Below are 171,026 nucleotides of genomic sequence, written 5' to 3' on the forward strand. Positions count from 1 at the left end.
CGGCACGCTGTGCTAGTGTTTTTTTAGATAAAGAGAGACGTCCATAGAGAATGCAGCACTTTCGATTGCTCCGAAGGGTCAGAAGAATATAAGAGAAAGGGACCGGCATCGTTCAGCAGGGCTCAATCGATCGAGATCGCCTTCACCGCCTCGACCATCACCACGCCGCCGCGCACTTCGACGATGCGCGCGCGTTCGCCTGCCGCCAGATCGGGACCCTGCGCCGGCCATTCTCCGTCGCCTACGCGAACGCGGCCCGAACCGCCGACCAGCGGCTCGACCACCGTGACGCTCTGGCCGATCATGCGCGCGGCGCGGTTGTTGAGGTCTGGGTCGGCGCTCGGGATGGGGTTCGTGTTGTACCAGCGCTTGCCGATCAGCACCGCGACGGTCGACCAGGCGGCGAAGCTGATGAGCTGGCCCACCAGGCCAAGCTCGGGGAACAGCAGCGCCAGCACCCCGGTCGCCGCCGAGCCCAGCGCGACGAAGGTCAGATAGACGCCAGGCACCAGCAACTCGGTGATCGCCAGCAGCGCCGCGACGATCAGCCAGATGAAGCCGGCATGTTCCTCAAGGTTCATTCGGAATCCTTGATCTCGCCGAACGGCAGCGGACGCGACTTTGCCGGCGGCTTGGGCGCGGCGGGCTGGGAAGCGCCGCCCCCCAATGCGTCCTTCGCCAGTTCACCGATCCCGCCCAGCGTGCCGATCAATTGAGTCGCCTCGACCGGGAACAGGATCGTCTTGGCATTCGGGCTGGTGGCGAACTTGCCCACTGCTTCGACATATTTCTGCGCGATGAAATAGTTGAGCGACTGCGCCGATCCGGCCTCGACCGCCTGGCTGACCAGCTCGGTCGCCTTGGCCTCGGCCTCCGCCGCACGTTCGCGCGCTTCGGCGTCGCGGAAGGCGGATTCCTTGCGGCCCTCGGCTTCCAGGATGCGGGCCTGTTTCTGTCCCTCGGCGCGCAGGATCTCGGATGCGCGTGAACCCTCGGCCTCAAGGATGTTGGCGCGCTTCTCACGCTCGGCCTTCATCTGCCGGCCCATGGCGTTGACGATGTCGGCGGGCGGGCGGATGTCCTTGATCTCGACGCGCGTGATCTTGACGCCCCATGGCGTGGTCGCGTGGTCGACGACCGACAGCAGGCGGGCGTTGATCTCGTCACGCTTCGACAGCGTCTCGTCGAGGTCCATGCTGCCCATCACCGTTCGCAGGTTCGTCGTAGTAAGCTGGAGCAACGCGACATAGAGGTCGGACACTTCATAGGCCGCCTTGGCCGCGTCGAGCACCTGAAAGAAGACCACGCCATCGGTCGAGATCATGGCGTTGTCCTTGGTGATGATCTCCTGTCCCGGAATATCGATCACCTGCTCCATCATGTTCACGCGGCGGCCGACGCGATAGAAGAAGGCGGGGTAGAGGTTGAACCCAGGCTGGGCGACGGTGGTGAAGCGGCCGAAATGCTCGATCGTGTAATGATAGCCCTGGCGCACGATCTTGATGCTGGCGAACAGGTATAGCAGCACCAGCAGCATGCCGATGAAGAAGGCGCCGACCGTGAAACCCATTTCAAAACCCTCGCATGACCTGCATTATCCTAGCATAGCGCGTTCATGAGCAAAGACGCCATTTACGCCGCGCCGCGCACCGCGCTGTTCCTGCCCGCCTCCAACCCGCGGGCGATCGAGAAAGCGCGCACCTTGCCGGCGGACATGATCATCCTCGACCTTGAGGACGCGGTGAAGCCCGAGGACAAGGAGGCCGCCCGCGCCGCCGCGCAGGAAGCGGCCGGCACGTTCGGCGACCGTCCGGTGGCGATCCGGGTGAATGGCGAGGACAGCGAGCATTGGGCGGCCGACCTGAAGGCCGCGAAGCGATCCGGCTGCACCCATGTCGTCATTCCCAAGGTGGAAAAGCCCGAAACGCTGGTCAGCGCCGGCTGGCGCTGCGCCAAGCCGATGCTGGCGATGATCGAGACCGCGGCGGGCGTGATGAACGCGGGCGGGATTGCAAGCGTGAGCTCGAGCGGGTGGGGTACGAAGCTTGCCGGCCTGATCGTCGGACCCAACGATCTTGCCGCATCGCTCAAGCTGCCGCCCGCCGCGGGCCGTGCGCAGATGCAGACTGCGCTTCAGCTGATCGTGCTGGCGGCGCGCGGGCGCGAGATCTGGGCGCTGGACGGCGTCTACAACAAGCTCGACGACGCCGAGGGGCTGGCGCGCGAGTGCCAGGAGGGCCGGCTGCTCGGTTTCGACGGCAAGACGCTGATCCATCCGGGGCAGATCGACATCGCGCGCACCGCGTTCGACCCGAGCGAGGCCGAACTTGCCGAGGCGCGCGACCTGATCGCCGCGGCGACCGGCGGGGCGGAGCGCTACAGGGACCGCATGATCGAGGACATGCACGTTGCGCAGGCGCACGCGCTGCTGGTCCGCGCCGGCCAGGCATGAGCCAGGTCGCGCGGGCCGGACGGCGGCGGCAGATTGCCCTTGCGGGGCTGGTCGTCGTCATCATGCTGTGGTCGGGCAATGCGATCGTCGGGCGCGCCGTGCGCGACGATATTCCGCCCTTCTTCCTCGCGCTGGTGCGTTGGACCGGCGCGCTCGCGCTGTTGCTGCCCTTTGCGGCCCGGCATCTGGTGCGCGATCGTGCGGCGCTGCTGGCGAGCTGGAAGATCGTGCTGCTGCTCGGCCTGACCGGCGTCGCCTCGTTCAACGCGCTCATCTATACCGGACTGCATTACACCACGGCATCGAACAGCATGCTGCTGCAGGCCGCGATCCCCCCGCTCGTGCTGCTTGCCGATCGCATCATGTTCGGCGCGCGCTCGCGCCCTGCGCAAGTCGTCGGCGTCATCGCCGCGATGGTGGGCGTGGTGGTGATCGTCTGCCAGGGCAGCATCGCGCACCTGCTCGACCTGCGGTTCGGGATCGGCGACATCTATATCCTGGTCGCGGTCGTCGCCTGGGCGCTCTACACCAGCTTGTTGCGGCTGCGGCCCGGCGTGCATCCGCTGAGTTTCCTTGCCGTCACCTTCGCCATTGCCGCGCTCACCATGCTGCCGCTGGCGTTCACCGAACGCGCGCAGGTGGCGACGATGCACTGGACGCCGCTGGTGATCGGCGGCTGCCTCTATGTCGCGATCTTCCCCTCGCTGATCGCCTATCTGCTCTATAACCGCGCCGTGGCGGAGGTGGGTCCGGGCGTGGCGGGCCAGGCGATCAGCCTGATGCCGCTGTTCGGCGCGGGGCTTGCCGCGCTGCTGCTGGCCGAGCCGCTGCACGGCTATCACGCGGCCGGCATGGCGCTGATCGCGATCGGGCTTGGCATCGGCTGGCTGGGGGTGAAGCGCGCGCCCTAGCGCATCTTTTGCTGAGTTGCGGCACCGGCCCGCTCCCCCACCCGGCCACCCACGAGTGTATCCTGAATGGGTGGCCGGGTAGGGGGCGGGCCGGTGCCGCAACCGCGCACTAGCGCGCACAGGAAAGCGCGGTTACATGGGCCGCCAACTCTCGACTCAGGACTTGGCGCACCCCATGGACATCCCACTTGGCCTCACCTTCGACGACGTCCTGCTGATTCCGGGCGAGTCCGAAGTGTTGCCGAGCATGGCCGACACCCGCACCTTCGTCACCAAGTCGCTGGCGCTCAACATCCCGATCATTTCCTCGGCGATGGACACGGTGACCGAAGCGGACATGGCGATCGTCATGGCACAGCTGGGTGGTATCGGCGTGCTTCACCGCAACCTCGAGATCGAAGAGCAGGCCGAGGCGGTGCGCGCGGTCAAGCGGTTCGAAAGCGGCATGGTCGTCAACCCGATCACGATCCGCGCCAACGGCACGCTGGCCGAGGCGCAGGCGCTGATGGGCCGTCACCGCATCAGCGGCATTCCGGTAACCGAGGAAAATGGCAAGCTGGTCGGTATCCTCACCAACCGCGACGTGCGCTTCGCCGAAAACCCCAACCAGCCGGTCAGCGAGCTGATGACTCACGACAACCTGGCCACCGTGTCGATCGGTGTCGGGCAGGACGAGGCGCGCCGCCTGCTGCATGCGCGGCGGATCGAGAAGCTGCTGGTGGTCGATGCCGATTATCGCTGCGTCGGCCTCATCACCGTCAAGGACATCGAAAAGGCCGTCACCTATCCCAATGCGACCAAGGACGGCGCGGGCCGCCTGTGCGTTGCCGCCGCCACCACCGTGGGCGACAAGGGGTTCGAGCGGACGGAGGCGCTGGTCGACGCGGAAGTCGACCTGATCGTCATCGACACCGCGCACGGCCATAACAAGGACGTGGCGCGCGCGGTCGAGCGAGTGAAGAAGCTGTCCAATCGGGTACAGGTCGTCGCCGGCAATGTCGCGACGGGCGAGGCGACCAAGGCGCTGATCGGCGCGGGCGCGGACGGGGTGAAGGTCGGCATCGGCCCCGGTTCGATCTGCACCACACGCGTCGTCGCGGGCGTCGGCGTGCCGCAGCTCACCGCCGTGATGGACGCGGCCAGCGAAGCGGCAAAGTCGGGCGTGCCGGTGATTGCGGATGGCGGCCTGCGCACGTCGGGCGACCTCGCCAAGGCGCTGGCGGCGGGCGCTTCGAGCTGCATGGTCGGCTCGCTGCTGGCGGGCACCGAGGAAGCGCCGGGCGAAACGTTCCTCTATCAGGGACGGGCCTACAAATCCTATCGCGGCATGGGCAGCGTCGGCGCGATGGGCCGCGGCTCGGCCGACCGCTATTTCCAGGGCGACATCAAGGACCAGCTGAAGCTGGTGCCCGAGGGGATCGAGGGGCAGGTGGCATTCAAGGGCCCGGCCAAGGATGTGATCCATCAGCTGGTCGGCGGGATCAAGGCGGCGATGGGCTATACCGGATCGGCGACGATCCCCGATCTTCAGCAAAAGGGCCGGTTCGTGCGGATCACCAATGCCGGCTTGCGCGAAAGCCATGTGCATGATGTGACGATCACGCGCGAAGCGCCGAACTACCCGACGCGCTGACGGCGGGTAATCTAGGTTGCGGACATCACCAGGGACCCTTTGTAACACAGCTGCGTTTGGATCGTTTCGGGTCGGCACCATTCGGCCGGTCTGGCGGGGTGAGGTGCGGGCGTGAACACTGGGTTGCGGCCTCGATCGGACACATTGGGCTTTCTGACGGGCGGCGGCGAGTTGGGTCGTCGCATCGCCGAGTTCGATTGGGCACAAACCTCGGTCGGCCCGATTGCCGACTGGCCGGCCAGCTTGCGCACCATCACCGCCTATGTCGTCCACTGTCCCGTCCCGCTGGTGATGTTGTGGGGCGAGGACGGCGTCATGATCTACAACGACGCCTATTCGGCCTTTGCCGGCGAGCGGCACCCCCAGCTGCTGGGCAGCAAGGTGCGCGAGGGCTGGCCCGAGGTCGCCGATTTCAACCACAACGTGATGAAGGTGGGGCTGGCCGGCGGCACGCTCGCCTATCGCAACCATCTGCTTCAGCTCAACCGTACCGGCAAGTTCGAGGATGTGTGGATGAACCTCGACTACTCGCCGGTCTATGGCGACGACGGTACGCCGGCGGGCGTGCTGGCGGTGGTAATCGAGACGACGGAGAATGTGAAAGCCGAGGCCGCGCTGAAGGCGAGCGAGGCACGGCTGCGCTTCCTCGACACGCTGGGCAAGGCGACGACATCGAGCAATGACCCGGCCGAAATCCTTGCCGTGACGACGAAGATGCTGGCGGCGGCGCTTGGCGCGTCCAACTGCGCCTATGCCGATATGGATGAGGACCAGGACGGCTTCACCATTCGCGGCGACTGGTCGGCCCCGGGGTCGCCATCGATCGTCGGCCGTTACAGCCTTGCCGATTTCGGCGAAATGGCGGTGCGCAACCTGGGTGCCGGACTGCCGCTCGTCATCAACGACAACGCGGCCGAGATCGCGCCGAACGAGGCGGCGAGCTTTCAGGCGATTGGCATCCGCGCCACAGTGTGCATGCCGCTGGTCAAGGATGGCCGATTGACCGCGCTGATGGCGGCGCATTTCGCGCAGCCGCACCAATGGACACCCGACGAGATCGCGCTGATCCTGGAGGTGACCGAACGCAGCTGGGCGTATGTCGAGCGCGCGGCTTCCGAGAATGAGTTGCGCCACACCGCCCAGCAGCTGCGCTCGCTCAATGCCGAGCTGGAGACCCGGGCGAACGAGCGCGCTTCCGCGCTCGAGGCCAGCCTCACCCAGTTTCGCCTGCTCGTCCAGGGAGTCACCGACTACGCGATCTACATGCTCGACCCGACCGGCATCGTGTCGAGCTGGAACGCCGGGGCCGAGCGCATCAAGGGCTATACTCCCGACGAGATCATGGGGCGGCATTTCTCGAGCTTCTATGCGCCGGAGGATCGCGAGCGCGGCGATCCGGTGGTGGCGCTGGAGACGGCGCGCGAACATGGCCGTTTCGCCGCCGAAGGGTGGCGCGTGCGCAAGGACGGCAGCCGCTTTCGCGCCAGCGTGGTGATCGACGCGATCCATGACGATGACGGCAAGCTGATCGGCTTTGCCAAGATCACCCGGGACGTGACCGAGCGCGAAGAAGCGCAGCGCGAGCTGGAGCTGGCGCGCGAGGCGCTGTTCCAGAGCCAGAAGATCGAGGCGATCGGCCAGCTGACCGGGGGCGTGGCGCACGACTTCAACAATTTGCTGATGGCGATCATGAGCGGCCTGGCGCTGCTGCGCAAACGCGTGGGCGAGGGCGATCCGCAGATCGGCCGGTTGATCGACAATTCGATGCAGGCGGCTGAGCGCGGCGCCGCGCTGACACAACGCATGCTCGCCTTCGCCCGGCGGCAGGAGCTGAAGGCCGAGCGGGTCGATGTCGCGCAGCTTGTGGTCGGCATGCGTGAGCTCTTGCAGCGATCGATCGGCCCGGAATGGCGGATCGACCTTGCCTTCCCCGACCATCTTCCCGCCGTGTCGGCCGACGTCAATCAGCTCGAAATGGCGCTGCTCAACCTGGCCGTGAACGCGCGCGATGCGATGCCGGGCGGGGGCGAAGTGTGCATTCGCGCCGAGCCGCGCGAATTGCTTACGAACAGCGGCGAACTCAATCCGGGACACTATGTCCGGCTGAGCGTGATCGATCGGGGCGAAGGGATGAGCGCCGAGACACTGGCACGCGCGACCGAACCCTTCTTCACGACCAAAGGGGTGGGCAAGGGCACCGGCCTTGGCCTGTCGATGATCCACGGCTTTGCCCGGCAGATCGGCGGCACGCTGGAGCTGGAGAGCACGATCGGCGAGGGGACGAAGGCGCATATCTGGCTGCCCGTTGCCGGCGGGGAAGCGGCGCCCATGCCGATGCCGGCAGAGGATGCCGCACCCGAAACCGGGGAGCATCGCGTCATCCTGGTCGTCGACGACGATCCGCTGGTCCTGATGAACACCGCCGCGCTGCTCGAGGATCTGGGGCATGTCGTGATCGAGGCGGATTCGGGCGGACGGGCGCTCGACAGCCTTGCGCAGCGGCCCGAGATCGCGCTGCTGATCACCGACCAGGCGATGCCCGGCATGACGGGCAGCCAGCTGATCGAGGCGGTGCGAGCGCTGCGTCCGGGTCTGCCGATCATTCTGGCCACCGGCTATGGCGAGACACCGGCGGTCGATGCCGCGCGCGTGCTGCGCCTCAACAAGCCGTTCACCCAGGCCGCGCTGCAGCGCGCGGTGACGGATGCTTCGCGCGATCCGGGCTGACGCGGTCGCGGGACATGATTTAGACGTATTGGCCGCTTAATCGCCGCGCGGCCGGGCGGCGGGGTCCGGCTCGCCTATTTCAGGGTTTTCGTCCTTGGCCGAACTGGCTCAACCCCAGTCATCATCGTTGCGCGAGCGATTGCGCGCGCGGCTGGGACCGCGGGCCGGCGGCATCGCCTTTGCGCTCGCGATCGAAGCGCTGCTGGTCCTGCTCCTGGTGCTGACGCTCGCGCCGCGCATCCTGACTCCGCCCGACAAGACCGCGCCGATGGCGGTGTTCGACGTGGATGCCGACCGGAAATCGGATTCGGCGCAGCAGCCTGCGCCGCCCGCCGCCGCCGCCGCGCCGCAGCCCGCCGCGCGCGCCCAGCCGCAGCCAGAGCCGTCGAAGAACGATCCGACGACCCCGCGTCCTTCGATCCAGCCGCAGCCACAGCCGACCCCGCCGCCCTTCCTCAACATCCCGCTCGGCAGCATGCCCGACATCGGCGCCCTGCCGCGCGGACCGGCGGCACCCGCGCCGCCGCGTCAGGTCGCGGGTCCGCCGGGCAGCTTCGCGCGCGTCGCCGGCGATACCCCGCGCGTCGAAGGCCGCGGCCCGGGCGGTGAGCCGCTCTATGCCGCATCCTGGTATCGCGAGCCGTATGACAGCGAGATGCGCGGCTATCTGTCCACTGCGCGCGGGCCGGGCTGGGGCATCATCGCATGTCGGACCGTGCCCGACTATCGCGTCGATAATTGCGCGCTGCTCGACGAATATCCCCAGGGTTCGAACATCGGCCGCGCGGTGCTGGCCATGGCATGGCAGTTCCGCGTGCGTCCGCCGCGCCTGGGCGGCGTGCCGCAGGTGGGCGAATGGGTGCGCATCCGCATCACCTACGACACCCGGGCGCAGGCGGATTGAACCGGTGCATGACGCCGCGCGCGCGCTCTTTCCAAACCGCCCCGCTTCTGCTTTGCCGGCAGCGATGACCTTACGCCCGTCCCAGCCATGACGCCCGCCGCCCGCACCCAGGCCGCGATCGACCTGCTCGATGCGATCATCCTTGCCGCGCGCGATGGCGGCGCGTCGGCCGACGTGCTGCTGGCGCGGGGGTTTGCCGCGCGACGCTATGCCGGGTCGAAGGACCGCCGCGCCATCCGCGCCCTGGTCTATGACGCGATCCGGCTGTGCGGCGAGTGGCCCGAGAGCGGGCGCGCGGCGCTGCTCGCCCTGGCGGCGCGCGACCCCGCACTGGCCGCGACGTTCGACGGTTCGAGCTATGGTCCCGCGCCGATCGCGAGCGACGAGCGGGCCGCGACCGCCGGCATCGCACCGGCTTGGCTCATGGATGCGCTCGCCGGCTCCGGCATCGACGCCGCACAGGCCACCGCGCTGCTCGATCGAGCGCCGCTCGATCTTCGCGTCAATCCGCTTCGATCCAGCGTGGCGGAGGTCCGGGCCAGGCTGCCCGATGCGCAGCCGATCCCGGGCCTGCCCGATGCGCTGCGCCTGCCCGCCGACACGGCGGTCGAGGCGGCGCAAGGCGACGGCGGTTTCGAGGTGCAGGACGCCGGCAGTCAGATCGTGACGCTCGCCGCCGGTGCGCAGCCCGGCATGCGCGTCGTCGATCTGTGCGCCGGCGGTGGCGGCAAGACCCTCGCGCTCGCCGCAGCAATGGCCAACCAGGGGGCTCTGCTCGCCACCGACAGCGACCGCGCGCGCCTATCGCGCCTGCTTCCCCGCGCACAGCGCGCCGGCGTGTCGATCGTCGAAACGCGCCTTCTGAACCCCGGGCGTGAGGCCGAGGCGCTGGCCGATTGGCAGGGCAGCGCCGATATCGTGCTGGTCGATGCACCCTGTTCGGGCACCGGCACCTGGCGCCGCAATCCCGAAGCACGCTGGCGGCTCACCCCCATGCGGCTGGCGAAGCTGGTCGAGACGCAGGCCCGGCTGCTCGACGTCGCCGCCACGCTGGTGAAGCCCGGCGGCGCGTTCATCCACATCGTCTGTTCACTGCTGGACGCGGAAGGGGCAGATCAGGCCAGCGGCTTCCTGGCGCGGCATCCGGACTGGCTGGCCGCCCCGCTTGCGCTGCCGGCCGGTACGCCGCACGGGCCGGGCGTGCGCCTGACCCCGCTGGCCCACTCGACCGATGGCTTTTTTGTCGCGAAGCTTAAGCGCGCATGATAGCGCTTCGTCCCTTGAGTTTGGAGAAGTTCATGCGGATCACCCTCGTCTCCGCCGCCGCCGCGCTGGCGCTGCTCAGCGTCTCGACTTCGCTCTACGGCCAGCGTGCGGACGATCAGATCGACGCGCGCTCGATCGCGCTGCTCGAACGCGGCAAGGCGGCAAAGGCGGCGGGCGATCTCGACGGCGCCAACGGGCTGATCGAAAGCGCGCTGGCGGTCGATCCGCGTAACCGCGCTGCCTATATTGCGCTGGGCGAGATCGCGCGGGTGCAGGGTCTGCCGGGCAAGGCGATCCGCATGTACCGCGAAGCGCTGACGCTCGAACCCAACGACATTGCCGCGCTGCGTGGACAGGGCGAGGCGATGGTGCAGAAGGGCGCGGTCGAGCGGGCCAAGGAAAATCTCGCGCGGGTGAAGACGCTGTGCGGCAATCCATGCGCCGATGCGACCCAGCTGGCCGCCGCGATCGCCAAGGGACCGCCGGCAACGGCGACCGCGCAAGTCGTGCCCCCGCCGACCGCGGCCGAGAAGAAGAACTAACTCAGCGCTCGGGCGAGTTCCACGAACTCGTCCACGCTCACCGTCTCGGCGCGCCGCGTCGGGTCAATGCCGACCGCTTCCGCCGCTTCGCCCGCGCGGGGCACCGCTTTCAGGCTTTGCCTCAGCATCTTGCGCCGCTGGCCGAACGCGGCGGCGGTCAGCTTTTCGAGCACCTTGAACTTGACGCCCGGCGGCTCGTCGGCGGGTACGATATGCACGACCGCCGACATGACCTTGGGCGGCGGCGTGAAGGCGCTGCGATGGACCGGCATGGCGATCCGCGCGGTGGAGCGCCACTGCGCCAGCACGGCGAGCCGGCCATAGGCGTCGGTCCCCGGCGCGGCGACGATGCGCTCGGCCACTTCCTTCTGGAACATCAGCGTCAGCGATGCCCACCATGGCGCCCAATCGGCCGACAGCCAGCCGACGGTCAGTGCGGTCCCGACATTATAGGGGAGGTTGGAGGCGATGTGCGGCCGCTGCGCGAACAGCGCTGGCGCGTCCACTTCCAGCGCGTCGCCCTCGATCACGCGCAACATGCCCGGAAAAGCCTCGCCCAATTCGGCGAGTGCCGGGATGCAGCGCCGGTCGCGTTCCACTGCCGTCACCTTCGCCCCGGCTTTCAGCAGCGCGCGCGTGAGGCCGCCGGGACCTGGGCCGACCTCGAACACGTCCTGTCCCGCCAGATCGCCCGGCACCCGCGCGATCCGGTCGAGCAACTGCGCATCGAACAGGAAATTCTGGCCCAGCGCCTTGTTGGCGGAAAGGCCGTGGCGGTTGATGACGTCCCGCAAGGGCGGCAGGTCCGGGTGTAACGGGGGAGACTGGCTCACGTCGCAGGCACGGCCTCGGTCAGCGCGCGGCGCTCGGCGGCCTGCGCGGCCAGGCGGATCGCCGCGATCATCGCGCCGGGTTCGGCCAGATCCTGGCCGGCGATACCGAACGCGGTGCCATGATCGGGCGAGGTGCGCACGATCGGCAGCCCCAGCGTCATGTTGACGCCCTCGTCGAAATGCAGCGTTTTCAGGGGCACCAGCGCCTGGTCGTGATAAAGGCAGATCGCTGCGTCATACATCGCGCGCGCGCGGGCGTGGAACATCGTGTCGGCCGCCATCGGCCCGACCGCGTCGATCCCTTCGGCACGCAGCTGGGCGATCGCCGGTTCGACGATCTCGATCTCCTCGCGCCCCATCGCGCCGCTCTCGCCGGCATGGGGGTTCAGCCCGGCAAAGGCCAGGCGCGGCGCCTCGATCCCGAAATTGCGGGTCAAGCCGCGCGCAGTGGCGCGCGCCTTGGCGACGATCAGCTCGACCGAGAGCGCGTCGCGCACGGCGGCAAAGGGGATGTGGGTCGTCACCGGCACGACGCGCAGCGTCGGCCCGGCCAGCATCATCACCGCGTTTTCCTTGGACACGCCGCAGCGTTCGGCAACGAACTCGGTCTGGCCGGGATGCGTAAAGCCGATGCCATAAAGCTGCACCTTCGACACCGGTCCGGTGACCAGCGCGCCCGCAGCGCCCGATCGCGCCAGCCCGGTCGCCATCTCCAGGCTGTCGAGCGCGCAGCGCGCGCCATCGGTATCCGGTTCACCAGGCCTGATTGTGCCGCCATCGGCGACCGAAAGCACCGGCAGCGCGTCGGCGAAGGCGCCGGCCGCCGCGCTGGGATCGCCGATCCGGGCGACCGGGCCATCCCATACCGCTTCGATCGCGCGCGGGTCGCCGACCGCGAAGAACGGGCTCAGCGAATGCAGCGCGCGGTTGGTCCACGCCTTGGCGATAATCTCGGGCCCGATCCCGGCCGGATCGCCCATCGCGACCGCGAGCGGGCGGATGGGCGGGGCCACCTTACCGATACTCGATGATCGCGTCGCGGCGCAGGTCGCGCAGCAGGCGCTGGGCGCGAAGGTTGGTGCGACTCTCCTCCAGGCCTTCGCGGATCTGATCCGTCGAGGGCAGGCCTGCCTCGCGCGGATCGTCGCGCCCGCACAGCACGAGCGCACGCACGCCTTCGCTGGGTGAACCAAAGGGTGGGGTTGCCTGACCGACCTGCAGGTTGAGGACGATGTCCTGCAACTGCGGCGGCAGGTCGCGCACGCGCACCGCGTCATTGTCGACCACTTCGGCGCCCAACGCCTCGGCCGCCTTGCCAACCGCGCCGCAGCCGTTGGTCGATTGCAGCACCTTGGCGAACTCGCCGGCCCTCGCCTGCGCCTGCGCCTGGGTGGTGCCGGTCGCGAACTTCACCGTGATCTGCCGCAGGCTGAGGCGCGCGTCGCGCGGATCGGCGGTCAGCACCTGGCGCTTGTCGACCAGGTACAGCACCGAGAAGCCGCCCGGGATCTCGATCGGGCCGGCGACCTGGCCGACCTGCATCTGCGCGACGGCCGCCGCGATCGGCGCCGGCAGCATCGGCGCGCGCACCCAGCCCAGGTCGCCGCCGGTCGCCTTGGTGGAGGCTTCCGAGAAGCGCGCGAAATATTCGAACGGGCGACCCTGCTGCATCTGCTGGATCATCTGCTGCATCGCGCGATAGACTTCGCCCGAACGCTCTGGCGTCGCCGAGATATAGATTTCACGCAGATTGAATTCGTCGGTGCCCTGCGCCGCCTTCAGCCGCGCAATGATGCCGTTGATCTCGTCGTCGCTGACGTTGATGAAGCTCGACACCTTGCGCTGAATCACGCGCTGCCATGCCAGCTCGCCCTCGATCTGGCGGCGCAGCGACCGCTCCGACGAGCCGATGTCGCGCAGCCATTTGCGCATTTCGTCCGGCGTGCGCTTGAACCGTTGCGACAGCCCGACAAAACTGCGGTCGATCTGGTCCGCGCCGATCGAGATGTCGTTGGCCTTGGCCTCCTGGATCTGGATCGTCTCATCGGTCAGCTGGCGCAGGATCTGCAGCCGCAGCTGGTTGGCTTCCTCGGCCGACAGGTTGAAGCCCTGAAGCCCGACGATCAGGTTGAAACGCTGATCGACTTCGGTGCGCGTGATGACATAGCCGTTCACGATCGCCGTCGGCTTTCGCACGTTCGGGTCGGCCTTGCCGAAGATCTGCAGGTTTTGCGGCAGGTCGAGATTGGCGGTGGAGGGCACCGCCTGCTCGGCCGGCCCTTCGCTCACCGTCTGCGCGGCGATCGCGCCGCTCAGGCAAATTCCAGCGATCAACACTGCCGAGCGGCAGAACCCTACGACCTTCGAAGTCATCTTCACCTGTACCTGAATCCTTGACCCTCAGCAGGGCCGAGGCGATCTACTCGCCAATTGTGCCTGAACTGGGGCTTACGCAATCACTGATTGAGGTTGGACCCTAACGCCCAAGATTGGTGAGCGCCAGCGTCAAGAGATAGCTGTTCCCGCGCCGGGCGTCGCCCACGGTCTGATAATCCCGCTTCCACGTGAGACCGAAGCGGATGCAGTCGTCTTCATACTCCACGCCCAGGCGGTGGCGCACCGGCTCGAACCCGTTGTTGAGCGAGGCGGGGTCCTCCTCGCGGTCCGTGAGGTCGATCACCGCCGATCCGAACACCGACCAGAAGCGCGCGACCTGCACGCGTCCGCCAACGCGCGCTTCCTCGCGGTCCTGCAGATCCTCGAGCGCGAAGGGGATGTTTCGGTTGAGCCGTAGATAGCCGATCATCGCATAGGTGGTGCGCGATCCGACGACCGCGTCGATCTCGTTGCGGCGGATCGCCAGGCTGTCCTTGTCCAGCCGGTAACGGTGATTGAACGTCAGGAAGTCGCGATAGCGCACGACGTTGCGCCCGACGATGTCGGAAACGCGGTCGGTCAGGCCGGTCCCATCAGGGAGCAGCGAGGGGCGGGAGGACAGTCGATAGCTCTGCCCGATATTCGCCTCGATCGAGAAGCCGGGCAGGTACAGCGCATAATCGATGCCAAAGGTGAAGCGGGTCGAATCCTCGAACCGGTCATATCCCGGGAAGCGGTTGAGCGCGAAGAGGTTGGAATCCTCAAGGTCGACCGATCGCGCGTCCTCGTTCGGGACGTCCAGATTTTCGATGCGCGGGGCCGCGACGATCTGGAAACGCGGGGTGATGCGCTGCACGCCGCCGAACGCTTCGCCGATCAGGGGCCATTTGACGTCGACGGCCAGCGCGCCGATGCCGCGCGCCTGGAACCCCTCCAGCCCGCGATAGCTCGGCACGCTCGTCGCCAGCGTGTCCTGCGTGTTGTAGAGGTCGCCGCGCGCATAGGCGGTCAGCGTCAACTCCTGACCCCAGGCGGTCAGCTTGCGCAGGTCGTAGCGCAGCGAGGCGAAGGCGCGCTGCGTGTCCTGCCCCGCGCTGCGGGACAGCGCCAGACTGTTCAGTTGAAGCTCGAACCGGCCGCCCGGCAGCAGGTCCTGGCCGAACCGGCGGCGGTAATCGATCTCGGGCAGCGCGATCGGTTGAAGCCCCTGATTCTCGGTCAGGCGAAGCGTCTGCACTGCCCAGCCATTGACCGCGAAATAGCTGTCGCGATCGATCCGCTCGAGCCGCAGATTGTTGCGCAGCCGATCTTCCGAGGTGATGTCGTAGCGGCGCAGGAACGTGCGGTCGCTCGCCAGCCGGATCGATCCGCTCGCCCGCCAATAGGGGTCGAACTGATAGCGGCCGGTCGCATCGACATAGCCGCGAAAGCGGTTCTCGTCGGCAACGCCGCTGGGCGCGACGAGGAAGTCGTCGGCGCGGCTGCTATAGGTCGCAAAGCCGGCCACGCGGAAAGCGCCCTTGTCCAGCAGGTGGCGATATTCGCCCTCCAGCATCGGCAGCGCGCCGGAAAACAGGTGCGGCTTGACCGTCAGGTCGCGATTGGGACCCAGGTTGAAGAAATAGGGCAGCGCCACTTCAAAGCCGTTGACCGCGTCATAGCGGATATCGGGCGCGAGCAGCCCGCTGGCATTGCCCCCCCCGATCGAATGCGAGAAGACCGGCAGCGGCAGTGAAGCGATGCCGAAAAGCGAGATGCGCGCGCCGGTATAGCGGATGCGTTCGCGCGCCGGGTCATAGACCACGCGCACCGCCGTGATCTTCCACGACGGCTCCTTGGGGCAATTGTCCGAATCGACCACCGCGCAGGGCGTATAGGCCGCACGGTCGACGGTGATGACGCCACCCTGGTTGCGCGTGCCGCGCTGCGCGGCGAGCCGTCCGCCCTGCTCCAGCACGACCAGCATGTTCTCGATCACGCCGTCCTTGAGCGAATCGGTCAGTTCGATGCGGTCGCCGAACGCGGTATCGCCTTCGGGGTTGGTGACGGCAATGCCGCCGCTCGCGACAACCTGGCCGGTCTTGCGGTTCCACACCACCTCGTCGGCGCGCAGCCGGTTGCCCTCGCGGAACATGCGCACGTCGCCCTTCACCGTGACGACATCGCTGTTCGTGTCGTATTCGGCGGTGTCGGCGCTGAACTGGATCTGGTCGGGATCGTCGGGCAGCGGCGTTTCGGACGGCGGGGGCGGTTCGGTCGCGCGGTCCTGCAAGTCCTGCGGCGTCGCGAAGGCGGCGGGTGCGGCGCACAGCGCGAACGGCAGCATCCCGGCGAGCAGCAGAGCCTTGCGCGTCACTAAGAACCAACCCCTTTTACGCCGACCCGGCATTCGCGCCTCGCGCGGCCTTGTCCCTCAACCCTATTGCACCGCATGCCTTGCTTCGCAATCGCTTGGGGCCTTTGGGCTTTGCCGTTCGCCGCGCGCGAGCCTAGATAAGCGGTAACGAGCGACACAACGATCCACAGGAACAGGAAGTTTCATGAACGTAACATTTGCCGCCACGCGTCCCGCCGAGACGCCCGTGCTGGTGCTGCCGGTCGAGAAGGACGGGGTCGGCCGCATCGCCGCGGCGACGCTGGACGAGGCGACGCTGGCGCTCGCGCGCGGGGCGGCCAAGGCCGGCCGGTTCGAGGGTGAGGCCGGATCGCTGGCCGAGATCTTCCTGCCCGGCGGGGACGAGGCCAACCGGCTGGTGCTGCTCGGTGTCGGCGCGGGTAGCGAAGCGGATTACGAGCGGGCCGGCGGCGCGCTGACCGCGCGGTTCCTGACCTCCGGCATCACGGCGGTCGCGGTCGATTTCGCGGCGCTCGCGGCCCAGCCCAGCAGCCGCGCGGTCGCGCGCTTCGCCGGGGCGGCGGTTCAGCGCGGCTGGCGCTTCGACGAATATCGCACCAAGCTGACCGACAAGCAGAAGCCGACGCTCGACTCGATCGTGCTGGCCAATGCGCCGGCGGGCAGCGAGGCGGCTTGGGACGAGATGCTGGCGCTCACCGGCGGCCTCGAACTCACCCGCACGCTGGTGAGCGAGCCGCCGAACATCCTCTACCCCGACAGCTTCGTGGAGCGTTGCCGGCACCTGGCCGAGCTTGGCGTCGAGATCACCGTGCTCGACCGCGCGCAGATGGAAGAACTGGGCATGGGCGCGCTGCTCGGCGTGGCGCAGGGTTCCGTGCGCGAAGGCCGCATCCTCGCCATGCGCTGGAACGGCAAGGGGGAGGGCGACGTCGAGCTTGCCTTGGTTGGCAAGGGCGTGACCTTCGACACCGGCGGCATCTCGATCAAGCCCGCCGCGGGCATGGAAGACATGAAGTGGGACATGGGCGGCGCCGGCGCGGTCGCCGGCACGATGAAGGCGCTCGCTGCACGCAAGGCGAAGGTCAACGTTGTCGGCGTGTGCGGGCTGGTCGAGAACATGCCCGACGGCAATGCCCAGCGCCCGGGCGACGTGGTGAAGACCATGTCGGGCCAGACGGTCGAAGTCATCAACACCGACGCCGAGGGCCGGCTGGTCCTGTGCGACGCGATCACCTGGACGCAAGCGACGTTCAAGCCAAAGACGATCGTTGATCTGGCGACGCTGACCGGCGCGATGATCATCAGCCTGGGGTCCGAACATGGCGGCCTGTTCGCCAATGACGACGGCCTGGCCGAGGAACTGCTTGCCGCCGGCCGTGCGACCGGCGACCTGCTCTGGCGCTTCCCGCTGGGCGACGCGTACAACAAGCTGATCGATAGCCCCATCGCCGACATGAAGAATGTCGGGCCGCGCGGCGCGGGTTCGATCACCGCGGCGCAATTCATCCAGCGCTTCGTCGAGCCGGGCGTGCGCTGGGCGCATCTCGACATCGCCGGCATGGTGTGGGCGGACAAGCCGGGCAGCACCTATGACAAGGGTGCGACCGGCTATGGCGTGCGCCTGCTCGACCGCTTCGTCCGCGACAATTTCGAGGGCTGACGCGGCCGCGATGCAAGTCGATTTCTACCACCTGACCACGACGCCGGTCGAGCGCGCGCTGCCGAGCATCGCGGTCAAGGTGGTGGAATCCGGCGGCCGCCTGCTCGTCGTTTCAGGCGACGAGGGTCAGCGCCGCCAGATCGACGCGTCGCTCTGGACGTGGCAGGCCGATAGCTTTCTGCCGCATGCGCAGGCCGGGGCCGGGGACGACAGCCTGCAGCCGGTGCTGATCGGCGAAGCGGTCGATCCCGCCAATGGCGCACGGTTCGTGGCGCTGATCGACGGCGTCTGGCGCGACGAAGCGCTTGCCTTCGATCGCGCTTTCCACTTCTTCGACGGCGAACGGATCGCGGAATCGCGCGCCGCCTGGAAAGCGCTTGCCGACCGCCAGGGCGTAGAACGGCGCTATTTCAAGCAGGATGAGAATGGCCGCTGGGGCCAGGCGGCTTGAGCTTGCTCCGGCTATGTCGACGGCCGTTAGTTGAAACAGCGATTACTGGCGTTTAACACCCAAACCAAGCGATGCCCGCGTGATCGGATTGTCGAGTGCACGTTGCGACACCCCGCGCATCGGTGCCTGGCCGTAGCCGGTCGGTATTTCCGTCGCGATCGGCTGACAGATGATAAATGCGGCGATCGGCTGCTTGGCGTAAAGATCGGCCTCGGCCCGGTCATAGCCCAGTTCGTAGGCGCTCGTGACCTGCTTCATCCGGATTCCGGCCAGCGCCATCATCCGGTTGGCGAACCTGGCCTGCGAAATGGCGAGTTCTAGCGTGCGGGCCTCTTCGGCACTGAACGCTCGGCCGGGACCGGACAGCGTATGGAGACGCGTCCAGATGTCGAGTTCGCCGCGATGTAGTGTCGCCATCTGATCGGCGAAGTCATAGGCGGTCGCGTAATTGTCGAGCAACTCACTGTCGAGATGCGCCGCGGTCTGCGCATCCAGCGTGCTTTGCCACACGCCCCTGGGCCAGGTGCGGTAGGGCGGCAGTCCGATGTCGCCGAGCGGGGCAAGGCGCCCGATCCGTTCAGCATCGCGAACGACCCGTGCCACATCGTCCAGACGCCGCTCGATACAGGCTTCGATCTTCACGCGCTCTTCGCCCTGACCGATCAGCTCACCCAGCTCGCCGCTCATCGCTGCGCGCGCGCCGCGCACTTCGACCCGCCAGCCGATTTCGGTGGCAATCGCGCCCAGGCCGAGCGCGATCAGCACGCCCAAAACGACGCTGCCAACCTCGCGCACGAACTTTTGCCGTCGTTCGCCGCCCATGATGCGCGTGCGCCAGCCGTGCCGTCTCGTCCCCGTCACAAGGCCCCCGCTTGCATCCCCTTGCCCCCAAGACTAAAGGGCCGCGAACTTCCCGCAACATCCAATTACAGGAGCCGCACGGCCATGGCCGCGACCCGGACCTTTTCGATCATCAAGCCCGATGCCACCCGCCGCAACCTGACCGGCGCGGTTACCAAGATGCTGGAGGAAGCCGGCCTGCGCGTCGTCGCGTCCAAGCGCATCCAGATGACTCGCGAGCAGGCCGAGGGCTTCTATGCGGTGCACAAGGAGCGCCCCTTCTTCGGCGAGCTGGTCGAATTCATGATCTCCGGCCCGGTCGTCGTTCAGGTGCTGGAAGGCGAGAACGCCGTGCAGCGCAACCGCGACATCATGGGCGCGACCAACCCGGCGAACGCGGAAGCCGGCACGATCCGCAAGGAACTGGCCGAATCGATCGAAGCGAATTCGGTCCACGGTTCGGACAGCGACGAGAATGCCGCGATCGAGATCGCGTTCTTCTTCAAGCCGGAAGAAATCGTCGGCTAAAGCCGCCGCGCTACTTGTTAGCGTGAGACAAAAGGCCCCGCTCCGTAACGGAGCGGGGCCTTTTTGTTGCCTCGACTTGACCCTGTCCAACGGCCGTCATCCCGGCCTCGTACCGGGATCCACACCGCCCCGCGCAAAGCCGCCCAAGCAGGTAGGCCATCGCTCATCGCGCGGACGGCCCGGGCAAGGCGGTCAAAGCGGAATGACGGCTAACGACCCCATTGCGATCATCTGGCAACCGTGTTGAATGGTCCGATGGATTGGAAAGAAGCTGGAGAATGGGCGGCAACGGTCGCGTTGATCGCCGGTTTGTTGCTTTTCCCAAAGTGGATGTCCTTCAGGCGCAGGGCGATAGCTGGAGCGATCCTATTCCCTGTGGGCTGGGCGGGAGCTTCTGGCGGCCTCGCTCTCGGTGATCGCCCATTCATGCAGTCTGAGGCGGTGGCCTTCACGTGGATGGGGATCAGTGTGCTCGCCATCGTGCTGGGGATCACGTTGCTCGTGCCAGTCGTTTTTGAATGGATTAGAAAACGTCGCGCACCCCGGCGCACGACCGAACGATGGCGTGCCGGTAACTGGAATAGTTAAACGGCAGCTAACCACCCAATTGCCGCTACCCCCGCGGCAGGCTGATCACCGCGCACAGCCCACCGCCGTCGCGATTGCCCAATGAAATATCGCCGCCCGCCTCGCGCACGATCGCGCGCGCCAGCGTCAGGCCAAGACCCACGCCCCCGGTCGATCGGTTGCGCGACGCGTCCAGGCGGGTGAACGGATCGAACACCGCGGCGATCTGCTCGGCCGGGATGCCGGGGCCGCGGTCGGCGACCTCGATCCGCACGCTGGCTGCGTCCTGCTTCAACGCCACCTCCGCGCCGCCGCCATATTTGACGGCATTCTCGATGAGGTTGCGCACCGCGCGCCGCATCAGCGCCGGCCGCACACGCAGGATCAGCCGCTCGCCCTCCTCGTAATCGACTGGCTGCCCCAGGTCGTGGAAGTCGGCGACCACCGCGTCGATCAGCGCCGACAGGTCGGTCTCGGTCGGCGACTCGCTCGGGCGGCCCAGCCGGGCGAGGCTGAGAATATCGTCGAGTGTCTTGTTCATCTCGTCGATCGTGTCGGCCATGCGGGCACGGTCCTCGTCATCTTCGACCGATTCGATCCGCACGCGTAGCGCGGCGAGCGGGGTGCGCAGATCGTGGCCGATCGCGCCGAGCATCTGGTCCTTCTCGTCCAGCATCGCGGTGACGCGCCGGCTCATAAGATTATAGGCTGCGATCACCGCGCGCACGTCGCCCGGGCCGCGCTCCTCGATCGGCGTGGCCGGCGTAGAGGGATGGAAATCACGCGCTGCACCGGCCAGCTTGCGCAGCGGACGCCCCACGCGCGCACCGACCCACAGCACCGGGATCAGCACCGCGATATAGAGGATCAGCGTCTGCGCGATCAGCCGCCAGATCAGGTCGCCGTCGCCGCGCGGCCAGCCGGCGGTCAGCGTCAGCCAGCCCCTGCCGGGGATCTCGACCGCGACCAGCAGCTCGGCGCCCAGCCGCTTCATCCGCTCTGCCCGCAACACGTTCATCCTGGCGAACCGCGCATCGCTCGGGTCGATGCGCTTGACCCCGGTAACGATGCTGCCGACGGTCAGATTGGCTTCGCGCAGGCCCTGGCGGATGCCATTCTCGACATCGCTGCGTCGCGGCAGACCCGCAGGAATGGGATTGGCCTGCTCCAGCCGCAGCCGCCCGCGCGCACCATCGCGCTGGTTTCGTGCCTCGGGCGGATTGCGAAACCGGCCGTCCCGCAGCCGCTCGGCCGCATCGACCATGCGCGTGATGGTCGGCGCGGTGACTTGCAGATACTGGCTCTGCCGCCGCTCGCGCAGGATCAGCGCGAAGTTGATCGCCTGTGCGACGAACAGCGCCAGCGCGACGAGCAGCGCGATCTGGCCGGTCAGGCTGGTGGGGAGGATGCGTCTCACAATTTGGTGACGTCGCTCGCGAGCGTGTAGCCGCCGCCCCACACCGTCTTGATGAGGCTCGGGTTTCTTGGATCGGGCTCGATCTTCTTGCGCAGCCGGCTGACCTGATTGTCGATCGCGCGGTCGAACGCCGCCGCCTCGCGGCCCTGCGTCAGGTCGAGCAGCTGGTCGCGGGTCAGCACCGCGCGCGGGCGCATGACCAAGGCGAGCAGCAGGTTGTATTCGCCGGTCGACAGCGGCACCGACACGCCCTCACGATCGACCAGCGCGCGCTCGCCGGTCTTGAGCACCCAGCCGGAGAAGGCATAGCTGCCGGTTTCCGGCGCGGCGAGGCGCGTGCCCCCGGCCTGCATGCGGCGCAGCACCACCTTGATCCGCGCTGCCAGTTCGCGGGGGGAAAAGGGCTTCACGACATAATCGTCCGCGCCCATTTCCAGGCCGACGATGCGGTCCGTTTCCTCGCTGCGTGCGGTCAGCAGGATGACCGGCGTGTCGCTGGTCGCGCGGATATGGCGGCACAGCGACAGCCCGTCCTCGCCCGGCATCATGATGTCGAGCACGACCAGGTCGATCGAATAGGCCGACAATCGCGTCCGCGCCGCTTCCGCATCGCCGACTTGCGTGACGCGAAAGCCCTGCTTGGTCAGATATTGCGCCAGTGGCTCGCGGATCGATCGCTCGTCGTCGACGAGTAGGAGGTGCGGGGTCTCGGCGGTCATGTCCATAGGGTTAGCATTCCGATGAATGTGCACTCAATCCTTCCCGTGCCGGGGAGGATGCCGGGCGGGCGCGGGGGAGGGCGGCCCGCCCGGCGGTTCGTGCGTCAGGCGCCGGGCGTGGATGCCGGCGCAGGCCGCGTCATGCGGCGTTGCGGACGGTCGGCCGCGTCGAGCTTGCCGTCCTTGTTGGTGTCGAGCTTGGCAAAGCGCTTGGCCGACGCCGCGTCGAACTCGGCCCGGCTGATCGCGCCGTCCCCGTTCGTGTCGGCCATCCGCATCATGCCGCCACGGCCGCCATGGCCGCGCATGCCCATATGCTTGCCGCGCCGCTCGCCGCGCTCGATCCTGCCGTCCTTGTCGGCGTCCATGCGGTCGAAGCGCGCTTCGGCGGCGGCGCGGTTTTCGGCCCGGCTGATCAGGCCGTCGCCATTGGTGTCGATGCGCGCCAGCATCCGCTCCGCGCCACCTGCGCGGCGGCCGGCACCCGGACCGCGCTCGGGCCGCTCGCCGCCACGACGCTCGGCCCGTGCGGCACGCGCGCGCTCCATGCCCGCCTGACGCTCCTGCGCGCTCAACTGTCCGTCCTTATTGGTATCCAGGGCCGTGAACCGCGCGTCGGCACGGGCCAGCATGTCGGTCTTGGTCAGCGGCGCCTTGGCCGCGGGGGCAGGCTGTGCCTGCATCCCGACGGCGGTGCCGGCAGTCGCCAGCGCGCCGATCGCGGTCGCAATCATCCATTTCTTCATCACGGGCTCCATCTCCAGCCGGCAAAGCGCCTCAGCTGATGGTGGCCCTTTTCGACCGCGCGTGTCGAGACGCTATGTCAGCCGCCCGGAAAAGCTGTCGCAAATTGTCGCGTCGCTGGCGGCATTTCCGGCCCGCTCCCCCACCCATCGGCGGCATATCCTGAATGGGTGGGGGGGTGGGGGAGCGGGCCGGAACCGCTGCGCGCCAGCGCTCAGCCAAAGATGGCGACGCCCTGCATCCCCTCGGCAACCAGCGTGCCGTCGGCGTCCCACATCCGCATGCGCTGGCTCGAATAGCCGTTCTGCGCCAGGTCCGTATCCGCCTGAATCAGCCACCAGCCATCGCGCGTCATGGGCTTGGGCTGCAGCACATTGACCTGCCACGTCAGCGACGACAGCGGCGTCATCTTTTGAAACAGCCTGAACGCGGCAGGCGGCAACGCGTCGCCCAGCGCCATCAGCTCGATCTCCGGGTCCAGCCCGTCGCGCTCGATCAACCGTCCCCAGCGCAGCCATTCGACCGGCCCGGCCGCATCCTTCAGGTCGAAGAAGTTGAAGTTGCCGGTGAAGAATTCGGCCGGCCCGGTATAGAGCGGCGCATCGGCGGCGGGCGGCGTGTGAGCGGCCCGCGTCGTGCGCTCCAGCGCGACCGACGATTCGAGCGCAGCCATGAAGACGAAGGTCGCTCGAAACCCGAGCCCCACCTGCGACACGATATCCGCCTGGACGAACGCCGCGTTGCGCCCGCGTCGCAACGTCGTGGCGGTCACGCTCACTTCCCCCGACAGCGGCCCGATAAAGGCGATCTGCGCCGAACGCAGCGGGGGCAGGTCCGCTTCCACCTGCTTTGCCGCCGCCAGTGCCAGTGCCGAGGACAGCCCGCCATAGGCTGTGCGCCCCTGCAGCCAGTTCGATGGGATATGCGTCGTGAAGCCCGTCGCGGTCCGCGCCGCACCCGCCAATAGCGCCGTCAGCGAAGTCATGCCGCCCCCTCCATATATCGTTCGCGCAATTCGCGTTTCAGCACCTTGCCGATCGCGCTGCGCGGCAGCTCGTCCACCACCACCAGAGCGCTCAGCCGCTGCGTCTTGCCGAGGCCGGCATTTACTGCCGCCAGCACCGCCTCCGCCGGCGTCGCATCCGCCGCGACATAGAAGCCGACCGGCGTCTCGCCCCATTGTGCCGAGGGGACGCCGACGACCGCGCAGTCCCGCACCGCGCGATGCTGCCCCAGCACCGCCTCCAGGTCGCTCGGATAGATGTTGAACCCGCCCGAGATGATCAGGTCCTTCTTGCGGTCCATCAGGATCAGGAACCCGTCTTCATCGAACCGCCCGACATCGCCATGGCGGATATATCGCCGTCCCTCGGCATCGAACCATTCCGCTTCGCTCGTCGCGGTTCGACGCCCATGATAGCCCGACATCATCGCGCCGCTGCGCCCGACCACCTCGCCCATCTCGCCCGCTGCCACCTCGCAACCATCATCGTCGATCAGGCGAATGTCATGTCCCGGCGCGGGTTGCCCCACCGTGTGCAGCTTGTCGGGATGCGCGGTGCAGTTGAGGATGCACGTGCCGCCGCCCTCGGTCATGCCGTAATATTCGACCAGCAACCCGGGCCAGCGCGCCACCACATCGGCCTTGAGCGCTGCCGAAAAGGGCGCGCTGGTACAGGTCTTGAGGCGAAAGCTGGATAGGTCGAACGCGTCGAAGTCCGGCAGGGCCATGATCCGCTGATATTGCACCGGCACCAGCATCGCATGCGTCGCGCGGTTGCGCTGCGCCGCTTCCAGAAATCCGCGCGCATCGAACTTGCCCATCAGCACCGCCGTTCCGCCCCAGGCCAGCGTGGGGATGAAGCTCACCAGCGTCGTGTTCGAATAAAGCGGGGTCGCGATCATCGTGACCGCCTCGCTAAATCCCGCCGCATCGCCCCGCGCGACATGCGCCCAGCGCATCGCATGCGGCTGAACGATCCCCTTGGGCGTGCCGGTGGTGCCGCTGGAGTAGATGATGTTGAACGGATCGTCGGGCGCGATGACGACCGGGTCCGGCTGCGCGCCTTCGATCGCGAACGCCTCATAGGCGATCCCCGCGTCGCTGCCGTCGAGCGCCACGCGGGTCGCCGCCAGCGGCCTGTCACCCAGCGACGCCGCCGCGCCCGCATCGAGGAAGACGACGCTCGCCCCGCAATCGGCGATCATCGCCGCAATCTGATCGCCGGTCGCGGACGGCGCGATCGGCGTGGGCGCGCAACCTGCGCGGATCGCGCCCAGGAACGCGCAGGCATATTCGATGCCGACCGCCCCGACGATGGCGACCGCCTCGCGCTGCGTCACGCCGGCATGTTGCAGGGCGACGGCGACCGCGTCCATCGCCCGGTTCAGCGTCGCATAGTCGATCGCACGCGCGCCATGGACGATCGCCTGCTTGCTGCCGCGCTCGCGCGCATGGGCCGCGATCAGGTCGGGCAAGGTGCCGAACGGCGCGGCCAGCATTTGTGCGGCAGTCTGCATTCCCGCTCCTCGATTCAGCTGCATTGCTAGGCGAAGCCGCGCATTGCTGCCATACGCAAAATTCGAAAAAGGAGCGCCGCCATGATCTTCTACGATTCGCCGAGCCCTGCGCCGAACCCGCGGCGGGTACGCATCTTTGCGGCCGAAAAGGGCATCGAACTGCCGACCGAACAGGTGTCGATCCTGAAGGGGGAGCACAAGTCCGACGCCTTCCGCGCGATCAACCCGCTCGGCCAGACGCCCGCGCTCAAGCTCGACGACGGCACGGTCATCACTGAAAGCGTCGCCATCTGCCGCTATCTCGAGGCGCTGCACCCCGATCCGCCGCTGTTCGGCCGCGACGCGCTCGACGCGGCGCGGATCGAGATGTGGAGTCGCCGCATCGAACTTCGCCTCATGGCGCCGACCGGCATGATCTGGGTCCACACCCACCCCTTCACCGCGCGGGTCGTGCCGCACCAGTACAAGGATTTCGGCGAGAGCAACCGTCCGGCGATTGAGCGCGCCCACGCCATGTTCGACGAGGCGTTTGGCGAAACGCCCTATATCGCTGGCGAGCATTACAGCATCGCCGATATTCTGCTGCTCACCACGATCGACTTCGGTACGTTTATCGGCCTGGCGATTGCAGATGACCTGGCGCGCCTCAATGACTGGCACCGGCGTGTGTCGGCTCGTGCGAGCGCGGCAGCATGAGCGTGGTGATGGCGGGGATGGCGGCGATCGTCACTGGCGGCGGCACTGGCATCGGCGCCGCGGTCGTGCGGCGGCTGGCCGGGCGGGGCGTACGCTGCGTCATCAACTATGCGTCGAGCCGCGACGCGGCCGAGGCGCTTGCCGCCGAGACCGGCAATGGCTCCATCGCGGTGCAGGCCGATATTGCCGACGATGCGCAGTGCCGTGCGCTCGCCGCCGCCGCTATCGACGCATTCGGCCGCATCGACCTGCTGGTCAACAATTCGGGCAGGACCAAGTTTGCCGATCACGAGGATCTCGACGCGCTCGATGCCCAGGACTTTCTCGACATCTATCGCCTGAACACGGTCGCGCCGTTCCAGATGATCCGCGCCTGCGCTCCGGCGATGCGCGCGGGGCCGGCAAGTGCCGTGGTCAACATCGCTTCGGTCGCAGGGGTGTTCGGCAATGGTTCGTCGGTCGCCTATGCCGCATCGAAAGGCGCGCTCATCACGATGACGAAAAGCCTGGCGCGCGTCCTCGCGCCCGCCATCCGCGTCAATGCCGTCGCGCCCGGCTATGTCGGCACCGGCTGGTTCAGCGAGCGGATGACGGCGGAAGCTTTCGCCAAATTCGAAGCTTTCATCGCCAGTCAGACGCCGATGCAGCTTGCCGCCCAGGCCGACGACATCGCCGGCCCGGTCGTCAACCTGCTCGATCCCGCCAGCCGTGCGATCACGGGCGAAGTCACGCTGCTCGACGCTGGCGCGCACCTCGACATCGGCCTCTCCCGCCGGCCGGGGCGCGGCTAGGTTGGCCCACCGGAAACTGACCCTGCCGACCAAGGTCTGCGCCGCCTGCGCCCGTCCGTTCGCGTGGCGCAAGAAGTGGGCGCGCGACTGGGATCAGGTCAGATATTGCTCGGATCGTTGCCGCGGCCAGGGGGCCGCACCGGCGCCATGATCGGTGCCTATTCCTTCGTCACCGCCGCGGTCTGCCCGAACAATATCTTCTTCTGCTCGTCGGTCATCGGCGTGTCGCTGGGGCGGATCGCTTCGCCCTTGGCATAGGCACGCACCGTGGCGGGCCGCGCCTTCACCGCTTCGAACCAGCGCTGGATGTGCGGGAAGTCGGCCAGGTCCTGACCCTGTGCCCGATGCGGCACGATCCACGGATAGATCGCCATATCGGCGATCGAATAATGCTCGCCGCCGACGAACGGTCGGCCGGCCAGCTGCCGATCGAGCACGCCATAGAGGCGGTTGGTCTCGTCGATATAGCGCTTCTGCGCATAGGGCAGCTTCTCGGGCGCATAGATGTTGAAGTGGTGGTTCTGCCCCGCCATCGGACCCAGTCCGCCCATCTGCCACATCAGCCATTGCAGTTGCTCGACACGCTCGCGCTGCGTCTCGCCAAAGAACTTGCCGGTCTTGTTGGCGAGATAGATCAGGATCGCCCCGCTCTCGAACACGCTGATCGGTTCGCCGCCGTCACCCGGCTCGCGATCGACGATCGCCGGCATGCGGTTGTTCGGCGCGATCTTCAGGAACTCCGGCTTGAACTGCTCGCCCTGGCCGATGTTGACGGCATGGATGGTATAGGGATGGCCGGTTTCCTCCAGCATCATCGTGATCTTGTGGCCGTTCGGCGTCGGCCAGTAATGCAGGTCGATCATGCGCGTCTCCGTTGGCTGGGGTCTGGGGGCAGGCGCAACAGATGGGATCACGCGCTCGTCACGCAAGCGGCAATGCGCGAACGTCGTACGGCGATGTCCGGGCGATCGACTATTTCCGCGCGCCGTCCGCTCGTTCGACATTGCCCACCGGCTTTGTCCAATCGCGATTTGCATCCACCGCTCGATGTTGGTCGCGCTGGTCTATCCGCGACGTTCCGGGTTGACGCAAGGTAATCCGTACCGCATCTTCGAACCAAGCACCGCGAGAGGCGGGCGGGAGGATGAGGATGGCGACCGTGGCTCAAGCCGGCGGGGTGGAAGCGCGCTCACTCGATGCTCCGGCGGATGCGCCGCCGATCAGCCGTGGCATGCGCGTCAGCTATGGCGCCGGCGCGATCGCCAACGGGATCAAGAACGCGGCGTTCACCAGCTATCTGCTGTTCTTCTACACCCAGATCATCGGGGTGCCGGCCGGCATCGTCGCCAGCGCCGTCGCGCTGACGCTGGTCGTGGATGCAATCGCCGATCCGCTGATCGGCCGGTGGTCGGACGTGACGCGCAGCCGCTGGGGACGACGCCACCCGTTCATCTACGGCTCGGCCGCGCCCACCGCGCTGTTCTTCCTGCTCGCCTGGTTCCCGCCCGCGGGCCTTACCGAGTTCCAGATGGGCGCGTGGATCTTCGTCACTGCCGCGCTGACCCGCGTGTCGATCAGCGCGTTCGAGATCAACACCTCGGCCATGACGCCCGAGATGACACAGGATTATCGCGAGCGGACGCGGCTGTTCGGGCTGCGCTGGTGGTTCGGCTATGCCGGCACCTATGGTTTCACCACGATCTGCCTGCTGACCTTCTTCGCCGCGACGCCCGAATATCCGCGCGGCCAGCTCAATCCCGCGGGATATCCCGGCTTTGCCATCGCCGGCGCGCTGGCGATCATCGTTGCGATCCTGATCTGCGGCATCGGCACGCACAAGCGCATCCCCTATCTGCGCCAGGCCGAGGTGCGGGCCGAGCATATGCCGTTCGGCGCGCATCTGCGCGAGATGGGCGCAGCGCTCAGGAACCGCGCGTTCCTGGCGATTTTCGGATTCGGGGTGCTCAAATATTCGGCGATCGGGCTGTACAGCGCGACGACCCTGTTCTTCAACACGTACCTCTACAAGCTGACCGGCGCGCAGCTTGCCATCCTGACCGTCGACAGCCTGGTCGCCGCGACGCTGGCCGCGCCGCTTGCGCCGGTCATGTCGGCCTGGCTGGGCAAGCGGATGAGTTCGATGGTGTTTGCGGTGCTGGGGGTGGCGATCGGCCTCACGCCGTTGCTGCTGTCGATCAACGGCATCTTCTTCGTGCCCGGCAACCCGCTATTGGTGCCGGCGCTGTTCGCGGTCGGCGCGATCTATGGCGCGATGGTCGCGATCTCGCTCATCAACACCAGTTCCATGCTGGCGGACGTGGTCGAGGACAGCGCGGTGGCAACGGGCCGGCATGAGGCCGGCACTTTCTTCGCCGCGTCCAGCTTCATGCAGCAATGCTCGACCGCGATCGGCATCTACCTTGCCGGCAAGCTGCTGGTCTGGGCCGACTTTCCCGAGAAGCCCGCCCCGGGGCAAGTGACCGACGCGATGATCCATGATGTCGTCGGCTATTATGTGCCGACCACGATCAGCCTGTGGACGCTGGGGGCGCTGATCCTGTTCTTCTATCCTATCACCCGCGCCAAACATGAAGCCAACCTTGCCGCGCTGGCCGCGCGCGAGGCGCAGGCGCGCGCCAACGAACTCGACAATATTCCCTTGGGTGGGCCCAGCCGATAGAATCCGGATTGACGCTTTTAATTCCATACCGCATCTTCAAATCAGTGAATAGCCGCGGGTCGGGCGGAATCGCGCGAGCGACCATGCCGACCAACATCGAGCATCGGACCACCGATCGCATTCGACATTCAGGAGGGAAAATGGCGACCTTGGCGACTGAACGCCCGACGACGGAACTGGATGATTTCCGAGAGGAAGTGCGCACCTTCCTCGCCGAGAATTTCCCGCCATCGCTGAAGGGCAAGGACAATGCCATGTCGGCCGTCGAAGGCCCGACGCAGGAGACGCCGGAGCAGGCCGCGTGGCGCAAGGCGATGGGCGCAAAGGGCTGGGGCGTGCCGACCTGGCCAAAACAATATGGCGGCGGCGGGCTCAATCGCGAGCAGGCCAAGGTGCTGGCCGAAGAGATGGCGCGCGCCGGGGCGTGGAACCCGATCGGCGGCATGGGCGTGATGATGTTCGGCCCGACCCTGCTGGAATATGGCAGCGAGGCGCAGAAGCAGGAACATATTCCGCCGATCGCACGCGGCGAGATCCGCTGGTGCCAAGGCTATTCCGAACCCAATGCGGGCAGCGACCTGGCCAACCTGCAAACCTTTGCCGAGGATCGCGGCGACCATTACCTTGTCAACGGGCAGAAGACCTGGACGTCGGGCGGGCAGTGGGCTGACAAATGCTTCTGCCTCGTGCGCACCGACAAGACGCAGAAGCAGGGCGGCATCACCTTCCTGCTGATGGACATGGATGCGCCGGGCGTCGAGGTGAAGCCGATCCGCATGATCAGCGGCATGTCGCCCTTTTGCGAGACCTTCTTCACCGATGTGAAGGTGCCCAAGGAAAACCGCGTCGGCGAGGAGGGGCAGGGCTGGACGATCGGCAAGCGGCTGCTGCAGCACGAGCGCACGAACCTGTCGGGCGGCGGATCGGCGTTCCGCACGGCCGGGGTCTCGCTGGCCGACATCGCGAAGAAGTATGTCGGTGTGGACGAACAGGGCCGCGTCGCCGACCCCGACCTGCGCGCGCGGATCGCGAAGTGGGAGATGGACTGGCGCGTGTTCCAGCTGACCGCAATGCGCGTGATGGCGGAGAGCAAGGCGGTGGGCGGCGTGTCCGAAGTCTCGTCGATCCTCAAGACCGTGGGCACCAAGCTGGGGCAGGAACGCGCCGAACTGACGATCGAGATCCAGGGGCTGCAAGGGCTGGGCTGGGAAGGCGAGGGCTTCAGCGAAGCCGAGCTGACCGGCGTGCGCGCGTGGCTGTTTGGCAAGGCGACGACAATCTATGGCGGGTCGACCGAAGTGCAGAACAACGTGATCGCCAAGCGCATCCTGGGGATGCTGGATCATCAATAGCGGCCGCCGCTCCGGCGAAGGCCGGGGTCTCGCGCTGCAAACCGTGCGCTCGCCGCACGAGATCCCGGCCGCGCCGGGATGACGAGGGGAAGAAAATGGCCGTTCTGACTGACGAACAGACGATGCTGCGCGACATGGCGCGCGAATGGGCGAGCAACGAAAGCCCGGTGACTGCGTGGCGCAAGGTACGCGATGCGAACGAGGCGGCGGGATTCGATCCCGCGGCGTTCGGGACGATGGCCGAAATGGGCTGGACCGGGATCATCATCCCCGAAGCGCATGGCGGCAGCGACTTCGGCTGGCTGAGCCTGGGCCTGGTCATCGAGGAACTGGGCAAGACGATGACGGCGAGCCCGCTCGCCGCATCGGCCGTCGCTGCCTCGGCGATCCTGCTGGGCGGAAGCGACGAGCAGAAATCGGCTTATTTGCCGCGCATCGCGAACGGAGAGCTGGTCGCGACGCTGGCGGTGGACGAGGGCGGGCGCCACGATCCGGGCAAGATCGCCGCGAGCGTATCGGGCGGCAAGCTGTCGGGCGAAAAGGCGTTCGTGGCCGAGGGCGACAGCGCCGGGCTGTTCGTGGTGGCCGCTAGCGACGGTCTGTATCTGGTCGAGGCGGGCGAAGGGGTCAGCGTATCGCGCCGGCATCTCGCCGATTTTCGCAGCCATGCCGCCGTGTCGTTCGACGGCGCGCCGGCGGCGAAGCTTGAAGCCGGTGGAGAACGGTTGCTCGACGCGGTGCTCGATCGCGCGGCGGTGCTGGCCGCTGCCGAAATGCTGGGCATGGCCGGCCAGTCGTTCGACACCACGCTCGCTTACCTCAAGCAGCGCGTGCAGTTCGGGCAGGTGCTGGCGACGTTCCAGGCGCTGCAGCATCGCATGGCGAACCTGTTCAGCGAGATCGAACTGATGCGCTCCGCCGTCGAGGCGGGGCTTGCCGCGATCGATCGGGGGGGCGACACGCGCGCCGCCGCCTCGCTGGCCAAGGCCAAGGCGAACGAGGTTGGCCATCTGATGAGCCGCGAGCTGATCCAGCTGCACGGCGGCATCGGCATGACCGACGAATATGATGCCGGCTTCTACCTCAAGCGCATGCGCGTTGTGGAGCAGATGTGGGGCAACGCGGCCTATCACCGCGAGCGGTTCGCGCGGCTGAGCGGCTTCTGAGGTAGCGCGCCCGGATGCGGCCGGTTTTGGATGGCGCTTGTCCAGCGACGAGGGCCCGCCTATCGGCCAATGCGCCGATCGGGGGATCAAGGTGCTGAATAGACGCGAGTTGATGGTCGGCGGCGCCGCCCTGGCGACGTGGAACGCCGCGAGCGCCACTCGCGCGGTGGATGCGAAACGCGCTGCGATCGAGGCGGTCGCGCTGCCGGCAGGGTTCAACGGCGCGCTGGCATTCGGGCAACGAGGCCGGGTGTCGCATATCCGCTGCGTCGGCCTTGCCGATGTCGAGGCGCGGCGGCCGATCACGCGGCAAACCCAATATCGCTGGGGTTCGGCGTCCAAATGGCTGACGAGCGTGGCGGTGCTGCGCCTGACCGAGCAGAAGCGCCTGTCGCTCGATGCGCCGATCGGGCGCTATCTGCCGGAGCTGCCCGACGGGACTGGTCGCAGGGTCACGCTGCGGCACCTTCTGTCCAACACGAGCGGCATCCCGGACTTGCTGAGCCGCCAGATCGCAAGCGAGCCGCAATTGCGGACCTCTTCGGCGAGCGCCCAGGCCATGGTAGCGCGGTTCGCCGGGGGCGCGCTGACGTTCGAGCCGGGCGAGGGATGGGATTATGCCGCCTTGAACTGGGTAATCGTGGCCGCGATCGTCGAGCGGGTTGCAGACGATGCCTTTCCTGCCGTGGTCAGGCGGCTGGTTTTCGAACCGCTTGCAATGTCGGGGGCCGGGTTCGCGCAGCCGGGTGAACCCGTGCTGCCACATCTGGCAGCGGCCTATGGCACGATCGCGCCGCCCGAGCGCAAGATCTCGGCTGCGCCCGGCTTCGTGGCGGCGACCGGGAACATCGCTGGCGGCGTGGATGACGCGATGCGCGCGGCCGACGGCATCTTTCACGGATCGCTGCTGTCCGCGACGTCGCGCAAGGCGCTGGTCGAGGTGCGCTGGCCGGACCAGAGCTATGCGCTGGGTGGCCGTGTCCGGTCGATCGATGGCGAGCCCTGGGCATGGGAGACCGGCAAGGTCGGCGGTTATCGCACGCATATTGCGCATCGGCTGGGTCGCAGCGAGACCATCGTGATCTTCAACACCACCGACATGGATCAATCGGCGATCGGTTCGTGGGTGAAGGCGATCGCCCAGGCGTGAACCGCAGGGCGAGCGGCCGGTCGCTTCCGATCACGCTAGATCGCGGTGGCGGCGGCCGGGGCGGTCGTGCCGTGGTCCCTCCGGCCCGGCGCGCACGGTCATAAAGATATTCATTTCGAATTATCGTTCAACATACCCGTGGCCGTCGCCGGCGCTCGTCGTGGGCGGCTGTACGGTGGTATAAGTAGCAATTCGCAACGCTTTTATCTGCTTGACCCGCTACCCGAATCCCGATCTATTCGAGTTTACGGTATGGAACCCGCGAAGTGGTCCAGCCGAGAGGGAGTGGATCGATGAGAAAGCAGCTTTTGGGGGCGTGCGGGTTCACGGCGCTGGTGATCGCGGGTGTGACGCCGGCATGGGCGCAGGCCGGTGGTGAGACCGAGATCGTGGTCACTGGATCGCTGATCGCCGGAACGCCCGAGGATGCGGCGCTGCCGGTCGATGTGATCGGCGCCGAGGAACTGGCCAAGCAGGGCAATCCTTCCACGCTGGAGCTGATCAAGGCGCTGCCGAGTTCGAGCGCGTCGCTGGGTGACGCCAACCAGTTCGACAGCCGCTCGCAGGGCGCCGAGGGCATCGCGACGGTGAACCTTCGCGGCCTGTCGCCGCAGCGCACGCTGGTGCTGCTCAATTCGAAGCGGCTGGCGACATCGGGCAACGGCGTGCCGGCGGTCGATATCAACCTGCTGCCGCAGGCGGCGCTGGCGCGGGTCGAGGTGCTGAAGGATGGCGCTGCCGCCACCTATGGCTCCGAAGCGATTGCGGGCGTGGTCAACTTCATCACCCGCACCAACCAGAACGGCTTTCAGGGCGGAGCCAATTACCGATTCGTCGATGGGTCGGACGGCGATGTCGATATCTCGCTGAGCTTTGGCCACACCAGCGACAATTTCCGGTTCCTGGTCGCGGCAGGCTTTCAGAAGCGCGGGCAGCTGATGGTCAAGGACCGCGACTGGGCGGTCAAGCCCTATGCCGAGAACCCGCAGGGCGGGTGGACTGGCGGCGGCAATCCCGGCAACTTCCTGTACCTTGGCATCACGCCGACCGGACCGGGCGCGATCACCGCGCCGGCGGCCGACGCATCGTGCGTGCCGCTGGGCGGCTTCATCGGCCAGGACAACCGCTGCTATAACAACTATTCGGTGTACGATAACCTGGTCGAGCTGGAGAAGCGCGGGCAGGCATTCATGGATGTCGAGGTCGATCTGTCGCCCTCCACCACCTTCCAGGTGACGGCGCTGTATGGCGCGACGCGGGTGCCGCATTACCTGACCTCGCCCTCCTACCTGCTGACCCAGCCGCCATCGCCGGCCTCGGCTGCGGGGACGCCGTACGCCGCGCTCGCCGGGTTCCTGGCCAGCGGCTTCTATGTGCCGAACGAGAATCCGGGCCTGGTCGCCTATCGCGCGGCCAATCCGGGGCAGCCGGCCGGGCTGGGCGCATTGTTCCCGACGTTGCTCTATCGGCCGTATCTGCTGGGCGGCAATCCATCAACGCTGAACGATGCCGAAGAGCCGGGGTCGGCGCGCGGCATGCGCAAGAGCGAGAGCACGCGGATCACCGCCGAACTGCGCGGCAAGCTGGGTGACGAGCTCAACTGGAACGCCAATTTCACCTATCACAATTACTATCGCTACATCGACGGGTACGACAGCTTCGGCGATCGCGTGCAGCGCGCGCTGCTGGGCTTTGGCGGGCCGAACTGCACGGGAACCACGCCGGGCGCCAATGGCTGTCTGTGGCTCAACCCGTTCGGCAACGCGATCGCGAGCAACCCTGCAACGGGGCAGACTAACACGCAGAATAACGGCCCGGCGAACAGTGCGGCGCTGACCGACTGGTTCTTCGTGCGATCGGCCACGGGCGTGACCACCGACCTGATCGTGGGCGAGGTGTCGCTGAGCGGCGGCACCGGCTTCAGCCTGCCGGGCGGCGAGGTGCAGTTCGGCATCGGCGGGCAGTATCGCGACATGTCGCAGCGCGGCCTTTATTACGCCAACAACAATCTGGTCACCACGCCGTGCCGTGAGACGCCGATCAACGGCAATACCAATCCTGCGGCGTGCAGCGGCGGACGGCCGGCGACGGGCGCGCTCGGCTTCCTGGGCACCAACAACAGCTATGACCTGTCCGGCAATGTCTGGGCGGTGTATGGCGAAATGCAGCTGCCGATCCTCGACACGCTGAACGTCCAGCTGGCGGCGCGCTACGAGAATTACGGCGGGGCAACCGGATCGACCTTCGACCCGCAGATCCGCGCGCGCTGGCAGGTCACCGATTGGCTGGCGATCCGCGGCGGGTTCGGCACCACCTTCCGCGCGCCGCCGCTCAACATCACCGCGGCCGGTTCCGTCACGTCGCTGCAGATCATCGACACCGCATTCCGCCCCGTCGATGTGTTCGGCAATCCGAACCTGACGCCGGAATCGTCGAAAAACTATGGCGCAGGCATCCTGTTCAACGCCGGCGGCTTTACCGCGAGCCTCGACTATTACCGCTACGATCTGGAGGATGTGCTGGTCGCCGATCCGCTGATCGCGATGGTCAACACGCTGTTCCCGAGCACCGGCGGCAACACCTGCGCCACGAATACGGCCCTGGCGGCGCGGTTCACCTTCTCGACCGGGCCATGCACCGCCACGACCGCGCGAACCGCGATCAGCCGCGTCAGCACGCGCTGGCAGAACGGCGCCTCGATCACCAGCGAGGGGATCGATGCGGTCGTCGGCTATCGCAGCAACGACCTGCTGGGTCCCGACAGCCGGTTCGGCATCGGCGCCAATGTGAGCTATGCCCTGCAAAATGCGATCAGCGACATTTTCGTCGAGGGAACGCTGGTCCAGCGCGGCTATGACGGTGTCGGCCTGCTGAACTATCAGACGACGCTGTATCCCGTGCCGGAATGGAAGGGGCAGGCGTATCTCGAACTCGGCTTCGGACCGGTCGATGCGCGCCTGACCGCCACTTACATCGATGGGCTGTACGATCAGCGCGCCGATGTGACGACCGCTGGCATCTTTGGCCCCAACCCCTCGCTGGGCGGCGCGCGGGTGACCAACGGCGCCAATATCGGCAGCTTCACGACGGCCGATTTCACGATCCAGTGGGCGCTTACCGACCGCTTCACGCTGTCGGGCAGTGTCTACAACATCTTCGACCAGGATCCGCCCTTTGCCCGCGAAGATTATAATTACGAGCCGTTCGTGGGCAATCCGCTGGGCCGCAACTTCAAGATCGGCGTGAGCGCCAGGTTCTGAAGCTGTTCTGGCTGAGGCTCCGTCGCGCGGGGAACGCGGCGGAGCCTCTTTTTGCTTCGGTTTGCGCCGAAGGGCGGCACCGGCCCGTTCCTCCCACCCGGCCACCCAAGGCAGCCTATTCTGGATGGGCGCCGGGTGGGGGAACGGGCCGGCACCGCAAACTCAACTGAGTACGAGGTGCGTATGGTGAGCGTTCCAGCGACGGACGAGGTGGCGCTCAAACGGCGCGGGTTCACGCTGGCGCTGCTCACCGCAGCCTATTTCTTCAGCTATATGGACCGACAGATCCTGGCGATCCTGCAGGAGGATATTCGCCGCGATCTGTTGCTGAGCGATACCCAATTGGGTCTGCTTGCTGGCTTTGCCTTCGCGATCTTCTACGCGACACTGGGCCTCCCGGTGGCGCGGCTGGCGGATCGCGGCAATCGCGTCAACATCATCGCCATCGCGCTGGCGCTGTGGAGCGGGATGACGGCGGTGTGCGGGCTGGCGCAGAATTTCGTGCAGCTGCTGCTGGCGCGGATCGGCGTCGGGATTGGCGAAGCGGGGTCGAGCCCACCGAGCCATTCGATCATCGCCGACCTCTATCCGCCCGAGAAGCGCGCCGGGGCGATGGGCATCTATTCGCTGGGCGTTGTGCTGGGCGCGGCGGGCGGCACGATGATCGGCGGCACGTTAGCGCATTTCTATGGCTGGCGCGTCGCGATGTTCGCGGTCGGCGTGCCGGGCATTCTGCTGGCCGTGCTGATCAAGCTGTTCGTCGTCGAGCCGCGGCGCGGGCTGTCCGATCCGACCCAAAGTGCCGCGAGCCACGGCGATATGCCGGCGTTCGGCGAAGGGTTCCGGTCGCTGTTCGCCAATCGCGCGGCGGTGCACCTGGTGATGGGCGTCACCATCACCTCGCTGATCGGCTATGGCCACACCGCCTTCGGGCCGAGTTTCATGATCCGGTCGATGAACCTCGACAAGCTGCAGATCGCGTCGATCGTCGCGCCGGTGGGTGCGGTGGCGGGCACGCTGTCGGCAGTGGGCGGCGGGTGGCTCGCCAACTGGGCGGCGGCGCGCTGGGGGCTGCATACGCAGGCCTGGCTGGTGCTGGCGATGAAGGCAGTGGGCCTGCCGCTGTCCTTCCTGTTCTTTGCGTCGAGCGATCCTTGGGTCGGTGTGCCGATCTATTGGGTGTCGATCATCCTGGTGAACTCGTATCTCGGCCCGACCTTCGCGCTGATCCAGGGGTTGGCGCCGCTGCGGATGCGAGCGTTGTGGGCGGCCGTGACGCTGCTGGTCATCAACCTCATTGGCCTTGGGCTGGGTCCCACGCTGATCGGGGTGATCAGCGACGCGCTGAAGCCCACGTTCGGCGTTGAGTCGCTGCGCTGGGCGATGCTGACCTTCGCTGCGGCGACGCCCTGGGCGCTGTTCCATTACTGGCGCGCGGGGGTGTGGTTGAAGCGGCGGGGGGCGTAGGGTTGGAGATGCCGCGGCGTGATCCGGCTCAGGTTGATGCCGCTGTCGCCTGGCCCAGTACCGGGATCCGATGGGCCGCAAGCGTTGAGTTGCCGTTTTGGGCGCTATGGCTCAACTGCGCGGTGGATCCCGGCACAAGGCCGGGATGACGGAAAGGCGGAACGGCAACCAACGAGCCCATAGTTGCCTTATCGCATCAGAGCTCAGCGACTCTAGTTGATCCAGCTAATGAATTCAGCCGTAATCGGTTGGCCTGCTGCGTTGCGTGCAGGGACGAAACGAGCCACGTTTACGAGGCGAGCGCACACGGAGCGGTCGAGTTGATCGTCACCGCTGGGGTTGAGGATAGTGCAGCTGGCAACCTTGCCGTTGCCATCGACTTCAAGCCTGAACCTCATGCGTCCAATTGGACGTCGACCCTTAATGCCTCGGTCGATATAGGCACCATTTAGCCACGCTTCAGGATCGATCGGCGTCACGCGTCGCGCAAGTGCGTTGGCTTTCAGTGCTGCCCGGCATTGTGCTTTGAACGTGCGGTCAACTGAAACGCCCTCCGGTGGCACGCAGTTGCGGAGCCTGCCCTCGCTGTCCGAACGGTAGCCACTACCCGGCGGGAGGATGCCTTCAACAAAGTCCGTCTGCGCCGCGGCATGTGAGAGCGCGATTGATGATGTCGACGCGGCGAAGACTAGTGAGATCAACAAACGATTGGGATGCGGCACTGCAAAATCCACGATGATGCGATTGACGGCATCCCCGATCCTTCATCTGTTGGGCATAGTAAACTGTCGATCACAAGCCGGTTCAAACCCCTCCGCTTTCCAGCCACTTGCAGTCACTGTGGAACGGCAGTGCTCGACCGCAACTCGGTCATTCGACCGCCTTCTTACGAAATGCGGTGGCTGGGCGCTGCCGGATGACGACTCCGGAGCGAAGATCGCGGGAAACGGACCTGCGACGGTGACGGCTCCGACCCGCCAATTACCAGCGTTCAAGTAGCGACGTTTGAAGTGAATTTACCTAGGTGGCTACCTCTGCGGCCCAGCCCCGCTCCGTAAGATCAACTTGGGCATTGATGTAGTTGCGGTCGAAGCCATCCTCCCACGGAAACACACCGGCTTCATCGGGCCAGACGATTTGAAGGCAAACAAAATCATCGCCGCGATAAAACCAGCGGCTCCAACCGAGGTACTTGGCGTAGTGGCGCGTCGCGACTGTGAAAACATAGGCGTCGTCTTCGGGTAAAATGCCGCCGATCCGAACGGCACGCGGCACCCGCTTTCCGTTCCGGGCCCATCGATAGAGCACCCAGAAAATCTGGTTTGCGACCCGTTCGTCGACTTTGAAGACCAGCATTTCAGGATGGCCGATGGTTGCTACGCAACCGGTGGTGAAGCAGAAGCCAGGTTTCTCGTCCTCATCGAGCGCGTGCGTCTGCATCCAACCGTGCTGCCGGATGCCGTCGACGAAGTTTCTTTCCGCTTCATCAAGGTCGCCCAGCGGCGTGTCCAATCGAGTGATCGTCGCGCCGGTGCCCGGTACACTGGGTCCGTCCGGCGTGAAGCCGGAACCGGCCATGCGGCGCAACTTGTCACCATTCTCATCGTCGGGGGACTGCACGCCTGATCTCTTTCTCGGCTGAATGGCCGCGTCATCTGCCAGCGCCGGCTTAGCTTCGGGTAAACGTCCGCTTCCCACGCAATTTCAGCCGTTCAGCGAAACTGCCATGAGCGGGCATTCAATGTCCCGACGCTCCGAATGCGCCGATCCCCGTTTCGCTGCGCACGGCCTGATCGCGGAAGCGTGAGCGCTCGGCTGCGGCCTTGGGCGAGCGGTCGAGGATGGAGACAAGCCAGATGCCGATGAAGCCGATGGGAACCGAGAAGATCGCCGGCGAGCTGTAGGGGAAGGGCGCATCGCCGAGGCCGAAGGTCGTCGTCCACACCGCCGGCGACAGCAAGGTGAGGATGAAGGCGCTGAGCAGCCCGAGCAGGCCGCCCACCATCACGCCGCGCCCGGTGCAGTCCTTCCAGTAGAGCGACAGGATCAGCGCAGGGACGTTGCCCGAGGCGGCGAGCGCGAAGGCGAGGCTGACCATGAAGGCGACGTTCTGCTTTTCGAACAGGATGCCGAGCAGCACCGCGACGACGCCGAGGGTGAGCGTTGTGATCCGCGAGACGCGCAGTTCGTCCGCCGAGTTTGCCGCGCCGCGCTTCCACACCGAGGAATAGAGATCGTGGCTGACCGCCGACGCGCCGGACAGCGTCAGACCGGCGACGACGGCAAGGATGGTGGCGAAGGCGACGGCGGAGATGAAGCCGAGGAACAGGTCGCCGCCGACCGCATGGGAGAGGTGCACCGCGGCCATGTTGACGCCGCCGAGCAGCGCGCCGGTCCCGTCCTGATAGCGCCCGTCGGTCGCCACCATGACGATCGCGCCGAAGCCGATGACGAAGGTGAGAATATAGAAGTAACCGATCCAGCCGGTCGCCCACAGCACCGACTTGCGCGCTTCCTTTGCGTCCGGAACGGTGAAGAAGCGCATCAGGATATGCGGCAGCCCGGCGGTGCCGAGCAGCAACGCGAGGCCGAACGAGACGGCGGAGACCGGATCCTTGATGAAGCTGCCCGGGCCCATGATCGATGCGCCCTTCGCAGTCGGATCGGGATCGCCGGCGGCGGCGGCGAGGCCCGTCTTCACCTCGACCGCGCGGGCGAACAGCGCGTCGAGCGAGAAGCCGAATTGCCAGAGGACCGAGACCGCGATGAAGGACGCGCCGGCGAGCAGCATCACCGCCTTGCTGATCTGGATCCATGTCGTCGCGGTCATGCCGCCGACGAGCACGTAGACGATCATCAACACGCCGACGAGCACCACCGCGACGGGATAGGGCAGGCCGAACAGCAATTTGATGAGCTGACCCGCCCCGACCATCTGCGCGATGAGGTAGAAGGCGACGATCAGCAGCGTCGAGATCGCGGCGAACACGCGGACCGGTGCTTGCTCGAAGCGGAACGAGGCTACGTCGGCAAAGGTGAAGCGGCCGAGGTTGCGCAGCTTTTCCGCAATCAGGAACGAGATGATCGGCCAGCCCATGAGAAAGCCGACCGAGTAGATGAGGCCGTCATAGCCATCGGTGTAGATCTGCGCCGAAATGCCGAGGAAGGATGCGGCGGACATGAAGTCGCCGGCGATGGCCAGGCCGTTCTGGAAGCCGGAAATGCCGCCGCCCGCGGTGTAGAAGTCCGACGCGGTGCGGGTACGCGTGGCGGCCCAGCGGGTGATGCCGATCGTGAGCAGCGCGAAGGCCGCGAACATGAAAATCGCGATCCAGTTCAGCGGCTGCTGCTGGGTCTCGCCGCTCAGCGCATCGGCAAGCGCCGGCGTGGCAACGAGCAGGCCAAGCGCGGCAAGGCCGAAATAGACGCGGTTCACTGGCGTTCCCTTCCGGCGGCATCGGCCATTATTTCAGCCATGGCGGGGTCCCAGCGGCGGTTGGCGCGGCGCGTGAACAGGGCGATCGAAAGGATCGCGAGCAGGATCAGGCCGATGCCGGCGGGGATGCCCCAGGTTGCGACACGATCGCCGATCGGAGCCGCCAGCGCCGCCTTGTCGAGCGCGATGGTCAGGATGAACGCCATGAACAAGCCGACGACGATCCAGGACAGGATCCAGGCGAAGCGGGACCGTTCCGCCACCAACGCCTGATAGCGCGGATCGCGCGCCACGCGATCGAGCGTCTCTTGTTCAGTCATACCCCTCCTGTGCCCGTCTCGACCGGCTGGTGCGACCGGCTGTTGCGACAGGCCTGCCCCAGCTTCGTGGATGCGGCAAGCCTTTGCCACAGCATATTTGCCGATCGCGGGTCGTAACATTGCCAGCGCTGGCCTACATGCCGCCGCAGATGACAGTCGCACGGAGGATTTCGCGGTGGATGGACGGTTTTTGATCGCAGGGGAGCGGATCGCCACCGGCGAGACGTTCGAGGGCTATGACCCGGCGGCCGGCGCGAATATCGCGCCCGCGTTCGAGGTGAGCCGCGAGGCCGACGTGGCGCGGGCGTGCGAAGCGGCGGCGGCGGCGTTCGACGTGTTTCGCGAGACGTCGCCCGAGGATCGCGCGGTGTTCCTGGAGACGATCGCCAGCGAGATCGAGGCGCTGGGCGATGCGCTGATCGAGCGTGCAGTGCTGGAAAGCGGGTTGCCGCCGGCGCGGCTGACCGGTGAGCGCGGGCGGACGACGGGGCAGCTGCGGCTGTTCGCATCGGTGCTGCGCGCGGGGCGCTTTGCCGGGGTGGTGCTGGACAGCCCGATGCCCGAACGTCAGCCGCTGCCGCGCAGCGATTTGCGCCAGCGCCGCATCGCGGTGGGGCCGGTGGCAGTGTTTGGCGCGTCGAACTTTCCGCTCGCCTTTTCAGTCGCGGGTGGCGACACCGCATCGGCGCTCGCCGCCGGCTGCCCGGTGGTGGTGAAGGCACACCCGGCGCATCCCGGAACGTCGCTGCTGGCGGCGCAGGCGATCGATGCGGCGGTGGCGAAGTGTGGCCTGCCGCGCGGCGTGTTCAGCCTGATGCAGGGTCCGGCGAATGAACTTGGCGCGGCGCTGGTGCGGCATCCCGCGATCAAAGCGGTGGGCTTCACCGGATCGCGCGCCGGCGGCCTGGCGCTGGTCAGCCTGGCGCAGGCGCGGCCCGAGCCGATCCCGGTCTATGCCGAGATGTCGAGCGTCAATCCGGTGCTGCTGTTCCCGGCAGCGCTGGCCAACCGCGCCGAGGCGCTGGGCGCTGGGTTCGTTGCGTCGCTGACCATGGGGTCGGGGCAGTTCTGCACCAACCCGGGGCTGGTGATCGGCATCGACGGGCCGGACCTCGACCGCTTTGTCGCGGCGGCGGCGCAGGCGCTTGAGCAGGCGCAGCCGCAAGTCATGCTGACCGCCGGCATCCATGGCGCCTATTCGACCGGGGTTGAGACGCTGGCCGGACATGACGGCGTCGAACTGGTCGCGCGCGGTGTGGCGGCGACGGCATGCAATTGCGGGCAGGCGGCGCTGTTCAGCACGAGCGCGGCGGCGCTGGCCGCGAACCCGGCGCTGGCGCACGAGGTGTTCGGCGCATCGTCGGTGGTGATCCGCGCGAAGGACTGGGGCGAAGTGGCGGCGCTGCTCGAGACGCTGGAAGGGCAGCTGACGGCGACGCTGCAGATCGACGCGGACGACGTTGAAGCCGCACGACCGCTGCTGCCGATCCTTGAGCGCAAGGCCGGGCGCATCCTGGCCAATGGCTGGCCGACCGGAGTCGAGGTGAGCCATGCCATGGTGCATGGCGGCCCGTATCCGGCCACGTCGGACCCGCGCTCGACCTCGGTCGGATCGGCGGCGATCGAGCGTTATCTGCGCCCGATCTGTTATCAGGACCTGCCGCAGGCGCTGCTGCCGCAAGCGGTTCGCGACGGAAATCCGCAGCGGCTGCCGCGGCTGGTGGACGGCGCGTTCGAGTAAACGTTCGCAGTCTGTTCGCATCTTCGCTAAGGACCGGCAAGTGAGCGACACGCCGGTCCGGAAGATCATCCATATCGACATGGACGCCTTTTTCGCGTCGGTCGAGCAGCGCGACGACCCCACGTTGCGCGGCAAGCCGGTGGCGGTCGGCCATGCCGGGCCGCGCGGGGTGGTGGCGGCGGCGAGTTACGAGGCGCGGACCTTCGGCGTACGCTCGGCGCTGCCGTCGGTGACCGCACTGCGCCGCTGTCCCGAGCTGATCTTCGTGCCGCCGCGCTTCGAGGTGTATCGCGCGGTGTCGGCGCAGGTGCATGTCGTCTTTGCCGAGTTCACCGACCTCATCCAGCCGCTGTCGCTCGACGAGGCTTATCTCGACGTGACGGCGAACAAGGCGGGGCTGCCCACGGCCTGGGCGACCGCCAAGGCGATCCGCGCGCGGATCAGGCAGGAAACCGGGCTGACCGCGTCGGCGGGCGTGTCGTACAACAAGTTCCTGGCGAAGCTGGCGTCGGATCACCGCAAGCCTGACGGCCAGTTCGCGGTGACGCCGGACATGGGGCCGAGCTGGGTAGAGGCGCTGCCGGTCGCCAAGTTCCACGGCGTGGGGCCGGTGACGGCGAGGAAGATGCACGCGCTGGGCATCCGGACCGGCGCTGACCTGAAGAACAAGCCGCTCGCCTGGCTGGCGCAGCATTTCGGCAGCAGCGCGCAATGGTATCACGACATCGCGCGCGGGATCGACGAGCGGCCGGTCAATCCCAATCGTGAACGCAAGTCATCGGGGTCCGAGACGACGTTCGAGCGCGACCTCATCGATCCAGCCGAGATCGAGGCGGGCGTGCTGCGCATGGCCGACGACGTCGCGGGGTGGTGCGAGAGCCGGCAGATGTTCGGGCGCACCGTGACGGTGAAGGCGAAGTTCGCCGATTTCCGCCAGGTGACGCGCAGCCGCACGCTGCCGCAGGCGGTCGTGGATGCGGACGTCCTGCGCGCGACCAGCGTCGAACTGGTGCGTTCGCTCTATCCGCTGGCGCTGGGCATCCGGCTGGTCGGCGTGACGGTGTCGAACTTCGTCGCGGCGGACGAGCGAACGGGCATGCCGCTGTTCACGCGGTGAAGACGCGTTTCGACACGCAGTTATCCTCGACCAGATCCCAGTCGATGTCGATGCCGAGGCCAGGGCCGTCGGGGACGTGGATGTTGCCGTCGGCGTCCATGAAGTCGCGCAGGCTCTGCTTCATCGGCAGCTGGAAGGTGTCTTCGGGCACGAACAGCTCGAAATATTCCGAATTGCGCACCGCGCAGGCGACATGGATGTTGGCGATGTCCATCGGCCCCATCGTGGTCGTGTGAAGCTCGCAGTTCATGCCGTGCGCCTCGGCGAGATGGCAGACCTTGAGCGTGCCCGTGATGCCGCCCTTCCACGACACGTCGGCGCGAACCATGTCGAGCGCATCGGCCTTGATCGCCTGCGCCACGCCCCACGGCCCGCCGCGTGTCGTTTCGGTGCCCACGATCGGAATGTCCACGGCGGCCGAGAGCTTGGCATATTTGTCGAGCTCGTAATCGCGGAACGGCTCCTCGAACCAGTAATAGTCGAGTTCCTCCAGGTGCCGGGCAACCTTGATCGCCTCGTGCAGCGAATATTCCGCAACCGGGTCGGTCATCAGCACCATGTCCGGGCCAACGGCTTCGCGCACGGCGGCGTGGATCTGCATGTCGAGCGCGCTGGGTCCGCAGGGATGAACCTTGTACGCCTTGAACCCGCGTTCCTTGTAGTGAAGCGCTTCACGCACATAATCGTCGATGCCGGGAAGCCACAGGCTGCTGGCATAGACCGGAAGCTTGGTGCGGTAGCTGCCGAGATATTGGTGCAGGGGAAGCCCGGCGGTGCGTGCCGCCGCGTCCCACAGCGCGACGTCGATCGGCCCGGGCAGGAAGACCGGGAAAAAGGCACCGTGGCGGTCGATGTTCCAGAAATCGTGCCAGATCGCCTCACGATCATGGATGCTGCGGCCGAGGATCACCGGCGCGATCACGTCGCTGAGATAAGCGTCGGTCACCGCGCCCGAGCGCGCCGCCCAGAAGGTGGCGATCCCCTCGATCCCGTCCGAGGTGGTGATGCGGCCGACGCCATAGCTCCATGGCATCGGTGCCGCACCCTCGCGGTCTTCGTCGAACAGGCCCTTGGGCCGGTTGCAGATCCAGGTTTCGAACTTCTCGATGCGCATCTCGCCCCCAATCTTGTCTGACAGGTTTGTAGCGGGATCGGGTTCGGCGATCAATCCGCCGCTGATCGAATGCCCGGCATCGCGACGATCGGCGCGAGGATGACCGTGAGCGCGTCGTCGAAATGCTGCGCCATCGCAGCGGCTGCGGCGGCCGGGTCGCCGGCGACGACGGCGGCGACGATCGCTTCGTGCAGTTCCTGGACGCGGTCGAGCCCTTCGACTTCCGACCAGCGCTGGCGGCCCGTCGTCATCGCGACGAGGATCAACTGGCGCAGCGCGTCGATCAGCAGCGAGTAGAGCGGGTTGCCGGTCGCTTCGGCCAGCGTGACGTGCAGCTTCAAATCGAGGTCGAGATAATGCTGAGCATCGTCGATGCGCTGGGCCATCTCGGTCACGATCGCCTGCAGCCGTGCGGCCTGCTCGTCGCTGCGGTGCTGCGCGGCGAGCACCACCATCGCGATCTCGACCCCGCGGCGCAGCTCGAGAATATCCTTTTCGTCCGCCTGCCCGATCAGCACGGCGTTGCTGATGACGCGCGAGACCATGCCGCCGTCGACCGGCACGATCGTCGCGCGCTTGCCCACTGCCATCTCGACCAGGCCGGTCGCGGCGAGGGTGCGCATCGCTTCGCGCACCACCGGGCGGCTGACGCCGAGCGTGTTGCTGATCGTCGTTTCGCTGGGCAGGCGCGCGCCGGGTCGCAGGCGTTCAGCGGCGACGTGATCGCGCAGATAGGCAATTACCTGATCGACAAGGCTGGTCGACTTGAGCGTCGCGCCGTCATCCTCATTGGCCGCCTGCACCCCATCCTCCGCAACTGTTCGCGCAGGCTTATCACCTGTCGCCGCACGAATATGCAAATTGTGACTTGTCATACGAATGATGTTCAAGCAATCCTGTCTGACAGGAAGAGCGCGGATTGCGGGTCCGCGGCCGAGAGGTGCTTGAGCCATGACCAGCGATGCGACAGTGCCGGCCGTCCCGCGCGGACGCTATCGCTGGATCGTCTGCGCCCTGCTCTTTACGTCGACTACCATCTGCTACATCGACCGGCAGATCTTCGGGTTGCTCAAACCCACGCTCGACGCCGAACTGGGGTGGAGCGAGACCGACTACGGCGACATCGTCGCGACCTTCTCGCTGCTTTACGCCCTGGGCTATCTGCTCGGCGGCCGGCTGATCGACCGGATCGGGGTGCGCAAGGGGCTGGGTCTGGCGGTGTTCGGGTGGAGCCTGGCCGCCGCGGCGCATGGCCTGATGTCCAGCGTGCTGGGGTTCAAGGTCGCGCGCGCCGCGCTGGGCATTACCGAAGGCGGCAACTTCCCCGCATCGATCAAGGCGGTGCGCGAATGGTTTCCGCCGCAGGAGCGCGCGTTCGCGACCGGCATCTTCAACGCCGGCAGCAATATCGGCGCGATCGTCACGCCGATCTCGCTGCCGTTCATGGTCGCGGCATTCGGCTGGCGCGCGGCGTTCCTGATCGCCGGCAGCCTGGGGTTGATCTGGCTGGTGCTGTGGCTGCGCTTTTATGAGCGGCCCGAGCGGCAGAAGCGCCTGTCAGACGAGGAACTGCGCTATATCCAGGCTGGCGAGGATACCACGCTGCAGCCGCCGGTGCGCTGGCTGTCGCTGCTCAACTATCGCGGCACCTGGGCATATATCGTCGGCATGTTGATGACGAGCCCGGTGTGGTGGTTCTATCTCAACTGGGTCCCCGGCTTCCTGCACGACCGCTTCGACATCGACATGATGGGGTCGATCGCGCCGCTGGTGGTCATCTATCTGGTGGCGGATGTCGGCAGCATCGCCGGCGGGTGGATCTCGTCGCGGCTGATCCGGGGCGGGATGCAGCCCGTGCCGGCCAGGCTGGCGACGATGTTCGTGATGGCGCTGTGTCCGGTGCCCGTGGCGTTCATCGCCGGCGTTTCCGGCCTGTGGCCGGCGGTGTTCATGATCGCGCTGGCGGCGGCGGGGCATCAGGGCATGTCGGCGAACCTTTATACGCTGGCGTCGGACACGGTTCCGTCGCGCGGGGTCAGTTCGGTGATCGGCATGGGCGGCTTTGCAGCGGGGATCGTCGGCATGTTCGTCGCGATGGCGATCGGCCGCATCCTGGACGCGACCGGCGGCAACTACACCCTCCTCTTCATCGGCGCGGCGGTGGCCTATCCGCTCGCCGTCCTCGTCATGGCGGCAATCGTCCGCCGGCCCGCACACTCGAAAATGGAAGCATGATGGACGACCAGACGATCTTTGGCCTGTTTCGCAGCGAACTCTATACGCCGGTGGTCGGCGACATTCTCGATACGCTGGGCCATGTGCACCAGTTCCTGCCGCAGCCGATCCAGCCGATGCTGACGAGCATGAAGCTGATCGGGCGCGCGATGCCGGTGCTGATGATCGACGTCTATGGCCCGCAGGCCGAGCCGTTCGGGAAGCTGACGCAGGCGCTGGACCAGCTGGAGCCGGGCGACATCTACCTTGCCAGCGGCGGGGCGATGCGGTGCGCTTATTGGGGCGAGATCCTGACCGCGACGGCGCGTGCGCGCGGGGCGAACGGGGCGGTGGTCAACGGCTATCATCGCGACACGCCACAGGTACTTGAGCAGGATTGGCCGGTATTCAGCCGGGGCCGCTTCGCACAGGATTCGAGCGTGCGCACCAAGGTGATTGACTATCGCTGTCCGATCGAGGTCGGGCCGGTCACCGTCCAGCCGGGCGATCTGGTGTTCGGCGATCTGGACGGCGTGGTGGTGATCCCGCGCGCGGTCGAGGCCGAGGTGATCGAACGCGCGCTGGAAAAGGCGCGCGGCGAAAAGCTGGTCCGGCAGGAGATCGAGGGCGGCATGTCGAGCACGGCGGCGTTCGCGAAGTACGGAATCCTGTGAGGGCGCGATGACCACCGCCTTTCAAGTCCACGCCGACGACAATGTCGCGACCCTGCTGGCCGATGCCGAGCGTGAGGTGAGGCTCGTCGGCGGCGGCACGGTTGCGCTGAACGAGCCGATCGCGCTGGGGCACAAGGTGGCGCTGAGCGACATCGCGGCGGGCGCGGCAGTGGGGAAATATGGCATCCCCATCGGCACTGCGAGCGTCGGCATCCGCATGGGCGACTGGGTGCATCTGCACAATTGCGCCAGCCGCTTCGACGAGCGTTCGGGCGGGTTCGACGGAGTGACCGGCGCGTCGAAGGACATGGTCTATGAATGAAGTCGCGGCGCGGCAGTGGCAGGCCTGGCTGCGGCCGGACGGGCGCAAGGGCGTGCGCAACCTCGTCCTCGTCATCTATACCGTACAGTGCGCGGCGCATGTCGCCCATGCCATCGCGGCGGGCGAGGAGGACGTGCAAGTCATCGGCTTCCCCGGCTGTTACGACAATCAATATGCGATCCGACTGGTGCTGGCGCTGGCGCGGCATCCCAATGTCGGGGCGGTGCTGTCGGTCGGGCTGGGCTGCGAATATACCCAGCCGGCGCGGATTGCCGAGGCGGTGGCGAAGAGCGGGCGGCCGGCCGACGCCTTCTTCATCCAGGATGTCGGGGGCACGCGATCCTCGACCGAGAAAGGCAAGGCGATCGTGCGGTCCTTGCGCGAGCGGATCCGGCGAGAGACGCCGCGCGTGGCGATGGGCTTTGCCGACCTGACGTTGGGGGCGGAATGCGGCGGGTCGGACGGGACGAGCGGGCTGGTCGGCAATCCTGTTGTCGGGCGGCTGTTCGACCAAGTGGTGGACGCGGGCGGATCGGCGATCTGCGAGGAGATCGTCGAGATGATCGGCCTCAAGGACATCATCCTGGCGCGCGCCGCCGATGAACGCGCACGGGCCGAGCTGGAGGCCACCTATGACAAGGCGGAACGCTATTGCCGCGAGGTTCGGCAATATTCGGTCAGCCCGGGCAATTTCGCCGGCGGCCTCACGACCATCGAGGAAAAGAGCATGGGCGCGTTCGCCAAGAGCGGATCGCGGCCGATCCAGGGCGTGATCAAGGTCGGCGAGAGCCCGCCCTGGCCCGGCATGTGGGTGATGGATTCGGTGCCCGACCCGCACTTCATGCAGTTCGGCTATACCAATCCCAACGATACCGAAGGGATCATGGACCTTATCTCCGGCGGCAGCCAGATCGTGCTGTTCATCACCGGGCGCGGCAGCGTGATCGGATCGCCGGTCGCGCCGTTGATCAAGGTCACCGGCAACAGCCGGACCTATGCCAGGATGCAGGAAGACATGGATTTCGACGCAGGCCGCGTGCTGGCGGGCGAGCTGTCGCTGGACGAAGCGGCGGGCGAGCTGGCGGCGATGGTGGCGGATGTGGCGGCAGGCACGCAGAGCAAGCCCGAGGCATTGGGGCACAGGGAGTATTTCGTGATGTACAAGCACCAGGACACGCCGGAGCTGGATCGGGGGTGCCGCAGTGCCGCTTGATCCTGCAACCGCATTCCGCCTCGACGGCGAAGTCGCGCTGATCACCGGCGGCGGCACAGGGCTGGGCCTGGGCATGGCCCGCGCGCTGCATGCGGCGGGCGCGCAGGTCGTGCTGATCGGGCGGCGTGAGGAACTGGTGCGCGGCGCGGCCGAGGAACTGGGCGAGGGCGCGCATTGGGAAGCGGCCGACGTCACCGACTTCGCCTCGCTGCCGCCGCTGGTCGAGCGTGTGATCGCCAAGTGCGGCAAGGTCTCGATCCTGCTCAACAATGCCGGGATCAACTTCAAGAAGCTGGCGGTCGACACGCCGGTCGAGGATTTCTCGAGCATGCTCGACACGCATGTGCTGGCGGCCCATGCGCTGACCCAGGCGGTGCTGCCGGGCATGATCGCGGCGGGGCATGGCAGCATCCTGTTCACCGCGTCGATGACATCGCTGATCGGCATGCCGGGCGTCATCGCCTATTCGGCGGCAAAATCCGCCTATGTCGGCATGGTCCGCGCGCTGTCGTGCGAGGTCGCGGGGCAGGGGGTGCGTGTCAATGCGATCGCGCCCGGCTGGATCGAATCGCCGATGCTGCGCAAGGCGCTGGACGGCGATCCGGCGCGCTCGAACCGCATCCTGCAGCGAACGCCGATGGGGCGGTTCGGCGAGCCCGAGGATATCGGCCATGCCGCCGTCTATCTCTGTTCCCCCGCCGCAAAGTTCGTGACCGGCGTGTTGCTGCCGGTCGATGGCGGCGCATCGCAAGGCTTTTGACCATGACCCCCTACCGCCTCCACCCCGACCGGCTGTTCCCGACCGACCCCAGCGTCCGCGCCATCGCGCGCGAGCTGTACGAGGGCGTGCGTAGCCTGCCGATCGTCAGCCCGCACGGCCATACCGATCCCAGCTGGTTCGCAAGCAACGAGCCGTTCCGCGACCCGGCGTCACTGTTCATCATCCCCGACCACTATATCTTCCGCATGCTCTATTCGCGCGGCGTTCGCCTTGAGGAACTGGGCGTGCCGCGCGTCGACGGGGGATGGACCGAGAGCGACCCGCGGAAGATCTGGCGGCGCTTCGCAAAGAACTTCCACCTGCTGCGCGGCACTCCGAGCTGGATGTGGCTGGGCCACGCGCTGCACGAAATCATGGGCATTCCGCAGAAGCTGAGCGTCGAAACGGCGGACGTGATCTACGACCAGATCGACGCCAAGCTGAAGTCGGACGACTATCGTCCGCGCGCGCTGTTCGAGCGGTTCAACATCGAGGTGCTGGCGACCACGGAAGACCCGCTGGACGATCTGCGCCACCACCGCGCCATCGGGGCGAGCGGCTGGCATGGGCGGGTGCTGACGGCGTTCCGGCCGGACAATGTGACCGACCCCGAGCATCCGCGCTTTGCGAGCGACCTGCGGGAGCTTGGCCGGATCACCGGCGAGGATGTTGGGACGTGGGAAGGCTATCTCGCCGCGCTGCGCGCTCGCCGGCGTTACTTCATCGAGCATGGCGGCTGCACCTCGACCGATCATGGCCATCCCACCGCGCATACCGAGAATCTGGCTCAGGAAGATGCCGCCGCATTGTTCGCGCGCGTGTCGAGCGGGCAGGGGACGGCCGACGATGCCGAGCGCTTCCGCGGCCAGATGCTGACCGAGATGGCGCGGATGAGCGTTGCGGACGGGCTGGTCATGCAAATCCACCCCGGCGCGCTGCGCAGCCAGAACCCGGCGGTGACCGACACTTTCGGCGAGGCGAAGGGCGACGATTGGCCATCACGCACCGAATATGTGAAGTCGCTGAAGCCGCTGCTCAACGCGTTCGGCAATGAGCGCGACCTGACGATCATCCTCTTCACGCTGGACGAAAGCACCTATGCGCGGGAGATCGCGCCGCTGGCGGGCCATTATCCGGCGCTGCGCATCGGGCCGGCCTGGTGGTTCCACGACAGCCCCGAAGGGATGCGCCGCTTTCGCGAGCAGGTGACCGAGACCGGTGGCTTCTACAACACGGTCGGGTTCAACGACGACACGCGTGCATTCCTGTCGATCCCGTCGCGGCACGACATGAGCCGGCGGGTGGATTGTTCGTTCCTCGCGCGGCTGGTGGCAGAGCATCGCATCGACATGGACGAGGCGCAGGTCGTGGCCACCGACCTGGCGTACAATCTGGTGCGGGAGGCGTATCGGCTGTGAAATATGGGCGGGTGGCGCCGCCCATTCTCTCATCGGTCACGCCGGCCCTGTGCCGGGGTCCACTCAGCCGGGCGGGCTGAACTCGAGCCGCTTGCCCCTCCCGTGCCGCACGGTGGACCCCGGCACAAAGCCGGGGTGATGGTGATGGTGGTGGGGCGTGGCCGGCCCGCTTACGTCACGATTTCCCCCGGCGCACCGTTCACGCGAACATTGTCGAAGCGGATGTTCTTCGTATCCCGGGCGATGAGCTTCTGGCGATCGCCGCTGTCGGTCAGACGGACGTCGATATCCTTCAAGAGGAAGTCGCTGATCGCGGTCGTCGGACTGCCCGAGATGTTGCCGAAGCGGCGCGTGGTGCCCTTCACATCCTCGATCACCACATCGCGGATGATCGCGCCGGGCATCTTCGGCTCGACGCGGGTGCCGTGGGTCAGGCGGGCGTTGACGATCAGGCCAACCGCCGGGTCGCTCTCGCTCCAGTTCGGCTTCCCATAGTCGTAGAAGACCTCGCGATTGTGCCAGTCGGGGCCATAGGGTGTCGGCGCTTCGGCCAGGCGTACGCCCTTGACGCGCAGCCCTTCATAGACCTGACCCGGCGTGTCCGGGCGCACCTTGAAGCGGATCGTCGGAATGTCGCCGACATTGGTGATCCGCTCGACCCGCACGTCGCGCACGATGGTCGCGTTGCTGCCATAGGTGACGCAGCCCAGGCCATGTTCGAAGATACAATCGTGGATATGGATGCGCTCGACCGGCGGCGCTTCCTTATAAGCTGCCGCGCCCGGCCCCTGCGTCCCCTTGAGCGCGATGCAGTCGTCATCGACCGAGAAGCGGCAGCGGCGCACGACGATGTCCTGGCAGCTGTCGAGGTCGATCGCGTCCGAACTGGGCGCGCGGATGATATGCGGCACTTCGAAGCTGCAATCCTCGATCACCGAACGGCGGCAGCGATACATGTGCAGGTTCCAGAAGGCGGCGTCCTTGAACGTCACGCCACTGACCAGGACGTCGTCGCAATCCTCGATCGAGCAGAGTTGCGGGAAGTGGTAGACGACCTTGTTACCCTCGACGCTTTCCTCGGGCACCTTGAAGAACATGCGCCAGAACGGGTCGCCCGCGCCGTCGATGGTGCCGGGGCCGACGATGCGGAGGCCATGGTTGTGGCTTGCATTGATGAGGCCGAGGCGCAGCGGTTCGGGATAGGCTTCGACGAAGCGCCGCATGACCAGCGGATAGTCGGCCAGGTCGGTCGAGCCGCGCAGCACCGCGCCCTTGCGAAGTTCGAGCCCGACGCCGGGCTTCAGCCAGATCGATCCCGTGACGAACACGCCTGCCGGCACCGCGATCATGCCGCCGCCCGCCTTTGCCAGCGCATCGATCGCCGCCTGGATCGCGCGGGTGTTGAGTGTGCGCCCGTCGCCCCTTGCACCATGCGTTCGGATGTCGACGACTCGCTGGCGGGCGAGGGCGACACCCGGCGCGGCGATCAGCGCCAGTGCAGGCGCACGCATCAGCAGTTCGCGTCTTGAGCCCATCTTAACTCCCTCTCCAGCCACGGTTTTCAGTAGGTGCCAGCGCTCGCAGAAACCGCTTGCCTTATCATTCATCATACAAGTATATCTGTCTTACAGGTTGGTCAAGCGACGCGAAGCGTGTTCCGGCCTTTGCAAAAAGGGGAGGGTCCGTGATGGCCATGAAGTTTCGTAATCGCGCGTGGAATGCCTCGATCGTTGCCTTGACGGCCGGCCTGTGCTGGGCAAGCCCGGCGGCGGCGCAGGACGCCACTGCCGCGGCGCAGACCGATGACACGGCCGCCGCGGACGAGATCATCGTCTCGGGCTTCCGCGGATCGCTGGAAAAGTCGCTGCAGACCAAGCGCAACGAGACCGGCGTGGTCGATTCGATTTCGGCCGAGGACGTCGGCAAGTTCCCGGATTCCAACCTTGCTGAATCGATGCAGCGCCTGCCCGGCGTGGCGCTGGCGCGTGGCGATGGCGGCGAGGGCAAGACGATCTCGGTCCGCGGTCTTGGCGCACAGTTCACGCGCGTTCGCCTGAACGGCATGCAGGGGTCGAGCTCGACCAACTCGTCCGACATCCGCGCCGGCTTCAACTCGTCGCGCTCGTTCGACTTCAGCGTGTTCGCGTCGGAGCTGTTCAGCGAACTGACTGTGCGCAAGACTTATTCGGCCGATGTCGAGGAAGGCTCGCTCGGCGCGACGGTCGACCTGCTGACTCCGCGTCCGCTGTCCTATGTCGACGACTTCACCTTCGCGGCGAGCGCGCAGGGCACCTATGACGATCTGCGCGAGAAGTTCAGCCCGCGCGTGACCGGCCTGGTTTCCAAGAAGTTCCTCGACGGCACGTTCGGCGTCGCAGCCTCGATCGCCTATACCAAGCGCTATACGCGCGAAGAGGCGTGGTCGGCGGTCGAAGTCTATCGCGGCACGCAGCAGGGCGGCTTCTGCTCGCCGGTCGGCTATCCGACTCAGAACCCGGCAAACGCGCCTGCAGCCGGTATCGATGCGCTGAACTGCGCGACCGGCCTGCCGCGCCTGCCCGGCACCGCGCAGAATATTGCCAACTATGAGACCGCGCGCCAGGCGTTCGTGTATCGCAGCCCGCGCTGGCTGCGGTCGGATCAGGACTATTCGCGACTGGGCGCCACCGTGACGCTGGAAGCCGAGCCGGCCGAGGGCACCAAGATCGTGCTGGACGGCCTGTACAGCTGGTATGACGTGAAGCGGACCGATTACAGCTTCGCCGCCAACTCGTTCGCACGCGGCGTCGCCAATTTCGGCCAGCCGATGACGACGGTGACGGACATCGTGGTCGATCCGCTCGGCAGCGTCCAATATGGCCAGTTCAACAACGTCGACATTTCGAACGATACCGCTCGTCGCGAATATTCGACGACGTTCCGGCAGATCAACCTCACGGCCTCGCAAGAGCTGGGCAAGCTGACGATCGACGGCTTTGTCGGCCTGTCGCTGTCGACGCTGGCGAACCCCGTGTCGACGCAGATCAGCTTTTTCGCCAACGACGTTCAGAATTTTTCGTACGATTTCCGCAACGGCGGCAGGGTCCCGGCGATCAACTGGGGCTTCGACACGACCAACGCGAACAATTACGTGTTCGCCCCGAACGTCGTGGTGCCGATCGCGGCGGGCACCAACTACACCATCTTCCGCAACCTGCTGAACAAGGGTGACAGCGAAGAGAATACCGAGAACCTGACCGCCGAGTTCAACGCCAGCTATGCGCTGTTGGATGGCTTCAAGGTCCGTGCCGGCGTTCAGTATCGCGAAGCCAATTTCGATCGCTATGGCCGCCAGCGCGCGGGCAATGTGACCACTGGCGCGCTGCCGGCGGGCACCTCGATCGGATCGGTCATGATGCTGATCGACGGCTTTGGCAGCTCGATGCCGGGCAATGTCGGCGGCAGCTGGCTCGCGCCGGACTATGATGCGCTGAATCGCGCGATCAACTTCGTGCCGGATGAGGGCGCATTCGCGCTGGCGCCGATCCCGATCCGCGATCGCCTGAGCGAGAAGGTGACCGGCGCCTATGGCCTGGTCGAGTTCGATACCGATGGCCTTGGCCCACGGCTGCGCGGTAATATCGGCGTACGTTATGTCCGCACCAACCAGAGCGGGCAGGGCACGGTCGCCGGCGTGAGCCGCGTGCTGGAGCGCACCTACGAAGACTGGCTGCCGTCCGCGACGATCACCGCCGACCTGACCGACAAGCTGATCCTGCGCTTTGCTGCGGCGAAGGTGATGGCGCGACCGGAGCTGACGCACATCCTGCCGGCGGGCGTGAACATCGCGCTCAACACGCAGACGATTTCGGGTCCGAACTTCTACCTCGACCCGATCCGCGCCAAGACCGCCGACGTCAGCCTGGAATATTATTTCGGGCGGCGCGGGCTGATCTCGGTTGGCGGGTTCTACAAGGACATCGACAGCTATATCCAGTCGCTGTCCGAACGCATTCCGTTCAGCCAGACAGGCCTTCCGCTCTCGCTGATTGCCGGTGCCAGCGGCATCACGCCAGCGACCGAGTTCACGGTCAGTGGACGCCGCAACACGCCGGGCGGGCCGCTGAAGGGGGTTGAAGTCAACATCCAGACCGGGTTCGACTTCCTGGGCGACACCTTCCGCAACTTCGGCATGCTGGCGAACTATACGTTCGTGGATTCGCAGATCACCTATTGCCGATCGTCCGGCGGAACCTGCACCGGCACCGATACGATCGTTCGCGATCTGGTGAACCTGTCCAAGCATGCGGTCAGCGGCACGCTGTATTACGAGGATGACAAGTTCAGCATCCGCGGCAGCGCGACCTATCGCGACAAGTATCTGCTGGGCGTGCCGACGTCGCGGATCGGCACCGATCCGGTCACCGGCGCCGTCGTCAACGACGTCCAGGGCGCAAGCTCGACCATCTTCGTCGATGCGGTCGCATCCTATCAGGTAACGCCGCAGATCTCGCTCCGCCTGGAGGCGCAGAACCTGACCAACGAGTCGATCGACTATTATTACGACTCGGTGCGCCAAGACCCGTTCTACAGTGGCTATACCGGCCGCAAATTCTCGGCCGGCGTCGCGTTCAAGTTCTGACACTTGCGGATGGTGTGACGAACAACGGCCCGGCCTGGCGACAGGTCGGGCCTTTTCGTATCTGGAGGTTTGCATGACGGGTTCGATCGACCGGCGCGGCTTTCTGGGCGCGGCGGGCAGCTTGCCGCTGCTGGCGTCGGGCGCTGCGGCGCAGGAGGCGGATGACGCAAGCGCAGCGAAGGCGAGCGTCCGGCTACCCTATCAGGAGGAGAGCCGCGCCCGCCGCATGAAGTGGTGGCACGAGGCCAAGTTCGGGATGTTCGTCCATTACGGCCTGTATTCGATCATCGGGCACCAGGAATGGGTGATGGAATCGGAAGGCATTCCGATCCCCGAATATGAAAAGCTCGCGGCGCAATTTCGCCCCAAGCCGGGCGCGGCGCGTGAGTGGGCGCGGCTGGCGAAACGGGCGGGGCAGAAATACATGGTGCTGACGACCAAGCACCACGAGGGCTTTTGCCTGTGGGACACCGCGACCACCGATTATAACGCAGCCCGGCATGGGGCGAAGCGCGATCTGGTGCGCGAGTTCGTCGAAGCGGCCCGCGCGGAAGGGCTGCGCGTCGGCCTCTATTACTCGCTGATGGACTGGCACCATCCCGACGGCGCGCGGTGCAAGGATGACGCCGACGCGCGTGAGCGGTTCGTCGGCTATGCCCATGCGCAGGTGCGCGAGTTGCTGAGCAACTACGGCAAGATCGACATCTTGTGGTACGATGTCGACTGGCCGCTGACCCCGCAGCAGTGGCGGGCGGACGCGATGAACCGCATGGTGTTCGACCTTCAGCCCGACATCATCGTCAACAACCGCAACGGCCTGGAAGGCGATTTCGGAACGCCCGAGCACCGCATTACCGCGGAGGACCGCGCCTGGGAATCGTGCAACACGATGAACTATGGCTGGGGGTATCAGCGCAGCGACGATCAGTGGAAGCCGGCCAAGCGGGTCGTCAACGACCTGACCCTGTGCGTGCAGCAGGGCGGCAATTACCTGCTCAACATCGGGCCGGAACCGGACGGCAGCGTGCCGCGCGGATCGGTCGAGACGCTGGAGGCGGTCGGCGCGTGGCTGCGCACCAATGGCGCTGCGATCTATCCGGCGGATGGGCGCGCGGCAGGGGCGTTCGGGAATTACACGAACTTCACCAAGGCCGGGGACAAGCTCTACATCCATGTCTATTTCTGGCCGTCGCGCTCGCCCGCCGCGGCAGTGCTGCCGTCGTTGCGCCCGGAGACGGTGGTGGCGGTGGGCGGCGTTCGGACGAAGGTGCTGTCCGCGCGGCTGCTAAAGACGGGGGCGCCGGTCGCCTTTACCCAAGATGCCATCGCGCTGCGGCTGACCGGCCTGCCCGAGGTGCCGCCGGACGATCCGACGAGCGTGATCGAGCTGACGTGCGAGGGCACGCCCTATGTTCGGCACCATCTGATCCGGCCCGAATGGCCGCGTTATGGCGTGAATGTGGGCGGCGCGCGGAGCAGCTAAGGCTTCAACCACTTGTCCGCAAACGCGATATAGTTCGCCCAGTCGGCGGCGGTGATGCCGTGCGGGCCGGTGCGTAGGTGATAGCCGATGCGCGAATGCACCGGATGGTCGGGCGCGGGCATGTCGGCGGCGTCCAGTCCGCCGGCGCCCAGCAGCCGATAGACCGGATCGGCGCCCTTCGCCGCCAGAAATTCGCCGCGCGGGTCGGCCCACCAATCGTCGCTGGCGCTTGCGACATAAACCGGGCGGGGGGCAACTAGCGCGATCAGCTGGTGCGCGTCGACCGGCAGCTCGGCCTCGCGCTCGGCGAACGTCTTGAAGCGCGGCGCGAACCAGTAGTTGTTCATCACGCGGATCGTCTCGCCATAGTTGCGGCGATAGAGCGCCGCGCCGCCTTCGCCCGAATTGTTCGAGACGACCATGGCAAAGCGCTCGTCGCGCGCGCCGGCCCACAGCGCCGCCTTTCCATAGCGCGAATGGCCGACGCCGATGACGCGGCGGCGATCGACCTGCGGCACGGTGGCAAGATAGTCGTAGACGCGGCTGAGTCCCCACGCCCAGGTGGCGATGGCGCCCCAATGTTGCGGGTCGGACGCATTGGTGTCGAAGGCGGGATGGATGCTGGTCGCGACCTTGTCGTCGCCATCCGGATACAGATCGCCGGTGAAATAGGTTGCGACGCCATAGCCGGCGCGCAGGATTGTTTCGACCGGCCATTCGGCGGCGTCGATGCCGCGCGAGTGAAGCGTCGCGCTGCCCTTGCGAATGCCGGGGGCGGGGGTGACCCAGGCTGGGGTGATTAAGATCGCCGGGTCGGGATGGATCGCCTGATTGCCGTGAAAATTGGGGCCGACGAACACCGGCACCGGACCGCGCGCCGTGGTCGGCAGGTAGAGGAGCACGCGCAGCTGCGGGCCGGCTTCGCGGCCATTCAGCAGCACCGTGACTTGTCGCCGGACTGCAAGGCCGTTCAGTGCGACATCGCTTTGTTCGTCGATACGATAGCGCGGCCGCGGTGCGCGCGGCGCGACGCCATAGATATTGGCTTCGAACAGTTCGATCAGTTCGGCGCGCCGCTTGCGCCATTGCGCGGCTGAGCGGACTGGCTGTCCATTGGCGAAGGTGAGCGGGTCGGGCAGGCGGTACGGTGCGACCCTGGCCTCGTCACGATTGCCGTCCAGCTGTGCAACCGCTGGCGTGGCAAGGGTGAGACAGGCCAGTATCAGCATGCGCGCAATCATCTGCATCCTTGCCGCTCTAGTTGCTTGTCAGACAGGTTCGTCATTCATATGATGACTTCAGGGCGGCCGCAATGGCGCTGGAAAGGGAGAGGACCATGAACCGTCGCGACCTGCTGGGTACGCTCGCAGTAACGGGAAGCGGGCTCTTGTTGCCTCGCGTGGCGATGGCGCGGACACCGGCAATCCGGCTGACGTTCGACCCGAAGCGCACCGGACCCACCATTCCGCGTGATTTCGTCGGCCTGTCATTCGAACGGGCGCAATTGTCCAATCCAGGCTATTTTTCGCCGACCAGCCGTGTGTTCGTGAGCCTGGTGCGTGGCCTGTCGCCGTCGGGCGTGATCCGGCTCGGCGGGTCGTCGGGCGAGCACACCCGCTATGTCGGCGACCGGATCATCCCACCGGCGTTCGAGATCCATGGACCGGAACACAACAAGCTGAACCGCGAGGGGCTGAACGTCTCGACGCTGGCGCTGCAGAACCTGCGCGGCTTCCTCGACGCAACCGGCTGGACGTGCCTGTATGGCCTGAACCTCGCCCATGCGACGCCAGACGAGGCGGCGCGCGAAGCGGTGGACGTGACCCGCATCCTGGGTCAACGGTTGGTTGCGTTGCAGATCGGCAACGAGCCGGATGCGTTCCGCAACCGCTATCGCCCGGCGAACTGGGGACCGGCCGACTATCTCGCCGAATGGGACCGGTTCCACAGCGCGATCGTCGCGGCCGTGCCGGGTGCCAGATTTGCTGGTCCGGCGATCTCGAACAAGCTCGACTATCTCACCGCCTTCGCCGCCGTCGCCAAACGCTATCCCGACATCGCCATGCTGACCGGCCATTATTATGCGATGGGGCCGGCGGGATCGCCCGAAGCGACGCTCGATCGGCTCAAGGTGCCCGAGGCGAAGACCGCGACGTTCAAGCAGGCCGGCTATGACGCGGTGACGGCGGCGCGGCAGGTGTCGGGCCTGCCCTATCGCATGGCCGAAGGAAATAGCTGTTGGGACGGCGGCAAGGTCGGGGTGTCGGACGTCCATGCCGCATCTGTATGGGGCGCGAACCGCATGCTCGACTGGGCGCGGCGCGGCTGGATCGGGATCAACTGGCATGGCGGCGGCTATGGCAATTATTCGCCGATCGTCGGCACGCCGACCAAGGGCTTTACCAGGCGGCCGCTCTACTATGGCACCCAGTTCGGCCAGCGTTTCGACGGGGCGACGTTCCTTGCGACGAGTGCGCCCGAGGTGCCGTATTTCGACCATTACGCGCTGCGGAAAGACGGGCGCGATCACATCGTGCTGGTCAATCAGGGCGATGGGCCGGTGACGGTGGAACTGCCCGCGACGCCCGAGCCAGGCGTGACGATCCTGACCGGTCCTGCCGCGGCGGCGCGTGACGCCACGTCGCTGACGAGCCGAAAGCGCCGCCCGGTGCGCACGGTGACCGTGCCGCCGGTAACTGCCATGGACTTCACGGTGGCGCGGCGATGAGCGTTTCACGGCGTGCCACGCTGAAGGCCGGTGCCGGCCTTGCGCTTGCCTCCGCGCTGCCGGTCCGGGCGAACGGCGACGCGGCGGATCATCCAAATCGGCTGTGGTACGACCGACCGGCAAGCGAATGGGTACAGGCGCTGCCGCTGGGCAACGGGCGTCTCGGCGCCATGGTGTTCGGCGGGATCGCGAGCGAGCGTATCCAGCTCAACGAAGACACGTTCCACGCCGGTTCGCCCTATGATGGCACGAACCCGAAAGCGGGGGCGGGCATGCGCCAGGCGCGCGAGCTGCTGCTCGCGGGCAAGTTCAAGGAAGCGCAGGACCGTGCCAACGAGACGGTCGTGGCCAATCCGGCACGGCAGATGTCGTACCAGCCGATCGGCGACCTCATGCTGATCTTCCCGGGGATCGAAGGCGCGCACGACTATCGGCGCGAACTGGACCTTGATGGCGCCATCGCCACCACCCGGTTCAAGGTGCGGCAGGTGACGCATCTGCGCGAAGTGATCGCATCGGCGCCCGATCGGGTCGTCGCGGTGCGGCTGTCGACCGATGCGCCGAGCGGATCGGTCAGCGTCACGGTCGGGTTGTCGACGCCGCAGGATGGCGAAATCGCGGTCGAGGGCGACGATATGATCGTCATGCGCGGCATAGGCCCGGCGCAGCATGGCGTACCGGGCGGCATCCGGTTCGAGACGCGGGTCAAGGTGCTGCGAGAAGGCGGGCGTCAGATTACCGGGCGCGACGGCATCCGGATCGAGGGTGCGACGCAAGTCGTGCTGCTGGTCGCGACCGCCACCAGCTATCGCCGCTTCGACGATATCGGCGGCGACCCGTCGTCGATCGTGCGCGCCGACATCGCGGCGGCAAGCGCCAAGGGCTGGCCGGCCCTGCTGGCGGCGCATCAGGCCGATCATCGCAAGCTGTTCCGCCGGGTCGAGCTCGACCTTGGCCGCACGCCGTCCGCCGACCTGCCGACCGACCAGCGGATCGCGCGGTCGGGCGAGCTGGACGATCCGGCGCTGGTGGCGCTCTATTATCAGTTCAGCCGCTATCTGCTGATCGCATCGTCGCGGCCGGGGACTCAGCCGGCCAATTTGCAGGGCATCTGGAACGAGCGGACGGACCCGCCCTGGGAGTCCAAATGGACGCTCAACATCAACGCCGAGATGAACTATTGGCTCGCCGATCCGGCGGGCCTGGGCGAGCTGGTCGAGCCGCTGCTGCGACTGGTCAAGGATCTGGCGATCACCGGCCAGCGCACGGCGCGCAACGACTGGGGCGCGCGCGGCTGGGTCACCTATCACAACACCGACCTGTGGCGGCAGGCGACGGTCAATAGCTCGGCCTTTTACGGCATGTGGCCGATGGGTGGGGCGTGGCTGCTCAACACGCTGTGGGACCATTGGGACTATAGCCGCGACCGCGCCTTCCTGGCCGAGCTGTATCCCCTGATGGCGTCGTCGTGCCAATTCTATCTCGACGCGCTGGTGCCGCATCCGCGCACCGGCGAATGGGTGATGGCGCCGTCCAACTCGCCCGAGAACTCGCATCGCCCGGGCATTTCGATCGCGGCCGGTCCGGCGATGGACAGCCAGCTGCTGCGCGACCTGTTCGCGCACACGATCGAGGCCGGGGAACTGCTGGCGCGCGATGCGCAGCTGCGGGCCGAGATCGCGGCAAAGCTTGCCAAGCTGCCGCCCGACCGGATCGGCAAGGCGGGGCAGTTGCAGGAGTGGTTCGAGGATTGGGACATGGACGCGCCCGAGATCGACCACCGCCACGTCAGCCACCTCTATGCGCTGTATCCCGGCGAGCAGATCACCCTGCGCGACACCCCCGACCTTGCCCGTGCTGCGCAGCGCAGCCTGCAGATCCGCGGTGACGATGCGACCGGCTGGGGCATCGGCTGGCGGATCAACTTGTGGGCACGGCTCGAGCAGCGCGAGCGCGCGTACAAGGTGCTCAAGATGCTGCTGGGGCCAAGCCGCACCTATCCCAACATGTTCGACGCGCATCCCCCGTTCCAGATCGACGGCAATCTGGGCGGCGCGATGGGGATCGGGCAGATGCTGATGCAAAGCTATGGCGGCGGGATCCACCTGCTGCCCGCCCTGCCGCGCTATTGGCCGAGCGGGCGGCTGCGCGGCATGCGGGCGCGGGGCAATATCGGCGTGGACCTCGCCTGGTCCGCCGGACAGCTTAGCGAGGCGGTGCTGAACGCCGGCAGTTCGGGGAAAGTGCGCGTGCACCGGGGGGACGCGGTGCTCGACCTGAATCTGCGCGCAGGCGAGCGAGTGCGCATCGTGCCGGATGCCGCCGGGCTGAAGGCGCAGCGGCTGGGGCGTTAGTTGCCGGTCGTCGCAGCCTCGGCCGCGCGCAGCAGGAGCAGCTGTTCGGCGTCTTCAGTGCTCGCTTGACCCCATGCGAAGGCCGGGGCGCTGCGCAGCAGGTCGCTACGGATGTGCTGGGCCACGCGTTGAAGCTCATCCGGCGTCGGGGTGCGGTCGGCTTCGATACAGTGGATGACCTCGGGTGCGATCGTGGTCGCGGGCAGTGCCATGCGCTCCTCCTTTCACCGTCCAGCTAGGGTAGCGGCGGCGGCATGAAAGAGCGCCGGCCTGCCGATCGCGGCGAGGCGGCTCCATCGATCGACGAATGCCCGACCTATTCGGCGGCGACGGGCATGACCGCCACCTCGCGCTCGCTCGCTTCGCCCAGCTCCTCGGCGAACCAGGCGAACGTGCGCGCCAGCCCCTGCACGAGCGGCATCGTCGGGCGCCAGTTCAGCAACCGCTCCGCGCGCGAGATATCAGGCCGGCGGCGCCGGGGATCGTCGACCGGCAGCGGCAAATTCGTGACGGTCACCGGTCGATCCATGAGGGCGAAGATCGCCTGCGCCAGCTCGTTGACGGTGCGCTCTTCGGGATTGCCGAGATTGACTGGCTCCAGCCCGTCGATGTCGCTTTCCATCAGCGCGATCAGGCCGTTCACCATGTCGCTGACATAGCAGAAGCTGCGTGTCTGCATGCCGTCGCCATAGATGGTGACGTCGCGGCCCGACAGCGCCTGACAGATGAGGTTGGACACGACGCGCCCGTCATCGGGGTGCATGTGCGGGCCATAGGTGTTGAAGATGCGCGCGACGCGGACTTCGGCGCGCTTCATCCGCACGAAGTCGAACGCCAGCGCCTCGGCTGCGCGCTTGCCCTCGTCGTAGCAGGCGCGCGGGCCGGTGCAGTTGACCCAGCCGCGATAGTCCTCGCGCTGCGGGTGCACTTCGGGGTCGCCATAGACTTCGCTGGTGGAGGTGAGCAGGAAACGCGCGCCAGCGGCCTCGGCTAGGTGCAGGAGGTTGCTGGTGCCGACGACGCAGGTCAGCATCGTGTGTTCGGGATCGGCCTGATATTGCGGCGGCGAGGCGGCACAGGCGAGGTTGTAGACGCGGTCGAACTGGCCGGTGCGATACAGGATCTCGCGCGGCAGCGGATTGACGATGTCAGCCTCGACGAACTCGAAATTGGGGTGGCCTTCGAGCAGTTGCAGGTTCGACGGGCGTGCGGTCTGGAGATTGTCGAGGCACACGACGCGATGGCCGCGCGATAGCAGCTCCGCGCACAGATGCGATCCGATGAACCCGGCGCCGCCGGCGACGAGGGTGAGGGGATGGTTGTTGGTCATCGGTTGAAGGCTCCGCTCGCTAAGCGCCGCCGGGGCCGGCGCCATTTTTCTGTTCTGGGCTTCGGTAAGATGCGCTTCGAGTTGCGCGGCGCGATGCGCCGCCGTGTGCCCTTCCAGCACGCGCTCGCGCGCCGCCGCGCCGACGCGGGTCGAGGGGCGGCAGATCGCGGCGATTGCCTCTTCGGGCGTCGCGGCGAGCAGGATTTCCTCGCCGGGCACGAACAGGCTGTCGATGCCGTCCCAGCGATCCGACAGGATCGGGGTGCCGCAGGCGGCGGCTTCGAACAGCCTGACCGAGGGCGACCAGCCGGCCGCGATCATGTCGGCGCGTGTCACGTTCAAGGTCATGCGAGAGGCCGAGTAGAATTCGGCATGCTGCGCGGGCGGGAGATGCTCGATCCGCTCGACATTGCTCGGCCAGTCGATGTCGTCTGGATATTGCGGGCCGGCAACGGCGAATTGGAGGTCGGGGCAGCGGCGCGCGGGCTCAAGCAGCAGCGTCTCCAGCGTCGGCTGACGATCCGGGCTGTAGGTGCCGAGATAGGTGAGGTCCCAGCGTTTCTGGGTGCCGAGCGGGACATAGACGCTTTCGTCCACCGAGCAGTAAAGCGCGCGCGCTGCAGGCGAGCCATACTGCTGTTCGATCCGGTCGAGCGTCGGACCGCCCGTAAAGGAGAGGTACACGTCAAAGCCGGGGATGACGTCGGGCGAGAGATATTCGAAGTCGCCGCGCTCCAGCTTGGCAAGCGTGACCGGCGTGTCGATGTCGTAAAAGGCGGTAACGCCGCGCGCGCTACCCTGGACGAACCGAGCAACATCGACGCCGTCCGGCACGTAGGAGCCGACGATGACAGCATCGGCGGTCTCGATCGTCTCACGCCAGGCATCCAGCGCGGCCAGGTCGGGATAGTAGACGAGGTCGCAGAAATCGGGATCGATCAGGTCGCGATGATCGCCCGAATACCACGGCACATCGCGTTCGAGGAACAGGACGTCATGCCCGCGCGCGGCATAAGCCTTGAGCAGCGCGCGGAAAGTGGTGGCATGGCCATTGCCCCAGGAGGAGCCGAGGCTGAGGCCAAGGACGACGAGTTTCATGCGGCCTCCGTCAGGCGCTGGCGGTGTTGCTGAAAGATCGCGTGAACCTGCTGCCCGCGCAGGTCGTAGGTGTGTTCGGCCAGAACGCGGGCGAGCGCCGCCTGACCGATGGCACGGGCGCGATCGTCCGTGAGGGCTTCGAGATGCTCGGCCACGTCCTGCCCGTCGCGCGCGACCAGCACTTCAGCGTTCGGGATCAGGAACAGCTCGATCCCCTCCCATGCGTCGGTGATCAGGCAGGCGGCGGCGCCGGCCGCTTCGAACACGCGGGTGGCGGGGGAGAAGCCGATATGCGCCATCGAATCCCGCGCGACGTTCAGGACCGCTCGAGGCGTGCAGTTGAAGGCGTTGTGATCGGCAGTGCCGACATGGCCGATCGCGCGCACATTCGCCGGCATGGACTTGTCGTGCCAGCCATTGCCGCCAAGCAGGAAGCTTGCGTCCGGCAGCTGCGCGGCGGGTTCGAGGAAGAATTGCTCGATCCGCGTTTCGCGGTCCGGCAGGCGGTTGGCAAGCAGCCCGAGATCGGCGGTAAAGCGCGGGTCGGCAGGGGCGGGGTGGTGCGTTTCGGGATCGAGCGCGTTGTAGATCGGCACGCAAGCCGCAGCGCCGAAGCCGGTATAGGCATTCACCACCGGCGGTCCGCCGCCATAGGTCAGCACCATGTCGAGGTCCGGTAGCGCGCGGATGACGGGGTGCGAGGGGGCGCCGCGCATCTCGTCCAGCGTCGCGGCGGCATCAACGTCCCAGTAGATCTTGAGCGCGTCGGGCCGGCTCTGCGCGATCACGCCTTCGAGCAATTCCTGGTCGAATACGCCCACGCCGTTCGCCTTGACCACGATGTCGGCAGCCGCTGCCTGTGCCAGCACGCTGCGCAGCCCTTCTCGGGTGGCGGGATAGACCACCGATCGCGCCCATTCGGGCGGATCGATGTCACGATGCTGCTGGCGGTCGAACGCATCGGGTTCGTAGAAGGTGATGTCGTAGCCGTGGCTGGCCAGCGCCTTCAGGATCCCGCGATAATAGGTCGCCGCCCCGTTCCAGTAGGAGGACAGCAGGCTCGACCCGTAGAAAGCGATCTTCATGCGGCGTCCTTGGCTGGCAGGGTGGTGAGGCTGGCGACGATGGCGAGCAGTTCGTCAACGCGGTGCGCGCAGCTGTGACGGGCGCGGATCGTCTCAAGGCCGTTGCGGACCAATTCGGCCCGCAGCGCTGGATCGTTGCTCAGGGCGGTGAGGTGCCGCGTCATTTCAGCGCCATCGCGCGCCACGAGATAGTCCTGCCCCGGGCGGAACAGCCCCTCGGCATCGTCCCACGGCGCCGAGACCAGCGGAATGCCGCAGGCAAGCGCCTCGAACACGCGGATCGTGGGAATGCCGGGCAGGATCGTACTGTAGTAGCGGCGCGGCACGTGCACCGTTGCGAGGTGACGTGCGAACAGTTTCGGCGCGCGGGCGTTGGGTGCCCAGCCGTGATAGTTGACGCCGTAGCGGGCAAGCGTTGCCTTTGCCTCGTCGGGATAGCGCACGCCGTAGATGTCGAGCGGCAGCCCGGCATCCTGCGCCGGGCTGAACAGGAAGGTTTCAAGCTCCTGCGTCCGCTCGCCATCGCCCCAATTGCCGATCCACACGAGACCTTCGCGCTCGCCTTCTTCGAGGGGCGGGTGGAAGCGGCGCAGATCGGCGGCTTCGTGCCACGTCCATACGCGATCCGCCCAGCCCCAGCCGCGATAGACGTCCGACAGCGTCTCGCCGAACGCCAACACGCCGTCATAGCCCGAGAGGTCATAGGCACGCATTGCCGCAGGCTCGCTCACCGCGCGATGATGCGTGTCGTGGAAGAGGAGCGTGAACGGCGCGCCGCAGCTGCGCACGCGGCCGAGCCGGGCGACCAGCTTGGGATCGTTCCATTCGTGCACGATGACGAGGTCCGCGCCCTCGACCATCCGTTCGGGGAAGCAGAGCGGCGTATAGGTGGACGAGCGCAGTTCGGGATAGGCGGTGCGATAGGGTTCGAGCCCGGCTTCGCCATGATCAGCGAGCAGGTTTTGAAGGCTCCAGGCGTTTTCCGGCTCCCACACCTCGACCTGATGGCCGCGCGCGATCAGTTCGCTCAGCACGCCGCGCAGGAAATGCGCGTTGCCATGGTTCCAGCACGAAGCAAGCGAATGGGTGAAATAGACGATCTTCATGCCGCGACCTTTCCGCGTGGAGCGTGGTCGGCGAGCAGTCCGGCATAGATGCCGTGCATCCGCGCGGCCATCGCCTGGGGCGTGTAGCGCGCGGCCCGCTGCCGGGCGGCTTCGCCGAGCCGGTGGCGAAGCGCGCTGTCGCCGATCAGCGTGTCGATGGCATGGACGTAGGCGGCGGCATCGTCGCCCGCCACGAACAGCGCCGCCCCGTCCCACAGCTCGCGGAAGCTGGAAATGTCGGAAAGCACCAGCGCGCAGCCCGCCTGAGCCGCCTCGAGCACGGCAAGGCCGAACGGCTCGAACGAAGCGGCAGAGACGAACACCGGCCGCGATGCGAGCCGGTCGCCGAGCGCGGCGCCGTCGAGCGTGCCGAGCAGGTGCAGGTTGGCAAGATCGACTTGCTCGCCATGCGGCCCGGTCACGGTGCCGGCGGCATCGAACGGCACGGTGAGCCGCGCGGCGGCGGTGTCGAGCAACGCGGCGCGCTTCACCTTGTCCCACAGGCGCCCGACGGTCAGCGCGCGGTCGTGCATCGCACTCGTCCTCGCCGGCAGTGCGGTGCGCCCGTTATGCACCACGGCAGGCGCGTGGCGCAGGCCGTAATGGCGCGCGACGACCCGCGCATAGCTGGCGGTCGGCGCGACCAGGCGATCGGCGGCGCGCAGCCCTTCACCCATCAGCCGGCGGTGCCAGTCGAACATCGGATCGAGCGGTTGACCGCGCTTTGCCGCCTGCCACCAGGTCGATACGCAGCCATGCGTCACCGCGACGGTCGGCACGCCGATGGGCGAGGCTGCGCCGAGCGTCGGCATGTTGAGTTGCACCAGATCGACGCGCTGCGCGCGGGCCAAGTCGCCGATCGCCGCGCCGGCGGCCAGCACAGGCTTGGGACCATCGCACAGCCAGTCGAGCGGCAGGCCGGTTTCGATCAGCGTTGCGGTGGCGATCGCCTGCGCTTCGGCGCGCTGCGCCGGCGAGGGCGGCGGGCCGAGCAGCGCCAGCACGCATTCCACGCCCAGCACGCCGAGTTCGCGCGCCAGGTCGACACTGTACTGCCACACGCCGCCGACCGCATCGGTGGTGATGAGGACGCGCATCGCGCTTGTCACAAGGCGATCGCTTGCAGGACCGGTGCCTGCGCCGCGTGGGCTGGCAGGTCGATGCCGCGTTCACCAGCCAGCCACGTCGCCAGCCGCGCCACGCCATCGCGCCATGGTAACGGGGCAGCAAGGCCGAGTGCGGAGCGGGCGGCGCGGGTATCGGCCACGAAGTAGCGTTGATCGCCAGCGCGCCAGTCGTCGAAGCCGACCGTCGGCTCGCGCCCGATCAGCCGCCCGATATGATCGATCAGCACGCGCAGGCTGACCGCATTGGCAGCGCCGCCACCCAGGTTGAAGGCGCGCCCCGCGATGCGATCGATCCGCTGCCATGCGGCAAGATAGGCATCGACGGCGTCGCCGACGTCGAGGATGTCGCGGACCTGCTGGCCGTCGCCGTAGAGCGTGATCGGCTGATCCTGAAGCGCGCGGATCAGGAAGTGCGCGACCCAGCCCTGATCCTCGGTCCCCATCTGACGTTCGCCATAGATGCAGCTCATCCGCAGCACGGCGGCAGGCAGCCCGAAGCTGCGCGCATAATCGAGGACATACTGGTCCGCCGCGCCCTTCGAACAGCCATAGGGCGTGTGGAAATCGAGCGGGCGCTGTTCCCCGATACCGTTGCGGCGGATCTGCGCGTCCGCGGGAAGATAGCCCCGATCGGTGGCGACGAACTCGAGGTCGGCGAGATCGCCATAGACCTTGTTGGTCGAGGCGAAGATGACCGGGGGCGGCGTGGACGCCTGACGCGCGGCTTCAAGCACGGCGAAGGTGCCGCCGATGTTGATCTCGAAATCCTCGCGCGGGTCGGCGAGGCTGGTCGTCACCGCGACTTGCGCCGCCATGTGGAACACGGCGCGCGCGTCGCGCACCGTTTCGGCGAGGATGCCGTCGCGAATGTCGGCGATCACCGGCTGGATCAGATCGCCATGGCGGCGCTGCAGCCAGGCGAGGTTGCGCTCGACGCCGGGACGCGAGAGTGCGTCATAGACGATGACGCGGTTGCCCTGTCCCGCCAGGCGGTCGGCAATGTTGCAGCCGATGAAGCCAGCGCCGCCGGTGACCAGGATCGGACGATCGGCGGCGGGGGTCATGCGACGAGGCCCCGCGCTTCGAGTTCGGCGCGCGCATCATCGACGCGGTCCTCGGCGGTCTGCTGCCCGACCCATTCGGCCAGTTCGGCCAGCCCCTCTTCGAAATCCTGCCGCGCCCGGAAACCGATACGCTGTTCGGCGAGGCTGGTGTCGGCAAAACAGTGCCGGATGTCCCCGATGCGCGCCTTGCCCACGATCTCCGGCTCGATGTCGTTCTTGCCCATTGCGCGGGCTAGCGCCTGGGCGACTTCAGTCACCGAACGATCCTGGCCCGATCCGATGTTGAAAGTCTGCCCGACCGCTTCGGGCAGGGTGAGCGCGTCGGCAAAGGCGCGGGCGACGTCGCTCACATGCACGAAATCGCGGCGCTGCTCGCCATCCTCGAAGATCATCGGGCGCTGGCCGTTGAGCAGGCGCGAGGCGAAGATCGCCAACACGCCGGTATAGGGATTGGAGAGCGCCTGACCGGGGCCGTAAACGTTGAACAGGCGCAGGCACACGCTCTCGATGCCATAGGGGGCGCCCATGATATGCGTGGTGCGCTCCTGCACATATTTGTTGAGCGCATAGATCGAGGCAAGGCTGGGCCGTTTCCATTCCGGCGTGGGCAGTGGCGCGAGTTGATGGCCGTTCAGGTCGACCGGGTTCCACACCTGCTGCCCGTCGCGCACGATGCCGCGCTCGGCATCCTCGACCAGGTTGCCGGCGACGTCGCGATACAGCCCCTCGCCATAGATGCTCATCGATGATGCGGTGACGACGCGGCGGACAGGATGGTCGATCAGCCGTTCGAACAGGACGGCGGTGCCGACATCGTTGGTCGAGGTGTAGCGTTCGACTTCGTACATCGACTGGCCGACACCGACTTCGGCGGCGAGGTGGATGACGCTGCCGACACCGTTGAGCGCGCGGGCGACGGCATCGCCATTCCGTATATCGGCGACGATCAGTTCGGCATCGTCATCGAGGTCGGCCGGGCGATCGGCCTGGCCATGAACCTGGGGCAGCATGCAATCCAGGATGCGGACCTGATTGCCGCGGCGAAGCAGTTCGGCGGTCACCTGGCGCCCGATGAAGCCGGCGCCGCCAGTGATCAGGACCTTTTCCGCCATGCCGTATCTCCCCGCAGATTTACATCTGGCATCCAGCGATCTATTTAGACTCGCCTGAAAAACGCCGACGGTTCGCTTCCGTCGCGGGGTTGAACATCTTCTTCTTCATCTAGTTCCCTGATGTTTGTTGATGCAAACATAGGTTATGTACTTTGTTGCTCATCCGGCAATAGCATCTACAAAGCTTCTCAACGCCATACGGGATTCAAGTTTACATGGATCAAGGATAATAGCTGATTCATGTAAAGAAGCGCCGATGATGCGAACCATCCACCTCGTGCGGCATGGCGATCATGACGAAGTAGGCCGGGTGCTGAGCGGACGATCGGCAATCCCGCTGAACGCGCAAGGCCGCGCGCAGGCGGTGGCATTGGGGGAATGGTTCGACGGCTGCCGGCCGGCGTCGCTGCACAGCAGCCCGCAACTCCGTGCACGGCAGACCGCGGCGCCGATCGCCACGCGGCTCGACCTGTCGGTGCGCGAGGCGGCTGCGCTGGACGAGATCGACTTCGGCACATTCACTGGACGCAGTTTCGCGGCGTTGGACAGCGATAAGGACTGGCAACGCTGGAATCGCGAGCGCGCGACGGCACGCTGCCCCGGCGGCGAGACGATGGCCGAGGCGGTCGCGCGCGCGCGCGAGTATCTATGGTCGCTGCCCGGCGGCGATACGGCGATCTGCGTCACCCATTGCGACATCATTCGCGGCCTGGTCGCCGACCTGCTCGGCATCGGCCTCGATCGCATGTTCGTGCTGGATTGTGATCCGGGTTCGGTGACGACGTTGGTGCTGGGCGAGGGCCACGCCCGGCTGGCCGCGCTCAATGTGCCGGCTGTGCGACCAGCACCGGCGTGACCGGCGGCGCTTGAGCATAGCTTTTCTCTTCGACCAGCGCCGAGCCGAGCAGGTCGTTGATGGCGCGCTTGATCGCGGCGCGCTCGTCATTGGTCTTGTACACCGACCGGGCGAGCGCGACGAAGCTCGGGCCGAACTGCGCATCGGCCTCCTGTTCACGCAGTGCATCCTCGACCTCCCACAGCGTCGCGTTGATGCGGGTCAGGCGCTGCATCAACGGTGCAAGCCCGGCGGTATCCATCACCTGCGCGGCGGCGGCGCTGAGCAGCGCATGTTCCTGCTCCACATGCAGCAGGGCGTCGGCGCGCGTGATCCGCTCGCGCTTGATCGCAAGGATCGTGAGCTTGTCGAGCAATTCGCCCCACGAGACGGGAACGGAGGGGCAGTCGGCGTCGGACATCGGCTTAGCTTTCGGCTGTAAGGAGGGCGCGCTGGGCGAAGTCCGCGATCGCGGCATCGGCGACCGACTGCCAGTCGCCCGGGTGTGGCTGGGCATACAGCCGCATCGACGGGTACCACGGACTGGTGCGGCTGTGCGGCGACCAGCGCCAGTCTGGCTCATGCTTGAGCAGCAGCCAGGTTGGGCGTCCCATCGCGCCGGCGAGATGCGCGATCATCGTGTCGACGGTGATGACGAGTTCGGCCGTTGCGACGAAGGCCGCTGTCACGGCCATATCGAACGGGCAGCCGGCCGGGTTCAGCACCGGCAGCGGGGAAGCATCCGCGACCAGGGTGAGCGTCGGCGCCTGCCGGCAGATCGGCTCGAGCAGATCGGCCGGGATGTTGCGCTGCGGGTCCCAGTCGCCGGCCGCATGGCAGAGCGCAAGGGTATGACGCGGCAGGATCGCGCGTGACGCCCTGAGGTAGGGCGCGGCGACTGCGTCGGGCGCGACGCGCAGGACGAGGTCGAGTTCGGTGATCTCGATATCGCACTCGGCGGGCGGCAGCGGGCGTGCCGGATCGAACGGCACCAGCCGATCAATGCCGGCAATGCCGCTCAGCAACGCGATGAGCCTGGGTTGTGCCTCGACCGTCAGGGACCGTGCGCGCTGTGCCAGGATGGGGAGGTAGCGGGCAAACTGGATCGTGTCGCCGAGGCCGTGATAGCAGCGCACCAGCACGTCGCGGCCCTGCGGATCGCTGCCGTCCCACACCCAGCGCTGATGAAAGGGCAATGAGGGGTCGTCGCGCGTCGCCGGATCGCGTGCGCGCAGCGATGCTTCGGCAATGGCCCATGCGGTGTGGTAGCGCCCGCTGCGCATCGCCGCCGTCCACTGCTCAAGCGCGTCGCTCATGCTTCAGTAAAGTCGAGTCCAGCAACTTGTGTTCCACTGGACCGATCAAATAGTGACAAACATGATCCATGTTATCAGCAACAAAGAAACTGTATAACATGGATCAAGGATTGAACCTGCTAAGTAGAAGCTAGGGAACAGCAATCCCTTCCGCTCGTTGGCGAAACGAACTTCTCCGTCTGCCATGCGATGGTCGGTCCCCCCGGCTATCGCGCGATCCCATCCAAAGGGGGTGCCTGTTGAGCCGAACTGCCGCAATTCCCCTTCGCGCGCCGTCGCCTGCATCGCTGCAAGAACGGATCGACGCATTGGGCCCCTGGTTCCACAATATCGATCTGGGCAACGGCGTGACGACCGCGCCCGACCATTTCCTGGGTGACTATCCCAGCTTCAAATTCGCCACCTTCGCGCATGTCATTCCCGACGATCTGACCGGCAAGTCGGTTCTCGACATCGGTTGCAACGCCGGCTTCTATTCGGTCGAGATGAAGCGGCGCGGCGCGGCGCGCGTCGTCGGCATCGACAGCGACGATCGCTATCTCGACCAGGCGCGGCTGGCGAGCGAAACGCTGGGCTTCACCGGCATCGAGTTTCGCAACCTGTCGGTCTATGACCTCGCGGCGCTGGGCGAGCGGTTCGACCTCGTGATCTTCATGGGCGTGCTCTATCATCTGCGGCACCCGTTGCTGGCGCTCGACCTGATCCGCGAGCATGTCGCCGGCGACCTGATGCTGTTCCAGACGATGCAGCAGGGATCGTCCGAGGTGATGGACGTGCCGGCCGATCACCCCTTCTTCATGCCGGGCACCACGACCCCGCCGCCCTATTTCGACGATCCGGCCTATCCCAAGATGCACTTCATCGAACGCGAGTTCGCAAGCGACTGGACCAATTGGTGGGCACCGAATGCGGCGTGCAGCCAGGCCATGCTGCGTGCGGCGGGCTTTACCATTGAGGCGCACCCCGAGGGCGATGTCTATCTCTGCCGCGTCGCCGACGTGCCCTATGCCGCGCTCGGCCCGCGCGCTGTCTATCCGACGAAAGGAGACGCTGCGTGATCGAAGCGGCGATGATCTGGAACGAGCCCAACAACAAGTCGCATTGGGATCCGGCAATCGACCCCGACTGGACGATGTTCGCCGACCATGTGCGGCTTGCCGGCAATGCGATCCGCGACGTCAACCCGACGCTGCCACGCGTGCTGGGCGGCATGTCGCCCATCGATCCCGCCTGGCTGAAGCGCATCGAAGGCCATGGCGCGCTCGAAGCGGTCGATGTGGTGGCGGTGCATGGGTTTCCGCTGGACTGGAACCTGTGGCCGCTCAGCGCCTGGCCGGACAAGATCGACGAGATCAAGGCCGTCACCGACAAGCCGGTGTGGGTCACCGAAGTCGGCGTCAGCAGCTTTGGCGCGGAAGAGGTGCAGGTGTTCGGTCTCGACCGGACGGCGCAGCTGCTGAAGGGCAAGGCCGAGCGCATCTTCTGGTATTCGCTGTTCGACCTGCCGCAAAGCTGGGGCGCGGAGACGCGGCACCGCGAGGCGGAGGGCAGTTCCTATTACCGCCACTTCTATCTCGGCCTGATCCGCGAGGACGGCACGCCGAAGCCAGCGCTTGAAACCTATGCGCAGCACGCCGCCGAGATCGGCCTGATGCAGTGGTTTCACTTCCACGATCCGCGGCTCGATGAGGCGGTGGCGTGGATGAAGCGCCTGGGCGCGCGACACATTCGTACCGGCCTTAGCTGGGCGGACAGCTTCCGCGAGGGCGCGGTCGACTGGTTCGACCGGCAGATGGAGGCGCTGGCCGACTTCGACGTCACGGTCACCTTCTGCTTCACGCCCGCGCATCTTGGCATCGAGCCGCACCACACCAGTCCCGCGCGTGATCCGCAGGCGTTCGCCGATTTCTGTGCCTGGATGATCGACCGCTATGCGCCGGCCGGCGACAGCCGCCTGCAGATCGTCCGGCCAGCCGCACCCGTCGAGCACGCTGCTGCCGAACTCAACCCGCTGTACCTCAACCGCGACGAGCGTCTCGCCGCCGAACGGAGCGCCGCCTGATGCTTTCTCCAGACCGTCGCGGCATCAACGTCGCCATCGCCGGCATCGGCAATTGCGCCAGCTCGCTCGTCCAGGGCCTGTCGCATTATCGCGCCGGCGCGAACGACACGATCGGCCTGATGCACGAGGAAGTCGGCGGCTATCATCCAAGCGACATTCGCGTGGTTGCCGCATGGGACGTCGACCGGCGCAAGGTCGGGCGCGACGTGGCGCAGGCGATCTTCGCCAAGCCCAATTGTACCGCTGTGTTCTGTGACAGCGTCGAAGAAACGGGCGCAGTGGTGCGGATGGGCAAGCGGCTGGACGGTGTGGCCGATCACATGGCCGACTATCCCGACGACCGCACCTTCCTGCTCGCCGACGAAGCCGAGCCGAGCAAGGACGAGGTGGTGGCGGTCCTGCGCGAAAGTCAGGCAGACGTGCTGATGAACTACCTGCCCGTCGGCAGCCAGGCAGCGAGCGAATTCTATGCCGAATGCGCGCTGGAGGCGGGGGTCGCCTTCGTCAACAACATTCCGGTGTTCATCGCCAGCAACCCCGACTGGGCGGCGCGGTTCGAGGCCGCCGGTGTCCCGATCATCGGCGACGATATCAAGGCGCAGCTGGGCGCGACGATCGTCCACCGCGTGCTGACCGACCTGTTCAAGAAGCGCGGCGTGAAGCTCGACCGCACTTATCAATTGAACACCGGCGGGAATACCGACTTCCTCAACATGCTCAACCGCACGCGCCTTGCGTCCAAGAAGGAGTCGAAGACCGAAGCCGTGCAGTCGGTCGCGCAGGCGCGGCTCGAAGACGAGAACATCCATGTCGGGCCCAGCGACTATGTCGCGTGGCAGAACGACAACAAGGTGTGTTTCCTGCGCATGGAGGGGCAGCTGTTCGGCGGCGTGCCGATGAACCTGGAACTGCGCCTGAGCGTGGAGGACAGCCCGAACAGCGCCGGCGTCGCGATCGACATGATCCGCTGTGCCAAGATCGCGAAGGACCGCAAGCTGGCCGGGCCGGTGCTACCGGCTGCCGCCTGGTTCTGCAAACATCCGCCAGTGCAGATGACCGACGACGAGGCACATGCCGCACTCGAAGCGTTTATCGCGCCCAACTAATGATCCAGCCCCTCTTCACGCCGGCGCTGGTCGAGCGCGTCGAGCACTTGCGTCGGCTCCACGTCCTTGGTGACCTCCCGCAGCTCGGGCGCGTCGGCGGGAACGCCGAGCCGCTCGGCGATGCGCTGTACCAGCTCTGCGACCTTGGTGAGCTCATGCTCCGCCAGCAGATTGACGTGCAGGTCGAGCGCAGCGCGGCGGTCGGCCGCGGCGGCCATGCGGTTCTGGGTGATGAGGACGAAGGTGGACAGGAAGATCGCCTCGACCGACGCCTCCATCGCCAGCACGACGAAGGTGGGATCGAATTTGGGGATGATCGGCAACCAGCCCAGGTTGATGAAGATCCACAGGCTGTAGACCACGAGGTGCAGCACCACGAACGTCATCGATCCGGTGAAGGCGGTGATGCGGCGCGCGATCCGTTCGCTGAGCGGCGCGCGGGCTTGTTCGATCCGCTCCCGCTCGGCCAGGGCGGCGATGTTCTGCTTGAGCGTGTCAGCCATTTGCGCGGGCGCTTGAGGTGCCATGCGAACCTCCTCGATCAACAGGAAAAGACGTTGGAGCACAAATGGTTGCGGGGAAAATGATGCGCGCGGCAATATTGGAGGGGCCGGCGGCGATCCACATCGGCGAGGCGGAGCGGCCCGAGCCGGGTCCCGGCCAGGTGCGGATCCGGCTGGAAGGATGCGGCGTGTGCGCGTCGAACGTCGAACCATGGGAGGGGCAGCCCTGGTCCACCTTTCCTGGTGCGCCGGGCGGGCTTGGCCATGAAGGCTGGGGCGTGGTCGACGCCGTGGGGCAGGGCGTTGCCGACATCGCGCCCGGCGATCGCGTCGCGGCGCTGAGCGAGCGCAGCTTTGCGCAATATGACGTTGCCGATGCAGGCCGGGTCGCCAAGTTGCCGCCGCAGCTCGACGGCCAGCCCTTTCCGGGCGAACCGCTGGGCTGCGCCTTCAACATCTTCCGCCGCAGTGACATCCGTGCCGGGCAGACGGTGGCGATCATCGGCATCGGCTTTCTTGGCGCAGTGCTGACGAAGCTGGCGAGCGATGCCGGCGCCCGAGTCATCGCCATCTCACGCCGGCAGGAATCGCTCGATCTGGCGCGACGCTATGGCGCCGCGGAGACGATCCCGATGGACGATCATTGGGCGATCATCGACGCGGTAAAGGCGCTGACCAGCGAGCAGATGTGCGAGCGCGTGATCGAATGCGTCGGCAAGCAATGGCCGCTCGACCTGGCGGGTGAGTTGATCGGTTTTGGCGGCAGGCTGGTCGTAGCCGGCTATCATCAGGACGGGCCGCGTCAGGTGAACATGCAGAATTGGAACTGGAAGGGCATCGACGTGATCAGTGCGCACGAACGCGATCCGCACGTGCAGATGCGGGGGCTGCGCGAGGCTGTGGATGCCGTGGCGAGTGGCCGGATCGATCCGGCGCCGCTCTATTCGCACCGGTACGCGTTGGACGAGCTGGGCGAAGCGCTGGCGGCGACGCGCGACAAGCCGCAGGGGTTCGTCAAGGCACTGGTGATGTTCTCGTGAAGCCTCGCATCGGTTTTCTTGGCACGGGATGGATCGGGCGGCATCGCATGGCGGCGATGATCGACACGGGCGCGATCGAAGCGGTGGCGGTGTGCGATCCCTCGCCCGATTGCGCGGCCGAGGCGCTGAAGCTCGCGCCCGGTGCGCGGCAGGTCGCGACGTTCGAAGACCTGCTCGCGCTGGAGCTGGACGGGGTCGTCATTGCGACGCCCAGCGCGCTGCATGCCGTGCAGTCGATCCAGGCGTTCGAAGCGGGCAAGGCGGTGTTCTGCCAGAAGCCGCTCGGCCGTACCGCGGATGAAACGCGCGCGGTGGTGGCGGCGGCCCGCGCGGCCGACCGGCTGCTCGGCGTCGATCTCTCCTATCGCCACACTGCCGCAATGTGCGAGATTGCCGAGCTGGTGCACGGCGGTGCGCTGGGGCAGCTGTTCGCGATCGATCTGACCTTTCACAACGCTTATGGCCCGGACAAGCCGTGGTTCTATGATCCCGTCCAGTCGGGTGGCGGGTGCGTGGTCGATCTGGGCGTTCATCTGGTGGACCTCGCGCTGTGGACGCTGGGCTTTCCCGCCGTGCACGACGTCGATGCTCGATTGCTGAAGGGCGGCGCGCCGCTGCGGGCCGGCGAGGTCGAGGATTATGCGGTCGCGCAGTTCAGCGCCGGCGACGTGCAGGTGCGGCTGGCCTGTTCGTGGCGGCTGCATGCCGGGCGCGAGGCGGTGATCGAGGCAGCCTTTTACGGCACGGGCGGCGGCGCTGCGCTGCGCAATGTCGCCGGCTCCTTCTACGACTTCACGGCCGAGCGGTTCGACGGGACGGTAGCGGCGCGCCTTTCCGACCCGCCCGACGAATGGGGCGGGCGCGCCGCCGCCGGCTGGGCGCAGCAGCTTGCGCATGCGCCGGGCTTTGATGCCACGGCCGAGCAATTCGTCCGCTCGGCGCAGGTGCTGGACCGCATCTATGGACGCTGAGGGGTGAAGGTCGGCGTCCTCACCTTTCACCGCTGCATCAACTACGGCTCCTATTGGCAGGCGCGGTGCCTGGTCGAGGGGCTGCGTGGGATGGGGCATGACGCGCGGTTGCTCGACCATGATGACGTGACGGCGCGCCGCGCGGAGTGGCGCAACGCGTTTCAGCCGCGCCTGCCGGTGCGCACGACGCGGAACGACATCGCGGGTTATGGCGCAAAGGCGAGGCGGTTCCTGGCAGCGTTCGACGCCTTGCCGCAAACCCCACGCTTTGATCTGAACGAGCCGTGGCGCGCAGAGCCGCAGGACGCGATCGTCATCGGCAGCGACGAAGTGTGGAACTTCAGCCATCCCTGGTACGGATGGAAGCCAGCCTTTTTCGGCGATTTCCTGCCGGCAGGGCGCCGCATCGCCTATGCCGCGAGCTTCGGTAGCCACGATGCGGCGCGTGGCATCCACCCGGATTGGGCGGCGAAGCTTGCCCGGTTCGACGCGATCTCGGTCCGCGATGCAAACAGCCGCGAGCTGGTGCAGGCGAGCACGGGGCGCGACCCGACCGTGGTGCTCGATCCCGTGCTGCAATTTCCGCCGGCCGAGCCGGAGGCGGGTGCGCGCGGCGGCCATGTCGCGGTCTATGGCCATGGTTTTCCCGATTGGTTCGTGGGCAATGTGCGCGCGTGGGCGAGCCAGCGCGGGCTGCGGCTGGTGAGCATCGGCTATCGCAACGATTGGGCAGACGAGTCGGTGATCGATCTCGCCCCGGAAGCATTCCCGGCGCAGATCGCCGGAGCGGCGGCGGTGACGACCAACTTCTTCCATGGCTGCGTGTTCGCGCTGCGCTTTGGGCGGCCGTTCGTCTGCGCCGTGTCCGACTATCGCCGCAACAAGCTGCGCGACCTGACCGACAAGCTTGGCGCGGCGCGACATCTGGTCGATGCAACGACGGAAGCGGGGGATTATTCGGCGTTGCTCGACGCGCCGCTCGATCTCGAAATCGCCGGACGGATCGCTCAATTGCGTGAGCAGTCCGGCGCGTTCCTGGCGACGGCGCTTGGCTGAACCGCTCACGCCGCGCGATGTTGCCCAGGCCGGCCTGTGCATCGGCTGCGGCGCCTGTGGCGCGGGGCAGGGCGCGCTGGCCTGGGACAGGTTCGGGCAGCTCAAGCCTGCGGACGATTGGGCCGGGAATGCCGTGCCCGCCTTCGACCAGTTTTGCCCGTTTTCGCCCGACGCGCGAAACGAGGACGCGATCGCCGCCGAACGGTTTCCTGCGCCGGCAAGGCGTGACGAGCGTATCGGCAGCTTCGAAGCGGCCTATGTCGGCCATGTCGCGGAAGGCGAGTATCGCGCCGGCGGCAGTTCGGGCGGGATGGTCAGCTGGGTGGCGGCAGAGCTGCTGCGGCGCGGGCTGATCGATGGCGTCGCGCATGTCGTGCCGGTCGATCCGACGCGGGGGGACCGCTTTTTCCGCTATCGTATCTCGCGCAGCGTGGACGAGATCGGCGAGGGGGCACGCTCGCGCTATTACCCGGTGGAACTCTCAGCGGTGTTCGACGAGATACGGGCCGTGCCGGGCCGCTATGCGATCGTCGGTGTGCCGTGCTTCATCAAGGCGACGAACCTGCTGCGCGACGTGGACAGCGTGATCGCGGAGCGGGTGGCATTCACGCTGGGCTTGTTCTGCGGCCACATGAAGAGCGCCCGCCTTGTCGAGAGCTTTGCCTGGCAGCTGAATGCGCCGATGGATCAGGTGCGCGCGGTCGAATACCGGCAGAAGAACCCCGACCGGCCGGCCAACTGGTATACCGCCCACCTGACCCTGGCCGATGGCAGCGCGCGCTGGCAGGACTGGATGCACCTTGCCGATGGCGACTGGGGCGCCGGATTTTTCCAGAACAACGCGTGCAACTATTGCGACGATGTGATGGGCGAGACGGCCGATATTGCGTTTGGCGACGCGTGGGTCGAACCCTATTCGTCGGATGGACGGGGCACCAATGTCGTTATCGTGCGCTCGCCCGAAGTGCAGCGGATCGTCGCCGAAGCGATCGGCGAGCGGCGGCTGACGCTCGATCCGGTCGATGCCGATTTCATTGCGAATACCCAGGCGGCAGGCTTGCGGCAGCGCCGCGACGGCCTGGCCTACCGCCTGCGGTTCGCCCCGCCGCGGCTGCCGCTGCGCAAGCGCGTGGCGCCGGGCGGCGAGGCGCTGCCGCTGCGCCGCAAGCTGATCTATCGCACGCGGCGGCGGATCAGTTCGGGTAGCCACCGCCTGTTCGCGACGGCGCGCGCATTGCACTGGCCAAGGCTGTACCTTAGCTGGGCGCGGCTGGCGCTCGGCCTCTACGGCGCGCTCGCCTATTTGCGCGGGCCGCTCGGCCGGCTGGTCGGCCGGCTGAGCGACGATGACCGCAACAGCTGGTGACTCAGCCGATCAGCCCGCGTGCGAATTCGCGCACGGCTGGGCCGATATCGTCGCGAGCAAGCGCCAGCGCGAGGTTGGCCTGGATGTAGCCGGCCTTGTCGCCACAGTCGTAGCGCTGGCCCTCGAACGTGCAGCCATGGAACGGCTGATTGCCGATCAGCTGCGCCATCGCGTCGGTCAACTGGATTTCGCCGCCCGCACCCTTCACCGGATTGTCGAGGATCTTCATGACTTCGGGCTGGAGGATGTAGCGGCCGGGGATCATCAGGTTCGACGGCGCGGTGCCGGCGGCCGGCTTTTCGACCAGCGCGGTCACTTCGGTCAGCTTGCCGTCGCGCTTGCCCGGTGTGATGATGCCGTATTTGTCGGTTTCGCTGTCCGGCACTTCGAGCGCGCCAATGACGTTGCCGCCGACCTGTTCATACGCCTGGACCATCTGCTTCATGAAGTTGGGGGTGCCGACCATCAGCTCGTCCGGCAGCAGCACGGCAAAGGGCTCGTCGCCCACGATCTCGCGCGCGCACCACACCGCATGGCCAAGGCCCAGCGGTTCCTGCTGGCGGACATAGACGGGCGAGCCGGGCTTTTGCCGGATGCCTTCGATCAGCGCCAGGCTCTTGCCGCGCGCCTTCATCGTCGCTTCGAGTTCGTAGGAGATGTCGAAATGATCCTCGAGCGCGCCCTTGCCGCGACCGGTGACGAAGATGATCTGTTCGATTCCCGCTTCCAGCGCTTCCTCGACCGCATATTGAATCAGCGGCTTGTCGACGACCGTCAGCATCTCCTTGGGCATCGACTTGGTCGCCGGCAGGAATCGCGTGCCGAGACCGGCGACGGGGAACACGGCTTTACGAACTGGCTTGATGGTCACGATGGTCTCCCTCCAGGAAGGCGTTTAGTCGTGTCGATGCGATTAAAAACGGTGAAATTCGTCCGCCCTGTCTCACATTTAGATGTTGCGCCGCAACATGATTTGCCTATCGAGCCGATGGCCGCGTGTCTGTAAGACGTCGCCACTGTTAACGCCGAGGAGAAACCCAAATGCGCATCGCGATGATCGGTACCGGTTATGTCGGCCTGGTATCAGGCGCGTGCTTCTCCGACTTTGGCCATGACGTGGTGTGCGTCGACAAGGACGCGCGCAAGATCGAGCTGCTGCATCAGAATGTGATGCCGATCTATGAGCCGGGCCTGGCCGAACTGGTGTCGAGCAACGTCAAGGCCGGACGCCTGTCGTTCACCACCGATCTGGTCGAAGGCGTCAAGGGCGCGGACGCAGTGTTCATCGCGGTCGGAACGCCCAGCCGGCGCGGTGACGGACATGCCGACCTGTCTTACGTCTTCGCCGCGGCCGAAGAGATCGCCGGTGCGGTCGAGGGCCCGACCGTCATCGTCACCAAGTCGACCGTGCCCGTCGGCACCGGCGACGAGGTCGAGCGGATCATTGCGCGCGTTGCGCCGGACAAGGGCATCAAGGTCGTATCCAATCCCGAATTTCTGCGCGAAGGCGCGGCGATCGAGGATTTCAAGCGGCCCGATCGAGTGGTGGTGGGCAGCGAGGACGAGGCCGCGAGCGACGTGCTGCGCGGCATTTATCGCCCCCTGTCGCTCAACCAGTCGGCGCCGGTCATGTTCACCGGCCGTCGCACGGCCGAGCTCATCAAATATGCCGCCAACGCCTTCCTGGCGGTCAAGATCACTTTCATCAACGAGATCGCGGACCTGTGCGAAGCGGTCGGCGCCGACGTGCAGGAAGTGTCGCGCGGCATCGGCATGGACAATCGCATCGGGCGCAAGTTCCTGAACGCGGGCCCCGGCTATGGTGGATCGTGCTTCCCCAAGGACACGCTGGCGTTGATGAAGACCGCCGACGACCATGAATCGCCGCTGCGCATCGTCGAGGCGACGGTGCAGGTGAACGACAGCCGCAAGCGCGCGATGGGGCGCAAGGTCATCAAGGCGATGGGCGGCGACGTGCGTGGCAAGACCGTCGCGATCTTGGGCCTGACCTTCAAGCCCAATACCGACGACATGCGCGATGCGCCCTCGATCGCGGTCATCCAGACGCTGCAGGATGCCGGCGCGGTCGTGAAGGCCTATGACCCTGAAGGCGTCGAACAGGCCAGCAAGATGCTGAGCGATGTCGAATTCTCGAAGAACCCCTATGCTGCAGCGGAGGGTGCCGACGCGCTGGTGATCGTCACCGAATGGGACGAATTCCGCGCGCTCGACCTTGGCCGTATGAAGGGACTGCTCAATCGGCCGCTGCTGGTCGACCTGCGCAACATCTACCCGAGCGACGAGGTGCGCAGCGCGGGCTTCGAACTGGTCGGCATCGGCAAGGGCCGCACGGGGCTCTGAACCGGCCGGCGCGACGCGTGCAGGATGCGGAAACGCATCCGTGCGCGGCGCGGTCTAGAGCGTGATCCCGATCATGCCGGCTAGGTGCAGCAGCCAGTGCGGATAGTGCGGGCGGCCGTCGATCGCGATCTTTATGGCCACCATCGCGATGATGATCGCTAGCACGTTGAGCAGGAAACCAGCGATGCTGGGACGCTGTCCCAGCAGGCGACGCAGCAACAGCTCGAACAAGGCGGCAAGGGCGAGGGCAACAAACAGCTGAAGTCGGGTCTTCACGTCCGGCAGCAACGCCCGGGCAGCACCGGCCGTCAGCCCCACGATCAGTGCAGTGGCCAGACGGCCGCGCCACACGCTCACTGCGTGGTCGTGGTCCGCACCGCCTCAAGCATGCCCGGCAGCCACGCATTGCCTTCGCGCAGGCGGAAGGTGTTCGTATAAGCCCAGGCACAGCTTTGAATGCCGATAGAGGCATAGGCCGCGCTGACCGTGTCATAATATTTGACGCGCTCGCTCAGCGGCACTTCGGTCAGGTCGATCGCGCCATACTCGCCCATGAACGGCACGCGACCGGTGCGGGCGATATAGGCGCGCACCTTGTCGAGATTGCTCCTGATCTGCGTGACGTCGGTCGCGCTGCCGAACGTGCGGCCGATCGGCCAGAGCGTGCCGATCCAGGTCGCCCCCTGATGCGTGAAAGCGACCGGATCATAGTCGTGGAACGTCGGCACGATATAGGGGTCGCTCGGCATCGCCAGCGTGGCAAGGCTGTTAACGCCACTGGTGTTCTGGCCGGCGACGATCACCGGGCGCGTCGGGTTGGTCGTGCGGATCGCGGCCAGTGCGGGCGTCAGGATGCTGACGAGGTTGGTGTCGTTCAACGACAGGTTGGGTTCGTTAATCAGCTCGAACCAGATGCTCGACGGCGCACTGCTGAAGGCGGCTCCGATCTGACGCCACATTTCGGTAAAGCGGGCTGCCTGTGTCGCGGGGCTGGTATTCAGCTCCTCGTAATGATGCATGTCGAGGATGACATTGAGCCCCGCTGCATTCGCCCAGCCGATAATCCCCTGAACCTTTGCCATCCAGGCCGCGTCGATCGTGTAGGGCGCGGTGGTCTGGGCATGCGCCGACCATCGCACGGGGATGCGCACGGTGCGGAAGCCGGCATCCCGGATGATCGTGAAATCGGCGGCGACCAGCGCCCGGCCCCAGTCGATGCCGTCCGGCGTCTCGAGATGATTGCCCAGGTTGATGCACTTGCCAACCTTAAGCCGGATGCCAGTGGTGGGTTCCACCGCTGCGGTCGGCGTGAATCCACCGATCGCCGAAGGGGTGGGCGAGGGTGACGGCGACGGTGAGGGGGATGGCGAGGGTGAGGGACTGGGCGCTGGCGTCGGTGTCGGTGCGACGATCACGCCGCCGCCACTGCCGTCCGACGAGCCGGATCCACCGCAACCGGTGAGCGTGAGCAGGATCATGCTCGCGCCGAGGGACAATGACGACAGCTTGCCTCGCAACTCACGCCCTCCTGCACCGGTGCCAGCGGTTGTGCCTGCGAACACGCCGCGCCGCAACTGCGGACGTCACGGGTAGGCGAAGCGGTCCTTCAGTCGATTGAGCGGCCGCTCGACCAGGAACCAGGACAGGGTCGCCAGCGCATAGGTGATTGCGGCACCCGCCATGAACAGCGGCCAGCCGCGCGACTGGAACAGACCGAAGCGCGGGGCCAGCACCGTGAACATGAAGCCCATGACGAACAGGTGAAAGAGATAGGCACCATAGCTCACCCGGCCGAGGTAGCCGATGATCGGGTTCGCGAGCACCCAGCGCAACGGGCCGCGATATTTGCGAATTGCCAGCGCGATCAGCGCGGCGAACAGCGGGACGGTCAGAACCTCGGCAACGTGAGTGCCAAGCAGCGACCCTGTCACCAGGGCGACGATGATGCCGGCCCCGGCGGCGAGGCCGATCGCCGGAAACCAGCCGGGGATGCCGCGTCGGTGATGCAGGAGGGCGAGCAGCCCACCGCCTGCGAGCGCGTCAAGCGAGTTGGTCGGCACGGTCGTGTAGGCCAGCAGCTGCCAGGGTATCACCACCCGACCAATCACCGCGATCAGAATTGCGACCGCGCAAGCCAAGTCAAGCGCGCGGCGCGGCAGCAACAGCATGACCAGCGGCCAGACGAGGTAGAATTGCTCTTCGACCGACAGCGTCCACAGATGCGCCGTGATCCAAGGCACTTCCCAGCTGTTCTTGATCGCGACCAAGATGTTCGACAGATAGAGCAGATGCCACCAGGCATAGTCGCGCATGTCGAGCCAGTTGGCGGCCAGCGCGACGCCGATCAGCAGATAATAGGCCGGCCACAGCCTTAATGCGCGGCGGATATAGAAATTGCGGATGGGGTGCCCCGCGCCCTCGTCTCGCGCATCGCGGCCGCGCAGCAGGATGCCGGTGATGAGGAAGCCGGACAGGACGAAGAACAGTCGCACCCCGGCATGGCCCCACATCGTGCCGTCCTGGACGAAGTGCGTGTAGAATACGCCGAACACGGCAAAGGCACGCAGGCCGTCCAGTTGCGGCCAGCGGGCATAGCGGCCCGGCTGGCTGGCGCGGGCGGGCTGCGCGGGTCGAGCCAGGAACCGCCGCTTCAGCCATGCCCGCGCCGGGATGTCGAACCGCTTGGTCAGGATATGCGCCAGCAGGATGGTGAGCGGGATGACGATCCATCCCACGGTGCCGGTCTGTTGATAGTTGCGAGCGTCGGCGCCCTTGATCAGGAAGTTCAGTCCCTCGAACGAGAAGATCAGCGGCGCGTGCAGCACATAGACGCCATAGGAGATCGATCCCATCCATTCGCAGGCGGCGGCCAGACGCCCGCGCGCCACGCTCGATGCGCCGAACCACAGGAGCAGCGGGTTGAACAGGAAGACGGCGGCGGCGCAGAAGGTGCGCGCCCAGTCGGTATAGGCGCCGCAGACCAGCGCGGTCGCGATCAGCACGACCAGCGCGGGGAGCGAGGGGCGGGGCAGCTTGCCGTTGCGCCACAGCCATTGCAGCAGCACGCCGAGGAAGAAGGAGAAGAAGACCCGCGGGAAACAATACCAGAAGCCGAACCACCCGGTCATGTCCCCTTCCCAGGTCCGGATGCCATAGAGCAGGACCGGTCCCGAAATGGCGATCATCGCCAGCGCCACCCGCGGCCCCGCGCCGACCACGGTCATCACGGCATTCGCGATCAGCTAGAACGTCAGCGACCAGCCCGGCGGGTTGAGCGGGATCGAGGTGCCGAAATAGGGCAGGATCAGAAACAGGGGCGCGGTGACGATCGAGATGGCGAGCATCGTCCAGCCCCAGTCTGACCAGCCGAACCATGCCATGCCGATGCCCGCCGGGATCGTCATCGCACACCCGACCAGCCATAGCGGTTCGAACCGGATCAGCCGGGCGATCATGAACTGCTTGCGCTGCGTCCAGCTGCCCAGCCGGTCGGCATAGCTATAGGCAAGGACGAAGCCGCTGAGTCCGAAGAATAGATCGACCGCGACGGCGGCGAGCGGGAACAGAAAGGCGGCGTGCATCGCCATCACGATCAACGCGGCGACGCCGCGCATGCCGTCGAGCACGGGAAAGCGATGCTGCGTGTCGGTCGTTGTCCCCGCCCACCCCCCCCTGGCCGCGATCACATTCACCGGGGCATGGCGAGTCAATCGAGTTGCGCGCGACCAACACGGCCGGTCGCCCGAAACGGGACGGTCGCGCTCAGCCGCGCAGGCCCTGGCACACCTGAGCGAATTGCGTCGCGTGCGCGACATCGAGCGGTTCGAGCAGCATCGGCTTGATCGTGGACAGGGCGGCCAGATCGAGTTCCCACCATCGCGAGTCTTCCAGAATGGCCTGCACTTCGGGCGAAAACCGTTTGCGTAGCACCTGGGCCGGGACGCCGCCGACGATCGTGTAGGGCGGCACATCGCGCGTCACGATCGCGCCGGCGGCCAGCACTGCGCCATTGCCGACCCGGTGACATTCGCTGAGGATCGTCACGCGATCACCAATCCAGACATCGTGGCCGATGACCAGCGGGTTTTCGCGGTCGAGCGGGATGGTATCGACTGGCACCATGCCCAGTTTGGCGTTGTAGAAGAAGGGATGCTGAGTCGCGCGCTCGATCGGGTGATTGCGGCGGCGGACGATCAGCTCCTGTCCGACCGAGCACCAGCGTCCGATCACCGTGCCCGGCGGCATGCGGCCACGATCCAGGATCGGGCCATAGGAATAGTCGCCGACTTCAACGCCATGATGTTTCAACAGCATACGACGCAGGGTCGACGACCGCATCTCGCCGCCCTCCCAACGTCGGACAAGCCGCTTGAACAGGCCATGTGCGCGTCCGGGATACAGACGTTCAAGCAAAGCCGTACGCATCCCGCTCATCCGATCTACCCCTCGCCCTGGCCCGGTGCCGTTGGTATCTGGCCAACGGGTCGGTAAAGCGCGCGATGACGCAGTGCAACCGACGGTTGCCATCGGACAGGCGGCATGCGAAACGTCGCAACTCGCCGCGACACAGCCCACGGGAGACTTGCTATAATTCTGGCCGCGTTGATTCGCGCGAGAACGCGCCCGGTGGCGATGGCCGCGTCGGCGGTTGCGCTTGGATTGGCGACGTTTGGCCTGACCATGGTCGTGAGCCGGTCGTTTGCGGTCGCCGGCGAGCTGGGGGCTGGCGGACGCGAAGCCGTGGTTGGCGATGCCGCGCAACTGACCGCCGCGCTCCGCGCGGCGACGCCCGGCCGCGCGATCCTGCTCAAGCCCGGCACCTATGCGCCGGTCGCGCTGCGCGGGATCACACCGGCGGGGATGGTCACGGTGCGTTCGCTCGATCCGGCAAAGCCGGCGATCCTGAACGGGATCAACCTGCGCGACAGCGGAAATCTGACCTTTTCCGACCTGGTCTTTCAGTCGTCGGGCTCGCCGAAACAGGACGCATTCCTGTTCAACGGGACTCGCAATCTGCGGTTCGAGCGGCTGAAGGTGACGGGTCAGGACGGCCCGGACGGCTATCTCGACAAGTCGATGTTCATCCGCAACAGCCAGCAGATCGCGATCACGAACAACGAGTTCACTCATGCCTGGATTGCGCTGTCGCTGCTCGACACGCAGCAGGTCAGCGTGACGTCCAATTACTTCCACGGTCTGCGCATGGATGGCGTGCGCGGCGGAGGCAATTCGGATATCGAGATTGCGTACAATGTGCTGGCGGATTTCAAGACCGCGCTGCCCGATCATCCCGACGGCATCCAGTTCTGGACCACCCGACAAAACGCTGCCGCGAGCAACATCCGGATCGTCGGCAACGTCATCATGCGCGGCCAGCAGGGGGCGGCGGTGCAGGGCATCTTCATGAACGATGAGGCAAAGAACCTGCCTTATCGCAACGTGACGATTGCCGACAATCTGGTCATCGGCGGCATGTTTCACGGCATCAATCTCGCACATGCGACGGGCGCGGTGCTGAGCGGCAACACGGTCGTTGCCTTTCCCGACCAGAAAAGCTGGATTCGCGCCAATGGCAGCGACATCGACTTGAAGAACAATCGCGCGCCGATCTTCGTGCTGAACAATGCCCGCCTGAAGCGCGTGGGTAACGGCAATGCGATCACGCAAATGGCGAACGACGGGGGCAGGCGGGCCCTGGTGTCATGGGCCAGCGGTCGCGACCTTGCGCGCTATCACGCATCGGCCCGCCCCTTGCTGCGGAGGCAATGACATGGCGACGTATATAGCCGCCGAAACCGTTTACCCGGCGGGGGCCGCGCGCGCCGTTCCATCTGCCGCGCGCGTGCTGCTGATCAAGGCGAAGGGTGGCCTTGGCAATCGCATGCTGTCCGCCGTGACGGGGATTGCGCTGGCCGAGCTGGGCGGGCGGGCACCGGTGATCGACTGGCGGGACGGCATGTACCTGCCGGTGGGCGAGAACCTGTATCCGGCCCTGTTCGAAGATCCGGTCGGTATCGATCCAGCCCAATTCGACATGCGCGAGGATGTCGCGCCCGCGCTATGGTCCGGGCGGCTCAGCGAGCAGCCGGTCAACATCATCAGCCGCAATTTCCCGACCAAGCATCGCAGCCCGTTCATCTATCGCCGGCTGTCGATTGATCTCAACGGCCCCGATCCCGCGCCGCCGATCGGCGTCTTCTGGTCCTATCTGCCCAAGATTTTGCGCATGCGTGCGAAACTGCAGCGCAACCCGCGCTTTCGCGGCAAATCGATCGATGCGATCATGCACGATCTGCTGGCCCGCTACTTCACGCCCAACGCCGAGGTGCGCGCGGAGGTCGAACGGATTTTTGCCGGTCGCAAGCGTCCGGTGATCGGTGTGCATATCCGCTTCACCGACCGCAAGGCACCCTTGCCAAAGATCGAAGCCGCGCTGCGCAAGCTGCGTAGCGACATGCCAAACAGCGACATCTTCCTGGCTACCGACAGTGCCGAGGCACAGAACTATATCCTCGCCCGCTTCGATCGCGTCTTCGCCATCGAAAAGCAGATGGCCACTGCCGGCCAGGCATTGCACTTTTCCCAAGGCGGAATGACCGATGCCCTGCGTGAGGCACAGAACGCGCTGATCGACATGTGCGCGCTGGCGCAGAGCGACTGGTTGATCCATTCGCGCCATTCGACCTTTTCGGTGGTGGCCAGCCTGATCGGGGGCATTCCGGAGGCGAAGCAGATCGATGTCGACCGCCATAATGCGAAGGTCGTGGTGAAACGCTGGTTTCAGGCATACGCATGACAGAATTTGATACGGGTTGGGCATCTAACCGCATTTCACGATAGTTTTTTGCGTTGCAGCATGAGGTGATATTGGTAAGGCTCAGGCCACATTTCATGGAAATTGGGGGCGAACGTGTCTGGTAAGATTGCGCTTATCACGGGTGTGACAGGGCAGGACGGCGCCTATCTCGCCCAACTGCTGCTCGAAAAAGGCTATGAGGTTCATGGCGTCAAGCGGCGCTCTTCGTCCTTCAACACCGGGCGGATCGAGGATATCTATCAGGACCCGCATGTCGAGGATGCCCGGTTTCACCTCCATTACGGCGACCTGACCGACTCAACCAACCTGATCCGGATTGTTCAGGAGACTCAGCCGACCGAGATCTATAATCTCGCGGCGCAGAGCCACGTGGCGGTCAGCTTCGAAACGCCGGAATATACGGCGAATGCCGATGGTATCGGCACGCTGCGCCTGCTTGAGGCGATCCGCATCCTGGGCCGCGAGGCGGTGACGCGCTTTTATCAGGCATCGACGTCCGAACTGTATGGCCTGGTTCAGGAAGTGCCGCAGCGCGAGACGACGCCATTTTATCCGCGCTCGCCCTACGCGGCGGCCAAGCTCTATGCCTATTGGATCGTGGTCAATTATCGCGAAGCTTATGGCATGCATGCCTCCAATGGCATCCTGTTCAATCATGAAAGCCCGCTGCGCGGCGAGACGTTCGTGACGCGCAAGATCACGCGGGCGGCGGCTGCGATTTCGCTGGGTCGTCAGGACAAGCTGTATCTGGGCAATCTCGACGCCAAGCGCGACTGGGGCCATGCCCGCGAATATGTGCGCGGCATGTGGCTGATGATGCAGCAGGACGAACCGGACGATTACGTGCTGGCGACCGGCGTGACCACGCCGGTGCGCACCTTCGTCGAATGGGCGTTCGTCGATGTCGGCATCCCGCTCGAATGGAAGGGTGAGGGCGTCGAGGAAAAGGGCTATTGCCAGAAGACCGGCAAATGCCTGGTCGAGGTCGATCCGCGCTATTTCCGGCCGACCGAGGTCGACCTGCTGATCGGCGATTCAAGCAAGGCGAAGGAAAAGCTGGGCTGGGTGCATGAGACCAGCCCGCGCGATTTGGCGCGCGAGATGGTGCAGGCCGATCTTCAGGTGATGAAGGATGCCCCGATCGGCAAGGGCGCCTGACGATGGCGACCGATCTCCTTTATGATCTACGCGGCCGGCGCGTCTTTATCGCCGGTAGTCGCGGCATGGTGGGATCGGCGCTTGTCCGCCGGCTGGCGAGCGAGGATTGCGAGGTCTTGACCGCCGGGCGTGACGTGCTCGACTTGCTGGACCAGCACGCGGTGCGCGACTGGTTCGCGGCGGAGCGGCCGGACACGGTGATCGTCGCGGCGGCAAAGGTCGGCGGCATCCTGGCGAACGACAGCTTGCCTGCCGATTTCCTCTATGACAACCTGATGATCGAGGCGAACCTGATCGAGGCGGCGCATCGCTTCGACGCGGCCAAGCTGTTGTTTCTGGGATCGTCGTGCATCTATCCCAAGCTGGCACCGCAGCCGATCCACGAGGATTCGCTGCTGACCGGCCCGCTCGAGCCGACGAACGAATGGTATGCGATCGCCAAGATTGCCGGGATCAAGCTGGCACAGGCCTATCGCAAGCAGCATGGTCGCGATTTCATCTCCGGCATGCCGACCAACCTCTATGGTCCGGGCGATAATTTCGACCTGCGTTCAAGCCATGTGATGCCGGCGCTGCTCCGCAAGGCGCACGAAGCGAAGCTGAACGGCGCGCCGAGCATTGAGATCTGGGGCACGGGCACGCCGCGTCGCGAATTCATGCATGTCGACGACCTGGCCGATGCCTGCGTCTTCCTGCTCAAGCACTATTCCGACGCGCCGCACGTCAATATCGGGTCCGGCGAGGATGTGACCATCGCCGAACTGAGCCAGCTCGTGGCCGAGGTGGTCGGGTTCATGGGCGGCATCGAGCACGACCTGTCGAAGCCCGATGGCACGCCGCGCAAGCTGATGGACAGCGGGCGCCTCGCCGCGCTTGGCTGGACGCCGAAAATCGGGCTGAAGGCGGGCATCGGGGACGCGTATCGGGCGTTTCTGGAGGCGGCAGATAATGTGCGTTGCGTGGCGTGACCCTGCCGGCGATCGCGGTGCGACGGCCGGTGGCGACCCGGCGGTAGCCTCATTCAGCGGTGCCCGTTGCCGAGACGGGCGGGGACGTTGAGCATCGGCTCGTCTTCGCGAAAGGCAGGGGGCGCCGCGGTCGCGCTGCGTAACCGGCGGCTGGTGCGCAATCGCGCCGACGGCGCCATCGGCGAGACGCCACTGGCGGGGACACAGATCGCTGCAGACATGTCACCCCTTGTCGTCGCGCCGCCGGCAAGCCCGCTGGCCAAGGCCGCGCTGGGGCTGTTCATCGTCACGCTGTTCCTGCCGAACATCTATTCGCTCGGCCCCATCAACCTCTCGCCGACGCTCATCTTGCTCGCCATTGCGTTCATCCCGTTGCTGGCGATGTGCCTGCTCGGCAAGCCCTACAAGATATTCCTGCCGGATTATCTGGTGCTGGGGTTTGCGTTCTGGGCGGTGGGCACACGCATTGTGCTGCTTGGCGCATCTTCGCTGGAAGCGATCGGCCTGGTGCTGTTGCAGACCGCTTCGGGTTATCTGTTCGGGCGCGTACTGGTGCGCGACGTTGCGAGCACGCGCTTTGCCTTTGGCATGGCGGTGGGTGGCGTCCTCGTCATGACGCTGCCGCTCGTTCTTGAATCAGTGACCGGCGCGAAGCTATTGCTCAACGCCGCAAGCGTATTGGGCCCTACGCTTACCCCGACTCATATGGATCCGCGGTGGGGGCTGCAGCGTGCGCAGGGGGCGTTCGAACATCCCATCTTGCTCGGCGTCTTCTGCGCGAGCATCGTCTCGATCAGCGGCTATATGTTCCGCCGCGACGGCAACAGGGTATTGCGCTGGGTCGGGCCGCCTGCTGCGGTGGTGTCGGGAGTCATGTCGTTCTCGACCGGCGCGTTGCTGAGTATGAACATCCAGTTCGGACTGATGCTGTGGGGCTATCTGTTCCGGTCGGTGAAAAACCGTTGGAAGATTCTCATCTGGCTGGTGATCGCCGCCTATGTGACGGTCGATCTGCTCTCCAACCGAACGCCATTCCATGTGTTCGTCGATTACGCGACGTTCAATTCGCAAAGCTCTTACAACCGCATCCTGATCTGGGAGTTCGGGTCGGCGGCGGTGATGGGCGCGCCGATCCTGGGCCATGGCACGGATGACTGGGAACGGCCGAGCTATATGAGCCCCAGCATGGACAATTTCTGGCTGGTCATCGCCTATCGCTACGGCCTGGTGGGCCTAGCCCTTCTCGCGGCCGCTGCGCTGGTGATCATCATTCGCATGTCACGCCGGAGCGGCCCGAGCGAGGTGGTCGATATGATGCGGCGGGGGGCGATCTTTTCGCTGGTGGGCACGATCGTCGCGATCGTCAGCGTCCACCTCTGGAATAACGTCTATGTGTGGTTCATGTTTGTGCTGGGTGCCGTGAGTTGGATGGCTCGGCCAGAAAGCGCGACCAGTGAACTTGTCCCCGATCACGCGCCGGCAAGCGAACCCAGGGCGCGGTCAGCACGGGAATTGCGGATGGCGCTGTCGCGTCGGCGCGCTTGAGCGGGCTCGCTTTGGCGGCGGGCATCGCCGCGACGTACAAGGGTTAAACGCCATGCGCGTGTTGCGATCGGGCATGCTGGTGCTTGCGGCGAACCTGACTGAAGTGCTTAGCGCCCTGGTCCGCAACCTTATTCTCGCACGTCTGCTCACGGTTGAGCAGTTCGGCATCGCGGCGACCTTTGCCATCCTGATGACGCTGGTCGAGACGTTCCAGAATGCCGGACTCAACCGGATGATCGTCCAGGATCCGGAGGCGATGCAGCCGCATTTCATGGCGAGCCTGCATGGCACGCAGCTAGTCATCGGCGTGGCGGCGGGCGTGTTGATGGCGATCCTTGCCTGGCCGTTTGCATGGGCGATGGATACGCCCACGCTGGTCGTTGCCTATCTGACGATGGCGGTGATCCCACTGTGCACCGGCTTTACGCATCTCGAGACATTCCGCGCGCAGCGTGAGGGGCGGTTCGCGCCACAGGCGTTGCGCTCCTTCATCTCGCAGCCGATCGGGGTGCTCGCCGTGTGGCCGGGCTTTTGGTGGTTTGGCGATTACCGCGCGGCGCTAGTGGCGATCTTTGCTCAGCAGCTGTCGGCGATCGTCCTGACTCACGTCGCCGTCCGCGAACGTTTCGCGCTCGCCTATGATCGCGACATCTGGCGTCGCGCCTTTGCCTTTGCCTGGCCGCTGACGTTGAACGGCTTTCTCATGTTCTGGGTGGTCAACGGCGATCGCATGGTTGTGTCGAACCGTTTCGGCGCGGCGACGCTGGCGTGGCTCAGCGTTGCGCTGATGCTCACCATGATGCCCGCAAATCTAGTCGCGCGCACTGTCCAGACGCTGGCGCTCCCCGCGCTGGCGCGAAACCAGCACGATGGTCGCCAATTCGCCAAGCTGTACAATATGACGACGACCAGTCTGGCACTCGTCGGCGTGAGCATGACGCTAGGCCTGGTTCTGCTGGGCAAATATGTCCTGCTGATCCTGTTTGGAGAGCGGTATCTGCCTGCGCAGGCATTGCTGGGGCTGGTTGCCTGCATGAATGGGGTGCGGCTGATCCGAGCTGCACCCGTAATAGCGGCGATGGCGCGTGGCGAAACGCGCAATCCGCTCTATGCCAACATCATCCGCGCCTGCGCCATTCCGCTTGCCTTTGCCGCGGCTTGGCAGACTGGCGACCTGACATTGATGCTCGGCGTCGGCATCGGTGGGGAGGTCGTCGCTGCGATTGCCTCCGGTGTGCTTGCATGGCGCCATGTTCGCGTTCCTGGCCGGCAATATCTGATTTGCACTGCTCTGGCGCTGTGCGCGATGGTCGGTGCTCTCGCGATCCCAAGCTTGGGTTGGTGGGCCGGCATGCCGACCGCAACGGGCATGGCTGGCCTCGTCATCATCGGCGCTGTTCAATGGCGGGGCATGAAGGGGCGGCGGTAGGGGTTGCGTGGGCGGGGATTTTCATCGACTGCTGGGCGACGCTTTAGCCGAGGGGTAAACATGGGCTGGTTTTCACGCTGGTTTCGCCAGGACGAGGACGATATCGCCGACGCGTACGGCGATGCCGAGCCGTCCGTCCTGCGCGGCGAAGGTCCAGCACGGCGCCAGCGCAAGATCCTGCCTCGTTTTCGCGGGACGGCCAGCGACCAGGTTCGATCCGGGACGCGCATGCAGGACCGCATCCGCATCAAGCTGCGTTCCGCCTTCACGCCATCGCGACCGGTCATGGACGAAGCGATGTTCGCGGGGCGGACCAAGCTGCTCGAAACGCTGATCCGGTCGATCGAGGAACAGCATCTGCACCTGGTGCTGTTCGGATCACGCGGAATCGGCAAGACGTCGACGCTGCATGTGCTGTCCAGCATCGCCCAGGACGCGCGCTATGTCGTGCGCTATATCCCGTGCGGCGAGCGGACCGAATTCGACGAGCTGTTCCGCACGATCCTGGCCGAAATCCCGCTTTTGTACCACGAAAGCTATGACCCGACCTCGTCGGAGATCGAGGAGGGGCTCTCCTTTGCCGATCTCGTCAGCGATACGCCGTTGACGGTCGCGCTCCTGAGCGATTTGCTGGCGAAGGTGTCCAGCACGCGATTGTTGATCGTGCTCGACGAATTCGATCGCGCGCACAGCGTCGAATTCCGCCGTGCGGTTGCCGAGCTGATCAAGAACCTGTCGGATCGCGGCAGTCGCGTCCAGCTGGTGATCGCGGGCGTCGCGCAGAACCTGACCGAGATCATCGAGCATATACCGTCGATCCGCCGCAACATCTTGGGCGTGCAGATTCCGAACATGACGGATGAAGAGATCCGCGAACTGATCAACAACGGCCAGTCGGCAAGCGGCATCGAATTCGACGGCGACGCACTGCGGGTCATCACCGACGTGGCGCTGGGCCTGCCCTATCTTGCCAGTCTGCTGAGCCAGCATGCCTGCCTCGCCGCGCTGGATCGCGATGCCCGGGTGGTCGGGCGCAAGGATGTCGAACGCGGCCTTGAACAGGCGCTGGAGGAAATCGAACTGCGTATCGCCCCGGCGATGCGGCATCGCATCCAGACCGCGTTCGCATCTGGGCGGGAGAAGGACCTTGGCCTGCTCGCGCGACTGGCGCTGCTCAACAGCGGGCGGCTGGACTTCGCGCAGGTCGAAGCCGCCGTATCGACCAGCCTGCGCGGCAAGGATTATCTCGAGGCGCGGGCGGCGGAGCACGGGCTGGTCGCGCGTATCCCCGACGATCATTCGGAAGCCTACACCTTTGTCGATGATGGCGTTCCGCTATTCCTGTGGATGCGGCTGACCAACGACCATGTGCTGCGGCCGCTGCTGCTCAAGAACCGGGTCGAATCGACGGTGGGCCGCGAGCAGCGTTAAAAGTCGGTCAGAAACGAGCCGACGAGCCGGATGCGGTCCGTTTCAAGCTGTTCGATGAAGTCCTTGACCTCTGACAGATAGGTGACGTTGCGGCGCGCCACGATCAGGGCGTAGCGCACGCTCAATGCCACGCGGCGCGCATCCGTGCTGCCGCCATGCGCGGGCGTGTCCACGATCGTGAATTCAAAGTCGCGCATGCAGTCGTCGATCACCTGCTTGAACTGGCGCGTGGCGATGAGTTGCGAGGCACGGGCGTCCTGACCGCCAGCGTAAAGAACCGACAGGTTTGGCAGGATCTCATGACGAACCTCGTCCGTCTGCATCTCTGAATCGGACGTCAGCAGCTGTTGCAGCCCGGTCGCGGGCGTGAACGGCTGGATCATCTGTTCAACGCCCGGCTGATGCAGATTGGCATCGACCAGCAGCGTGTTGATGCCGGCCTGAGCAAAGGCGACCGCGAGATTAACGGACACGGTCGTGCACCCGGCCCCCACGCCGGGGGAACAGATCGCAAGACCGCGACGGCCGTCGCGCACATGGCCCGCCATCAAGTGCGTATGTAGCGAGCGGATGCCCTCCGCCTCGGGACTGTCCGGGCGCGACAGCGTCACGATCCGGCGCGAGAAGCGATAGTCAGGTGCCGGCGTCGTGGCCGCCGCAGGCGCATCGGGTTCGGGCGTCGGCACGGCAGCGGCCGGGGCCATTTCCGAATTGATGTCGATCGTCTCGTTCATGTCCGCGCACTTTCCGCGTTCGATAGGCCGAGCCAGCCAAGCAGGCCCGATTGTTCCGTGGCGGCTGCGCTGGGCGACATCGTACCGATCACCGGCAGCCCGTCGATCTGCAAGTCCTCTACCCCACGCACGCGCCGGAAGAGGATTTCAAGCAGCAGCGCCAGCACGACGCCGAGCGCGGCACCAACGGCAAGGCCCGCCAGCACGAACAGGAACAACCCCGGCGTCGACGATACCTGCGGCGTTGCCGTCGAGCCAAGCCGCTGGAAGCCGGTATCGGTCGATTGCGCCTGCAACTGGAAGTCAGCCGAACGCTGCATCGTCTTGGTCACCTGGTCGCGCAGGACGGAGACATCGCCCGCGAGCCGCTGCGCCTCACCGACCAGGCCGCGCTGCGCCAGCACCTTCTGCGTTTGCGCCGAGAGCATGCTGGACAGGGAGGGGCCGCTGGACACGGGGCGCGACGCGGCGCGTGACGCCGCCATCTCACGCCCGGCAGCTGCGGCGAGCGCCGAACGCTGCTGTTGAAGCGCAATGATGTCCGGGTGGTTTGCGCCGAGCGTGCGACGCGCCGACGCGAGCTGGGCATCGACCTGGGCGAGTTGTGCCGCCGAGGGCGATGAAACCGCACCGCCAACCGATACCGACGGCATCGGGGCGGCTGGGGCGGTGCCGGCGATCGCGCGCAGCTTGGCCGATTCGGCGTCGGTATTGTCGTCCTGAAGGACGATATTATTGGCCTTTTCGAACTGCGCCTTGCGCCCCTCCGCAGCGGCCAGCCGCTGCTTCAATTCGGTGGCTTGGCGAGAGAACCATTCCGCGTTGCGCGCCGCTTCCTGGCGCTTTCCGTCCAGCGTCTCCATCAGAAACGCATCGCGCAGCGCGTCGGCCCCGCGCCGGGCGGCGTCGGGCGTGGTCGAGGTATATGCGATTTCCAGGATCGGGGTGTTGCGAATGAGGTAGGCGTTGGTGTTATTGGCGACCTGGCTGGCGAAATAGCTTCGCATCGTGACCTGGTCGTCCTTGTTGTTGCGCAGGAATTGCGCGCGGAGCGAGGGGGCCTTTTCCCATCCCAGCGCATCGACCACCCGGCCGGTAACGCGGATATCCCGGATCAGTTCGACCTGAGCGGTGACATAGCTTTCCAGCGTCTTGGGCGGCGTCGCGACCCCGGTGACGGGGTCCGGGCGAAGCATGTCGACGACCAGACGCGCGCGCGCCGCATACTGGTTCGGCATCATCTTGGCGACGATGGCGCCCGCGACGATCCCGAGCAGGACCATCGCGAGGATGACGTAGCGCCGTGCTTTCAGCATGCGCCAGATCTGCATGGGACCCATAAAGTTCAGCCTTAGAAGAAGCGTTCGCCGACCACGATCACATCGTCGGGCTGAACTATTTCAGTCGGTTTAACGCGCGCGAGTTCCGTGCTGCCGCGCGTGATCTTGACCCGCTTGCTCGATCCGATCGCGGTCAGGCCGCCACCATAGCTGAGCGCCATCTGGACCGTCATGCCCTGAACGATCGGGTAGGTGCCGGGCTTGTTCACCTGACCGTTGATGTAGAACACCTTGGCCGGGGCGACGTAGACCTTGTCCCCGTCCGCGACCATCGGATCCCCCTCCGGACCCGCGGTGGCGATCCGCCGCAGTGACAGGTCGACCGATTTGCCGTCCGGACGCGTGAGCGTGATCGTGTCGATCGTATCGCTCGCCACGCCGCCGGCGCGCGCGATGATTTCCGACACGCGGTAGGACCGATCGATCGGCACCACGCCGGGCTGACGCACCTGCCCCAGCACAGTGACGTAGCGGCTGGCGAAGCTGACCACGGTTACGTTGACGGCGGGATCAGCGAAATACTGCCCCTTCACCAGTTCTCCACGAACCTGATTGCGCAGTTCGAGCACGCTACGGCCGGCCGCCGGCACATTGTTGATGAAGGGTAACAGGATGGTGCCGTCCTCCTGAATCTGGACGCGGGCCAGATATTCGGGACGCCCGATCACGGAAACCTCGACCACGTCGCCGCGGCCCAGGATATAGCGTTCCCGCTCAACCGTATTGCGTGCCGGGTCCGATGCCGTCGCGCTGGCGGGCGGCGCCACAGGGGTCTGGGCCGCCGCCGGCATCACCGTGGTGACCGCCACCGCCATCAGGCACGCCGCGATCCACCGCTTGAACAGGCTCACCATAATTTCGCTTTCCCACGACAAGTTCGCAAATCGGACGACAGGACCCTTTGCAGGGAGATTCCCATAACGCGGCACGACGGCATACCGCAACGCAACACGTCGCACGAGTCCGCATCGATATAAAGGCGATTGCTGCCGGGGCAAATCATTGTCCGCTACCCCATGTACCATAACGCGACCGGTGAACTTTCCGGCAAGCATTTCGCCAACAGCGCGTTTTTCTACCTTTTCATCGTGACTGGCCGCTTAACCAATGGTCGGAAATCCAGATTAACAGGTAGGGCCATAGATCGAGACCGGGACAACGGCGCGCGACAATCGGTCGCGGCACAACAACCGGGGCAGACTGAGATCATGGCGACCATCATCGTTTCTACCGCGGCGCAGCTGATGGCCGCGGCGGCAAAGGTCCGCCCAGGCGATACCATCGCGCTGGAAGGCGGCAGCTATACCAACATTAACCTGCGCAACATGGACTTTCACGGCGTCACGATCACGTCGGTGGACCCGTCCAAGCCAGCGGAGCTTACCGGCCTCAAGGCGATCAACGTCAGCGGCCTGACGTTCACCAACCTGACCTTTGCCGACAAGACGCCCGCCACGGCCTATGACTTCGAAATCAAAAATTCGAAGGACATTGCGTTCGATCATGTCGTCATCAAAGGCGCGGATGGGGCCAGCGGCTATGATTCGAACCCGTTCATGGTGCGCAGCAGCGAGAATGTGTCGATCACCAATTCGGAGATCACGCACCTTCGCTATGGCATCAACATGCTCGATAACACCGGCGTGGTGGTGAAGGGCAATTACTTCCACGACATCCGCGCCGACGGCATCCATGGCGGCGGCCTGTCGAACATCGACATTTCGTCGAACCTGTTCACGAACTTCCGCCCGCAACCGGGCGACCACGCCGACGCGATCCAATTCTGGACCGCCAACCAGACGACCAGCGCGTCCAACATCTCGGTCACAAACAACGTCGTGCTGCGCGGCGATGGCGGCCCGATCCAAGGCATCTTCATGGGCGACGAGGTCGACACCCTGCCCTATAAGAACGTTCTGATTTCCGGCAATCTGATCGTCGGCGGCCTGTTCAACGGCATCTATGTCGAGCGCGCCGATGGGCTGACGGTGACCAACAACAGCGTGGTCGGCTATACCGACCAGGCGTCGTGGATCCGGGTCAATGACGCCACCGTGCTCGATGGCAATGTCGCGCAGGTCTATATCCTTGACGGTGTGACGCAGGCGGTGAGCCCGAAGAACAACGCCATCACCTTGCCGGTCTATGACGGCGGCTCGGCTTTGGCGAACACGTGGCTTGATGCTCATCCCGAGGCGCAGGCGTTGTTGAAGGGTAGCGCCGTGCTGAAGGGGGTCTATGCCGACCTCGCGCAGCTCGCCAGCGCGCCGCCGCCGCCGGTCCCGGTCACGACCGTCCAGGGCACCGACGGCGTCGATCGGCTCAAGGCCGTGGCGGTCGGGGACAGCGTGCTGATCGGCGGCAATGGCAACGACTCGCTGACGGGCGGCGCCGGCCATACGCGAATGGAAGGCGGCAAGGGCGACGACGTCTATTACGTCAATTCCGATCGCGACACGGTGATCGAGCGGGCCGGCGAAGGCAACGATACGGTCTATACCACGATCGACTATCGGCTGGTCGACAATGTCGAGACGCTGCGCCTCGCCGCGACGAACCTGACCGTCCATGGCAATGATCTGGACAACCGCATAGTCGGCAGTGACGGCGTCGATCATATCCATGGCGGGGCTGGCAACGACAACCTGATGGGCCAGGGCGGCAACGACTTCCTGTACGGTGGCGACGGCGACGACACGCTTAACGGCGGCAGCGGCGACGACTGGCTTGAAGGGGGCGTGGGCGCTGACATGTTGCAGGGCGGCGAAGGCGATGACTGGCTGTTCGGTGGTGACGGCGACGATACGCTGGAAGGCGGCGTGGGCAACGATGTGATGTCGGGCGGCGCGGGCAAGGACATGTTCCTGTTCCGTCCGACCGATCTGGGCGGCTATGACAAGATCACCGATTTTTCGACCGCACAAGGCGATCGCATTGGCCTGTCGCTGATCGACGCGGTCGCTGGCACCGCTGCCAACGAGGCGTTCAAGTTCGTCGGCACGGCGGGCTTCAGCAAGACGGCCGGCGAATTGCACTATGTCGTCAAGGATGGCGGCGTCCTGGTCGAAGGCGATGTGAATGGCGACGGCGTGGCCGACCTGTCGATTTTTCTGCAGGGCGTAAGCTCGGTGACCGCAAAGGACTTCATCCTCTGACAGACAGCGGTTCTTGAACAACCCGAACGGCCGGCGTCATGCCGGCCGTTCCCATTTCGGGCCTCACCCGCCAGTGTGTGTGGCCGCTTCATTGTTGCGGTGCAAAAGGCTAGTGCGCTAGGAGGCCCGGCGGCGCAGGCTGGATTTCACGCATCGATGGAGCACTTCGCGGATGAACAGCAAGACCGGTCCTGTCGTATCCCGGCCGCCGCGCGAACCGTCCGACGCTCGGCCTATCACGATCGGACTGCTGTGGCATTCGCTCAACTCCGGTAATCTCGGCGTCGGCGCGCTGACCGTCGCGAACCTGTCGATCGCGCGGCAGGTAGCCGATGAGATGGGGCTGAAGCCGCAGTTCGTGGTCATGGCCCCGCGCGACCGTGGGACGCCAGCGATGACGATCCCCGATACGCGCGTGTTCGAGATCGATCGCAAATCGATGACGCGCCGCGACGGCTTTTGGCGGACCGTGGGGGACGTCGATTGTGTGCTGGATATCGGCGCGGGCGACAGTTTCGCCGACATTTACGGGCCCCGGCGGTTTGCGTTTCTGTGGCTGACCAAGGCGATGACAATCGCGCGCCGCGTGCCGCTCATCCTGTCGCCGCAGACGATCGGTCCTTTCACCAAGCCGGCCTATAAAGCGCCCGCCGCCTGGGCGATGCGCAAGAGCCGCCTCGTGCTGGCGCGGGACGAGAAGTCGCGCGACGTGGCAATGCGGATGGCGCCGGACGCCAACGTCAAGCTGTCGGTCGATGTCGCTTTCGTCTTGCCGTTCGAGGATCGTTCGGTGCAGCGCGGCGGCCCAAAGCTGCGGGTCGGCATCAATGCGTCCGGGCTGTTGCTGCACGAGGCGGAAAGCGGCCGAAACCGTTTCGGTCTGTCGTACGACTATGCCCAGTTCACCCGCGCGTTGCTGTCCGAATTGACGGCCCGTGACGATGTCGAAGTGCATCTGGTGCCGCATGCCACGAGCAACAACGACATCGCGGACGACGACGGCGCGACCGCCGATCGGCTGGCAGCGGAATTCCCCGGCGCGATCCGGGTGCCCAATTTCGCCGACCCGCCCGCCGCGAAAAGCTATATCTCCAGCCTCGACTTCCTGGTCGCGGCGCGGATGCATGCCTGTATCGGCGCCTTTTCGGCCGGAACGCCGGTCGTTCCGGTCGCCTATAGCCGCAAGTTCAGCGGCCTGTTCGGGTTGCTGGGCTATGACGCGATGATCCCGGTCACCGGGCTGGACACCGACGGTGCGCTGGCGTTCGTTCGGCAAGCGATTGCCGAACGTGCCGGCCTGGCAGCCAAGGCGCGGGCGGGGATGGCGCGGGTGAACGCGTTGCTTGACGTCTATCGCGAGGAATTGCGCGCATTGTTCCGCGACGCGGTGGAGCGCCGCCGGTGATCGCCCGCTCGCCCACCGTCGAGCGGGTATTGAAGGGGGAATTGTGCAGCGGCTGCGGGCTGTGCGCGGGCGTATCGAATGGTGCGATCGCCATGCGTTCGGCCGAACCAGGTTTTGCCCGCCCGCAACAGACCGCGCCGATCACCGAAGAAGCCGAGCGCGTCATCGCCGACAGCTGCCCCGGATCGCGCGTCGCGCCGTGGGCGGACGGGCCGAACCGCAACCCGTATTGGGGACCAGCGCGCGAGACGCTGACCGGCTTTGCGCAGGATCCGGCTGCACGGCACGCCGGCGCATCGGGCGGGGCCCTGTCGGTCCTGGCGATCCACGCGCTGGAAAGCGGCGTGGTCACGCGGGTGCTGCATGTCGAAGCGGACCCCGGCGAACCGACCGGCAACCGCATGCGCTGGTCGCGCAACCGCGACGAGGTGCTGGCCGGCGCGGGATCACGCTATGCCGCCTCGTCGCCGCTCGAATTCATCGACGCGGCATTGGGCGAGGGGGAGCGTTTCGCGTTTATCGGGAAGCCGTGCGATGTGTCGGCGCTGCGTCAGCTGGCCCGGCATGACCCCCGCGTCGATCAGCTTATTCCGATCAAGCTGTCTTTCTATTGCGGTGGCTTGCCCAGCCGCGCGGGCGCGCATCGGGTGATCCGGGCGATGGGATTGGAGCCGGACGAGGTCGTCGCGTTTCGCTATCGCGGCAATGGCTGGCCGGGCCTGACACTGGCGGAGACGCGTGGCGGCGATATGGGCGAGATGCGCTATGCCGACAGCTGGGGCGCGCACCTGTCCAAGGAAGTCCAGTTCCGTTGCAAGATCTGTCCCGACGCGGTCGGCGCGGTGGCGGACATCGCGTGCGCGGATGCGTGGTATGGGGAGGGCGGCTATCCCAGTTTCGAGGAGCAGGACGGTCGCAGCCTCATCCAGGTGCGGAGCGAAGCCGGCGAGGCGCTTTATCGCTCGGCGGTTGCGGCGGGCGTGCTTTCGGCCGAACCGCTTGGCGTCGATCAGATCGAGCTGATGCAACCCTCGCAGGCAAATCGCAAACGGTTGGTCTCATCGCGCACCGCCGCTTGCCGCGTGATGTTTCAACCAGTGCCGGCAATGGCCGGGCTGGACGTGGGAAAGGCCGCGAAACTGGCGCCGATGGCGATGCGACTCCGCAATTTCCTTGGCACGATTTCGCGTATATTGAAGGCGAAACGCTGATCGGCCGCGACGCTGGCCGCGTCGCGACGGCGAGGGGGTAGAATGAAAACGAAGCTCAAGATGCAAGCGGCATGTCTTGGCGTGGTTGCCGCCACGGTGATGGCGTCCGGAACGCAGGCCCAGGCGCAGGAAGCCAGCGCGGCCGGATCGACGTTCGGCACGCCGACGCGCGAAGTCAATATCGAGCTGGCCGGGGAAGCGACGTATGACAGCAACATCGCGCGGTCGAATGCGGCCGGCGCGGCGGCGCGCGGGCTTGAGCGCGAGGACGTTCGCTTCTCGCCATCGATCGAGGCCGACCTGACGCTGCCGACCGGCCCGGCCGTCGTCACGCTGGCGGCTACGGTCGCTTATGATTTCCACGCGCGCAACTCACAGCTCGATCGCGAGCGGCTGAACCTTCAGGCGGGTGCCGCCTCGAAGTTCGCGATGTGCGATGTCGGTGTTCAGGGCGGCTATTCGCGGCGGCAGAACGACCTGGGCGACCTGTCGATCATTCCCGGCGATCCCGAGGGTTCGGCCGTGAACGTCCAGGACGTGGCGCGCATCGGCGGGTCGGTGTCGTGCGGGTCGATCATCCGTCCCACGGCCTATATCGATTACCGCACCACCCGGAACAGCGCGGATCAACGCAAGATCTCTGACGTCAACCTGCTGACTTATGGTGGCGGCGTCAGCTATCGCAGCCCGGCGTTCGGCATCCTGACCGCTTTCGTCGGCCGCACCGAGTTCGACTATCCAGATCGTCGCGCATTTGCCGGGGCGCTTCAAGGCTTTGACCTGATGATGTACGGGTTGCGGCTCGACCGCCGTCTTGGCACCCAGCTCCAGTTCAATGGTCAGATCTATTATGTAAACGTCAACGCGGCCAGCGGGTTGGGCGATTCGTTCGATGGCCTGAACTGGGATGCGGCCGCTTCGCTCCGGCTTGGCGCGAACGCACAGTTGACCGTGTCGGCGGCGAAGATCGTCGATGCATCTTCGGCGTTCAACCTGCGCGCGGCGAAAGTCAGCACCTATGGCGCGACCCTGGACTATGTATTCTCGCCGCTGCTGCGCGGATCGCTTTACGCGACGCGGCGTGAGCGCGACTTCGCGACCGATCCCTTGCTGCCTGTGCTCATCCTGCTGAACGACGATCGCACGACCGAAGTCGGCGCGCGGCTGGACTATACGATCGGCAGGCGCATCGGGCTCAATCTGGCGGCGGGCTATCAGGATCGCGACGCCGACGTCGCGGTGTACGACTATAGCGCGTTCCGCGCCACGGTGGGGGTCAGCCTTCGCCTCTGAGGCGGCTCAACGCAACCACGGGGGCATGCCGCGTTTGCCCAGGATGCCATCGCGCCAGCCGGCCATGGCATGCCCCCATTGCCGCCACGCGCCGCGCCGGGCGAAGCGCAGCAACGCCATGATGAAGCTGGCCGGAATGGCGATCGGCAGCCAGGCGGGCGTCGTATCGCGCACGACCAGCAGCTTGTTGCGCTCATCCATATAGACCGGCAGGCGCGGTCGATCGCGCACCGCATTGGCCGACCCCGTCGTGCCGCCCTGGCCGTGACAGATGCGCGCGTCCGGGGCCAGGCCCAGCCGCATGCCGCGCGACAGGCCGCGAAGACACCATTCGACCTCTTCGGCATAGAGGAAATAATCCTCTCGCATCGGGCCGGTCGTCGCCAGAAAATCGCGCCCGATCAGCATCGACGCACCGAGCAGATAGTTCATCGATCGCTCAACCCCGGCAACGTCCGGCGGCGTGTCGATCGAGCTGCCGTAACCGATGGATACCGCGCGCGCGAGCGCCGGTCGCCACTGACCGCCATAGCCCTGAACCATGCCGCCCGGATGATAGAGGGTGCCGCCCACGGCGTGGCAATCCCCGCGATCGAGCCTGCGCACCAATGCGCCCAACGCGGCGCGCTCCACCATCGTATCGGGATTGAGCACCCACCAGCCGCGCGCATCGGGCCGCGCGCGCATGCAGACATTGACCCCGCCGGCATAGCCAAGGTTCGCGCCGGCATTGATCGGGGTGATCGGCTGTCCGCCCGGCATGGTCGGAGGAAGTGCCGCCACCAGGGCATCGAACGCCGCTTCGCCGCCATTTTCGCAGATTACGACCTCGAACTCGGCAAAGTCACTCTGGCCCAGCGCATCGAGGCAGGTGACGATCTGTTCGGGATCGCGAAAGGAAACGATGCAGACGGCGATCGGGGTCATGGTTGGTCGGAACCTTGCGCTGCATGAGTCACGGGTGTCGAAGGACGCGGGCGAGCGCCGATTGCGAAAAGACGTTCGGCGATGTCGATGACCAGCGAACTGGCCTTGAAGCTGATGCCGCTAAGCCAATGCAGCGCGGGCTGAAGATAGAAATAGAGCAGTGCGTGAACGACGATCCCGACCGACAGGATCGATGCATAAAGAAAGGCGCTTTCACGCGGCGGCAATGATTGCGCGGCGATCGGGTAAAGCGTCACCAGCACCCATCCGTGCATCAGGAGCATCGATAGGGAATCGGCGCCGAAATAGGTCCCAACCTTGCCCGGCATCTTGCCCACGGACCAGCTCGATACCCACAACAGGAACAGCATGAACAGCAGCTGTTGAACGACATAGATTGGGAGCGAGCCATATTGGCCGATCATCGGCTGGGCCACGAAGCCGAGGTCGCAGGTGAGGCACGGCGCCTGTGTCAGCACCCCGGGGCGGTTGAGCCAGGCGAGGGCGAGCGTGATCGGCAGCGCGAGCAGGCCGGCCCAGGCCGGAATCCGCCAGCCATTGGGCACGCGCATGCCCAACAGGAAGAACAGCGATGCGGTCGGCCAGTTGCGCCATTCATAGAGGTTGTCGGGCAGGCCGGCCGCGCGGGTTGCGAGCACGGCGGCGATCGCCAGCGCGGCGGCCGGCAGGAAGACGCGCCACGACCGCATGAAGGCGTAGGCGAAGATCCGGGCAAAGGCGAGGACGACCAGAAACCATGAGATGAAATTCTCATAGCCCGTTCCGTACAGGATCGGCTTGGCCATGCGCCGCGCGAACCAGGCGATGCCGAACCACTGTTGGTGGATGGCGATGTCGAGCAGGACGGCGATCACATGGCCCAGCGCGGCGAGCATGATGAGCGTGAGCGACGGCTTCAGCGCGGTCAGCCAGCCCTTGCGGTAGAAAAACGGCGCGCTCATGCCGCTCAGAAAGAAGAAGGCAGAAACGGCCGGCGCGAGCAGCTTGATCTGCACGCCGGCCAGCATCGCGCGATCAGGATCGCTGCCCAGCGACTGGAACACGCCATACAGGGCGTGCACATAGAAGACGCAGATCAGCAGATAACCTCGCGCGATCGCCTGACGCTGGCCATCGGCGGTCATACGCCGGCGCGACCCCATTGGCGGCGAAATTCCATATGCTGGGCGTGGAAGTCGCGCACGCCATAATGCTGCCAGCCCTGCGGCCGATGCCCGTGCGATAGGTGCTCGCCGAACAGTGTCTCAAGCAGTGCGGGGCCGTGGCGTTCGACCAGCGCCGGGCGCAGGTGGCGACCATGCCAGGGTTCGGCGCCGGCCTGTTCCGGCAGCATCCCAAGCTCCGCGCCGTTGAACAGCAGGCGCACGGCCGCCGGTCGCGCCGCCGTGATCGACTGTTCGACATGCTCGATACCCTCGCCCAGGTCGAGAACCAGCGGCACGGCCGGATCGGGACGGGCAATCGAGGCAAGCTTCCACCAGCGGCCGTCCACCCCGGCAACCGCGCCGCGATGGTAGAGATAGCGGTGAAGCTGGGCGAACAGTCGGTCATAGGCCGTATCGAAATGCAGGGTGCGACACAGCGACAGTGCGCCCCGCGCGATCGGGGTCAGGCGCTCAAGGAACGTTGCGCGACGATCGGTCAGGATGAAGCGAGCCAAGCGACGGCGGCGGCGCTCCGCCGAACGCGCGATGTCCAGCGCGCCATGCAGATGCGGATGCTTGAGCAACATGCGCGCGTCCGATCGCCCTTCCTCGAACGCGCGGCGGCATGCGCTGGCGAGGGAAGAGGTAGCATGCTCATGATGCCAGCCGAACGCATCGGGTGCATAGCGGATGGCAACGCCGTGCGCGATCAGGCGGGCACCCAGCTCCAGATCCTCTCGCGCTCTGGCGAATTGGGGATCAAGGCCGCCGACCCGATCCCACAGCGCGCGCGACATCGAGAGGTTGCCGGTCAGCAGATCGCGAAAGCCGAAGCGATGACCGGGGCTGGCCAATGCGGCGAAATGACGGGTCCACCAGCCGCGAATGCGCAAGCGGAAGATGTCCTCGGACGCATGCGGCGCGGGCGGGTAGGGGCCGACCACCGCGCCGCCCGGCTGATCGCGATGTGCGCGCCAATGCGCGGCGACGGCGCCGGGCAGCGGCAGGACATCGTCATCCAGGAACAGCAGCAAGTCGGCGCGTGAGGCGGCGGCCCCGGCGTTGCGGGCATGGGCAGGGCCGTTGCCGGGCAGTTCGATCACCCGGATCGGAAACGTCGCGGGATGCGCGGCAAGCATTGTCGCCGTCCCATCGCGGCACCCATCGGCCACGGCGATCAGTTCGAAAGGCGGCGTATCGGCGCCCTGTCGTTCCAGCGCATCCAGCATCTGGATCATCAGATCGCGACGATTGTGCGTTGGCACGACGATCGTGATTTGCGGGAGCGGATCGAATGCCTCAACCATGGCGCGCGATCCGGCGAGCTTGCAGATAGCGGCCCGGACCGCTCATCGCGCCGCGCGCCTGGGTCGCGGCGACGTTGAAGGGCAGCGGATTGCGGTCGCTGCGGCGGGAGCGCAGCAGTTCGGGAATCTGGCCGCGCAGCCAGCGCGCGAACACCGGCAGCACGCGCATATCGCGTTCGAACAGCAGCGCCTTGGTCCATACCGCGAAGGCGGCGGCCTCGTAACCGAAGATCTGCTGCTGCAATTCGGCCATGCTTCGCCGATGGCGGTGCCAGTTCAGCGCCTGGGGATCATAGACGATGCGATAGCCATTGAGCAGCAGGCGGCGGAAATAGTCAGTGTCACCCCCGGCGAGCGAGCGCGTTCCGGCGTCGAGCGCGGGATCGAACCAGCCGACCTGATCGATCACCGACCGCCGCATCGCCATGTTCACGCCGGCGCCCGCGCGCCAGGCATGGAACGGGTCGCAATTCCCGGCATCGAGCACCGCGCGCTTGAACCCGCGAACGAAGCCGCCGGTCCGCTGAAACGCGATCTGCGCGTCGCTGTCGAGTTCCAACGCCATCGTCAGCCCGGTCACCGCAAGAATGGTCGGGTCCGCGAAGTTGCGCAGCAGCGTTGGCAGCCAGGCGCGGTCGGGCGTCGCATCGTCATCGATAAAGGCGACCACCTCGCCGACCGCCTCCCGCAACGCGGTGTTGCGCGCATTGTTGAGGCCGGGCTTTGGTTCGCGGACGTAGCGAACCTGCGGATACCGCTCGACCAACTGGCGGGTAGCATCGGTGCTGGGGGCGTTGTCGATGACCAGGATCGGGGCCTGATGATCCATCCGCCGCAGCCCGTTCAGGCAGTTCTCAAGATCCTCGGTCCGGTCGCGGGTGCAGATTGCGACCGTAGCGGACGGCAGCGTCGTGGGCGCTTCGATCAATGCGGGGGCGTTCAGCCGGTGCCGCAGCAACGCCTCCCAGAACGCGGAATCGGCATGATCGTAAAGCTGTTCGCGTAACGCGGGGCCGGACGTTGCGACCGGGGCGGGCAGCACCGCCTGGCCCGCCGGCAACCCTGCGATGCGCAACAGCACCACCGCGCCGTCATGGCCCGCCATATCCGGCAGGCGATCCGGCATCGCATCGACATCGATGTCGAGTACGGCGAGCGGCATCAGGCGTTCTCACTTGCAAGGTCGTCGCCGACGGTTTCGCCCCTGTGCCAGGCGTTCGGCGGATTGAGAAACCCCTTGCTCGGCGCTGCCGCTTCGTTCGCCGCGACGATCTGCAGGGGGTAAGCCTCCGCATGATAGTCGTAAACGGTGTGCCAGTCGGGCGCAAACAGGCCCAGGGTCAGGCGATAGGCACCGGGCGCGAGGTCGAGCCGCGCGATTTCGAGCGTCACGGCATTGGGCCCGCCGCCCGGCGTCAGCGTCAGCCCGGCCCGATCGCTGTGCGTTTCGAAGAGTGCCGTGTCGTCCGGCCCATAGATCCCGATGAGCGCGATCGGCGCGACGTCGAGTTCGCGCGGGTCGTAACGGAATGAGACGTTGAGCCCTTGACCGGCCACCAACGTGTCGGTTCCGTTGCCCTCGCTGTCGGTCAGGGTGACCAGTTCGATCGCCATTTCGCCCGACCCAAACCGATTGACCTCGGCCTCGAGCACGGCCTCGACCACCTTGGGCGGCAGCCGCGCGTCGCGCGCTTCGACTTCCGCCACCTTGGCGTCGACCGATGCGGTATAGATCGCCATCGTTTCCGACAGCGGGCCATAGGCGACCAGCTGCCCGTGATCCAGCAGGACGACATCGTCGCACAGCGCCTCGATCTGCGCCTCGTCATGCGACACGAGAAAGATCGTGCAGCCGGTCTCGCGGATTTCGCTCACGCGCTTGAGGCATTTGCGCTGGAACGCCTGATCGCCCACGGCCAGCGCCTCGTCGATCAGCAGCACGTCTGGGGACATGTGCACCGCCACGGCAAAGGCGAGGCGCATGCGCATGCCGGTGCTGTAGGTGCGAACAGGTTGCTCGATGAAGTCGGCCAGTTCGGCAAATTCGACGATATCGTCGAATTTCGCCTTGATCTCGCTGCGCAACATGCCGGAGATGACGCCGAGCAGGAACAGGTTCTCACGGCCCGTCAAGTCCTCGGTCAGACCCGCGCCGATGTCGAGCAGCGCGCCGATCCGGCCGTTGACCTTGATCGATCCCTCGTCAGGCGTGCCGACCCCGCCGATCAGCCGCAACAGCGTCGACTTGCCCGCGCCGTTCAGGCCGATCACGCCCACTGCGCGGCCGCGCGGAATGCTGAAGCTGATGTTGCGCAGTGCCCAGAACGGCTCGCGCTTGGGCGCGCGATAGCCCGACAGGATGCGCCCCTTGAGAGACGTCGGCCGTCCCCGGTCGCGCGCGCGATAGGTCTTGCCAAGACCGCGGACGACGATCGCGCTGGCCATTACAATTCCTCGTCGAACCGGGGGCTGACGCGGGCGAACCACCACAGGCTCGCCGCGAGCGTCACCATGCCGAACGCCAGGATCTTACCCATCGTCACGAGCGAGGGCCATTCGCCATAGACCAGGATCGCGCGATACCCCTCCAGCACCCAGGCCATCGGGTTCCAGGTGTTGAGATAGGACAGGTCGTGCGTCTTCTGGATCGGCCGGTAAAAAACCGGGGTCACATAGAATGCGACTGTCAGTGCCAGCGCGACGAGATGTTCGGTGTCCCGCATGAAGACATGGGCGGCCGACAGGAAATAGACGAGGCCCACGGTCAGCAGCAGTTGCAAAAGGACCATCACCGGCAGCGCCAGCAGCGGCGCCCCGGGCAGGCCGACATCGATCATCGCGCAGATGATGACCAGCGGCAGCGCCAGGACGAAGTGCACGCCATGCCCCAGGACGGTTAGCAAGGGCAGCAGCATGACGGGAAAACCGGGCCGGCGCACCAGTTCCTTGCTGCTCGAAATCGCATTCGTGCCCGCGCCGACCGCGCCGCTGAACCAGCTCCAGATCAGCACACCGGCGAACACGAAGGTCGTGTAATGCTCGATATTCAGCGGCAGGATCAGCCCGAAGACGAGCGAAAACACGGCCAGCTGCATCAGCGGCTTCATCAGCGACCAGCCGATCCCGATGAACGAACGCTGGTAGCGCACCTTCAGATCGCGGGCGATGAGCTCGATGAGCAGATCGCGCCAATGTTGATATCGTAATGCCGCTTGCATGTGGTCGATCCGGCCAGCCCCATAGCCTTGGAAGTTGCATGCCGTCACCCATACCGCAGTGCAACGTATTTCGTAGTTACATCGCTTTGCCGATCAGCCATTAAGGAATTGTGCGTTGATCGCGATCCAAGGCGATCGGGGACAAGGGCGGAGCAGGTTGGGCACATGGCCGTAATTTCGGTAATCATTCCCGCGCACGATGCCGCCCGGACGCTGGACCGGACCCTGGCGAGCGTGCGAGCGCAGTCTTTCGCCGATTGGCAGGCGATCGTCGTGGACGATGGCTCCGCCGACCGTACCCACGCAATCGCCCAGCGCCATGCCGATGCGGACCCGCGCATTCAGGTCATCGGCCAGCAGCAGGCCGGCGTATCGGCGGCGCGCAATGCCGGGCTGGGCGCGGCGCTTGGCCAATGGGTGCTGTTCCTGGATTCGGACGACGCCCTGCGTCCCTATCACATGGCCCGGATGCTCGATGCGGCGGCGGCTGCGCCGGATGCGGGATTGATGCATTGCAGCTGGCAACGGGTGGAGTCGGGGAAAGCCTGGCGTGAGGTCCATCTGGCGCAGGCGATCGACGATCCGATGCGGATGACCGCAAGAACCTGTCCCTTCGCGATCCACGCGGCGCTGACTCGTCGCGATCGGATCGAGGCGGCAGGCCGGTTCGATCCGGCATTGCGCATCGCGGAGGATTGGGACCTGTGGCAACGGCTGGCACGGATCGGCGTCACATTCGCGCCGGTTCCCGACGTCCTGGTCGATGTCTATGTCGAGCCGGGTTCGCTTTCCAGCAACAGCGCGCGGCATCTGTCAGACGGTCTGGCGGTCATGCGGCGCGGCTATGGCGTCGATCCGCGGCTTTCGTCGGATGTAAGCTTTGCAGGCGGCGCCCCGGCACGCGACTTCCCCTCGGCGGCCTGGTATTTCGCGATCTGGATGGCGGCGGCGGCGCTGGGGCGTGGCGACGATCCGGTCGCGCTGATCGACGGGGCGGACCTTCCTGAACCGGGCAGTCTGGATTCAGCCGTACTTGCGGCGTTGATCGAAGACGGGCTGGCGATCGGCGCAGGCCCCGGCAGCGGCCCGTTGCACGCCGCCTGGTCCCGCCTCGCCGGTGGGGTGGGCGCGATCTGCGATCGGATCGCGGCTCGAGCCGAGTCGCCGATCCTGGCCGATCAGATTCGCGTCACGCTGGAGCGCAAGATCGTCGAGGCGGTCCCAGCCGGGCAGGAAGCGCGGGTCGGCACGTTCGCCAGGATCGTCGTCGATCTGTCGACCGTGATGCGGGATCGGCCGCTACCGGACGTCGATCGAGTCCATACGACGCTAGTCGTGGATGGCACGCCCGTTGCCGATACAGGCACTCAGCTCGCCTTTGGGGCGCTGTCGGCCAGCGCGCAGCTCGCGATGGCGCGGCGCGTACCGGACAGCGCGACGCTGCGCGGCGATACGGTCCGCGCGCTGGTTCGTCGTGGCCCCTTCGCATTGGGACTGCCGCCGCTGGCCGGATTGAAGCAATATGCCCGGCTCGTGCGATCGGCGCGAAAGCCGCACGTGCACCGGCATGCCAGCCTGCCGCATGAGGACGTGCGCGACCTTCTCCTTCGCGCCGAGCCCGACGGGGCGGCCGGCATTGCCGCGAACGATCGACTTGCGGCGATCGTCGCGGAGGAGCGGGCACGACTGACGTTGCCGTCGGATGCGGGCGAGGGGGCATCGACCGAGGGCTGGGTCGAGCCGGACTATAGCCGAGAGGATTATTGGGAGGGCATCTTCGCCAAGGCCGATCCCTGGGAATATCGCAACGATTATGAGACGGTAAAGTACGAACAGACGCTGGACCTGGTGCGTGACGTCACGATCGGCACGGCGCTTGAGATCGCCTGCGCGGAGGGGGAGTTCACCCGGCGGCTGGCTGCCGTGGCCGGACAGGTCCTGGCCACCGACATCGCGCCGACGGCGGTGGAGCGCGCTGCCCGTGCCTGTGCCGACCTGCCCAACTGCACGTTTCAGCGGCTGGATCTGCTGACCGAGACGCCGCCTGGGCGCTATGACCTGATCGTCGCCAGTGAAGTGCTTTACTATCTCGAACCCGCCGCGATGCGGGCATTTGTCGAGAAGGTGGAGCGGCACCTCAATCCCGGTGGCATCTTCCTGACCGCGCATGCCAATCTGCTGGTCGACGAGCCCGATCGCACGGGCTTTGGCTGGCCGCATCATTTCGGCGCGAGGGGAATCGGCTCGATCGTCCTCGCGCATGGCGGATTCGCGCTTGAAACCGAACTGTGGACGCCGCTGTACCGCATCATGCGCTTTCGCAAGACCGCGATCGAGACCGCGCCGCCACCCCGGCACATCATCGCCGACGCGGCACGCAACCTGCCGGAGCGAGTCGCCGCTCAGGTCAAATGGCGTGGCGGGCATGAAGCGCCGGTCACCGACGAGTGGCATGACTTCCCGATCCTGATGTACCATCGCATCGCCGATGACGGACCGGCCGCGCTCGCTCAGTGGCGCACGTCGCCCGCTGCGTTCGAGGCACAGCTCCGGCACCTGCGAGATGATGGCTGGAAGGGCGTTTCGTTCGACCGGATGCGGGAAGCGGTGCATCTTGGCTGGTCGTTGCCTGAAAAGTGCGTGATGCTGACGTTCGATGACGCGACGCGCGATTTCATGGATTTCGCGGTGCCGCTGCTGCATCGCTACGGCTTTCCCGCGACCCTGTTCGTGCCCACCGATCATGTCGGTGGCGCTGCTGTGTGGGACTCGGCCTATGGCGATCCCGCGCTGCTGCTCGATTGGGACGAGCTTCGCGCGCTGCAGCACTGCGATATGACGGTGGCCTCGCATGGCGCGACGCACCGACCGCTCACCGTGCTGGATGCCGAGACGGTGGTGCGCGAACTGGCGAGCAGCCGCTTTCGCCTGGAACAGGCGTTGGGCCAGCCCGTCGCCGCCATCGCCTATCCCTATGGCGCGTTCGATCAGCCCGTGCGGGATGCCGCTGGCGCGGTGGGGTATGACTTTGGCTTTACCTGTTTCGACGGCCTGGTCACCGACCACGCCGATCCGCTGGCGCTGTTCAGGCGGGAGGTGAGGGGCGGGATCGATCTTGCCCAGTTCGACGCGCTGTTACACGGGCGCTGAGCGGGCCGGTCAGCCGTTGAACCGCCGACCCATGGCGAGTGGATCGTCCGCCCACTCCGGCAAGGCAGCGGGCGGGGCGGGTTGCGTTCGAAACGGCTCGATCAACGTGCGCGGCGCCTCGATCAACGCCATGCGCGCGGCCAGCAGCGGATGACGTTTCGCGAGCGTCGCCAGCACCTTGAGCAACATGCCCGGCCGCCGGCGATGGATCGCGCGCCGCACGACCCAGCGGGCATAGCGCGCGACGCCGATATCCAGCAGCGCGCGCTTGTCGGCGTGCCGCGCCGCCATTTCATCAACGACCATGAACCAGGATCGCAGCATGCGAGTAAGGTCGCTCGACATGTTGTCGGGCAGCTGGCGATAGCCGATATGGTGGCCGGGCGCGACGGCGAAGCGGTAATGCTCGGCGACCCGGCAATAGAACAGGATGTCCTCGCAGCCCTGCGCGCCGGCGTTGCGCAATGCGGGTTCGAAGCCACCGACCCGCTCGAACGCGTCGCGCCGGACCAGCGCTGCACTGCCGTTGCCGATGAAATTCTCGACGAACAGCGTGTCCAGGACCGTGCCCTCGATCGCCCGGCCGGGTTCGCGGTAGATGACGGTGTCCGCGCTGTCGATCATCACATACCAGCTATAGCACAGGCCGGCGTCCGGCCCGGCGGCGGCCAGCGCCGCGATCTGCCGCTCGGTCTTGTCCGGCGTCCACAAGTCGTCGGCATCGACAAAGGCGAGCCAGTCGGACTGCGCGAGCGAGGCGCCGTGATTGCGTGCCGCCGCCACACCGGCATTGGCCTGACGCATCACGCGAAAGCGCGGATCACCTGTCGCGAAGCGTTCGGCGATCGCGACGGTGTCGTCGGTCGACCCATCGTCGATCACGATGACTTCGAGCGCGCGATGCGTCTGCGCCGCGACGCTGCGCAGCGTGGCTTTGATCCATCGCGCCGCATTATAGGCCGGGATGATGACGCTGACGAGCTTGCCGCCGTCACTCATCGACGGATGCCGGCCGCCAGTGACAGGCCGTCGGTGAACCGCCAGAACCTCAGCCGCGCCAGCGTGGCGAGGCCGCGCGCGCGCTCGCCGCGATCCGCCAGCGCCGGGCTGCGCAGCACGCACGGGGCATGCGCCGCAACCGAGAGCGGCAGTGCCAGCGTGTGCGCGAGCCATTTCAAGCGGCCGCCGCGCTTCTGCAGGGCGAGTTCGAACATCTCGGCGTTCAGCCGCTGCCATTTCTTGCGGAGCGCCGCCCAGTCGGCACGGGGCGGATGCCCAGCCACGGCACGCTCGGCATAGCCAATGCGAAAGCCCGCTGCGCGCGCGCGCAGGCACCAGTCATAATCTTCCGATACCCCGACCTGGAATGGCCCGACGCGATCGAACACGGCGCGGGAGCAGAACAGGTTGGCGGTGACGGTGAAGCCCTTGTCGCGGACATAGCTTTCATTGTCGAACGCGAACACCGTCTCGAACGCCTCCGCGCCGCTGCGCGGGCCGTCATGTTCGGCGATCACCACCATGCGTCCGCCGGCAAAATCGCAGTCGTCGAGCGCTTGGATGCCCTCGGCCAGCCAGTCGCGCTCGGGCACGCAATCGGCGTCGGTAAAGGCGAGCAACGCACCCGATGACGCCGCAACGCCCGCGTTGCGCGCGGGGCCGGCACCCTTGTCGGCCGCGAGGACCAGCCGGGCGCGCCCGGCAATGACCCGCTCCACCGCCTCGCGACCGATCGGGCTCATATTGTCGGCGACGACGATCTCGAAATCCGACGCCGGCATGCTTTGCGCCGTCAGCGCGGCGAGGCAGCGGTCGAGACGCTTCAGATCGTCGTAATGCGGAACGATGACGGAGATGCGCGGCATCAGGCGAGCGTCTTCGGGGCGCCCAGCGCCGCGCGCACGCGCGCTACGGTCGGGTGGAAGACCAGGTCGGGATCGCGCTGCACCAGTTCGCGCAGGCCCGCGAGGTCGAGCGTCCACCATCGGCTGGCTTCCAAGGCGTCCTGCAATTCGGGCGTGAACCGTTGACGCAGCACCTTCGCGGGATTGCCGGCCACGATGGCATAGCGCGGCACATCGCGGGTCACGATCGCGCCCGCGCCGATGATCGCGCCACGGCCGACCCGTCGGCACGACGGCACGATGATCGCGTTGTGGCCAATCCACACATCGTCCTCGATCACTTGCGGATCGTCATAGTGGATATCGGCCGGCACGACGCCAAACTTCCGCTCGTACAATGCGGGATGCGTGGAGATCGCGTCGAAGGGATGATTGATCGGAGCCGAGCGAACCGTCTTCGCGATCGAGCAGTATCGCCCGATCACCAGCGGCCCGGGCATTCGCCACTGATCGAAGCAGCCATAGCTGTACAGGCCGACGTCGATACGGTGCCGATCCCTGAACCATCGGCGCAGGGCCTGATTTTCGAACTGATCGCGTTGCCAGCGCCAGAGCCTGCCGCGTTCGATCAGGCGTTTTGCAAGTCCGATCATCGCGACCCCCGTGAGACGGCAAGCAGCGATCGGGATCGTCCGCCTGCTGCAACTGCGAACGCCTTAAGCCGCAACCGACAAGACGGCAATATTGGGCGCGCGACGAACTTGCCGACCTGCAGGTGGCGGAGCACTCGTCCCAACTTGTCTGAAGAAAGCAGCTGGCATTTGGCCGAGGAGGGGGTGGGTCCGGCTCAGACTGATTCGACTGTGAGTCGGACCCACAGCTTACGCCTAACTCGCCTCCAGCGCCCCGGCCGCGAACGCCCCACCGCGCGCCACGCCGGCACGATCTGTGTCCAGGTTCGCCACACTCGCCACCCCGATCAGCGGTGAACCGCTGGCCGGGCGATAGTCGCCACCGCCGGTGTCGCTGCCCATGCGGCTGCGGTCGTCGGTGAATTTGGGCCAGGCATTGCCCTGATTGATCGCGGCCGAGGGGTTGATCACCGCGCCGATGCCAAAGCCATCCGGCTGGAAGTTGCCATTGTCCAGCCGACGACCATGCACGTTCCCTTCCATGTTGCAGCCGACCACGAACCAGAGGTTGTCGGTCAGCCACGGGCCATAGCCATAAGGTGCGACTGCCCCGGTCAGGCTTGGGTAGTTCGGCACGCCGTTCGCCGCACAGGTGGTATCGTCGAAGAAAGCGTCATGCTTGGTCGGCATCAGTCGAAATAGTTGTTGGCCACCCGGCAATCCCTGTGAACGTTGTGCGAGGTGAGGTCAGGCGGATCGTTGTAGAGCGTGTTGGTGCGCTCGCCGATAAAGGTGTTTCCCTCGATCAGGCCATGCGTCATCCGATCCAGCGAGTTTTCCGCGATGTCCCACATCGGTTCCGTGCTGGCTCCGATCCGCTCCATTACATTGTTGACGACCATCGGCCGCACGATCTGCACCGCGCCGCCAGAACTTAGGCCCGCCCAGCTGATCGCCCCCGCCGTCACGCTGCGCACCAGGTTACCGACCGCGACCCAATCGGCCTGGCTGTTTGCGTCCCCGCCGGCGTTCAATGGCGAAAGGCCCGCCCGGCGCTGCTGCTGACGATCGGCAGCGCCACAATGCCGCGCGGTGTCGAGCAGGAGCGGACCAGCGCGAACTTCTGGTTCGAACCGGACTGGCTCCAGGTAATGGCCCGAGAGGCTCGATCCAATCGCGCTGTTCGTCGCGTAGGTGAAGGCGGTCGAGCTGCTGTTGAGGAACGCAGCGGACGCGCCCTGCCCGGACTTCGCCTCGACCTGCACATTGTTCAGCCAGTAATAGGTGGCGTTCGAGAGGATCACGCCGCCGACGTTCAGCCGGCAATTGTGGATCGCGAGATGACTGGCGCCTGCGTTGAGCGAGGTCGCCGCCGTTTCGAGGATACAGTTGGCGCGCGGGTTGGGATCGTCGGGATCTCCCAGGATGATCGGCCAGCACTCGGTTGCGGTGAGCCCCGTCGTGGGCGCGACAGTGCCCATCGACGTCGTTCCCGGCGGAAGGACGATGAACGCGCCATCCGTCATGCGCGTAAGCGCCGCTTGCCCGTTCGCTGCGGCGGCGCCCCGATTGGCGAGATACAAGGCCTGCACCGCGACCCCCGCATTGACCGGCTTGCTTGTCGCAGCGACGGCCTTTGCCGCAGCCAGCTACCCCTGCACCATTGCCGCGCTGGCGGTAGCGGTGCCGTTCACCGGATCGCAAACCACCCAGGCGGCGGGATAGCGCGTACCCGCCGGGTCATAGGCCATGACCAGCGGCGCGTCGGCGGTGTTGACAAAGCTGCCCGCCGCCGTGGATTGGCCGCTGCCGGAGGTGCGCGACGGCCCCACCCACGGGACCAGCGTCTTGTGGACCGTGATCAGCCCCGCATTCAGGTCCGATGGATCGATGTCCGCGCCCCAGCACCGCACGCTGTCGCTATAGGCGGTCGAGGTGGAAAGGCCCGTCGCCCATACCGTCTTCGTCGTGGTACCGGCGGTCACGTCAAACCGCGCCGCCGCGAGGCCCGACTTGCCCTCCGGATTGATGCTGCCCGCCATCACATCGACACGGAAGCTTCCCGTCACGCGGTGCTTGGGCGGCGTCAGCCAGCGTCCGCCGATTACCGGAGCGGCAGCGAGCGCGGAGTTGTTGGTCACCGCGATGCCGCTCTGCGCTGACGCACCCGTTCGCCACCCTGCCGCAAGCGACAGCGTGCAGGCGTCACCGACATAAACCTTGCGCGACAGACGCAGGCGAACCGTACGGGTGCCGTCGCCATGGTCCGTGTAGTCCAGCACCATATTGTTGGTTCGATCGTGCTGCTGGGAACGATCGGCGTCGTCCGCCACGGTTTCAGACCAATGATCGGACGCGCGCGGGAGGGGGTGGCGACAGCCTGTCCGCCGTGGCGATCGAAGCCGGCACTGACGGTAGTCAACCGGACGCCTGACATCGTCGTCGTCGGCCCATCGAAGCCATAGGCCGACCAGCTTCCCATGCCGAATCCGGACAATCGAAGCGTCAGCACCGTGCCGTCGGGCGATATCGCGGCCGATCGAACCGGACCCGGTGTTGGAGGGGCCACGGCACCGGCGGATGGCCGACCTCGCCCCCTGACCATAGGAAAAGCCGCGCATCATGCGTAACCGCTCACGGGAACGTTGGTGCCGGTCACGCGGACATGCGTCGCGCGAACGTCGATCCGCTCACCATCCTTGACCGGGTGCGCGACATCGATGCTCCCCTCGATCGTGCGCAGCGGATGACGCCATCCGCCCCGGCACGCAGCGCCTTGGTGATGAAGGGGAGAGGATTGGTGTCGTGCGGCGTCACGACGAAACAGCGGCGAGCCGGGAGCCAGCGGCGAGTCGGCACTGTTGATGAATGGGTCACTCATGGGATCATCCTCTCAAACCACGGAATGTGGCCTCGAATGTTCTATCTTTGTTCTTATCGTGTATGAAAGTGTTTTCGCTCACTCGCGAAGTCTGCAATCCAGTGTGAGAAGGGTCTTAACCATGATATGCGATCGAGGGGCGGTCGATCTGGCGTGACCCATTGAAAAGCTGCTCCATGAAATCAAACCGCAATACCGCAACGTCGCCGCTGGACATGATTCGCGGTCAGATCAAATCAGCCATGATCGGCGTGACCGCAGCCAGCGCGCTGCTCAATATCCTACTGCTGGCCGGCTCGATCTATATGATGCTGGTCTATGATCTGGTCATTCCCGGGCGCAGTGAGGCAACGCTGGCTGGTCTGCTGTTCCTGGTCATCGCGGCCTATTCGTTTCAGGCCGTCCTTGAAGTGATTCGCGGTCGTGTGCTCGTCCACATGGCGGGCAGCGTGAACAGCGCGCTTGAGGATCAGGTCCACGGCGCCGTCGTCAACGCGGCCCGACGCTTGCCGGAAGCAGATGCCAATCAGCCGGTGCGCGATCTCGACCAGATCCGCGGTTTCCTTGCCGGGGCAGGGCCAACCGCGTTCGTCGATCTGCCATGGGTGTTGTTCTTCGTCGCGATCCTGTTCCTGCTCCATCCGTGGATCGGCGTCACCGTCCTGGTCGGCGCGGCGGTGCTGGTGGCGCTGACCTTCCTGACCGACCGGATCACGCGGCCTGGGATGGAGCAGCTGCTGGGCCTCGCGCGGACTCGGCAGGAGGTGGTCGATACGAGCCGCCGGCATGCCGAAGCGTTATACGCGATGGGGATGGAACATCGCCTGCGCGACATGTGGCGCAGGGCGAATCACGACTATCTTGCCGTCCACACCCGGATCAGCGCCAGCGGCGCGACCCTGGGCAGCGTCGGCAAAGTGTCGCGGATGTTACTGCAATCGATCGTGCTGAGCGTCGGTGCCGTCCTGGTGATCGAAAACAAGGCGAGCGCCGGCGTCATCTTTGCCAGCTCGATCCTCTCTTCGCGCGCACTGGCGCCGATCGAACTGGTGATTGCCAATTGGCGCGGCTATGTCTCGGCACGCAAAAGCTGGGAGCGCCTGAAACAGGCGTTCGCGCATTTCGAGCAGCCCGCGCCGGTCCAGCCGCTACCCCTGCCACGTTCCGCCATGTCGGCTGAGGTGCTGTCGCTGACGGCGGCCGGCGGTAAAGTGGCGATCGTACAGAATGTATCGCTGCTGATCTTCGCTGGCGAAGCGGTCGCCATCATGGGGCCCAGCGGCTCGGGTAAATCGACGCTGATGCGTGGGCTGGCGGGCATCCTGCCGGCCGCGTCGGGCAGCGTGCGCCTTGACGGGGCGGAACTCGACCAGTGGCCGCGTGACGTTCTGGGACGGAGCATCGGCTATCTGCCGCAGAATGTGGAGCTGCTGCACGGCACGGTGGCCGAGAACATCGCACGCTTTCAGCCCGACGCCGACATGGCTGATGTGATCCATGCCGCCAAACAGGCTGGCGTGCATGACATGATCCAGCATTTCCCTGACGGGTATAACAGCGATGTCGGACCCGATGGCCGGTTCTTCTCGGCGGGGCAGCGACAGCGGATTGCGCTGGCGCGCGCGCTTTTCGGTGATCCCTTTCTGATCCTGTTGGACGAACCCAACTCCAATCTCGACGATATCGGCGAAGCGGCACTGATCGAGGCGATTCGCGCCGCGAAGGCGCGCGGCGCGATCGTCATCGCGGTCGCCCACCGCCCGGCGATACTTCAGGCGATCGACAATATCCTGCTGCTCAATGCCGGTCGCGCCCAAGCCTATGAACGCAAGGACCGGATTCTTCAGGCGGCGCAGGGGCACGCGGTCATCGCGAGCTAGTCCTTGCGGGCATTGTCCCTAACCGGGACGTAACTTTTTCGTCGGCTACGGACCTAAAAGCTTAATAAAGTATTTATGAGCGCGACGGGCCGTGTTACGTGCGGGCTCAGTCGAGTCTCTATGTAACGACCTTTTTAGGGGAATCCTGATGGACTATGTAAGCGGCGGCGCCGGTTCGAATGACATTCGTGCAACTGCGGGCGGTACCATGCTGGCCGGTAACGCTGGCAGCGACGTTCTGCGCGGCGGCAAGGGCGACGATATCCTGATCGGCGGCGCGGGCGACGATGCTCTGTATGGCGGCGCCGGTGGTGACCAGTTCCGCTTCTTCGGCAACCAGATCGAAGGCGCTTCGGACACGGATCGTCTGTACGACCTCAACTTCGCTGACGGCGACACGCTCGTCTTCGGTGCATTCGGTGGCTTGTTCGAGGACGCAGCTGGCGTCAACGCATTCAACAATGGCGATGCGGCGATCATCAGCAGCTGGGATGGCCTTGCCAACGCCTTCGAAGCGGCTGGCGCACGTGCCACCTATTCGGGCAATGCAGCGCTCGACCTGCTGTTCATCACGTTCGACAACGGCGCTGGCCAGACTCAGACGCTGCGCATCAGCAACGGCTATTCGGCGTTCGTGTCCGCGCTCGACGGCGGCCCGGTTCCGGTCTGATCTTTCGATCCGATCGTATCACGATGAAAAGGGCACCGTTCGCGGTGCCCTTTTTTGTTGATCGGCGATGATTTCTGACTCGTTAAGGCAATTGGTGTAGCGGTCGCCGTTACGCCAACAGGATTCACGATGGACGTGCAGGCCGCAACCGACTCACCCAATCCGTATGCCAGCGCACAATTGCGTCGATCGCTGCGGTCCGTTCGTGCCGCGGTCGTCGCCCTCACATTCATGTGCGGGCTGGCGTATATCGCCCTCGCGATCGGGGCGATGCTGATGCTCGACATCGCCCTGCCCGGCCGTAATGGCGAAACGGTTGCGGGGCTGCTCGCCATGGCGATTGGCACGCTGGCATTGTTGATCGGCGGCTTGACGCTGCGGCAGCGTCTGCTCCGTCAGGCCGGGCGCATCCTTTCCTTCTCGATCTCGCCGGTCATCGCGGCCCATCGCTATGGAACGGGTGAATCGGGGACCAGCCTCGCGAGTGACACCCGCGACATTGACCACGTGCGCCGCGTGCTTACCGGCGGCGGAATTGCCGCGCTGGCGGATCTTGCAATCGTGCCGCTCTATCTCATCGTGCTGCTGATGCTCGGCTGGCCGATGGCGCTTACCTTGCTAATCGGCGGTACCGTTGGCGCTGCGCTGCTGCGGGTATGGAGCACGACCCTGGCCGGCAGCGTGGATGCCGCGGATCGGGCGCATGCCGAACGCGACGAACTGTTGCAAACCCATGCAGCGTCGCGGTCCTTCATTCGACAGCTGGGCATCCTGCGCCCGATGCAGGCTCGCGAGGAGGCCGCTGAACGCGCGGCGCTTGCGCCCGCCGACGCACTCGATGCCAGCCTTGGCCGCAACCGCCTTATCGTCGCCGCTCTGGCGGCCGTCGTCATCATCGCCGTCGGCACGCTCACCGTCTGGCGCGCGACGAATGACCGCGCCGGGATCGGGACGATTGCGGCAGCGCTTCTGTTGACCGGGTTTGCGCTTTGGCCATTCCGCGAGATCGCGGCGCGTCAGGCCGAACTGTTGCGCGGCCGCGCGGCGTGGGCGCGCCTGCGGACCGCGTTGGACACCCCGGTTCTGCAGGACGATGTGCTGCCCCTGCCGACACCGCGCGAAACGCTGGCCGCAGAAGCGATCGCGATCGCAGCGGCCGGCGAACGCCGCGTCGTGCTGCAAGGCGTCAGCTTCACGATGACCGCCGGCGATATCACGCTCATCGTCGGGCCATCGAACAGCGGCAAGTCGATGCTGCTCAAGGCGCTGGCCGGCCTTGCGCCCAACGCCATCGGCAATGTGCGCCTGGATGGCGCGACGCTTGGCCAGTATGGCGAAACGGGACGCTCGCGGCACATCGGCTATCTCTCGCAAAGCTGCGTTCTGTTGCCCGGCACGATCAGTCAGAATATCGCCGGCTTCAGCGACGCGGTCGAGCCGGATGCCGTGGTGAGCGCCGCGCAAACGACTGGCGCGCATGACATGATCGTCCGGTTGCCCCAAGGGTATGACACGCTTGTCGGCGGTCCCGACTGCAGCCTGCCGCAATCCGCACGGCAGCGGATCAATATCACCACCGCGTTTTACGGCGACCCGTTCCTGTTGCTGTTGGATACGCCCGACAGCTTTCAGGATCGCAACGGTCAGGCGGCATTGGGCGCGGCGTTGCAGGCGGCCCGCGCGCGTGGCGCGATTGTGCTGCTCACCGGCGAATCGCGCGCGATTATCGACGCCGCCAATCTCGTCCTGGTACTGCGCAAGGGCGGCGTGGCGGATTTCGGTCCGAAGGAAGCGGTGCGCGGGCGCATGGTGGCCCGAGAGCAGATCAAAAGCCAACCCAAGCCGGACGCCGCGATTTCAGCGGCACTCGCGGAGTAACCCATGTCGTCTCAGTCCAACGCAGTCGCCCTTCGCCCGGCTCTTGTCGAATTCGAGGATCCGCAGGCGCAGCTAAGCCGCAGCCTGCGCGTCACCTATATCGTCATCGCCGGGTTGGTGATCGGCCTGATCCTGATGGCATCGGTAATTCAGACGAGCGGCGCGGTGATCGGGGCCGGCAAGCTGTCGGTCGAATCCAGCGTCAAGCAGCTGGCGCACCCGACCGGCGGCGTCATTTCCGCGCTCTATGTCAAGGAGGGCGACCGGGTGCGCAAAGGCGACCCGATCATGCGATTCGACAGCACGGTCAGCGGGGGCAGCGCCTCAATGCTGGGCCAGTCGCTGGAGCAGCTGTTGGCTGCGCGTGCGCGGCTGACGGCCGAGCGAGATGGCGCGACCAGCATCGATTTCCCGCCCGAATTGAGGAACAATCCCTCGCCCAGTGCGGTCGCGGCGATGCAGGAGGCCACTCGCCAATTCCAGGTCCGCGCCCAGCTGCGCATGGCTGAACAGGGCGGCTTTCGCGAACGGATCGCCCAGACGGAACAGGAAATTGCGGCGACGCGGTCACAGATGGATTCGTCCCGCAAGCAAAGTGCCCTGATCGGTCCGGAACTGGATTCGGTTCGCTCGCTTTATGAGCGCAAGCTGGTCACGATCACCCGCCTCAATCAGATGGAGCGCACGGCCGCCGACCTCAACGCATCGGCAGCGTCGGCGGGTTCGAACATCGCCCGCCTGCATGCGCGCGTGGCCGAACTGCGCGTGTCGATGCTTGAATCGCAGCGCATGGCGCGGACCCAGGCGGCGCAGGAGCTGATCGCGATCACGGCGCAGCTTGGCGACCAGAAGATCCGGTCGATCGCCGCGACGGACGCCGCGGAACGATCGCTGCTGCGCGCGCCGCATTCCGGTATCGTGGAAAAGCTGGCCTACAAGACCATCGGCGGCGTGGTTCCCCCCGCCCAGACGATCGCCGAGGTGGTCCCGGATGGCGAACCATTGATCATCGAAGCGGCGATCAGCCCGAACGACATCGATCAGGTCCAGACCGATCAGTCGGCGACTGTGATGTTCACCACGCTGAACCGACAGACCACGCCGGAATTGCAGGGCACGCTCTATTACATCGCGGCCGAGCCCAAAGTGGACGAGCGGACGGGCGGGTCGTTCTTCCCCGTACGTGTCCGTGTCTCGGAAGCGGAGCTCAGCCGCGTACGCGGCGTAAAGCTGAAATCGGGCATGCCAGCCGAAGTGTTCTTTGCGACGGGCAAGCGGTCGCTGATGTCCTATCTGCTCAAGCCACTAATGGATCAGTTCAATCGCGCGTTCCGCGAGTGATTGATGCCGCATTGCAACATGGGGCGGGTTGCTCTACTCAGCAAGTAACGGGAGTCATGCGATGTCGACGGCAGATCAGGTCATGACCATCATTGCCAAGCAGTTGAAGCGCGACCCGTCGTCGGTGACACTCGACCTCGATTTGCAGGAAGCGGGCTTTGAATCGCTCGATGTGATCGAGACGGTCTTCGAGATCGAGGATCAGTGGGACATCGACATCAACTTCAACGCGAACACCGCCAGCATGGAGCAGTTCAGAACGGTGGCCGACGTGGTCCGCCTGGTGGATGAGGCAATCGCGGCCAAGGGTGCCGTTTGAGACGGGTCGCCGTTACCGGCATCGGGGCTGTTTCCGCCGCCGGGTTGACAGCATCGGAGACATGGTCGGCGGTGCGCGACGCGCGCAGCGGGATCGGGCCGCTCGATTGCGTCCGCTCGGAATACATCACGACGCGCATCGCGGCGCAGGCGCTCGATTTCGATGCCGACCTTCATCTCGGCGCGAAACGTGCCGCGCTGCTCGACCGGGTTTCGCAATTGGCCGTCGTCGCGGCGCGTGAGGCCGTCGCCCAATCGGGGCTGTCGTCCGATGGTCCCGCCCTGCGATCGGCCGCGGCGATCGTCGGGGTCGGCGTGGGCGGCCTGGTGACGCTCGATAATGCGTTTTACCGCATGTATGGCGAACGCAATCGCCGCGCGCATCCGCTCACCATTCCCAAGCTGATGTGCAATGCGGCCGCGAGCCATGTTTCCATGGATCTCGGCACGCATGGCATCACCTATGTCATCGCCAGCGCCTGCGCATCTGGCACTCACGCCATCGGGGCCGCGGCGCAACTGGTGCGGTCGGGCGCTGTAACCGTCGCTTTGACCGGGGGGGCCGAAGCCTGCGTCACGCCTGGCACCTTGTTGGGGTGGGAGGCGCTGCGCGTCCTCGCACGTGACACCTGCCGGCCTTTCTCCAGCGATCGTTCAGGCCTAGTCCTGGGCGAAGGCGCGGGCATGCTGGTGCTTGAGGATTGGGAGCATGCCGTCGCCAGAGGCGCGCCCATCCTCGGCGAAGTGCTGGGCTTTGGCGCCAGCGCGGACGCGGGGGACCTCACGTCGCCCGACGTGAATGGGGCGGCGGCGGCCATGCGCCTGGCGCTCGACGATGCCGGGCTCGCGGCGGATCGTGTCGGTTACATTAACGCGCACGGGACGGGCACATTGCTCAACGATCAGGTGGAAAGCGCGGCAATCCAGGCCGTGTTCGGATCGGGAACGCTGCCGCCGGTATCCTCGTCAAAAGGCGTGCTGGGGCACGCGTTGGGCGCAGCCGGTGCGCTGGAAGCTGTCGTGACGATCATGGCCTTGAAGGAGCAGGTCGTGCCGCCGACCGCGAATTGCGACAATCCGGACCACACGCTGGGGATCGATATGATCCCGGGGGATGCGAGGGCGGTCCAGTTCGACACGGCGCTTTCCAATTCTTTCGCTTTTGGCGGGCTGAATGCGGTAATTGCGTTAGGATGTGCATGATTGCAAAAAATGCACCGGGATGGGACTTGCGGTTGAGCAACTCGATTGCTTCTCCGCCGAACAGTTGGAAGGGGGCGACACAGCGGCCACGGCTGTTGTCGCGGTAGGGGGGGTCAATGGGTAAAAAGGTGCTGATCTCTGGCGGCGCGGGTTTCATCGGCTCGCATATGGTCGATCGCCTGTTGCGCCGGAACGACCTGGAAACATTGGTCGTCGTTGACAATTTCTGGACTGGGCTTGCCACCAACCTGGCACACATCCGCGACCCCCGGCTGAATTTGGTCACAAGCAATATCGAGGATTTCGCGACGGGCGACAAGTTCGATGAAATCATTCACTTGGCTTCGCCCGCCTCGCCGCCCTGGTATATGCGGGAGCCGATCCGGACGATCCGCGCCAATCTGGTGGGCGCGCTCAATCTGGTCGAAATGCTGGTTCCCGGCGGACGGATGAGCTTTGCCTCGACCTCGGAAGTCTATGGCGATCCGCTCGTCACCCCGCAGCCCGAATCCTATCGCGGCTTCGTCGATTGCACCGGCCCGCGCTCGTCGTACGACGAGAGCAAGCGCTGTACCGAGGCGCTGCTGTTCGAATGTCAACGCACGCGCGGTATCGAAATTCGCGTCGTTCGCCTGTTCAACGTCTATGGTCCCCGCACCCGTCCGGACGACGGTCGTGCGGTTTCTAACTTCCTGAGCCAGGCGCTGACCCATGGCGAACTGACGCTGTATGGCGAAGGCGACCAGACGCGCAGCTGGGGCTATGTCGACGATATCGTCGACGCGCTCGAGCGGTTCTTCTGGCTCGACAGCGGCATAACTTATGGCGGTCCGCTCAATGTCGGCAACGACCGCGAGATTTCGGTGGCCGAGGTCGCGAACTATATCGTCAGCCTTGTGCCCGGCGCGCGCATCAAGATGTGCCCCCCGATCCCGCAGGATCCGACCAATCGGCGCCCCGATCTTACGATCTGCCGTCAGGTGCTGCCCGGCTGGCAGGCCAATATCACCTACGAAGAGGGCGTGAAGCGCACGCTGGACTGGTTCCGCGACCAGATTCAGCATGGCGCCGAAACGGATGCGCCATCGCCGGTGCGGCTCGAGGATTAGGCGGGCCGCGCGTCCAGTTCGGCCAGCCGGGCGAGCAGCGCTGGCGGCCGTCGTGTCGCCCAATTTCCGTCCCGTACCGTGATATCGCAGTCATCGAAACGCATTCCCGCGTCGAGCGTCGCGGCAAGCGGCGCGGTCGTACGCGATCGTCGCAGCGCTGATTTCCAGAGCAGTTGCGGCCGGGCGAGCGCTGCACCTGCCAGATAGGCCGCCGCGCGCGGATCGCGCGCGCGCGCCAACAGCCGGGCCACGGTCAGCCTGTATTCCGCCTGACGCCGGGCGATGATCCGACGTGCCTCGGGCGAAGCGTCGCGCGCGATGATCGCAAACATCGCGAGATGCGATTGCGCCATTCGCAGCGGGTTTGCGCCCATCGAAGCCGGCAGTGTGCGATAGCCGGTCAGGAACGCCGGTACGCAGACGAAGCCATAAGCGCGCGCGACCTGGAGCTGGAACAGATAGTCCTCAGTCCCTTCACGTCCCGCATCGCGCAGTGCCGGATCATAGCGGACTGCGCGTGCGACGTCAGCGCGTACCAGCGGCGTGCTGCCGTTCGAAATGAAATTCCACTCGAGGTGGCGGTGAAAGACCGTTCCCTCGACTAGGGGATATGGCGATACAGGCAGTATGCGGTCGGCCGCATCGATGCGCCTATACCAGTTGTAAGCCAGCGCGCTTCCCGCAGGTGCGCGCGCCAGGGCCGCCACTTGCAGCTCGATCTTGCGGGGCGCCCAGAGGTCGTCCGCATCCAGAGGCGCAATGAACGCCCCCACCGCAGCGTCGATGCCGGCATTGCGCGCGCGCGCGACGCCGCCATTGGGCTGGCGGATCAGCATGATCCGGCTGTCGCCGCGCGCCATGTCGGCGACGATCGCCGCCGTTTCGTCCTGCGAACCGTCGTCCACCACGATCACCTGCAGATCGCGGTGACTCTGCGCACAGGCAGACGTCACCGTGCTGCGAACCCAGTTCGCTGCATTGAAAGCGGGAATAATGATCGAAACCGTGTTAATCATGATCCGGCATCAAGCAGATGTTTAGGGGGCGCTTGGTAAGAAATCGCATGGCCGGCGCAGCGGGGTTGCCGGTACAGGGAAGGGTCTTTTGCGAATAGCCTATATCTCCGTTGCGACACCGTTTTCGCGCAGGTCGTGGAGCGGCATTCCCTGGTACAGCCATCGGGAAGTGTTGCGCCGCTTTCCCGACACGCATGTGCTTGAGACGCCTTCACTGGATCGTGTCACGACCAAGGCGGCGCTGCTGGAGCGGGCAGGGTTCGCGGTGCGGCGGCGTCACGTCGTCGCGCAGCATTACAGCAAGGTAATCGACCAGCAACTCGAAAAGCTTCAGCCCGATGCGATCGTCGCAGTCGCAGCCGCGCACAAGATCGCCTACATCGATCCAAAATGGCCGATCGTCTATGCCGCGGACGCGATGTACGCGACGGTGATCGCGCACTACCGCAAATATCATGTCCTTCACCAGCGCGCCCGGATCCAGGGCGATGCCTTGCAGCGCGCGTTGCTCGAGCGCGTCGATCGCGCGCTGCTTTGTTCGCAATGGGCGGTCGATGCAGCCAGCCAGACCTACGGCCTCGACCCTGCCATGCTCCGCACGGTACCGATGGGCGCCAATCTCGATATCGATCCGGGCTTTCGTCAACCAACGATCGACGGTCCGCTGCGGCTCCTGTTCGTCGGCTATGACTGGAAGCGCAAGGGCGGGCCGGTGCTGCTGGACGTGTGGCGCGAATTGCGCGCGCGAACCGGCAATGCCGAACTGCACATCGTCGGTGCCCGCCCGCGCGCGGCGCGCGGGCTGGCAGGGGTTAAGGTCCACGGCAAGATCGATAAGTCGGATCGCGCCGGCTATGAAAAGCTGATCGGGCTGTATCGCCAATCCAACTTCATGGCGATGCCGAGCCGGGAAGAAGCGTTCGGGATCGTCTATTGCGAGGCGGCTGCTTTCGGGCGTCCGGTGATTGCCGCTCAGACCGGCGGCGTCGGGGGGGTGGTTGATGACGACCAGACCGGGCTTTTATTGCCGCTCGATGCCTCGCCCGCCGATTACGCCGACCGGATCCTGAGGCTGTGGGGCAACCGCGACCAGTATCTGGCAATGTGTCTGGCCGCCCGCCGGAAATACGAGGCCCAGCTGAACTGGTCCGCCTGGGGCGACGCGGTGGCGACCGCGCTGGCCGAAGTGGTGGAACCGCGCGCCGAGGACGGCGCGTCCGGTTAGCGCCGCGCCTGCCGCAGCGCTATATCGGATTCGGCGCGCAGCCCCCGAACGGCGGTATTCACGGCGGCGGTCGATCGAGACTGAGTGAGGATCGTGCGCGCGCGGGCACGCTGCACATCGCTCGCTTCGACGACCGGTTGCGTGAGCAGGAGCGTGTCGATCGTGACGACGCCGCCCACGACGCTGCGCAGGGTCTGTCCGGGCGCGAGGGCGGCGAGCCGGGCATTGCCGGTCGTATCCAGAGTACTGCTGTCGATCAGCACGAGCGCCCGGCGATAGGTCTGTGCGCTTCTGTCCAAGGCCTGCGCGGCCGCCGCTGCCGAGGCTGGCTCCGCAATGGCCGCAGTGGTGCTCAGCCGATCGACGACATAGCTGGCACGCCTGGCGAACCAGTGCGAATTTTCACGCATGAAGCGATCTATCGCGTCAGCGGCCGGCGGCGCAACATCGGCGGTCACGCGCCGGGCATAGGCGCGCGCCAACACGCCTTCCCGCGCTCGTCGCGTTTCGATCTGCACCGCCGGCACCCGGTCGGTCATCGCCGCCTGACCCGCGCGGGCGAGCAGCTTGCGGTCGATCACCCGCTCGAGCACTGCGGCACGCGTGGCAGGATTGGCAAGATCGACACCAGAAGCTTCGGCTTCGCTCAGCAGCTCGCGGTCGGTAATCTCGATTCCATCGACGCGCGCCGCCACTTGACCTTCCGGCGCGGCGGCGCTGCATGCCGTCAGCAGCATGAGGGCAATGGCGCTGCGTTTCATTGGCCGAGCAACGTCATGCGTGCCGGCGCGCTTGCCGCCACGACGGCGCGATTGAACCGCTCGAGCAGCGTGAACGCTGCCGCCGAATCATCGCCCAGCACGGAGAGGCGGAACAAGAGGCCGGCAGGCAGTATGCCGGCCAGATTCTCGCGCACGGTGAACAGACGCTGGTCAAGCGCCGACGCCGGGAACCGCGATCCGACGCGTGTCCAGAACAGCACTTGTTCCACGCGGTCCTCACGCCGCGCCGTCATTCGGACGGCGCGGGCATCGGCGGGGAAGGGTGCGGGCAGGCGTGCCAGCCCCTTGTCCTCGATGCTGAACCCGGCCGACCGATAGCAGCGCTCGGGCCGATGCACGGACATGCCCGGATCGTCGACGCGACCCTTGGCCATCAGCAGCATTACAGATGGCGAGCCGTCCGCCGCATACAGCCGCGTGAGCAGATCCACATAGATCCGGTCGGACAATGGCCCGGCGTCGGGCAGCACGAATCCCTTCGCCGCAATCGCCTGGAAACCCGCCACGCGCTGCGGCACCGCATCGCCAAGCGGCATCGATGCGTCGTCGGGCAGCGCGCGCGGCTGTAGCGCAAAGGCGAGTGCCGACGCACCCACCAGCACCCCGCCCAGCAGCAGGTCGCGCCGCGGCATGGGCCCGGCGGCGGCGTCGCTCATTGCCGAACCCGTCCCAGCACTTCGTCGATGGCGATTAGCGACAGCAGCGCGATGGCGAACAGCGTGACGCCCGCCAGATCATGCACCACGCCCTGGCCCCAGGCATCGCCGAACGTCACGATAACGCCGGCGATCAACAGAATGCGCAGCAGGTTCGCCAGCAGGGCGATGGGCACCGCGAACACCGCCAGTTGCAGAATCTGGCGCCAGTCGCCGCGATGCCGCAGATAGGCATAGAGCACCATGCAGATCGTCAGGGTGAACACCGTGTTCAGTCCGGCGCAGGCTTCGGCGAGCTGCAGCTCATATTGGTTGACGTAGAACATCGGCGTGGCGATCGCTGCGTCCATGCCGCCCAGGCTGAGCAGGTCGACAGCAAGCCGTCCTGTTCCGGCGATGATGCCATCGCTGATCGGCGCGACCAGCGCGAGCGGGGGAGGCGCCATGCACGCCAGCAGCGCCAGCGGGATCGCCGCGCGGGCGACGCCGGCCGTGCCATAGCGTTCGTGCACCAGCACTAGCCCGGCGGCGCAGGTCGCGATCCAGCCGAGCCAGGCGATTCCGGTGATCCGGCCCAGCAGATAGATCGCGATGACCGGCACGAGCAATGCGAGCGTCCCGGCGAGCCGCGCCTGCCGCGGCGCGGCACCCCGAAGTGAGTCCCACAACAGCCAGCATCCGCCGCCGAGGATGAACAGGAGATGCGCTCCGTTGCCGAATGTCCAGGCATCGTGCGCGACTGCGGCGAATGCCGGCGCGGCAAAGAGCAGGACGGCCAGTACGAGCGGCGCCGTGCTGGAAATGTTCGCCGGGCGTGTTAGCGATCGGGACATTGATCCAAAAGGGGATGCGGTCGGCGCCACACAGGGATCGATATTCGATTTGAGGGTATTTGCAAAGTCAGACCCGGTCTATCATGAGATGGTAAACAGAATACGCGGCCAGCCGCGTGCATGCGTACGAGGAGGCCTCCATGACGGAGCAAGCGCAATCGGCGGCGACGCCGCAAGAGTCCGGGGGCAATCGCCCTTGGCTGATCATTTCGCTCGTCGCGCTCCCGCTGATCCTGATCATGGGGTTTCTCTCGGCCCAGACCTACATTCAGGACGGCGTCCCCGTTTGGCTCGCGGATTGGCAATTTGGCCGCTTCGGTCAGTCGCTGCCGATCTTCAACATCGCGATCTTCGTTGCGGTGGCGACCCTGGTGGGAATCCTGATCGACCTGCTGGTTCGCCTGATCCGCCGCGAGGCTGATGCCGATCGCAAGACCGCATCCGTTTCGGCACAGGCTCAGGCGCACGACGCGGAAAGGCAGGAGGCGCTGTCCGCGATCCTGTCGGCGGGACGGTTCGCACGACTGCTGCGGATCGTCGGTGCCACGGTGATGGTCATGGCGGTAACGATTGCGGTCTGGGCACTGCTGCTGCCGCGCGGCGCGGAAGCCGTTGTTTTCGGGACCGCGCCAAATGCGGCGACGCGCGTCATCCAGGGGCGACCGGACGGCCGACTCATGGTGACGACCGTCAACGATGTCCTGCTGTACCGCGAAAGTGCCTTCTTCGTGCCGGTGATCGATCCAGCGGAGCCGCGCATGATTCGGCGCTTCGTCGAATTCGTGCCGGACGGCAGCTGGAACGGCAGCGCGGTGCCGCAAGTCGACATGTCGCAGCCGCTTCGCGCCTATCGTATCGCGCTGCCCGCGTTCATGCCGACACTCTATGCCGGCAATGGCTACACGCTTGCCAAACCCTATGAGGTGCTGACGAACCGGCCGATCTCGATCCAGCTGCCCTATTATATCACGGCGGTTCAACTCGCGTTGATTGCCCTCGTCTTCCTCGTCGCTGCCTGGATCCAGCACCGGCATCTCAAGCGTCTGGAAGCGAAGGAGAAAAGGCGCGTCGGGGCTCCGGCTGAAGCGGGCATTTAGGTTTACGCAGCGTCAAGCATACCGGCAAAGTCGATCTTAAACCGCAGGCGCTAGCCATGGCGCATGCTTCGCGAGAGCCTCTCCCTGCTGATGGTGCCGATTGCTGCCGCGTTGCCGTTCGCGGTGCAGGCTCGCCTCGACACGCCGCCCGCGCTGCATAGGGACGCGACCGCCGCCAACGCGTTGTTGGCGGCCGAGCGGCCTGAACTGCAAACGACGGATGCGGCGGGGAGGCGCCATCGAGTGCAGCGTTCACGCGACGGCATGTTCTATGTAACCGCGCAGATCAACGGCACGCCGATTCGGTTCCTGGTCGATACCGGCGCCAGTATCGTCATCCTGTCGAGCAAGGACGCACGCGCCGCCGGCATTTCCGCTGGCGGGATTGGCTATGACGAACATGTGCGGACGGTAGCGGGTCAGGCCCGTGTGGCGCGCGTGGCGATCGACGAACTCAAGGTCGCTGGGCGTCAACTCGACGGCGTGGAAGCGGCCATTGTCGAAGACGGCGTCGGCGTTTCGTTGCTCGGGCACAACGCCCTTGCCAAGTTCGACACGCTGTCGATCGAGGGCGATCAACTCACCCTTCGCTAAGGCGATTTCGTACGCCGATGCCCGGTCGCTTTTCGTCGACAGGCTATCGGTCAGGCGTGCGCGAGTGATCCATCGACGGTAACCGGCTTGCGCCTCCGCAGTGCGCCGCCGATGATCGCGATGCCCACGATCATGATCAGCCACGTCGCCGGCTCAGGTACCGGCGTGGTCGGTGTACCTGGATTTGTCGGCGTGCCTGGATCGCCTGGCGTCCCCGTGCCCGGGTTGCCCGTGCCTGGATCGCCCGTACCGGGATTACCCGTACCGGGATCATTGGGGTTTGTCGGCGGGTTGGCGGATGCGCCCGGCGCGCCAGCTGGACCACCGCCTGGCAAACCGGCACCGGGACCAAAGTCCGTGCTACCGCCGCCCGGGGCGGACGTGCCCGGGGCGAAGCCTGCGGGAACTGTGCCAAGATCTGTCGCAATCGACGGCGGCACTGCGCCGGTGGCGTCCGCCGTTTCGACGGGCCCGCCCAGGCCATCGTCGATCGCGCCCGGTTGCTGCGCGCCGGGCTGCTGCACGCCCGGCGTACGCGGCGTGATATTGCGGTTGCCGGCGAACGGCCGGCGAGTGCCGGGGACGAAGCCGCCGGCGCCGCCCTGCGCCGAGCCCGGAGTGATGGAAGCCAGCTCTTCCGGCGTCTGCGCGCCAGCGGCGATGATCGATGGCGGGTTGAACAATCCTGCGGTCTGGCTGAACGCCAGCGCCACCAGCGCACCCAGCAAACTGAGTACGAAGAGGATGCGCATCTGAAGGCGATGTTCGCTGGCCGAAGCGGCCATATTCTTCTCCCGTCGAAGCGTAAGCTTACCGGAAGCGTAACCGTTCAGCAAGGCGGAGCGTTCCGAAACGGGGTTAACTCGCTCACGCTTTGCTGTCGGGAAAACGCGGTCTCAACACGAGCGCGACATAGCCGATCGTCAGCACGAGGAGGACGCCACCCCATATTTCATGGCCGTGATTACCCAGTTGATTGGCGATCAGGCAGCCCAGCGCCGGCGGCAGATAAGCGATCATCCGATCGCGCAGTTCGGGCTGCGCCGACCGGATGAGGAACAGCAAAGCGACAGCGCTGAACAGTGCGACGCTCAGCCAATCGAATGCCGTGTTCACCCTGCGCTCCGGTTTTTGTCCCAATCCGTCAGTAGCTTGCGCAAATACGCCATCATTGCCGAAGCATCACGAGTCGCAACCTGCGGCGTGCGCGTGCGCCATTCCGCGATGGCGGCCTCGAACTCGTCTTGGTCGTCCACCGCGATCGCCAGACCTCGCTCGTGAAAGGCTTCGGCGATTTCCTCCTGGTGATCGTCATAATGTTCGCCGCGCGCGAAACGCCGCGGAACGGCGATGGTGCGACAACCGTTCTGCGCCGCGGTCACGAGCGATCCCGTCCCACCGTGACACACGACAAAGTCGGCGCGGCGCAGAATGTCCTTCACTTCGTCGAAGCCCAGCGACTCGACCGTTTCGATGGTGTCGGACCTTCGGCCGCCCTCGCCGCATTGTGCGATGATCCGCTCGGGCAGCAGGCCCTTGTGCTTGGCCGTCTCGACCATCTCGATCAGCCGGTCGAACGGCAGTGTCGCGCCGACCGTGGCGAACAGCAGCGGCTCCTTGGGCGGCGGCGTGTCGGGCAGCAGCTTGAGCGAGTCGAACACCAGCGCATCGCACCATGCCCGGCCGGCGGCCCGCGACTGCGAGATGCGGATATGCGCGAACGGTCCGGCGAGCCGCGCGAAGGCCGACGGGCGGTGCACCCGCGCCATCGAATCGATCAGCACAATCTTCGCGCCCAGCAGCCGCGCCCACAGCACGGTGAAGAACATCGCGCCAGCACCGGTGGTGATCACCACCTGCGGCCGCCGCCTGAACACACTGCGCGCCGACTGGAAGAAGTTGGCGAGGCCTGCCGCCGCCATCTTGAATGGCGCACCCAGTTTCGCCTGTCCCAGCGCGACATGCGCCACGAAATCGACTGCATGCGTTTTGCGCAGAGCGCGGCCGAGGGCGGTATCTTCACTCAGGAAATAATGGTCATGCTCGCTCCACAACGGCTCGAGATCGAGCAGCTGACGCACATGACCGCCGCCCGATCCCGCCAGACAGATGCGCAGCCGGCCGACCATCAGATCAGGGCCGAGCGCGCGATCAGCGGTCGCCACCAGGCATCGTGATCGAGATACCAGCGCAGCGTGCTGGCGAACCCCTGCGGGAAATCGCGCGTGGGTTCGTAGCCCAGTTCGCCGCGAATCTTCGTCTCGTCGATCGCATAGCGGCGGTCATGCCCCTTGCGGTCGGTGACGAAGGTCTTGAGGCGCTCTGTCGGCTCGCCCTTCGCCGCCGGCGCATCGGGGAAGCGCGCGGCGAGGCTCGCATCCTCGGCAAAGGCACGATCGACGGTGCGGCAGATTTCGCCGATCACCTCGAGGTTTGGCAGCTCCTGGCCGCCGCCGACATTATAGGTTTCGCCGATCCGCCCCGACTGCAGCACCAGTTCGATGCCGTGGCAATGATCCTCGACATGTAGCCAGTCGCGCACATTCATCCCATCACCATAGATCGGCAGCGCCCGCCCGTGCAGCGCGTTCAGCAGGAACAGCGGGATCAGCTTCTCGGGAAACTGGAAGGGGCCGTAATTGTTCGAACAATTGCTGGTCGTCGTCTGCAGGCCATAAGTGTGGTGATAGGCGCGGACGAGATGGTCCGACCCCGCTTTCGACGCCGAATAGGGCGAGTTGGGGGCATATTGCGTTGTCTCGGCAAAGGCTGGATCGCTGGGGCCAAGTGAGCCATAGACTTCATCGGTCGAGACATGGTGGAAACGGTGCGGCTTGCCGGTGCCGGCGTCGAGCCACACCTTGCGCCCCGCCTTCAGCATCGAATGCGTGCCGACGACATTGGTCTCGATGAACGCGTCCGGGCCGGTGATCGACCGATCGACATGGCTTTCGGCCGCGAAATGCACGATCGTGTCGATGTTGCGCTCGGCGAGCAGTTTCTCGGCAAGGTCGGTGTCGCGAATGTCGCCTTCGACCAGATCGACGCCCTCCAGTCCGTCAAGATTGGCGCGATTGCCGGCATAGGTCAGTGCGTCCAGCACGGTGATGCCGTCCTGCGGATGCCGCGCGCGCCAGTAATGGACGAAGTTCGCCCCGATGAACCCGGCGCCGCCGGTGACGAGAATTTCAGCCATGTTCGCTCAGTTCCTTAAGGGTCGTGCGCAGCGCGACGCGCCAGTGCGGTGCCTGCCAGCCGAGCCGATCCCAGCTGCTCTGTTTGTCGAGCACCGAGAAGGCCGGCCGCCGCGCAGGCGTCGGGAAATCCGTGGTCGGAATGGGGATGACCGGCACCGCGCGATCGAGCAGCCCGATCGCCAGCGCTTCTTCCTGGATCGCGACGGCGAAATCATACCAGCTGGCGACGCCGCTGTCGGTATATTGGAACGTGCCGCGCACGCCCTGTCCCCCAAGCGCCCAAAGCGCGGCGGCGAGACCATCGACGCGGGTCGGCGTGCCGATCTGGTCGGCGACGACCCGCACCTCGTCTCGCTCGCGCATCAGGCGCAGCATGGTGCGGACGAAATTGCCACCGCTGGCCCCGTAGACCCAGGCGGTGCGCACGATCAGCGCGTCGGCGCCGGCCGCCTGCTCGCCGGCCAGCTTGGTGCGGCCATAGGCGCCGAGCGGCGCGGTAGGCGCGTCGGGCGCATAGGGCACGCCGCTCCGCCCATCGAACACAAAGTCGGTCGAGACATGCACCAGTTGCGCGCCATGCCGGCGCGCTGCGCCCGCCAGCACCGCCACCGCCGTGCCATTGATCCGGAGCGCCTCGGCCTCTTCGCTCTCGGCCTTATCGACCGCGGTGTAGGCGGCGGCGTTGAACAGCAGGTCGGGCCTGGCCGCCGCGACAGCCGCATCGACCGCTGCGGCATCGCCGATATCCAGCGCGGCGCGGTCATGGCCGATCACCTGAGCGCCGGCCGGGGCGACCGCCGCCAGCGCGCGGCCGAGCTGGCCCCCGCTACCGACGATCAATGCCTTCACGCGAACCCCTCGATCTCGCGCAGCGACGTTCCGTCCTGATCCTTGGCAGAAAGCTGGAAGGTGCCGACATGGTCGGGCCATTCGATCCCGACATCGGGATCGTTCCACATCAGGCAGTGCTCGCTCGCCGCATCATACAGCGCAGTGCACTTGTAGAGGAAGTCGGTCCCGTCCTCGAGCGTCACGAACCCGTGCGCAAAGCCCGGCGGCACCCAGAACATGCGGTTGTTCGCCGCCGACAGCTCGATCCCGACCCATTTGCCGAAATGCGGCGAGGATCGCCGCAGGTCCACCGCGACATCGAACACCGCGCCGTTGGCCACGCGCACCAGCTTGCCCTGCGCATTGGGGTTCTGAAAATGCAGGCCGCGCAGCACGCCCTTTGCCGAGCGGCTGTGATTGTCCTGCACGAAGTCGAGATCGAGGCCCGCCGCCTTGAACGTCTTCGCGTTCCAGCTTTCCATGAAGAAACCGCGCTCGTCGCCGAATACGCGCGGTTCGAGGATCAGCGGGCCGGGGATGGCGGTCTCGATGACGTTCACGCGATCACCTTGCCGTCCAGCAGGCCGAGCAGATATCCACCATAGCCGCTCTTGCGCAGCGGCGCGGCGATCGCCTCGAGCCGTGCATCGTCGATAAAACCTTGTCGCCAGGCGATTTCCTCGGGGCAGCAGATCTTCAGGCCCTGCCGCTCCTCAGTAATGCGCACGAAGGTCGCCGCATCGAGCAGCGAATTGTGCGTGCCGGTGTCGAGCCACGCGAAACCGCGCCCCATCAGCTCGACCGACAGCTCACCGGCTTCGAGATACAGCCGGTTGAGATCGGTAATCTCGAGCTCGCCGCGCGGCGATGGCTTGAGGTCGCGCGCCAGTTCGACCGCCTTGCCGTCATAAAAATAGAGGCCGGTAACAGCGTAGTTCGACTTGGGCTCAGCCGGCTTCTCCTCGATCGTCTCGGCGCGGCCCTGCGCATCGAACGAGACAACGCCATAGGCCTTGGGATCGCTGACGTAATAGCCGAACACAGTCGCGCCGGATGTGCGCGCCGCCGCACTGCCCAACAGGTCGGGCAGGCCGTGGCCATAGAAGATGTTGTCGCCCAGCACGAGCGCGGACGGCCGGTCGCCGACGAAATCGGCGGCGATGTGATAGGCCTGGGCCAGGCCCGCCGCTTCGGGCTGCACGGCATAGACGAGGTCAACGCCGAAATCCGACCCGTCGCCCAGGACGCGCCGGAACGCCTCCTGATCCTGCGGCGTGGTGATGATCATAATTTCGCGAATACCCGCCATCATCAGCACCGACAGCGGATAGTAGATCATCGGCTTGTCATAGACGGGCATCAACTGTTTCGAGACGCCCTTGGTCAGGGGATACAGACGTGTGCCAGAGCCGCCTGCGAGAATAATTCCTTTTCTTGGCACGTGCATCTCCTGATGTTGCAGCGCAGCGCTAGACGAATTTGCGCTCTGTGGAAATGCCCTAGGTGTTTGATCCCAGGGTTTGATGGTGCGATCCTTTCGTTGGAATGGAAGGAAGCCGTATGGGACAGGTACGTCATGGGTGCGCCACGACCACGCACGCCGTCCGAGCAGCAATACAGCGATCGCAAGCTTCGCTCGCGACGCTGAGCCGTGAGCTGGGGATCAACCCGAAGACTGTGGCGAAGTGGCGTAAAAGGGCGACGGTCGAGGATTTAAAGACCGGGCCGAAGGCCCCTCATTCAACGACCTTGTCCCAAGCGGAGGAGGCGATGGTAGTGGCGTTCCGACGGCATACGCTGCTGCCGCTCGACGACTGCCTCTATGCGTTGCAGCCATCGATCCCTCATCTGACCCGGTCAGCGCTGCATCGTTGCCTCCAGCGGCACGGCATCTCCCGCCTGCCGGATATCGAGGGCGAAAAACCGAAGCGCCAGCGCTTCAAGCGTTATCCCATCGGCTTCTTTCACATCGATATCGCCGAGGTGCAGACCGCCGAAGGCAAACTGTACCTGTTCGTCGGCATCGACCGCACCAGCAAGTTCGCGGTCACCCAGCTGGTCGACAAGGCTGACAGGCGAACGGCTTGGGAGTTCCTCGAGCACCTGCTGAAAGCCGTACCCTACCGCATCCACACCATTCTGACGGACAATGGCATTCAGTTCGCCGAGCAGCCCCGTAACCGAAACACCGCCTGGTCCCGCCAAATGCGCTTCGACATGATCTGCGAGGCCAACGACATCGAGCACCGGCTCACCAAACCGAACCACCCATGGACCAACGGTCAGGTCGAGCGGATGAACCGGACCATCAAGGAGGCGACGGTCAAACGTTTTCACTACGAGAGCCACGACCAGCTAAGGACGCACCTCGACGACTTCATGGCCGCCTACAATTTCGCTCGCCGGCTCAAGACCCTCAGCGGCCTCACCCCCTACGAATACATTGCCAAGATCTGGACGTCTGAGCCAGACCGGTTCATCGTCGACCCGATCCACCAGATGCCGGGACTAAACACCTAGCGCCGGGATCGTCGTTAATCGTTGCGCGCTCGTAAATGCTTGAAAAGCGTCATTCGCCCAGCCCGCGTTAGGCGGGTTTTAACCAGGACGCTTCATACCGGCGCTGAGATCGGCAGGGGCGTAGGCCGCCCGCCGGATGAATGCTTTCCGGGGTAGGACGATGGACAGCTTGCAGCGGCCTGACGCTATCGCGTCGGGCTTTGAAGATGTGGGTCTGCAGCCGGGCGTTGGCGCTCATGCGCCGACGAATGCGGCCCGATCAGCCAGGCCGGTCGGCATGCTATCGACCAGCACGCTCGGCCTGACGCTTGCCGCGTGCGGCGGGGGCGGGGGCAGCGATTCCGGCGGCATCGTCACGATTGTCGCGCCGCCGACCGCGACCCCCACGCCAATCCCCACCTTCACGCCCACCGCCATTACCGACGCGCAGGCCACCCGCTTCCTCGGCCAAGCGACGATGGGTGCGAATTCCGCCGGCATCGCGGAGCTCAAGGCCCGTGGTTTCGCCGGGTGGATCGCGAACGAATTCGCCAAGCCGCGCGCGACGACGCATTGGGACTGGCTGGTGGCCAATGGTTTCCGCGACGCCGCGAACATGAACGGCACCCAGGGTTTCGACAATGTCATGTGGAGCCAGATGATCGGCGCGGGCGACCAGTTGCGCCAGCGCATTGGCATGGCGTTGCTGCAGATCCTGGTGGTCGGCGCGGACGGCATGAACCTTAAATGGCGGCAGTTCGCGATGGCCGCCTATGTCGATGTGCTGATGGACAATGCGTTCGGCAATTTCCGCACGTTGCTCGGCGGGATCGTGACCAACGCGGCGATGGCCTCGTTCCTCACCTTCCTCAACAACCGCAAGGCCAATCCGGTCACCGGCGCGATCCCCGACGAGAATTTCGCGCGTGAGGTGATGCAGCTGTTCACGATCGGCCTGCACCGACTGAACATGGACGGCACTCGCGTGCTGTCGAACGGCCATCCGGTCGAAACCTACACCGCGGCCGACGTCTCGGCGCTGGCGCGGGTGTTTACGGGCCTGACGCTCGATTCGACCGACAATTCGACGCCCGATCGCTTGCGCCGCCCGCTGGTGGTCGATGCCGGCCTGCACGAAACCGGTCCTTCCACCTTTCTGGGCGCGACCGTTCCGGCCGGCGTGAACGCCACCGAGGCGATCAGGATCGCGCTCGACACGATCTTCCTCCATCCCAATGTGCCGCCCTTCGTCTCGAAGCAGCTGATCCAGCGGCTGGTGACCAGCAATCCCTCGCCGGCTTACGTCAATCGCGTCGCGATGAAATTTGCCGATAATGGCACCGGCATCCGCGGCGACATGCAGGCGGTGATCCGCGCGATCCTGCTCGACGAGGAGGCCCGCGCCGAGCCGAGCGGCGTCATCGCGGGCAAGCTTCGCGAACCGGTGTTGCGCGTGACCGGCTGGGCGCGCGCGTTCGGCGCGACCTCGCTGTCGGGCAAATGGGACGTGGGCGACACGTCCGACGTGTCCAAGCGGCTTGGCCAGGCGATGGGGCGCGCCTCATCGGTCTTCAACTTCTTCCGCCCCGGCTATGTGCCGCCGGGCAGCGCCTTCGCCACGGCCGAACTTGTCGTGCCGGAGATGCAGATCACCAACGAGCTGAGCGTCATCGGCTATGTCAACTACATGCATTGGGTCGTGAACAACTCGACCGACCTGCGCACCAGCTATGCCGAACTGACCGGCATCGCCGATACGGGTGCGCTGATCGATCGCGTCAATCTGCTCGTCGCGGCGGGGCAAGTCGGCCACGCGACGCTGAACAAGATCCGCGTCGCCGCCGACAGCGCGAAGGATCCGCTGATCCGTATCCACACCGCCATCCTGCTGCTGATGGCCTCACCCGAATACATCACCCAGCGATGAGGGCCGCCATGAGCCAGGGACAATCCCGCCGCGCCTTCCTGCGTCGCACCGCCGCCCTGGGGATCGCCGGCGGTGCCGCGCCGTTCGTCACTCAGCTTGCAGCAATCGGCGAGGCGTCGGCGGCCGTGGCCAATGATTACAAGGCAATGGTCTGCCTCTTCATGCACGGCGGCAACGACTATGCGAACACGCTGCCGCCTTATGACGCGGCGAGCCATGCGAAGTATCTCGCGGCACGCCCGACGATCGGGCACGCCCGCACCGCGCTCGCAGGAACGGCGCTGAAGCCTCTCAATTCGCTCGGCGGGCGCGAATATGCGCTCTCGCCGGCGCTGGCGCCGCTGCTGCCGATGTTCGATGCCGGCAGGCTGGCCGTTGTGCTCAATGTCGGCACGCTCATCCGGCCGATCACCAAAGCGGAATATCAGTCGAGCGCCACGGCGGTGCCACCCAAACTGTTCAGCCACAATGATCAGCAGAGTTTCTGGCAGGCGTGCGGCGTCGAGGGGACGCCGTCGGGATGGGGCGGGCGGATCGGCGACTTGCTGCAAAGCGGCAACGGCAATGCGGCGCTGACCTGCATCAGCGCGGCCGGCAATGCGATCTATCTGTCCGGTCGCAGCGCCATTCAATATGTCGCGGGGCCGACCGGGCCGACGCCGCTGCTGTATAATGCCAAGAGCATCTATGGCTCCAACGCCACAGCCAGCGCGCTGCGCTCGATCATGAGCGAGGCACCCGCGCATCTGATCGCCGCCGAACATGCGGCGGTGTCGAAGCGCGCGCTGGATCTGTTCGATCGCGTGGATGGCGCGCTCGGCACCGTGCCGGACGCCGATTTCCCGCTGTTCCCCAGCGGCAACGGACTGGCCAACCAGCTCAAGATGGTCGCCCGGCTGATCGCCGCATCGCAGGCGCTGGGCGCGAAGCGGCAGGTCTTCTTCGTGTCGATGGGCGGGTTCGACATGCACGATGGACTGGTGAGCGACCACGCCGCGCGGATCGGGGCGGTGGCCGCTGCCATGCGCGCCTTCCACGATACGACCGCTTCGCTGGGGTTCAGCGACAAGGTCACGCTGTTCACCGCATCCGACTTCGGCCGCACGCTCACCGAAAATGGCGATGGCTCCGATCATGGCTGGGGCAGCATGCATTTCGTCGCCGGGGGGGCGGTGAAGGGCCAGCGGATCTATGGCACGCCGCCGGCGATCGGGCACAACACGCCCGACGATGTGGGGCAGGGCCGCTTACTGCCGACGATCGGCGTGGATCAATATGCCGCGACGCTGGCCAGCTGGTTCGGCGTCGGGGCCAGCGATCTGCCTACGGTGCTGCCCAATGCCGGCAACTTCTCGAACCTGGATCTTGGCTTCCTCTAATTGCAGGCGATCGCCGATCCTGGCTGGGGCGGGCAGTAGCCTTTTGAGCGGAGTTGGCTAAAGGCGTTGGCGAGACCGTGGGGAAGGGCGAGATGGATAAACAGTCGGCGCGGGCACGCGAGGTGCCGATCCTCGTCACCGGTGTTGCGGGCTTTATCGGCCATGCGGTTGCGCGCCGCCTGCTCGACCACGGCCACCGCGTTCTGGGCATCGACAGCCTCAACGCCTATTACGACCCCGCGCTCAAACAGGCCCGGCTGGCGACCCTTGCGAGCGAGGCCGACTTCAACTTTCATCGCCTCGACATTGCCGATGCGCCGGCGTTGGCGCGGCTGGTGCAGGAACATGGGGCGCAATGCGTCGTCCACCTGGCTGCGCAGGCGGGCGTGCGGCACAGCATCGACCACCCGTTCGCCTATGAACGCTCCAATCTGGCCGGGCACCTGTCGGTGCTGGAGGCGTGCCGCCACGCGGCGACGGTCCGGCACCTCGTCTATGCGTCCTCAAGCTCGGTCTATGGCGATCGCCCGCTGAACGACGGCGGCTTCCGTGAGGATGATCCCGTCAACGCGCCGGTCTCGCTTTATGCGGCGACGAAACGCTCGTGCGAGCTGATGAGCGAATGCTATGCCTCGCTCTACAAGCTGCCGCAGACAGGCCTGCGCTTCTTCACCGTCTATGGTCCGTGGGGCCGCCCGGACATGGCGCCTTGGCTGTTCACTTCGGCGATCCTCGATGGTCGCCCGATCGATGTCTTTAACGGCGGCAGGATGCGCCGCGACTTCACCTATATCGACGACATCGTCAGCGGCGTAGTCGCGGCGATCGACCGGCCGCCCGTCGACGATGGCGAGGCGAAGCCGGGCGGCAGCCGGCATGCGCACGCGATCTACAACATCGGCAACAGCAAGCCAGAGCGGCTCGACGACTTCATCGCCGCGATCGAGCAGGCCTGCGGCAAGCAGGCGGTGCGTCAGGATCGGCCGATGCAGCCCGGTGACGTGCCGACGACCTTTGCCGATATCAGCGCGATCCGTCGCGACCTCGGCTATGCGCCGACCACGCCGATCGGCCAAGGCATCCCGAAATTCGTCCGCTGGTATCGGCGCCACGTGGCGGGTGCTTAGACGAACGATAGTTGTAGCGAAGTAATCAAATCTTGGGGTTTTCGTTCGACAAGGCCAGCTTCAACAGGGTGGAAGCCATGGCTGCAACGAACCGCAAACGGAGCGAACAGGTCAGCGACCCGTCGCCCCTCGATTTCTCGGAGCTGACGATACCCGGCAACATGGCGACGCCGCACGTGCTGCAGCGCCTGCTGATCGAGCGGCTGGGCGAAACGAGCGGGGTGGAATTTCCCCTGCAACCTTCTTTGGTCCCGTTCGTAGAGCAGGCCGTCGAGGCGGTGTCGCGACTCGGCGGGCTCGCGCTATTCGGCGCTGCGTTCATTACTGTGGTGCTTATGCTGATCTGACCGCTGAGATGAACCAGCGCGCCGCCAGACGCAGTCGAGTCTGGGACGAAAGGCACCGAATCTGTGCCAGGCTGCGACCGTTAAACGGAATTTAACAGTAGTTTGATCCCGTCATCGGTTGTATATGTTGCAGCGCACCATAAAACTGTCATATGTCGCGAACGTAGTGGAAGGGGGGCTGGATGACCGTCCACAAAGCTCTGCCGGAGGCCGAAATCAAGTCGCCGCGTTCTCTGGTTCTTGCGAGTACCATGTCGAAGGCGTCTCTGCGGGCGATGTTCCGCATCGAGCTCGTGCTGATCGACGTGCTGATGTTCGCGGCGGTCATGCTGTTCCTAAAGGAAGTGGCGCCCCGGGTCGGGATCCATTTCGATCTAGCCACTGCGTTCGCCGTGCTGCCGATCTATATCGTCTTGGCCTTCAACTGGGGTGCCTATTCGGCGCCGGCGCTTGAACGCACGATCGAGAGCATACGGCGCTCGCTTACCGCGCTGGTGATCGCACAGATCAGCGTCGTCGCGATCCTGTTCTTTATCAAGACGGCGGACGATACTTCGCGCCTGTCGTTCGGCGTCAGTGCGCTGTCGATAGTCGGGGCATTCACCTTGTCGCGCGCGGCGTTCGGGCTGCGGGTGCGCCGCCGGTCGGGCGGTCGGCTGTGGAACGAGCTGTTAATGATCGACGGTGTGCTGCTGAAGCGCATGCCCCGCAATACGCAGGTCGTTCGCACCAGCCAGCTTCAGCTGGAACCCGATCTGCACAACCCCGACATGCTCCATCGCTTCGGCCTGATCGCGCAACAGTTCGACCGCGTGCTGATCGCCAGTGCGCCCGAACGGCACGGCGAATGGGCGATTATGCTCAAGGGGGCGGACGTCGATGGCGAAATCATCATCGAGCAGTCTAACAAGCTCGGCGCAATCGGCCTCAGCCATTTCGACGGCTATGACACGCTGCAGATCTCGCGTAAGCCCCTGAACCTGCGGGCCCGGTTCCAGAAGCGCGCGCTCGACCTTGCCGTCGCGATCCCCTTGCTAATCGCGCTGCTGCCGCTGCTCGCAGTCGTCGCACTGGCGATCAAGCTGGACAGCCGCGGACCCGTCCTGTTCAAGCAGGCGCGCGTCGGCCGCGGCAATCGCCTGTTCCAGATCCTGAAGTTCCGCAGCATGTGCGTCGAGCAGCTCGACGCCACCGGTGCGCGCTCGGCATCGCGTGACGATGATCGCGTCACCCGTGTCGGCCGTTTCATCCGCGCCACCAGCCTGGACGAGCTGCCGCAGCTGTTCAACGTGCTGCTGGGCGATATGAGCCTGGTCGGCCCGCGCCCGCATGCGCTCGGTTCGCTCGCCGGCGAACGCAAGTTCTGGGAAGTCGACCGCACCTATTGGCAGCGCCATCAGCTCAAGCCCGGCATCACCGGCTTGGCGCAGATTCGCGGGTTCCGCGGGGCGACGCATGAACCGTCCGACCTCACGTCGCGGCTTCAGGCCGACATGGAATATATCCAGGGCTGGGATATCTGGCGCGACGTCAGCATCCTGATGAATACCTTCCGCGTGATCGTTCACCGCAACGCCTATTGAGACTGCGCTCGCGTCGGCGGCTTCCGGGCCGTCAGCGCGACCGCCAAGTAACCACCGACGACGTCGCGTAATTCCAAACCACGCCGACCAGAATGCCGGCAAGGCCAGCCGACAGCCACCCATAATGATAGTCGGAGAACAGATAGTCGGCGATCCCGACATTCGCGAACGCCCCCACCGCGCAAACCAGCATGAAGGTCAGCAAGCCCCGAGTGACGGGCACGAAGCCCTTGAGCCGGCGATCTCGATAGGTGAGAGTGTTGTTGACGAAGAAGTTGAAGACCATCGCGATGATCGTGGCGCTTGCCTGCGCCCACAGGAAGCTTGCGCCGACCGCGCCCATCGTGCCCAGCACGCCCATGTGAACGAACACGCCCAGCCCGCCGATAAACATGAACGACACGAACCGCGCGGGCACGATATGGCCGATCAGCTTGTCGACTAGCAGCAGCAGATATTCCCAGACGATCAGCGCATCGAGCTTGCTTTCCCCATGCTGCCGCGTGCGGAAATGATAGGGTAGTTCGCGAATTCGCAGCGGTGCCTGGGTCGAAGCGGCAATATCGAGCAGGATCTTGTAGCCCTGGCCCGAAAGGCTGCGGACGGCGCCGTTGAGCGCCGGTCGCGTGATCGCGAAGAAGCCGCTCATTGGATCGGTGATGTCGGCCGAGGTGATGAGTTTGGCCAGCTTGGTCGCCGTCGAGCTGACCGTCGCGCGTTTCGCATCCCACTCACCGATGCCGCCCCCCTCAACATAGCGCGACCCGATCACCAGATCCGCCTCGCCGTCGCGCAACAGCCGCAACATGTCCGGCAGAATGCGCTCGTCATGCTGCATATCGGCGTCGATCACCGCGACATAGGGTGCGGTCGTGCTCAGCATCCCCTCAGTCACCGCGGTCGATAGCCCGCGTCGCCCGATGCGGTGGATCATGCGGATATTGCCGCGTTCGGCCGCGATCTGGCTCAGCACCTCACGCGTGCCGTCGCTCGAATCATCGTCGACGAAGATGATCTCGAAACTCGTGCCCGACAACGCGTGGGCGACCGCCTCGGTCAGCGCCCGAACATTGTCGCGCTCGTTGAACGTCGGGACGATGACGGCGAGTTCGGGCGGGTGATGCAGGGAGAGCAGGGCGGCGGGCGGCGCCACGCATTCGGGATCGGGCATGCGGCTTCGATTTCTCCGGCCTGTGGAGCGTTCACCGCGGTAGCGGCAGAGCGCCACGCCTGGCAAGACGGCTCGTTCGCCGCCGCCGCGACGATGCGACAGTCGATGTGCCGGGAACGGTGCGGCCAGGTGGGCCGCGCCGTAGGTCCGATCTAGATACGACCGCGCAGCAGATTGCCGACCGCGAGAGCCGCCATGCCGGCCAGCGCGGCGGTGGCCCAGGGACGCTCCTTGGCGAAACTTCTCGCCTTCCCGGTGATCGGGGTGTCGCCGCTGAAATGCTTGCGCAGCGAGTCGGCGAGCGCGTTCTTGCGGTTAGACGGGGTCGTCGAAGTCTCCGTGGTCGGTGCGGTCGTCGCCATAGCATGATCTCCTTCATCGTGATGTTCGTGGGGACAACGCTCGATCGTGTCGTAAGGCTACGTGTCGGCCGCCGCTTGGCCGGAAAGCGCGATCGCTTCGTCGGCCGTCTGTCGCTTACTCACGCGCGTCCTTGCGCTGGCCGGCAAGCTGGTTCGCCTTGGTGCGGTCATTGCCCGCTTGCTTGATGATGGCGCGTGCATCTTCGGTCGACAGGCCGTGCTTGCGTGCGAAATAAGCGACTTCATAGGGCTGGCCTGCCGCGACCCGCCGGCGATCGCCGCCAGTGCGTTTGGTCTTGTCGTCGCCACCCTTCCGCTTGGTCCCTTGCGTCGGCCGTTTGCCGTTCGCTGCTGCTGCGGAGCGTCGTTTGGCATAGAACAGGCCGGTCACCGCTGCCGCCGCACCCAGCGCAACTGCCGCGCCGACCCCGATAAGCGGCGTGGTCTTGACCGCAGTTTCATGGTTTGCGTCCTGGCCTTCGGTCTCGACCACGACGAGTGCCGTGCCCGGCGTGGCAGCAGCGGCATTCGAGTCCCGCTTGCCCTTCCTAGGTCGAGCCGACGCTTTGCGCTTCGCCTTTCGCGTCACGGGCGGCGGCTGCAGGGGATAGGGCGAGGTCGCTTCAGGCGGAACGGGCGGCTCATGTGACATAACGGCTCCTGCACGACGGTTTGGCACTGCAACGCATCGCGCTCGTGCGGGTTTCGCCGCTCTGCAAAAGCCCGGTGCGTCTATCTCAGATGCGCGTCCCGCTTCTCGAACAGCGACTGGTCGGTAAAGCCGGCAACGTCAGGGCGTCCGCGGCCCAGCACCACCTGCAGATAGCAGGGCTCGTCGGTATCGTTCTGATAGCCGTGAATGACGCCGGCGGGGCATGAGATCATCTCCCACGGGCCGAGTTCGCGCGACAGGCGGTTGCCGGCCTCGTCCTCGACGAACACGGTGCATTTGCCCTGCAGGATGAAGAACACCTCCTCGACCTCATGCGTGTGCGGCGCGTTGCCCTGGCCGGGCGGGACCAGCATGATCGAGAGCGTGAAATTGGCCGCCGGCACGATGCTCGCGTCGTCATGCTTGCCTGATGCGCCAGCGCCGATGAAGCGATGCTGGGCGCGGCGATAGCCATCGATGCTGGCATCGGAAAAGGCGTTCCAGTCAGGGACCCGGTCGCCAAAGCGCGCGACATAGCGCGCCATGATCTGCTCGAGGCTCCAGTCGGCGATCTCGGCCGGGCGGGGGTGGCGGGCGACCTGCATGGCTTGGCTCCTCTTAAAGCGTGGCTTGGGCGGCGGCGAAGCTGTCGATCATGCAGCTGCGGCGGATGAAGGCGTCGTGCAACTCGGGCGAGGCCGATGCGCGCGCAATCGCCGCCAGCTTCTGCGCGCGGATCGCCGGATCCTTTTCGCCCAGCGTCTCCTTGTTGGCGATGCTCTGCGCTTGCACGCCATCGACCTGCGCCTTGCGCCGCTGGCGTGTGTAGCGGTCGAGCAGCGGCTGCGCCGCCTCGCCGCAGTGGAGGATCGCTTCCAGCTTGTCGGCCAGGTTCATTGCGTCGTGGATGCCGCCGTTCATCCCCATGCCGCCGACCGGATTGTTTACATGCGCGGCGTCGCCGGCCAGCAGCACGCGACCCTGGTTGAAGGTGGCGGCGATCCGCTGATGCACATGATAGAGCGCGACCGTCACGACCTCATAGGCGCCCGGCTTCGGACAGAATTTCTGCAGCCGTGCCTCGATCGCCGCCTCCGACAGCAAGTCTTCGTCGCGCTGTTCGGGCAGCGTCGGGCTGACCGCTCGCCACATGCCCGACCCATCCTCGCCGCGCGCCTTGAACAGGTTCATCCACTCGTCGGGATCGGAGAAATAGTTGCGGTTGCTGATCTGCGGGCCGATCGCGGTGAAATCGTGCCGCGTGTCGATCTTGATGAATCGCTCCGGCCAGGTGAAGCCATCGAACGCGATATCGCTCAGCTTGCGCACCGTGCTGCGCCCGCCGTCGCAACCGACCAGATATGCGCCCTCGACCCGGTCGTGTGAGCCGTCGGCACGCTCGACGATTGCGGCCACCTGATCGGCACCCTGCTCGACAGCGACCAGCCGTGCCTCGCGCTGGATCTCGGCACCGTCATCCTGCTTCAGCCGCGCTTCGATGGTCTCGACGATCTTGTACTGCTCCCATTGCAGCACATAGGCGTGCTCGGGCGGCGCCTGCATCTCGGGCAGCGCGAAGCGGCCGACCAGCTCACCGGTCACGCGATCGAGATAGTGGAAAACTGGCGAGACCAGCCCCTGCGCCAGTCCTTCCTCGAGCAAGCCGAGCTGATCGAGCATCGCGATCGTCGGCGGGTGGCACGATGCGGCGCGGCAGTCATGTTCGGGCGCGGCGAGTTGATCGAGCAGGATTACCGGGACGTCGCGCTGCCGCAGGGCCAGTGCGAGGACCGAGCCGACCGGTCCGGCTCCGACGATGATGACCCTGTTGCGCACGGATTGTTCTGCCATGCGCTAGGGCTAGCAACATCAACTTTGTATGACAATCATAATCTAATACAAACTCAGGCACGTCGGAGTGTGCCGCCTTGAGCCTCGTCGCGCAGCCGGGCGACGATTGTGTCGCGCGCCGTGCGGATATGCTGGCCGAGCGCTTTAGCTGCCGCGTCGGCATCGCCTGCGCACACCGCATCGACGATGGCACGCCATTCGCCAAGGCCCGCCTCGACGCGTTGCGGCGCCGACATCGAGGCGAGGCGGAGATAACTCACGCGCTTGAGCAGCTGGCGCCCGGTTTCGCCCACCACCTTGCTGCGCGACCCTTCGAGGATTTCCTCGTAAAAGGCGCCGGACATTTCCGCGAGGGCGGGGAGGTCGCCCTTGGCGGCATGTTTCTCGATCGCCTTGTAGATCGTCTGCAACCGCTTCAGCGCCTTGGGATCACCGTGCGCGACGAACTGCCGGATCGCGCGAGTCTCGACCATCTCGCGCAGCGTGTAGATGTCATAGGCGTCGTCAGGGCTGAGCACCGAAACGATGATGGCACGACGTGGGCCGGCTTCGATCAGTCCTTCCGACTGCAACTGGCGCAGCGCCTCGCGCACCGACGTGCGACTGACGCCCAGCGCTTCGCACAGTTCGCGTTCGACGAGCCGCGTGCCCGGACGATAGAGGCCCGAGGCGATCGCGCCGCGCAGTTTCTCCAGCGCATGTTCGCGCACCAATGTGGGATTGGCGACGACGCGAAGATCCTCGATATTCAAACATGCTCTCCCAGGTCGGCGGTACGCTGTTGCCGGCGCTGTAGCAGCATTCGTCCGACGATCATATCGGGAACCGTGTCGCTATCGCGCGAGCTTGGCGATCGGCCACGCCCCGCCGAGCCGCGCGCACTGCAACAGGCTGTAGCCGGTAAGAGCCGATGTCTTGGGATTGGCGGGCGAGGCGAGGGCGAGGATATCGAAGCGGAAGCGCCCGAACGCGCCCGCCGCTTCGATAACGCCCAGCGGATCGTCGACCTTCCGCGACGACACCAGCCGTACGCGCGTGCGATCGATCCCGATGCCGGCCAGCCCGATCGCGACCGAGACATTGGCATTCTTGGGATAGGCGGCGGCTGCCTCTCGCGCGCTCCCCTCGAAAAAGACCTGCTCGGCGATCGGCGAATCCAGATCGATCGACTGTTCCGCCGGGGTTCCCGCCCAGGCATGGGGCGGCTTGTACGAGGTGTACGTCACCGTATCGATCCCGGCGAGTGCTGCAGCGACAAGGCCGTCCAGACCCGCGATCGCCCCGGCCGGCAGCAGCAAGCGCCCGCCGCCCGCCCGTTCGGCCTGGTCCAACCGCGCCGCCATCGCTGCATCGGCCAGCACGCCGACCGACGAGAGGATGCAGTCGATCCCGGCAGCGAGCAGGTCGGGTACATAGTCGCGCACGGCCTGATGCCCGGCGCATTCGATCACCACGTCGGGACGCGCGGCGATCAGCGCGGCAGCGTCGTGGACGGCGTTCGGCGCAGCGCGACGGGGCCGCACCAGCGTGGCGACGAGCTTATCGCGCTCGCCCAGACGGTCGAGCGCGGCGGCGATCTCTTCGCCGATCGCGCCATAGCCGATCAGCCCGATCCGCTCGGTCATGGGTTCACCAGCTTCGCCGGCAGTTCGACGCCGTTCGCCTTGTGCACGACGCCGCCCTTCATGACGAACTCCACGCGTTCCAGCACGGTGATGTCCGCCAGCGGATCGCCCGCCACCGCGATGATGTCGGCATAGCGGCCCGGGGTGATCTTGCCGATCTCGGCCGATCCGATCAGGTCCGCGCCATTGGCCGTCGCGGCCATCAGCGCGTCGATCGGCGCGACCCCGGCCTTGACCATCAGCCCGGCCTCCTTGGGGTTTTCGCCCAGCCCGGTGTCGCTGCCCATCACGATCTTCACCCCGGCCTTGTAGGCGTTGGTCAGCTTGGCGCTGCCGGTGCCCATCGCCAGCACTTTCGCGCGGGTCGAAGCGCTCATCGAGTCCGGCCGCTGCGTCGCCGCTTCATGCAGCTTGTGCGTGGTCAGCAGCGTCGCGACGAAATAGGTGCCATGCTGTTTCATCAGCGCCCAGCTTTCGGCATCGGCATAGGTGCCATGCTCGATCGAATCCGCGCCCAGGCGCACGGCCGCATCGATCGAACTCTTTCCATGGCCGTGCGCGGCGAGTTTCAGGCCCATGCCATGCGCGGCATCGACCGCAGCCTTGATCTCGGCGTCGCTCATCAGCTTGGCCTTGGGATCGTCGCCGGTGCTCACGACCCCGCCCGACGGCAGGATCTTGATTACGCTCGCGCCCATCTTGTGTTCCTTGCGGGCGAGCGCCGTCACAGCGTCCGGTCCGTCGGCCAGTCCGGCGCCGTGCGAGGGGCGGCTAACATCGCTGGCCAGGCCGCGCGCCCAGTCGTTATGCCCGCCGGTGGGTCCGATCGCCTCGCCCGCGACCCACATGCGCGGACCGGCGACCGATCCGCGGTCGATCGCTGTCTTGAGCGCGATATCCGCACCGTACAGCCCGCCAAGATCGCGGATCGTCGTGACGCCCGATTGCAGGATCGCGCGTGCATTCACGGTGGCGACCAGCACGGTATCCATCGGCGAATAGGTCATCGTCTTGGCGATGCCGTTGCCGGTGCGCGGCAGCGAAGTGATGTGCGTATGCGAATCGATCAGGCCGGGCAGGACGGTCTTGTCCTTAAGGTCGATCACTTCGGCATCGGCCGGGGTCTCGTATCCGGGCCGCACAGCGACGATCCGATCGTCCTTGATGACGATCGTCGCCGGCCCCTGAATGGCGCGCCGTTCGCCATCGAACAGCCGCCCCGCATGGATCACGCGATCCTGCGCCAGCGCTGGGGCACCCAGCAGCGCTGCGATCATTGTGCCGCAAAGTATCCAGGTTCGCATGCCGCCTCCGCTTGTCGTTCAGGTTGGAAATTGAGGGTCAGGTGGTCGTGACCTGCCCGCCGCGCTCGCGCTGATCATAGGGGCTGAGCAGCATCACGAGGCCGGCCGCCAACACGCAGATCGGCACGCCGACCGCCAGGATTGCGGTGTAGGAACCGGTCGCGTCGAACACGAAGCCGAACGCCAGCGGTCCAAGGCCCATCGCCACCATCACCGCCGCGAACAGCGTCGAGAAGATCTGCGCGAAGCAGCGCAAACCGAAGTATCGGCTGGTGAGATAGGCCAGCATGTCTACCTCGGCGCCCAGGCTGCCGCCCAGCAGCAGCGCGGCGGGCAGGAATGCCCAGAGCGGGAGCGGAAAGGCCAGCAGCGCCAGACCCACCGCCGACAGGCCAAAGAACAGGAGCGCGATGCGCCGCGCATCGAACTTGTCGAGCATGAACCCGATGAGCAGCCGCCCGCCGAATGCCGCCATGCCGAACACCGAGGCGATGCCCGCCGCTTCCGCCGCCGTCAAGCCGCGGTCCTGCAGCAACGGGACGAGGTGCGGGATCAGCCCATAGAGGACGAAGGCGAGGACGACGAAGATGCCGCCAAGCACCCAGAAATCGGCCTTGCGCATCGCTTCGCCCATCGTGTCGCCCAGAGTGCCGCGCCTGGCGTCCGGCTGGTCGTGGGGCGCGTCATGCTCGGGCGCGTCATGCAGCGCAAAGAGGACGAGCGGCAGCGTGCCGAGCAGCAGCAGGCCGGCAAGGCCCAGATAGCCGGCCCGCCAGCCGCCCCAGTCCACCAGTGCCTGAGTCAACACCGGGACATAGGCGAAGCCAAGGCCCGTGCCGCTGCCGGCGATCCCGATCGCCAGCCCGCGGCGATGATCGAACCAGCCGGTGATGATCCGCATATAGGCGGTGCTGTTGGTGCCCACCGCGATCGTCCCCATCGCGATATAGCAGACCAGGAACTGCCAATAGGCGGTGGCGAAGGAGAGGCCGGCCATGCACAAGGCGAGCAGCGCGATCGAAGGGATCAGCACGCGTCGCGCGCCCAGCACGTCGATCGCTTTGCCCGCGATCGGCATGCATGCCGCCGTGCTCAGCATCATCAACGACACCGCCGCGCTGATCGCGGTGCGGGTCCAGCCGAATTCGCGGGCGAGCGGCTCGGCTACGACGCCTAGCGAGGCGAGCCCGAACGCGGCCGGGCCGGTGGAAATGCCGAACAGGCTGATCGCGACGACCAGCCAACCTTGATTGCGCGCTTGCATCATCGGGAGCCCTTTTGCCGGCTGTTCCGCCGGTCTCCCGCTAACGATAACCGCGCATCGACCCCTGTCAATTCATTGTATGACAATCATACACTAATCGGGCCGTCGCTGGCCGACCTGCTCGATCGCATCAAGGAAGAGGTGGGTCGCCGAGACTGCGGCATCGGCATCGCCCGACCGAATGGCTTCGACGAGCTGCCGGTCTGCCTTCAGCGTCAGGTCGCGATAAGCCTCGACCGCGTACAGCCGCTCCCGTCCGACCCGAAAGCTGTCGTCGACCAGTTCCGCGCAGCGCGCCAGCAGGCGGTTTCCCGCGAGCACGCGAACGGCGTCACGCAGCGCATAATGCGCCTGCGCAAAGGCTTGTGGTTCGTCATCCGCATGCGCGGCCTCGGCAGCGGCCAGTTCGGCCTCGAGCGTATCGCGCGGCGCAGTCTGCGCAGTAGCGAGCGCTGCCAGGCGGGCAATCTCGACATCCAGCAGCCGCCGCGCATCGATCCGCTCGAAAAAGGTGCGGCGATCGTCATGCGGCACGCCGAAGCCGCGCTCGGCTTTTTCCAGCACGCCCTCCCGCGCCAGGCGGATCAATGCCTCGCGCACCGGCGTCCGCGACACCGCGAAGCGCTCCGCCACCTCGACCTCCAGCAAGCGCTGGCCCGGCACGATCATGCCCTGATCAATTGCCTGCCGCAGTTGCGCATAGACGCGATCGCTCGCCCGTCCAGCCATTTACGTCGCTTGCCCCATACCTGCCGGATGTAACCGCGTGACACGCATTCGCCTAGGCTTGCCAGTCACTGCAGCAGTGTATACATCCGTGTATACACTATAGTGGAGCATGCCGTGGCCTATCGCACGATTACCGCCGACCCGCTGACGCCGCGCATCGGGGCGATCATTTCCGGGGTCGATCTGACCGCACCGCTGAATCCTGAACAAATTGAGGATCTGCATCAGGCGATTGCGGACCATCAGGTGATCTTCTTCCACAACCAGCCGCTCGACCCGGCGTCGCTGAAGCGGCTGGGGCAGCATTTCGGCAACCTTCAGGCGCATGCGCTCAAGGGGCTTCCCGACCACCCCGAGGTGCGCAAGCTGCACGCCGACGAGACGTCGAAGCATGTCGCGGGCGAGGAATGGCACAGTGACATGACCTGCGCGAAAAAGCCGCCAATGGGCAGCATCCTCTATCTCCACACGCTGCCGACGATGGGCGGGGACACCGCATTCTCCAGCATGTACGCCGCATATGATGCGCTGTCCGATCGCATGAAAGCGTATCTGGAGGGGCTGACCGCAGTGCATGACGGGCGGCTGGCATTCGGCCGGTTCGATCCAACCGGCCAGTATCCGATCGCAACGCACCCGGTGATCCGCGTGCATCCGGTGACGGGCAAGAAGGTGCTGTTCGTCAACAAGGGCTTCACCAGCCACATCAACGAACTGCCGCCCGCGGAAAGCCAAGCGGTACTCGACTTCCTCTATCGCCATGTCGAGAACGCCTATTTCCAATGCCGCTTCAAATGGGAGCAGCATTCGGTGGCATTCTGGGACAATCGCTGCACCCAGCATCTCGCGATCTGGGATTATTACCCGCAGGTCCGCTCGGGCTTTCGCGTGCAGATCGAGGACGTTCCGGGCCAGGAAGAAGCGTTGGCCGCCTGATCGGTCAGGGCGGCGGCGCGACCGTCGCGCCGCTGCAGCCCCTCACCGCTGCGTCAGGTCCAGCGCCACGTCGACGATCATGTCTTCCTGCCCGCCGACCATCTTGCGACGGCCCACCTCGGTCAGGATCGTTCGTGTATCGAGGCCATAGTCGCTCGCCGCTTTCTCGGCATGGCGCAGGAAGCTGGAATATACGCCCGCATAGCCCAGCGTCAGCGTTTCGCGATCGACGCGTACCGGGCGATCCTGAAGCGGCCGTACCAGCTCCTCCGCCGTATCCATCAGCGCGTACAGGTCGCAGCCATGGTTCCAGCCGCAGCGATCGGCGGCGGCGATGAACACTTCGAGCGGCGCATTGCCCGCGCCGGCGCCCATGCCGGCGAGCGAGGCATCGACCCGGATCGCGCCATTTTCGACCGCCGCCATCGAATTGGCGACGCCGAGCGACAGGTTGTGGTGCGCATGGACGCCGCGCTGCGTCTCGGGCTTGAGCACGCGGTCGTACGCCTGCAATCGCGCGGCGTAATCCGCCATGTTCATCGCGCCGCCGCTGTCGGTCACATAGACGCAATGCGCGCCATAGCTCTCCATCAGCTTGGCCTGCTGCGCGAGCGACTCGGGGTCGCTCATATGGCTCATCATCAGAAAGCCGGACACGTCCATGCCCAGGCCGCGTGCCGCCTCGATATGCTGTTTCGACACATCCGCCTCGGTGCAATGCGTCGCGATGCGCACCGAACGCACGCCCATTTCATAGGCGTGCTTCAAGTCATGGACGGTCCCAATGCCGGGCAGGAGCAGCGTGGTCAGCACGCTATGTTCCAGCACTTCGGCCACCGCGCCGATCCAGTCCCAATCGGTATGCGCGCCAAAGCCATAGTTGAACGAGCTGCCCTGCAGCCCATCCCCATGCGATACTTCGATCGCATCGACCTTGGCCCGGTCGAGCGCACGGGCGATCGCCTTCACATGATCCAGGCCATATTGATGCCGGATCGCGTGCATGCCGTCGCGCAGCGTCACGTCCTGAATGTACAGCTTGGTGCTGGTGGGATCGAAGCTCATGCCGCCATCCTCTGCGCGATCTTTTCCGCCGTCTTCAAAGCGGCCGAGGTCATGATGTCGAGATTGCCGGCATAGGCCGGCAGGTAATGCGCCGCGCCCTCGACCTCGAGGAATACCGAGACCTTGAGCCCGGTGAACTCGGTGCGTCCGGTTTCCGCCATTTCCGGAATGCGCAGCGGCTGGTTGCCGCCGATCGCCTCGAACTGCACCGCCTGTTTCAGGCGATAGCCGGGGACATAGGTCTGCACCTCGCCCACCATGTCCTCGATCGATTGGCGGATCGCGTCGCGGTCGCCATCGTCGCACAGGCAATAAACGGTGTCCCGCATGATCAGCGGCGGCTCGGCCGGATTGAGCACGATGATCGCCTTACCCCGCGTCGCGCCGCCGACCTCGACGATCGCCTGGCTCGTCGTTTCGGTGAACTCGTCGATATTGGCGCGCGTGCCCGGCCCGGCGCTCTTCGATGCGATCGAGGCGACGATCTCGCCATAATGTACCTTCGTCACACGGTTCACCGCTGCGACGATCGGGATTGTCGCCTGGCCGCCGCACGTCACCATGTTGACGTTGGCGGCGTCGAGGTTCGCGTCGCCGTTGACGGGCGGGATCGTATAGGGGCCGATTGCTGCGGGAGTGAGGTCCACCACACGCTTGCCATGCTGGCGCAGCACCGCATCATGATGCTTGTGCGCCCCGGCAGAGGTCGCGTCGAACACGATGTCGATCTGCGCGAACTCGGGCATCGCCACCAGTCCGTCGATGCCGCCTGCGGTGATCGGCACACCCAGCCGCTGCGCGCGCTTTAAGCCGTCGCTCTCGGGATCGATGCCAACGAACGCGCCGATCTCGAGCGTGTCGGACAGGCGCATAATCTTGATCATCAGGTCGGTGCCGATATTGCCCGATCCGATGATGGCGACCTTGGTCTTCGCCATGATGTCAGTCCTTGTCGTAAGTGAAGCCGACCGTGCCGATGCCGGCGACGCTCGCATGGACCCGAATGCCCGGGGTCAGCGCGACCATCGGCCCGAGCGCGCCGGCAAGCAGGATATCGCCGGCCTTCAACGGCTCGCCCCGCGCTGCCAGCGTCTGCGCAAGCCAGGCGGCAGCGTTCAGTGGATTGCCGAGCGCCGCCGCACCGACGCCGGTCGATACGACCGCGCCGTCGAAAGTCATTTCCATCGCCGCGCCTTCCAGATCCACGCCTGGGAGCGGCTTGCCTTCGCCAAGCACAAAGAATGCGGACGAGCCGTTATCGGCCACGGTATCGGCGAAGGTGATCTTCCAGTCGGCGATGCGGCTGTCGACGATCTCGATCGCGGCATGCACGCTCTTCACCGCTGCCGCGACCTGCTCGGCCGTGGTGTCGGCGTTCGGCAGATCCGCGCCGAGCACGAAGGCGATCTCCGCCTCCGCCTTGGGTTGGAGTGCGCGCGCGGGATCGAGCGAGCCGCCGTCGGCGATCTCCATGTCCGCGAACAGCACGCCGAAATCGGGCTGATTCACCCCAAGCTGCGCCTGGACTGCCTTGGCCGTCAGGCCGGCCTTGCGCCCGATGATGCGGCGTCCGTCCGCTTGCCAGAAACGCGTGTTGATGGTCTGCACCGCATAGGCACCATCGGCATCGGTCGGATCGAGCCAATCGCGCAGCGGCGGGATGGCTCCGCTCGAATAGGCGTCGCGCAACCGCCGTGCGGCCTCTTCATGGTTGATGTCGCTCATACCCGCTCCTCTTTGCAGTCAACCTATGGCCACGCGGCAGTTGGCACCAGCCGAACAGGACGCTAGTTTCTCGCAGAATGAGAAGCGGTGTGCCTGCGATCCAATCCACCACGCGTGTACTCGCGATGCTCGAAGCGGTCATTGCCGATGGCGGCCGATCGAGCGTGTCGGCGGTTGCGCGCCAGACAGGCGTCCCCGTCGCAACCGCTCATCGGCAAGTCGCGACGCTGGTGGCCGAAGGTTATCTGGCGCGTACGACGCGCGGCGCGCACATCGCAGGGCCGCGCCTGCTCACGCTATTGCATCAGGTCGATGAAAAGCAGCTGGTGGTCACCGCCGCCGCACCGTTCATCGCCGATCTTGCCGCAGAGCTCGGGACGATCGCTCAACTGGGCACACTTGAAAACGACATGGTGACCTATCGGTTGAAGGCGGGATCGGGCGCGAACGCATTGTTCACGAAGGTCGGCATGCAGCTGGAGGCCTATTGCTCGGCGATCGGCAAGGTCCTGCTCGCCAGTTTGAGCGATGCCGAGCAACAAGCCTATCTTGCTACCGGGCCGTTTCCGGCGCTGACCGACCGGACCCTGACCGCCCCGAACGACCTTGCGCGAGAGCTGGAGAAAGTGCGCCAGCAGGGCTTTGCGACCGACGATGCCGAAATCGCCCGGGGGCTGATCTGCATGGCGGTTCCGATCCGTGGCGTTCGGGGGCAGGTGGTCGCTGCCATATCGATTAGCCGCAGCAGCGCGTGCTGGCAGGATCGCGAGCGGGATCGCTATTCGCAAGCGCTGCTGCGCGCGGCCGGGCAGATCGAACAGTCGACATTCGGCGGGATGGGCAGCTTGGCCGGGCAGGCGAGCGGCAGCTAGTCGCCTTGATCGCCGTTGCCGCCATCGTCCGGCCCGTCCCGGCCGATCAGATCGCCGATCTTTGTCGCCAGCAGCTCGAGCGAGAACGGCTTGGTGATCATCGACATATTCTCACCCAGGAAATCGCCGCGTTGGGTTGCCTGTTCGGCATAGCCGGTGATGAACAGGACCGGTAAATCGGGGCGATGGCGGCGTGCGGCGTCGGCCAGGTCCCGACCGTTGATGCCGGGCATGCCGATGTCGGAAACCATGAGGTCGATGCGCTCGTCAGAGGCGAGCAGTGGCAGCGCGGCAGTCGGGTCGGCGATCTCGACGGCCTCATATTGCAGCTCCTGAAGCACTTCGCGGACCAGCATGCGGACCGACTGGTCGTCCTCCACGATCAACACGCGCTCGCCGGAGCCACGCCTGGGTGGGGCCTGCCGCTGCGCCGGGGCGGCGGCTTGCGCGGTGGTGGTTGGCAGATACAGTTTCACCGCTGTGCCTAGGCCCGGTTCGCTGTGGATGCGTACCGCGCCGCCGCTTTGCTGAGCGAAGCCATAGACCATCGAAAGGCCCAGGCCGGTGCCCTGGCCAATCGGCTTGGTGGTGAAGAAGGGGTCGAAAACCTTTTCGAGCAAATCGGCCGGGATGCCGGTCCCGGTGTCGGAGACGGACACCATCACGAATTGACCGAGCGGCAGCCCGGCACGCGTCGCGCTGTGCGCAGCGTCGACATCGACCAGGCGCGTCTCGATCGTCAGCCGCCCGCCATCGAGCATCGCGTCGCGCGCGTTCAGCGCCAGGTTGAGGATCGCATTTTCCAGCTGGTTCGCATCGGCAAGCGTGTGCGGAAGATCGGCGCCATAGACGAGCGCCAGTTCGATCTGCTCGGGCAGCGCATGTTCGACCAGCGGCGACATCGATGCGACCAGATCGTTGATGTCCAGGGGACGGGGGTCGAGCGACTGGCGTCGCGAGAAGGCGAGCAGCCGGTGCGTGAGTGACGCCGCGCGCTCGGCCGAGCTGCTGGCCGCATCGATATAGCGGTCGATCTCGTCGGTGCGGCCGGCCGCGATCTTGCGCCGCATCAGATCGAGCGAGCCGATGATACCGGTCAGCATGTTGTTGAAGTCATGCGCGATTCCACCGGTCAGCTGGCCGACCGCTTCCATCTTCTGGCTTTGGCGCAGCGAAGCCTCGGCGCGTTCGCGCTCGGCGATCTCCGACTGCAGCCGCGCCAGGGTGTGTTCAAGCTCCGCGGTCCGCTCGCGGACCTGGCTCTCCAGGCGTTCGGCCGCACCGGCCAATGCCTGGCGCTGTTCATGCAGGTCGAGGAACACGGCGGCCTTGCCGCGCAGGATGTCGGGTTCGATCGGCTTTTGTATGAAATCGACGGCGCCCGCTTCATACCCCCTGAACCGGCGCTGCCTATCTGCGCTGCCGGCGGTGACGAAGATGATCGGCACATGCCGGGTGCGTTCGTTGCCGCGCATGAACTCCGCCAGCTCGAACCCGTCCATGCCCGGCATCTGAACGTCGAGCAGGGCAAGCGCGACTTCATGGCGCAGGAGCAGCTCCAGCGCCTCTTCCCCCGACCGCGCCCTCAGAAACGCGAGTCCCTCGCGGCGCAGCAATGCTTCGAGCGCAAGCAAATTCTCCTCGAGGTCGTCGACGAGCAGGAAGTGGATCGGTTCGCGCGGATTGATCATGATGTTCCAAGGTTCAGCAGATGATCGACGATGCCGTCGAGTGACAGGACGATGGCGTCAGGACAGCGGAGAAGCGCCGCGCTCGGCATCGTGGCGGCATAGGCGTGTGCCGGGTCCTCGACCAGCACCGTGCCGCCTGCGGCGTGCACGGCAGCCGCTCCTCGCGCGCCATCCTCGTTCGCGCCGGTGAGGATCACGGCCACCAAGCCGCGACCATAGCTTTCCGCGGCGCTTTCGAACAACACGTCGATCGACGGTCGCGAAAACAGCACCGGCTCGTCGGTGGACAGCGCGATGCTGCGATCGGGTTCGACCAGCAAGTGATAACCGGGGGGCGCGACATAGACGGTCGCCGGCACGATCGGCTCCTTGTCCTCCGGCTCGCGGACCGCGACGGCGCTCTTGCTTGCGAACAGCGTCACCAGCCCGGAAGGTGAATCTGGCACATGCACGACGATCAGCACCGGCAGCGGATAGTCGGCGGGCAGGCGCGGCAGGATTTCCGACAGCGCCTGCACCGCGCCCGCCGATGCGCCGATGACGACCGCGCGAGGATCGGCTTCGCTCATCCATCCCGCCGCTGATAGATTTTTTCCTCGCGCACGAACTCGCTGAAGGCATCGGCATGTGCGGAGAAGCGCAGCGTCTCCTTGGAGCCAAGGCCGAGAAACCCGCGCCGGCTGAGCGAATCCCTGAACAGGCCAACCGCGCGGTCCTGAAGCTGGCGGTCGAAATAGATCATGACGTTGCGGCACGACACGAACTGGCATTCGGCGAAGACGGCGTCGGTGACCAGGCTGTGGTCGGAAAAGACGACCTGCGCGCGCAGTGCCTTGTCGAACACCGCGCGGCCATAGGCCGTGGTGTAATAGTCCGATAGCGACGACTTGCCGCCTGCCAACTGGTGGTTGCGCGTGAACGCCGCCAGCCGGTCGAGCGCGTAAACGCCGGCCTGCGCTGCTTCGAGCGCGGCGGGATTGATGTCCGTCGCATAGATCAGCGTGCGGTCCAGCAACCCTTCCTCATGCAGCATGATCGCAAAGGAATAGAGTTCCTCGCCCTGGCTGCACCCCGCGATCCACAGCTTGAGCGAGGGGTAGGTGCGCAGATGCGGCAGCACCTTTTCGCGGACCGCACGGAAATAGCCAGGATCGCGAAACATCTCGCTCACCTGCACCGTGAGGTAATCGAGCAAGCGCGTGACCAGGGTGTCGCCGTGCAGCAGCGCCTGTTGCATCGCCGAGAAATTCTTAAACCCCAGCTGTTCCAACGCTTGTCGCAGCCGGCGCTTGATCGATGCGCGGGCATAATGGCGAAAGTCGTAGTGATAGCGTCGATACAGCGCCTCAAGCAGCAGCTGAATCTCGATGTCCTCGACCGATTCGCTCCGCACGGCTTCGCTCATCGCGGCATCCAGACCCGCACGAGCGAGAGCAGCTTATCGACGTCGAGGGGCTTGGCCATATAGTCGTTGGCGCCGGCAGCCAGGCAATTCGCCTGATCGTCCGGCATCGCCTTGGCGGTCAGCATGATGACGGGCAGCTTGCCCCAGCGGCGATCCAGCCGCAGGCGGCGCGTGGCTTCCAGCCCGTCCATCACCGGCATCATCACGTCCATCAGTACCAGGTCGATCGCGTCGGCCGTGCCGGCGGCGGTATCCAGCGCGTCGAGTGCCTCCTGCCCGTTGCGCGCGATCGTCACTTTGGCGCCGCGCGGTTCAAGGATGTTGGTCAGCGAATAGACGTTTCGGACATCATCCTCGACGATCAGGATCCGCCGTCCTTCGAGCACTGCATCGCGGTGCCGCGCCTGCTGGATCATCTTTTGCTGCTCGGGCGGCAGTTCCGAAACCACCTGATGCAAGAACAGCGTGACTTCGTCGAGCAGCCGTTCGGGCGACTTCGCACCCTTGATGATGATTGAACTGGAATAGCGGCGCAGTTGCTGTTCGTCCTCCCGGCTGAGATCGTGCCCGGTATAGACGATCACCGGCGGAAAGCCGTGCGCCTCGTCCTGGCTCAAGGTTTCGAGCAGCGTGAAGCCCGATGCGTCGGGCAGCGTCAGGTCCAGCACCATGCAGTCGAACGTCTGTTCGCGCAGCAGCGCGAGGCATTCGGCGGCGGTGCCCGCACCTACCGTCTCGACTTCCGGCCCGGCGAGCAGCTTGCCGACCGCGTCGCGCTGCAACGGATCGTCCTCGACGATCAGCACACGGCGCATGGTGCGGGTGAGCTGCGCCTCCAGCGCTTCCAGCGCTTGTGCCAGATCCTCGCGCTTCACCGGCTTGACCAGATAGCCCATCGCCCCGAGCGAAAAGGCGGTCTGGGTCTGATCGCTGGCAGAGACGACATGGATCGGGATGTGGCGTGTCGCATCCTCGCGCTTCAGCCGATCGAGCACGGCAAGACCCGACTGGTCAGGCAGGCCAAGGTCCAGAACGATCGCACTCGGCTTGTGCTCGCGGGCAAGGTCGAGTGCTTCTTCGGCGGTGCCGGCGACGATGGTGCGGAACCCCGCTTCGCGCGAGATATCGCGGACGATGCCGGCAAAGACGCGATCGTCCTCGACCACCAGCAGCACACGTTGAGCCCCCTCCAATCGCTCGCGATCGTCCTCGATCGGCGCGAGCCGTGGCGCGCGTCGCGATGCCGGCACGGCAGGCGCCGGCGTCGACGGGGGTGCCGTCGAGGGCGCGGCCGCAGCCGGTTCGCCGCGCGGTTCGACCAGCGCCGGATCGTAATCGACCGGGATCATTAGGGTGAAGCTGCTGCCCGCGCCTGGCTTGCTTTCCAGCGAAATCGTGCCGCCGAGCAACCGCGCCAGCTCACGCGAGATCGACAGACCAAGGCCCGTGCCGCCGAACTTGCGGTTGATCGCGCCATCGGCCTGGCGAAACGCTTCGAAGATCGCCTGATGCTGTTCGGCCGAGATGCCGATTCCGGTATCGGTCACGGTCAACGCCACGCGATCCTCGCGCACCGGCGCGATGCTTAGCGTCACGCTTCCGGCCTCGGTGAACTTGAAGGCATTGGCGAGCAGATTCTTGAGGATCTGTTCAAGTCGCTGGCGGTCGGTGCCGATCGTCGGCTCCGAGTCATCGGCGATGTCGATCTTGAATTCGAGGCCACGTTCCCTGGCGATCGGGTCGAACGTCTGGCGCAGATCGGCGGCCAGGCGAGCCAGGGTGACCGCCTGGGCGTCGATCTCGATATGCCCGGCCTCGATCTTCGATAGGTCGAGAATATCGTTGATCAGGTTCAGCAGATCGTTGCCCGATGCCTGGATGGTGCGGGCATATTGCGTCTGTTCGTCGGTGAGATTGCCGTGCGGATTGTCGCCGAGCAGCTTCGAGAGGATCAGCAGCGAGTTGAGCGGGGTACGCAGCTCGTGGCTCATATTGGAGAGGAAGTCGGACTTGTACTGGCTGGCCTGTTCTAGCTCGCGCGCCTTCAGCTCGACCGCGGCACTCGTGCGGGCAAGGTCGTCCCGTTGCGTCTCAAGAAGTTGTGCCTGTTCTTCCAGCTGGGAATTGGTCTGCTCGAGCTCGACCTGCTGCTGCTCCAGCCGCACGGCGGATTCCTTGAGCGCGCGGCCCTGTTCCTCCAGCTCCTCGTTCGAGACCTTCAGCTCCTCGCTCTGCACTTGAAGCTCTTCGGACTGGCGCTGCGTTTCTTCGAGGAGCGCCTGAAGCTCCGTGCGATATTTGGCTGAGCGCAGCGCGACGCCGGCGGGATGGGCGATTCGCTCAAGAAACTCGATCGTTGCCGCATCCACCGGGTGCAGGAAGCCAAGCTCGATGACCGCGTTCACTTCGCCATCGGCGTTGAGCGGAGCGATAAGCAGGTGGCGCGGCTTGTCGCGACCCAATGCCGAGCCGAGTGTCAGATAGCCATCGGGCACGTCGTCCAGCACCACCGGCGCGCCATCGGCGGCAACCCGACCGAGCATGCCTTCACGCAGAGCGAACCGTTCGGGCACGATGGCGCCATCGGGCACGCCAAGCATCGCAAGGCGCTCGAAAGCACCATGCTCCCCCTTGAACAATACGCTGGCCTGGGCGCCGAGATGGGGCGTCAGGAAATCGAGGATGCTCTCGCTCAATTCCTGCACGCCCTTGTCACCCAGCATCGCCTGGCCAAGGCCGACTTCACCCGCCTGCAACCAGGCTTGGCGCTGCCGTGAGAGCGTGCTGCGGTGTACGAGCAGGCCCACAGCGAGCGTCAGGCCGATGCCGAGGATTGCGGCGAGGATGCCGCTCAACGTCGCGGTCGAATAGGCGCTGTCCATCTGCTGGAGCCGGACACCGCGCAGCCGCCGCTCTTCGTTGCGCATGGCATCGATCTGCGCCCGCACGGCGTCCATCTGCACCTTGCCGCGGTCAGTGTTGACGACCTCCAGCGCCGCCGCTGTGCCCTGGGTCCGCCGCAGCTCGATGGTCTGCCGCAGTTCGTTGTACCTTGCGTCGAGACGCGGCTTCAGCCGGCGCAGGTTGAGTTGTTGAACGGGATTGTCGGCGACCAGCGCTTGAATGGTGGTCACGCTGGCGTCCGCGCGCGCCACCGCGTCCTGATAAGGCTCGAGATAGCGATTGTTGCCGGTCAACAGAAAACCGCGCTGCCCGGTTTCCGCGTCCTGCGCCGCGGACAACAGGCTGCTCAACTCCGTGATGACCTCATGCGTATGCACGACCTTGGCTGTGTCGGCGCGCAGCGTGAGCATGTTTGAATAGGCGAGCGCGCCGGTGATCAGAAAAAAGATCAGCGCGCCACCGACGCCCAGGGCTGTGCCCAGGCCGATCCTGTTGCGCGCATGGGGCAGGGCGCTCACGGAGCGGTTCGCCATATTACTCTACATCCCGGCAGTGGGTAATCTTCGCTCCGGTTTCATGGCTGGCGCGCCAGTGCAAGTCGCAATTGCCTCGTATTCGGCCCGGCAACTGCGCCCGCAACGATCGGCAGCGCTGAGCGACGGACGTCTGGCGACGATCAAGCTGCTGCAAAACGGGACCATTCCGGAACCGGGCGATCGATCCTGCCGTTGAGCGACTATGCTGGAGGCGATCAGCCTGTTGATGGAATATCTGCGACGCGACTTGGGCGGCGTTCGGTCAGCTGGCCAAGGACGATGAGCGCATCGACCCGCAATGCCGTGCTGCGAGCCGAAGCCGACGCCGCCGGTACCGACACGCATCGGATGCCGGTAACGCAGCGCTGGCGGTTTGGAGGCGCGGCCGGCGTGTCGCTCACGTTCGCACTTCTGGCCGGCGGTCTGGCGGGCTTGGCTTGGCGGCGAGGCCGCAGGAAGCGAGCGTGCGCCGGCTTTGCGCCCGATGGCACGCAGGCGCAGCTTGAGGCGATGGTTCGGCGCGCGTCCAGCCTGCTCGGACCCGCCCCAGATCTACGCACCGGACGTTCGCGCCCGGAGGCCGAGCGGCTGCATCAGGTTATCGACGCCCAAGGGCCGCTGATGCGCGATGGCAAGCGCGCGCCGCTTGCCGAACCACTGCCCGACGCCGTGCCGATGACCGGCGAAGAAGACCCGATCGTCGAGGTCGATGATCCGGAATTTGTCGAGATCGTCGCGGAATTCATGCGATCCGAGCGGCATGCCAAGGTCAGGCATGACGGAACCGCCCGGGCCCAGCTGGCGCACGCACTGTTGCCCTTTGCCGATATCAATTGTGAACCCACCGCAGTGATCTGCGCAATCGATGGGCCGTTCACCGACTTCATCGACTCGCTCACGACGAGAGCAGGCGCGCGGGAGCCGCACGCAGCGGATCGACTGCTGGTTGCGACATTGGCCAGCATGGTGGCGCGCGCTGGAAATCGAGGCCCTTGCCGGGGCGCCAAGGCGGGTTGATCGGCTATCGCTGGACAGCGGAACGCGCATGCGCCGATCACGCTCTTGTGCCCGACACGTGCTACGATCCCACAGGCAGGTAGCGATTGCACCGACTGCATATGCCGGCCGAGTTGTTGCACTTGCGTCGGGCAATGCTGCAGTGCACAACGGTCAGGCCTTTCAGGCATCCTCTCCTAAAACTTTTCGGGGCCGGCAAATGCCGGCCCTTTTTTTTCGGCTAAGCCAGCCGCAAACCGCGACCCGCTTTGCTCAGCCTATGCGGCAGCGGGTCATCGCTTTCCGCATGATGCGCAACGCGATCGAGATTGTTGGGCATGACCGGACCTGCAGGTGCGCTGTCGATCCATCCGAAAGCCCAAGCGTCAATGCCCGCGTCTGCGCGCGTCGCGGCTGCATCTTCGGCAAGCTGTGGCATGGCCGCTTTTTTGAATGCGCTGCGAAAAAGTTGGATTTGCTGCTTGACGGCCGGCGATTCGGGTCATAGATGGCGCCCTCCCGAGGCGATGGATCGACCATCACCGGCTTGAAAAGGCAGTCGGGAACGCTCTTTAGCAGATGGGCATGGACAGCGTTGCTGTACAGCCTTGCGCACCCTCCGCGGTAAAATGCGGGAGGGGTTGAGCGTCGCTCTTTGACATAGTGATTTTGATGAAGGGACATGTGGGCGGCGGCCCCGGGTCTGGCAGCTTCTAGGTGCCAGGTGCTCGGTAAAGAAAAGCCGTTCCATGGGCTTCGTTTGGCGGGACTTTG

Annotated in this window: 153 protein-coding genes; 72 read left to right on the forward strand and 81 right to left on the reverse strand. The window is 65.8% G+C overall.

Translation table 11 applies throughout. The annotated features are described in order from the left end of the window. Nucleotides 1-122 precede the first annotated feature (122 nt). Nucleotides 123-581 (reverse strand): NfeD family protein, encoded by a 459-nt coding sequence (locus BFL28_RS16750; RefSeq protein WP_069321670.1) that lies wholly within the window; start codon nucleotides 579-581, stop codon nucleotides 123-125. Beyond that, a complete protein-coding gene (locus tag BFL28_RS16755) occupies nucleotides 578-1,570 on the reverse strand; it encodes an SPFH domain-containing protein (RefSeq protein ID WP_069321671.1) in 993 nt (330 codons plus the stop codon). The genes BFL28_RS16750 and BFL28_RS16755 overlap by 4 nt, the downstream gene beginning before the upstream one ends. A 45-nt stretch (nucleotides 1,571-1,615) precedes the next feature. On the opposite strand from BFL28_RS16755, the gene BFL28_RS16760 reads away from it, so the two are divergent. The 7 genes from BFL28_RS16760 to BFL28_RS16790 all read left to right on the forward strand — a co-directional run bounded on the left by BFL28_RS16760 (nucleotide 1,616) and on the right by BFL28_RS16790 (nucleotide 10,435). Next, on the forward strand, nucleotides 1,616-2,452 hold the full coding sequence (locus BFL28_RS16760) for an HpcH/HpaI aldolase/citrate lyase family protein (protein ID WP_069321672.1): 837 nt from the start codon (nucleotides 1,616-1,618) through the stop codon (nucleotides 2,450-2,452). After that, the gene (locus BFL28_RS16765; RefSeq protein WP_069321673.1) at nucleotides 2,449-3,363 is read left to right on the forward strand and encodes a DMT family transporter; all 915 of its coding nucleotides are present in this window, start codon (nucleotides 2,449-2,451) and stop codon (nucleotides 3,361-3,363) included. Before BFL28_RS16760 ends, BFL28_RS16765 begins: the two co-directional genes overlap by 4 nt. 175 nt (nucleotides 3,364-3,538) lie before the next feature. Beyond that, nucleotides 3,539-4,996 carry an IMP dehydrogenase gene (guaB, locus tag BFL28_RS16770; protein WP_069321674.1) on the forward strand — a complete coding sequence of 486 codons (1,458 nt, stop codon included), beginning with the start codon at nucleotides 3,539-3,541 and terminating at the stop codon, nucleotides 4,994-4,996. Between the two features lie 111 nt (nucleotides 4,997-5,107). Further along, complete coding sequence (locus BFL28_RS16775; protein WP_069321675.1) at nucleotides 5,108-7,723, forward strand: PAS domain S-box protein; 2,616 nt, start codon at nucleotides 5,108-5,110, stop codon at nucleotides 7,721-7,723. A gap of 94 nt (nucleotides 7,724-7,817) precedes the next feature. Next, nucleotides 7,818-8,627, forward strand: a complete 810-nt coding sequence (locus BFL28_RS16780; RefSeq protein ID WP_069321676.1) for a hypothetical protein — start codon at nucleotides 7,818-7,820, stop codon at nucleotides 8,625-8,627. A gap of 87 nt (nucleotides 8,628-8,714) precedes the next feature. Next, complete coding sequence (locus BFL28_RS16785) at nucleotides 8,715-9,893, forward strand: RsmB/NOP family class I SAM-dependent RNA methyltransferase (RefSeq protein WP_069321677.1); 1,179 nt, start codon at nucleotides 8,715-8,717, stop codon at nucleotides 9,891-9,893. A 32-nt stretch (nucleotides 9,894-9,925) separates the two neighbouring features. Further along, entirely contained in the window at nucleotides 9,926-10,435 is a 510-nt protein-coding gene (locus BFL28_RS16790) for a tetratricopeptide repeat protein (protein ID WP_069321792.1), read from the forward strand. On the opposite strand, the gene rsmA is transcribed toward BFL28_RS16790, so the two are convergent. The 4 genes from rsmA to BFL28_RS16810 form a co-directional block, all read right to left on the reverse strand. After that, the gene (gene rsmA, locus BFL28_RS16795; protein ID WP_079247236.1) at nucleotides 10,432-11,268 is read right to left on the reverse strand and encodes a 16S rRNA (adenine(1518)-N(6)/adenine(1519)-N(6))-dimethyltransferase RsmA; all 837 of its coding nucleotides are present in this window, start codon (nucleotides 11,266-11,268) and stop codon (nucleotides 10,432-10,434) included. The genes BFL28_RS16790 and rsmA overlap by 4 nt on opposite strands. Next, nucleotides 11,265-12,281 (reverse strand): 4-hydroxythreonine-4-phosphate dehydrogenase PdxA, encoded by a 1,017-nt coding sequence (gene pdxA, locus BFL28_RS16800; protein ID WP_277621014.1) that lies wholly within the window; start codon nucleotides 12,279-12,281, stop codon nucleotides 11,265-11,267. The genes rsmA and pdxA overlap by 4 nt, the downstream gene beginning before the upstream one ends. 1 nt (nucleotide 12,282) lies before the next feature. Then, nucleotides 12,283-13,641, reverse strand: coding sequence for a peptidylprolyl isomerase (locus BFL28_RS21605; RefSeq protein WP_069321678.1), 1,359 nt, complete (start codon nucleotides 13,639-13,641; stop codon nucleotides 12,283-12,285). A 103-nt stretch (nucleotides 13,642-13,744) separates the two neighbouring features. Next, nucleotides 13,745-15,970, reverse strand: a complete 2,226-nt coding sequence (locus tag BFL28_RS16810) for an LPS-assembly protein LptD (RefSeq protein WP_079247260.1) — start codon at nucleotides 15,968-15,970, stop codon at nucleotides 13,745-13,747. A 214-nt stretch (nucleotides 15,971-16,184) separates the two neighbouring features. On the opposite strand from BFL28_RS16810, the gene BFL28_RS16815 reads away from it, so the two are divergent. Together BFL28_RS16815 and BFL28_RS16820 are read left to right on the forward strand one after the other, a co-directional pair. After that, nucleotides 16,185-17,660, forward strand: a complete 1,476-nt coding sequence (locus BFL28_RS16815) for a leucyl aminopeptidase (protein WP_069321680.1) — start codon at nucleotides 16,185-16,187, stop codon at nucleotides 17,658-17,660. Nucleotides 17,661-17,670: 10 nt separating this feature from the next. Then, nucleotides 17,671-18,111 carry a DNA polymerase III subunit chi gene (locus tag BFL28_RS16820; protein WP_069321681.1) on the forward strand — a complete coding sequence of 147 codons (441 nt, stop codon included), beginning with the start codon at nucleotides 17,671-17,673 and terminating at the stop codon, nucleotides 18,109-18,111. 42 nt (nucleotides 18,112-18,153) lie between these two features. On the opposite strand, the gene BFL28_RS16825 is transcribed toward BFL28_RS16820, so the two are convergent. Next, nucleotides 18,154-18,933: a hypothetical protein gene (locus BFL28_RS16825; protein WP_069321682.1), complete on the reverse strand. Its 780-nt coding sequence runs from the start codon at nucleotides 18,931-18,933 to the stop codon at nucleotides 18,154-18,156. Nucleotides 18,934-19,056: 123 nt separating this feature from the next. On the opposite strand from BFL28_RS16825, the gene ndk reads away from it, so the two are divergent. Continuing rightward, nucleotides 19,057-19,479 (forward strand): nucleoside-diphosphate kinase, encoded by a 423-nt coding sequence (gene ndk, locus BFL28_RS16830; RefSeq protein ID WP_069321683.1) that lies wholly within the window; start codon nucleotides 19,057-19,059, stop codon nucleotides 19,477-19,479. Nucleotides 19,480-20,092: 613 nt separating this feature from the next. On the opposite strand, the gene BFL28_RS16840 is transcribed toward ndk, so the two are convergent. The 5 genes from BFL28_RS16840 to BFL28_RS16860 form a co-directional block, all read right to left on the reverse strand. Further along, nucleotides 20,093-21,463, reverse strand: coding sequence for a sensor histidine kinase (locus BFL28_RS16840; RefSeq protein ID WP_069321685.1), 1,371 nt, complete (start codon nucleotides 21,461-21,463; stop codon nucleotides 20,093-20,095). Beyond that, nucleotides 21,460-22,182 carry a response regulator gene (locus tag BFL28_RS16845; RefSeq protein WP_069321795.1) on the reverse strand — a complete coding sequence of 241 codons (723 nt, stop codon included), beginning with the start codon at nucleotides 22,180-22,182 and terminating at the stop codon, nucleotides 21,460-21,462. Before BFL28_RS16845 ends, BFL28_RS16840 begins: the two co-directional genes overlap by 4 nt. Before the next feature lie 104 nt (nucleotides 22,183-22,286). After that, nucleotides 22,287-22,928, reverse strand: coding sequence for an EF-hand domain-containing protein (locus BFL28_RS16850; RefSeq protein ID WP_173655786.1), 642 nt, complete (start codon nucleotides 22,926-22,928; stop codon nucleotides 22,287-22,289). Between the two features lie 212 nt (nucleotides 22,929-23,140). Beyond that, complete coding sequence (locus tag BFL28_RS16855) at nucleotides 23,141-23,911, reverse strand: thioesterase family protein (RefSeq protein ID WP_069321687.1); 771 nt, start codon at nucleotides 23,909-23,911, stop codon at nucleotides 23,141-23,143. Next, nucleotides 23,908-25,446 carry a class I adenylate-forming enzyme family protein gene (locus BFL28_RS16860; RefSeq protein ID WP_069321688.1) on the reverse strand — a complete coding sequence of 513 codons (1,539 nt, stop codon included), beginning with the start codon at nucleotides 25,444-25,446 and terminating at the stop codon, nucleotides 23,908-23,910. The genes BFL28_RS16855 and BFL28_RS16860 overlap by 4 nt, the downstream gene beginning before the upstream one ends. Nucleotides 25,447-25,527: 81 nt before the next feature. Here BFL28_RS16860 and BFL28_RS16865 point away from each other — a divergent pair, with 81 nt between their 5' ends. Genes BFL28_RS16865 through BFL28_RS20355 form a run of 3 tightly spaced genes read left to right on the forward strand, consistent with a single transcriptional unit; the run spans nucleotide 25,528 to nucleotide 27,084 of the window. Further along, nucleotides 25,528-26,142: a glutathione S-transferase family protein gene (locus BFL28_RS16865; protein ID WP_069321689.1), complete on the forward strand. Its 615-nt coding sequence runs from the start codon at nucleotides 25,528-25,530 to the stop codon at nucleotides 26,140-26,142. After that, nucleotides 26,139-26,933 carry an SDR family NAD(P)-dependent oxidoreductase gene (locus BFL28_RS16870; protein WP_119184637.1) on the forward strand — a complete coding sequence of 265 codons (795 nt, stop codon included), beginning with the start codon at nucleotides 26,139-26,141 and terminating at the stop codon, nucleotides 26,931-26,933. Before BFL28_RS16865 ends, BFL28_RS16870 begins: the two co-directional genes overlap by 4 nt. Nucleotide 26,934: 1 nt before the next feature. Further along, complete coding sequence (locus BFL28_RS20355) at nucleotides 26,935-27,084, forward strand: DUF2256 domain-containing protein (RefSeq protein WP_079247238.1); 150 nt, start codon at nucleotides 26,935-26,937, stop codon at nucleotides 27,082-27,084. 7 nt (nucleotides 27,085-27,091) lie between these two features. On the opposite strand, the gene BFL28_RS16875 is transcribed toward BFL28_RS20355, so the two are convergent. Then, entirely contained in the window at nucleotides 27,092-27,796 is a 705-nt protein-coding gene (locus tag BFL28_RS16875; protein ID WP_069321690.1) for a glutathione binding-like protein, read from the reverse strand. Between the two features lie 287 nt (nucleotides 27,797-28,083). On the opposite strand from BFL28_RS16875, the gene BFL28_RS16880 reads away from it, so the two are divergent. The 6 genes from BFL28_RS16880 (at nucleotide 28,084) to BFL28_RS16905 (ending at nucleotide 38,008) form a co-directional block, all read left to right on the forward strand. Continuing rightward, nucleotides 28,084-29,613, forward strand: coding sequence for an MFS transporter (locus BFL28_RS16880; protein ID WP_079247262.1), 1,530 nt, complete (start codon nucleotides 28,084-28,086; stop codon nucleotides 29,611-29,613). Nucleotides 29,614-29,753: 140 nt separating this feature from the next. After that, entirely contained in the window at nucleotides 29,754-30,965 is a 1,212-nt protein-coding gene (locus BFL28_RS16885; protein WP_069321691.1) for an acyl-CoA dehydrogenase family protein, read from the forward strand. Between the two features lie 95 nt (nucleotides 30,966-31,060). Continuing rightward, the gene (locus BFL28_RS16890; RefSeq protein ID WP_069321692.1) at nucleotides 31,061-32,131 is read left to right on the forward strand and encodes an acyl-CoA dehydrogenase family protein; all 1,071 of its coding nucleotides are present in this window, start codon (nucleotides 31,061-31,063) and stop codon (nucleotides 32,129-32,131) included. A 91-nt stretch (nucleotides 32,132-32,222) separates the two neighbouring features. Next, complete coding sequence (locus BFL28_RS16895) at nucleotides 32,223-33,281, forward strand: serine hydrolase domain-containing protein (RefSeq protein WP_131818679.1); 1,059 nt, start codon at nucleotides 32,223-32,225, stop codon at nucleotides 33,279-33,281. A gap of 293 nt (nucleotides 33,282-33,574) precedes the next feature. Further along, complete coding sequence (locus BFL28_RS16900; RefSeq protein WP_069321694.1) at nucleotides 33,575-36,541, forward strand: TonB-dependent receptor plug domain-containing protein; 2,967 nt, start codon at nucleotides 33,575-33,577, stop codon at nucleotides 36,539-36,541. Between the two features lie 186 nt (nucleotides 36,542-36,727). Next, nucleotides 36,728-38,008, forward strand: a complete 1,281-nt coding sequence (locus BFL28_RS16905) for a spinster family MFS transporter (RefSeq protein WP_241527374.1) — start codon at nucleotides 36,728-36,730, stop codon at nucleotides 38,006-38,008. Nucleotides 38,009-38,220: 212 nt separating this feature from the next. Here BFL28_RS16905 and BFL28_RS20805 read toward each other — a convergent pair whose 3' ends face one another. The 4 genes from BFL28_RS20805 to BFL28_RS16920 all read right to left on the reverse strand — a co-directional run bounded on the left by BFL28_RS20805 (nucleotide 38,221) and on the right by BFL28_RS16920 (nucleotide 41,764). After that, entirely contained in the window at nucleotides 38,221-38,730 is a 510-nt protein-coding gene (locus BFL28_RS20805; RefSeq protein ID WP_131818680.1) for a TonB family protein, read from the reverse strand. A 298-nt stretch (nucleotides 38,731-39,028) separates the two neighbouring features. Next, nucleotides 39,029-39,628: a DUF4262 domain-containing protein gene (locus BFL28_RS16910; protein ID WP_079247240.1), complete on the reverse strand. Its 600-nt coding sequence runs from the start codon at nucleotides 39,626-39,628 to the stop codon at nucleotides 39,029-39,031. Nucleotides 39,629-39,746: 118 nt separating this feature from the next. Beyond that, nucleotides 39,747-41,444 carry a cation acetate symporter gene (locus tag BFL28_RS16915; RefSeq protein WP_069321696.1) on the reverse strand — a complete coding sequence of 566 codons (1,698 nt, stop codon included), beginning with the start codon at nucleotides 41,442-41,444 and terminating at the stop codon, nucleotides 39,747-39,749. Continuing rightward, nucleotides 41,441-41,764, reverse strand: coding sequence for a DUF485 domain-containing protein (locus BFL28_RS16920; protein ID WP_069321697.1), 324 nt, complete (start codon nucleotides 41,762-41,764; stop codon nucleotides 41,441-41,443). The genes BFL28_RS16915 and BFL28_RS16920 overlap by 4 nt, the downstream gene beginning before the upstream one ends. Nucleotides 41,765-41,939: 175 nt before the next feature. Here BFL28_RS16920 and BFL28_RS16925 point away from each other — a divergent pair, with 175 nt between their 5' ends. Continuing rightward, nucleotides 41,940-43,505: an aldehyde dehydrogenase (NADP(+)) gene (locus BFL28_RS16925; RefSeq protein WP_069321799.1), complete on the forward strand. Its 1,566-nt coding sequence runs from the start codon at nucleotides 41,940-41,942 to the stop codon at nucleotides 43,503-43,505. Nucleotides 43,506-43,545: 40 nt separating this feature from the next. Continuing rightward, entirely contained in the window at nucleotides 43,546-44,622 is a 1,077-nt protein-coding gene (gene dinB, locus BFL28_RS16930; RefSeq protein WP_079247242.1) for a DNA polymerase IV, read from the forward strand. Here the strand turns inward: dinB and BFL28_RS16935 are convergent. After that, a complete protein-coding gene (locus tag BFL28_RS16935; protein ID WP_069321801.1) occupies nucleotides 44,612-45,736 on the reverse strand; it encodes an enolase C-terminal domain-like protein in 1,125 nt (374 codons plus the stop codon). The genes dinB and BFL28_RS16935 overlap by 11 nt on opposite strands. Nucleotides 45,737-45,786: 50 nt before the next feature. Then, nucleotides 45,787-46,539, reverse strand: a complete 753-nt coding sequence (locus tag BFL28_RS16940) for a FadR/GntR family transcriptional regulator (RefSeq protein ID WP_069321698.1) — start codon at nucleotides 46,537-46,539, stop codon at nucleotides 45,787-45,789. Between the two features lie 148 nt (nucleotides 46,540-46,687). Here BFL28_RS16940 and BFL28_RS16945 point away from each other — a divergent pair, with 148 nt between their 5' ends. Genes BFL28_RS16945 through uxaC form a run of 6 tightly spaced genes read left to right on the forward strand, consistent with a single transcriptional unit; the run spans nucleotide 46,688 to nucleotide 52,337 of the window. After that, nucleotides 46,688-47,971 (forward strand): MFS transporter, encoded by a 1,284-nt coding sequence (locus tag BFL28_RS16945; protein ID WP_069321699.1) that lies wholly within the window; start codon nucleotides 46,688-46,690, stop codon nucleotides 47,969-47,971. Then, a complete protein-coding gene (locus BFL28_RS16950) occupies nucleotides 47,971-48,624 on the forward strand; it encodes an RraA family protein (protein ID WP_206599138.1) in 654 nt (217 codons plus the stop codon). Before BFL28_RS16945 ends, BFL28_RS16950 begins: the two co-directional genes overlap by 1 nt. Before the next feature lie 7 nt (nucleotides 48,625-48,631). Further along, nucleotides 48,632-48,946, forward strand: coding sequence for a UxaA family hydrolase (locus tag BFL28_RS16955; protein WP_069321701.1), 315 nt, complete (start codon nucleotides 48,632-48,634; stop codon nucleotides 48,944-48,946). Next, a complete protein-coding gene (locus BFL28_RS16960) occupies nucleotides 48,939-50,159 on the forward strand; it encodes a UxaA family hydrolase (protein ID WP_069321702.1) in 1,221 nt (406 codons plus the stop codon). Before BFL28_RS16955 ends, BFL28_RS16960 begins: the two co-directional genes overlap by 8 nt. Then, on the forward strand, nucleotides 50,149-50,919 hold the full coding sequence (locus tag BFL28_RS16965; RefSeq protein WP_069321703.1) for an SDR family NAD(P)-dependent oxidoreductase: 771 nt from the start codon (nucleotides 50,149-50,151) through the stop codon (nucleotides 50,917-50,919). Before BFL28_RS16960 ends, BFL28_RS16965 begins: the two co-directional genes overlap by 11 nt. Nucleotides 50,920-50,921: 2 nt before the next feature. Continuing rightward, nucleotides 50,922-52,337 carry a glucuronate isomerase gene (uxaC, locus tag BFL28_RS16970; protein WP_069321704.1) on the forward strand — a complete coding sequence of 472 codons (1,416 nt, stop codon included), beginning with the start codon at nucleotides 50,922-50,924 and terminating at the stop codon, nucleotides 52,335-52,337. Between the two features lie 170 nt (nucleotides 52,338-52,507). Here the strand turns inward: uxaC and BFL28_RS16975 are convergent, their stop codons facing one another. After that, entirely contained in the window at nucleotides 52,508-53,872 is a 1,365-nt protein-coding gene (locus tag BFL28_RS16975) for a glycoside hydrolase family 28 protein (protein ID WP_069321705.1), read from the reverse strand. Nucleotides 53,873-54,030: 158 nt separating this feature from the next. Here BFL28_RS16975 and BFL28_RS16980 point away from each other — a divergent pair, with 158 nt between their 5' ends. Next, nucleotides 54,031-56,958 (forward strand): TonB-dependent receptor, encoded by a 2,928-nt coding sequence (locus BFL28_RS16980; protein WP_069321802.1) that lies wholly within the window; start codon nucleotides 54,031-54,033, stop codon nucleotides 56,956-56,958. A gap of 73 nt (nucleotides 56,959-57,031) precedes the next feature. Further along, entirely contained in the window at nucleotides 57,032-58,441 is a 1,410-nt protein-coding gene (locus BFL28_RS16985) for an alpha-L-fucosidase (RefSeq protein ID WP_069321706.1), read from the forward strand. Here BFL28_RS16985 and BFL28_RS16990 read toward each other — a convergent pair. Continuing rightward, nucleotides 58,438-59,682, reverse strand: a complete 1,245-nt coding sequence (locus tag BFL28_RS16990) for a glucuronyl esterase domain-containing protein (protein ID WP_206599139.1) — start codon at nucleotides 59,680-59,682, stop codon at nucleotides 58,438-58,440. The two genes, BFL28_RS16985 and BFL28_RS16990, sit on opposite strands and share 4 nt — an antisense overlap. 95 nt (nucleotides 59,683-59,777) lie before the next feature. Between BFL28_RS16990 and BFL28_RS16995 the strand changes: the two genes are divergently transcribed. Further along, nucleotides 59,778-61,169, forward strand: coding sequence for a hypothetical protein (locus BFL28_RS16995; protein ID WP_069321708.1), 1,392 nt, complete (start codon nucleotides 59,778-59,780; stop codon nucleotides 61,167-61,169). Further along, entirely contained in the window at nucleotides 61,166-63,523 is a 2,358-nt protein-coding gene (locus tag BFL28_RS17000) for a glycoside hydrolase family 95 protein (protein ID WP_069321709.1), read from the forward strand. The genes BFL28_RS16995 and BFL28_RS17000 overlap by 4 nt, the downstream gene beginning before the upstream one ends. Here the strand turns inward: BFL28_RS17000 and BFL28_RS17005 are convergent. From BFL28_RS17005 to BFL28_RS17040, 7 genes are all read right to left on the reverse strand, one after another. Beyond that, entirely contained in the window at nucleotides 63,520-63,735 is a 216-nt protein-coding gene (locus BFL28_RS17005; RefSeq protein WP_069321710.1) for a hypothetical protein, read from the reverse strand. The two genes, BFL28_RS17000 and BFL28_RS17005, sit on opposite strands and share 4 nt — an antisense overlap. Nucleotides 63,736-63,839: 104 nt before the next feature. Beyond that, a complete protein-coding gene (locus BFL28_RS21815; protein ID WP_079247246.1) occupies nucleotides 63,840-65,951 on the reverse strand; it encodes an NAD-dependent epimerase/dehydratase family protein in 2,112 nt (703 codons plus the stop codon). Further along, nucleotides 65,948-67,036, reverse strand: coding sequence for a CgeB family protein (locus BFL28_RS17020; RefSeq protein ID WP_069321711.1), 1,089 nt, complete (start codon nucleotides 67,034-67,036; stop codon nucleotides 65,948-65,950). Before BFL28_RS17020 ends, BFL28_RS21815 begins: the two co-directional genes overlap by 4 nt. Beyond that, the gene (locus tag BFL28_RS17025; RefSeq protein WP_069321712.1) at nucleotides 67,033-68,142 is read right to left on the reverse strand and encodes a CgeB family protein; all 1,110 of its coding nucleotides are present in this window, start codon (nucleotides 68,140-68,142) and stop codon (nucleotides 67,033-67,035) included. The genes BFL28_RS17020 and BFL28_RS17025 overlap by 4 nt, the downstream gene beginning before the upstream one ends. Further along, the gene (locus tag BFL28_RS17030) at nucleotides 68,139-69,239 is read right to left on the reverse strand and encodes a glycosyltransferase family 4 protein (protein ID WP_069321713.1); all 1,101 of its coding nucleotides are present in this window, start codon (nucleotides 69,237-69,239) and stop codon (nucleotides 68,139-68,141) included. The genes BFL28_RS17025 and BFL28_RS17030 overlap by 4 nt, the downstream gene beginning before the upstream one ends. Before the next feature lie 8 nt (nucleotides 69,240-69,247). Next, complete coding sequence (locus BFL28_RS17035; RefSeq protein WP_069321714.1) at nucleotides 69,248-70,333, reverse strand: NAD-dependent epimerase/dehydratase family protein; 1,086 nt, start codon at nucleotides 70,331-70,333, stop codon at nucleotides 69,248-69,250. Next, nucleotides 70,330-71,445, reverse strand: a complete 1,116-nt coding sequence (locus tag BFL28_RS17040; RefSeq protein WP_069321715.1) for an NAD-dependent epimerase/dehydratase family protein — start codon at nucleotides 71,443-71,445, stop codon at nucleotides 70,330-70,332. Before BFL28_RS17040 ends, BFL28_RS17035 begins: the two co-directional genes overlap by 4 nt. 259 nt (nucleotides 71,446-71,704) lie before the next feature. Here BFL28_RS17040 and BFL28_RS17045 point away from each other — a divergent pair, with 259 nt between their 5' ends. Next, the gene (locus BFL28_RS17045) at nucleotides 71,705-72,301 is read left to right on the forward strand and encodes a histidine phosphatase family protein (RefSeq protein ID WP_241527375.1); all 597 of its coding nucleotides are present in this window, start codon (nucleotides 71,705-71,707) and stop codon (nucleotides 72,299-72,301) included. Here the strand turns inward: BFL28_RS17045 and BFL28_RS17050 are convergent. Then, entirely contained in the window at nucleotides 72,267-72,701 is a 435-nt protein-coding gene (locus BFL28_RS17050; RefSeq protein WP_069321717.1) for a DUF6165 family protein, read from the reverse strand. The genes BFL28_RS17045 and BFL28_RS17050 overlap by 35 nt on opposite strands. A 4-nt stretch (nucleotides 72,702-72,705) precedes the next feature. Next, nucleotides 72,706-73,596: a glycosyltransferase family 9 protein gene (locus BFL28_RS17055; protein WP_069321718.1), complete on the reverse strand. Its 891-nt coding sequence runs from the start codon at nucleotides 73,594-73,596 to the stop codon at nucleotides 72,706-72,708. Nucleotides 73,597-73,835: 239 nt separating this feature from the next. Between BFL28_RS17055 and BFL28_RS17060 the strand changes: the two genes are divergently transcribed. From BFL28_RS17060 to BFL28_RS17070, 3 genes are read left to right on the forward strand one after another with little or no spacing between them, the layout of a single operon-like run. Then, the gene (locus BFL28_RS17060; protein WP_241527376.1) at nucleotides 73,836-74,654 is read left to right on the forward strand and encodes a TIGR04290 family methyltransferase; all 819 of its coding nucleotides are present in this window, start codon (nucleotides 73,836-73,838) and stop codon (nucleotides 74,652-74,654) included. After that, nucleotides 74,651-75,658: a glycoside hydrolase 5 family protein gene (locus tag BFL28_RS17065; RefSeq protein WP_069321719.1), complete on the forward strand. Its 1,008-nt coding sequence runs from the start codon at nucleotides 74,651-74,653 to the stop codon at nucleotides 75,656-75,658. The genes BFL28_RS17060 and BFL28_RS17065 overlap by 4 nt, the downstream gene beginning before the upstream one ends. Continuing rightward, nucleotides 75,658-76,764, forward strand: coding sequence for an inositol-3-phosphate synthase (locus BFL28_RS17070; RefSeq protein WP_069321720.1), 1,107 nt, complete (start codon nucleotides 75,658-75,660; stop codon nucleotides 76,762-76,764). Before BFL28_RS17065 ends, BFL28_RS17070 begins: the two co-directional genes overlap by 1 nt. Here BFL28_RS17070 and BFL28_RS17075 read toward each other — a convergent pair. Continuing rightward, a complete protein-coding gene (locus BFL28_RS17075; protein WP_069321805.1) occupies nucleotides 76,761-77,291 on the reverse strand; it encodes a DUF1003 domain-containing protein in 531 nt (176 codons plus the stop codon). The genes BFL28_RS17070 and BFL28_RS17075 overlap by 4 nt on opposite strands. Before the next feature lie 41 nt (nucleotides 77,292-77,332). On the opposite strand from BFL28_RS17075, the gene BFL28_RS17080 reads away from it, so the two are divergent. From BFL28_RS17080 to BFL28_RS17095, 4 genes are read left to right on the forward strand one after another with little or no spacing between them, the layout of a single operon-like run. Next, nucleotides 77,333-78,307, forward strand: coding sequence for an MDR/zinc-dependent alcohol dehydrogenase-like family protein (locus BFL28_RS17080; RefSeq protein ID WP_241527377.1), 975 nt, complete (start codon nucleotides 77,333-77,335; stop codon nucleotides 78,305-78,307). Further along, entirely contained in the window at nucleotides 78,304-79,278 is a 975-nt protein-coding gene (locus tag BFL28_RS17085) for a Gfo/Idh/MocA family protein (protein WP_069321721.1), read from the forward strand. The genes BFL28_RS17080 and BFL28_RS17085 overlap by 4 nt, the downstream gene beginning before the upstream one ends. A gap of 3 nt (nucleotides 79,279-79,281) precedes the next feature. Further along, entirely contained in the window at nucleotides 79,282-80,334 is a 1,053-nt protein-coding gene (locus BFL28_RS17090; RefSeq protein ID WP_069321722.1) for a polysaccharide pyruvyl transferase family protein, read from the forward strand. Beyond that, nucleotides 80,327-81,700 (forward strand): Coenzyme F420 hydrogenase/dehydrogenase, beta subunit C-terminal domain, encoded by a 1,374-nt coding sequence (locus BFL28_RS17095; protein ID WP_241527378.1) that lies wholly within the window; start codon nucleotides 80,327-80,329, stop codon nucleotides 81,698-81,700. The genes BFL28_RS17090 and BFL28_RS17095 overlap by 8 nt, the downstream gene beginning before the upstream one ends. Before the next feature lies 1 nt (nucleotide 81,701). On the opposite strand, the gene galU is transcribed toward BFL28_RS17095, so the two are convergent. Next, nucleotides 81,702-82,571: a UTP--glucose-1-phosphate uridylyltransferase GalU gene (galU, locus tag BFL28_RS17100; protein WP_069321724.1), complete on the reverse strand. Its 870-nt coding sequence runs from the start codon at nucleotides 82,569-82,571 to the stop codon at nucleotides 81,702-81,704. A 170-nt stretch (nucleotides 82,572-82,741) separates the two neighbouring features. Here galU and BFL28_RS17105 point away from each other — a divergent pair, with 170 nt between their 5' ends. Beyond that, on the forward strand, nucleotides 82,742-84,061 hold the full coding sequence (locus BFL28_RS17105; protein ID WP_069321725.1) for a UDP-glucose dehydrogenase family protein: 1,320 nt from the start codon (nucleotides 82,742-82,744) through the stop codon (nucleotides 84,059-84,061). Nucleotides 84,062-84,115: 54 nt separating this feature from the next. Here the strand turns inward: BFL28_RS17105 and BFL28_RS17110 are convergent, their stop codons facing one another. Next, nucleotides 84,116-84,418, reverse strand: coding sequence for a hypothetical protein (locus BFL28_RS17110; protein WP_131818681.1), 303 nt, complete (start codon nucleotides 84,416-84,418; stop codon nucleotides 84,116-84,118). Beyond that, a complete protein-coding gene (locus BFL28_RS17115; protein WP_241527379.1) occupies nucleotides 84,415-85,356 on the reverse strand; it encodes a glycoside hydrolase family 5 protein in 942 nt (313 codons plus the stop codon). Before BFL28_RS17115 ends, BFL28_RS17110 begins: the two co-directional genes overlap by 4 nt. On the opposite strand from BFL28_RS17115, the gene BFL28_RS21205 reads away from it, so the two are divergent. After that, complete coding sequence (locus tag BFL28_RS21205; RefSeq protein WP_173655787.1) at nucleotides 85,346-85,654, forward strand: hypothetical protein; 309 nt, start codon at nucleotides 85,346-85,348, stop codon at nucleotides 85,652-85,654. The genes BFL28_RS17115 and BFL28_RS21205 overlap by 11 nt on opposite strands. Here BFL28_RS21205 and BFL28_RS20370 read toward each other — a convergent pair. The 3 genes from BFL28_RS20370 to BFL28_RS21020 all read right to left on the reverse strand — a co-directional run bounded on the left by BFL28_RS20370 (nucleotide 85,645) and on the right by BFL28_RS21020 (nucleotide 88,495). Then, nucleotides 85,645-87,285: an acyltransferase family protein gene (locus tag BFL28_RS20370; protein WP_079247247.1), complete on the reverse strand. Its 1,641-nt coding sequence runs from the start codon at nucleotides 87,283-87,285 to the stop codon at nucleotides 85,645-85,647. The genes BFL28_RS21205 and BFL28_RS20370 overlap by 10 nt on opposite strands. A gap of 18 nt (nucleotides 87,286-87,303) precedes the next feature. Continuing rightward, on the reverse strand, nucleotides 87,304-87,753 hold the full coding sequence (locus tag BFL28_RS21015; RefSeq protein ID WP_069321727.1) for an acyltransferase family protein: 450 nt from the start codon (nucleotides 87,751-87,753) through the stop codon (nucleotides 87,304-87,306). Between the two features lie 70 nt (nucleotides 87,754-87,823). Further along, nucleotides 87,824-88,495, reverse strand: coding sequence for a CatB-related O-acetyltransferase (locus tag BFL28_RS21020; protein WP_173655788.1), 672 nt, complete (start codon nucleotides 88,493-88,495; stop codon nucleotides 87,824-87,826). A gap of 252 nt (nucleotides 88,496-88,747) precedes the next feature. Between BFL28_RS21020 and BFL28_RS17135 the strand changes: the two genes are divergently transcribed. From BFL28_RS17135 to BFL28_RS17165, 7 genes are all read left to right on the forward strand, one after another. Continuing rightward, complete coding sequence (locus BFL28_RS17135) at nucleotides 88,748-89,830, forward strand: right-handed parallel beta-helix repeat-containing protein (protein WP_173655789.1); 1,083 nt, start codon at nucleotides 88,748-88,750, stop codon at nucleotides 89,828-89,830. Between the two features lies 1 nt (nucleotide 89,831). Then, nucleotides 89,832-90,857, forward strand: coding sequence for a nodulation protein NodZ (locus BFL28_RS17140; protein ID WP_079247251.1), 1,026 nt, complete (start codon nucleotides 89,832-89,834; stop codon nucleotides 90,855-90,857). A gap of 114 nt (nucleotides 90,858-90,971) precedes the next feature. Next, the gene (gene gmd, locus BFL28_RS17145) at nucleotides 90,972-92,036 is read left to right on the forward strand and encodes a GDP-mannose 4,6-dehydratase (protein WP_069321811.1); all 1,065 of its coding nucleotides are present in this window, start codon (nucleotides 90,972-90,974) and stop codon (nucleotides 92,034-92,036) included. A gap of 2 nt (nucleotides 92,037-92,038) precedes the next feature. Beyond that, nucleotides 92,039-93,004 (forward strand): GDP-L-fucose synthase, encoded by a 966-nt coding sequence (gene fcl, locus BFL28_RS17150; RefSeq protein WP_069321729.1) that lies wholly within the window; start codon nucleotides 92,039-92,041, stop codon nucleotides 93,002-93,004. An 87-nt stretch (nucleotides 93,005-93,091) separates the two neighbouring features. Beyond that, nucleotides 93,092-94,549: an O-antigen ligase family protein gene (locus BFL28_RS17155; RefSeq protein WP_069321730.1), complete on the forward strand. Its 1,458-nt coding sequence runs from the start codon at nucleotides 93,092-93,094 to the stop codon at nucleotides 94,547-94,549. Nucleotides 94,550-94,601: 52 nt separating this feature from the next. Next, nucleotides 94,602-95,978 (forward strand): oligosaccharide flippase family protein, encoded by a 1,377-nt coding sequence (locus BFL28_RS17160; RefSeq protein WP_069321731.1) that lies wholly within the window; start codon nucleotides 94,602-94,604, stop codon nucleotides 95,976-95,978. 60 nt (nucleotides 95,979-96,038) lie between these two features. Continuing rightward, the gene (locus BFL28_RS17165) at nucleotides 96,039-97,409 is read left to right on the forward strand and encodes an nSTAND1 domain-containing NTPase (RefSeq protein ID WP_069321732.1); all 1,371 of its coding nucleotides are present in this window, start codon (nucleotides 96,039-96,041) and stop codon (nucleotides 97,407-97,409) included. Here BFL28_RS17165 and BFL28_RS17170 read toward each other — a convergent pair. The 3 genes from BFL28_RS17170 to BFL28_RS20810 are packed head-to-tail and all read right to left on the reverse strand — an operon-like array spanning nucleotide 97,406 to nucleotide 100,334. Then, nucleotides 97,406-98,143, reverse strand: coding sequence for a CpsD/CapB family tyrosine-protein kinase (locus BFL28_RS17170; protein WP_069321733.1), 738 nt, complete (start codon nucleotides 98,141-98,143; stop codon nucleotides 97,406-97,408). The genes BFL28_RS17165 and BFL28_RS17170 overlap by 4 nt on opposite strands. Further along, nucleotides 98,140-99,474 (reverse strand): GumC family protein, encoded by a 1,335-nt coding sequence (locus tag BFL28_RS17175; protein WP_206599140.1) that lies wholly within the window; start codon nucleotides 99,472-99,474, stop codon nucleotides 98,140-98,142. Before BFL28_RS17175 ends, BFL28_RS17170 begins: the two co-directional genes overlap by 4 nt. A 20-nt stretch (nucleotides 99,475-99,494) precedes the next feature. After that, nucleotides 99,495-100,334: an SLBB domain-containing protein gene (locus tag BFL28_RS20810; RefSeq protein ID WP_173655790.1), complete on the reverse strand. Its 840-nt coding sequence runs from the start codon at nucleotides 100,332-100,334 to the stop codon at nucleotides 99,495-99,497. A 357-nt stretch (nucleotides 100,335-100,691) separates the two neighbouring features. Between BFL28_RS20810 and BFL28_RS17185 the strand changes: the two genes are divergently transcribed. The 4 genes from BFL28_RS17185 to BFL28_RS17200 all read left to right on the forward strand — a co-directional run bounded on the left by BFL28_RS17185 (nucleotide 100,692) and on the right by BFL28_RS17200 (nucleotide 106,547). Further along, nucleotides 100,692-102,638 carry a right-handed parallel beta-helix repeat-containing protein gene (locus tag BFL28_RS17185; protein ID WP_069321736.1) on the forward strand — a complete coding sequence of 649 codons (1,947 nt, stop codon included), beginning with the start codon at nucleotides 100,692-100,694 and terminating at the stop codon, nucleotides 102,636-102,638. A gap of 172 nt (nucleotides 102,639-102,810) precedes the next feature. Continuing rightward, nucleotides 102,811-104,043 carry a polysaccharide pyruvyl transferase family protein gene (locus BFL28_RS17190; protein ID WP_069321737.1) on the forward strand — a complete coding sequence of 411 codons (1,233 nt, stop codon included), beginning with the start codon at nucleotides 102,811-102,813 and terminating at the stop codon, nucleotides 104,041-104,043. Further along, the gene (locus BFL28_RS17195) at nucleotides 104,040-105,254 is read left to right on the forward strand and encodes a Coenzyme F420 hydrogenase/dehydrogenase, beta subunit C-terminal domain (RefSeq protein WP_079247253.1); all 1,215 of its coding nucleotides are present in this window, start codon (nucleotides 104,040-104,042) and stop codon (nucleotides 105,252-105,254) included. Before BFL28_RS17190 ends, BFL28_RS17195 begins: the two co-directional genes overlap by 4 nt. Before the next feature lie 42 nt (nucleotides 105,255-105,296). Further along, a complete protein-coding gene (locus tag BFL28_RS17200) occupies nucleotides 105,297-106,547 on the forward strand; it encodes an outer membrane beta-barrel protein (RefSeq protein WP_069321738.1) in 1,251 nt (416 codons plus the stop codon). 6 nt (nucleotides 106,548-106,553) lie between these two features. On the opposite strand, the gene BFL28_RS17205 is transcribed toward BFL28_RS17200, so the two are convergent. Genes BFL28_RS17205 through BFL28_RS17230 form a run of 6 tightly spaced genes read right to left on the reverse strand, consistent with a single transcriptional unit; the run spans nucleotide 106,554 to nucleotide 113,165 of the window. Next, the gene (locus tag BFL28_RS17205) at nucleotides 106,554-107,474 is read right to left on the reverse strand and encodes a glycosyltransferase family 2 protein (RefSeq protein ID WP_069321739.1); all 921 of its coding nucleotides are present in this window, start codon (nucleotides 107,472-107,474) and stop codon (nucleotides 106,554-106,556) included. After that, entirely contained in the window at nucleotides 107,471-108,619 is a 1,149-nt protein-coding gene (locus BFL28_RS17210; RefSeq protein WP_069321740.1) for an acyltransferase family protein, read from the reverse strand. Before BFL28_RS17210 ends, BFL28_RS17205 begins: the two co-directional genes overlap by 4 nt. Then, the gene (locus BFL28_RS17215) at nucleotides 108,616-109,947 is read right to left on the reverse strand and encodes a glycosyltransferase family 2 protein (RefSeq protein ID WP_069321741.1); all 1,332 of its coding nucleotides are present in this window, start codon (nucleotides 109,945-109,947) and stop codon (nucleotides 108,616-108,618) included. Before BFL28_RS17215 ends, BFL28_RS17210 begins: the two co-directional genes overlap by 4 nt. Continuing rightward, on the reverse strand, nucleotides 109,940-111,109 hold the full coding sequence (locus BFL28_RS17220; protein WP_069321742.1) for a glycosyltransferase family 2 protein: 1,170 nt from the start codon (nucleotides 111,107-111,109) through the stop codon (nucleotides 109,940-109,942). Before BFL28_RS17220 ends, BFL28_RS17215 begins: the two co-directional genes overlap by 8 nt. Further along, nucleotides 111,109-112,392 carry an ABC transporter ATP-binding protein gene (locus BFL28_RS17225; RefSeq protein ID WP_069321743.1) on the reverse strand — a complete coding sequence of 428 codons (1,284 nt, stop codon included), beginning with the start codon at nucleotides 112,390-112,392 and terminating at the stop codon, nucleotides 111,109-111,111. Before BFL28_RS17225 ends, BFL28_RS17220 begins: the two co-directional genes overlap by 1 nt. After that, nucleotides 112,392-113,165, reverse strand: a complete 774-nt coding sequence (locus tag BFL28_RS17230; protein ID WP_069321744.1) for an ABC transporter permease — start codon at nucleotides 113,163-113,165, stop codon at nucleotides 112,392-112,394. The genes BFL28_RS17225 and BFL28_RS17230 overlap by 1 nt, the downstream gene beginning before the upstream one ends. 165 nt (nucleotides 113,166-113,330) lie before the next feature. Between BFL28_RS17230 and BFL28_RS17235 the strand changes: the two genes are divergently transcribed. Further along, complete coding sequence (locus tag BFL28_RS17235; protein ID WP_069321745.1) at nucleotides 113,331-116,315, forward strand: glycosyltransferase; 2,985 nt, start codon at nucleotides 113,331-113,333, stop codon at nucleotides 116,313-116,315. Nucleotides 116,316-116,324: 9 nt separating this feature from the next. On the opposite strand, the gene BFL28_RS17240 is transcribed toward BFL28_RS17235, so the two are convergent. From BFL28_RS17240 to BFL28_RS17270, 7 genes are all read right to left on the reverse strand, one after another. After that, on the reverse strand, nucleotides 116,325-117,314 hold the full coding sequence (locus BFL28_RS17240) for a glycosyltransferase family 2 protein (protein WP_069321746.1): 990 nt from the start codon (nucleotides 117,312-117,314) through the stop codon (nucleotides 116,325-116,327). Beyond that, complete coding sequence (locus BFL28_RS17245; RefSeq protein WP_069321747.1) at nucleotides 117,311-118,180, reverse strand: glycosyltransferase family 2 protein; 870 nt, start codon at nucleotides 118,178-118,180, stop codon at nucleotides 117,311-117,313. Before BFL28_RS17245 ends, BFL28_RS17240 begins: the two co-directional genes overlap by 4 nt. Continuing rightward, a complete protein-coding gene (locus BFL28_RS21890) occupies nucleotides 118,180-118,812 on the reverse strand; it encodes a CatB-related O-acetyltransferase (protein WP_119184639.1) in 633 nt (210 codons plus the stop codon). Before BFL28_RS21890 ends, BFL28_RS17245 begins: the two co-directional genes overlap by 1 nt. A 234-nt stretch (nucleotides 118,813-119,046) precedes the next feature. Next, nucleotides 119,047-119,481: a hypothetical protein gene (locus BFL28_RS17255; RefSeq protein WP_069321748.1), complete on the reverse strand. Its 435-nt coding sequence runs from the start codon at nucleotides 119,479-119,481 to the stop codon at nucleotides 119,047-119,049. Further along, a complete protein-coding gene (locus BFL28_RS17260; RefSeq protein ID WP_069321749.1) occupies nucleotides 119,481-120,383 on the reverse strand; it encodes a hypothetical protein in 903 nt (300 codons plus the stop codon). The genes BFL28_RS17255 and BFL28_RS17260 overlap by 1 nt, the downstream gene beginning before the upstream one ends. A gap of 57 nt (nucleotides 120,384-120,440) precedes the next feature. After that, complete coding sequence (locus tag BFL28_RS17265; protein ID WP_173655791.1) at nucleotides 120,441-121,073, reverse strand: hypothetical protein; 633 nt, start codon at nucleotides 121,071-121,073, stop codon at nucleotides 120,441-120,443. Nucleotides 121,074-121,411: 338 nt separating this feature from the next. Continuing rightward, the gene (locus BFL28_RS17270; RefSeq protein WP_069321751.1) at nucleotides 121,412-121,672 is read right to left on the reverse strand and encodes a hypothetical protein; all 261 of its coding nucleotides are present in this window, start codon (nucleotides 121,670-121,672) and stop codon (nucleotides 121,412-121,414) included. A gap of 176 nt (nucleotides 121,673-121,848) precedes the next feature. Between BFL28_RS17270 and BFL28_RS17275 the strand changes: the two genes are divergently transcribed. From BFL28_RS17275 to BFL28_RS17305, 7 genes are all read left to right on the forward strand, one after another. Next, entirely contained in the window at nucleotides 121,849-123,552 is a 1,704-nt protein-coding gene (locus BFL28_RS17275) for a type I secretion system permease/ATPase (protein ID WP_119184640.1), read from the forward strand. 148 nt (nucleotides 123,553-123,700) lie between these two features. Further along, complete coding sequence (locus tag BFL28_RS17280; protein ID WP_069321752.1) at nucleotides 123,701-124,222, forward strand: calcium-binding protein; 522 nt, start codon at nucleotides 123,701-123,703, stop codon at nucleotides 124,220-124,222. 129 nt (nucleotides 124,223-124,351) lie between these two features. After that, nucleotides 124,352-126,100 carry an ATP-binding cassette domain-containing protein gene (locus BFL28_RS17285; protein WP_069321753.1) on the forward strand — a complete coding sequence of 583 codons (1,749 nt, stop codon included), beginning with the start codon at nucleotides 124,352-124,354 and terminating at the stop codon, nucleotides 126,098-126,100. A gap of 3 nt (nucleotides 126,101-126,103) precedes the next feature. Then, nucleotides 126,104-127,441 carry an HlyD family type I secretion periplasmic adaptor subunit gene (locus BFL28_RS17290; protein ID WP_069321754.1) on the forward strand — a complete coding sequence of 446 codons (1,338 nt, stop codon included), beginning with the start codon at nucleotides 126,104-126,106 and terminating at the stop codon, nucleotides 127,439-127,441. A gap of 61 nt (nucleotides 127,442-127,502) precedes the next feature. Continuing rightward, complete coding sequence (locus BFL28_RS17295; RefSeq protein WP_069321755.1) at nucleotides 127,503-127,760, forward strand: acyl carrier protein; 258 nt, start codon at nucleotides 127,503-127,505, stop codon at nucleotides 127,758-127,760. Further along, nucleotides 127,757-128,962 (forward strand): beta-ketoacyl-[acyl-carrier-protein] synthase family protein, encoded by a 1,206-nt coding sequence (locus BFL28_RS17300; protein ID WP_069321756.1) that lies wholly within the window; start codon nucleotides 127,757-127,759, stop codon nucleotides 128,960-128,962. Before BFL28_RS17295 ends, BFL28_RS17300 begins: the two co-directional genes overlap by 4 nt. Nucleotides 128,963-129,078: 116 nt before the next feature. Next, nucleotides 129,079-130,071, forward strand: coding sequence for an NAD-dependent epimerase/dehydratase family protein (locus tag BFL28_RS17305; protein WP_069321757.1), 993 nt, complete (start codon nucleotides 129,079-129,081; stop codon nucleotides 130,069-130,071). Here BFL28_RS17305 and BFL28_RS17310 read toward each other — a convergent pair. Next, complete coding sequence (locus BFL28_RS17310; protein ID WP_069321758.1) at nucleotides 130,068-131,087, reverse strand: glycosyltransferase family 2 protein; 1,020 nt, start codon at nucleotides 131,085-131,087, stop codon at nucleotides 130,068-130,070. The genes BFL28_RS17305 and BFL28_RS17310 overlap by 4 nt on opposite strands. A gap of 88 nt (nucleotides 131,088-131,175) precedes the next feature. Between BFL28_RS17310 and BFL28_RS17315 the strand changes: the two genes are divergently transcribed. Beyond that, nucleotides 131,176-132,312, forward strand: a complete 1,137-nt coding sequence (locus BFL28_RS17315) for a glycosyltransferase family 4 protein (protein WP_069321759.1) — start codon at nucleotides 131,176-131,178, stop codon at nucleotides 132,310-132,312. Here the strand turns inward: BFL28_RS17315 and BFL28_RS17320 are convergent. The 3 genes from BFL28_RS17320 to BFL28_RS17330 are packed head-to-tail and all read right to left on the reverse strand — an operon-like array spanning nucleotide 132,309 to nucleotide 134,583. Further along, nucleotides 132,309-133,073, reverse strand: a complete 765-nt coding sequence (locus BFL28_RS17320; protein WP_069321760.1) for a hypothetical protein — start codon at nucleotides 133,071-133,073, stop codon at nucleotides 132,309-132,311. The two genes, BFL28_RS17315 and BFL28_RS17320, sit on opposite strands and share 4 nt — an antisense overlap. Continuing rightward, nucleotides 133,070-133,750 carry an exosortase C-terminal domain/associated protein EpsI gene (locus BFL28_RS17325; RefSeq protein ID WP_069321761.1) on the reverse strand — a complete coding sequence of 227 codons (681 nt, stop codon included), beginning with the start codon at nucleotides 133,748-133,750 and terminating at the stop codon, nucleotides 133,070-133,072. Before BFL28_RS17325 ends, BFL28_RS17320 begins: the two co-directional genes overlap by 4 nt. After that, nucleotides 133,747-134,583, reverse strand: coding sequence for an exosortase/archaeosortase family protein (locus BFL28_RS17330; protein ID WP_069321762.1), 837 nt, complete (start codon nucleotides 134,581-134,583; stop codon nucleotides 133,747-133,749). Before BFL28_RS17330 ends, BFL28_RS17325 begins: the two co-directional genes overlap by 4 nt. 140 nt (nucleotides 134,584-134,723) lie before the next feature. Between BFL28_RS17330 and BFL28_RS17335 the strand changes: the two genes are divergently transcribed. Both BFL28_RS17335 and BFL28_RS17340 read left to right on the forward strand, forming a co-directional pair. Continuing rightward, nucleotides 134,724-135,680 (forward strand): hypothetical protein, encoded by a 957-nt coding sequence (locus BFL28_RS17335; RefSeq protein WP_131818684.1) that lies wholly within the window; start codon nucleotides 134,724-134,726, stop codon nucleotides 135,678-135,680. A gap of 63 nt (nucleotides 135,681-135,743) precedes the next feature. Then, nucleotides 135,744-136,274 (forward strand): retropepsin-like aspartic protease family protein, encoded by a 531-nt coding sequence (locus BFL28_RS17340; RefSeq protein WP_069321764.1) that lies wholly within the window; start codon nucleotides 135,744-135,746, stop codon nucleotides 136,272-136,274. 50 nt (nucleotides 136,275-136,324) lie between these two features. On the opposite strand, the gene BFL28_RS17345 is transcribed toward BFL28_RS17340, so the two are convergent. The 7 genes from BFL28_RS17345 to rfbA form a co-directional block, all read right to left on the reverse strand. Then, on the reverse strand, nucleotides 136,325-137,059 hold the full coding sequence (locus BFL28_RS17345) for a PEPxxWA-CTERM sorting domain-containing protein (protein WP_069321765.1): 735 nt from the start codon (nucleotides 137,057-137,059) through the stop codon (nucleotides 136,325-136,327). An 82-nt stretch (nucleotides 137,060-137,141) separates the two neighbouring features. Then, complete coding sequence (locus BFL28_RS17350) at nucleotides 137,142-137,390, reverse strand: XrtV sorting system accessory protein (RefSeq protein WP_069321766.1); 249 nt, start codon at nucleotides 137,388-137,390, stop codon at nucleotides 137,142-137,144. Continuing rightward, nucleotides 137,387-138,439 (reverse strand): beta-1,4-glucuronosyltransferase WelK, encoded by a 1,053-nt coding sequence (welK, locus tag BFL28_RS17355; RefSeq protein WP_241527380.1) that lies wholly within the window; start codon nucleotides 138,437-138,439, stop codon nucleotides 137,387-137,389. Before welK ends, BFL28_RS17350 begins: the two co-directional genes overlap by 4 nt. After that, nucleotides 138,403-139,470, reverse strand: coding sequence for a dTDP-glucose 4,6-dehydratase (rfbB, locus tag BFL28_RS17360; RefSeq protein ID WP_069321767.1), 1,068 nt, complete (start codon nucleotides 139,468-139,470; stop codon nucleotides 138,403-138,405). The genes welK and rfbB overlap by 37 nt, the downstream gene beginning before the upstream one ends. Continuing rightward, entirely contained in the window at nucleotides 139,463-140,320 is an 858-nt protein-coding gene (gene rfbD / locus BFL28_RS17365; RefSeq protein WP_069321768.1) for a dTDP-4-dehydrorhamnose reductase, read from the reverse strand. Before rfbD ends, rfbB begins: the two co-directional genes overlap by 8 nt. Beyond that, a complete protein-coding gene (gene rfbC, locus BFL28_RS17370; RefSeq protein ID WP_069321769.1) occupies nucleotides 140,317-140,862 on the reverse strand; it encodes a dTDP-4-dehydrorhamnose 3,5-epimerase in 546 nt (181 codons plus the stop codon). Before rfbC ends, rfbD begins: the two co-directional genes overlap by 4 nt. Next, complete coding sequence (gene rfbA / locus BFL28_RS17375) at nucleotides 140,859-141,749, reverse strand: glucose-1-phosphate thymidylyltransferase RfbA (RefSeq protein WP_069321770.1); 891 nt, start codon at nucleotides 141,747-141,749, stop codon at nucleotides 140,859-140,861. Before rfbA ends, rfbC begins: the two co-directional genes overlap by 4 nt. Nucleotides 141,750-141,862: 113 nt before the next feature. On the opposite strand from rfbA, the gene BFL28_RS17380 reads away from it, so the two are divergent. The 6 genes from BFL28_RS17380 to BFL28_RS17405 all read left to right on the forward strand — a co-directional run bounded on the left by BFL28_RS17380 (nucleotide 141,863) and on the right by BFL28_RS17405 (nucleotide 149,164). Further along, nucleotides 141,863-142,822, forward strand: a complete 960-nt coding sequence (locus tag BFL28_RS17380) for an IS481 family transposase (protein WP_069321816.1) — start codon at nucleotides 141,863-141,865, stop codon at nucleotides 142,820-142,822. Nucleotides 142,823-143,099: 277 nt separating this feature from the next. Then, nucleotides 143,100-144,728: a DUF1800 domain-containing protein gene (locus BFL28_RS17385; protein WP_241527381.1), complete on the forward strand. Its 1,629-nt coding sequence runs from the start codon at nucleotides 143,100-143,102 to the stop codon at nucleotides 144,726-144,728. Nucleotides 144,729-144,736: 8 nt separating this feature from the next. Next, a complete protein-coding gene (locus tag BFL28_RS17390; protein ID WP_069321772.1) occupies nucleotides 144,737-146,107 on the forward strand; it encodes a DUF1501 domain-containing protein in 1,371 nt (456 codons plus the stop codon). A gap of 122 nt (nucleotides 146,108-146,229) precedes the next feature. Beyond that, nucleotides 146,230-147,234 (forward strand): NAD-dependent epimerase/dehydratase family protein, encoded by a 1,005-nt coding sequence (locus tag BFL28_RS17395; protein WP_069321817.1) that lies wholly within the window; start codon nucleotides 146,230-146,232, stop codon nucleotides 147,232-147,234. Nucleotides 147,235-147,266: 32 nt separating this feature from the next. Next, the gene (locus BFL28_RS17400; protein ID WP_069321773.1) at nucleotides 147,267-147,581 is read left to right on the forward strand and encodes a hypothetical protein; all 315 of its coding nucleotides are present in this window, start codon (nucleotides 147,267-147,269) and stop codon (nucleotides 147,579-147,581) included. Between the two features lie 275 nt (nucleotides 147,582-147,856). Beyond that, nucleotides 147,857-149,164 carry an exopolysaccharide biosynthesis polyprenyl glycosylphosphotransferase gene (locus BFL28_RS17405; protein ID WP_241527382.1) on the forward strand — a complete coding sequence of 436 codons (1,308 nt, stop codon included), beginning with the start codon at nucleotides 147,857-147,859 and terminating at the stop codon, nucleotides 149,162-149,164. 31 nt (nucleotides 149,165-149,195) lie between these two features. Here BFL28_RS17405 and BFL28_RS17410 read toward each other — a convergent pair whose 3' ends face one another. The 10 genes from BFL28_RS17410 to BFL28_RS17455 all read right to left on the reverse strand — a co-directional run bounded on the left by BFL28_RS17410 (nucleotide 149,196) and on the right by BFL28_RS17455 (nucleotide 158,122). After that, nucleotides 149,196-150,335: a glycosyltransferase gene (locus BFL28_RS17410; protein ID WP_069321775.1), complete on the reverse strand. Its 1,140-nt coding sequence runs from the start codon at nucleotides 150,333-150,335 to the stop codon at nucleotides 149,196-149,198. 152 nt (nucleotides 150,336-150,487) lie between these two features. Beyond that, a complete protein-coding gene (locus tag BFL28_RS17415; protein WP_069321776.1) occupies nucleotides 150,488-150,697 on the reverse strand; it encodes a hypothetical protein in 210 nt (69 codons plus the stop codon). Between the two features lie 115 nt (nucleotides 150,698-150,812). Then, nucleotides 150,813-151,349: a DUF3606 domain-containing protein gene (locus BFL28_RS20395; protein WP_079247255.1), complete on the reverse strand. Its 537-nt coding sequence runs from the start codon at nucleotides 151,347-151,349 to the stop codon at nucleotides 150,813-150,815. 80 nt (nucleotides 151,350-151,429) lie between these two features. Further along, on the reverse strand, nucleotides 151,430-151,954 hold the full coding sequence (locus BFL28_RS17425) for a cupin domain-containing protein (protein ID WP_069321777.1): 525 nt from the start codon (nucleotides 151,952-151,954) through the stop codon (nucleotides 151,430-151,432). Nucleotides 151,955-151,967: 13 nt separating this feature from the next. Next, on the reverse strand, nucleotides 151,968-153,200 hold the full coding sequence (locus tag BFL28_RS17430; protein ID WP_069321778.1) for an FAD-dependent oxidoreductase: 1,233 nt from the start codon (nucleotides 153,198-153,200) through the stop codon (nucleotides 151,968-151,970). Between the two features lie 53 nt (nucleotides 153,201-153,253). Continuing rightward, entirely contained in the window at nucleotides 153,254-153,952 is a 699-nt protein-coding gene (locus tag BFL28_RS17435; RefSeq protein WP_079247256.1) for a GntR family transcriptional regulator, read from the reverse strand. Between the two features lie 81 nt (nucleotides 153,953-154,033). Further along, complete coding sequence (locus BFL28_RS17440) at nucleotides 154,034-154,825, reverse strand: aspartate dehydrogenase (protein ID WP_069321779.1); 792 nt, start codon at nucleotides 154,823-154,825, stop codon at nucleotides 154,034-154,036. Further along, nucleotides 154,822-156,129 carry a metal-dependent hydrolase family protein gene (locus BFL28_RS17445; RefSeq protein WP_069321780.1) on the reverse strand — a complete coding sequence of 436 codons (1,308 nt, stop codon included), beginning with the start codon at nucleotides 156,127-156,129 and terminating at the stop codon, nucleotides 154,822-154,824. The genes BFL28_RS17440 and BFL28_RS17445 overlap by 4 nt, the downstream gene beginning before the upstream one ends. Nucleotides 156,130-156,166: 37 nt before the next feature. Then, nucleotides 156,167-157,393, reverse strand: a complete 1,227-nt coding sequence (locus BFL28_RS17450; RefSeq protein WP_069321819.1) for an MFS transporter — start codon at nucleotides 157,391-157,393, stop codon at nucleotides 156,167-156,169. 93 nt (nucleotides 157,394-157,486) lie between these two features. After that, on the reverse strand, nucleotides 157,487-158,122 hold the full coding sequence (locus BFL28_RS17455; RefSeq protein WP_069321781.1) for a GntR family transcriptional regulator: 636 nt from the start codon (nucleotides 158,120-158,122) through the stop codon (nucleotides 157,487-157,489). 114 nt (nucleotides 158,123-158,236) lie between these two features. Between BFL28_RS17455 and BFL28_RS17460 the strand changes: the two genes are divergently transcribed. After that, complete coding sequence (locus tag BFL28_RS17460) at nucleotides 158,237-159,058, forward strand: TauD/TfdA dioxygenase family protein (RefSeq protein WP_069321820.1); 822 nt, start codon at nucleotides 158,237-158,239, stop codon at nucleotides 159,056-159,058. A gap of 42 nt (nucleotides 159,059-159,100) precedes the next feature. On the opposite strand, the gene dmpG is transcribed toward BFL28_RS17460, so the two are convergent. The 3 genes from dmpG to BFL28_RS17475 are packed head-to-tail and all read right to left on the reverse strand — an operon-like array spanning nucleotide 159,101 to nucleotide 161,848. Continuing rightward, nucleotides 159,101-160,123, reverse strand: coding sequence for a 4-hydroxy-2-oxovalerate aldolase (gene dmpG / locus BFL28_RS17465; RefSeq protein WP_069321782.1), 1,023 nt, complete (start codon nucleotides 160,121-160,123; stop codon nucleotides 159,101-159,103). Next, nucleotides 160,120-161,061, reverse strand: coding sequence for an acetaldehyde dehydrogenase (acetylating) (locus BFL28_RS17470; protein ID WP_069321783.1), 942 nt, complete (start codon nucleotides 161,059-161,061; stop codon nucleotides 160,120-160,122). The genes dmpG and BFL28_RS17470 overlap by 4 nt, the downstream gene beginning before the upstream one ends. A gap of 4 nt (nucleotides 161,062-161,065) precedes the next feature. Then, nucleotides 161,066-161,848: a 2-keto-4-pentenoate hydratase gene (locus tag BFL28_RS17475; RefSeq protein ID WP_069321784.1), complete on the reverse strand. Its 783-nt coding sequence runs from the start codon at nucleotides 161,846-161,848 to the stop codon at nucleotides 161,066-161,068. A gap of 89 nt (nucleotides 161,849-161,937) precedes the next feature. On the opposite strand from BFL28_RS17475, the gene BFL28_RS17480 reads away from it, so the two are divergent. Beyond that, complete coding sequence (locus BFL28_RS17480; protein WP_241527383.1) at nucleotides 161,938-162,720, forward strand: IclR family transcriptional regulator; 783 nt, start codon at nucleotides 161,938-161,940, stop codon at nucleotides 162,718-162,720. Here the strand turns inward: BFL28_RS17480 and BFL28_RS17485 are convergent. Genes BFL28_RS17485 through BFL28_RS17500 form a run of 4 tightly spaced genes read right to left on the reverse strand, consistent with a single transcriptional unit; the run spans nucleotide 162,717 to nucleotide 169,253 of the window. Next, nucleotides 162,717-164,411, reverse strand: a complete 1,695-nt coding sequence (locus BFL28_RS17485) for a response regulator (RefSeq protein WP_069321786.1) — start codon at nucleotides 164,409-164,411, stop codon at nucleotides 162,717-162,719. The genes BFL28_RS17480 and BFL28_RS17485 overlap by 4 nt on opposite strands. Then, nucleotides 164,408-164,980 carry a chemotaxis protein CheB gene (locus BFL28_RS17490; RefSeq protein ID WP_069321787.1) on the reverse strand — a complete coding sequence of 191 codons (573 nt, stop codon included), beginning with the start codon at nucleotides 164,978-164,980 and terminating at the stop codon, nucleotides 164,408-164,410. The genes BFL28_RS17485 and BFL28_RS17490 overlap by 4 nt, the downstream gene beginning before the upstream one ends. Further along, the gene (locus BFL28_RS17495; RefSeq protein WP_069321788.1) at nucleotides 164,977-165,816 is read right to left on the reverse strand and encodes a CheR family methyltransferase; all 840 of its coding nucleotides are present in this window, start codon (nucleotides 165,814-165,816) and stop codon (nucleotides 164,977-164,979) included. Before BFL28_RS17495 ends, BFL28_RS17490 begins: the two co-directional genes overlap by 4 nt. After that, nucleotides 165,813-169,253 carry a response regulator gene (locus tag BFL28_RS17500; protein WP_069321789.1) on the reverse strand — a complete coding sequence of 1,147 codons (3,441 nt, stop codon included), beginning with the start codon at nucleotides 169,251-169,253 and terminating at the stop codon, nucleotides 165,813-165,815. Before BFL28_RS17500 ends, BFL28_RS17495 begins: the two co-directional genes overlap by 4 nt. A gap of 282 nt (nucleotides 169,254-169,535) precedes the next feature. On the opposite strand from BFL28_RS17500, the gene BFL28_RS17505 reads away from it, so the two are divergent. After that, nucleotides 169,536-170,273, forward strand: coding sequence for a hypothetical protein (locus BFL28_RS17505; RefSeq protein WP_069321790.1), 738 nt, complete (start codon nucleotides 169,536-169,538; stop codon nucleotides 170,271-170,273). Nucleotides 170,274-171,026 lie beyond the last annotated feature (753 nt).

Source organism: Sphingomonas turrisvirgatae, assembly GCF_001721295.1.
GTDB classification, from domain to species: domain Bacteria; phylum Pseudomonadota; class Alphaproteobacteria; order Sphingomonadales; family Sphingomonadaceae; genus Sphingomonas; species Sphingomonas turrisvirgatae.

Coding starts and splice junctions, on each gene's coding strand:
- BFL28_RS17030 (WP_069321713.1), bottom strand. CDS start 69,239: ATGCGCGTCCTCATCACCACCGATGCGGTCGGCGGCGTGTGGCAGTAC.
- BFL28_RS17390 (WP_069321772.1), top strand. CDS start 144,737: ATGAGCCAGGGACAATCCCGCCGCGCCTTCCTGCGTCGCACCGCCGCC.
- BFL28_RS21815 (WP_079247246.1), bottom strand. CDS start 65,951: ATGAAACTCGTCGTCCTTGGCCTCAGCCTCGGCTCCTCCTGGGGCAAT.
- BFL28_RS17455 (WP_069321781.1), bottom strand. CDS start 158,122: ATGGCTGGACGGGCGAGCGATCGCGTCTATGCGCAACTGCGGCAGGCA.
- BFL28_RS17000 (WP_069321709.1), top strand. CDS start 61,166: ATGAGCGTTTCACGGCGTGCCACGCTGAAGGCCGGTGCCGGCCTTGCG.
- BFL28_RS17290 (WP_069321754.1), top strand. CDS start 126,104: ATGTCGTCTCAGTCCAACGCAGTCGCCCTTCGCCCGGCTCTTGTCGAA.
- ndk (WP_069321683.1), top strand. CDS start 19,057: ATGGCCGCGACCCGGACCTTTTCGATCATCAAGCCCGATGCCACCCGC.
- BFL28_RS17425 (WP_069321777.1), bottom strand. CDS start 151,954: ATGCAGGTCGCCCGCCACCCCCGCCCGGCCGAGATCGCCGACTGGAGC.
- BFL28_RS17505 (WP_069321790.1), top strand. CDS start 169,536: ATGAGCGCATCGACCCGCAATGCCGTGCTGCGAGCCGAAGCCGACGCC.
- BFL28_RS17320 (WP_069321760.1), bottom strand. CDS start 133,073: ATGAAACGCAGCGCCATTGCCCTCATGCTGCTGACGGCATGCAGCGCC.
- BFL28_RS17245 (WP_069321747.1), bottom strand. CDS start 118,180: ATGCCGCGCATCTCCGTCATCGTTCCGCATTACGACGATCTGAAGCGT.
- BFL28_RS16850 (WP_173655786.1), bottom strand. CDS start 22,928: ATGAAGAAATGGATGATTGCGACCGCGATCGGCGCGCTGGCGACTGCC.
- BFL28_RS21020 (WP_173655788.1), bottom strand. CDS start 88,495: ATGAGCGGGATGCGTACGGCTTTGCTTGAACGTCTGTATCCCGGACGC.
- BFL28_RS17275 (WP_119184640.1), top strand. CDS start 121,849: ATGAAATCAAACCGCAATACCGCAACGTCGCCGCTGGACATGATTCGC.
- BFL28_RS17040 (WP_069321715.1), bottom strand. CDS start 71,445: ATGGCGGAAAAGGTCCTGATCACTGGCGGCGCCGGCTTCATCGGGCGC.
- BFL28_RS17295 (WP_069321755.1), top strand. CDS start 127,503: ATGTCGACGGCAGATCAGGTCATGACCATCATTGCCAAGCAGTTGAAG.
- BFL28_RS17200 (WP_069321738.1), top strand. CDS start 105,297: ATGAAAACGAAGCTCAAGATGCAAGCGGCATGTCTTGGCGTGGTTGCC.
- BFL28_RS16750 (WP_069321670.1), bottom strand. CDS start 581: ATGAACCTTGAGGAACATGCCGGCTTCATCTGGCTGATCGTCGCGGCG.
- BFL28_RS17070 (WP_069321720.1), top strand. CDS start 75,658: ATGCTTTCTCCAGACCGTCGCGGCATCAACGTCGCCATCGCCGGCATC.
- BFL28_RS17165 (WP_069321732.1), top strand. CDS start 96,039: ATGGGCTGGTTTTCACGCTGGTTTCGCCAGGACGAGGACGATATCGCC.
- BFL28_RS17160 (WP_069321731.1), top strand. CDS start 94,602: ATGCGCGTGTTGCGATCGGGCATGCTGGTGCTTGCGGCGAACCTGACT.
- BFL28_RS16935 (WP_069321801.1), bottom strand. CDS start 45,736: ATGCGCATCGAGAAGTTCGAAACCTGGATCTGCAACCGGCCCAAGGGC.
- BFL28_RS17440 (WP_069321779.1), bottom strand. CDS start 154,825: ATGACCGAGCGGATCGGGCTGATCGGCTATGGCGCGATCGGCGAAGAG.
- BFL28_RS17385 (WP_241527381.1), top strand. CDS start 143,100: ATGCTATCGACCAGCACGCTCGGCCTGACGCTTGCCGCGTGCGGCGGG.
- BFL28_RS16950 (WP_206599138.1), top strand. CDS start 47,971: ATGGACGACCAGACGATCTTTGGCCTGTTTCGCAGCGAACTCTATACG.
- BFL28_RS16945 (WP_069321699.1), top strand. CDS start 46,688: ATGACCAGCGATGCGACAGTGCCGGCCGTCCCGCGCGGACGCTATCGC.
- BFL28_RS16880 (WP_079247262.1), top strand. CDS start 28,084: ATGGCGACCGTGGCTCAAGCCGGCGGGGTGGAAGCGCGCTCACTCGAT.
- BFL28_RS16995 (WP_069321708.1), top strand. CDS start 59,778: ATGAACCGTCGCGACCTGCTGGGTACGCTCGCAGTAACGGGAAGCGGG.
- BFL28_RS17280 (WP_069321752.1), top strand. CDS start 123,701: ATGGACTATGTAAGCGGCGGCGCCGGTTCGAATGACATTCGTGCAACT.
- BFL28_RS16810 (WP_079247260.1), bottom strand. CDS start 15,970: ATGCTGCCGTTCGCGCTGTGCGCCGCACCCGCCGCCTTCGCGACGCCG.
- BFL28_RS17205 (WP_069321739.1), bottom strand. CDS start 107,474: ATGACCCCGATCGCCGTCTGCATCGTTTCCTTTCGCGATCCCGAACAG.
- BFL28_RS17075 (WP_069321805.1), bottom strand. CDS start 77,291: ATGGCACCTCAAGCGCCCGCGCAAATGGCTGACACGCTCAAGCAGAAC.
- BFL28_RS17490 (WP_069321787.1), bottom strand. CDS start 164,980: ATGAGCGAAGCCGATCCTCGCGCGGTCGTCATCGGCGCATCGGCGGGC.
- BFL28_RS17285 (WP_069321753.1), top strand. CDS start 124,352: ATGGACGTGCAGGCCGCAACCGACTCACCCAATCCGTATGCCAGCGCA.
- BFL28_RS17470 (WP_069321783.1), bottom strand. CDS start 161,061: ATGGCGAAGACCAAGGTCGCCATCATCGGATCGGGCAATATCGGCACC.
- BFL28_RS17025 (WP_069321712.1), bottom strand. CDS start 68,142: ATGAAGATCGTCTATTTCACCCATTCGCTTGCTTCGTGCTGGAACCAT.
- BFL28_RS17140 (WP_079247251.1), top strand. CDS start 89,832: ATGGCGACGTATATAGCCGCCGAAACCGTTTACCCGGCGGGGGCCGCG.
- BFL28_RS17430 (WP_069321778.1), bottom strand. CDS start 153,200: ATGGCAGAACAATCCGTGCGCAACAGGGTCATCATCGTCGGAGCCGGA.
- guaB (WP_069321674.1), top strand. CDS start 3,539: ATGGACATCCCACTTGGCCTCACCTTCGACGACGTCCTGCTGATTCCG.
- BFL28_RS16855 (WP_069321687.1), bottom strand. CDS start 23,911: ATGACTTCGCTGACGGCGCTATTGGCGGGTGCGGCGCGGACCGCGACG.
- BFL28_RS17050 (WP_069321717.1), bottom strand. CDS start 72,701: ATGTCCGACGCCGACTGCCCCTCCGTTCCCGTCTCGTGGGGCGAATTG.
- BFL28_RS17020 (WP_069321711.1), bottom strand. CDS start 67,036: ATGAAGATCGCTTTCTACGGGTCGAGCCTGCTGTCCTCCTACTGGAAC.
- BFL28_RS17035 (WP_069321714.1), bottom strand. CDS start 70,333: ATGACCCCCGCCGCCGATCGTCCGATCCTGGTCACCGGCGGCGCTGGC.
- BFL28_RS16790 (WP_069321792.1), top strand. CDS start 9,926: ATGCGGATCACCCTCGTCTCCGCCGCCGCCGCGCTGGCGCTGCTCAGC.
- BFL28_RS17475 (WP_069321784.1), bottom strand. CDS start 161,848: ATGAGCGACATCAACCATGAAGAGGCCGCACGGCGGTTGCGCGACGCC.
- dmpG (WP_069321782.1), bottom strand. CDS start 160,123: ATGAGCTTCGATCCCACCAGCACCAAGCTGTACATTCAGGACGTGACG.
- BFL28_RS16820 (WP_069321681.1), top strand. CDS start 17,671: ATGCAAGTCGATTTCTACCACCTGACCACGACGCCGGTCGAGCGCGCG.
- BFL28_RS17175 (WP_206599140.1), bottom strand. CDS start 99,474: ATGCAGATCTGGCGCATGCTGAAAGCACGGCGCTACGTCATCCTCGCG.
- BFL28_RS17330 (WP_069321762.1), bottom strand. CDS start 134,583: ATGTCCCGATCGCTAACACGCCCGGCGAACATTTCCAGCACGGCGCCG.
- uxaC (WP_069321704.1), top strand. CDS start 50,922: ATGACCCCCTACCGCCTCCACCCCGACCGGCTGTTCCCGACCGACCCC.
- BFL28_RS16865 (WP_069321689.1), top strand. CDS start 25,528: ATGATCTTCTACGATTCGCCGAGCCCTGCGCCGAACCCGCGGCGGGTA.
- BFL28_RS16890 (WP_069321692.1), top strand. CDS start 31,061: ATGGCCGTTCTGACTGACGAACAGACGATGCTGCGCGACATGGCGCGC.
- BFL28_RS17500 (WP_069321789.1), bottom strand. CDS start 169,253: ATGGCGAACCGCTCCGTGAGCGCCCTGCCCCATGCGCGCAACAGGATC.
- BFL28_RS17335 (WP_131818684.1), top strand. CDS start 134,724: ATGACGGAGCAAGCGCAATCGGCGGCGACGCCGCAAGAGTCCGGGGGC.
- BFL28_RS16765 (WP_069321673.1), top strand. CDS start 2,449: ATGAGCCAGGTCGCGCGGGCCGGACGGCGGCGGCAGATTGCCCTTGCG.
- BFL28_RS16785 (WP_069321677.1), top strand. CDS start 8,715: ATGACGCCCGCCGCCCGCACCCAGGCCGCGATCGACCTGCTCGATGCG.
- BFL28_RS16985 (WP_069321706.1), top strand. CDS start 57,032: ATGACGGGTTCGATCGACCGGCGCGGCTTTCTGGGCGCGGCGGGCAGC.
- BFL28_RS16815 (WP_069321680.1), top strand. CDS start 16,185: ATGAACGTAACATTTGCCGCCACGCGTCCCGCCGAGACGCCCGTGCTG.
- BFL28_RS16960 (WP_069321702.1), top strand. CDS start 48,939: ATGAATGAAGTCGCGGCGCGGCAGTGGCAGGCCTGGCTGCGGCCGGAC.
- BFL28_RS16875 (WP_069321690.1), bottom strand. CDS start 27,796: ATGATCGACCTGCATTACTGGCCGACGCCGAACGGCCACAAGATCACG.
- BFL28_RS16975 (WP_069321705.1), bottom strand. CDS start 53,872: ATGGGCTCAAGACGCGAACTGCTGATGCGTGCGCCTGCACTGGCGCTG.
- BFL28_RS21605 (WP_069321678.1), bottom strand. CDS start 13,641: ATGACTTCGAAGGTCGTAGGGTTCTGCCGCTCGGCAGTGTTGATCGCT.
- BFL28_RS17080 (WP_241527377.1), top strand. CDS start 77,333: ATGGTTGCGGGGAAAATGATGCGCGCGGCAATATTGGAGGGGCCGGCG.
- BFL28_RS17170 (WP_069321733.1), bottom strand. CDS start 98,143: ATGAACGAGACGATCGACATCAATTCGGAAATGGCCCCGGCCGCTGCC.
- BFL28_RS17310 (WP_069321758.1), bottom strand. CDS start 131,087: ATGATTAACACGGTTTCGATCATTATTCCCGCTTTCAATGCAGCGAAC.
- BFL28_RS17340 (WP_069321764.1), top strand. CDS start 135,744: ATGCTTCGCGAGAGCCTCTCCCTGCTGATGGTGCCGATTGCTGCCGCG.
- BFL28_RS16885 (WP_069321691.1), top strand. CDS start 29,754: ATGGCGACCTTGGCGACTGAACGCCCGACGACGGAACTGGATGATTTC.
- BFL28_RS17230 (WP_069321744.1), bottom strand. CDS start 113,165: ATGCAAGCGGCATTACGATATCAACATTGGCGCGATCTGCTCATCGAG.
- BFL28_RS17055 (WP_069321718.1), bottom strand. CDS start 73,596: ATGAGCGACGCGCTTGAGCAGTGGACGGCGGCGATGCGCAGCGGGCGC.
- BFL28_RS16900 (WP_069321694.1), top strand. CDS start 33,575: ATGAGAAAGCAGCTTTTGGGGGCGTGCGGGTTCACGGCGCTGGTGATC.
- BFL28_RS17235 (WP_069321745.1), top strand. CDS start 113,331: ATGGCCGTAATTTCGGTAATCATTCCCGCGCACGATGCCGCCCGGACG.
- BFL28_RS16980 (WP_069321802.1), top strand. CDS start 54,031: ATGAAGTTTCGTAATCGCGCGTGGAATGCCTCGATCGTTGCCTTGACG.
- fcl (WP_069321729.1), top strand. CDS start 92,039: ATGGCGACCGATCTCCTTTATGATCTACGCGGCCGGCGCGTCTTTATC.
- BFL28_RS17405 (WP_241527382.1), top strand. CDS start 147,857: ATGTTCCGCATCGAGCTCGTGCTGATCGACGTGCTGATGTTCGCGGCG.
- BFL28_RS16755 (WP_069321671.1), bottom strand. CDS start 1,570: ATGGGTTTCACGGTCGGCGCCTTCTTCATCGGCATGCTGCTGGTGCTG.
- BFL28_RS17345 (WP_069321765.1), bottom strand. CDS start 137,059: ATGGCCGCTTCGGCCAGCGAACATCGCCTTCAGATGCGCATCCTCTTC.
- BFL28_RS17210 (WP_069321740.1), bottom strand. CDS start 108,619: ATGACCGCCGATGGCCAGCGTCAGGCGATCGCGCGAGGTTATCTGCTG.
- BFL28_RS16825 (WP_069321682.1), bottom strand. CDS start 18,933: ATGGGCGGCGAACGACGGCAAAAGTTCGTGCGCGAGGTTGGCAGCGTC.
- rfbB (WP_069321767.1), bottom strand. CDS start 139,470: ATGGCTGAAATTCTCGTCACCGGCGGCGCCGGGTTCATCGGGGCGAAC.
- BFL28_RS17215 (WP_069321741.1), bottom strand. CDS start 109,947: ATGGTTGAGGCATTCGATCCGCTCCCGCAAATCACGATCGTCGTGCCA.
- BFL28_RS16845 (WP_069321795.1), bottom strand. CDS start 22,182: ATGACCGCCGAGACCCCGCACCTCCTACTCGTCGACGACGAGCGATCG.
- BFL28_RS17005 (WP_069321710.1), bottom strand. CDS start 63,735: ATGGCACTGCCCGCGACCACGATCGCACCCGAGGTCATCCACTGTATC.
- BFL28_RS17325 (WP_069321761.1), bottom strand. CDS start 133,750: ATGAGCGACGCCGCCGCCGGGCCCATGCCGCGGCGCGACCTGCTGCTG.
- BFL28_RS17270 (WP_069321751.1), bottom strand. CDS start 121,672: ATGAGTGACCCATTCATCAACAGTGCCGACTCGCCGCTGGCTCCCGGC.
- BFL28_RS17240 (WP_069321746.1), bottom strand. CDS start 117,314: ATGAGTGACGGCGGCAAGCTCGTCAGCGTCATCATCCCGGCCTATAAT.
- BFL28_RS17185 (WP_069321736.1), top strand. CDS start 100,692: ATGGCGACCATCATCGTTTCTACCGCGGCGCAGCTGATGGCCGCGGCG.
- BFL28_RS16870 (WP_119184637.1), top strand. CDS start 26,139: ATGAGCGTGGTGATGGCGGGGATGGCGGCGATCGTCACTGGCGGCGGC.
- BFL28_RS16860 (WP_069321688.1), bottom strand. CDS start 25,446: ATGCAGACTGCCGCACAAATGCTGGCCGCGCCGTTCGGCACCTTGCCC.
- BFL28_RS17445 (WP_069321780.1), bottom strand. CDS start 156,129: ATGCGAACCTGGATACTTTGCGGCACAATGATCGCAGCGCTGCTGGGT.
- BFL28_RS17105 (WP_069321725.1), top strand. CDS start 82,742: ATGCGCATCGCGATGATCGGTACCGGTTATGTCGGCCTGGTATCAGGC.
- BFL28_RS17410 (WP_069321775.1), bottom strand. CDS start 150,335: ATGCCCGATCCCGAATGCGTGGCGCCGCCCGCCGCCCTGCTCTCCCTG.
- BFL28_RS16760 (WP_069321672.1), top strand. CDS start 1,616: ATGAGCAAAGACGCCATTTACGCCGCGCCGCGCACCGCGCTGTTCCTG.
- BFL28_RS20395 (WP_079247255.1), bottom strand. CDS start 151,349: ATGTCACATGAGCCGCCCGTTCCGCCTGAAGCGACCTCGCCCTATCCC.
- BFL28_RS16920 (WP_069321697.1), bottom strand. CDS start 41,764: ATGACTGAACAAGAGACGCTCGATCGCGTGGCGCGCGATCCGCGCTAT.
- BFL28_RS17305 (WP_069321757.1), top strand. CDS start 129,079: ATGGGTAAAAAGGTGCTGATCTCTGGCGGCGCGGGTTTCATCGGCTCG.
- BFL28_RS17045 (WP_241527375.1), top strand. CDS start 71,705: ATGCGAACCATCCACCTCGTGCGGCATGGCGATCATGACGAAGTAGGC.
- BFL28_RS17220 (WP_069321742.1), bottom strand. CDS start 111,109: ATGCCGCTCGCCGTACTCGACATCGATGTCGATGCGATGCCGGATCGC.
- BFL28_RS20370 (WP_079247247.1), bottom strand. CDS start 87,285: ATGACCGTGGTCGGCGCGGGGCCGCGGGTGGCGCTGGCGATGATCGCC.
- BFL28_RS16955 (WP_069321701.1), top strand. CDS start 48,632: ATGACCACCGCCTTTCAAGTCCACGCCGACGACAATGTCGCGACCCTG.
- BFL28_RS17485 (WP_069321786.1), bottom strand. CDS start 164,411: ATGATCAATCCGCGCGAACCGATCCACTTCCTGCTCGTCGACGACCTC.
- BFL28_RS16990 (WP_206599139.1), bottom strand. CDS start 59,682: ATGATTGCGCGCATGCTGATACTGGCCTGTCTCACCCTTGCCACGCCA.
- BFL28_RS17380 (WP_069321816.1), top strand. CDS start 141,863: ATGGGACAGGTACGTCATGGGTGCGCCACGACCACGCACGCCGTCCGA.
- BFL28_RS17415 (WP_069321776.1), bottom strand. CDS start 150,697: ATGGCGACGACCGCACCGACCACGGAGACTTCGACGACCCCGTCTAAC.
- BFL28_RS17450 (WP_069321819.1), bottom strand. CDS start 157,393: ATGCAAGCGCGCAATCAAGGTTGGCTGGTCGTCGCGATCAGCCTGTTC.
- BFL28_RS17255 (WP_069321748.1), bottom strand. CDS start 119,481: ATGCCGACCAAGCATGACGCTTTCTTCGACGATACCACCTGTGCGGCG.
- BFL28_RS21890 (WP_119184639.1), bottom strand. CDS start 118,812: ATGATCGGACTTGCAAAACGCCTGATCGAACGCGGCAGGCTCTGGCGC.
- BFL28_RS17225 (WP_069321743.1), bottom strand. CDS start 112,392: ATGGCCAGCGCGATCGTCGTCCGCGGTCTTGGCAAGACCTATCGCGCG.
- BFL28_RS17190 (WP_069321737.1), top strand. CDS start 102,811: ATGAACAGCAAGACCGGTCCTGTCGTATCCCGGCCGCCGCGCGAACCG.
- rfbA (WP_069321770.1), bottom strand. CDS start 141,749: ATGCACGTGCCAAGAAAAGGAATTATTCTCGCAGGCGGCTCTGGCACA.
- BFL28_RS17495 (WP_069321788.1), bottom strand. CDS start 165,816: ATGAGCGAAGCCGTGCGGAGCGAATCGGTCGAGGACATCGAGATTCAG.